At 62.3% G+C, this 229,191-nt stretch carries 212 protein-coding genes, 4 tRNA genes, 1 pseudogene and 1 riboswitch (2 of these 218 only partly in view); of the genes and pseudogenes, 67 read left to right on the top strand and 150 right to left on the bottom strand.

Annotation, left to right across the window (positions count from 1 at the left end; translation table 11 throughout):
- On the bottom strand, positions 1 to 617 hold the 5' portion of the coding sequence (manB, locus tag H0194_RS08260) for a mannose-1-phosphate guanylyltransferase (RefSeq protein ID WP_185175452.1). It extends 505 nt beyond the left edge of the window; 617 of the gene's 1,122 nt are visible here — the first part of the coding sequence; the start codon lies at positions 615 to 617; its stop codon lies beyond the left edge, outside the window.
- A gap of 135 nt (positions 618 to 752) precedes the next feature.
- Positions 753 to 1,751 carry a glycosyltransferase family 2 protein gene (locus H0194_RS08255; RefSeq protein WP_425486425.1) on the bottom strand — a complete coding sequence of 333 codons (999 nt, stop codon included), beginning with the start codon at positions 1,749 to 1,751 and terminating at the stop codon, positions 753 to 755.
- Positions 1,752 to 2,142: 391 nt separating this feature from the next.
- Here H0194_RS08255 and H0194_RS08250 point away from each other — a divergent pair, with 391 nt between their 5' ends.
- Positions 2,143 to 3,672: an LCP family protein gene (locus tag H0194_RS08250; RefSeq protein WP_246389161.1), complete on the top strand. Its 1,530-nt coding sequence runs from the start codon at positions 2,143 to 2,145 to the stop codon at positions 3,670 to 3,672.
- Positions 3,673 to 3,681: 9 nt separating this feature from the next.
- On the opposite strand, the gene H0194_RS08245 is transcribed toward H0194_RS08250, so the two are convergent.
- On the bottom strand, positions 3,682 to 4,554 hold the full coding sequence (locus H0194_RS08245) for a phytoene/squalene synthase family protein (RefSeq protein ID WP_185175449.1): 873 nt from the start codon (positions 4,552 to 4,554) through the stop codon (positions 3,682 to 3,684).
- A gap of 113 nt (positions 4,555 to 4,667) precedes the next feature.
- Here H0194_RS08245 and H0194_RS08240 point away from each other — a divergent pair, with 113 nt between their 5' ends.
- Positions 4,668 to 5,378 (top strand): TIGR03089 family protein, encoded by a 711-nt coding sequence (locus H0194_RS08240; protein ID WP_185175448.1) that lies wholly within the window; start codon positions 4,668 to 4,670, stop codon positions 5,376 to 5,378.
- Positions 5,379 to 5,396: 18 nt separating this feature from the next.
- Here H0194_RS08240 and H0194_RS08235 read toward each other — a convergent pair whose 3' ends face one another.
- Positions 5,397 to 6,077 carry a DUF1801 domain-containing protein gene (locus tag H0194_RS08235; RefSeq protein WP_185175447.1) on the bottom strand — a complete coding sequence of 227 codons (681 nt, stop codon included), beginning with the start codon at positions 6,075 to 6,077 and terminating at the stop codon, positions 5,397 to 5,399.
- Positions 6,078 to 6,144: 67 nt separating this feature from the next.
- Between H0194_RS08235 and H0194_RS08230 the strand changes: the two genes are divergently transcribed.
- A complete protein-coding gene (locus tag H0194_RS08230) occupies positions 6,145 to 6,870 on the top strand; it encodes a sulfite exporter TauE/SafE family protein (RefSeq protein ID WP_185175446.1) in 726 nt (241 codons plus the stop codon).
- A gap of 7 nt (positions 6,871 to 6,877) precedes the next feature.
- On the opposite strand, the gene H0194_RS08225 is transcribed toward H0194_RS08230, so the two are convergent.
- Positions 6,878 to 8,584 (bottom strand): alpha-keto acid decarboxylase family protein, encoded by a 1,707-nt coding sequence (locus H0194_RS08225; protein ID WP_185175445.1) that lies wholly within the window; start codon positions 8,582 to 8,584, stop codon positions 6,878 to 6,880.
- A gap of 311 nt (positions 8,585 to 8,895) precedes the next feature.
- Between H0194_RS08225 and H0194_RS08220 the strand changes: the two genes are divergently transcribed.
- From H0194_RS08220 to H0194_RS08205, 4 genes are all read left to right on the top strand, one after another.
- Positions 8,896 to 9,654, top strand: coding sequence for a LamB/YcsF family protein (locus tag H0194_RS08220; RefSeq protein ID WP_185175444.1), 759 nt, complete (start codon positions 8,896 to 8,898; stop codon positions 9,652 to 9,654).
- The gene (locus tag H0194_RS08215; RefSeq protein WP_185175443.1) at positions 9,651 to 11,228 is read left to right on the top strand and encodes a 5-oxoprolinase subunit B/C family protein; all 1,578 of its coding nucleotides are present in this window, start codon (positions 9,651 to 9,653) and stop codon (positions 11,226 to 11,228) included. Before H0194_RS08220 ends, H0194_RS08215 begins: the two co-directional genes overlap by 4 nt.
- Positions 11,229 to 12,983 (top strand): acetyl/propionyl/methylcrotonyl-CoA carboxylase subunit alpha, encoded by a 1,755-nt coding sequence (locus H0194_RS08210; RefSeq protein WP_185175442.1) that lies wholly within the window; start codon positions 11,229 to 11,231, stop codon positions 12,981 to 12,983.
- Positions 12,984 to 13,089: 106 nt separating this feature from the next.
- On the top strand, positions 13,090 to 13,719 hold the full coding sequence (locus tag H0194_RS08205) for a GntR family transcriptional regulator (RefSeq protein ID WP_185175441.1): 630 nt from the start codon (positions 13,090 to 13,092) through the stop codon (positions 13,717 to 13,719).
- Between the two features lie 16 nt (positions 13,720 to 13,735).
- On the opposite strand, the gene H0194_RS08200 is transcribed toward H0194_RS08205, so the two are convergent.
- From H0194_RS08200 to H0194_RS08170, 7 genes are all read right to left on the bottom strand, one after another.
- Positions 13,736 to 14,530, bottom strand: coding sequence for a putative hydro-lyase (locus H0194_RS08200; protein WP_185175440.1), 795 nt, complete (start codon positions 14,528 to 14,530; stop codon positions 13,736 to 13,738).
- A 186-nt stretch (positions 14,531 to 14,716) separates the two neighbouring features.
- Positions 14,717 to 15,880 (bottom strand): NRAMP family divalent metal transporter, encoded by a 1,164-nt coding sequence (locus H0194_RS08195; protein WP_185176952.1) that lies wholly within the window; start codon positions 15,878 to 15,880, stop codon positions 14,717 to 14,719.
- Between the two features lie 207 nt (positions 15,881 to 16,087).
- A complete protein-coding gene (locus H0194_RS08190) occupies positions 16,088 to 16,594 on the bottom strand; it encodes a YdcF family protein (protein ID WP_246388856.1) in 507 nt (168 codons plus the stop codon).
- The gene (purE, locus tag H0194_RS08185; RefSeq protein ID WP_185175439.1) at positions 16,594 to 17,106 is read right to left on the bottom strand and encodes a 5-(carboxyamino)imidazole ribonucleotide mutase; all 513 of its coding nucleotides are present in this window, start codon (positions 17,104 to 17,106) and stop codon (positions 16,594 to 16,596) included. Before purE ends, H0194_RS08190 begins: the two co-directional genes overlap by 1 nt.
- An 89-nt stretch (positions 17,107 to 17,195) precedes the next feature.
- Entirely contained in the window at positions 17,196 to 18,443 is a 1,248-nt protein-coding gene (locus tag H0194_RS08180; RefSeq protein ID WP_246388854.1) for a 5-(carboxyamino)imidazole ribonucleotide synthase, read from the bottom strand.
- Between the two features lie 52 nt (positions 18,444 to 18,495).
- Positions 18,496 to 18,966, bottom strand: a complete 471-nt coding sequence (locus tag H0194_RS08175; RefSeq protein WP_185175438.1) for a PH domain-containing protein — start codon at positions 18,964 to 18,966, stop codon at positions 18,496 to 18,498.
- 84 nt (positions 18,967 to 19,050) lie between these two features.
- Positions 19,051 to 19,929, bottom strand: a complete 879-nt coding sequence (locus H0194_RS08170) for a biotin--[acetyl-CoA-carboxylase] ligase (RefSeq protein WP_185175437.1) — start codon at positions 19,927 to 19,929, stop codon at positions 19,051 to 19,053.
- Between the two features lie 882 nt (positions 19,930 to 20,811).
- On the opposite strand from H0194_RS08170, the gene H0194_RS08165 reads away from it, so the two are divergent.
- The 7 genes from H0194_RS08165 to H0194_RS08135 all read left to right on the top strand — a co-directional run bounded on the left by H0194_RS08165 (position 20,812) and on the right by H0194_RS08135 (position 27,744).
- Positions 20,812 to 22,440: an acyl-CoA carboxylase subunit beta gene (locus H0194_RS08165; RefSeq protein ID WP_185175436.1), complete on the top strand. Its 1,629-nt coding sequence runs from the start codon at positions 20,812 to 20,814 to the stop codon at positions 22,438 to 22,440.
- A gap of 11 nt (positions 22,441 to 22,451) precedes the next feature.
- Positions 22,452 to 24,014: an acyl-CoA carboxylase subunit beta gene (locus H0194_RS08160; protein ID WP_185175435.1), complete on the top strand. Its 1,563-nt coding sequence runs from the start codon at positions 22,452 to 22,454 to the stop codon at positions 24,012 to 24,014.
- Between the two features lie 11 nt (positions 24,015 to 24,025).
- Positions 24,026 to 24,229 carry an acyl-CoA carboxylase subunit epsilon gene (locus H0194_RS08155; RefSeq protein ID WP_185175434.1) on the top strand — a complete coding sequence of 68 codons (204 nt, stop codon included), beginning with the start codon at positions 24,026 to 24,028 and terminating at the stop codon, positions 24,227 to 24,229.
- A gap of 30 nt (positions 24,230 to 24,259) precedes the next feature.
- A complete protein-coding gene (locus H0194_RS08150) occupies positions 24,260 to 24,865 on the top strand; it encodes a Maf family protein (RefSeq protein WP_185175433.1) in 606 nt (201 codons plus the stop codon).
- 42 nt (positions 24,866 to 24,907) lie between these two features.
- Positions 24,908 to 26,425, top strand: coding sequence for a site-specific DNA-methyltransferase (locus H0194_RS08145; protein ID WP_185175432.1), 1,518 nt, complete (start codon positions 24,908 to 24,910; stop codon positions 26,423 to 26,425).
- Between the two features lie 149 nt (positions 26,426 to 26,574).
- On the top strand, positions 26,575 to 27,159 hold the full coding sequence (locus H0194_RS08140) for a hypothetical protein (protein WP_185175431.1): 585 nt from the start codon (positions 26,575 to 26,577) through the stop codon (positions 27,157 to 27,159).
- A gap of 117 nt (positions 27,160 to 27,276) precedes the next feature.
- A complete protein-coding gene (locus H0194_RS08135; protein WP_185175430.1) occupies positions 27,277 to 27,744 on the top strand; it encodes a DUF3151 domain-containing protein in 468 nt (155 codons plus the stop codon).
- Between the two features lie 135 nt (positions 27,745 to 27,879).
- On the opposite strand, the gene H0194_RS08130 is transcribed toward H0194_RS08135, so the two are convergent.
- Positions 27,880 to 28,968 (bottom strand): Cj0069 family protein, encoded by a 1,089-nt coding sequence (locus H0194_RS08130; RefSeq protein ID WP_185175429.1) that lies wholly within the window; start codon positions 28,966 to 28,968, stop codon positions 27,880 to 27,882.
- Positions 28,969 to 29,278: 310 nt separating this feature from the next.
- On the opposite strand from H0194_RS08130, the gene H0194_RS08125 reads away from it, so the two are divergent.
- On the top strand, positions 29,279 to 30,199 hold the full coding sequence (locus H0194_RS08125) for a sulfurtransferase (RefSeq protein WP_185175428.1): 921 nt from the start codon (positions 29,279 to 29,281) through the stop codon (positions 30,197 to 30,199).
- Between the two features lie 216 nt (positions 30,200 to 30,415).
- Positions 30,416 to 32,194 (top strand): acetyl/propionyl/methylcrotonyl-CoA carboxylase subunit alpha, encoded by a 1,779-nt coding sequence (locus H0194_RS08120; protein ID WP_185175427.1) that lies wholly within the window; start codon positions 30,416 to 30,418, stop codon positions 32,192 to 32,194.
- A gap of 95 nt (positions 32,195 to 32,289) precedes the next feature.
- Here H0194_RS08120 and H0194_RS08115 read toward each other — a convergent pair whose 3' ends face one another.
- The 5 genes from H0194_RS08115 to prpD all read right to left on the bottom strand — a co-directional run bounded on the left by H0194_RS08115 (position 32,290) and on the right by prpD (position 40,074).
- Entirely contained in the window at positions 32,290 to 35,721 is a 3,432-nt protein-coding gene (locus H0194_RS08115) for a pyruvate carboxylase (RefSeq protein WP_185175426.1), read from the bottom strand.
- Between the two features lie 157 nt (positions 35,722 to 35,878).
- Positions 35,879 to 36,316 carry a hypothetical protein gene (locus H0194_RS08110; protein ID WP_185175425.1) on the bottom strand — a complete coding sequence of 146 codons (438 nt, stop codon included), beginning with the start codon at positions 36,314 to 36,316 and terminating at the stop codon, positions 35,879 to 35,881.
- An 85-nt stretch (positions 36,317 to 36,401) separates the two neighbouring features.
- On the bottom strand, positions 36,402 to 37,586 hold the full coding sequence (locus tag H0194_RS08105) for a bifunctional 2-methylcitrate synthase/citrate synthase (RefSeq protein WP_185175424.1): 1,185 nt from the start codon (positions 37,584 to 37,586) through the stop codon (positions 36,402 to 36,404).
- Between the two features lie 41 nt (positions 37,587 to 37,627).
- On the bottom strand, positions 37,628 to 38,554 hold the full coding sequence (gene prpB, locus H0194_RS08100; protein WP_185175423.1) for a methylisocitrate lyase: 927 nt from the start codon (positions 38,552 to 38,554) through the stop codon (positions 37,628 to 37,630).
- Between the two features lie 2 nt (positions 38,555 to 38,556).
- Complete coding sequence (prpD, locus tag H0194_RS08095; protein ID WP_185175422.1) at positions 38,557 to 40,074, bottom strand: 2-methylcitrate dehydratase PrpD; 1,518 nt, start codon at positions 40,072 to 40,074, stop codon at positions 38,557 to 38,559.
- Positions 40,075 to 40,239: 165 nt separating this feature from the next.
- On the opposite strand from prpD, the gene H0194_RS08090 reads away from it, so the two are divergent.
- On the top strand, positions 40,240 to 41,565 hold the full coding sequence (locus H0194_RS08090) for a short-chain fatty acyl-CoA regulator family protein (protein WP_185175421.1): 1,326 nt from the start codon (positions 40,240 to 40,242) through the stop codon (positions 41,563 to 41,565).
- Here H0194_RS08090 and H0194_RS08085 read toward each other — a convergent pair.
- The 3 genes from H0194_RS08085 to upp form a co-directional block, all read right to left on the bottom strand.
- The gene (locus H0194_RS08085) at positions 41,519 to 42,940 is read right to left on the bottom strand and encodes an NAD(P)H-quinone dehydrogenase (protein ID WP_185175420.1); all 1,422 of its coding nucleotides are present in this window, start codon (positions 42,938 to 42,940) and stop codon (positions 41,519 to 41,521) included. The two genes, H0194_RS08090 and H0194_RS08085, sit on opposite strands and share 47 nt — an antisense overlap.
- A gap of 97 nt (positions 42,941 to 43,037) precedes the next feature.
- Positions 43,038 to 43,394 (bottom strand): helix-turn-helix domain-containing protein, encoded by a 357-nt coding sequence (locus H0194_RS08080; protein WP_246388853.1) that lies wholly within the window; start codon positions 43,392 to 43,394, stop codon positions 43,038 to 43,040.
- 135 nt (positions 43,395 to 43,529) lie between these two features.
- Positions 43,530 to 44,165: a uracil phosphoribosyltransferase gene (gene upp, locus H0194_RS08075; RefSeq protein WP_185175419.1), complete on the bottom strand. Its 636-nt coding sequence runs from the start codon at positions 44,163 to 44,165 to the stop codon at positions 43,530 to 43,532.
- Between the two features lie 114 nt (positions 44,166 to 44,279).
- Here upp and H0194_RS08070 point away from each other — a divergent pair, with 114 nt between their 5' ends.
- The 3 genes from H0194_RS08070 to H0194_RS08060 are packed head-to-tail and all read left to right on the top strand — an operon-like array spanning position 44,280 to position 46,895.
- The gene (locus H0194_RS08070) at positions 44,280 to 44,639 is read left to right on the top strand and encodes a hypothetical protein (protein WP_185175418.1); all 360 of its coding nucleotides are present in this window, start codon (positions 44,280 to 44,282) and stop codon (positions 44,637 to 44,639) included.
- A 3-nt stretch (positions 44,640 to 44,642) separates the two neighbouring features.
- A complete protein-coding gene (locus H0194_RS08065; protein ID WP_185175417.1) occupies positions 44,643 to 45,608 on the top strand; it encodes a C40 family peptidase in 966 nt (321 codons plus the stop codon).
- Between the two features lie 48 nt (positions 45,609 to 45,656).
- Positions 45,657 to 46,895 (top strand): hypothetical protein, encoded by a 1,239-nt coding sequence (locus H0194_RS08060; RefSeq protein WP_185175416.1) that lies wholly within the window; start codon positions 45,657 to 45,659, stop codon positions 46,893 to 46,895.
- Between the two features lie 12 nt (positions 46,896 to 46,907).
- Here H0194_RS08060 and H0194_RS08055 read toward each other — a convergent pair whose 3' ends face one another.
- Entirely contained in the window at positions 46,908 to 47,984 is a 1,077-nt protein-coding gene (locus H0194_RS08055; RefSeq protein ID WP_185175415.1) for an amidohydrolase family protein, read from the bottom strand.
- Between the two features lie 36 nt (positions 47,985 to 48,020).
- On the opposite strand from H0194_RS08055, the gene H0194_RS08050 reads away from it, so the two are divergent.
- Positions 48,021 to 49,322, top strand: coding sequence for a D-alanyl-D-alanine carboxypeptidase family protein (locus H0194_RS08050; protein WP_185175414.1), 1,302 nt, complete (start codon positions 48,021 to 48,023; stop codon positions 49,320 to 49,322).
- Here the strand turns inward: H0194_RS08050 and H0194_RS08045 are convergent.
- The 4 genes from H0194_RS08045 to H0194_RS08030 all read right to left on the bottom strand — a co-directional run bounded on the left by H0194_RS08045 (position 49,293) and on the right by H0194_RS08030 (position 52,927).
- Positions 49,293 to 50,315, bottom strand: a complete 1,023-nt coding sequence (locus H0194_RS08045; protein ID WP_185175413.1) for an RDD family protein — start codon at positions 50,313 to 50,315, stop codon at positions 49,293 to 49,295. The two genes, H0194_RS08050 and H0194_RS08045, sit on opposite strands and share 30 nt — an antisense overlap.
- A 20-nt stretch (positions 50,316 to 50,335) precedes the next feature.
- Positions 50,336 to 51,424, bottom strand: a complete 1,089-nt coding sequence (locus H0194_RS08040) for a YhjD/YihY/BrkB family envelope integrity protein (protein ID WP_185175412.1) — start codon at positions 51,422 to 51,424, stop codon at positions 50,336 to 50,338.
- 74 nt (positions 51,425 to 51,498) lie between these two features.
- Positions 51,499 to 52,578: a tryptophan--tRNA ligase gene (trpS, locus tag H0194_RS08035; RefSeq protein ID WP_185175411.1), complete on the bottom strand. Its 1,080-nt coding sequence runs from the start codon at positions 52,576 to 52,578 to the stop codon at positions 51,499 to 51,501.
- Between the two features lie 157 nt (positions 52,579 to 52,735).
- Positions 52,736 to 52,927 (bottom strand): hypothetical protein, encoded by a 192-nt coding sequence (locus tag H0194_RS08030; RefSeq protein WP_185175410.1) that lies wholly within the window; start codon positions 52,925 to 52,927, stop codon positions 52,736 to 52,738.
- Between the two features lie 265 nt (positions 52,928 to 53,192).
- Here H0194_RS08030 and H0194_RS08025 point away from each other — a divergent pair, with 265 nt between their 5' ends.
- Positions 53,193 to 53,921, top strand: coding sequence for a VIT1/CCC1 transporter family protein (locus H0194_RS08025; RefSeq protein WP_185175409.1), 729 nt, complete (start codon positions 53,193 to 53,195; stop codon positions 53,919 to 53,921).
- Positions 53,922 to 53,931: 10 nt separating this feature from the next.
- Here H0194_RS08025 and H0194_RS08020 read toward each other — a convergent pair whose 3' ends face one another.
- From H0194_RS08020 to H0194_RS07995, 6 genes are all read right to left on the bottom strand, one after another.
- Positions 53,932 to 54,825: a trimeric intracellular cation channel family protein gene (locus tag H0194_RS08020; protein ID WP_185175408.1), complete on the bottom strand. Its 894-nt coding sequence runs from the start codon at positions 54,823 to 54,825 to the stop codon at positions 53,932 to 53,934.
- 21 nt (positions 54,826 to 54,846) lie between these two features.
- Positions 54,847 to 55,806 (bottom strand): endonuclease/exonuclease/phosphatase family protein, encoded by a 960-nt coding sequence (locus H0194_RS08015; RefSeq protein ID WP_185175407.1) that lies wholly within the window; start codon positions 55,804 to 55,806, stop codon positions 54,847 to 54,849.
- Between the two features lie 11 nt (positions 55,807 to 55,817).
- Positions 55,818 to 56,954 carry an MFS transporter gene (locus tag H0194_RS08010; protein WP_185175406.1) on the bottom strand — a complete coding sequence of 379 codons (1,137 nt, stop codon included), beginning with the start codon at positions 56,952 to 56,954 and terminating at the stop codon, positions 55,818 to 55,820.
- 257 nt (positions 56,955 to 57,211) lie between these two features.
- Entirely contained in the window at positions 57,212 to 58,132 is a 921-nt protein-coding gene (locus H0194_RS08005) for an ornithine cyclodeaminase family protein (protein WP_185175405.1), read from the bottom strand.
- 46 nt (positions 58,133 to 58,178) lie between these two features.
- Positions 58,179 to 59,933: a GmrSD restriction endonuclease domain-containing protein gene (locus H0194_RS08000; protein WP_246388852.1), complete on the bottom strand. Its 1,755-nt coding sequence runs from the start codon at positions 59,931 to 59,933 to the stop codon at positions 58,179 to 58,181.
- Positions 59,934 to 60,148: 215 nt separating this feature from the next.
- Positions 60,149 to 61,105 carry a zinc-binding dehydrogenase gene (locus tag H0194_RS07995; protein ID WP_185175403.1) on the bottom strand — a complete coding sequence of 319 codons (957 nt, stop codon included), beginning with the start codon at positions 61,103 to 61,105 and terminating at the stop codon, positions 60,149 to 60,151.
- Between the two features lie 282 nt (positions 61,106 to 61,387).
- Between H0194_RS07995 and H0194_RS07990 the strand changes: the two genes are divergently transcribed.
- On the top strand, positions 61,388 to 63,379 hold the full coding sequence (locus tag H0194_RS07990; protein WP_185175402.1) for a bifunctional metallophosphatase/5'-nucleotidase: 1,992 nt from the start codon (positions 61,388 to 61,390) through the stop codon (positions 63,377 to 63,379).
- Here H0194_RS07990 and H0194_RS07985 read toward each other — a convergent pair.
- The gene (locus tag H0194_RS07985; protein WP_185175401.1) at positions 63,360 to 65,504 is read right to left on the bottom strand and encodes a LamG-like jellyroll fold domain-containing protein; all 2,145 of its coding nucleotides are present in this window, start codon (positions 65,502 to 65,504) and stop codon (positions 63,360 to 63,362) included. The two genes, H0194_RS07990 and H0194_RS07985, sit on opposite strands and share 20 nt — an antisense overlap.
- Before the next feature lie 72 nt (positions 65,505 to 65,576).
- On the opposite strand from H0194_RS07985, the gene H0194_RS11075 reads away from it, so the two are divergent.
- Complete coding sequence (locus H0194_RS11075) at positions 65,577 to 65,708, top strand: hypothetical protein (protein ID WP_281382520.1); 132 nt, start codon at positions 65,577 to 65,579, stop codon at positions 65,706 to 65,708.
- 374 nt (positions 65,709 to 66,082) lie between these two features.
- On the opposite strand, the gene H0194_RS07980 is transcribed toward H0194_RS11075, so the two are convergent.
- A complete protein-coding gene (locus H0194_RS07980) occupies positions 66,083 to 67,312 on the bottom strand; it encodes an MFS transporter (protein ID WP_246388850.1) in 1,230 nt (409 codons plus the stop codon).
- 104 nt (positions 67,313 to 67,416) lie between these two features.
- Between H0194_RS07980 and H0194_RS07975 the strand changes: the two genes are divergently transcribed.
- From H0194_RS07975 to cobA, 3 genes are all read left to right on the top strand, one after another.
- Positions 67,417 to 69,603, top strand: coding sequence for an NADP-dependent isocitrate dehydrogenase (locus H0194_RS07975; protein ID WP_185175400.1), 2,187 nt, complete (start codon positions 67,417 to 67,419; stop codon positions 69,601 to 69,603).
- A 142-nt stretch (positions 69,604 to 69,745) separates the two neighbouring features.
- Complete coding sequence (locus tag H0194_RS07970) at positions 69,746 to 70,831, top strand: HNH endonuclease signature motif containing protein (RefSeq protein ID WP_185175399.1); 1,086 nt, start codon at positions 69,746 to 69,748, stop codon at positions 70,829 to 70,831.
- 26 nt (positions 70,832 to 70,857) lie between these two features.
- Positions 70,858 to 71,586, top strand: coding sequence for a uroporphyrinogen-III C-methyltransferase (gene cobA, locus H0194_RS07965; RefSeq protein ID WP_185175398.1), 729 nt, complete (start codon positions 70,858 to 70,860; stop codon positions 71,584 to 71,586).
- Here the strand turns inward: cobA and H0194_RS07960 are convergent.
- The 4 genes from H0194_RS07960 to H0194_RS07945 are packed head-to-tail and all read right to left on the bottom strand — an operon-like array spanning position 71,561 to position 75,001.
- Positions 71,561 to 72,475, bottom strand: coding sequence for a sulfite exporter TauE/SafE family protein (locus H0194_RS07960; protein ID WP_185175397.1), 915 nt, complete (start codon positions 72,473 to 72,475; stop codon positions 71,561 to 71,563). The genes cobA and H0194_RS07960 overlap by 26 nt on opposite strands.
- Complete coding sequence (locus H0194_RS07955) at positions 72,460 to 73,098, bottom strand: sirohydrochlorin chelatase (RefSeq protein ID WP_185175396.1); 639 nt, start codon at positions 73,096 to 73,098, stop codon at positions 72,460 to 72,462. The genes H0194_RS07960 and H0194_RS07955 overlap by 16 nt, the downstream gene beginning before the upstream one ends.
- The gene (locus H0194_RS07950; RefSeq protein ID WP_185175395.1) at positions 73,095 to 73,334 is read right to left on the bottom strand and encodes a hypothetical protein; all 240 of its coding nucleotides are present in this window, start codon (positions 73,332 to 73,334) and stop codon (positions 73,095 to 73,097) included. Before H0194_RS07950 ends, H0194_RS07955 begins: the two co-directional genes overlap by 4 nt.
- Positions 73,331 to 75,001 carry a nitrite/sulfite reductase gene (locus tag H0194_RS07945; protein WP_185175394.1) on the bottom strand — a complete coding sequence of 557 codons (1,671 nt, stop codon included), beginning with the start codon at positions 74,999 to 75,001 and terminating at the stop codon, positions 73,331 to 73,333. The genes H0194_RS07950 and H0194_RS07945 overlap by 4 nt, the downstream gene beginning before the upstream one ends.
- A 178-nt stretch (positions 75,002 to 75,179) precedes the next feature.
- Between H0194_RS07945 and H0194_RS07940 the strand changes: the two genes are divergently transcribed.
- Positions 75,180 to 77,222 (top strand): M3 family metallopeptidase, encoded by a 2,043-nt coding sequence (locus tag H0194_RS07940; protein ID WP_185175393.1) that lies wholly within the window; start codon positions 75,180 to 75,182, stop codon positions 77,220 to 77,222.
- Here H0194_RS07940 and H0194_RS07935 read toward each other — a convergent pair.
- The 5 genes from H0194_RS07935 to H0194_RS07915 all read right to left on the bottom strand — a co-directional run bounded on the left by H0194_RS07935 (position 77,203) and on the right by H0194_RS07915 (position 82,477).
- On the bottom strand, positions 77,203 to 78,165 hold the full coding sequence (locus H0194_RS07935) for a diaminopimelate dehydrogenase (protein WP_185175392.1): 963 nt from the start codon (positions 78,163 to 78,165) through the stop codon (positions 77,203 to 77,205). The two genes, H0194_RS07940 and H0194_RS07935, sit on opposite strands and share 20 nt — an antisense overlap.
- Positions 78,166 to 78,214: 49 nt before the next feature.
- A complete protein-coding gene (locus H0194_RS07930) occupies positions 78,215 to 78,967 on the bottom strand; it encodes an SPFH domain-containing protein (protein ID WP_425486471.1) in 753 nt (250 codons plus the stop codon).
- Between the two features lie 68 nt (positions 78,968 to 79,035).
- Entirely contained in the window at positions 79,036 to 79,680 is a 645-nt protein-coding gene (locus tag H0194_RS07925; RefSeq protein WP_185175390.1) for a hypothetical protein, read from the bottom strand.
- Positions 79,681 to 79,695: 15 nt separating this feature from the next.
- On the bottom strand, positions 79,696 to 82,224 hold the full coding sequence (locus H0194_RS07920; RefSeq protein ID WP_185175389.1) for a nitric-oxide reductase large subunit: 2,529 nt from the start codon (positions 82,222 to 82,224) through the stop codon (positions 79,696 to 79,698).
- A 28-nt stretch (positions 82,225 to 82,252) separates the two neighbouring features.
- Entirely contained in the window at positions 82,253 to 82,477 is a 225-nt protein-coding gene (locus H0194_RS07915) for a hypothetical protein (protein WP_185175388.1), read from the bottom strand.
- Positions 82,478 to 82,570: 93 nt separating this feature from the next.
- On the opposite strand from H0194_RS07915, the gene H0194_RS07910 reads away from it, so the two are divergent.
- The 3 genes from H0194_RS07910 to metX all read left to right on the top strand — a co-directional run bounded on the left by H0194_RS07910 (position 82,571) and on the right by metX (position 85,296).
- Positions 82,571 to 82,780: a hypothetical protein gene (locus H0194_RS07910; protein ID WP_185175387.1), complete on the top strand. Its 210-nt coding sequence runs from the start codon at positions 82,571 to 82,573 to the stop codon at positions 82,778 to 82,780.
- An 89-nt stretch (positions 82,781 to 82,869) separates the two neighbouring features.
- Positions 82,870 to 84,183, top strand: a complete 1,314-nt coding sequence (locus H0194_RS07905; RefSeq protein ID WP_185175386.1) for an O-acetylhomoserine/O-acetylserine sulfhydrylase — start codon at positions 82,870 to 82,872, stop codon at positions 84,181 to 84,183.
- A 3-nt stretch (positions 84,184 to 84,186) separates the two neighbouring features.
- The gene (gene metX / locus H0194_RS07900) at positions 84,187 to 85,296 is read left to right on the top strand and encodes a homoserine O-acetyltransferase MetX (RefSeq protein ID WP_185175385.1); all 1,110 of its coding nucleotides are present in this window, start codon (positions 84,187 to 84,189) and stop codon (positions 85,294 to 85,296) included.
- Here metX and H0194_RS07895 read toward each other — a convergent pair.
- Complete coding sequence (locus H0194_RS07895) at positions 85,293 to 85,625, bottom strand: DUF3017 domain-containing protein (RefSeq protein WP_185175384.1); 333 nt, start codon at positions 85,623 to 85,625, stop codon at positions 85,293 to 85,295. The genes metX and H0194_RS07895 overlap by 4 nt on opposite strands.
- Before the next feature lie 9 nt (positions 85,626 to 85,634).
- Complete coding sequence (locus H0194_RS07890) at positions 85,635 to 86,486, bottom strand: bifunctional methylenetetrahydrofolate dehydrogenase/methenyltetrahydrofolate cyclohydrolase (protein WP_185175383.1); 852 nt, start codon at positions 86,484 to 86,486, stop codon at positions 85,635 to 85,637.
- Positions 86,487 to 86,520: 34 nt separating this feature from the next.
- Here H0194_RS07890 and H0194_RS07885 point away from each other — a divergent pair, with 34 nt between their 5' ends.
- Positions 86,521 to 86,991: a tRNA (cytidine(34)-2'-O)-methyltransferase gene (locus tag H0194_RS07885; protein ID WP_185175382.1), complete on the top strand. Its 471-nt coding sequence runs from the start codon at positions 86,521 to 86,523 to the stop codon at positions 86,989 to 86,991.
- Here the strand turns inward: H0194_RS07885 and H0194_RS07880 are convergent.
- From H0194_RS07880 to H0194_RS07860, 5 genes are read right to left on the bottom strand one after another with little or no spacing between them, the layout of a single operon-like run.
- A complete protein-coding gene (locus H0194_RS07880) occupies positions 86,975 to 89,632 on the bottom strand; it encodes an HAD-IC family P-type ATPase (protein ID WP_246388848.1) in 2,658 nt (885 codons plus the stop codon). The genes H0194_RS07885 and H0194_RS07880 overlap by 17 nt on opposite strands.
- Before the next feature lie 30 nt (positions 89,633 to 89,662).
- A complete protein-coding gene (locus H0194_RS07875; RefSeq protein ID WP_185175381.1) occupies positions 89,663 to 91,051 on the bottom strand; it encodes a PH domain-containing protein in 1,389 nt (462 codons plus the stop codon).
- Entirely contained in the window at positions 91,048 to 91,509 is a 462-nt protein-coding gene (locus H0194_RS07870) for a PH domain-containing protein (protein WP_185175380.1), read from the bottom strand. The genes H0194_RS07875 and H0194_RS07870 overlap by 4 nt, the downstream gene beginning before the upstream one ends.
- Before the next feature lie 9 nt (positions 91,510 to 91,518).
- Positions 91,519 to 92,211 carry a type 1 glutamine amidotransferase domain-containing protein gene (locus H0194_RS07865; RefSeq protein ID WP_185175379.1) on the bottom strand — a complete coding sequence of 231 codons (693 nt, stop codon included), beginning with the start codon at positions 92,209 to 92,211 and terminating at the stop codon, positions 91,519 to 91,521.
- An 11-nt stretch (positions 92,212 to 92,222) separates the two neighbouring features.
- Positions 92,223 to 95,342: an error-prone DNA polymerase gene (locus H0194_RS07860; protein ID WP_185175378.1), complete on the bottom strand. Its 3,120-nt coding sequence runs from the start codon at positions 95,340 to 95,342 to the stop codon at positions 92,223 to 92,225.
- A 123-nt stretch (positions 95,343 to 95,465) separates the two neighbouring features.
- Between H0194_RS07860 and H0194_RS07855 the strand changes: the two genes are divergently transcribed.
- Genes H0194_RS07855 through H0194_RS07840 form a run of 4 tightly spaced genes read left to right on the top strand, consistent with a single transcriptional unit; the run spans position 95,466 to position 98,861 of the window.
- On the top strand, positions 95,466 to 96,332 hold the full coding sequence (locus H0194_RS07855) for a MetQ/NlpA family ABC transporter substrate-binding protein (RefSeq protein ID WP_185175377.1): 867 nt from the start codon (positions 95,466 to 95,468) through the stop codon (positions 96,330 to 96,332).
- 3 nt (positions 96,333 to 96,335) lie between these two features.
- A complete protein-coding gene (locus tag H0194_RS07850; protein ID WP_185175376.1) occupies positions 96,336 to 97,181 on the top strand; it encodes a MetQ/NlpA family ABC transporter substrate-binding protein in 846 nt (281 codons plus the stop codon).
- A 4-nt stretch (positions 97,182 to 97,185) separates the two neighbouring features.
- Positions 97,186 to 98,223, top strand: a complete 1,038-nt coding sequence (locus tag H0194_RS07845; RefSeq protein WP_185175375.1) for a methionine ABC transporter ATP-binding protein — start codon at positions 97,186 to 97,188, stop codon at positions 98,221 to 98,223.
- Complete coding sequence (locus tag H0194_RS07840; protein WP_185175374.1) at positions 98,220 to 98,861, top strand: methionine ABC transporter permease; 642 nt, start codon at positions 98,220 to 98,222, stop codon at positions 98,859 to 98,861. The genes H0194_RS07845 and H0194_RS07840 overlap by 4 nt, the downstream gene beginning before the upstream one ends.
- Here the strand turns inward: H0194_RS07840 and H0194_RS07835 are convergent.
- The gene (locus H0194_RS07835) at positions 98,848 to 99,654 is read right to left on the bottom strand and encodes a sucrase ferredoxin (RefSeq protein ID WP_185175373.1); all 807 of its coding nucleotides are present in this window, start codon (positions 99,652 to 99,654) and stop codon (positions 98,848 to 98,850) included. The two genes, H0194_RS07840 and H0194_RS07835, sit on opposite strands and share 14 nt — an antisense overlap.
- 82 nt (positions 99,655 to 99,736) lie before the next feature.
- Between H0194_RS07835 and H0194_RS07830 the strand changes: the two genes are divergently transcribed.
- Entirely contained in the window at positions 99,737 to 100,288 is a 552-nt protein-coding gene (locus tag H0194_RS07830; RefSeq protein WP_185175372.1) for an AMIN-like domain-containing (lipo)protein, read from the top strand.
- Here H0194_RS07830 and H0194_RS07825 read toward each other — a convergent pair.
- The 4 genes from H0194_RS07825 to H0194_RS07810 are packed head-to-tail and all read right to left on the bottom strand — an operon-like array spanning position 100,285 to position 103,980.
- On the bottom strand, positions 100,285 to 101,706 hold the full coding sequence (locus H0194_RS07825) for a DNA polymerase Y family protein (protein ID WP_185175371.1): 1,422 nt from the start codon (positions 101,704 to 101,706) through the stop codon (positions 100,285 to 100,287). The two genes, H0194_RS07830 and H0194_RS07825, sit on opposite strands and share 4 nt — an antisense overlap.
- Positions 101,703 to 102,257, bottom strand: coding sequence for a hypothetical protein (locus tag H0194_RS07820; protein WP_185175370.1), 555 nt, complete (start codon positions 102,255 to 102,257; stop codon positions 101,703 to 101,705). Before H0194_RS07820 ends, H0194_RS07825 begins: the two co-directional genes overlap by 4 nt.
- Before the next feature lie 17 nt (positions 102,258 to 102,274).
- On the bottom strand, positions 102,275 to 102,892 hold the full coding sequence (locus H0194_RS07815) for a LuxR C-terminal-related transcriptional regulator (protein ID WP_185175369.1): 618 nt from the start codon (positions 102,890 to 102,892) through the stop codon (positions 102,275 to 102,277).
- Entirely contained in the window at positions 102,886 to 103,980 is a 1,095-nt protein-coding gene (locus H0194_RS07810) for an ATP-binding protein (RefSeq protein WP_281382519.1), read from the bottom strand. Before H0194_RS07810 ends, H0194_RS07815 begins: the two co-directional genes overlap by 7 nt.
- An 86-nt stretch (positions 103,981 to 104,066) precedes the next feature.
- On the opposite strand from H0194_RS07810, the gene H0194_RS07805 reads away from it, so the two are divergent.
- The gene (locus tag H0194_RS07805; protein WP_185175367.1) at positions 104,067 to 104,882 is read left to right on the top strand and encodes a PspC domain-containing protein; all 816 of its coding nucleotides are present in this window, start codon (positions 104,067 to 104,069) and stop codon (positions 104,880 to 104,882) included.
- On the opposite strand, the gene guaA is transcribed toward H0194_RS07805, so the two are convergent.
- Positions 104,866 to 106,425 carry a glutamine-hydrolyzing GMP synthase gene (gene guaA / locus H0194_RS07800; protein ID WP_185175366.1) on the bottom strand — a complete coding sequence of 520 codons (1,560 nt, stop codon included), beginning with the start codon at positions 106,423 to 106,425 and terminating at the stop codon, positions 104,866 to 104,868. The genes H0194_RS07805 and guaA overlap by 17 nt on opposite strands.
- Positions 106,426 to 106,535: 110 nt before the next feature.
- Between guaA and H0194_RS07795 the strand changes: the two genes are divergently transcribed.
- Entirely contained in the window at positions 106,536 to 107,621 is a 1,086-nt protein-coding gene (locus H0194_RS07795) for a hypothetical protein (RefSeq protein WP_185175365.1), read from the top strand.
- Here H0194_RS07795 and H0194_RS07790 read toward each other — a convergent pair.
- Together H0194_RS07790 and guaB are read right to left on the bottom strand one after the other, a co-directional pair.
- Positions 107,557 to 108,639, bottom strand: a complete 1,083-nt coding sequence (locus tag H0194_RS07790; RefSeq protein WP_185175364.1) for a GuaB3 family IMP dehydrogenase-related protein — start codon at positions 108,637 to 108,639, stop codon at positions 107,557 to 107,559. The two genes, H0194_RS07795 and H0194_RS07790, sit on opposite strands and share 65 nt — an antisense overlap.
- Positions 108,640 to 108,648: 9 nt before the next feature.
- Positions 108,649 to 110,160, bottom strand: a complete 1,512-nt coding sequence (gene guaB / locus H0194_RS07785; RefSeq protein WP_185175363.1) for an IMP dehydrogenase — start codon at positions 110,158 to 110,160, stop codon at positions 108,649 to 108,651.
- Between the two features lie 132 nt (positions 110,161 to 110,292).
- Between guaB and H0194_RS07780 the strand changes: the two genes are divergently transcribed.
- On the top strand, positions 110,293 to 110,643 hold the full coding sequence (locus tag H0194_RS07780; protein WP_185176946.1) for a DUF5319 domain-containing protein: 351 nt from the start codon (positions 110,293 to 110,295) through the stop codon (positions 110,641 to 110,643).
- Here H0194_RS07780 and H0194_RS07775 read toward each other — a convergent pair.
- Both H0194_RS07775 and H0194_RS07770 read right to left on the bottom strand, forming a co-directional pair.
- Positions 110,640 to 111,518 carry a hypothetical protein gene (locus H0194_RS07775; RefSeq protein ID WP_185175362.1) on the bottom strand — a complete coding sequence of 293 codons (879 nt, stop codon included), beginning with the start codon at positions 111,516 to 111,518 and terminating at the stop codon, positions 110,640 to 110,642. The genes H0194_RS07780 and H0194_RS07775 overlap by 4 nt on opposite strands.
- The gene (locus H0194_RS07770) at positions 111,518 to 112,093 is read right to left on the bottom strand and encodes a sigma-70 family RNA polymerase sigma factor (protein ID WP_185175361.1); all 576 of its coding nucleotides are present in this window, start codon (positions 112,091 to 112,093) and stop codon (positions 111,518 to 111,520) included. Before H0194_RS07770 ends, H0194_RS07775 begins: the two co-directional genes overlap by 1 nt.
- 254 nt (positions 112,094 to 112,347) lie before the next feature.
- On the opposite strand from H0194_RS07770, the gene H0194_RS07765 reads away from it, so the two are divergent.
- The gene (locus H0194_RS07765) at positions 112,348 to 112,638 is read left to right on the top strand and encodes a WhiB family transcriptional regulator (protein WP_185175360.1); all 291 of its coding nucleotides are present in this window, start codon (positions 112,348 to 112,350) and stop codon (positions 112,636 to 112,638) included.
- On the opposite strand, the gene H0194_RS07760 is transcribed toward H0194_RS07765, so the two are convergent.
- From H0194_RS07760 to glmS, 11 genes are all read right to left on the bottom strand, one after another.
- Entirely contained in the window at positions 112,628 to 114,928 is a 2,301-nt protein-coding gene (locus tag H0194_RS07760) for an excinuclease ABC subunit UvrA (protein ID WP_185175359.1), read from the bottom strand. The two genes, H0194_RS07765 and H0194_RS07760, sit on opposite strands and share 11 nt — an antisense overlap.
- 10 nt (positions 114,929 to 114,938) lie before the next feature.
- The gene (gene groL / locus H0194_RS07755; protein WP_185175358.1) at positions 114,939 to 116,513 is read right to left on the bottom strand and encodes a chaperonin GroEL; all 1,575 of its coding nucleotides are present in this window, start codon (positions 116,511 to 116,513) and stop codon (positions 114,939 to 114,941) included.
- A 15-nt stretch (positions 116,514 to 116,528) separates the two neighbouring features.
- Positions 116,529 to 116,831, bottom strand: a complete 303-nt coding sequence (groES, locus tag H0194_RS07750) for a co-chaperone GroES (RefSeq protein WP_185175357.1) — start codon at positions 116,829 to 116,831, stop codon at positions 116,529 to 116,531.
- Between the two features lie 152 nt (positions 116,832 to 116,983).
- Positions 116,984 to 117,412, bottom strand: coding sequence for a hypothetical protein (locus H0194_RS07745; protein WP_185175356.1), 429 nt, complete (start codon positions 117,410 to 117,412; stop codon positions 116,984 to 116,986).
- Positions 117,413 to 117,473: 61 nt separating this feature from the next.
- Positions 117,474 to 118,526 (bottom strand): tRNA (adenosine(37)-N6)-threonylcarbamoyltransferase complex transferase subunit TsaD, encoded by a 1,053-nt coding sequence (tsaD, locus tag H0194_RS07740; RefSeq protein WP_185175355.1) that lies wholly within the window; start codon positions 118,524 to 118,526, stop codon positions 117,474 to 117,476.
- 3 nt (positions 118,527 to 118,529) lie between these two features.
- Positions 118,530 to 118,982 (bottom strand): ribosomal protein S18-alanine N-acetyltransferase, encoded by a 453-nt coding sequence (gene rimI, locus H0194_RS07735; RefSeq protein WP_185175354.1) that lies wholly within the window; start codon positions 118,980 to 118,982, stop codon positions 118,530 to 118,532.
- A complete protein-coding gene (gene tsaB, locus H0194_RS07730; RefSeq protein WP_185175353.1) occupies positions 118,979 to 119,626 on the bottom strand; it encodes a tRNA (adenosine(37)-N6)-threonylcarbamoyltransferase complex dimerization subunit type 1 TsaB in 648 nt (215 codons plus the stop codon). Before tsaB ends, rimI begins: the two co-directional genes overlap by 4 nt.
- 27 nt (positions 119,627 to 119,653) lie before the next feature.
- Positions 119,654 to 120,136, bottom strand: a complete 483-nt coding sequence (locus tag H0194_RS07725) for a hypothetical protein (RefSeq protein WP_185175352.1) — start codon at positions 120,134 to 120,136, stop codon at positions 119,654 to 119,656.
- A gap of 69 nt (positions 120,137 to 120,205) precedes the next feature.
- Positions 120,206 to 120,676, bottom strand: coding sequence for a tRNA (adenosine(37)-N6)-threonylcarbamoyltransferase complex ATPase subunit type 1 TsaE (gene tsaE, locus H0194_RS07720; protein WP_185175351.1), 471 nt, complete (start codon positions 120,674 to 120,676; stop codon positions 120,206 to 120,208).
- Positions 120,677 to 121,795, bottom strand: coding sequence for an alanine racemase (gene alr / locus H0194_RS07715; RefSeq protein ID WP_185175350.1), 1,119 nt, complete (start codon positions 121,793 to 121,795; stop codon positions 120,677 to 120,679).
- Between the two features lie 46 nt (positions 121,796 to 121,841).
- Complete coding sequence (gene glmS / locus H0194_RS07710; RefSeq protein WP_185175349.1) at positions 121,842 to 123,713, bottom strand: glutamine--fructose-6-phosphate transaminase (isomerizing); 1,872 nt, start codon at positions 123,711 to 123,713, stop codon at positions 121,842 to 121,844.
- 152 nt (positions 123,714 to 123,865) lie between these two features.
- Here glmS and H0194_RS07705 point away from each other — a divergent pair, with 152 nt between their 5' ends.
- Entirely contained in the window at positions 123,866 to 124,732 is an 867-nt protein-coding gene (locus tag H0194_RS07705; protein WP_185175348.1) for a dienelactone hydrolase family protein, read from the top strand.
- Positions 124,733 to 124,958: 226 nt separating this feature from the next.
- Here the strand turns inward: H0194_RS07705 and H0194_RS07700 are convergent, their stop codons facing one another.
- From H0194_RS07700 to eccCa, 9 genes are all read right to left on the bottom strand, one after another.
- Complete coding sequence (locus tag H0194_RS07700; RefSeq protein WP_185175347.1) at positions 124,959 to 126,761, bottom strand: hypothetical protein; 1,803 nt, start codon at positions 126,759 to 126,761, stop codon at positions 124,959 to 124,961.
- Positions 126,758 to 127,066 (bottom strand): hypothetical protein, encoded by a 309-nt coding sequence (locus H0194_RS07695; RefSeq protein ID WP_185175346.1) that lies wholly within the window; start codon positions 127,064 to 127,066, stop codon positions 126,758 to 126,760. The genes H0194_RS07700 and H0194_RS07695 overlap by 4 nt, the downstream gene beginning before the upstream one ends.
- 182 nt (positions 127,067 to 127,248) lie before the next feature.
- Positions 127,249 to 128,592 carry a phosphoglucosamine mutase gene (gene glmM, locus H0194_RS07690; protein WP_185175345.1) on the bottom strand — a complete coding sequence of 448 codons (1,344 nt, stop codon included), beginning with the start codon at positions 128,590 to 128,592 and terminating at the stop codon, positions 127,249 to 127,251.
- 122 nt (positions 128,593 to 128,714) lie between these two features.
- A complete protein-coding gene (gene rpsI / locus H0194_RS07685; protein WP_185175344.1) occupies positions 128,715 to 129,266 on the bottom strand; it encodes a 30S ribosomal protein S9 in 552 nt (183 codons plus the stop codon).
- Entirely contained in the window at positions 129,266 to 129,709 is a 444-nt protein-coding gene (gene rplM / locus H0194_RS07680) for a 50S ribosomal protein L13 (RefSeq protein ID WP_185175343.1), read from the bottom strand. The genes rpsI and rplM overlap by 1 nt, the downstream gene beginning before the upstream one ends.
- A gap of 311 nt (positions 129,710 to 130,020) precedes the next feature.
- Positions 130,021 to 130,308 carry a WXG100 family type VII secretion target gene (locus H0194_RS07675; protein WP_185175342.1) on the bottom strand — a complete coding sequence of 96 codons (288 nt, stop codon included), beginning with the start codon at positions 130,306 to 130,308 and terminating at the stop codon, positions 130,021 to 130,023.
- 75 nt (positions 130,309 to 130,383) lie between these two features.
- The gene (locus H0194_RS07670; RefSeq protein ID WP_185175341.1) at positions 130,384 to 130,701 is read right to left on the bottom strand and encodes a WXG100 family type VII secretion target; all 318 of its coding nucleotides are present in this window, start codon (positions 130,699 to 130,701) and stop codon (positions 130,384 to 130,386) included.
- Between the two features lie 140 nt (positions 130,702 to 130,841).
- Positions 130,842 to 131,933 (bottom strand): type VII secretion-associated protein, encoded by a 1,092-nt coding sequence (locus H0194_RS07665; RefSeq protein ID WP_185175340.1) that lies wholly within the window; start codon positions 131,931 to 131,933, stop codon positions 130,842 to 130,844.
- Between the two features lie 20 nt (positions 131,934 to 131,953).
- Complete coding sequence (eccCa, locus tag H0194_RS07660) at positions 131,954 to 135,715, bottom strand: type VII secretion protein EccCa (RefSeq protein WP_185175339.1); 3,762 nt, start codon at positions 135,713 to 135,715, stop codon at positions 131,954 to 131,956.
- A gap of 142 nt (positions 135,716 to 135,857) precedes the next feature.
- Here eccCa and eccD point away from each other — a divergent pair, with 142 nt between their 5' ends.
- Complete coding sequence (gene eccD / locus H0194_RS07655; RefSeq protein ID WP_185175338.1) at positions 135,858 to 137,219, top strand: type VII secretion integral membrane protein EccD; 1,362 nt, start codon at positions 135,858 to 135,860, stop codon at positions 137,217 to 137,219.
- Positions 137,220 to 137,223: 4 nt separating this feature from the next.
- Complete coding sequence (locus H0194_RS07650) at positions 137,224 to 138,519, top strand: S8 family serine peptidase (RefSeq protein WP_185175337.1); 1,296 nt, start codon at positions 137,224 to 137,226, stop codon at positions 138,517 to 138,519.
- Here the strand turns inward: H0194_RS07650 and H0194_RS07645 are convergent.
- From H0194_RS07645 to rpsH, 20 genes are all read right to left on the bottom strand, one after another.
- Positions 138,446 to 138,856, bottom strand: coding sequence for a TIGR02611 family protein (locus H0194_RS07645; RefSeq protein ID WP_185175336.1), 411 nt, complete (start codon positions 138,854 to 138,856; stop codon positions 138,446 to 138,448). The genes H0194_RS07650 and H0194_RS07645 overlap by 74 nt on opposite strands.
- Before the next feature lie 28 nt (positions 138,857 to 138,884).
- Positions 138,885 to 140,093, bottom strand: coding sequence for a type VII secretion protein EccB (gene eccB / locus H0194_RS07640; RefSeq protein WP_246388846.1), 1,209 nt, complete (start codon positions 140,091 to 140,093; stop codon positions 138,885 to 138,887).
- A gap of 129 nt (positions 140,094 to 140,222) precedes the next feature.
- The gene (truA, locus tag H0194_RS07635) at positions 140,223 to 141,116 is read right to left on the bottom strand and encodes a tRNA pseudouridine(38-40) synthase TruA (protein ID WP_185175335.1); all 894 of its coding nucleotides are present in this window, start codon (positions 141,114 to 141,116) and stop codon (positions 140,223 to 140,225) included.
- Positions 141,117 to 141,220: 104 nt separating this feature from the next.
- Complete coding sequence (locus H0194_RS07630; protein WP_185175334.1) at positions 141,221 to 141,343, bottom strand: YgaP family membrane protein; 123 nt, start codon at positions 141,341 to 141,343, stop codon at positions 141,221 to 141,223.
- A 168-nt stretch (positions 141,344 to 141,511) separates the two neighbouring features.
- Positions 141,512 to 142,072, bottom strand: coding sequence for a 50S ribosomal protein L17 (gene rplQ / locus H0194_RS07625; RefSeq protein ID WP_185175333.1), 561 nt, complete (start codon positions 142,070 to 142,072; stop codon positions 141,512 to 141,514).
- Positions 142,073 to 142,116: 44 nt separating this feature from the next.
- Entirely contained in the window at positions 142,117 to 143,130 is a 1,014-nt protein-coding gene (locus H0194_RS07620) for a DNA-directed RNA polymerase subunit alpha (RefSeq protein WP_185175332.1), read from the bottom strand.
- 146 nt (positions 143,131 to 143,276) lie between these two features.
- Positions 143,277 to 143,882 (bottom strand): 30S ribosomal protein S4, encoded by a 606-nt coding sequence (rpsD, locus tag H0194_RS07615; protein ID WP_185175331.1) that lies wholly within the window; start codon positions 143,880 to 143,882, stop codon positions 143,277 to 143,279.
- 22 nt (positions 143,883 to 143,904) lie between these two features.
- Positions 143,905 to 144,306, bottom strand: a complete 402-nt coding sequence (gene rpsK / locus H0194_RS07610; protein ID WP_185175330.1) for a 30S ribosomal protein S11 — start codon at positions 144,304 to 144,306, stop codon at positions 143,905 to 143,907.
- Positions 144,307 to 144,309: 3 nt separating this feature from the next.
- Positions 144,310 to 144,678, bottom strand: a complete 369-nt coding sequence (gene rpsM / locus H0194_RS07605; protein ID WP_185175329.1) for a 30S ribosomal protein S13 — start codon at positions 144,676 to 144,678, stop codon at positions 144,310 to 144,312.
- A gap of 159 nt (positions 144,679 to 144,837) precedes the next feature.
- On the bottom strand, positions 144,838 to 145,056 hold the full coding sequence (gene infA / locus H0194_RS07600) for a translation initiation factor IF-1 (RefSeq protein WP_025251938.1): 219 nt from the start codon (positions 145,054 to 145,056) through the stop codon (positions 144,838 to 144,840).
- A 233-nt stretch (positions 145,057 to 145,289) separates the two neighbouring features.
- A complete protein-coding gene (locus H0194_RS07595) occupies positions 145,290 to 146,162 on the bottom strand; it encodes a L,D-transpeptidase (protein WP_246388843.1) in 873 nt (290 codons plus the stop codon).
- A gap of 77 nt (positions 146,163 to 146,239) precedes the next feature.
- Entirely contained in the window at positions 146,240 to 147,040 is an 801-nt protein-coding gene (gene map, locus H0194_RS07590) for a type I methionyl aminopeptidase (protein ID WP_185175327.1), read from the bottom strand.
- Positions 147,041 to 147,062: 22 nt separating this feature from the next.
- The gene (locus tag H0194_RS07585; RefSeq protein WP_185175326.1) at positions 147,063 to 147,608 is read right to left on the bottom strand and encodes an adenylate kinase; all 546 of its coding nucleotides are present in this window, start codon (positions 147,606 to 147,608) and stop codon (positions 147,063 to 147,065) included.
- On the bottom strand, positions 147,608 to 148,930 hold the full coding sequence (gene secY / locus H0194_RS07580) for a preprotein translocase subunit SecY (RefSeq protein WP_185175325.1): 1,323 nt from the start codon (positions 148,928 to 148,930) through the stop codon (positions 147,608 to 147,610). The genes H0194_RS07585 and secY overlap by 1 nt, the downstream gene beginning before the upstream one ends.
- 350 nt (positions 148,931 to 149,280) lie before the next feature.
- Positions 149,281 to 149,730: a 50S ribosomal protein L15 gene (rplO, locus tag H0194_RS07575; protein WP_185175324.1), complete on the bottom strand. Its 450-nt coding sequence runs from the start codon at positions 149,728 to 149,730 to the stop codon at positions 149,281 to 149,283.
- Positions 149,731 to 149,737: 7 nt separating this feature from the next.
- Positions 149,738 to 149,923 carry a 50S ribosomal protein L30 gene (gene rpmD / locus H0194_RS07570; RefSeq protein ID WP_185175323.1) on the bottom strand — a complete coding sequence of 62 codons (186 nt, stop codon included), beginning with the start codon at positions 149,921 to 149,923 and terminating at the stop codon, positions 149,738 to 149,740.
- A gap of 3 nt (positions 149,924 to 149,926) precedes the next feature.
- Positions 149,927 to 150,550: a 30S ribosomal protein S5 gene (gene rpsE, locus H0194_RS07565; RefSeq protein ID WP_185175322.1), complete on the bottom strand. Its 624-nt coding sequence runs from the start codon at positions 150,548 to 150,550 to the stop codon at positions 149,927 to 149,929.
- Positions 150,551 to 150,590: 40 nt separating this feature from the next.
- Positions 150,591 to 150,992, bottom strand: a complete 402-nt coding sequence (gene rplR / locus H0194_RS07560; protein WP_185175321.1) for a 50S ribosomal protein L18 — start codon at positions 150,990 to 150,992, stop codon at positions 150,591 to 150,593.
- A 3-nt stretch (positions 150,993 to 150,995) separates the two neighbouring features.
- A complete protein-coding gene (gene rplF, locus H0194_RS07555) occupies positions 150,996 to 151,532 on the bottom strand; it encodes a 50S ribosomal protein L6 (RefSeq protein WP_185175320.1) in 537 nt (178 codons plus the stop codon).
- Between the two features lie 16 nt (positions 151,533 to 151,548).
- The gene (rpsH, locus tag H0194_RS07550; RefSeq protein ID WP_185175319.1) at positions 151,549 to 151,941 is read right to left on the bottom strand and encodes a 30S ribosomal protein S8; all 393 of its coding nucleotides are present in this window, start codon (positions 151,939 to 151,941) and stop codon (positions 151,549 to 151,551) included.
- A 292-nt stretch (positions 151,942 to 152,233) separates the two neighbouring features.
- Between rpsH and H0194_RS07545 the strand changes: the two genes are divergently transcribed.
- A complete protein-coding gene (locus H0194_RS07545) occupies positions 152,234 to 152,530 on the top strand; it encodes a DUF6457 domain-containing protein (protein WP_185175318.1) in 297 nt (98 codons plus the stop codon).
- Positions 152,531 to 152,672: 142 nt separating this feature from the next.
- On the opposite strand, the gene H0194_RS07540 is transcribed toward H0194_RS07545, so the two are convergent.
- Positions 152,673 to 154,955: an FdhF/YdeP family oxidoreductase gene (locus H0194_RS07540; protein ID WP_185175317.1), complete on the bottom strand. Its 2,283-nt coding sequence runs from the start codon at positions 154,953 to 154,955 to the stop codon at positions 152,673 to 152,675.
- A 159-nt stretch (positions 154,956 to 155,114) separates the two neighbouring features.
- Here H0194_RS07540 and fdhD point away from each other — a divergent pair, with 159 nt between their 5' ends.
- The gene (gene fdhD, locus H0194_RS07535; RefSeq protein WP_185175316.1) at positions 155,115 to 155,951 is read left to right on the top strand and encodes a formate dehydrogenase accessory sulfurtransferase FdhD; all 837 of its coding nucleotides are present in this window, start codon (positions 155,115 to 155,117) and stop codon (positions 155,949 to 155,951) included.
- Between the two features lie 6 nt (positions 155,952 to 155,957).
- Here the strand turns inward: fdhD and H0194_RS07530 are convergent, their stop codons facing one another.
- The gene (locus H0194_RS07530; RefSeq protein ID WP_185175315.1) at positions 155,958 to 156,749 is read right to left on the bottom strand and encodes a formate/nitrite transporter family protein; all 792 of its coding nucleotides are present in this window, start codon (positions 156,747 to 156,749) and stop codon (positions 155,958 to 155,960) included.
- Between the two features lie 424 nt (positions 156,750 to 157,173).
- On the opposite strand from H0194_RS07530, the gene H0194_RS07525 reads away from it, so the two are divergent.
- The 3 genes from H0194_RS07525 to H0194_RS07515 all read left to right on the top strand — a co-directional run bounded on the left by H0194_RS07525 (position 157,174) and on the right by H0194_RS07515 (position 160,542).
- The gene (locus H0194_RS07525; protein WP_185175314.1) at positions 157,174 to 158,094 is read left to right on the top strand and encodes a hypothetical protein; all 921 of its coding nucleotides are present in this window, start codon (positions 157,174 to 157,176) and stop codon (positions 158,092 to 158,094) included.
- Positions 158,095 to 158,314: 220 nt separating this feature from the next.
- Entirely contained in the window at positions 158,315 to 159,475 is a 1,161-nt protein-coding gene (locus H0194_RS07520; protein WP_185175313.1) for a sortase family protein, read from the top strand.
- A 188-nt stretch (positions 159,476 to 159,663) separates the two neighbouring features.
- The gene (locus H0194_RS07515) at positions 159,664 to 160,542 is read left to right on the top strand and encodes a hypothetical protein (protein WP_185175312.1); all 879 of its coding nucleotides are present in this window, start codon (positions 159,664 to 159,666) and stop codon (positions 160,540 to 160,542) included.
- Positions 160,543 to 160,636: 94 nt separating this feature from the next.
- Here H0194_RS07515 and H0194_RS07510 read toward each other — a convergent pair whose 3' ends face one another.
- A complete protein-coding gene (locus tag H0194_RS07510) occupies positions 160,637 to 161,206 on the bottom strand; it encodes a TetR/AcrR family transcriptional regulator (RefSeq protein ID WP_185175311.1) in 570 nt (189 codons plus the stop codon).
- Between the two features lie 87 nt (positions 161,207 to 161,293).
- Here H0194_RS07510 and H0194_RS07505 point away from each other — a divergent pair, with 87 nt between their 5' ends.
- Both H0194_RS07505 and H0194_RS07500 read left to right on the top strand, forming a co-directional pair.
- Positions 161,294 to 161,788: a flavin reductase family protein gene (locus H0194_RS07505; protein ID WP_185175310.1), complete on the top strand. Its 495-nt coding sequence runs from the start codon at positions 161,294 to 161,296 to the stop codon at positions 161,786 to 161,788.
- Positions 161,789 to 161,799: 11 nt separating this feature from the next.
- On the top strand, positions 161,800 to 163,137 hold the full coding sequence (locus H0194_RS07500) for an NtaA/DmoA family FMN-dependent monooxygenase (RefSeq protein ID WP_185175309.1): 1,338 nt from the start codon (positions 161,800 to 161,802) through the stop codon (positions 163,135 to 163,137).
- Positions 163,138 to 163,308: 171 nt separating this feature from the next.
- Here H0194_RS07500 and rplE read toward each other — a convergent pair whose 3' ends face one another.
- Genes rplE through rplN form a run of 3 tightly spaced genes read right to left on the bottom strand, consistent with a single transcriptional unit; the run spans position 163,309 to position 164,564 of the window.
- The gene (rplE, locus tag H0194_RS07495) at positions 163,309 to 163,878 is read right to left on the bottom strand and encodes a 50S ribosomal protein L5 (RefSeq protein WP_185175308.1); all 570 of its coding nucleotides are present in this window, start codon (positions 163,876 to 163,878) and stop codon (positions 163,309 to 163,311) included.
- Positions 163,879 to 163,880: 2 nt separating this feature from the next.
- On the bottom strand, positions 163,881 to 164,195 hold the full coding sequence (gene rplX / locus H0194_RS07490) for a 50S ribosomal protein L24 (RefSeq protein ID WP_185175307.1): 315 nt from the start codon (positions 164,193 to 164,195) through the stop codon (positions 163,881 to 163,883).
- Positions 164,196 to 164,564, bottom strand: a complete 369-nt coding sequence (gene rplN, locus H0194_RS07485; protein WP_185175306.1) for a 50S ribosomal protein L14 — start codon at positions 164,562 to 164,564, stop codon at positions 164,196 to 164,198.
- A gap of 311 nt (positions 164,565 to 164,875) precedes the next feature.
- Between rplN and H0194_RS07480 the strand changes: the two genes are divergently transcribed.
- The 3 genes from H0194_RS07480 (at position 164,876) to H0194_RS07470 (ending at position 166,032) form a co-directional block, all read left to right on the top strand.
- The gene (locus H0194_RS07480; RefSeq protein WP_185175305.1) at positions 164,876 to 165,043 is read left to right on the top strand and encodes a hypothetical protein; all 168 of its coding nucleotides are present in this window, start codon (positions 164,876 to 164,878) and stop codon (positions 165,041 to 165,043) included.
- A gap of 176 nt (positions 165,044 to 165,219) precedes the next feature.
- Positions 165,220 to 165,717, top strand: coding sequence for a hypothetical protein (locus H0194_RS07475; RefSeq protein WP_185175304.1), 498 nt, complete (start codon positions 165,220 to 165,222; stop codon positions 165,715 to 165,717).
- A 42-nt stretch (positions 165,718 to 165,759) separates the two neighbouring features.
- Entirely contained in the window at positions 165,760 to 166,032 is a 273-nt protein-coding gene (locus tag H0194_RS07470; RefSeq protein WP_185175303.1) for a hypothetical protein, read from the top strand.
- Between the two features lie 85 nt (positions 166,033 to 166,117).
- On the opposite strand, the gene rpsQ is transcribed toward H0194_RS07470, so the two are convergent.
- Genes rpsQ through rpsJ form a run of 11 tightly spaced genes read right to left on the bottom strand, consistent with a single transcriptional unit; the run spans position 166,118 to position 171,330 of the window.
- A complete protein-coding gene (gene rpsQ, locus H0194_RS07465) occupies positions 166,118 to 166,426 on the bottom strand; it encodes a 30S ribosomal protein S17 (protein WP_185175302.1) in 309 nt (102 codons plus the stop codon).
- Between the two features lie 3 nt (positions 166,427 to 166,429).
- Positions 166,430 to 166,660: a 50S ribosomal protein L29 gene (rpmC, locus tag H0194_RS07460; RefSeq protein ID WP_185175301.1), complete on the bottom strand. Its 231-nt coding sequence runs from the start codon at positions 166,658 to 166,660 to the stop codon at positions 166,430 to 166,432.
- Positions 166,660 to 167,076 carry a 50S ribosomal protein L16 gene (gene rplP, locus H0194_RS07455; protein ID WP_185175300.1) on the bottom strand — a complete coding sequence of 139 codons (417 nt, stop codon included), beginning with the start codon at positions 167,074 to 167,076 and terminating at the stop codon, positions 166,660 to 166,662. Before rplP ends, rpmC begins: the two co-directional genes overlap by 1 nt.
- A gap of 3 nt (positions 167,077 to 167,079) precedes the next feature.
- Positions 167,080 to 167,829: a 30S ribosomal protein S3 gene (gene rpsC / locus H0194_RS07450; protein WP_185175299.1), complete on the bottom strand. Its 750-nt coding sequence runs from the start codon at positions 167,827 to 167,829 to the stop codon at positions 167,080 to 167,082.
- Positions 167,829 to 168,191, bottom strand: a complete 363-nt coding sequence (gene rplV, locus H0194_RS07445) for a 50S ribosomal protein L22 (RefSeq protein WP_185175298.1) — start codon at positions 168,189 to 168,191, stop codon at positions 167,829 to 167,831. Before rplV ends, rpsC begins: the two co-directional genes overlap by 1 nt.
- A gap of 3 nt (positions 168,192 to 168,194) precedes the next feature.
- Positions 168,195 to 168,473, bottom strand: a complete 279-nt coding sequence (rpsS, locus tag H0194_RS07440; protein WP_018023292.1) for a 30S ribosomal protein S19 — start codon at positions 168,471 to 168,473, stop codon at positions 168,195 to 168,197.
- Positions 168,474 to 168,489: 16 nt separating this feature from the next.
- Positions 168,490 to 169,326 (bottom strand): 50S ribosomal protein L2, encoded by an 837-nt coding sequence (gene rplB, locus H0194_RS07435; RefSeq protein WP_185175297.1) that lies wholly within the window; start codon positions 169,324 to 169,326, stop codon positions 168,490 to 168,492.
- 21 nt (positions 169,327 to 169,347) lie between these two features.
- Entirely contained in the window at positions 169,348 to 169,653 is a 306-nt protein-coding gene (gene rplW, locus H0194_RS07430; RefSeq protein WP_185175296.1) for a 50S ribosomal protein L23, read from the bottom strand.
- A complete protein-coding gene (rplD, locus tag H0194_RS07425) occupies positions 169,646 to 170,317 on the bottom strand; it encodes a 50S ribosomal protein L4 (RefSeq protein WP_185175295.1) in 672 nt (223 codons plus the stop codon). The genes rplW and rplD overlap by 8 nt, the downstream gene beginning before the upstream one ends.
- The gene (gene rplC / locus H0194_RS07420; RefSeq protein WP_185175294.1) at positions 170,314 to 170,970 is read right to left on the bottom strand and encodes a 50S ribosomal protein L3; all 657 of its coding nucleotides are present in this window, start codon (positions 170,968 to 170,970) and stop codon (positions 170,314 to 170,316) included. The genes rplD and rplC overlap by 4 nt, the downstream gene beginning before the upstream one ends.
- Before the next feature lie 54 nt (positions 170,971 to 171,024).
- Positions 171,025 to 171,330, bottom strand: coding sequence for a 30S ribosomal protein S10 (gene rpsJ, locus H0194_RS07415; RefSeq protein WP_003848085.1), 306 nt, complete (start codon positions 171,328 to 171,330; stop codon positions 171,025 to 171,027).
- Between the two features lie 570 nt (positions 171,331 to 171,900).
- Here rpsJ and H0194_RS07410 point away from each other — a divergent pair.
- Genes H0194_RS07410 through H0194_RS07385 form a run of 6 tightly spaced genes read left to right on the top strand, consistent with a single transcriptional unit; the run spans position 171,901 to position 174,818 of the window.
- Positions 171,901 to 172,512, top strand: coding sequence for an Asp23/Gls24 family envelope stress response protein (locus H0194_RS07410; RefSeq protein ID WP_246388840.1), 612 nt, complete (start codon positions 171,901 to 171,903; stop codon positions 172,510 to 172,512).
- A gap of 13 nt (positions 172,513 to 172,525) precedes the next feature.
- Positions 172,526 to 172,897 carry a hypothetical protein gene (locus H0194_RS07405; RefSeq protein ID WP_185175292.1) on the top strand — a complete coding sequence of 124 codons (372 nt, stop codon included), beginning with the start codon at positions 172,526 to 172,528 and terminating at the stop codon, positions 172,895 to 172,897.
- A 9-nt stretch (positions 172,898 to 172,906) separates the two neighbouring features.
- Positions 172,907 to 173,095 (top strand): hypothetical protein, encoded by a 189-nt coding sequence (locus H0194_RS07400; protein ID WP_185175291.1) that lies wholly within the window; start codon positions 172,907 to 172,909, stop codon positions 173,093 to 173,095.
- Between the two features lie 12 nt (positions 173,096 to 173,107).
- Positions 173,108 to 173,698: an Asp23/Gls24 family envelope stress response protein gene (locus H0194_RS07395; RefSeq protein WP_185175290.1), complete on the top strand. Its 591-nt coding sequence runs from the start codon at positions 173,108 to 173,110 to the stop codon at positions 173,696 to 173,698.
- Entirely contained in the window at positions 173,695 to 174,255 is a 561-nt protein-coding gene (locus H0194_RS07390; RefSeq protein WP_185175289.1) for a DUF6286 domain-containing protein, read from the top strand. Before H0194_RS07395 ends, H0194_RS07390 begins: the two co-directional genes overlap by 4 nt.
- Before the next feature lie 2 nt (positions 174,256 to 174,257).
- Positions 174,258 to 174,818: an Asp23/Gls24 family envelope stress response protein gene (locus tag H0194_RS07385; protein ID WP_185175288.1), complete on the top strand. Its 561-nt coding sequence runs from the start codon at positions 174,258 to 174,260 to the stop codon at positions 174,816 to 174,818.
- Here H0194_RS07385 and H0194_RS07380 read toward each other — a convergent pair.
- The 9 genes from H0194_RS07380 to H0194_RS07340 form a co-directional block, all read right to left on the bottom strand.
- The gene (locus H0194_RS07380) at positions 174,815 to 175,546 is read right to left on the bottom strand and encodes a hypothetical protein (protein ID WP_185175287.1); all 732 of its coding nucleotides are present in this window, start codon (positions 175,544 to 175,546) and stop codon (positions 174,815 to 174,817) included. The two genes, H0194_RS07385 and H0194_RS07380, sit on opposite strands and share 4 nt — an antisense overlap.
- Positions 175,547 to 175,649: 103 nt before the next feature.
- Positions 175,650 to 176,840, bottom strand: coding sequence for an elongation factor Tu (gene tuf, locus H0194_RS07375; RefSeq protein ID WP_185175286.1), 1,191 nt, complete (start codon positions 176,838 to 176,840; stop codon positions 175,650 to 175,652).
- 425 nt (positions 176,841 to 177,265) lie between these two features.
- On the bottom strand, positions 177,266 to 179,395 hold the full coding sequence (fusA, locus tag H0194_RS07370; RefSeq protein ID WP_185175285.1) for an elongation factor G: 2,130 nt from the start codon (positions 179,393 to 179,395) through the stop codon (positions 177,266 to 177,268).
- A gap of 318 nt (positions 179,396 to 179,713) precedes the next feature.
- On the bottom strand, positions 179,714 to 180,181 hold the full coding sequence (rpsG, locus tag H0194_RS07365) for a 30S ribosomal protein S7 (protein WP_185175284.1): 468 nt from the start codon (positions 180,179 to 180,181) through the stop codon (positions 179,714 to 179,716).
- A 4-nt stretch (positions 180,182 to 180,185) separates the two neighbouring features.
- On the bottom strand, positions 180,186 to 180,557 hold the full coding sequence (gene rpsL / locus H0194_RS07360) for a 30S ribosomal protein S12 (RefSeq protein WP_185175283.1): 372 nt from the start codon (positions 180,555 to 180,557) through the stop codon (positions 180,186 to 180,188).
- Positions 180,558 to 180,779: 222 nt separating this feature from the next.
- Positions 180,780 to 181,490: a nucleoside/nucleotide kinase family protein gene (locus H0194_RS07355; RefSeq protein ID WP_246388839.1), complete on the bottom strand. Its 711-nt coding sequence runs from the start codon at positions 181,488 to 181,490 to the stop codon at positions 180,780 to 180,782.
- 9 nt (positions 181,491 to 181,499) lie between these two features.
- Complete coding sequence (locus H0194_RS07350) at positions 181,500 to 182,270, bottom strand: energy-coupling factor transporter transmembrane component T family protein (RefSeq protein WP_185175282.1); 771 nt, start codon at positions 182,268 to 182,270, stop codon at positions 181,500 to 181,502.
- A gap of 5 nt (positions 182,271 to 182,275) precedes the next feature.
- Entirely contained in the window at positions 182,276 to 183,679 is a 1,404-nt protein-coding gene (locus H0194_RS07345) for an ABC transporter ATP-binding protein (RefSeq protein WP_425486470.1), read from the bottom strand.
- 17 nt (positions 183,680 to 183,696) lie between these two features.
- Positions 183,697 to 184,299: an ECF transporter S component gene (locus H0194_RS07340; RefSeq protein WP_185175280.1), complete on the bottom strand. Its 603-nt coding sequence runs from the start codon at positions 184,297 to 184,299 to the stop codon at positions 183,697 to 183,699.
- A riboswitch (TPP riboswitch) is annotated at positions 184,296 to 184,415 on the bottom strand. It overlaps the preceding gene by 4 nt.
- A 297-nt stretch (positions 184,416 to 184,712) precedes the next feature.
- Between H0194_RS07340 and H0194_RS07335 the strand changes: the two genes are divergently transcribed.
- Positions 184,713 to 187,397, top strand: coding sequence for a S8 family peptidase (locus tag H0194_RS07335; RefSeq protein ID WP_185175279.1), 2,685 nt, complete (start codon positions 184,713 to 184,715; stop codon positions 187,395 to 187,397).
- 1,024 nt (positions 187,398 to 188,421) lie between these two features.
- Positions 188,422 to 189,049 (top strand): annotated as a pseudogene (locus H0194_RS07330) (transposase); the annotation flags it as partial.
- Positions 189,050 to 189,643: 594 nt separating this feature from the next.
- Here the strand turns inward: H0194_RS07330 and H0194_RS07325 are convergent.
- The 8 genes from H0194_RS07325 to rplJ form a co-directional block, all read right to left on the bottom strand.
- The gene (locus tag H0194_RS07325) at positions 189,644 to 192,322 is read right to left on the bottom strand and encodes a S8 family serine peptidase (protein ID WP_185175278.1); all 2,679 of its coding nucleotides are present in this window, start codon (positions 192,320 to 192,322) and stop codon (positions 189,644 to 189,646) included.
- 1,730 nt (positions 192,323 to 194,052) lie between these two features.
- Positions 194,053 to 196,563, bottom strand: a complete 2,511-nt coding sequence (locus tag H0194_RS07320) for a S8 family peptidase (RefSeq protein ID WP_185175277.1) — start codon at positions 196,561 to 196,563, stop codon at positions 194,053 to 194,055.
- Positions 196,564 to 196,592: 29 nt separating this feature from the next.
- Positions 196,593 to 199,046: a S8 family peptidase gene (locus H0194_RS07315; RefSeq protein WP_185175276.1), complete on the bottom strand. Its 2,454-nt coding sequence runs from the start codon at positions 199,044 to 199,046 to the stop codon at positions 196,593 to 196,595.
- 382 nt (positions 199,047 to 199,428) lie between these two features.
- On the bottom strand, positions 199,429 to 203,424 hold the full coding sequence (locus H0194_RS07310) for a DNA-directed RNA polymerase subunit beta' (protein ID WP_185175275.1): 3,996 nt from the start codon (positions 203,422 to 203,424) through the stop codon (positions 199,429 to 199,431).
- Between the two features lie 68 nt (positions 203,425 to 203,492).
- Positions 203,493 to 206,993 carry a DNA-directed RNA polymerase subunit beta gene (rpoB, locus tag H0194_RS07305; protein WP_185175274.1) on the bottom strand — a complete coding sequence of 1,167 codons (3,501 nt, stop codon included), beginning with the start codon at positions 206,991 to 206,993 and terminating at the stop codon, positions 203,493 to 203,495.
- A 194-nt stretch (positions 206,994 to 207,187) separates the two neighbouring features.
- The gene (pgfA, locus tag H0194_RS07300) at positions 207,188 to 208,150 is read right to left on the bottom strand and encodes a cell envelope lipid trafficking protein PgfA (RefSeq protein ID WP_185175273.1); all 963 of its coding nucleotides are present in this window, start codon (positions 208,148 to 208,150) and stop codon (positions 207,188 to 207,190) included.
- A gap of 179 nt (positions 208,151 to 208,329) precedes the next feature.
- The gene (gene rplL / locus H0194_RS07295; protein ID WP_185175272.1) at positions 208,330 to 208,719 is read right to left on the bottom strand and encodes a 50S ribosomal protein L7/L12; all 390 of its coding nucleotides are present in this window, start codon (positions 208,717 to 208,719) and stop codon (positions 208,330 to 208,332) included.
- Positions 208,720 to 208,827: 108 nt separating this feature from the next.
- Positions 208,828 to 209,349, bottom strand: coding sequence for a 50S ribosomal protein L10 (gene rplJ, locus H0194_RS07290; protein ID WP_185175271.1), 522 nt, complete (start codon positions 209,347 to 209,349; stop codon positions 208,828 to 208,830).
- Between the two features lie 329 nt (positions 209,350 to 209,678).
- On the opposite strand from rplJ, the gene H0194_RS07285 reads away from it, so the two are divergent.
- Complete coding sequence (locus H0194_RS07285; RefSeq protein ID WP_185175270.1) at positions 209,679 to 210,407, top strand: AIM24 family protein; 729 nt, start codon at positions 209,679 to 209,681, stop codon at positions 210,405 to 210,407.
- A gap of 136 nt (positions 210,408 to 210,543) precedes the next feature.
- Here H0194_RS07285 and rplA read toward each other — a convergent pair whose 3' ends face one another.
- The 9 genes from rplA to H0194_RS07240 form a co-directional block, all read right to left on the bottom strand.
- Complete coding sequence (gene rplA, locus H0194_RS07280; RefSeq protein WP_185175269.1) at positions 210,544 to 211,251, bottom strand: 50S ribosomal protein L1; 708 nt, start codon at positions 211,249 to 211,251, stop codon at positions 210,544 to 210,546.
- Positions 211,252 to 211,341: 90 nt separating this feature from the next.
- The gene (gene rplK, locus H0194_RS07275) at positions 211,342 to 211,785 is read right to left on the bottom strand and encodes a 50S ribosomal protein L11 (RefSeq protein WP_185175268.1); all 444 of its coding nucleotides are present in this window, start codon (positions 211,783 to 211,785) and stop codon (positions 211,342 to 211,344) included.
- A 235-nt stretch (positions 211,786 to 212,020) separates the two neighbouring features.
- Positions 212,021 to 212,875, bottom strand: coding sequence for a transcription termination/antitermination protein NusG (gene nusG / locus H0194_RS07270; protein WP_185175267.1), 855 nt, complete (start codon positions 212,873 to 212,875; stop codon positions 212,021 to 212,023).
- A 148-nt stretch (positions 212,876 to 213,023) separates the two neighbouring features.
- Positions 213,024 to 213,353: a preprotein translocase subunit SecE gene (gene secE, locus H0194_RS07265; RefSeq protein ID WP_185175266.1), complete on the bottom strand. Its 330-nt coding sequence runs from the start codon at positions 213,351 to 213,353 to the stop codon at positions 213,024 to 213,026.
- Positions 213,354 to 213,375: 22 nt separating this feature from the next.
- Positions 213,376 to 213,451: transfer RNA gene (locus tag H0194_RS07260), tRNA-Trp, on the bottom strand.
- A 94-nt stretch (positions 213,452 to 213,545) separates the two neighbouring features.
- Positions 213,546 to 213,619 (bottom strand) — tRNA-Met (locus H0194_RS07255).
- Positions 213,620 to 213,688: 69 nt separating this feature from the next.
- Positions 213,689 to 213,761, bottom strand: a tRNA-Thr gene (locus H0194_RS07250).
- A gap of 280 nt (positions 213,762 to 214,041) precedes the next feature.
- A tRNA-Tyr gene (locus H0194_RS07245) sits at positions 214,042 to 214,126 on the bottom strand.
- A gap of 99 nt (positions 214,127 to 214,225) precedes the next feature.
- Positions 214,226 to 215,242, bottom strand: a complete 1,017-nt coding sequence (locus H0194_RS07240) for a polyprenyl synthetase family protein (RefSeq protein WP_185175265.1) — start codon at positions 215,240 to 215,242, stop codon at positions 214,226 to 214,228.
- Between the two features lie 160 nt (positions 215,243 to 215,402).
- Between H0194_RS07240 and H0194_RS07235 the strand changes: the two genes are divergently transcribed.
- Positions 215,403 to 216,647, top strand: coding sequence for a geranylgeranyl reductase family protein (locus H0194_RS07235; protein ID WP_185175264.1), 1,245 nt, complete (start codon positions 215,403 to 215,405; stop codon positions 216,645 to 216,647).
- On the opposite strand, the gene H0194_RS07230 is transcribed toward H0194_RS07235, so the two are convergent.
- From H0194_RS07230 to H0194_RS07200, 7 genes are all read right to left on the bottom strand, one after another.
- Positions 216,644 to 217,375, bottom strand: coding sequence for a demethylmenaquinone methyltransferase (locus tag H0194_RS07230; protein ID WP_185175263.1), 732 nt, complete (start codon positions 217,373 to 217,375; stop codon positions 216,644 to 216,646). The two genes, H0194_RS07235 and H0194_RS07230, sit on opposite strands and share 4 nt — an antisense overlap.
- 10 nt (positions 217,376 to 217,385) lie before the next feature.
- Positions 217,386 to 218,594, bottom strand: a complete 1,209-nt coding sequence (locus H0194_RS07225) for a glycosyltransferase family 4 protein (RefSeq protein WP_211996053.1) — start codon at positions 218,592 to 218,594, stop codon at positions 217,386 to 217,388.
- A gap of 79 nt (positions 218,595 to 218,673) precedes the next feature.
- Positions 218,674 to 219,138: a DUF3592 domain-containing protein gene (locus H0194_RS07220; RefSeq protein ID WP_185175261.1), complete on the bottom strand. Its 465-nt coding sequence runs from the start codon at positions 219,136 to 219,138 to the stop codon at positions 218,674 to 218,676.
- The gene (gene menD / locus H0194_RS07215) at positions 219,119 to 220,867 is read right to left on the bottom strand and encodes a 2-succinyl-5-enolpyruvyl-6-hydroxy-3-cyclohexene-1-carboxylic-acid synthase (RefSeq protein WP_246388838.1); all 1,749 of its coding nucleotides are present in this window, start codon (positions 220,865 to 220,867) and stop codon (positions 219,119 to 219,121) included. Before menD ends, H0194_RS07220 begins: the two co-directional genes overlap by 20 nt.
- Before the next feature lie 170 nt (positions 220,868 to 221,037).
- Positions 221,038 to 221,706: a hypothetical protein gene (locus tag H0194_RS07210; RefSeq protein WP_185175260.1), complete on the bottom strand. Its 669-nt coding sequence runs from the start codon at positions 221,704 to 221,706 to the stop codon at positions 221,038 to 221,040.
- A 49-nt stretch (positions 221,707 to 221,755) separates the two neighbouring features.
- On the bottom strand, positions 221,756 to 224,179 hold the full coding sequence (locus H0194_RS07205; protein WP_185175259.1) for an excinuclease ABC subunit UvrA: 2,424 nt from the start codon (positions 224,177 to 224,179) through the stop codon (positions 221,756 to 221,758).
- A 37-nt stretch (positions 224,180 to 224,216) separates the two neighbouring features.
- On the bottom strand, positions 224,217 to 225,269 hold the full coding sequence (locus H0194_RS07200) for an o-succinylbenzoate synthase (protein WP_246388837.1): 1,053 nt from the start codon (positions 225,267 to 225,269) through the stop codon (positions 224,217 to 224,219).
- A 176-nt stretch (positions 225,270 to 225,445) separates the two neighbouring features.
- Between H0194_RS07200 and dcuC the strand changes: the two genes are divergently transcribed.
- The 3 genes from dcuC to H0194_RS07185 form a co-directional block, all read left to right on the top strand.
- Positions 225,446 to 226,867: a C4-dicarboxylate transporter DcuC gene (dcuC, locus tag H0194_RS07195; RefSeq protein WP_185175258.1), complete on the top strand. Its 1,422-nt coding sequence runs from the start codon at positions 225,446 to 225,448 to the stop codon at positions 226,865 to 226,867.
- Between the two features lie 461 nt (positions 226,868 to 227,328).
- Complete coding sequence (locus tag H0194_RS07190; protein ID WP_185175257.1) at positions 227,329 to 228,642, top strand: alpha/beta fold hydrolase; 1,314 nt, start codon at positions 227,329 to 227,331, stop codon at positions 228,640 to 228,642.
- A gap of 14 nt (positions 228,643 to 228,656) precedes the next feature.
- Positions 228,657 to 229,191, top strand: the 5' portion of a protein-coding gene (locus H0194_RS07185; protein ID WP_185175256.1) for a 1,4-dihydroxy-2-naphthoyl-CoA synthase. It continues 434 nt past the right edge of the window; only the first 535 of its 969 coding nucleotides appear in the window; the start codon lies at positions 228,657 to 228,659; the stop codon falls past the right edge of the window.

Here is a 229,191-nt window from a genome sequence, read left to right as displayed (position 1 = left end):
CGCCCCGTCGGAATGGTGGCGATGAGGTCCTTCTTGAACACGTAGCAGCCAGCGTTGATCTGATCGGTTGGCGGATCCTCCGTCTTTTCCAGGAAGGCCGTGACCCTGCCTTCGGCGTCGGTAGGCACGCAACCAAACGCGCGCGGATCCGACACGCGCAGCAGGTGCATGGTCAAATCTGCATCCTTGCTCAAATGGGTGTCCAGGATGCCATCCAAGTCCATGCCGGACAAAACGTCACCATTAAACACCATCACGGTGTCGTGACGCAGGTGATCGTAGACGTTGCGAATACCGCCACCGGTGCCAAGGGCTTCTTCCTCCACGACGTATTCGATGTCGAGACCCATCTCGGAGCCGTCACCGAAGTACTCCTCAAAGACCTCGGCCTTGTACGAGGTGGACATGACCACGTGGGTGATGCCCGCGGCCTTAATACGCGCCAACAGGTGCTGCAGGAAAGGGTGGCCTGCGGTCTGCAGCATCGGCTTTGGCGTACCGATGGTGAGCGGCCGCAGGCGGGTGCCCCGGCCACCCACCAGAATCACTGCATCAACATCTTTGGTGGCGACGGCACCGTCTGCCGCCAGCGCCGCATCCTGCGCGCGTTCATTCATCTCGTCGTGCCCTTTCCTCAAAAGATTCTCATCGTGATTCTATGCTCACCCTTCGCGGATTCTGGTGGGCGACACCCCAGCATGTCAGCACTTCCCCGCAGCACTTAGGCCCTAATGCGCGGTCAGACTGCGCCGCTAGGCGACGTCGCGCCCCGCGAGCGTGGTCATACCCGTTGCCCCACCGACGGGAACGCGGCCGCGCGCCCCAGCGCGCTTAGCATTGCGCACCCGCGCCACAGTCAGCACGGCGCGCAGCATCAGCCCGCCTTTGATGGCCCACCGGATGGGCGCCTGCCACCACGCCGGGTGCCGATCGGCCTGAAAGCGATAGGCGGAATCATGGTGGGCACGCAGCATCTTGCCCGAGTGAGCTTCCGTGGAATGCCCCTTCTCATGGGTGATAACTGCCCCGGGGCAAAAGACATTGAGGTAGCCGGCGCGATGGAAGCGATCACCTAGGTCAACGTCTTCCAGGTACATGAAATAACGCTCATCAAAACCACCAATGGCTTCAAACGCATCCCAGCGCACCAACACGCACGAACCGGAGAGCCAGCCGGCGGGACGCTCACGGGACATGTCCTCGTCGTCGCGGTAAGCCTTAGTCCACGGGTTACCCGGCCACACCGTAGAAAACAACGCGTGGCCAATCCCCGTGACGAGAGTGGGCACTGCCCGTGCGGACGGGTAGTTGGAGCCGTCTGGTTCCACGATGCGCGGCCCCACCGCAGCTGCCTGCGGCCACCGTCGGGCGCAATCAATGAGGTCATCAATCGCGCCTGGGGTGAAGGTCACATCCGGGTTGGTGATGAGGACGAAGTCGGGGTCCACTTTCCCGGCGTCGCGAAGCTCCCGCAAGCGCCGCACACCAGCGTTCATTCCTCCGCCATAGCCGAGGTTCCCGCCCGTGGCTAAGAACTCCACCCAGTCGTGGGCCGCGGCCGCAGCCTCCGGGACGCCGTCGGTAGAACCGTTATCCGCAAGGACTACATAAGCGCCCGCGGTCGTCGCGCCGGGGACGCTGTCCAGGAACTGCCCCAGGTACTTTCCTGGGGAGTAGGTGACCGTCACTACTGCGATAGGGGCCACTGGGAGCTCTTTGTTGTCATTCACAATGGCACTTACCCTACCCACCCCGGGCACATTCCGGCTGCTGCAACACCACGCTGCGCGCGTCATCCCGGCCACCGATCGGGTGAAACTTTTCTCGTTTGCCGGTTTCTAGTGGATCGGAGCGCGCCCTGCCCGCTAGACTCCAAGAGTTATCGTTTCCGATCCTTATGTTTCGTTTCATCCATTGAAACCGTTACCTCTGTCCCCCCTGCAACACTAAGAAGATTCCACTTCTGCCCCATCGACAATAGAAGAATCCACCGTGAACGAACCCGTCAACGAGCCACGTCCCCGCGCTTCCCGCGACATCCAAGCCGCGCCCGCGCTTGCACCGAAGATCAAGCAGGCTGGCCCCGCCCCGCTCAAGGGCGTCATTACAGTGCTGTCTGTCCTCGTGCTGCTGGTATCCGGCATGGGCTACTTCGCCGTGGGGCGCTTGGGCAACGAGGTAGCTTCCGCATCCAACCTCAATCTGGGCGGTTCGGGTTTTAAGCACGGGCAAGCTCCTGACGGTGCGGTCGACATCTTGTTGGTGGGTTCGGATTCGCGTACCGACGCCCAGGGCAACCCCCTGTCCGAGGAAGAATTGGCGCAGCTCCACGCGGGTATTTCCGACGGCGAGCACAATACCGACACAGTGATGCTCATCCGCGTGCCTAACGACGGTTCGCGAGCGACTGCCGTGTCCATTCCCCGCGACACCTACGTCAAGGACCCGGACCTGGGCAACATGAAGATTAACGGTGTCTTCTCCGCCCACAAGGCGGAGCTCAAGGACAAGCTTGAGGCAGAAAAGAGGGCTGATGAAGGAGACGGCGCTGGTCTTTCTGAGAAGGAGATCGAGCAGCGCAGCACCGAAGACGGTCGTGCCGCGCTCATCGCTCAGGTCACCGACCTCACCGGCATCGACATCGACCACTACGCGGAAGTGGGCCTGCTGGGCTTCACCCTGCTCACTGAGGCCGTGGGTGGCGTGGACGTCTGTCTCAATGATGACGTGGACGATGAGATGTCCGGCGCGAAGTTCAAGAAGGGCCGCCAGACCATCAACGGCGCGGAGGCGCTTGCCTTTGTCCGCCAGCGCTACGGGCTGCCTCGCGGCGACTTCGATCGCATCGTCCGCCAGCAGGCCTTCATGGCCTCCTTGGTCAACAAGGCCTTGGCCACCGACACCCTGACCAACCCCTCGAAGCTGGGCAAGATCGGCCAAGCCGTGGAACGGTCCGTGGTCATCGACGAAAACTGGGACATCATGAACTTTGCCTCCCAGCTGTCCAACCTGGCCGGTGGCAACGTCACCTTCACCACCATTCCGGTCACCAGCGTGGACGGCACGGGCGACTTCGGCGAATCCATCGTGACCGTCGACAAGGCGGAGGTGCACGATTTCATGGACGAGCTCACGCTCACCGCCGCCGAGGCCTCCGAATCCGCTGCGGCGTCTTCTTCGCAGGAGGCTGCACAGTCCTCGAGCCCGTCGACCGTCGACGACGTTGAGGTGCATGTGCTCAACGCGGGCTCCATCAGCGGCCTTGCCGCGGGAGTGGGTGGCCATCTGGAATCCAAGGGCTACCAGGTAGACCGCACCGCTAATGCTCAGCCGGGCATCTACGCCACGAGCCAGGTGGTGGCCGCCGACGCCAACGACGAGCGCGCCAGCGCCCTAGCGAAGGCGCTGGGTGGACTCCCCATTACCGCCAACCCGGCGTTGGACGACACCACCTTCATCGTGGTCACGGCCGACGACTACACCGGACCATCCGACGACAGTGCCCAGCAGTCCGCCACGGCCGACGAACCAGATTCAGAAGGCTCGACCGAGGAGTCCGGTTCCGCCACGCCTGACGAGGCCCCCGTGGGCACCCCGGGCAACGACTTCGGCACCGCCAAGGTCGCGCCCGAAATCGACGCCGGCGGCGACGGGCCGCGCTGCGTTAACTAGCGACGTCAACTAGCGACGCGCCGCTTCTCTCATCGCGCGCAGAGCCAGGACGGCTTTACGCGCCCGTGGGACGCTGAGCCGCTCGTGGTACAGCTGCTCCGCTGGGGTACGGTCAATCATGTCGTTGAGTTCCTCGAAGATCCCCAGCGCAGTGTGCACCCCGGCGCGCACCGACATGGGCAACGCGTCGATGGTGTCGCGCGCCGCCGCGAAATCAGCGCGTATCTCACTCACCAGCTCCTGCTTGCGCCCCTCGTCCAACCGTCCGGCCCCAGCCAGGTAGTCCCGGTTGAGCCCGGCTTCATCGTCGGCAATGTCACGCAAGAAATTCACCTTCTGAAAGCCCGCGCCCAGACGCCGGGCACCTTCGTCCAGGACATCCCGCCGTGCGGCGGAATACTGCTCTTCTGCGATGAACACGTCCACGCACAACATGCCGATCACTTCCGCGGAGCCGTAGATATACTCCCCCAGCGGGGCCGACTTCCCAGCAGCATCCGCACGCATGGAGCGGAAGAAGGCCCGCAGGTGTTCCGGATCAAAGCGGCAGCGCCGCGCCGTGTCCGCAAAGGCATGCAAGATGGGATCCGTCACCAACGGCTGCGACAACGCAGCAAAGACTGCCTCTTCGTAGCCATCAAGAAGCTCCAAGACGTCCCCTGGACTTGCTCCAGCCGCCGCGCCATCGACGATTTCGTCGGCGATACGCACCATCGCGTACAGGCTGCGGATGTCGCGCCGCACCCGGCGGGAGAGCAGCGACGTGGCTAAGGAAAAGCTCGTGGAGTAGTGCGCGATGACCTGCGCCGCCGCCTTATGGGACATGCGGGTGAAGCGCTCCGGTGCACCCGCGGGCCCCGGTTGCGGTGTTGTCGGCGACATCGTGCCCCTCCATGTACTCACTGTCCGCTCGTGGAATGTGCTTCGCGCGCCTCGCACGCAACGCTTAGAGCATACGTGACGCCCCGCGGCGGTTTTCCTTACGATGGGGAGGCATGGACTTGCTCACTCACCTTCTTGCCGCCGACCCGGGCACCCCGCGCCTGACCGTCTATAACGAGGCCCAAGGCTCGCGCCTAGACTTCTCCGCGCAGACCCTAGACAACTGGGCCGCCAAAGTGGGCAATTTCTACAAGGAGGAGCTGGACTTGGAAGCCGGTGACAAGGTGGTCATCGACCTGCCCGTCAGCTGGCAAGCCGCCGTGTTGGCTCTCGGCGCTATCGCCGCGGAGGTGTCCTACACGCTGCTTGGCCCGGCTGACGACGCTCCTGCCGCCGGCGCGGACCGAGACGAGCCCGGCGCGGGGAACTCTGGGGTGTGTTTTACCAGCCTCGATAAATTCGCAGACTACGACGCCGCGGGGTTTACCGACATCGTGGTGGTCACCGACGATCCCTTTGGCCGCGGCGTGGAGGAATCCGGCGGGGAGCTTCCCGCCGGCGCCATTGACTTCGGCCCCACCGTGCGCTTCTACGGGGACCACTTCCCCTACCCCACCGCGCCACTGCCGGCCCTGTTCCCGGATGCCGGGGCGTCGCAACGCCTGCTCAGCACCGGATGGTCCAACAACGCCGACTTCGACCGGACGGTGTTGGTCCCCCTCGCCGCGGGCGGCTCCGCCGTGGTGGTCACCGGCCTCGTACCCGCGGAGCGGCTCGAGTCCATCGCGCAGAGTGAGAAGGTTACCGCCCGCGACGAGCGCTGAAGAAGGCTCGCGGCCACGCTAGGCGCAACCGCCGGGTCCTTCCTCCCACGCGGCTCGGATCAACTCCTCGAGGACTTCAAGGTCAATGTCCTCGGGCTTGTTCACGTACACGCACGACACTGACGAGGTGTGCTTGCCCAGCACCGCACTGAGTGTGTCCCACCGGCTACTGCCTTGGATGCCGTAGAGCGAAAGCTTGGCTGTGCGTGGGGAGAAACCAACGCGGAAGGTATCACCCTCGCGTCCGGTGGCGTAGACGTAGTGGGCCTCGCCGTAGCCAATCATGGACGGCCCCCACAGCACCGGTTCCTCGCCAGTCGCGCGGCCGAAGACGTCAAGCAGGGTCTGCGCGTGGCCATAGCGCCGCTCGGACAGCGTGGCGAGGTATTCCTCGAGGTCGCGCTCGTCACCGGCCTGTGTCTTGATGTCCGCGGCGGATTGGCCGGTATTGCCCACCGTCCACGTCCCCGACCGATCTTCTGACGCGGGAACGTCGCCGCTCAGGCTGAGACCGCGCTCCACCAGCGCCGCCTGCACCCGCTCAAGGCCGCGCTTGCCGACGCCGTGGAGGGCCAGCAACGCCGCGTAATCCGCTCCGTCGAGAGCCTCAAGATGCGCGTAACCCGCCTCAGCGAATGCACGCGCGGCCGGCTTTCCCACACCGGGGAGGGCGGACAACTCCGTGTGTTGCTTCGTCATACTTGTCTTTTCTACCGCATAGCCCTCGTAGTGGGGCGGGCAATGAGAGCGAGTACATTGGGTGACCATGCTCGTTTACATCGCAATCGGCCTGCTGCTGGGGATCGGCGCGGTGGTCCAGGGCACCGTGGGTTTTGGGTTGGGAACCCTGGCCACGCCCATCATCGCCTTGGTCAAGCCCGAACTGCTGCCCACGATGATTATCTCGCTGGCCCTGGTGTTGTCCATCGCAATGCTGCGCCGCGAGCACGGCGGCATCTCCTGGAAGCTCGTGGGGCTGGCTAGCCTCGGCCGGGTGCCCGGCTCGCTGTTCGGCGCGTGGGCTGTCGCTGCCTTGTCGCTCAACGGCATCTCGCTGTGCATCGGCCTGGCGGTCATCCTGGCCATGACGTTGTCCCGCCTGGGTTGGAGTCCGCGCCCCACCACGCCGAATACGTTGGTCGCCGGCGTCGCCTCGGGTGCCTTGGGCACCTCGACGTCGATTGGCGGGCCGCCCATGGCGCTCATCATGAAGCACGAATCCCCCGCGGTCGCCCGCGGGACGCTGAGCGCCACGTTCCTTATCGGTTGCGTGATTTCTCTCCTCACGCTCCAGTTCAGCGGCGGGCTGACGCTCCTCCAACTGCAGGCCGCGCTGGCTTATCTCCCGGTCGTGGCCGCGGGATACCTGGTATCCACGCGGCTGAACAAGAAGATCGACGCCGCGCGGCTGCAGCGCCTCGTGGTCGCGGTGTCCATCGGCGCTGCCCTGCTCCTCCTAGCGAAGGTGGCGCTGAGTACGCTCGGCGGATAGGAACCCGCTAGGGGTTGCGCGGCCCCAGCGGGCCGTAATCGAAGTCCGCGGTCTGCGGGCCGAACGCGCGCAGGCCGGCCGGTGCGTCTTCGGGATCCATGTGGATCTCCAGGAACACGCCCTTCTCGCCGTCCAGCTTCTCGATGGCCGCGAGTGCGTCCTCGAGTTCGCCTTCGGTGCGGGCCTGGAGGGCTTCCATGGTGGTCTCCGCGTCGAAGACCTTGGGCAGGCCAGCGTAGTCCCAGTTCGCGATGTCGTTGTACTCGCGGTCCATGCCCAGAATGTAGCGCTCGATGGTGTAGCCGCGGTTGTTGAGCAGGACGATGATGGGCTTCTGGTCCTGGCGCAGCATGGTGGACAGTTCCTGCGCGGTGAGCTGGAAGGAGCCGTCGCCGATAAACAGCACGTGGCGACGATCCTCCGCAGCAAGCATAGAGCCCAAGGTCGCGGGCAGGGTGAAGCCGATGGAACCCCAGATTGGCGAGTTGATGTAGGTGACACCGTCCGGGAAGCGCTGGGTACCCAGGCCGATGTTGGAGGTACCGGCCTCAGCCACCACCACGTCGCCTTCCTTAATGAAGGCCCCGAAGCGGTTCCAGATGCGCTCGTGGGTCAAAGGCTTGTCGCCGCCGAAGTCCTCGGCCACCTCCGGCAGCGCAGCGGACTGTGCTTCCTCCTTTGCCTCACCGTCGCCGGCGACCTTCCCGAGGTTGGCCACGGCCTCATTGAGGCGGGCGAAAAACTCGCGGGTGTTGATGCCCACGTAGAACTCGCCGCCCACGGCTACGTGCTGGTCGCCCACGTTGACCACGGACGCCTCTGGCAGGTCGTGGGTGAACCCGCCCGAGTTCACCTCGATGAAGCGCGGGGTGGTGGTGAGCAGGAAGTCGGCGGTTTCCACGCGGTCCTGCACACCAGGCGCGGAGGCTTTGCCGTTGTAGGTCCCGATGAACTGCGGGTGGCGCTCCGGGAGGATGGCCTTGCCGGACGGCAGCTGGGAGTAGTTCACGCCAGTGGTTTCCACGAAGGTCAGCAGGTCCTGCTGGAATTCGTGGCGCGCGGCGTCCTGGTCCACCAGCACCAGTGGGGCCTTGGCATCCTTGAGCTTGGCGACGGTCGCGTCCACGGCGTCGGCAAGTCGGCGCTCGTCGGAGGTCGGCAGTTCTGGATCCAGCGGGGTGTCCGGGACATCCACCTCCAAGTGCGTGATGTCAGACGGCACCTGGATGTGGACCGGGAGGGACTCGCGCACAGCCAGCGAGATGACGCGGTCGATTTCCACCACGGCGTTGGCCGGGGTCAGGCGCACGGCGGCCGCGGTGAATGGGCGGAAGGCGGCGAGCATGTTGTCAAAGTTGCCCTCCGCCAGGGAATGGTGCACCAGGTAGCGATACTCGATGGCGAAGAGGGGCGGCGCGCCAGCGACGGAGATGAAAGGCACGTGCTCCGCGGCGGCACCGGCCACGCCGTTCAGCGCGGAGAGTTCGCCCACGCCGTAGGTGGTGAGCAAGGCGCCGAGGCGGCGCTGGCGGGCGTAGCCGTCCACCGCGTAGGCGGCGTTGAGTTCGTTGCAGGTGCCCACGAAGCGGACGCCGTCGAAGGCCTCGATCTGTTCCAGCCAGTTGAGGTTGAAGTCGCCGGGAACGCCGATGACCTCGGAGACTCCTACTTCTTTCAGACGGCGGAGCAAGAACTCGCCAATGGTGGTTCGCATAACTTCCTTTCGTTCGTGGGCACTGCCAGCCGGGGATGCGTCTAGCCGAAGCCCCTGCCAGTTTGAGGTTCAGGTCACATTATGCAACATGAGTGCGCCATGTGTCCGCTGTATGAGAAACCTACCCTAGTAGAGCCTGGATCACCCCCACGACAAGGTGTGCCCCACAACCTTTCCAATACATTTATGGCGAGCTTCACATTTTGCGGGTTTGGGTCTACACTATCCTCATCCCATTCAAGATTGTTCAACAATCTTCGGGTCTCCGTATCACTAGCTTTATCTTCACAAAAGGGGTGGCAGCTTCAGTCATGACAGTGACCATTGATCTCAACGCCGATCTCGGCGAAACCACCGCGGGCAATCCCGTGGCGGACGACGCCGCCATGCTGGACATGGTCTCCAGCGCCAACGTGGCCTGCGGCTTCCACGCCGGTGACGCCCACTCCATCGCCCAGACCGTCAAGGCCGCCGCTGAGCGCGGCGTCGTCGTCGGCGCCCACATCGGCTACAACGACATCGCCGGATTCGGCCGCCGCTTCATGGAGTACTCCCCCGCCGAGCTCGCGGACGAGACCCTGTACCAAATCGGCGCCCTTGACGCCCTGTGCCGCGCGAACGGCACCGCAGTCTCCTACGTCAAGCCGCACGGCGCGCTCTACAACGCCATCGTGCACCACGAGGCCCAGGCACAGGCCGTAGTCGACGGCGTGAAAGCCTTCGGCGATCTGCCGCTCATGCTCCTGCCCGGCGCCGTGGCCTGCGACCTCGCCGAGAAGGCCGGCCTACGAGTTATCCGCGAAGCCTTCTCTGACCGCAACTACAATCCCGACGGCACACTCGTGTCCCGCACCCAGGACAACGCCGTCATGCATGACCCGGAGGCGGTAGCCGCGCGCGTGCTCCAGGTAGCCACCAAGGGCTCGATCACTGCCGTCGATGGCTCCGTGCTCGACGTGCGCGCCGAGTCCGTCTGTACCCACGGCGACTCCCCTGGCGCGGTGGAACTCCTGCGCGGCGTCGTCAAGCAGCTCGGTGACCAGGGCATCGAGATTCGGAGCTTCCTATGAGCGCAATCATTCACAAAGTAGGCACCCGCGCCCTGCTCGTAGACCTGGATTCCTTGGCCCAAGTGATGGACTGGCACGCGGAAATGACCGCCCACCCGCTGGAGTACCAGGTGGACTGCATCGCGGCCGCCAAAACCGTGCTGCTCACCTTCGGCTCCCCACTCGCTGCCGAGGAGGCGGCGGAGAAACTGCAGGACTTCTCCCCTTCCGCGGCCACCCTGCGTGATCCCCGCACCGTGGAAATCGCCGTGCGCTACGACGGCGAGGACCTTGAGGAGGCCGCGGACGTGCTCGGCATGTCCCGCGAGGCGCTCATTGACTGGCACACCTCCACCGAATGGACCGCCGCTTTCGGCGGCTTTGCGCCCGGCTTTACTTACTGCGCGCCCTCTGACCCGAAGGCCGCCAAGCAGGTGCCGCGCCGCGCCACCCCGCGCACCGCGGTCCCGGCGGGCGCCGTGGGCATCGCGGGCGATTTCTCCGCGGTGTACCCACGCGTGTCCCCGGGTGGCTGGCAGCTCATCGGCACCACTAACACCCCGATGTGGGAGTCTCACACCGAGCCGCCAGCGTTGGTACAACCCGGCGACCGCGTGCGCTACCTCGCCGTAGACGAGCTGCCGGAGCTCACCGCCGATTCCGATCGCATCAAGAAGTCCCCGCCGCGCCTGCCACGCCTGGAGCTTCTCGACGCCGGCCTCCTCACCCTCTTCCAAGACCTCGGCCGCCCCGGCCGCGGCGACCTGGGTGTCACCCCGTCGGGTGCCGCGGACCAAGCCTCGGCCGCCACGGCGAATATCGCTGTGGGTAACCCGCGTGGCGCGACCGTCCTGGAGAACGTCGGTGGCATGAGCCTGCGAGCACTCACCGACACCGTGGTGGCCGTCACCGGCGCACTCACCGCGGTACGTCTCAATGACTACCCGGTGTCCCTCGCCAAGCCCATCCTGGTCACCGCGGGCAGCACACTCACGGTGGCCCCGGCCAAGCTCGGCTTCCGCAACTACCTGGCCGTGCGCGGCGGCATCGTCGCTGACTCTGAACTGGGCTCCTCCTCCACCGACGTGCTCTCCGGCCTGGGCCCCGACCCGGTCAAATCCGGTGACATCATCGGCGTGCTCCCGCTGGCAGAAAAGCTCACCGACGCCCAACTGACCAACCCGCTGCGCGTGACCGGCCGCCCGGGCACAACCGAGGCCGTACTGCGCTGCGTGCCCGGCCCGCGCGACGACTGGTTCGGCCACGACCTCACGGCGTTTACCGAGACCACGTGGACAGTGTCTAGCTCCTCCAACCGCGTCGGCCTCCGCGTGGAGGGCGACGCCACCATCGAGCGCACCCACGACGGCGAGCTGCCTTCCGAGGGCATGGTCGCCGGTTCCGTCCAGGTGCCGCCCAACGGCAAGCCGGTGGTCTTCCTGCGCGATCACGCCGTCACCGGTGGTTACCCCGTCATCGCCACCGTCATCGAAGAGGACATCGACGTCGCCGCCCAACTCCCGCCGGGCGCCCGCGTCCGCTTTGAGATCCTCACCCCCGCCACACCCGCCCAGCCCGAACAAGGAGACAAATAAATGACCACCACAGCTTCCACAGCTTCCACCATTTCCACCGTGCTCATCGCCAACCGCGGCGAGATCGCAGTGCGCATCGCCCGCGTCGCCCGCGACCTCGGCATCCGGTCTGTGGCCGTGTACTCCGAGGCCGACGCCGGCGCGTTGCATACCCAGGTCGCCGACGAGGCCTATGCCCTGCCAGGCAACACCGCGGGTGACACGTACATGAACGTCCCCGCGCTGCTGGACATCGCCGTGCGCGCCGGGGCCGACGCCGTGCACCCGGGTTACGGCTTCCTCTCCGAGAACTCCGAGTTCGCCCAGATGGTCACCGCGGCGGGCCTGCGCTGGATCGGCCCCTCCCCGGAAGCTATCGAGCTGCTGGGCGACAAGATCGCCGCGCGTCGCGTGGCCACCGAGGTCGGCGCCCCGCTGGCACCGGGAACCTCCGACCCCATCGACGACTGGCAGGAGGCGCGCCGCTTCGCTGAAGAGCATGGCTTGCCGATCGCCATTAAGGCGGCCTACGGCGGCGGCGGTCGCGGCCTGAAAGTCGTGGACAAGCTGGAAGACATCGAGGGCGCGTTCAATTCCGCGGGCCGCGAGGCCATGGAAGCCTTCGGCCGCGCCGAGTGCTACGTCGAGAAGTTCCTCACCCACCCGCGTCACGTGGAGGCCCAGGTCTTGGCCGATACCCACGGCAACGTCGTGGTGGTGGGCACCCGTGACTGCTCCACCCAGCGCCGCTTCCAGAAGCTCATCGAGGAGGCCCCGGCGCCGAACCTCACCGACGCCCAGCGCGAGGGCATCATCGAGGGCGCGCGTTCTATCTGCAAGAAGGTGGGGTACACCGGCGCCGGCACCGTGGAATACATCGTCTCCGAGGACGGCACCATCTCCTTCCTGGAGGTTAACACCCGCGTCCAGGTCGAGCACCCAGTCACCGAGGTGGTCTCCGGCGTGGACATCATCGCCGAGCAGTTCCGCATCGCCGCGGGCCAGCCGCTGTCCATCACTGAGGATCCCAAGGCTGAGGGCCATGCCTTCGAGTTCCGCATCAACGCTGAGGACATCCTCAACGGCTTCGCGCCCTGCCCCGGCACCGTGACCTCGTTTGAGCCGCCGACCGGCCCAGGCATCCGCGTGGACGCCGCCGTGCGCTCGGGCTCCATCGTTCCGCCGTACTACGACTCGCTCATCGCCAAGCTCATCGTGTGGGGCCCTAGCCGCGAGGTGGCGCTGCGCCGCGCGAAGCAGGCGCTGAAGGAGTTCACCGTCACCGGCGTACGCACCGTGCTGCCCTTCCACCGCGACATGATGGATGACCCGGCACTGACCGGCGACACCCTGGGGATTTACACCGACTGGGTGGACCAGAACTACCGCCCGTCGGCCTCCATCCGCTCGGAGAAGGTGGACGCCATCTATACCCAGCGCCGCAACGTCGCCGTGGAAATCGACGGCAAGATCGTCAACATCGGCCTGCCAGTGGAGCTGTTTTCCGCGCAGACCAACGCGCCGTCGTCCGCTGCTCCCTCCACCGCGGGCCCGTCCGCGGCCGATGACAACGCCGTGACCTCCCCGTTCGAGGGCAACCTCGTGGAATGGAACGTCGAGGACGGCGCCGAGGTGGCCGAGGGCGACAAGATCGCCACCGTGGAGGCCATGAAGATGGAATCCGCCATCAAGGCCCCGAAGGCCGGCACCATTTCGATCTCCGCCAAGGCTGGCGACCGCCTCACCTCGGAGACCGTCATCGCCACGATCGACTAATGCGAAGAAGAATTGCCTAGTGCGCTGTTAACGCGGCGCACCGCCCGCGGGAAGTTCTCCACGAACTCGCCCCGCGGGCCTTTGTCGTCAGCTAGGCTTTCTCCGTATGCGCGCCCAACACCTGGCAGCCCAGCTGCGCACCGACATCTCCGATGCCCGCTTCGCCCCGGGGGACCAGCTCCAAGAGGTCCACATCGCGCAGCGCTACGACGTCTCCCGCAACACCCTGCGCGAAGCCTTTGCCATGTTGGCCGCCCACAATCTAGTAGAGCGCATCCCCAACCGCGGGGTATTCATCGCGACCCCGGACCGTGCGTCCGCCCGCGATCTCTATGCAGCCCGCGCGGCCCTGGAGCCCGCGGCGATCTTGTGGGGCGAGCATCTCGACGTCGACAAGCTCACCGCCACCACCGAGCGTGCCCGGGAACTCGCGCAGGCCGACGACTCCGATTCGCTGCGCGCGGTCGGCTCGGTGAACCAAGACTTCCACCGGCTTATCGTCGCGGGCATGGGCTCGCCTTTCCTTGACAAGACCATGGACAACCTCCTGGCCCAGATGCGTCTATGCTTCCTGGCAGTGCTCAAGGAAGAACCGACATTCCACTCGAACTACGCCACGTTCAACGCGCACTTGAGCGAGCTCATCGCCCACGGCGAGGGCGCCACCGCCGCCGAGGAACTACGCCGCTCGTTGGCGGAGACCTGCGAACACATCTGCGACGTCCTGCCGCGCTAGGGCACGCAAAGGCACGCTAGGGCACCTGGTACTCGGCGTCGCGGGCGTCGGTGATGAGCATCTTGCCCGGCGCGTGAGTAAGCGCCAGGGACGGCCGGGAATTCATCACCACTGCCTGCGGGGTCACCCCGCAGGCCCAGAACACTGGGATAGTGCCCTCGGGGATCTCCACGGCGTCACCGAAATCGGGCCGGGACAGGTCCGTAATGCCAATGGCCTCCGGGTCGCCGACGTGCAGTGGCGCGCCGTGTACGGCCGGGTAGCGCGAGGAAATCCGCACGGCATCAGCCACGCGATCCGCGCGGATCGGACGCATGGACACCACAGTCGGCCCACTGAACACACCCGCGGGTGCGGTCGGAATGGTGGTCTTGTACATGGGCACGTTGACGCCCTGGTCCAGGTGCGCGAGCGCAATCCCGGCCTCCAACAACGGGGTCTCGAACGTGAAGGAGCAGCCGATGAGGAAGCCCACCATGTTCTCGTCCCATACCTCGCGCACGCCCGCGGGCTCGTCGACGAGCTCGCCGTCGCGGAAGACGCGGTAGCCCGGTACGTCCATGCGAATATCGCCGCCCGGCAGGAGCTCGGAGGCGTACTGCCCCGGCTCCAGGACCCCGATGACGGGGCACGGCTTCGGGTTGCGCTGCGCGAACAGCAGGAAGTCAAAGGCGTATTCCTTGGGCAGCGCGATGAGGTTTGCCTGCGTACAACCGCGCGCCACTCCAGACGTGGTCACCACGGAGTGCTCGCGGTAGTACCCGCGGGCGTCGGCAGGCGTGGTCTCGGGACCAGGAATAGCGAGGGACATTGTTGAACTCCTTCGGGACGTGCGAATCAGGTTTCAGCCTAAACCTCTGGGGACAAACCTCTGGGTGGCTTCACAAACGGCACGCCAAAAATGCGCCAAACATTGGTGTGTCGCTCGAGGTTTAGCGTACATACGCCGAAACCCGAGACAACACAGTCGCTGTCCCGGGCGGTATGAGGTGAAAGGTTAAGCCCAGAGGGCGGTGATGCCGGAGAAGGCCTTGATGCCCATGAAGAGGCAGAGGATGAGGGCCAGGAAGCCGATGACGATGAGCCACTTCGGGTACTTGTAGCCGTCCAGGAGATCCTGGCGCTTGACAGTCACCCACATCACCACAGCCACACCGATGGGGAGGATAAGGCCGTTGAAGGCGCCGGCGAAGATGAGCAGCTTCTGCGGGGCCTGGCCCACGAACGCGAATACGAGGGTGCACACCACGATGAGGCCGATGGTCAGGCCCGCGGTGACCTTCGGGTTGGTCTCCTTGGTGGTGATGAAGCTAATCGAGGTGTACGACGCACCGATGATGGAGGACAGACCCGCGGCAAAGAGCACCATGCCGAAGGCGCGCAGGCCGACCTCACCAGCAGCTTGAAAGAATACGTCGGCGGCAATGTTGTTCTTGTCCAACGCCACGCCGGTAGCCACCACGCCGAGAACCGCCAGGAAGAGCAGCACGCGCATGATGCCGGTGACGATGATGCCGGACACGGACGTGCCGGTGATGTAGCCGACGTTCGCACGGCCGGTAATGCCTTCGTCGATGAGGCGATGGGCACCGGCGAAGGTGATGTAGCCGCCCACGGAGCCACCGATGAGCGTGGTGATGACGAAGAAGTCGATTTCACCCGGTGCGAAGGTATTCACAAACGCGTCGCCAACCGGCGGGTTGGACACGATGGCCACGTACAGCATGAGCAGGATCATGATGGCGCCGAGCAGGGCGACCAGGCGGTCCAGGGCCAGGCCTGCCTTCTTCGAGGTGAAGATGAGTGCCGCGATCGTGGCGGCGATGATGCCGCCCCAGCGAGCGTCGATGCCAAACATGGCGTTCATGCCCAGGCCGGAGCCGGCGATGTTGCCGATGTTAAAGATGGCGCCGCCAATAAACACGAGCACGGCCATGAACCAGCCAAGACCCTTGAATACTTCATTGCCCAGCTCGTTGGCGCGCATTCCGGTAAGTCCCAATACGCGCCAGACGTTGAGCTGGATAGCGATGTCCACGAGGATGGACACCACGATGGCGAACGCGAAGGCCGCGCCCATCTTCTCAGTAAAGACGGCCGTCTGGGTCAAAAAGCCCGGGCCGATGGCGGAGGTGGCCATGAGGAACATGGCGCCAGCCATGGCGGAAATGCCCACCTTGGTCTTCACCGTATTTGCCGGCGAGAAGGTGGTGTGGCCGTCGGCCACGTTGTCGCGATTCGTCTGTGCACTCACCATTGACACCCTTCGTGATGTAGGTCGCACTATTTTGTGATGCGCATCATCATAGGGTTTGTTCAACAATTTTGTCTAGCCGAGAAAGTTCCCCCAACTACCCCCGTTCGGGGATCAGCGCGCCGCGCGCCACCGCCGCCAGGCGATTCGCAGCGCGGAATGCGGCAGCGCCACAAGCTCCCGAAAGTAGTTCCGCGGCTTGTCCGGCCACGGTGTCGGCGCCGCCACCACACGCACGTGGTGGCCCAAGTGCCACGCCCACAGCCGGGTGCGCCGGACGTGGAAGTCGTTGGTCACCACGTACCACCACGGACTCTTGTCGCCCGTATCCCCAGGCACATGCTTCTCCGCGAGGAGGCGGTGGACGTTCTCCAGATTCTCGTTGGTGCTCGTTGCCTCGGACTCCACGATGACGCGGCGACGCGGCACCCCGTGGCTCACCAGGTAGTCGCGCATGGCGTGGGCTTCACCAAAGCCGGTGACCACGAACAGCGCACCATTGTCCGCAACCTCAAGGGCGCGGTCCAGGCGGGCGCGCAACAGCGCGTCCGGCACGCCGTCGATAAGCCGGGAGCCGAGAACCACCACCGGCAGCGGGAGCGGCACCGAACGCCGGGACACTACTCCCCCAGCAGCTGCGCGCGGAGATTCGCGTCCTTGCGCTCTACCTCGGTGGCCATATCCTCCTGGTACTGAGCCATCTTCTCCACCAGCGCCGGATCGCCCGCGCCCAAGATGCGCACGGCCAACAGGCCGGCGTTCTTCGCGCCGCCGATGGACACCGTGGCCACGGGGACGCCGCCGGGCATCTGAACGATGGACAGCAAGGAGTCCAGGCCGTCCAGATCCGCGAGTGCACGTGGAATGCCAATAACCGGCAACGGGGTAGCCGCGGCCACCATGCCCGGCAGGTGCGCGGCGCCACCAGCGCACGCGATGATCGCTTTGAGGCCACGCTCGTGGGCACTCTTGGCGTAGTTGAGCATCTTCTCCGGGGTGCGGTGCGCGGAGACCACACCGACCTCAAAAGGCACCGCAAAATCGGCGAGGACCTGCGCGGCAGGCTCCACGGTGGGCCAGTCCGAATCCGAGCCCATAATCAGGCCGACCACTGGTGTTGGTTGCTCCGTCATGACTGTGACACTGTCCTTCCCTAAAAAGTGAGTGAGAGTTGTGCGTACCGCTCAACTTAGCTGGCACCTATTCGAAATGTAGCGGGTGGCTAGTCGACGCTGGGCGCGTAGCCGTCTTCCCACTGCGCCTGCACCAGGAACTGCGCCGCCAGGTGCGCCTCGTGCCGGGTCTGTGCGGAGTCCTGGCCACGAAGGTTCACATGCCCAATCTTGCGGCCCGCACGGTGCTCCTTGCCGTAGAGGTGGATCTTGGCCTGCGGAAAGCGGCGCAGCACGTGCTGCACACGCTCCTGCATCGGCATCTCCGGGTCCTCCGGGGCGCCCAGAACGTTGGCCATGACCGCCACCGGCGCGGTGGCCTCCGTGGTTCCCAGCGGGTAGTCGAGCACCGCGCGCAGGTGCTGCTCAAACTGGGAGGTCACCGAGCCGTCCTGCGTCCAATGCCCGGTGTTGTGCGGGCGCATGGCCAACTCGTTAACGGCGATGTCCTGCTCGCCGTCGGCGTTGGTGAACTGGAACAGCTCCACCGCCAACACACCCGTGACGCCAAGGTTGTCAGCAATCAGCATGGCCAGCTGCCCGGCGCGCGCCGCCAGCTGCGGGTCCAGCTCCGGTGCAGGCGCCACGGCTTCCACGCAAATGCCGTCCTTTTGCACGGACTCGGCGATCTGCCACGCCTTGGTCTCCCCCGACGGGCGCCGCGTCACCAGAGCAGAAAGTTCGTGGGTCAAGGCCACCTTCGCCTCAGCCATGAGCGGGGTTCCGGCTTCCAAGAGCTTCTCGACGAGCGCGGTCAGCTCCTGCTTGCCTTCCGGGAACCACACGCCGTGGCCGTCGTAGCCGCCGCGGCGGGCCTTGAGGCATACCGCGCCCTTTACCTCATCGAAGAAGGCCTCGGCATCGGCCACGGAATCGATGGCGGCAAAGGCCGGGATCGGCGCGCCAAGTTCTGCCAGACGGCGCCGCATGACCAGCTTGTCCTGGGCGTTGACGAGCGCGCCAGGGCCGGGTTGGACGGACAAGCCGGCGTCGATAAGCGCCTGCAGGTGCTCGGTGGGCACGTGCTCATGATCAAAGGTGACCGCCGCCGACCCCTTGGTCACGCGCAGCAGGTCATCTACGTTGGTGTAATCGCCCAGCTGCACGTCGCCGGACACCTGCGCCGCCGACGCGGTGCGGGAACCGGCCAGCACGCGCAGCGACAGGCCCAGCTCGATGGCCGCGGTCTGCATCATGCGCGCCAGCTGCCCATCACCGATCACGGTGACGGTGGGTACGCCTGGCAGCTCCAACGGCGAATGTTCAACGGAATCAGCGTTATCAGCAGTCGTAGTCACGCCGTCAATAGTAATCACCACAGCCCGCGACCATGAAGCCGCGTCCCTGGCTTTAACGCCAGATGGGCGAGTGCAACTGCTGCAGGGAGTCGTCGATGATGCGCTCGATCTTCTTCGGCTTGGGCAAATCCGGGAAATACAGCGGTCTATCGTATCCGCGGATGGCCAGGGTGATCCCACCGCGGCGACGACGCACTCCAGCGACGTCACGCAGGGGAATGGAATCCGTGTGCGCGCCGAAGTTTCCGCCGCGCGCGAGGATCCGGTGGTTGGTGACAATGAACCGGCGCCGGCGCGCCCGCATGAGGGGAAGGACGAAGCGCCACAAGGCGAGCAGCGCCCACGCCAGCAGCACCGCGCCGCGTTGGGTGGGGTCAAAAGTATTGGCGTCAATCCAGCCGATGCCCATCCAGCACACGCCGGTGATGAGTACCAGCTCCAGGACGGGGAAAAGGAAGCTGCGGTACGGCGCGGTCACATCCACGCGTTTGATCTCGCCCTCGCGCATGCTGAGCTTGCCCATCGCACCTTCCTTTCACTTCTTCGTGACGGCCGCTTCGTTGGCGGTGGTCTCTACTTTATCGTCTCCGCCATGTGCGGCCGGGGCCTACTTGGCTGGGCGCAAGTGCGTGACGTCGCCGGCGGAGTACAGCTGCCCGGCAACCTGGATGCGGCCGTCGTCGGCCACGGCGTCGACGGTTCCCACGACATCGCCCGTCGGGGCCTCGAGGCGGACCTCCTGCCCGATGGACGAGCACACCGCGCGGTAGTCCGCCATGAGCTGCGGATCCCCGGACTCCCACTGGTCTAGGCGCTTGGCGAGGGCGGTGAGAACGTCGATAGCGAGCTGGGTGCGGTTAGTCTCCTTGCCCTCGAGTGCTAGCGACGTGGCGTGCTCGACGGGCAGCTGCTCGCGGGTCATGCCGACGTTGATGCCCATGCCCAACACCGCCCGCAGGTCCGGGTGCGCCTCCCCCGCCAACTCTCCTTCCGCCTTGCCGGACTTGAACTCACCCTCGGCCTTGCCGGACTTGTATTCGGCACTCTTGCCGGATTTAAAGGCGCCGCCCAGCGGGCCGGCCTCAGCGAGTATGCCGCATAGCTTCTTGCCGTCGATGAGGACGTCGTTAGGCCACTTCAGGACAGTGCCCGGAATCGCATCGGTGACGGCTAGTCCGCCGACCAGCGGGAGCAGGCCCAAAATGTCCGCCTTGGGCGGGACCACCAACAGCGAGAAGGTGAGCTGGCTGCCTTCCGGCGCCACCCAGGTGCGGCCGAGTCGTCCCTTGCCGGCGGTCTGCGAATTGGTGAGCAGCACGGTGCGGTCGGCTACCTTCTCCTCACTGAGCAAGTCAGTATTAGTAGAGCCGGTTTCCGGCACGTAGCGGACGTCGGCTAGCAGGCCGGTCTCAACGAGGGCAGATGTCAAGGCTTCGACGTCGATGGCGTCAGCGGTCTGGGAGCTAGTGCTTGCAGAAGAGTTCATGCTCTCAAGCTTACGCCGAGGTCTCAGAGCCTCATGACACACTCGCATTGAGCGACCTAGCTGAGCTAATATCGGATGCAACTGCGGGGGCAGGGTTGAAATTCAACCATGAGGAGCAAGTTCGGGGCGAGCTTTCACATTTGCGCTCCTCTTGCACTAAGAGCTATCACAAAGTTCATTGCTCCTCGCCTTCCTGCTGTAATCGTGGGAATGGCGAGGATTTTTATTGCCAGGTAGGGCCCGATGCCGACACTAAATCAGAACTCACCGAATCGTCTCGAGAGCGTAGATGTCTTCCTAGACTAGGAGAACGTTCGACGCACCACTCGTCAAGACGACAACGGGAGAGACCGCACCTGATGCAGTTAGCGTGATGTCGTGCGACACGGATGTGGAACCCACAGTCGAGTTTGTGCTCACAGAGATCCGTACCCACATTGAGATCGCGGCCTGGAACGGAATGGATAGCACCCCCCTTTTTTATCCGCCACTACTTAAAACAGGGACTCAAAAGGCCCTACTGCCATTTTCTAAATGAGCGCGCTTTCAACACGGTGCGAATAGACGACAAAGAACTGTGGCCTCAAGGTTTCCTCCGGTGAAACAGGCTCTAAGTAGTTCAAGACACGTCACCAGCCCCGACTTTGACGCGTTTGCCCGAAAACCGCCGGCACGGGAGGGCACATGCGAGGAAAGTGGGGAGGACGGGCGGGCGGGGGCGCTTGCCGATGCCTGACGGCGTTAGCCCCACGGCTCACCCCCGGAATGCGAGGTTTCCCTCATATTTTTTGCGGGGGTTGAGCAGGGTTTTTGTTTTGCTCACCTAAATTGTTGGCGTTTCACGCTGGATTGCCGCAGTGTGACAGCCTATTATCTTCGAACATGACCATTTCCTCATCTTCTACGGACCTCGAAAGCCTGGCCACCGCGACCACCGCGGACAAGATCGCTGACCTCAAGCGCCGCCGCGAACAGGCAGAGCAGCCGATGGGCCAGCGCGCCATCGACAAGGTCCACGCCAAGGACCGCATGACCGCCCGCGAGCGCCTGGACTACCTGTTAGATGAGGGCTCCTTCGTCGAAACCGACGCCCTGGTCAAGCACCGCACCCACGACTTTGGCATGGCCGCCAAGCGCCCGCTCACCGACGGCATCGTCACCGGCTGGGGCACCATCGACGGCCGCGAGGTCTGCATCTTCAGCCAGGACGGCACCGTCTTCGGCGGCGCCCTCGGCGAGGTCTACGGCGAGAAGATGTGCAAGCTTATGGAACTGGCCGTTACCACCGGCCGCCCGCTCATCGGCCTCTACGAGGGCGCCGGCGCCCGCATCCAGGAAGGCGCGGTCTCCCTGGACTGGATCGCCAAAACCTTCTACCAGAACATCAAGGCCTCCGGCGTGGTGCCGCAGATCTCCGTCATCATGGGAGCCTCCGCAGGCGGCAACGCCTACTCCCCCGCCTTGACTGACTTCGTGGTCATGGTCAAGGAGAAGTCCAAGATGTTCGTCACCGGCCCGGACGTCATCACCACAGTGACCGGCGAGCAGATTACCCAGGAGGAGTTGGGCGGCGCGGACATCCACATGACGTCGGCAGGCAACTCCCACTACACCGCCGAGTCGGACGAAGACGCCCTGGACTGGGTACATGACCTGGTGGGATTCCTGCCGTCCAACAACCGCGAACTCGCCCCCGCTTTGGAGACGCACGCGGAAACCGGCGACGTATCCGAGCACATGACCGCCGACGACCTCGCGCTGGACGAAATCATCCCGGACTCCCCGTCCTCGCCCTACGACGTCCGCGACGTCATCTCCGCCATCACCGACGACGCCGAGTACATGGAGATTCAGGCCGAGCGCGCCGAGAACGTGGTCATCGCCTTCGGCCGCGTGGAGGGTGAGACCGTGGGCTTCGTGGCCAACCAGCCGATGGTGTTCGCCGGCTGCTTGGACATCGACGCCTCCGAGAAGGCTGCCCGCTTCGTGCGCACCTGCGATGCGTTCAACATCCCGATTGTTTTGCTTGTCGACGTCCCTGGCTTCCTGCCCGGCAAGGACCAGGAGCACAACGGCATCCTGCGCCGCGGCGCGAAGCTGTTGTACGCCTACGGCGAGGCCACGGTCCCGAAGATCACCGTCACGATGCGCAAGGCCTACGGCGGCGCCTACTGCGTGATGGGCTCCAAGGGCCTGGGCGCAGACGTGAACCTGGCATGGCCGACCGCGCAGATCGCCGTCATGGGTGCGAAGGGCGCGGTGGGCTTCATCCACCGCCACGAGCTGCGCCAGGCCAAGGAAGACGGCCTCAACGTCGAGGCCCTCACCGAGTCCTTTGAGCGCCAGTACGAAAACCACATGCTCACCCCGTACCAAGCTGCTGAGCGGGGTCTCATCGACGCCGTCATCGTCCCGAGTGAGACCCGCGGCATGATTTCCCGCTACCTGCGTCTGTACAAGGACAAGAACGTCGCCCGCCCGGCACGCAAACACGGAAACATTCCGCTGTAAACTGTTCAACCATGAGTGATAATCCGGACATGAAGACCACCGCCGGGAAGATTGAGAACCTGGGCAATCTCCTGGCCCAAGCCGCCGCACCCATGGGCGAAGACGTAGCCGCCGCGACCCGCGAGGCAGGCCGCCTCACCGCGCGCGACCGCGTCCTCCGCTTGGTGGACGAAGGGTCTTTCGTGGAAACCGACGCCCTGGCGCGCCACCGTTCCAAGGACTTCGGCCGGGAGCACGACCGCCCCGCCACCGACGGCGTGGTCACCGGTTACGGCACCATTTCGGGACAGAAGGTGTGCGTCTTCTCCCAAGACGTCACCGTCTTTGATGGCACGGTGGGCGAGGTCTACGGCGATAAGCTGACTAAGCTCTACGACCTCGCGCTCAAGACCGGCGTGCCCGTCGTGGGCATCTACGAATCCGCAGGCCCGCGCGTGCAGGAGGGCATCGTCACCCTGGCGATGTACTCCCGCATCATGGCGCGCATGACCGCCGCCTCCGGCCTTATCCCGCAGGTCGCCGTGGTGGTAGGCGACAACGAGGGTATGGCCGCGTTCCCGCCGGTGCTTGCCGACGTCGTGGTTATCTCCCAGGACGGCGCCCTCCACCAGGCCACCCCGAAGGTCGTGGAGCAGGTCTTCGGTGACGCCGACGCGACCGTCGACAAGCTTGGTGACGCCGCAGTGCATGCCACCGAATCCGGCACCGCGCACCTGGTGGCGGACTCGGACGCGCACGCCATCGACGTTGCCCGTGAGGTGCTGGAGTATTTCCCCGCCAACAACCGCGCGGAGGCCGCCCGCACCGCCGTGGCCCCGATGGCGGGTTCCATCGCTGACAACATCAGCGACGCCGACCGCGCGCTCGACTCCATCATCCCGGACGAGGACCAGGCCGCCTACGACATGGCCGACGTGATTCGCGGCGTGGTGGACGAGGGTTCCTTCTACGAGCTGTCCGCCGAGTACGCGCCGAACCTCATCACCGGCTTCGCCCGCGTCGAAGGCCGCGTGGTGGGCGTGGTGGCCAACCAGCCGATGGTGCAGGCCGGCGCGCTGGATACTCGCGCGGCGGAAAAGGGCGCACGGTTTATCCGCACGTGCGATGCCTTCAACACCCCCATCGTGGAATTCGTGGACTCCCCTGGCTTTATCCCGTCCCCGGAGGAAGAGCGGGCGGGCCTGCTGCGCCGCGGTGCGAAGCTGGCCTACGCCTTCGCGGAGGCCTCCGTGGGCACGCTGACCGTCATCACCCGCAAGGCCATCGGTCCGGCGTACGTGATGATGGGCTCCAAGGACTTGGGCGCGGACCTCGTGTACGCGTGGCCTACCGCGGATATTGCGGTGGCCCAGGCCTCCGTGGCCGCCGAAGCCATTTACGGCGAGCCCACCGACGAGCAGGTCAGCGACTATGCGGACAAGCACATGGGCCCGTACCTCGCTGCCGAGCGCGGGCTTGCCGACGCCGTCATCGAGCCCTCCGCGACCCGCGGCCACCTCATCGAGGGCCTGCGCCTGCTGGAACGCAAGATCACTCCAGCGAACGTGAAGAAGCACGGCAACCTGCCGCTGTAGAAAGGACACCTATGGATTTCAAGGTAGTAAAGGGCCAGCCCTCCCCGGCCGAGATCGCCGCGCTGGGCCTCGTGCTCACGCAGCTGGAGGAAGAGGCCAAGGCGCAGCGCGCCGGCGACACCGGTCCGCGCAACCTGTGGGGCCGCTCCGGCGGGCGCCTGCAGCCCGATACCGTGTTCAACCCCTCGGCGTTCCGCAACGTCCGCTATTACTAGTAGTTCTAGCCCAGGAGCTTTCAGCCCGCCATGACCACACCTCCCCGCATCGTGTTGGCGTCGCAGTCGCCGTCGCGCGCCTCGATCCTGCGCTCCGCAGGCGCGGAACCGGTGCTGCACCCGGCGCACGTGGACGAAGAGTCCATCCAGGCAGAGTTGACCGGGCGGCCTCCGGCGGAGATCGTCGCGGCACTGGCGGGCGCTAAGGCCCACGCAGTGGCCGCGGACTACCCGGACGACGTGGTCATTGGTGGCGACTCCATGCTGCTGTTGCACGGCGAGCTGCAGGGAAAACCGCACACCGCCGAGCGCACCGTGGAACGCTGGCATGCCCAGGCGGGCCAGACCGCGTACCTGCTGACGGGTCACTGCATCCTCTACCGCGGACGCGAGCACGCGGAGACCTCCGAGACCGCGGTGCACTTCGCCGCCGCCTCCGAGGCAGACATCGCGGCGTACGCCGCTACCGGCGAACCTCTGGAGTGCGCGGGCGCATTCACCCTGGAAGCTCTCGGTGGCTGGTTCATCGACCGCATTGAGGGTGATCCTTCGTCCGTCATCGGCCTCTCCTTGCCCGTCGTCCGCCGCGCACTCTACGGCTTCGGTCTTGACGCCTCGCAGTTCTGGAACCGCTGAGCGCGCCTCCGTGGCGCCCTGACACCCGGACATCCTGACGCTATGACACAGTCGCTCATCGAAGCCCTCCCCGACATCATCGCCGCGGGCCGACGCCAGGCCGCAGAACTGCTGGAGCACGCCGCGCACTCCCCCGGCGCGTTCCGCCTCCACGAGGAGGTCTACCCCGAGGCGTCGACCGCCGCCATAACCGCCGCCAGCCCTGCTGGCCGGCTCATCCACGGCGACAACCTCGACGCCCTCGCTGCCCTACTCACCGGTCCAGAAAGCCTGCGCGACCAGGTGGACTTCATCTACATTGACCCACCCTTCGCCTCCGCCGCCCACTACGAAAAGACCCACCGCCTGCCCGGCCTAGACTTTAAGCAGCTGGCTTACTCCGACACCGTGGGTACCGCCGACTACCTGGCCATGCTCGCCCCACGGCTGTTCCTCATGCGCGAGCTCCTCGCCCCCACGGGAACGATTTACGTGCACATCGACTGGCATGTGGGCCATTACGTCAAGCTGCTGCTCGACGCCGTCTTCGGCACCGAGAACCTCATCAACGAAATCATTTGGCGCTACGGCAAGATGTCCAACACTTCGCGCCGCTTCCCGCAGAACCACGACACCATCTTCTCTTACGCCAAGGACCGGCAGCGCTACTATTTCCGACCCATCGCTGGCGCGGACAGCGAATACCGCACCCGGTACCGCAACCTCTTGGTGGACAACAAGGTCACCTTCGGTGCGGCCAAGGGGCGCGCGGACAAGCTTCTCGACGGCCGCGTGCGCAAGCTCGAGCGCGAGCTCGGCCGCCCACTCGAGGACGCGGACGTGCTCTTCGACTTCGACGAGGAGTTCAAACTCCAAGACGACGTGTTCTACGACATCTCCATCATCCGGGGCAACGCCGCGGAGCGTCTGCACTACGCCACCCAGAAACCGGCGCGACTGCTCGAGCGGCTCCTGGAGGCCTCCTGCCCGCCGGGCGGGCTGGTGGCGGACTTCTTCTGCGGTTCCGGGACCACCGCCGCCGTGGCGGAGGCTACCGGGCGGCGCTGGATCACCGCGGACGTGGGCCAACCAGCGATCGCCACTACCCGCTCCCGGCTGGTGGCGGCGGGCGCGCGTCCCTTCGTCGTCGAGATGCTCGGGGCAGACCCGCTGTCCCCTTCACGGCCACATGCGCCCGCGCAGATCACGGCCACGCTACAGTGCGGCACTGACGGCACCGTCACCGTGGAGCTCACGGGGTACAGCGGCGTAGAGGCGGCGGTGCGGGCCGCCGACAACCTCGAACTTGCAGCGCTCTACGCGGCGGAACCGCTGGCGCTCATCGAGTACTGGGCAATCGATACCGACTACGACGGCGCGACCTTCCGCGCCCGCTGGCACACCTACCGCGGGGCTGACAAAGCCGAACCGCGCCGCACGCCGGTCGTCGCCAAGCTCCCTGCACACAACAACGCACCCGGGGACGCTGGGTCCCTACGGGTGCGCGCGGTGGATATCTTCGGCCACCAGGCTGAACTGAACCACGTGGAAGAATTCGAAACGCGTTACATTTCAGAATAAAAATATAGTTTAATATTAATTAATCTAAATTTAACCCGCCGAGTTCATGAGCCCGATCGCAAAGCTCGCTGAGTTTAAGTTGCGAAAATCTTTCGAAAATTAAGGAATTAAACTTGCCTAGGCCTGCCAATCCCATTATTACCCGGCTCATGGCTCAAACTGACATCAACCTCGCCCCTGGCGAAAAAGGAATGTATTCAATTTCTTTCCGCCCGAACCTTGTTCTCTTTTGGCTGCGCAGCACCTTCCTCATTACGAATCGCCGCATCGCAGTAAAGGTCCCAAATACGATTTTGGGAATCATTCCGCTCGGTTATGAAGAGCGCGCAATGCCGATGGGCTCCATCTCGGGAGTAAACGCTTCAGTCAAGGTCAAGGTCGGTCGACTTATTCTATTCGGCTTACTGACTTTGGCCTGTCTGGCCCAAACCTTCTCCAATGGCTTCAGCCTCGGTTGGGCACTGTTCATGCTCCTTTTTGCTGCCCTTACCGCAAATTCCATCCTTGCAAACTTGCAAGTCACCAACAATGGCGGAGGCGTAAGCGAAGCTACGGTTTCTATCCTTGACAAGTCCGCCCTAGAGCAGTTCAAGAACAAGGCAAACGAATACATTTATTCATCCACCACTGCCGGCACCTCTTGGGATGATGCTGTTAATCATCCGCCCCAGAATGGTGCACAACAACAATACCGCGGTCCTGTTTCCGGTCAGCAAGATTTCGGAAGCATGTAACCATACGAGATTCACCACTGCCTCAGGAATAGCTTTCATTTGTAAAGCTCCTGAGGCTTTTGCGTTTCCAAGACTACGAGTCCCCACACTACCGTTCGTTCCGATATCCTTAGCTGCATGGACATGAAAGATATGCTTGCTCCCCCGCCTGTGAATCTACCGGTGGATCCGGCCGCCGCGAAGCTCGCGGAGGTCGCGCCCACCAACCCGGTTTTCGCCACTGCCCTCAAGGAAGTGGCTACGGAATTCCCCGCGAGCCCGCTCGTGTGGGCGCTCATCGCGGAGCAGGCGCTTGCTGAGGCCCGCGGTAACGAAAGCGCGGAGCTGCGCGCGAGCGATTACGTCACGGCCTACGCGTACGCGCGCACCGGCTACCACCGCGGCCTGGACCGCCTGCGCGGCAACGGTTGGAAGGGCTGGGGCCCGGTGCCATTTTCCCACGAGCCCAACCAGGGTGTCCTGCGCGCCATCGCGGCACTCGCGCACGCCGCCCAGGCCATCGGCGAGGACGAAGAGTACGACCGACTCCGCCAGATGCTGTCCGACGCCGACCCAGACTGCGTGGCCACGCTCCTCGACAGCTAGATCTCTGGCGGCGACCAAATACACAAAAGTCGGGACCCAAAGGTCGGATTCAAGCTCGCGCACGAGCGTATCCGACCTTTGGGTCCCGACCTTTAGCCGTAGCGGCGGGAGGGGAGCCTCGCCGCCTAGGCATTATTAATCGTTGCCGTGGAACTCGGTGAACTTCACCCGGTTCTTCTCTTCGCAACGGCCGATTGCTTCCTTAGCCACCATTTCCTGGATGCCCATGTCCAACTCAGAGGTGAAGCCAACGCAGGAGCAGTTGATCTCGCCGAGAACGTAGGTGTCCTCGCCGTTCTCGCCGTCGGCCAGCATGAAGTCTGCGGTCCAAATCAGCGGGATGTTGTCGCCGCCGAGCTTCTCAGCGATGACCGGGCGGGCCTCAGCGAACATGTCGACGAGCTCCTGCCATGCCTCCGGCTTGTCGTAGGTGTACTTCGCGCCGGAGAACAGGGTTGCGGAGAAGTTGTCGCCGCCCTCGGCCGGCTTCTTGTGCACAACGAAAACCGGGTGCGGGCCAACGAGCAAGATGCGGATCTCGCCCTCAACGATGCGCGGCATGAAGCGCATGTCCACGAGCATGCCGTTGTCACCGATGATGTACTGGTCGCAGAAGTCCATGAAGTCACCCAGCTCACGCTCCTCGGTGTGGTTATCCACTGCCTCGGTGCACTTGATCTTGGTGTCCAGCGGCAGAGCGGTGCCCGGCTCGACAGACTCAGCCAGCTCCTTGTCCACCAGCTGCACGCGCCAAATGCCGGAACCGGTGGAACCACGGTTTTGCTTGAGAACGCGCTCGCCGTAGGACAGGGACTTAGGGAAGGTCTCGTGGAAGGACTCAACGTCGTAGTATGCGGCGGTGTCAGCCGGAACCAGGTCGGTGTCGTTCAGCTTCACCAGGGCGTCCTTCGCGCCGTAGGCCATCATCTCGGCCGGGGTGGACATTCCCACCAGCCCAGCCTCGGACAGCTTGGTCAGCATGTCGAAGTAGCCCTTCTCGCCACCAGGGATGTTACCCGGGTTCACGCGGGAGATGTAGCCATCGAAGTTATGGGAAACCTTCTCGAAAATCTCTTCAGCGTTATCCGGGTGGAAGTAGATGACCTCGGAGTCCCAGCCCTGCTCCTTAATGGAGTTCACGATAGGCATCGTGTCCTTGCGGTGGCCGTCCTCACCCTTGTCGTTTCCGCCCTCAACTTCAAATACAACGATTGCCTTATGCACGATTGTTTACCCTTTCGATCGCGAGTGCGCCTCACGATGATCACGGTGGCCGTCGCATCGTGCGGCAGAACATGAGAGGTCATATCAACTCTCAATTTCCACGGTACTGGAAGTGTTGTGCCTCCGCAGAGCGAAGCTAAGTGATCTGTCCCCCACTTTTCACTACACCTTTGAGGCCTCAATATAAGTGTGCCCCACCACAGTTTCCCTCCCCACGTGACCATTTCCCCGTTGAAGCGATAGTGTAGGAAGTCGAGATTTTCCCTACTCCTTCTTTTTACTCCCGTGACAACGAAAGGCCGACAAGCACGTGGCTGCGCCAGCTGATCCGCATCAACCATTCCAGGACTACGCTCACCCCGAGACCCTCGTGTCCGCACCGTGGCTGTCTGCACGTCTGGGAACGAAGGGCCTGGTGGTCATTGAATGTGACGAGGACTCGGTCCTGTACGACATTGGCCACCTCCCGTCCGCTATCCGCCTTGACTTCAACAAAGACCTCACCGACCCGGTGACCCGCGACATCATCGACGGCGAAGCCTTCGCCGCCCTCATGAGCGACAAGGGTATCGAGCGCGACGACACCGTCGTACTCTACGGCGACAAGGCCAACTGGTGGGCGGCCTACGCCTACTGGGTGTTCAAGCTGTTCGGCCACGAGGACGTGCGCCTGCTCGATGGAGGCCGCGACGCTTGGATGACCGAAGAGCGCGACACCTCCTTCATGGTTCCGGAGCGTCTCACCACCGACTATCCCGTCGTCGAAAGAAACGACAACGCGCTGCGCATCTTCGTCGCGGAGCTCAAGGACCGCGCCGACGATCTCGCGATCGTCGATACGCGCGCCAAGGGCGAGTACAACGGCATCGTGGCCACCGACGGCCTGCCAGATGGCGAAGGCGTGGAGAACCGTTACAGCACTTCCGTGTCCGCAGCCATTGACCCACACGCGCACGCGACCATGCGCCACGGCCACATCCCAGGCGCAGTCAACCTGCCGTGGGACGCGGCGGTCTTCCCCAATTCCTGCTTCCGCGCCATGGCGGACCTCGAGGAACTGTATGCGGAGTTGGACCGCGGCACGGAAACCGTCCTGTATTCTCACTTGGGCGCACAGTCCGCGCTGGTGTGGTTCATCCTCACCAATCTCATTGGCATGGACAACGTCCGCCACTACGACGGCTCCTGGGCTGAGTGGGGCAACATGGTCCGCATGCCTATTGAGCGTTAACGTTCGCTCCGCGCGACCGCACACAACACTTTCCGACGCCCGGGGGGAGCACCCCGGGCGTTCGTCGTGTCGCACCCCGACCCTATATGCAGGTATTTTTGCCGTGGAAAACATTTTTTCAATATCTGACGGTTTACTCATGTTTTGGTGTGCAACAATAGACTGCGGTTTTACAATAAATTTTCCCGGTTCATCATCATCAGGAGGACTCCTGCCGTGGCAGTAGAAACGAAGAAGATCACCAAGGTACTCATCGCTAACCGCGGTGAAATCGCGGTGCGCGTCATCCGCGCGGCCAAGGACGCAGGCATCGCCTCGGTGGCGGTGTACGCCGAGCCCGACGCCGACGCCCCATTCGTGTCCATGGCCGACGAGGCCTTCGCCCTCGGTGGTCAGACTGCCGCCGACTCCTACCTCGACTTCGACAAGATCCTCGGTGCCGCGGAAAAGTCCGGCGCTAACGCCGTCCACCCGGGCTACGGCTTCCTGTCCGAGAACGCTGACTTCGCCCAGGCAGTCATCGACGCCGGCCTCATCTGGATTGGCCCGTCCCCGAAGTCCATCGCCGACTTGGGCGATAAGGTCACCGCACGCCACATCGCTGAGCGTGCCGACGCCCCGATGGCGCCGGGCACCAAGGACCCGGTCGCCGACGCTGACGAGGTCCTCGCTTTCGCTGACGAACACGGCCTACCTGTGGCCATCAAGGCAGCCTTCGGCGGCGGCGGCCGCGGCATGAAGGTCGCGCACACCCGCGAAGAAATCCCCGAGCTGTTCGAGTCCGCTACCCGCGAGGCCGTCAAGGCCTTCGGCCGCGGCGAGTGCTTCGTGGAGCGTTACCTGGACAAGGCCCGCCACGTCGAGGCCCAGGTGCTGGCGGACCAGCACGGCAATGTCGTGGTCATGGGTACCCGCGACTGCTCCCTGCAGCGCCGCTTCCAGAAGCTCGTGGAAGAGGCCCCGGCGCCGTTCCTCAGCGACGAACAGCGCGCTTCCATCCATGAGTCCGCCAAGCGCATCTGCCGCGAGGCAGGCTACTACGGCGCGGGCACTGTGGAGTACCTCGTGGGCTCCGACGGCCTGATCTCCTTCCTTGAGGTCAACACCCGCCTCCAGGTGGAGCACCCCGTCACCGAGGAGACCACCGGTGTGGACCTGGTGCGCGAGCAGTTCCGCATTGCTGAAGGCGGCGAGCTGCCGTTCACCGAGGACCCGGCCCCGCGCGGCCACGCCTTCGAGTTCCGCATCAACGGCGAGGACGTCGCCGCGGGCTTCATGCCATCCCCGGGCACCGTGGTCGAGTACGCCGAGCCAGCCGGCCCGGGCGTGCGCGTGGATTCCGGCATGGTGGCGGGCACCGTTATCGGTGGCCAGTTCGACTCCATGCTGGCCAAGCTCATCGTCTGGGGCGCGGACCGCGACCAGGCCCTGCAGCGTGCCCGCCGCGCGCTGGCGGAGTACAAGATTTCCGGCCTGCCGACGGTCATCCCGTTCCACCAGGCGGTCATTGAGGACCCGGCGTTCGTGGGCAACGGCGAGGGCTTCGACGTCTACACCAAGTGGATCGAAGAAGAGTGGGCAGGCCTGCCAGAGGGCATCGACTCCGGCGCCACCGTCGATGCTGACGACGACGCCGAGGAGACCCCGCGCAAGGTCATCGCGGTGGAGGTCGACGGCCGCCGCCTCGAGGTCGCGCTGCCCGGCAACCTGATGTTCGGCGGGGCGTCACCACGCAAGAAGTCCAAGAAACGCCGCGGCGCCGGCTCCAAGGCTGCCGCCTCCGGTGACACTGTAGCCGCGCCGATGCAGGGCACCGTCATCAAGGTCAACATCGAGGAAGGCCAGGAAGTGGCCGAGGGCGACGTCCTCGTGGTCCTCGAGGCCATGAAGATGGAAAACCCCGTCAAGGCCCACAAGTCCGGCACCGTCACCGGCCTCGCCGTCGAGACCGGCTCCCAGATCAACAAGGGCGCTGCCTTGATGGACATCAAGTAGTTTCTCCGTGCGGCACCGCTACCGGCGCCGCATAGTGTGCAACAACTGCGAAACCCCGGCTCGAATCCTGGAGCCGGGGTTTCGCGTTCCTTCGCCTACTTAATCACCGCGATGAGGTCACCACCCTCAACCTTGGTGGCGGCGGCGATGGCGACGCGCTCGATGACGCCGTCCTTGGTGGCAGAGATGGAGGCCTCCATCTTCATGGCCTCGATGACGGCCACCTGGTCGCCGGCCTTGACCTCGTCGCCGGCGTTCACGGTCGCGCTGACGACGCCCGCGAACGGCGCGGCCACGTGGCCGTCGTTGGCGGGGTCGGCCTTCTCCACCGCGGCGACGGAGGACTCGACGTTGTTGTCGCGGACCTTCATCGGGCGGATCTGGCCGTTGACGTTAAGCACCACGTTGCGCATGCCCTTCTCATCCGGCTCGCCAATGGCGTCCAGGCGAAGGGTGATGGGCTTGAGGTCCGCGCGGTCGTTGGAGCCCTCCGGGAAGTAGTGCACCGTGTAGTCGTTGCCCTCCTCCAGGCCGTAGAGGAACACCGTGTCCGTGAGCGCCTCGGTATTGCCGTACTGGCGGCGGAACTCGTTGAACTCCTCGAACTGCTTCGGGAACAGCAGGCGGTTGAGAGCCTCGCGGCGCTCGGTGGAGTTCTCGGAGGTCAGGTGCGGCTTTTCCTCTTCCGGCACGTCCTTGATCGTGACCTCACCCGGGGTGCGGGAGGACAGCACACGGTCACGCAGCTCCGGCCAGCCGCCCGGAGGGGTACCCAGCTCGCCGCGCAGGAAGGCAATGACGGAGTCCGGGATGTCGTACTTCTGCGGGTTCTCCGCAAAGTCGGCCGGGTCCACGCCCGCACCTACGAGGTGCAGGGCCAGATCGCCGACCACCTTGGAGGACGGGGTGACCTTGGTGGGGCGGCCGAGCATCTCGTTGACGGAAGCGTAGTTGTCTTCGATGATCTCGAAGCGATCCTCCAGGCCCAGCGCCACGGCCTGGGCGCGCAGGTTGGACAGCTGGCCGCCGGGGATTTCATGCTTGTACACGCGCCCGGTCGGGCCCGGGATGCCGTTTTCGAACGGGCGGTAGAGCTGGCGCACGGCCTCCCAGTACGGCTCCAAGTCGGAAATGGCTTGCAGGTCCAAGCCAGTGTCGCGCGAGGAGTTGCTAAACGCCGCCACGATGGCGGACAGCGACGGCTGGGAGGTGGTGCCCGCCAGCGGCGCGGAGGCGCCATCCACGACGTCCGCGCCGGACAGTGCCGCCGCGTAGTAGGTGGCCAACTGGCCGCCTGCGGTGTCGTGGGTGTGCACGTGGATGGGCAGGTCGAATTCCCTGCGCAGCGCCATCACAAGCTTGGACGCGGACTCCGGCCGCAGCAGGCCGGCCATGTCCTTGATGGCCAGCACGTGTGCACCGGAGTTGACGATCTCTTCGGCCAGCTTGAGGTAGTAATCCAGCGTGTAGAGGTTTTCCTTCGGCGAGCACATGTCGCCGGAGTACGCCATGGCCACCTCAACGACGGTGGTGCCGGTCTCCAGCACGGCGTCGATAGCCGGGCGCATCTGGGAGACGTCGTTGAGCGCGTCGAAGATACGGAAGATATCCACACCAGACTTGGCGGCCTCCTGGACGAAGGCGCGACAGACATCATCCGGGTACGGGGTATAGCCCACGGTGTTACGGCCGCGCAGCAGCATCTGGATGTTCTGGTTCGGCATGGCTTCGCGCAGCAGATCCAGGCGCACCCAGGGGTCTTCCTTGAGGAAGCGCATGGCGACGTCGTAGGTCGCGCCGCCCCAGGCCTCCACGGAGAACAGGTTCGGCGTCATCCGCGCCACGGCCTCCGCGGCGGTGACGAGGTCGGTGCCGCGCACGCGGGTAGCCAGCAGGGACTGGTGCGCGTCGCGGAAGGTCGTATCCGTCACGCCGAGCGCAGGCTGCTGGCGGATCTTTTCCGCCCAAGCCTTCGGCCCCAGCTCCAGCAGGTCGTCGCGGGAACCGCGCGGGAGCGGCGCGGACTTGTCGAACGCTGGGATCTTGTCAAAGGGGCGCAGCTTTGTGGGGCGCTCGCCGTTCGGCTTGTTCACCGTCACGTCCGCGATGAAGTCGATGATGCGGCCGGACTCGTCCACGGCCGGTGGTGCCTTGAGTAGGTCCGGGTGCTCGTTGATGAAACCGGTGTCCACGCGCTTGTTGACGAAGTCAGGCTCGCGCAGGAGTGCGCGCAGGAAGCCGATGTTCGTCGACACGCCCGCGACGGTGAATTCGTTGAGGGCACGCTGTGCACGCGCCACGGCGGTCTTGAAGTCCACGCCGCGACAGGTCATCTTGACCAGCAGGGAGTCGAAGTTGGGGGAAATCTCGGCGCCGACAGACGCCGCGCCGTCGAGACGCACACCCGCGCCGCCCGGCGAACGGTATGCGGTCAGGGTGCCGGTGTCCGGGCGGAAACCGTTGTTGGGGTCCTCCGTGGTGATGCGGCACTGCAGCGCGGAGCCGGTGAGCTTGATGTCTTCCTGACGCAGGTCTAGGTCCTCCAGGGAGGCGCCGGCGGCGATATACATCTGGGACTTCACGATGTCCACGCCGGTAACCTCTTCGGTCACGGTGTGCTCCACCTGCACGCGCGGGTTCATCTCGATGAAAACGTGGTTTCCGTTTTCATCGACGAGGAATTCCACGGTTCCCGCACCCTGGTACTTAATGTGCTCGCAGAACTTGACGGCGTCGGCACAGATGCGGTCGCGTAGCTCTGGGTCCAGGAACGGCGCAGGGGCAATTTCCACGACCTTCTGGTGGCGGCGCTGCAGGGAGCAGTCACGCTCAAACAGGTGCATGACGTTCCCCTGGGAGTCCGCCAGGATCTGCACCTCGATGTGTTGCGGGCGAATCACCGCGGTCTCGAGGTAAACGTGGCCGTCGCCGAACGCGGCCTCGGCCTCGCGGGAGGCCTCGGCGGCCTTTTCCTTGAGGTCTTCGGGCCTCTCGACGAAGCGCATGCCGCGACCACCGCCGCCTGCCACGGCCTTGACGAAGACTGGGAAGGTGAAGTCCTTCGCGTACTCTGCGAGCTTATCGACGTCCGTGGAGGGCTCGGAGTCTTGGAGGGTAGGCAGGCCCGCGGCCTCCGCGGCTTCGACGGCGGCGGCCTTGTCGCCGGTCAGGTCCAGGGTGGACGGGGCGGGGCCGATAAAGGTGATGCCGTTGTCGGCACAGGCTTGCGCGAGTTCGGTGCGCTCGGAGAGGAAACCATAACCGGGGTAAATGGCGTCCGCGCCGGACTTCTTGGCGGCGCGGATCATCTCATCAATGTCCAGGTAGGCCTTTACCGGCGAGCCGGTTTCCCCGATTCGTACGGCCTCGTCCGCGAAGGAGCGGTGGAAGGAATTGCGGTCCTCGCGCGGGTACACGGCAACGGTCTTCGCGCCGGTCTCAAAAGCGGCGCGGAACGCGCGCACTGCGATTTCGCCGCGGTTTGCAACGAGAATTTTTCTAAAGGAAGGAAGCTGTTGAGCTGGCACGTTAAGGGTGGTCCTTTCGCATTGGTGACTTCACTCACTTTGCTATGACATTGATCTAATTTAGTACAACGACGTGACTTATGCCCCGAAAAGTAGAACAATTCTCACCCCTCGCGGGTAGCGCTCCCGCCTGGAGTGCCGCGATTGACTCGCTGATTTAGTACTCGTCGTGCCACGTGGGGAACATCCGTGCACCCACGCGTCGGACCGCACTGGACATGCCGGCGAAAATCATGGCGAAGCTCACCCACAAAAACAGCATGACCCCAACGGGGATCTCGCCGAAAGGATACCAGATGACGAAAGTAGCGATGGCCAGCCCGCCAACCACGTGGGCGAGATCAAAAATAAGTGTGTTCACGGAGACGTTGAGGAGCATCACCGACATGGTCAGCGCAATGGCACCAACAAAGACGAGGATGACACCGTCAAAGAGGCCATCCTCTTGCCAGTGGGGAATCCTAAAATGCAGCGCGATACGGATGATGCCGAGAAGGAGAAACAGCACCTCGACCCAGGGGACGCGCCACCACCGGGCGGCGCCCAATTCGCGCCCGGTGGTCCACTGTTCCACTCCCGCAGAATCCCTGTTCATGTGAGAAATATTAGGTTATTTCGCGTCACAGAGAAACTTATTATGGATATATTTTCCACGCGCACTCCCCCGCCGTTGCCCGGGGCTAGAAAGACTTCGGCGGAACGGTGCGCTGTTCCTCGCCGACGTACGCGGACAGCGGGCGGATGAGCGAGTTGTTTTCGTTCTGTTCAACGATGTGCGCGGTCCAGCCGGTGATGCGCGCCATGACGAAGATAGGCGTGAAGAACTCGATGTCAAAGCCCAGAATGTGGTACGCCGGGCCGGCTGGGAAGTCCAGGTTCGGGCGGATATTGATCGAGGTGTTGTCGTACATGGTCTGGGCCATGATGTCGTACATCTCCACCCACTTTTCCTGCCCGTGGTTGGCGGCCAGCTCCTTGAAGGCGGCCTCCATGGTCGGCACGCGCGAGTCCCCCTTCTTGTACACGCGGTGACCGAAGCCCATGACCAGTTCCTTGTTGGCCAACTTGTTCTTGGTCCACTCCTCCACCTTCGCGGGATCGTCAATCTCCAGGAAGTTCTTCATGACGGCCTCGTTGGCGCCGCCGTGCAGCGGGCCCTTGAGTGCGCCGATGGCGCCCACGATGGCGGAGTAGGTGTCAGACATCGTAGAGGTAATCACGCGTCCGGTGAAGGTCGAAGCGTTGAAGGAGTGCTCGGCATAGAGGATAAGGGACTTGTCAAAGGCCTCCACGTCAGCGCGGTTGAGCGCCGGGGAGCCTTCCTCCTCGCCGAAGACCATCCACAGGAAGTTCTCCGCGAATCCCTTCTTGCGCGAGGGCTCGATGTAGCCTTCGCCGCGACGGCGGCGGATGTCCAGTGCGATGATGGTGGGGATCTTGGCCATGAGCTCCAGCGCGGTGCGGCGGATGTGCTCGGAGTCCTTGGTGTACTCCTCCGGGTCCTGGGCGCCGATGAAGGACACCGCGGTGCGCAGCACGTCCATGGGGTGGCAGGACAGCGGCATGGACATAATCAGGTCAATGAGGTGACGGTCCAGGTGGCGCAGCGCCTTTTCGCGAGCGGAGAAGCGGATGAGAGATTCTTGCTTAGGCAGGCGGCCGTTCCACAGCAGGTAGGCCACCTCTTCGAAGGAGGTGTAGCGGGCGAGCTCCTGGACGGGGTAGCCGCGGTAGGTCAGGGAGTTGGTTTCCGGGACCACCTTGGAAATCGCGGTCTCGTCCACGACCACGCCGTAGAGGCCCTTGCGGACCTCCGGCTGTTCGGTCTTCTTGTCGGTGTTCGTGGAAGCAGTGGTGTCAGACATGGTCTTTCTCCTTGTCGTAGTAGTCGTTAACGGAGGTGGGGTCAGAAGGTGGGCTTGTAGGTGTCCTTGGAGTAGGTGAACACCGAGGTGTCGAAGGCGTTGTACTCCTCGTAACGGACGAGCTCGTAGAGGCGGGAGCGGTGTTGCATGCGCTCGAGCCAGTCGGTTTGGATTCCCTTGTCGCGCAGGTCGCCGTAGAATTCCTCGGCGGCACCCATGGCTACGCGGAAAGCAGAGACGGGCCAGATCACGGCGTTGTAGCCGATGTCGCCCAGCGTGGTGGCGGACTGCAGCTCGGTCTTGCCAAACTCGGTCATATTGGCCAGCAGCGGGGTGTCCACGGCGGCCCGGAACTTCTCAAAGTCCTCGCGGGTGTACAGCGCCTCGGTGAAGATGAGGTCCGCGCCGGCGTCCGCGTAAGCTTTCGCGCGCTCGATGGCGGAGTCGATGCCCTCAACGCCCGCGGCGTCGGTACGCGCACAGATGATGAAGTTGTCGTCGGTGCGCTCCTCTGCCGCGGCCTTGATGCGGCGGACCATCACGTCGGTGGCCACTACTTCTTTGCCGTCCAGGTGGCCGCAGCGCTTCGGGTTGACCTGGTCTTCCAGATGGCAGCCGGCGAGGCCAGCCGATTCCAGCTCGGAGACGGTGCGGGCGGCGGACATGGGTTCGCCGAAGCCGGTATCGGCGTCGACAAGCACCGGCAGGTCCGTGGCGCGGGCCACCTGCCCGGCGCGGGTGGCCACCTCGGTGAGTGTGGTCAACCCGATGTCCGGCAGACCCAGGTCATTGGCCAGCACGGCACCGGAGAGGTACACGCCGCCGAAGCCGCCGAGGTCTTGGATGAGCCGCGCGGATAGCGGATTGAAGGCGCCCGGGAGGGTGACGATGTTGCCGGAGGTCAGCGCGTCTTTGAAAGCTTTGCGCTTGTCCGCCGGGGTGGTGGTGGATTTGTACAGACCAGCCATAGCTAGAACAGTCCTTCCTTGATGGGTGCCGCGGTAGCCAGGACGTCGTCGGCAAGCTCGATGTTGAGCTCGGAGAGGTCCTCGAGGTTCGCCAGGTTCTCCGCCGCGGCGAGGAAGCGGTCCTGCTCCTCAGGCGCTACGATGCCCTCGGCGAGAGTGCGGAACTTAGCGATGTACTGCTCGCGGGCGAATGGGCGGGCGCCGAGCGGGTGGGCGTCGGCCACGGCCAGCTCGTCGTCGACCACAGTGCCGTCAGCGAAGGTGATGACGGCGCGGGCACCAAAGGCCTTCTCGTTCGGGTCGGTGGAGTGGTAGCGGCGGGTCCACTCCTCATCCTCGACGGTGGAGACCTTGTGCCACAGGGCCACGGTCTCCGGGCGCGCGGCGCGTTCCGGATCGTAGGAGCGCTGGTGGTGCCAGGTCCCGTCTTCGAGGGCGACGGCGAAGATGTACATGATGGAGTGGTCCAGGGTCTCGCGGGAGGCCTTCGGGTCCATCTTCTGTGGGTCGTTCGCGCCGGTGCCGATGACGTAGTGCGTGTGGTGGGAGGTGTGTAGGACGATGGACTCAATGTCCCCGAGCTTCAGGCCCTTGTCCTCCAGGGTGGCCTTCATGCGGCGCGCGAGGTCGATGGGCGCCTGGGACTGGTATTCGGCGGAGTGTTCCTTGGTGTAGGTGTCCAGGATGCCGCGCTTTTCCTCGCCCGGGCCCGGCAGCGGGATGGTGTAAGTGCGCTCCGGGGAGTGCAGCATCCAGGCGATGAAGCCGTCCTCGCCCTCCCAGATCGGGGCGGGTGCGCCCTCGCCGCGCATGGCCCGGTCCACGGCCTCCATGGCCATCTTGCCGGCGAACGCCGGGGCGAAGGCCTTCCAGGAGGAGATGAGGCCCTTGCGGGACTGGCGGGTGGCGGTGGTGGTGTGCAACGCTTGGCCGATGGCCTGGTAGATGGTGTCCACGTCTAGGTCCAGGAGGGTACCCATGCCCGCGGCTGCCGACGGCCCGAGGTGCGCCACGTGGTCGATCTTGTGCTCGTGGAGGCACATGCCGCGCACTAGGTCGACCTGGATTTCGTAGCCGGTGGCCAGGCCGCGGATGAGTTGCTTGCCGTTCGTGCCCGCCTGCTGGGCGGCGGCGAGGATCGGCGGGATGTTGTCGCCCGGGTGGGAGTATTCGGCAGCGAGGAAGGTGTCGTGGAAGTCGAGCTCACGCACGGCAGTGCCGTTGGCCAGGGCGGCCCATTCGGCGCCGTACTTGCCCTGAAGTCCGAAGACGGAGGCGCCTTTGCCTTCGGTCGCGACGGGACGGGCGGCGGCCATGGCGCGGGCGACGGTGACGGGGCGTCGCAAAGCGGAGGCGGCGGAGACCGCGGCGTTGTCGATGATGCGGTTGATGATCATCTCTTCCGTCTCGGCGGGGACCTCTACCGGGTCGGCGGCTACTTGTGCGATCTTGTAAGCCAGATGCTCTTCGATGGGGAATTCTTCGGCGGATTTGCGGGTGCGAACGGAATGGTCGATCATGTGCTGCCTCCTGAAGCAATCGATAGTGAGTTTCAGCTCACAATAATCCACAAAAAGTGTTGTGCGGCATAGTACAATGTGCAAAAGAATGTGGCATTAAGCTTTCAAGTTCGCGAAATCAGTGAAACTCGCACGTCAGCCGCATAAACCATCGCAGGAGGAACAATGCGCAAGCACTACGCGGGGGCAAAGATCCACGCGCTTCGCCGCGCCCACAGGCTCACCCAGGTGGAGATGGCCAAGAAACTCGGACTGTCCGTGAGCTACCTCAACCAAATCGAAAACGACCAACGCCCGCTCACCGTCACGGTGCTGCTGACGCTGGCCAACAACTTCGATACCGACCCCAGCTACTTCTCTGATGCCCCGGACGCCCGCCTGCTCAGCGAGCTTCGCGCTACCTTGCCCGCGCTTGACGACGCCGCGCTCATGGACCTGGCCGATCGTTTCCCTGACGCCGCCTCGGATCTGGCCGCCCTCTCCCACCGGGTGGAAGCCGCCCCGCCGCCGCAGGACCACCAGTTGGTACGCGACTTCTTCTACGACGGCCGTGCCTACATCGACCAGCTGGACACGCGGGCGGAAGCCTTCGCCGCGTCGCTGGGAGATCAGCTCACGCGACTGACGCGGCTGAGCGCCATCTTCGACCGGGACTTTGGCATTAACGTACGTTCTAGCCGCCACCGGGAGGGCCCGCGTAGCCATTTTGACCCCGCAACCCGGGACTTGTCCCTGCGCAGCGGTCTGGCGGAGTCCCAGCTCGTCTTCGACCTGGCTATGAACTACTGCACCCGGGCCTACAGCGAGCTACTCGAGGAGCTCAGCGCCCCGCTGCCCACCCCCGGGGCGCAGGCGATGGCACGCAAGGACCTGGCTAAGTACTTCGCCGCGGCCGTCGTCATGCCTTACGAGCCGTTCCTGGAAACGGTGGAGAACCTGCGCTACGACATGGACGCGGTGGCCATCGAATTCGGTACCGGATTTGAGGCCGCGGCACACCGGCTCACCAGCCTGCAGCGCCCGCAGGCACGGGCGGTCCCGTTCTTCTTTGCCCGCACCGACCGCGCCGGCAACATCTCCAAGCGGCAAGCTGGCGCCGGTTTCCACTTCTCCCGGGACGTAGGCACGTGCCCGCTGTGGGTGGTGCATCGCGCGTTCGAGACCCCGAACCGCATCACGCGCCAGGTGGCCACGATGCCGGACGGGCGCACGCACTTATGGATCGCGCGGATGGTGCAGGGCAACGTGCACCCCTTCGGGCAGCCGCGCAAGGAATTCGCGGTGAGCATCGGTTGCGACATCGAGCATGCCGACGCCGTGGTCTATGCCGACGGTCTCAACCTCTCCCCCGACGCCGCCACCCCCATCGGCCCCGGTTGCGCTCTATGCCCGCGCACGGACTGCACGCAGCGGGCATTCCCCATGGCCGCAGCGCTTCAGGGCTCTACTCGAGATCGTCGTGCGCCACGAGGCGGCGAGCCGCCTCGGTGATGGTGCCGGACAGCGACGGGTACACGGAGAAGGAATCCGCCAGCTGGTTCACGGTCAGCTGGTTGGTCACAGCGACCGCGATAGGCAGGATGAGCTCAGACGCGGTCGGGGCAACCACCACGCCGCCGATGACGCGGCCGGAAGTCTGGCGGCAGAACAGCTTGACGAAGCCGTGCTGCAGGCCGCGCATCTTGGCGCGCGGGTTGGTGGCCAGCGGCATGGTGATGGTGCGCGCGTCCACCTTGCCGTCCTCGATCTCCTTCTGGGTGAAGCCCACCGCGGCGATCTCCGGGCGGGTGAACACGGCGGTGGCCACGGTCTTCAGGCGCAGTGGGGACACGCCCTCGCCGAGCGCGTGGTACATGGCAATGCGGCCCTGCATCGCGGCCACAGACGCGAGCGGGAAGAGGTCGGAGCAGTCGCCGGCGGCATAGATGTTGGAGATGTTAGTACGGGAGACGCGGTCCACCACGATGTGGCCGGACTTGGTGGTCTCCACGCCCACGTGCTCCAGGCCGAGGCCCTCGGTCTTCGGGATGGAACCAATCGACATCACGCAGTGGGAGCCGAGGATCTCGCGGCCGTCGGACGTCTTGACGCACACGCCGCCATCCTCGGTGCGGGTAACGGTATCCACGCGGGCATGCTTTTCCAGCTCTACACCACGCTCGGCCAGGACGGTCTCCAGGACGTCGGCCGCATCGGCGTCGTCATGCGGCAGGATGCGGTCGCGGGAGGCAACCATGGTCACCTTCACGCCGAGCTCAGCAAACGCGGACACGAACTCAGCGCCAGTCACACCGGAACCCACCACGATGAGGTGCTCCGGGAGCTCGGTGAGGTTGTACACCTGCTGCCAGGTCAGGATGCGGTCCCCATCCGGCTGTGCGCCGGAGAGAATGCGCGGGGTTGCGCCGGTTGCGAGCAGGACCAAGTCCGCCTCGATGGTCTCCTCGGTGCCGTCGGCCTTGGTGGCCACCACGTTGTACACCGCGCCGCGGGTGTCCTGGTTCTCCGCGAAAACGCCGCGGCCGTCGATGACGCGCACGCCGATTTCCTCCATGCGACCCCGGATGTCCGCGGACTGGTTGCCGGCCAGTGCCTGTACGCGCTCGTTCAGTGCCTTGACAGCGAGGTCGGCGTCGCTGAGGTGATCAGACAGGCCCAGGTCGTCCGCACGACGAAGGTCGGTCTTAATGTTCGCGCCTGCGATGAAGGACTTGGACGGCACACAGTCCAAGATGACGCCGGAGCCACCCATCCCCTGGTCCTCGATAACGGTGATGTCCGCGCCGTACTTGGCGCCCGCGCTGGCGGCCTCGTAGCCAGCCGGGCCGCCACCGATGATGACAATGCGCTTGTTGTGCTCAGACACGAGTGGGTAGCTCCTTGTTCGTTGTTACCGGTATTGCACGGGCGCGTGGGCTAGTAGCAGCCACTATTTCCGTGCGACAGCTTTTATTCGCTAGTGATTAGCCAGCTACCGAGTCTAACGTCTCAGTACCACTTACGCCCAGATGGCTGGATCCGCTGGGGCTGCTGAGCTTACCGACGCCCGTGGGCCGTACCCCATAGCCGGGCAACAGCACTGCGGGCGCGACGTCGAGCGCTGCCGCGAGGCGGTACAGCGTGGACAGTTGCGGGTCAGCGACGGTACGCGCGTTATTGTCGTTGCGTTCCAGGTTGGAAATGTGCGTGCGCGAAAGTCCGCTGAGCTCCGCGAGCTCGCGCTGCGACAGTCCCCGGCGGCGCCGCCAGGTGCGCAGCTGCCGTGCAAACTCAAAGCCCAGCGCACCTGCTGCGCCCGCGAATTGAAAGCGATTGTTCACGATTTATCCCCCAATAAATCCCCTGCGCCCAGGCAACTTGCCCACGGCGGCGTCCCCTTGGGTACCCCTACCCTTGTGGAGACGGCGTTGTCCTTGTGGAGACGGCGTTGTCCGAGAGGACAACGCCAGGTTAGCTTAAACCTCGATATTGCGTGGGCCGTAGAGGCGATCGCCGGCGTCGCCCAGGCCGGGGACGATGTACGCGTCGTCGTTAAGCTCCGGGTCGATGGCCGCGGTGACCAGGCGCACGGGCAGGCCGGAGTTGGCCAGGGCGTCGACGCCATCCTGCGCGGAGACCATGCACACCGCGGTGATGTTGGTGGCACCGCGGTTGACCAACAGGCGCAGCGCGTGCAGCAGCGAGCCGCCGGTGGCCAGCATTGGGTCTACCACGAATACGGTACGGCCGGTCAGATCCTGCGGCAGGGCCTCCAGGTATGGGACGGGTTCGTGGGTCTCCTCGTCGCGGGCCAAGCCGATGAAGCCCACCTGCGCATCGGGGATCATCTTGAGAGCCGGGTCAATCATGCCCAGGCCGGCGCGGATCACGGGGACGATGATGGGCGGATCCTCCAGGCGCGAGCCTTCCGTAGTGGCCACAGGGGTCTCGAATTCGAAGTGCTCCAGCGGCAGCTCACGCGCCGCTTCGTAGATGAGCATGCTGCCCAGGTCCGTCAGCGCGGCGCGGAACGCGGAGTTGTCGCTGCGCTTGTCACGCATCAGGGTCAGGCGTGCGGCCGCCAGGGGGTGTTCCACAACTGTGATGTCCATAGCCCCCATGGTAAAGCAGGAACGCACCGCGGGGAGAAAACCCCGCGTGCTGAGCCCGCGTACTCGGAGTCGGCGCCGGGAACCGATCGGTAGGCTTCGCCAGTCCAACAAGGCATGACTGAATTTGAGAACCAGACCACCACGCCACACACCACCACGCCACACACCTTTGCCATCGATCCGGAGTACGCGCGCCGTCTGGCGGCGGACCTCGCTGACGCGGCGTCGTTGCCGCAACCGCAGCTCCCGGAGAACTTGGAGTCCCCGTCAGAGGACTTCCTCACCGCGCTCAACGCGGCGCTGACGAGCCTGGACGAACGCAACGCGCAGCTCATCGCCGACGCCCTGCACCTGGCCGATACCGGAAAAACCACCGCGGATGCAGCCGAACAGGAAGATGCCCAGACCGCCGGGGACTTTGACTCGGGTCTGCGCGGCCCGGCGGCGTGGGAAGAGTTCGGGGCGGTGATCTAATCCATGCGTGACATCGTCAATGCGATAGCCACCATCGTGGACCTGGATCCGCCACGGCTGCCCACCGTGAACCTACCCGCGGTGCCGGATGTGACCGCGGCGAACAAGCTGGCGCCGATGGTCGGCGGCAGCGCGCAGCCGATCGCCTCGGTGGCCACCTCGTTGCTAGGCGATCGCAAGGAGCTTTCCGGTTTGCTTACCACGGCGCGCGGCATCGTTGCCGGAGCAGGTGCTTCCCTATTCAAGATCGGTGCTGGGCTACTCATGAAGGCCGCACCCATCGCGTTGGGGCTGCTCTCCCCGCTGCCCGGCGCGCGGGCGGCCACCATCGCGAAGCTGCGGGCACTGGCCGGACAGTTCGTCGCCGCCGCCAAGGTGAAGGTGGCCACGATGCTGCGCAAGCTGGGCGCGTTGGTGCCCTCCCTGCAGCGCATCGCTGGGACGACAGCCACAAGCGTGACCGGTCCCAAGATGCAGCTCGCGGAGCTGCCCCGCGGCACGTCATCCACGCACCCCGCGGCGCGACGCACCGCTCAGCGCAAGGGCACGCAGAATGCTCAGACCCCAAAGCGAGCCATGGCACCAGCCTCGTCGAAGAGCTCGTCGGCGGGATCGTCGGCAGGATCGGCGCAAGGTAAGGCCGCGGTGGCGGCGGCAAAGACGGCGCTGGGAACGCCCTACGCGTGGGGTGGGACGTCGAAAGCGGGTTTTGACTGTTCCGGGTTTACGCAATGGGCATGGCGGCAAGCTGGGGTGGAGCTGCCGCGACTGGCCCAGGAGCAAGACATCGGACGTCAGGTCAGCGCCTCCGAACTGCAGGAAGGCGATCTGGTGGTCTGGGACGGGCACGTGGCCATGTACGCCGGCGACGGCCAAATCATTGAGGCTGGGAACCCCGTGCAGCTCAACCCACTGCGCACTACGAACATGAACATGGGTTTCCAAGGCTTCTGGCGCCCCACCGGCTAGAGGGTCCGTGGTGAGACTGGTGCAGGCATATGGGTAGACTTTATGGCCATGAACTCCCGCGCGATTGTCCCAGTCAAACTCTCCCTGCTCTCCGGCGACTTCTACACCCTGTGGGCGCCAAAGTGGCGCGAACGTGGCGCCGAGTGGCAGGCATTTTTGGGCGACGACGACTCGGTCCTGCTGTTCGAGTCCCCGGCCCAGTTGCTGACCTTCATTGCTAAGGAACCCCGCCATGACTTGGTGGACCACCCGAACTGGGAAGAATTCCAGGCGGGCGATGCGGACCGTGTGGTTCCGGTCAAGCGCAATGAGTACGACCTCGCGGCCGTGCCGGAGGCGCTGGCAGGTCGCCCAGGCCACGAGAACGTCTCCACGGTGGCGCGCAACTTCGAGGTACTTGAGTCCCTGGGTGTGGTCACGGGCGCCGAGCCGGCGAAAAAATTCTTCGGCTCCCACTCGATGCTCAAGAACGTCGAACGCGGCGCGGAGCATTACTCTGGCGACGCTGGCCTCAACGAATGGTCTGGCGTGGGCTACGTCGTCGTCGACCGCTGGAAGGACATCCTGGAATCCCTCGAGGACAACACCCGCGTGGTAGACGCCGACGAGCTAGATACCGCGGACATCAAGTCCAACGAGGAAGCCATCGCCACCGCCGTGGCTGCCGCAAAGGAGCGCCGCGAGGCCCTGGAGGCAGAGACCAAGAAGGCCAAGGACAACGCGGATCCTTATGACGAGACCATTTGGGCGCAAGCAGGCATTGACCCGGTGAAGATCACCGTGGACAACAAGTCCGTGTACACGCTGCGCACCTACCTCGACGGCGCGCCGGTGTTCCTGGGCAAGTGGGGCGAGATCTTCACCTTCCCGTCTACTAAGCAGCTCGCACGCTGGATCGTGGACAACGACGACCACGACATGGCCAAGCTGTCTACCTGGGAGGACCTCTCCACCGCCGCCAACTCCGGCGAACTCGTCGTGACGGTGCACCCAGTGAACCAGTACACCTTCAGCGGCATCGCGCGTGACATCGCAGCCGGCCCGGAACACGTGGACAACGAGCAGATGGGGCGCGCTTACGAGGTATGCGCGGACGCCGCTGACTGGGCGGGAGACGACTCCGTGAACTCGTTCATGATCGCCAACCCGCGTTTCCAGGACTATCTGGGCTACATGCTGGGCTCCACCGAGCACGCGGGCTATGTCCCCTCCAAGCCTTACGACGACCACGTGAAGGCGTGGCAAGGCCTGGAAGAGATGCTGATTAAGCGCTTCTCTAAGTTCTAATCAGCAGCCAGATCAGCTGAAGTCGTCGCCCGCCTCGTCTGATCCTGATGCCGCGGCCGCGTCTGCGGCCGTGTCAGGGACGGCAGCGTCCTCGTTGTACTCGGCTTCCGACAGTTCCTCATACGCCGGCAGGATTTCCGTATCCAGGACCTGCTGGCGTTCTTCTTGGTTCATGAAGGAATTCTCCACCGCTTTCACCGTGAGGTCGAAGAACTCCTCCAGGCCGTAGCCAAAGGTCTCCTGCAGTGCGAAGAAGGCCTCCGTCGCGGTGCCGTCGGCGGGCGCGCCGGTTCCCACGGTGCAGGTGAAGCCCAGCTGCTGAAGCAACGGGAGGATGTGGTCTTTGAGCTCAGGAGCGTCTCCGCGCGCGACCTCCCACAGCGGCGCGGTGTCCACGGCGAGGTGGCGGTCGCGCACCCAGCCGGAGACCTTCCCCGGGTTAATGCCCGCGATGTCCGCGGTGAAGTCGTCAATCATGCCCGTGGCGTGCGCCAGGCGCGTGGCACCCAGCTGCACGGCCTCGGCGATGTCCGCGCTGTCCCCGCGCCCCACAGCGACCACCACCGGGGTCCAGCCCGCGCGCAGCGCCTCCAGCGTCGCGGCGTAATCGCCCAGCGGGCGCAGATCGGCCACGCCGTCGCCCTCGGCGTCGTAGTCACCGCCGCCATCAAGCAGGGCAAAGCCGGCCACCAGTGCCGCGTTGCGCTCGCGGGCCTCCGCCGTCAGGCGCGCCAGCTCGAGAGCCTGCTCCGGGTTCTGCCCGCCTGGCCCGCGGTGCGCGGCCACCAGTGCGCGCGCGTCAATGCCGTCTACCTCGAGCCCTGCGGTCACCGCGTCCAGCGCCTCGCGTGGTTCCAGTCCCGCCGCGGCGGCCGCCTCCTGCAGGTTGACGGCCAGTTCGAGGTACATCACGTGGTCTGCGTGCGCGGCGTTGACCTGCGCCCGCACGGCGTTCGACAGCTCGCTTGCCGACGCCCCCTGGGCCTTATCCAGCGCGAAATCCTCGCGGAGGATCACCTTGGGCAGGGAGGCGATGGTGCCGCCAGCGGCGTCTTTGTAATCGGGGCTAATTGCTGGTGAGTCATGCATGCCTGCCATGGTAGCGCCAGGTCTACAATGACCGGGATGTCTACTCCCCTCTCCCCGAAGATTCACCCCGCTGGTGCTCGCGTGCTCGCCGTGAGCACCGCCGCGGCGCTCACCCTTCTGTCTGCCCCGCACGCCGGTGCACAAGAGGCGGTCACCCCCACGGCGTCGGAAAGCTCCAGCACCCGCAAGGCCGCCCCGAACACAGACGACTGCCCGCACGCGGAGCACCCCGGCGAACCGGTAACCACCTCCGAGCGCCTAGCGCCGGGCCAGGCGGCCCCGGAGGCTATCCCGGCGGTGCAGACCGACGTGGGCTGCGGAGTGACGGCGCCGGAGGGTTTCAGGGTGGACCGCCAGGTCATCGCGTCGGCCTGGCTGGTGGCCGATGTGGACACCGGTGAGATCGTGGCCATGAAGGACCCGCATGGCCGCTACCGCCCGGCGTCGATCATCAAGGTGTTGCTGGCGCTGGTGGCCATCGAGGAGCTGGACCTGAAGAAGGTCGTCCGCGGCACCCAGGCGGACGCCGACATCGATGGCTCGTCGGTGGGCATCGGCCCGGGTGGCAAATACTCGATTTCCACGCTGCTGCACGGGCTGCTGCTGGGCAGCGGCAACGACGCCGCGCACGCGCTCGCACAACAGCTCGGCGGCGACGAAGAGGCGCTGCGCAAGGTCAACGCCAAGGCACAGGAACTTGGCGCAACCAGCACGTACGCCGCCAGCTACTCCGGGCTCGACGCGGCGGGTATGCAGACCTCGCCTTATGACCTGGGCCTGATGTACCAAGCAGCGTTTAACAACCCGACGTTCGCGCGCATCGTCAACACAGAGAGCATCACATTCCCGGGCTACGGGGACATGAAGGGCTACGAGCTGTGGAACGATAACCAGCTCTTCCTCAACGATCCCGACGGCATTGGAGGCAAAACCGGTTTTACGGACGACGCGAACCACACGTTCGTGGGCGCCCTGGATCGCGACGGCCGCCGCCTCATGGCCATCGTGTTGGACACCACCATCGACTCCAAGGCGCGGGCGTGGGAGCAGGCGCAGAAGCTGCTGCACGCGGCGTATAAGACCGCGCCTGGCGACGGCGTGAGCACGCTCGACCCCGACTACCGCGCGGCAGCCGAGTCTGCCGCCGCGACCGCCACCGAGGAGACCTCTCCCCAGGAAACCAACGCCGCGCCGCAGCTTCCCGCGGAGGCTGCACAGGCGGTGGCGACCACCGGCTCGCTCATCGACCGCGTGGGCTCTTGGGTGGGGTGGGCCGTGGTAGGTGGCATCGCGGTGCTGGTGGCGCTCCTAGCGTTCTTGAGCCTGCGGCGCCGGTAAAGACTTCACGATCTCGGCGTTCGCCAGCTGGTCGTGTGTGCCGATCTTCTTGCGCTTTGGGCTGATGCTCAGCAGCACCGGCAAGGAGATCACGGCGGTAGCGAGCCAGCCGAAGTACGGGATCATGGTCAGCGCGCGGAACCAGTTGCGCTTCGCGGCCTTGACCAATCCGAGGTTCTTGCCGGTGTCGATGTTGCGGACCTTGTAGCCCAGCATCCGCTTGCCCAAGGTGCCGCCAAACGCATCGCCGAGCACGAAGTACAGGGTCATGATGAGCCCGGCCAGGACGGAATAGAGGACGAACATGCCCGAGCTGTCCGGATCCAGTGCGTTGGGCACCACGTACAGACTCTCCACCGCAAAGACCCCGGCGGTGCCGAGTCCGGCGGCGAGGAGGAAGTCCACGGTGTGGCCAAATCCGCGCGCCGCGGCGTTGGCGCGGGCCGAGATGCGGCGGTACTCCTCCATCTCCCGGTTCTGCGCGCTGACCAGTTGCGCGGAGGAATAATCCGGCGCTTCCAGCGGGTCGATGACTCCGGGGTTCATCGGCTGCCCCACCGCGAAGCCCACGTGTGCGCCCCGGCGCGGCGCAGCCGCGCTGAAGGGCTGCTTCCACTCCTGGTACGACGCGGACATCGGCGCCGCCGTGGGGGGCCCGGCAACGGCGCCCGCCGCGGGGCCGATGGGGCGGTCCAGGCTCACGGCGTCGGGAAGCTTGCCAAAGCTGCCCAGGTACTCTAGCTGCCGCACGCTGAGGTAGCTTCCCGACTGCAGGTGGCGGTCGTAGATGGCGCGCTTCGCGTCGTCGCCCAGCACAGCATAAGCCAGGGACACGTTTTTGCGGCGCGGGTCCTTGGAGTCGATCCCGGAGGCTTCCATGCGGTCATCGAGATCGGCAATCGCCTCGCCCAACTGGTCGCTCGACAAGGTCGGTGACAAGCTGAGGAGGCGATAAAAATCTAGAGTGTGGGGCTGGGAAGGCACGGATTGCATGCACCCATATTAACCCGCGTCTACTTGCCGCGGCGGCCTAGCAGCACCCCCGCGATTCCCGCGGTGACCGCACCGATGGCTGCGCCCGCGCCCAGGGTGACGCCGGTGGTCGGGCCTTCCTTGACTTCCTGGCGCACGCGGATGACGGCGGGCTCCGGGACCGGAGCCTTAAGTTGTTTGAGGGACTCCGGGGTGGTGGCGGTCCACGCGGACACATACAGGACCACGCGCCAGACCAGGTAGAGCACGACCATCAGCGCAATGATCGGGCCGAATACAGCGCCGGCCGGGTTGCCAGCGGCAGAGGACACGATGACGGTGGAAAACTGCTTAATCAGCTCGAAGGCCACCGCGCCCAGCAGCGCGCCCTTGATGCCGGACTTCTTGGGCACCTTCGTGCGCGGCAAGATTGTGATCATCCACCACATCACCAGGAAGTTGGCCAGCAAACCAACAGCCAGGCCTACCAGGAAGATGACGATTCCCATGCCCGGGAAAGATTCGATGCCCACCATGTCAAAAATCTTCTGCGTCAGGCCGGAGGTACCGGCGGCCGTCACGCCGAAGGCGATGATGAAGGCCAACAGAAGGCCAATCAGCCCGAGGAGGTCATTGACCTTCTTCACCAGGAAGTTGCCGCCCTCAGTGGCGTCCAGCTTCCACATGGCGGAAATGCCGACTCGCAAATTGTGCATCCAGCCCAGGCCGGACCACAGGGCGGTCAAGCCACCGACGCCATAGACGGCGCCGCGGGAGGCCACCGCGGAGTCCAAAACCTGGGTCAGCGGCTCAGCCAGCTGCGGACCTGCCGAATCCGAGATGGAGGACTTAACCTGCTCGAAGAGGTCTGGCCGCCCCGCCAGGATGCTGGCCATCACGGCGACCAGCAACATAATGAGCGGGAAGACCGCCAGCACCGAGAAGTACGTAATTCCGGCTGCGAACTGGTTGCCGCCCTGTTCGCCATAGCGGTCCAGCATCCGCATGATGTGATCGACGACGCTGGACTTCTCACGGACCTTGTCAACGGCGCCGGGCTCATCCTGGCGGCTGCGCTCGATGCCGTATTCGTCGGTGTACTTATCCTTCGATTGAGTCTTGGGAGCCACGGGCGGCTTCAGGTCCTTCCCCACTAATCAGTGAACACTTAACTATCGTTTCGCGATTTCCAAGAATAGTGGTTTTAGTGGCGCGGTGCGAGGAAACCCACCTTGGCGTAGACGTCGTCGAGTAGCGGCTGCGCCACCTCACGTGCGCGGTCGGCACCCTGGGCGAGGATGTTTTCCAACTCACCGCGGTCCGCCATGAGCTCATCGAAGCGCGCCTTCAGCGGGGTCACGAAAGCCTCCAAAGCATCCGCGGTATCCACCTTAAGATGGCCGTAGCCTTGGCCTTCGTACTTCGTCACCAGATCGTCAACCTTCTCCCCCGTCAGGGAAGACTGGATGACCAACAGGTTGGACACGCCTGGCTGGTTCTCCCGATCAAAGGCCACCGCGCCGAGGTCGTCCGTCACCGCGGAGCGGATGCGCTTCGCGGACGTCTTCGGGGCATCCAAAAGGTTGATGAGCCCCTTGGGGTTGTCGCCGGACTTGCTCATCTTGGACGTCGGGTCCTGAAGGTCGTAAATCTTCGCCGCGCCTTCCGGGATGATCGGCTCCGGCACGCGGAAGGTCTCGCCGTAGCGAGCGTTAAAGCGCTCCGCCAGGTTGCGGGTCAGCTCCAGGTGCTGGCGCTGATCCTCGCCCACCGGCACCGCGTGCGGGGAGTACAGGAGAATGTCCGCCGCCATGAGCATGGGGTAGGTAAACAGGCCCACGGAAGTGCGGTCGGAGCCGCGCTTGGTGGACTTGTCCTTGAACTGCGTCATTCGGGAGGCCTCACCGAAGCCGGTCAGGCACTGCAGGATCCACGTCAGCTCCGCATGCGCCGGCACGTGCGACTGTACGAACAAAGTCGACTTGGCCGGGTCGATACCCAGCGCGATCAGCTGCGCCGCGCCCGCGATGGTGCGCTCGCGCAGCTCCTCCGGGTTCTGGTCCACCGTCATCGCGTGCAGGTCCGGGATGAAGTAAAAAGCCTCGTACGCATCCTGCAGGTCAATCCACTGCTTCAATGCACCCAAGTAGTTACCCAAGTGGTAGGAGTCTGCGGTGGGCTGGATGCCCGAGAGCACGCGCTGGACCGTCGCGTTCTCAGTGTTCTCGGTGTTCACAGCGTTCACAGCGTTCACAGCGTTCTCAGTATGTCCGGTGGCGTTCATATCGGTTTATCTTAATCCCTTTTTCCACGCCCGGGCCGGGGCGGGATACGACAAAGGCGCCGGAGACTCCCGCACCCTTGAGGAGTGCGAGACAGCTTTCCGACGCCGTGTGCGGTGCGGGAGGGCTTACCCTCCCGCGGTGGTGCTCCGAGAGCTCTTAGAGCTTCTTCGAGGTGGGGCTGTAGACGTCCAGGGCGTTGGACCAGCCGGCCACGATGAGCGCGCCGCCGATACCCATGACGATGGTCGCCGGTACGGACTGCACGGACGGGCCGACGATGCTGAACCACCAGATGCCCAGTGCCAAGATGACGGCACCCAGGACGAAGTCAATCAATGCGCGTGCCATGATTTCTCCCAAAGAGTCTCAAGTATTTTCCTCGTAGCGCGCGAGGGGCCTCGCCGCGCCTATAACACCTCGGCATTTTAGCACCAATGGTTCCTCCAAACACCTTTCAGCACCCATTTTACCCCTGCCTAAGTTAACCAACCCTACGCTCAGTTAGGTCATCTTTGCTGGTGAGAGGCGCAAAACCTCACTAAGATCGGGGTTGACAGACAACGTTGGCTATCCACGGTCAGCGGCTCGCTACCGGGCAGTAAGGAACAAGACAATGAGCACCACGACCACCACTAGAGACACCGCTCGGGATTCCGCACCCGAGAGCACTAATATTTCCGCTCGCACTAATACCCTGCGCGCCGGCGTGCTGGGTGCGAACGACGGCATCGTGTCGGTCGCGGCACTGCTACTCGGCGTCGTGGCCTCCGGCGCGGGCCCGGGTGCCATTCTTACCGCGGGCATCGCGTCGACTGTGGCAGGGGCGGGGTCGATGGCGCTCGGCGAATACGTCTCGGTCTCCTCGCAGCGCGATACCGAAAAGAAATTCATCGCGGACGAGACCCGCGAGCTTGCCGACGACCCCGAGGGCGAGCGCCGCGAACTCGCCGAGATCCTGGAGGGTTACGGCATCGCTCCGGACACCGCGGCCACCGCCGCGAAGGAAATTAGCGCCGGTGATCCCCTGCGCGCGCACCTGCAGTTGGAGCTCGGCGTGGATTCCGAGGAGCTCACCAACCCGTGGGCCGCGGCGGGCTCCTCGGCGATCGCTTTCGTGCTCGGCGCAGCACTGCCGATGCTGGCCGTGTTTTTAGCACCGACCTCGCTGGCGGGTTCGGTCATCGTCGCGGTGACCTTGCTGGCGCTCGCCTTGACCGGGTTTACCTCCGCGAAGCTGTCCGACACCTCGCCGGGACGCGCCATAGTGCGCTTGGTCCTCGGCGGCGCACTCGGCCTCGCCGTAACGTACGGCATCGGCGCCGCCTTCGGCGCGGCCGTCTAAAACGTCGCTGCTAATAGCGCCAGCCGCGGCGCTTCCAGCGCCCGTCCTTACGGACCTGCGGGCGCTCCGGCGGCAGGCCGTTGGCCTGAACGTCATCCGGTACTTCTATCTCCCAGGTCTGCGAGTCCGGGTGCGTATCCTCCCGGCTGGCTGCGTGCTTGCCCAGCCCCTTGTAGCGCTGGGAATCCAAACGAAGCGTCTTCGACGCTACGCGCACGGTCGAGCGCCCGGCCTGTTTCACGCCGTCGCGCAGCAAGCGCGCGGACAGGCGCAGGCGCGGGTCAATCGGCTGGTTGGTCTCCAGGTGCCCAAAGGTGGGCAGGTGTGAGTTGTAGCGGATGGCCACCAGGCGGGCGACGAACGCCACCACCACCGAGATCACCGCGTTGGCCTGCATGGCCAGGCCCAGCTCCTGGAGCACCACATACACGCCGGTAGCCAGCACCGCAATGGCGGCGTAGAGCTCCGAGGAAAACACCAGCGGCACGCGATCCGACATCAGGTCGCGCAGGATGCCACCGAACACACCCGTGACCACCGAGGCCACCATCGCGATCACCACACCATGGCCGAGCCCCAGCGCGATCTGCGTGCCCAAGACGGCGAAGACGGCCAGGCCCACGGCGTCGGCAAGCAAAAATAGCGTGTGGAAATACTGCATCAAAAACGGCAAGGACACCGTCACCACCGCGGCGGTCAGCACAATGATGAGGTAGCGAGGGTGCTCCACCCAAGTCAGCGGGTAATTACCCAGCAGCAGGTCGCGCACCGTGCCGCCGCCCAGCGCCGTGAGTGCGGCAAGCAGCAGGACACCGAAGAGGTCCATCTTCTCCCGCCCCGCGGACAGCGCGGCGGTCATGGCTTCGGCCGTGATGCCGATGACGTATAAGACCGTGAGAAACACGGGGACTAATCCTAGTGGCGCTTAGCGGTAAGACACCAGCAGCGGCGAATGATCCGACCACCGTTGTTCCACCGTGGGCGCCTTCTCCACCCAGGTCTTTTCCGCACGCTCCAGCATGGCTTGAGTGGCGGCCTGGTAATCGATGCGCCAGCCGGCGTCGTTGTTAAACGCCTGCCCACGATACGTCCACCACGTGTACGGGCCCTTGAGCTCCGGGTCCGGGTTAAGCCGGCGCGCGACGTCGAACCACTGCGGATCTGCAGGCACGGGCCAGAGCTTGTCGACGCCGCGGTCCTTGCCCGTGTACTCCACCACGCCGCGCCAGTCGCCCAGCCCGGCCTTGTCCTGGACGGCTGCGTCCGGGAAGACGCCGAAGACGTGGTCCATGAACGCGCGCTCCTCCGGCAGGTGGCCGGAGACCTTCTCGTTCGGCTTGTTGTTCTTCAGGTCTTGAGCACGGTGGCAGATGTTCCAGTCGCCGCCGATGACCATGTTGTCCTGCACCCCGGCACGCTCGGCAAGGACGTCGGAAAACTCGTCTAAGAAAACGTACTTCTCGTCCTGCTTCGCGGTGTCCACATCGCCGGAGGGCAGGTACAGGGACGCCACGCGCACCGGCACCTTGCCCGCCTCGCCGTCGAGGTCCGCGGTGACAGTGGCCTCAATCCAGCGCCCGGCGTCGGCGAAGGAACCGAAACCCACGGAGACGTCGACAAGCGGGGTGCGCGACAAGATGCCGACGCCCGCACGCCCCTTCGCGCCCGGGGTCTGGGCGTCGGCGACCTCGAGGTGCCAACCGGCCTCAAGCGCCGGGGCCAGGGCCTTGCGCGCCTGGTCCGCGGTGGCACGCACCTCCTGCAGCAGCACGACGTCGGCTGGGGTGGTCTCCAGCCAGGTGTTCATGCCAAGGTTGTTGTCATTGCGCTTCTTGCAGGCAGCGCGGATGCCGTTGACGTTGACGCTCGCGATGGTAAAGCTCATAGCGCCCCATCCTATCGCAGGCGTCCGGGGAGTTTTCTCTGGCCGAATGCCAATTGCAAGGCCGCCGCCGCAGCCAGCACCGCCGCCGAAAGCGCATACGCCCACGCGCCGTGACCTAGGTAGAGCGGCAGCACCACCAGGGGCGCGGCGGCCACGCCGATAAAGCGGAAGGCCTGCACGGTGGAAATGAGAGTGACGGTGGCGGGGTTGGACAACACGTCCACGTTAACGGCGGTCTGTAGGGTCTGCGTGCCCACGGTAGCCACCGCCCACAGCCCGGTGAGCACCGCCACGTGCGGCGCGTGCGGCATGAGCAGCACCATGCCTGCCGACGCCACGAGCGCCACCACGGCCACCGCTTTCGCGCCGAACCGGTCCACCAGCGACCCCGCGTAGCGCGCCAGCACAAACGCGGCCGCGCCGCCACAGGCCACCACAATGCCCGCACCGGACGGGGTGACCTCAAAACGGCGGATGGCTTCCAGGGCAATGATGGCGCCGATGCCCACGAGCCCGAAGCCGATGGCGAAACACGCTGCCAGGTTGGCCACGGTGCGCGCCACTGGCACGCTTCCGGCGCCTGCGGGCTTCTCGCTCGCCTCGCGCGGGACCTCCGGCACGCCGACCACCAGTACGAACACGGTGCATGCGGCGATGACCAGGAAGGTGTAGCGCCAGTCCGCGAAGTCCGCCATCGCGCCGGACACCAACGGCGCGCTAAGCATCCCCAGCGACTGTGCGGCGGCGTACGTACCCAGCGCCTGACCCAGCTCCCCGGCGGGGACGATGGCTTTGAGGATGGACTGCAGCATCGGCGTAGTGAAGGCATTGGCCACGCCCATCAGCGCGTACAGCGCCAGGAACCACCACCACACGCCCACGAAAGCCAGCACGACCGCCGCGGCGACGATGACCGCATACCCGGCCAACACCACTCGGTCCAAGCGCCTGCCCTGCACCAGGCGGGAGGAAAACAGCATCATCACCGCGAACGGCGCCAGGTATGCGGTGATGCCTAACGACGCCGCGTCGACCGGAATCGCGAACGTCGCGGAGACATTCTCCAGCACGGACGTTAGCGCCTGGCCCGAAAACGGCCCGGCCGCCCCGCCGATGTAGATGGCCAGGCGCTGCAGGTGGGACTTCATACCTTCAGCACTCTACCGCGCTCGCAGCGAAGAATTGCGCGATCGCGGGGCCCTTTCTATATCTAGACACTGCGCAATCACTGAAATCAGCGCCCTAGCCACTCGCTGGCGGCCACCACGATGGCGGCGACGCCGCGATCGAGCGTGGGCTGAAGGTCGGGCGCGAAAGCCGCGTTGTGGTTGCCCGGCGCGTTGGCGAAGTCCTGGAAACCGCATCTGTCATCTGGTTCGTCGTGACACCAGGCTACGCGGAGACATTACACCTCGACGATGTCCGCCACCGCCTGCGCGAGCGCCAGATCCTCCCACGGCATGCCGGTGAACTTAAACACGATCGGCCGTTCGCGGTTCACGGTGGCGGTACCGCGCACGACGTCGGCAAGGCTCACACACTCGGCCATCTCCAGCGCGCCTTCATCCACGGCCTGGATGACGTCACCCGCCTCACGCTGGGCGGTGGCCACGTCCTCGACGATGACCTGCGCGCCCGCCATCAGGTCGCCGCGCACCTCCCGCGCGTCCGGGGTGTGCGAGCCGAGGGCGACAATCACGGCGTCGGAACGCACATCTTCCAACCCCAGGTACGGCTCGCTCGCCGTCGTCGCGCAGATCACCAGCTCCGCGGCCGCCAGGGTCTCCTTGCCCTCGGCACTGCTGAGCGACGCCCAGTTCTCCAGGTCTGCCGGCTTCGTCCGGCCGAGGAACATCACGTCCACTTCACGGATGTCCTCAAAGACGGACTCGACGGTCGTCTCGTGCGCCCGGCCCTGCGCGCCGGTACCGACGATCGCGACCTTGAGCGGCGCGGCGTCGTCACGCAGGAACCCCACGACGCCGGCCAGGGACACCGCCGGGGTGCGCAGGCTGGTCAGCGCGATGCCGTCGATGAGGCAACTCGGGGCGAGGGTCGCGTCGTCGAAAAGCACGTAGGTGCCCTGGATGCGCTCCGCCGCGCCCTCGTACCCGGCGTCCGCGACGGACACCAGCTTCACCCCGAAGCCCCGCGAGGTGGCCGAGGGCATGATGAGCAGCTCGCCGTGGGTGGTGGGCATGAACGACCGCGGCTGGTCAGCGGCCGGATCGAAACCGGACGCCAGCACCTCCCGCAACGTCTCCACCGCCGCCCGCGGGCTCAGTGCCGAGTGCACCTGGTCTGCGTAAATGAAGGGGATAGCCATGGGCGCCACTGTAGTGAGGGGTGGTGTGGTTTATCCACGGTGAGACTTAAAGGGCGAAGTAGTACTCCTTCAACGCCTGGGACATCAGCTGGCGGCGGGCATTGAGGAAGTCCTCATAGTTTTCGTACGTGGTGTTTTTGAGAGAGGCGGGAATGGCGTTTTCTTTGAGATTCTCGGCAAGTCCTTCGGCGGTAGAAATTTCGCCGAGGGTAAGAGCGCCGTTGTTGATCTGTGCCTCAACGGCGCTCATGTACTCAGCGGGCTGGCGGTTGCCGATGCGGACGTTGACTTGGGTTTCCGTGAGCGCGTAGTTGGCCACCTGGTTGTAATCGCGCTTATCGTTAATGCCGTTCTTGCGCAGGTAGTCCTTGGGCACCAAGTGATGGATGTCGCCACTTTGCTCGATCATGGACTGGACGGTGATGTGCTTGGACAAGAAGCCGTGGGCGCGCTGCTTGACCTGCGACGCCTGGAATACGCGGAACTGAGAATTGTTGACCGCCGAGGAGTTAAGTCGCTGCGGCAGGCCGACGTTCCAGAAGGCGTCGCTGAGCTCGGCGCTTTCGATCTCTCGGAGGGCAGCCTCCGCGCCTATACGCTTAACACGAGAGAGATCGGATTCGAAGGTGGTTTCAAAGGATGCGGACGCGCGGCCAGTGAGCAGCATGAGCACAAACCACCGTCGGACAATGGGATCAATTTCGTGATCGGGGCGCCCCTCGGCGCGCAAGATAAGGTAGAGCGCGTAGGCGAAGTTCACCGCGTTAGTAGAGGAGATCAGCGACTTATCGATGAACCCCGCGGACTTCAGCAACGTAATGAAGTGCTCGAAGTGGTAGCGGCGCACGGTGGTGAGCAGCGCATCCTCCAACGCCTGGTACGCGGCGGGGATTCGTTGGGGCTCAAACTTCCGCGTTTCCGGGTTGAGTCCGCTCAGCTCGCGGACCACGAAGGCGGGGCGACCACGGTTGAACGCCACCAGGCCCGCCACGCGAATGATGTCTACGTACGACGGATCGTAAAGATCCTCGGTGTCATCCTTGAGCCAGGAAATCGCCGGCCAGAACTTAGTTTCGGTGAACTCATGGTCGTTAGAGATATCAGAAACCGCGCCGGGGTTCACTGCGAGGTGTGCGAAGTAGTCGATGAGCTTGCGGAGGTTGCGCCCCTTTTCGCCGTAGGCGCTGATCTTGCTCATAACAAAATCCGCGCTACTCAGCGGAACACCCTTCGAGTTGATGCGGGTGAAGATCTCAGTGACGGTCTCAATGTCGAGGCCCTCATTGAGCGAAATGACGCCGATCTGTGCGCTCTTAATGGCACGGAGCTTTTCCATGGAACGCCCCACCACTTTACGGTCGGCGCCGGGGTTGGCCTCTAGGTAGTCAAACAGTGCCTCGATGGAATCCTCGAGCTTGAGGAATTCGGAGATATCGGAAATCCACTCCGAATCCTTAACAATGAACGGCGTAGCGGTGGCGAACTCCTCAGTCAGCGGGTTGAAAGCGATGACGATGCGCTTGTTCTGGAAGTCCTTGGTCATGACGGTCTCCCCCGCCACCGCCGCGCGCAGCGCAGTGGTGCGTTGCTGTCCGTCGATGAGAATCTGCTTGTAGCCCGCGCTGCCGCCACCTTTTACCGGCACCCACGACGACTGCCACGTGATGAGGTAGCCCACCGGGTAGCCGCGGTACAGAGAATCCATGAGATCGCGGACCTTCTTACTAGTCCACACAAACGGTCGCTGCATTTCCGGGATGGCGATATTGTCACTTTCAATATCGCCCAACAAGCTGCTCACGGATTTCTGATTAACGTCGTACATGCCCATACAATGACTATCTCACAGGTGCTTGACAGTTCGCCCGTGCCGGCGCAAAAATTTCGAAGACTAGTGCCCAGCGATTTCCACCACCGCCGCTCTTCACATCACCTCGCTCTACTCAAAGGTGCACCGAACTGAGGAAGAAACACTGCCTTCAAGATGTTTGCTCCATGACGTTGGTTACTGATGCTCTATGTGCTCACCCTAATAACTGACTGCCCGTGGGCTTTCGCGGAGCGTACCTGCATGGCACGAGGAACATCTGCAAAGTCCCACACACCAGCAACGGGCGGGTCGATCACACCGTCCTTGAGCATCTGACTCAGCGCCGCTAAGGACGATTCTTGCTCGCTCGCAGTGCGAAATGTGGAAAGAACCCCGACCGCAGAGTAATCCCTCATCAGTAAATCGTGTGTGTCTAGTACAGTGTCCGTACCACTAGCGAATCCTACGAGGAGCAGACGGGCACCACGGTTAAACAGTCCTGCGAAGTCTTTATATACTGTCGCACCGACGGTGTCGTAAATGACGTCGATGGAAACTCCTTCCGGCAGCTCGTCGGCTCTGGAAACCACAAAATCTGCCCCCTGCTGAACGCAGAAATCAGCAGATTCTTCTGAACGTGCAGTAGCGATGACAGTCACCCCCATCGCCTTGGCCACTTGGATGGCGGCAGAACCCGTGCGCCCTGCACCACCGAGTACTAGCACGGTCTCCCCTTCTTTCAAGTGAGCACGGTGAAACAAACCGATGTGCGCCAAGTGATAGGAGCCAACAAAACCTACTGCCTGCTCATCAGTAAGTTCATCCAACACTTCGAATGCGCTCCAGGCGGGCATCAGCGAATACTCTCCGAACCCGCCGAATCCGCGGTCAAAGTGAGAGCCTCCGACGACCCGGGTACCTACAGCATGAGGAAATCCTTCGCCTGCCTCTTCCACGATTCCAACAACTTCTTGACCAGGCACAACAGGCGGTTGCGCCACCATGGGATAGTTCCCCTTGACCATCATCAGGTCAGGCAACGCGAGACTGGCGGTGAGAACCCTTACAACTGCTTCCCCTGGACCTGCTGAGGGCAAATTAGCGTCACGCAAGGTCAAAACCTCTGCAGGCTCTCCAAACTTATTAGCTACCCACTGTTTCATTATTTTCTCTCTCTACTTGAGTAATATCAGGCCTTTTCAACAAACGCATAAAGTGTGAAAGCTATTTCGAGGCCCGACCGTTTTTAATGTATTTCCTCCGCGAACAACCGCTCCACCAGCTCCGCCACGGCGGGGATGTCCTTGATGAGGCCGATGCCGACGGTGAAGGACAAGTTACGCCGGCGTGAATTTTCCGTGCGCGCGCTGCAGGGTCGCGGTGGGCGGATTAAGACTAGAAAGCGGCAATTTAACGTTTTCTTATCTGTTGTGTAAGGGGAAGAAATGCAATCTCGTCGGATGGGCCGGGCGCTGGCAGTAGCGGCGGCGTCAGTGTCAGTGTCGGTATGTGGCTCCGTGCTCGTAGCGCCGGCAACAGCAGCGGAGTTGGCGGAGTTTTCCGTCACCAACTTCACCGATTTCCACGGCCACTTGGAAGATGACGGCACCAAGGAAATGGGCGCCGTCAAGCTCGCGGGCCTGGCCAAGCAGGTCAACCAAGGGCAGGAATACGCATTCGTGTCCTCAGGCGATAACGTCGGCGGCTCCGCCTTCGTGTCCTCGGTCTCCGAAGACAAGTACGCCCTGGAGGCACTCAACGCCATGGGTGTGGAGGCCACCGCGGTAGGCAACCATGAGTTCGACAAGGGCTTCGACGATCTGACCGGGCGTATCGACGCCGCGTCCGACTACCCGCTGCTCGGCGCCAACGTGTACAAGGACGGCCAGCGCGCGCTCGACTCGCACGTCGTCAAAGAGATGAACGGCGTCAAGGTGGCTTTCGTGGGCACCGTGACGCAGCAGACCCCGTCGATTGTGTCCGCGGACGCGGTCAAGGGCCTGGAGTTCCGCGACCCGGTGGCCGAGACCAACACGCTCGCTAAGCAGCTCAAGGACTCCGGCGAGGCGGACGTCGTGGTGGCGCTGTTCCACGAAGACGCGGCGGCCAACGCGGACAAGTTCGGCGCGGAGGTCGACGTCGTGTTCGGAGGCCACTCCCACAAACCGTTTAACCAGACCATCGAGCGCGACGGCACCTCCCCGCTATACGTGCTGCAAAGCGACGCCCACACCAAGCTGCTCAGCGACCTGGACATCACCTTCGACAAAACCGCGGGCACGATTGCGGACGTCAAGGTCGCGCAGTACGACTACGCCGCTGCGGCCGGGACCCAGGCGGACGCTGGGGTGCAAGGGATCGTCGACAAGGCGGTGACCGAGGCGGACAAGCTCGGCGCCAAGGTCGTGGGCAACGTCTCCGGCGCGATGGTGCGCGGCGAGTGGTCGGACGAGTCCACCATCTCCAACTTCATTGCCAACGGCGCGAAATACGCCGTGGAAGACGCCACCGGCCAGGACGTGGACCTGGGCGTCATGAACGCCGGCGGCGTGCGCGCCGACCTGGACGCGGGCGATGTCACCTACGAAGAAGCGGCGAACATCCACCCGTTTGCCAACAACTACGTGGTAGCCACCTTCACCGGGCAGCAGATCAAGGACGCGCTGGAAAGCCAGTGGGAGAAGGCGGATTCCACGCACCCGGACCGCGTGATCGGCTTGTCCGACAACGTGGCCTACACCTACGACCCTAAGGCGCCGCAGGGCGAGAAGGTCACGGGCGTGACCATTGGCGGCAAGCCACTGGAGATGGACCGCGATTACCGCGTGGCCGGCGCGGCGTTCCTGGTCACCGGTGGCGGCGACGGCCACTTCCCCGCCGGCGCGGGCCGCGACGTCGTGGACCCGGGCGTGCTGGACCTGGAGGCGTTCTTGACGTACCTGGGCTCCGACAAGCACAAGGTCCCCGCGGCGCAGACCGGCGTGGGCGTGACGACGTCCCGCGAGACCACCCCGGGAGCGAAACTCACGGTCGATCTGTCCTCGCTCAACTACACGGTGGACACCGACCCGCAGGCGACCACGGCGAAGGTCGCGCTTGGCGACGCCGTGGCACAGGCCCCGATCACACACGGCACCGCGAGCGTGGAGCTGACGGTGCCGGAGGATCTGTGCGGTGAGCAGTTCCTGGTGGTGACCACTGATGCGGGCACCACCGCGCTGGCGCCGGTGACGGTGACCGGCTGCGAGGCCGGAGATGACGGCGACGGGGCGTCGTCAGGCTCGTCCGTGGGCGCGGGTGTGCTCGGGATTGCGGGCCTGGTGGGCGCGGTGATCGGCCTGCTCAACGTCGGCGTGGACATGAACTGGTCGATTATCCCGCCGAGCGTGCGCAAGGCCGTGCGCGATGTGCGCGGCGCTATTTTTGGGAAGCGATAAATTTCTGGAAGCGCTTGACGTGCGGCCGCGCCCAGGCGGGCAGAATCTTCGGATTCACGTGCGCCAGCGCGGCCACCGTCGCGCCGAGCGCGGCGGCGACAGCGACGATGGACACTCCCGCGGAACTGCCGTGGGAGCTGCCGCTGGAATTGCTGTTGCTGTCGCCGGGGCAGGTGCCAGCGTGCTCAGTGAGCCACTGATCCTTGTCCAGGGCGTGGTCGGTGAAGCGCGCCTCGCCAATCTCGCCGAAGAAGCCCGAGGACAGCATGTCGGCATACGTTGAGCCGCCGATGATCCACTTCTTGCCGTCGATGCCATTGAGGCCATGCGGGCCATAGGCGTTGCGCAGCACCGGGGCGCCGTTGACGTACATGGTCACAGAACCCGTGCCGTCAGACTGCTCGCCGGTGTCTACCACGGCCACGTGCAGCCACTGCCCCGCCGGGACATCCGAGGACCAGTTAGAGTGCCCCTCCACCGCGTCGTTGGACTCGGCGAACGCCCACTGGATCTCCCGCAGGCTGGAGATAGCTCCCTGGGCCGGCGGCTCCTCCAAGTCCGAATCCGTGTTGAGGTTATCCAGCTGGGAGCGCATACCAAAGCGGGAGATGAAGCCCATCCAGTGGTTGTCCTCGCTGAAGTTCTCGTCGATGTTGATAAACGTCTCAAACGTGTAGCCGTCCTCGAACTTCTCGTTGTTGATCGGCGCATCGTCGCCGGTCTCGAAGTAGGTGAACAGGTGCTTCGCGCCGGGGTCGAAGCGCACCGCGTGGGGTGCGGCGGAGTTCTCGGGCGCGGCGTCGACAAGCTTGGCGGAACCGCCGGTGGACTTCTGCGTCATGTCGTTGCCGTTGCCGGTGATGTCGGTGTACTGCACCTTCCCGTCCTTGGCCTCCGGGCGCCAGTGCGCGACGGTGCCGTCAACCTCCGGGTAATCGGCCTCACACTCCGGGGCAGTGTGTTTGATGGCCTCGGCCGGAGTGAACTCGGCGTCGATCTGCGCGCGCAGCTTCTGCGAGTAGGACTCCGCACTGCCCTCGGGCTTGTACTCCGCACCGATGGCCTTGAAACGCTTGCCGAAATCGAAATCGTAAGAATAGGTGGAACCAGCGTCGGTGAGCACGGCCTCGTCGAACGAGGTCAGCTTCTCCTGCGGCTTTTGCAGCACCCACGGGCTAAACGACGTCTGGCTCAGCTGGTTATTCGTGAAATCGAACTCCACCAGCGACATCAGGCCGTTGCCGCCCTGGTAGGCCATCTGGTAGTCGATGAGCTGCTGGAACACCGGCAAACCCTGATCGTTGTGCAGCACTCGGTTAGTCGCACCATGATGGTGGCCGGAATAGGTGAGGAACACCTGCGGATTGGGGTTGATTACCTCATCCCACAGCTTTTGGCCGAAGTCAGTGGACTCCGGCTCCCCGCTACCGGTGATGTTGATGATCTGGTGCGAGGTCACAATCGTCGGCAGGTGCGGGTGCGCCTTGAGCTGATCATCGGCCCAGGCGAGCTCCGCATCGGAGGCGTCCCACGGCACGTTGACGCTGCCCATCGGCACGCCGGACACTTCGAAGGTGTGAAAGTTGGACAAACCCGACGGGCTGGACGCCTCGTGGGAGGAAGACGTGGCCTGGCGGTCGGCGGGGAAAGTCTCGGTATACGGCGCGAACGAGTTGCCCATGGCGTCGTGGTTGCCCGGAATGATGGCGTACGGCACAGTGGCTTTCTCCAGGGTGGACATGGCGCGGTCGGCCACCGGCCACTCGGCGGCGACGTCAGCCTGGTCCACGACGTCGCCCAGGTGCTGGGTCATGGAGATGTCCAGCTCGTCCTGCTTGTCGACGATCCACTGGGTCTGGGCATCAAAAGGGTTCGGCGTATCCGGGAACTGCAGCGAGAACTGATCGTTGCCCTCCGCGCCGTAGCGGGAATAGAACTGGGTGTCCGGGAGCACGGCGATGGTGCCGCGGGCGCCGGGGGCGGTGTTGAGGTCTGCGCCGGCCGTTTCGGTCGCAGTACCAGCGGACTGAGGCGTGGGTTCTACCGCGTGGGCCGGGACTACAGTGGTGACCAACGGCAGGGCCACGACGCAGGCGACGGCGACGGTTTTGTTGATGAATTGCACAGCAAAAAGTTATCGCTGGCTGATGAACCTGGCGCGACGGTTACATTAAAAATAGTTGAACTGTTTGAGTGAGTGCGTTCGACGTTTAATAAGGAAGGCGGCACAGCGATGAAGAAGGCACGGGTCCTCGGCGCTGCGCTGGGACTGGCAGGCTGCGTGGTCTCGGCCTGCAGCATGATCGCCATCAACGAGGAGTCGCGCTAGGGTAACCGAGACGGCGACGGCGCCGCGCTCGAGTCGCAGCGGCGCTACACCGTCACCGTCCACGATGCGGAAGAAACAGGGCTGGGGGTCGAGAAGGTCGTCGAGAGGCTCAGTGCGGCCGATGTGGGCGACTGGACGCTGGAGACGTCCGTGCAGTATGCGGGCCCGCGCGGGGAGAAGGTCGTCGTTTTTGCCCTCGACGCCGAGCACGCCGGGCAGGCCTGGTGACTAGCCACTCACCTGCCGGTGCTTGCCGACGCCGCTCCCACCGTCACGGTCCGCGATCAGGACATGCAGGTGTCGTGGTCGGCGGCGGAGTCGGATATGGCGCGGCGTCGCCAGGCGCTGGACGCCACGCTTGCCGATGCCCCCCTTTAGCGCCGCGGTGAGCCTGCTGGGCGCCGCCGATTAACGGCGAGCGCAAGCAGCCAGATGGCGATGCCCGCGACGGCAAGGCAGGCGCCCGCGAGCGCGGGTGCCGCGTAGCCCATGCCGGCCGCGATGACGGCGCCGCCGAGCGCCGCGCCGGACGCATTGGCGAGGTTGAGCGCGGAATGGTTGAGGGCGGCGGCGACGGTCTGGGCGTCGCCGGCGACATCCATGAGTCGGATCTGCAGCGACGGCACGAGCGTGGACCCGAAGAACGCGACGATGCCGAAGTTGATGGTGCCTAAGATGGGGTTCTGCGAACTGAAATAAAATGCGACGAGCGAGGCGGCGATCATCGCGAGGGCGAACAGGACGCCCTTTTCGAGGTCGCGGTCAGCGAGCGCGCCGCCGGCGAAGTTGCCCAGCACCATGCCCACGCCGTAGGCCATGAGCACCAGCCACATGAGGTTGTCTGGCATCCCGGCGCGCTGGGTCATCGTCCAAGAGATGTAGGTGTAGACGGCGAACATACCGCCGAAGCCCACGGTGCCGGTGATCAGGGTGAGCCAGACGTTGATGTTGCCGAACGCGGAGAGCTCCGTCTTCACGCGGGTGGGCGCCATGCGCGTCATGTGCGGCATGAGGAACCACAAGGCAGTAAGCGTGGTCGCGCCGATGATGGTGACCACCACGTAGGCCGCATGCCAGCCCAGCGCCGCGCCAAGCGCCTGCGCCGCGGGTACACCGATGACCGTGGCTACCGATAGGCCCATCGACACCATGGCCACGGCCTTACCGCGCTTGCCCGGCTCCGCCATCGACGCGCCCGCCAGGCCTGCCACGGAGAAATACGCACCGTGCGGCAGGCCCGCGATAAACCGCGCCGCCATGAGCACCGGGTAGTTAGTGGCCACCACCGAAAGAAAGTTGCCCAAGGTAAACGCCGCCATCAAGATAATCAGCAGGCGCCGCCGCGGCATCAGGCCTGTCACCGCCGTTATTAACGGCGCGCCCACCACCACACCAAGCGCGTAGGCGGAAATGATGTGGCCCGCCTTGTCCTCGGTGATCGCATAATCGTCGGCGATCATCGGCAGCAAACCCATCGATACGAACTCCGTCGTACCGATGCCAAATGCGCCCAACGCGAGCGCCAACATCACCAGCGATCTGCGCTGCGGCGAGATTTCTGTTTGACGGGGAACACGGGGGCGTCGAGAAGCAGAATTTTGCACGGGCGAAAACACTACCCCTTATTCGCCACTTGCGCACCGTCGCCGAGGCAGGGCGGGTATCGTAGGTGACTGATAACCCTGGCAACCTACGACAGAGGAGAAACATGTCTAAAATCACCTGGACCCGCACCGACGAAGCGCCCTTGCTGGCGACCTACTCTTTTAAGCCCGTCGTCGAGGCGTTCGCGTCCACCGCAGGCATCGAGGTAGAAACCCGAGACATCTCCCTCGCAGGCCGCATCCTGGCGCAGTTCCCAGAGCGCCTGGGAGACAAGAAGGTCGAGGACGCGCTCACCGAGCTGGGCAAGATGGCCAAGACCCCGGAAGCAAACATCATCAAGCTGCCGAACATCTCCGCTTCCCTGGTGCAGCTGAAGAAGGCTATCGCCGAGCTGCAGGCGCAAGGCTACGACATCCCGGACTACGAAGAAGCGCCGGAGCAGTACGCGGTAGTTACCGGCTCCGCCGTAAACCCGGTCCTGCGTGAGGGCAACTCTGACCGCCGCGCGCCAGAGGCCGTGAAGAACTTCGTGAAGAAGAACCCGCACCGCATGGGTGCTTGGTCCGCAGACTCCAAGACCGCGGTGGCCACCATGGACTCCGGCGACTTCCGCAACAACGAAAAATCCGTCATTATGCCGGCAGCTGATGAGCTCACCATCAAGCACGTGGCGGCCGATGGCACCGAGACCGAGCTGCTCGGCGGGCTCAAGGTGCTCGAGGGCGAGGTCATCGACGGCACCTTCATGTCCGCAAAAAAGCTGGACGAGTTCCTCAAGGCTCAGGTGGCGCGCGCGAAGGAAGAGGGCGTGCTGTTTTCCGCGCACATGAAGGCCACCATGATGAAGGTCTCCGACCCGATCATCTTCGGCCACATCGTGCGCGCGTTCTTCGCGGATGTCTTTGACAAGTACGGCGAGCAGCTGGAGGCAGCGGGCCTCAACGGTGAAAACGGCCTGGGCGCCATCTACGACGGCCTGGAGAAGCTGGAGGGCGGCGCTGAGATCAAGGCTGCGTTCGACGAAGCACTGGCTGCCGGCCCGGACCTGGCGATGGTCAACTCTGACAAGGGCATCACCAACCTGCACGTGCCTTCCGACGTCATCATCGACGCCTCCATGCCGGCCATGATCCGCACCTCCGGTCAGATGTGGAACAAGAACAACGAAACCCAGGACACCCTGGCTGTGATTCCGGATTCCTCTTACGCAGGCATCTACCAGGCCGTCATTGACGACTGCAAGGCCAACGGCGCCTACGACCCGACCACCATGGGTACCGTCCCGAACGTTGGCCTGATGGCGCAGAAGGCTGAGGAGTACGGCTCCCACAACAAGACCTTCAAGATTGCTGCCAACGGTAAGGTGCAGGTCGTCAACTCTGCCAGCGACGTGCTCATCGAGCACGAGGTCGAAGCAGGCGACATTTGGCGCGCCTGCCAGACCAAGGACGCCCCGATCCAGGACTGGGTGAAGCTGGCCGTGACCCGCTCCCGCCTGTCCGGCATGCCGGCCATCTTCTGGCTGGATTCCGAGCGCGCCCACGACGCCAACCTCATCGAGCTGGTGAACAAGTACCTGGCCGACCACGACACCGAAGGCCTGGACATCACCATTGCATCCCCAGTGGAGGCCACCAAGACCTCCGTCGAGCGCATCCGCCGCGGCGAGGACACCATTTCCGTGACCGGTAACGTGCTGCGTGACTACAACACCGACCTGTTCCCGATCCTCGAGCTGGGCACGTCCGCGAAGATGCTGTCCGTGGTGCCTCTCATGGCTGGCGGCGGCCTGTTCGAGACCGGCGCGGGCGGCTCCGCGCCGAAACACGTGCAGCAGGTGGAGGAAGAAAACCACCTGCGTTGGGACTCCCTCGGCGAGTTCCTGGCGCTGGCGGAATCCTTCCGCCACGAGAAGCAGGCCCGCGGCAACGAGAAGGCAGGCGTGCTGGCGGCGGCCCTGGACAAGGCTACCGAGCGCGTGCTGGACGAGGGCAAGTCCCCGTCGCGTAAGGTCGGCGAGATCGACAACCGCGGATCCCACCTCTACCTGGCCGCATACTGGGCCGAGGAGCTGGCCGCGCAGACCGACGACGCCGAGCTCGCCGCCGCGTTCAAGGACTTCTCTGCGGCGCTCAACGAAAACCTTGAGGCCATCGCGCAAGAGCTTCTCGACGCCCAGGGCTCCCCGGCCGATCTTGGCGGCTACTATTCCCCGGACGAGGACAAGACCACGGCCGTTTTGCGCCCGTCGGCGAAGTACAACGAGCTGCTTGACTCGCTGAAGAAGTAGCGCTTCATTGCTGGCGCTTGTCAAGGCCTAGCCCGCGCGGGTGTGGATAACTCCGCCCCACCGCGCGGCTGCGACTGACGTTATCCACAGCCCCGACGTTGCACCCTCGCGGTGCGGCGCCGGGGCTGCTGTAGTTGCAGGCATGGACATCTTCGAGCAGCTTGCGCACATCGCCCGTAACGGCATCGCCGTACTACGGGCGTGTGCCGCACGCTCGCCGTATGACGTCGCGTCCGTGCTCGGGCTGCCGCTGTCTCAGGCGCGGGAATGGGAACGGCTGGCAGAGGTGTACTTCGGCCCCGCGGACTCCCCGCGTCGCCAAGAACGCGCCATCGCCGCCGCAGAAGCCGCCGGGCACTCGCTGGAACGCCTGCGGATCATCGAGCGCCACGCCCGCACATTGCGCAAGCGCGGCCAGGCCTGGGCGCTCCGGGAAGAACTGTGCGCCCTGGCCGGCACCGTCGACGAGGTCAACGCCCACGGCGCCCGGCGGGTGCGCGAACTCGGCGCCGAATCTACACCGCGGGCGGGCGTGCGCTTTTCCCGCGTGCGCGGCGGCATGCGCACCCTCACCGTCTGCGGCGACCAGCACGTCATCACCGCGCTAGAAAAAGCGCTCGACACCCGCGTGCCTGATGGCACCACCGCGCCCCGGACCCAGGCGCTCGCCGCCGCATTCTGGGACCACGTGGCGGGAGACGGGGGCGTCGTCAAGCCGACGTACCGCACAGTGATCGCGGTGGGCCTCAACGACGCCTGCACCATCCTGCGGGGCGACGGCGACGACGTCATCCTCGGCTGCTCCGACGGCACCACCATGACCGGCGCCCAGTGGCTGGACACCCTCGACGGCGAAATCTACGCCGGGCTCTTTCACCCCACGGCCGGGCCGGTGAACCTCTATAAGGCGCGGTTTGCGAACTGGAAACAACGTGTGCTGGCCCGGGCGGAGACCCTGGTGTGCCCGTGGCCGGACTGCCAGGTGCCGTCGGACCGCTGCGAGGCGCACCACATTGAAGCCCACGTCTACGGCGGTGACACGACACCGGCGAACCTGACGATGCTGTGCAAATATCACAACGGAGTCAACGACGATAACCCGAATGCCCCGCCCAATCGCGGGCGAATACACCGGGTCGATGGCAAGGTGTACTACCGCTCCCCCGGCGGACGATGGTTGCGCAACACCCACGACAACACGGCGTTGGGTGCAATGGAGCTTGTCTAAATTCGGGCGCGCTAGGCTAGTGCGCTATGACGATCTTTCCTGTCGTGTTAGTAGGCGGCGGACCTGGTGCGTGGGACCTCATCACGGTGCGCGGCCAGCGTGCGCTTGTCGACGCCGATGTCATCCTCGCCGATCACCTCGGCCCGGCCTCCGAGCTGGATAAGCTCTGCGATACCGCGGGCAAGGACATTGTCGACGTATCGAAGCTGCCGTATCAGCGCCAAACGTCGCAGGAGAAAATCAACGCACTACTGGTGTCGCATGCGCGTGCTGGACGTAAGGTCGTCCGGCTCAAAGGTGGCGACCCGTTCGTGTTCGGGCGTGGTTTCGAAGAGGTCCAGGCGCTGCGGGCGGCGGGTCTGGAGTATCAGGTGGTGCCCGGCGTGACGTCGGCGGTGGCGGTGCCGGGCGTTGTCGACGTGCCTGTGACCCAGCGTGGTGTTGTGCACGCGGCGACGATCGTGTCCGGGCACCTCCCGCCGGGCCACCCGAAGTCCCTGGTCGACTGGGGCGCGCTCGCCCGCTCGGGGGCTACCTTGAGCATTGTCATGGGCGTCAAGAACGCCGGTGCCATCGCGACGACGCTACAGGCCGAGGGCATGGACGCCGCAACGCCCGCGGCAATTATCGCCGACGGCACCATGGACTCGCAGCGCGCGGTGCGCTGCACGCTGGGTGAGCTGGGCGACGTCGTCAAGCAGACGCCGATTGCCCCGCCGGCGGTGATTGTTATCGGTGAGGTAGCGGGCTTGTAAGGTCCTCGCGACCGGATGGCTGTTGCTCGGCAATGGCAACGGCCGTAACACGGCGGAGGCGATACACGGCGCGCGCACTCAACGCAGCGCCGATGACCAGCAGCGCGATGATGACCCAGGCCGGGGTGCCGGGGACTACTCCGTCGATATTGAGCGCCACGATCGCCGCGCCCACCATGCAGCCCAGGGCGACGGGGTTGAGCCGGTTAACTAGCCACGCCGCCACCGGTGCGGTCAGCATTCCGCCGATGAGCAGCGCTCCCACAGCCGCCGCGTTGGCCGTTAGGTCGTCCCACAGCCCGACTGCGAAACCGAGCGTGGCGCCGAGGGAGACGAGAAACTCTGACGCCGATACGGTGCCCACTATCCGGCGCGGCTCTTCGCGACCAATACCCATGAGCGTCGAGGTGGTCACCGGGCCCCAGCCGCCGCCACCGCTGGCATCAACGAACCCGCCGACTAGTCCAAGCCCGCCTAAAAACCACGTCGAATGCCGCTGGCCGGTGTGGTGTACCCGCACCTGGCGACGGCTAAACCGCCACACCAGGTTCGCTCCGATGAGCACCAGAATCGCTGACGTCACGGGCGTCGCGGCCTCCAGCGATATGGTGGACAGCACCGTCGCGCCCGCAAACGACGCTATAGCGCCCGGCACACCCAGACGCAGCACCACGGACCAGTTGACGTTGTTGAAGTGCCAGTGGCTCAGGCCCGACACCAAGGTTGTGCCCACTCCCGCGGTGTGCACCACCGCCGATGCTTGCGCCGGGCCCAGGCCCGCGAGCAGGAGCAGCAACGACGTCGAGGTGGCTCCGAAGCCCATGCCAATTCCGCCGTCAACGAGCTGCGCGGCCGCGCCCGCAATGGCTATGACTAAGAGGGTACGCATACTGCTCCTTGGGATTGAACCTGCAAATATCGGTCGGCGACCAGCGGGGCGAGCCGGGTGCCTAAGGGGGCTACGGCGGTCGGCAGGGCGTCGAGTAGCAGGCCGTGGGTGACAAAGACCGGCGCAACCTTGGCACCGGGGCAACGCTTGACGACGTCCGCACCACCCTTGGTCGCAAACACCATCCGGCAGGGCTTGTCGATGCGCTCGGCGACGTTTACGGCGAGCGCGTGCATCGCGGCGGTGGCGGCCGGGTCGCTGGACCCGACGGAGTAGAGCAGGTCGGGATCTTGTGTCGCCAGCAGGTGGGCGAGGTCGGCGCCAGTGCCGAGCCCCGGCGCGAGCTGCACGTTGAGGTGAGCACCAGCAGCGGTGACAGCGCGGGGTACGTCGTGGGTGTGGTGGAAGCCGCGGGTGAACAGCAGCGGTACGACGATGGCATGAGTGTGGCCGGCGTCGGCAAGCTCGGCGGCGAGCGTGGGCAGGTCGGGGGCGTTGAATTCCAGGTGCGCCGCGTAACCGGGCACGCCGAGGCGCGCGGCAGCGGCGCGGGTCAGCGCCGTTATACCGGCGAGCGCACGCGGGTGCCGGGAGCCGTGGGACAAGGTGATGAGCGCGGTCATGTGAGGTGGCCTCGTTTATCCAACGAGCGCTGCAGTGCCGCGGCCGAAGAATCTGCGGGCGCGGGTGCATGGGCGGGGTCGTCTTGGCCGTGGAACTGGACCGAGAACACCCGCAGGCACTCGTTGCACTTCCACGCGAAGTCGGTGTCGGTGGCCGGAAACAGTTCGACGCCGGCGCAATACGGGCAGTGCAGCGGGTGGTTGCGGTGGGGGTTGGGTTCGCGACGAAAACTCATGAGAGATCCTTGTCGTCGGCGCGGAGTACCCAGTCGCGGAACTGCTCTCCGTCCTCGCGCTGGTCGAGGTAGTTGTTGATGACGCGGACGCAGTAGTCGCCGAGCTCATCCGCGATGACCTTATGCCCGCGCACCTTGCGGCCAAACTCCGGATCCAGGCCTAGCGCGCCGCCAAGGTGGACCTGGAAGCCTTCGACGCGATTGCCGTCTGCGTCGGTGACGGTTTGCCCCTTGAGGCCAATGTCGGAGACCTGGGTACGGGCGCAGGAGTTGGGGCAGCCGTTCAGCGAGATGGAGATAGGGACGTCGAGGTTACCGATGCGTTCTTCGAGTTCGTCGACGAGCTCGATGGCCCGCGACTTCGTGGTCACGTGCGCGAGCTTGCAAAACTCCAGGCCCGTGCAAGAAATGATGCCGCGGCGGAATTCGGAGGGCTTGGTGTATAAACCGACATCGTCGAGCGCGGCGCCAAGCGCGAGCAGGTCCGACTCGTCGACATCCAAAAACAGCAGCTCCTTGTACGGCGTGGTGCGGATGCGTTCGATGCCAAAGCGCTTGGCGACGTCCGCGATCGCCACCAGCTGCTCGCCGGTGGCGTGCCCGACGGTGGGCTTGACACCGACGTAATAACGTCCGTCGCGCTGGGGGTGCACGCCGAGGTGGTCGCGGTGCCCGGGGTTGAGTGGGGTGGCCGGGGCGTCGGCAAGCGGGGCGTCGAGGTAGTCGGTTTCGAGCACCTCGCGGAACTTCTCAATGCCCCATTCGGCAACGAGGAACTTCAGGCGCGCGCGGTTGCGGAGGCGGCGGTAACCGTAGTCGCGGAAGATGCGTACGACACCTGCCCAGACCTCAGGCACGCGCTCGAGCGGCACGAAGGCGCCCAGCGACTGCGCGAGCATGGGGTTGGTGGACAGTCCGCCGCCGACGAAGCAGTCGAAGCCGGGGCCGTAGATGGGGTGGTTGACGCCGATGAACGCGACGTCTTGGATTTCGTGCGTGACGTCTTGGCGCAGGTTGCCGGAGATGGCGGTTTTAAATTTGCGGGGCAGGTTGTGGAATTCCTCGCGCGGCAGATAATCACGGACAATGGTGTCGATGGCCGGGGTGGCGTCGATGACTTCGTCCGCGGCCACCCCGGCGGTGGGGGATCCGAGGATCACGCGGGGGACGTCGCCGCATCCCATGAGGGTGGACAGGCCCACGGCGTCGAGACGCTCCCAGATCTCCGGCACGTCCTCGATGCGGATCCAGTGCAGCTGGATGTTTTGGCGGTCAGTGAAGTCCGCGGTGCTGCGCGCGAAATCGCGGGAAATCTCGCCCACCACGCGAAGCTGCTCCGGGGTGACGCGCCCGCCGTCGAAACGCACGCGCATCATGAAGTACTCGTCCTGCAGCTCCGAATTCTCCAGCTGCGCAGTAAGCTCGCCGCCCAGGTTCTGTTTGCGCTGGGTATACAACCCCAGCCACTTGAACCGTGGCGCCAGGTCCTCCGGCGGGATGGAGCTAAAACCCTGTTTGGAGTAAATGTCAATCACGCGCTGCTTCGCGGAGAGCCCGCCGTCGTCTTGCTTGATGCGTTCATCGGCGTTTAACGGCGAGCGACCGTCGATTTTCCACTGGCCCTCCGGCTTCTTGGCGCGGGGGCGGCGGGATGTGGCAGTCGTCATGGCGAGAGTCTTCCTTATATAACGTCCGGTAATTTGTGGTGCCCACAACGCTATCGAACAACTCGGTACTTTCCATACAGACCGATCGGTGCAAACTAAATCTCCCTGGCCACACCAAGTACGCCAGGGAATATAAAACCACCCTCCCCAGCCCTGTGAACCAGGTAACTTAGTCCCCATGAACCCATCAAACCCACTTCTGCACCCCTCACCCCTGCCCTATGGCCTCCCGGATTTCGCGGCCATCTCGGTGGAGCACTACCGCCCCGCTTTCGACGAGGCCCTGGCACGCCACAGCGCGGAGATCGCAGCCATCGCCACCAACAACGAGGCCCCCACGTGGGAAAACACCGTGGAAGCACTGGAGGCCTCCGGCCAAGACCTGCAGCGCGTCATGGCGGTATTCGGCAACCTCTCCGGCACCGATACCAACGACGAGATGGAGGCCATCGCGGCCGACATCTACCCGCGCCTCGCCGCCCACTACGACGCGATGTACCACAACGAGGCGTTGTACACCCGGGTCAAGGCCGCCACCCCGCCTGCCGACGCCGAGTCCGCCCGCCTCCACGATCACCTCCTGCGCTCCTTCGCCCGTTCCGGCGCGGATTTGGATGCCGCTGGCAAACAGCGCTTGTCGGAGATTAACCAGCGCCTGTCTGCCCTTTCGGAAGAGTTCGGCCGCAACCTCTTGGCCGATACCCGCGAGCTCGCCGTCCACTTCGACGACGCCGCCGAGCTCGCCGGGCTCCCAGGCTCTCGCATTGAGGCCGCCCGGTCTTATGCGCAGGATGCCGGGCGCAACGGCTACCTCATCCCCCTGGAGCTGCCCACCGTCCAGTCCGAGCAGACCCGCCTGGCCTCCCCGGAGGCCCGTGCGCGGGTGTACGAGGCGTCACAACGCCGCGGCGCGGAATCGAACGTCGCGGGACTCGTCGAGGCTGTGCAGCTCCGCGCCGAGCGCGCCGAGCTGCTGGGCTACCGCACGCACGCGAACTTCGTCATCGCGGAGGAAACTGCGAGGGAGTCCGCGGCCGTCGCGAAGCTGCTGCGTGATCTGTCCGTGGCCGCGTCCACTAACGCCGCCGGCGAGCACAAGCTTCTGGCCGAGCAGGCGGAACTGGCGGGCGAATCCTTCAGCGCCGCGGATTGGCCTTATTGGGAGTCCAAAGTCCGCGAGCGTGATTTCTCCCTCGATGAAGAAGAGCTGCGCAAGTATTTCCCACTCGACCGCGTCGTGGAGGACGGCGTCTTCGCTGCGGCGGAGAAACTCTACGGCATTCGCGTCGTTCAGCGCCCGGATCTTCAGGGTTACGCCGACGACGTGGACGTGTGGGAGGTCTTCGACGGCGACGAGGGCATCGGCTTGTTTATCACCGACTATTTCGGTCGCCCCAGCAAGCGCGGTGGCGCCTGGATGTCGTCGTTCGTGGATCAGGCGCGCCTGCTGGGTACCAAGCCCGTGGTGGTCAACGTCATGGGTATTACCAAGCCCGCCGACGGCTCGGCGCCGCTGCTCAATCTCGACGAGTTGCGGACCGTGTTCCACGAGTTCGGCCACGCCCTGCATGGGTTGCTGTCCGACGTCCGCTACCCCACCTTCTCCGGCACCAATGTGCCGCGCGATTGGGTGGAGTTCCCGTCGCAAATCAACGAAAACTGGGCGCTGGAACCGGCGATTGTGAAAAGCTACGCCCGCCACGTGGATACTGGCGAGGTCATTTCCGATGAGATGCTCGCCGCCATCAAGACCGCGAGCGAGTTCGGCCAGGGCTTTGCGACAGCCGAGTACCTCGCGGCGTCGATTATCGATCTGGCGTGGCACAGCCTTACGGCCGCGGAAGCGCAGGGAATCGCGGCGGAGGCAGAGGCCGTCGCGGAGTTCGAGGCCCGTGCCCTCGCCGAGGCCGGGCTGGAGGTCAAAGATATCGCGCCGCGTTATCGTTCCACCTACTTCAACCACATCTTCGCCGGCGGCTACTCAGCCGGCTATTACTCCTACTTGTGGGCCGAAGCTTTGGACGCGGACGGTTTCGAATGGTTTAAGGAGCGCGGCGACGCCCTGCGCGAGGCCGGCCAGCACTTCCGGGACACCATCTTGTCCACCGGCGCCTCGCGCGATTTCATGGCTGCTTACCGGGAGTTCCGCGGCCGCGACAAGGACGTGCGGCCGCTTTTGGAGCGGCGCAACCTCAGCGGCGCTACACGTCTCGAGCAATAAGTTCGTCGAGTGGCGTCGGCGACAGGAGGTACGGCGCCACCTCTAACACCGTGAAGGCACCGGTCACGCCCTGCTCCCGCAGTCGCGCCGCCGCTCGCGCGTAGGCGATTTCCACTGCGGCCGTGAAGTCCGGGTTGCGGTCGAGCTCGAGGGTATATTCCACGGTGTGGTTGAACCCGCCGGTATCACCGGCGGTGATGACGTGCCCGCCGTGCGGCATGCCGGTGTGCTCGGCGTCGAAGGTGGCCTCATCGATGAAGTTGACCTCCACTTGGTAGCCCACGAAGTAGTCGGGCATGGTGCGGATTTCTTCTTCGATACGGGCGTGGTCGGACTCGTCGGCCACGACATAGCAGCGGCGCACGTGCGCCTGCTTACCCGTGAGTTCGCCCGCCTCGCCGCGGCGCGCGGACTCGAGTGCCGCCTCGTCCGGAATGGTGTATTGCACGGCCTTCTTCACGCCGTCGATGCGCCGCAGGGCGTCGGAATGCCCTTGCGAGAGCCCGGGGCCCCAGAAGGTGTGCTGCTGCGCGCCCGGCAGGATGGCCGCGGCGAGCACACGGTTGAGCGAGAACATGCCTGGGTCCCAGCCGGTGGAGACGATTGCCACGGTGCCGGCTTGCTTCGCGGCGGCGTCCATGACGGCCTTGTGCCTGGCGACGTCCCGGTGGTTGTCGTAGGTGTCTACCGTCGCGGTGCGTGCGACGAAATCCGCGGCCTGGGCTGGGATGTCGGTGGCAGAACCGGTGCACAGCAACGCGACGTCGACATGCTCGGCGTGCTGCGCGAAATCCGCGACCGGGTAGACGGGTGAGTCCGTGTCCAGCTGGTCGCGGCGGGAGAAGATACCGTAGAGCTCCATGTCCGGCTGGGCTGCGATAAGCTTTTCGACGGACTTGCCCAGGTTGCCGTAGCCGACGATGGCGGCGCGGATGGGTGCCATAAGAGGGGTCTCCTTACATTCTTGATGGAGGTTGACCCCTTCTACGGTACTAGTCCTGCTGCGACTTGAGCGCCGCGGAGCTGTCCGCGAATGCCTTGGAGAAGGTGCCCAGGTTATCCATGAAACCACCCATGATATCGATGGGCAGCGGGAAGACGATGGTGGAGTTCTGGTCCGCGCCGAGCTCGAGAACCGTCTGGAGGTAGCGCAGCTGCAATGCAGCCGGGGCCTTGGACAGCTCTTCCGCGGCTTCGCGCAGCTCCTTGGAGGACTGCAATTCGCCGTGCGCGGAGATGACCTTGGCGCGGCGCTCGCGCTCCGCCTCCGCCTCGCGTGCCAGGGCGCGCTGCATCATCTCGGGGATTTCCACGTCCTTGATCTCCACGATGCGGGTGACCACACCCCAGCGCTCGGTCTGGGAGTTGATGATGTTGGCCAGGTCCTCGTTGAGCTCCTCGCGGTGCGCGAGCAGGTCGTCGAGGTTGGCGCGGCCAAGCAGGGAACGCAGGGTGGTCTGTGCGATTTGGGAGGTGGCCATGGCGTAGTTTTCCACCTCAAGCACAGCCTTGCGGGAATCGGTCACCTCGAACATGACCACCGCGTTCACACGGACGGAGACGTTGTCTTTGGTGATGATTTCCTGCGGTGGGATGGTGAGGGTGACCACGCGGAGATCGATGCGTTCGAGCTTGTCGACGCCCGGGACAATGAAGTGAAGCCCTGGCTCCATGAGCGGCCGGATGTGGCCGAAGCGGAAGGCGACGCCGCGCTCGTACTCTTTGATGATCTTCACCGAGTACATCAACAGCACCACGATGAGTGCGAAGATGATACCGATGACGACGGGCCAAAATACCATTGCTGACATTGCTATTCTTTCGTTTCTTTCACGCGGGTGGAGGCGTAGCGGTTCTTGCCGTATTTGGACGAGTAGCGGTCCACGGCTAGTTCAATGGCCTCTTCCCTATCGGTGCGGTCGGGCACCACGGTGGTCGGGGCGTTGGACGGGGTGGTCCACAGGTGGCGTGCCAGCGGGATGACTCCCGCGCCGGTGAGCACGAGGCACACGGCGGCGGTCAGGAGAATTTCCGACGTCGCGTGGTTGGTGATCAGCGAGGACAGCGGCAACAGGTAGCCCATGCACACCACCGCGAGCGCGATGCCGCGGTGGAAGTGGCCCGAGTCGGAGTGCGGCCACGGATCGAGCTGGCGAGTCAGTTCCCGACCGTGAGAGGAGACCGTGCAGGTCTCTTTCACCGGGCAGGTGTTGCACACCGTCGGGGTGGCACGGTAGCGCATGACCCGGTTCTCAGGGTCAAAGCTAGACGGCCACAGCCACTGGTCCTCCGGGCACTGCCAGGCGTCGTGTTCTTCCAGGTAGCGGAACGTGCCGGAGTGCATGTCCGTGGTGCGGTTGGCGGTCTTTTGCGCCATGAGGTCAAAGCCCCAGCCCACCGCGAGGAGGAACAGCCCGTAGCCTGCGGCCAAGATGGACAGCATGCCTGGTGCATCCATGGTGTACTCGACTTTCTACTTGTCGTCCGAGCGGTACTTCTTGTCCCACTTGGTGCGGGTCTCGAAGGTGGGCTCGGGCGCGGAGGTCTCCGCGCTGTCGCCGCGCTGGGAGTTGGGGTCTTGTTCGGAGATGACCTGGCCACGGTTGTCGACGCGGCCGCGGCCACCGGACACCAGGCCCACTGGGGAGCCGGCGCCGACGGGGATCTCGCGGGAGTGATCGACGTCGTCAGGCGAGATAACGCTGAACAATGGGTCCTTGGGGTGCTCGTCGACGGTGGGGATCTCCTTGTTGTGGAGCACGCCCTTGAGCGCCATCCACAGGAAGGGGAAGATGCCGGCGAGGAAGATGACGTCACCTGGCATGCGCAGCCACTCGATGATGAAGTTGTCCGGCTGGGTGATGTAGCCCAAGGAGCGGGCCTCGACGTAGCCGGAGCCCACGGATTCGTAGAGCTGGAGCACACCGAGCGGGAGCAGCGAGATGACGACCATCCACAAAAGGCCGATGTTCATGAGCCAGAAGCTCCAGCCCATCGCCTTGTCGGACCAGTATTTCTTGGGCAGCAGGTAGCGCAGGGCAAAGACGGAGAGGCCGACGGCGAGGAAGCCGTAAACACCCATCATGGCGCCGTGAGCGTGGTTGGCGGTCAGCGCGGTGCCGATTTGGTAATAGGACACCACCGGCAGGTTGACTAGGAAGCCGAACACGCCGGCACCGAGGAAGTTCCAGAAGCCCACAGACACGAGGAACAGGACTGCCCAGCGATGCGGGAAGGGGCGTTCGCCGGAGGCACGCTGCTTGGAGCCGAGCTGCATGAAGGTCCAGGCCTCCACGGTGAGCAGGGTCAGCGGCACGACCTCGGCGGCGGAGAAGAAGGCGCCGAGCGCCATGTGCTCGACTGGGGTGCCGGAGAAGTACAGGTGGTGCATGGTACCCAGGACGCCGCCGACGGAGTACAGGATAACGTCGAGGAAGATGATGCCCAGCGCGATCTTTTCGCGGATGACGCCGAGCAGCACGAAGACGTAGGCGACCATGATGGTGGTGAACAGCTCGAGGAAGTCCTCCACCCACAGGTGGACGACCCAGAAGCGCCAGAACTCGGCAACCGTGAGGTGGGTCTCGGAGCCGGCGAGCATGCCCACGGCGTAGAAGCCCGGGATGGTGATGCCGGAGAAGAAGAACAGCCACGGCATATTGGACTTGTGCTCGGTTTTCAGGCGGCCGCGCAGATTACGGAAGATGATGGCAATCCAGATGAACATGCCGGCGGTGAGCAGGATTTGGAAGAAGCGCGGCAAGTCCAGGTACTCCCACTGCTGGGAGAACAGGGTGGCTTCCTCGATGTAGCCCATGGAGGAGGCCCATTCGAAGGCCATGGAGCCGAAGACCACGAAGGCGATGGCACCCAGCAGTGCCCAGACCAGCCAGTGCTGCCCCTTGGGCTCCTTCTTGCCAATGAACGACGCCAGGAACAGTCCGGCGCCGAGCAGGCCGCCAGCGGTCCACAGCAGCGACAACTGGAGGTGCCAGGTGCGCGCGACGTTGTACGGCAGGATTTCTTGCAGCGGGATGCCGAAGAAGCCGGTGAGCTCCGTGCGGTAGTGCTGCGAGGCAGCACCCAGGAGCGCCTGAATGAGGAAGAGCAGGGCGATGACCAGAACGAACCAGGCCACGACCTTCTGGGACTTGGTCAGGCCGACCTCGCCGGGCTGTTTGAAGTCCAGGTTCGGGGCCTCTTCGGAGTGCCAGCCGATGGACTTGGACCAGCGACCATAGATGGCGAAGATGAGGCCGGTGCCGCCGATGAGCGCGATGAGCGAAAGCACGGACCACACCACGATGTCGGCGGTCGGCCCGTTGTCCACGCGGGGTTCTGCGGGCCAGTTGTTGGTGTAGGAATACTCCATGCCCGGGCGCTCGGCGGCCGAGGCCCACGCGGTCCATGCGAAGAACGCGGTGAGGTCGTGGATATCTTCCTTATCGGTGATGAAGTTCGACGGCAGGCCGTTGGAGGAGGAGTCCGGACCAAAGAACTGGGCGTAGTGCTTCTGGATTTCCTCGAACGCCGCGATCTGGTTGTCGGTCCACTTCAGCTCGCCGCTGGCTTCGTCGTAGCGGTTGGTGCGGAATTCCTCCACGATGGCGTCTTCTGGGGTCGCTCCCTCGGAGACGAAGTCCGGCAGGCCGTTTTCTTCGTTGAGCTTAGCGGCGTGCTCGGTGGACAGTCGCAGGTATTCCGCGGTGTAGTCCGGCCCCAGGTACGCGCCGTGGCCCATGACGGAGCCGTACTGTTGCAGGCCGCGTGCCTGGAACAGCGCCTGGCCGTGGACGATTTCCTCTTCGGACAGGATGACCTCGCCGCTGGATTCGGAGACGATCTGCTTGGGCAGGGGCATGGACGCGTCGTAGGTGCGGTAGGCCAAGAAGCCCATCACGAAGAAGCCGAAGAGCATGACGAGCGCGACTCCCTGCACCCAGACGCTACTCATGCGGAGGACCGGTTTGCTGCGGTCCCCCACCCCGGTGGTTGTGGACATGTATTTTTCCTGTCTGTACTCGAAGTTGTCAGGTTTCAAATATCGTGGCGCGTGCTGCACCCCGCCGCTTATTATGAACGAGATTTCCCGTCTTAAATAGACGGACGAGTTCAATATAACCGCGCATGAAGTCGTCTAAAAGTTGGATCAAAGTCGCATTCCCGCCCCAAACCCGTAGAAAATAGCCCACCATTTTAAACGGATTTCCCCAAGCTTTCTTGAGGTCGCCACCCAGAATAGCGATCTGAAACACATGCGCAACTCGGAATTTATACACCCCCGCCCAGTCAATGAGTGATATTCCGCACACTTGATTAAACCGGAAAAATCCGTATCATTTATAGCCATGAACTTCGCAGAACACACCAAGCGCAACTGGCTCATCACACTTTTCGCCGCCCTGTTCATCGGATCCTCGCTCACGATGATCTTCCTCAACGAGCCCCGCCAGACGATGGTGGTGCTCATGGTCTTCGTTGCCGCCGTGACACTCACGTTCCTGGCCGTACTGTGCGGCTGGCACCTCATCAACCAACGCAAGGCCACGCGCCACTGAACCGCTTGGTCTATTTATATTCACGGCACCACCTGCATCTCCAAGCTAAACCTCTTGCCGCCTAAAAATAGACTGCTTAGTCTGCTTGCATGACTAAATACGATAACTCCGAAGCAAGCACCTGGCAGTTCGCCACCCGCTCCATCCATGCCGGCCAGTCCCTGGACAACGGCGCCTCCGCCCGCAACCAGCCCATCTACCAGACCACCTCCTACGTCTTTGACTCCGCGGCGCACGCCGAGGCCCGCTTCAACCTCTCCGATCCGGGCCCCATCTACTCGCGCCTGACCAACCCGACGCAGGAGGCCCTGGAAAACCGCATCGCCGCACTCGAGGGCGGCGTCGCCGCGCTGGCATTCGCCTCCGGCCAGGCCGCGGAGACCGCCGCGATCGCCACCCTGGCCTCCGCGGGTGACCACATCGTCACCTCACCGCGCCTCTACGGCGGCACCGAGACGCTCTTCCAGGTCACCCTCAACCGCCTCGGCATCGACGTCACCTTCGTGGACAACCCCGACGACCCCGCCTCCTGGCAGGCCGCGGTCCGCCCGAACACCAAGGCCTTCTACGCCGAGACCTTCGGCAACCCGCAGGCCGACGTCCTGGACATCCCCACCATCGCGCAGCTCGCCCACGATAACCAGGTCCCGCTCATCGTAGACAACACGATCGCCACCGCCGCCCTGGTCCGCCCGCTCGAGCTCGGCGCGGACATTGTCGTCGCCTCGCTCACCAAGTTCTACACCGGCAACGGCTCCGGCATCGGCGGCATCCTGGTCGACGGCGGGGCCTTCGACTGGACCGTCGAGCGCGACGGCGAGCCCGTCTTCCCCTACTTCGTCACCCCCGACCCCGCCTACCATGGCCTCAAATACGCGGACCTCGGCGCCCCGGCCTTCGCGCTCAAGGCCCGGGCGGGCTGGCTGCGTGACACTGGAGCTGCCATCTCCCCCTTCAATGCCTGGGTGACCATCCAGGGCCTGGATACCCTCCAGCTGCGCGTCGAGAAGCACAATGAAAACGCCAAGGCAGTCGCAGAGTTCCTCAACGCACACGACAAGGTAGCGAAGGTCAACTACGCCGGCCTGGAGTCCTCCCCGTGGTACAAGACCAAGGAGAAGCTCGGCCTGGACTACACCGGTTCAGTGCTCTCCTTCGACATCAAGGGTGGCAAGGACGAGGCCTGGGCGTTCATCGACGCGCTGAAGCTGCACTCCAACCTGGCCAACATCGGCGACGTCCGCTCGCTGGTCGTGCACCCGGCATCGACCACGCACTCTCAGTCCGACGAGGCGGGCCTGGCCCGCGCCGGTGTCTCCCAGGCCACCATCCGCCTGTCCGTGGGCATCGAGGACGTCACGGACATCATCGCCGACCTGGAGCGCGGTTTCGCCGCGGTATAAGCGATGAGCATCAACGGATTCTGCGAAGCTGAACAGTGCGTCGTCGGCATCGGGGCGCTGACCACCGAGGCCGGGGTCACCATCCCGGACGTCGACATCGCCTTTCGACGCTGGGGCACCTTCCGTGGCGACCCGCACGGCGCGAATAACCTCGTCGTCGTCGAGCACGCGCTCACCGCGGATGCCAACGCCCCCGAGTGGTGGGCCGGGCTCATCGGACCCGGACTCGCGCTGGACACCGACACCTACTGCGTGGTGTGCACCAACGCGCTGGGCAGCTGCTACGGCTCCACCGGCCCGGCGTCCCTGCACCCGGATGGTAAGCCGTGGGGCTCGCGGTTCCCCGCCCTGTCCATCCGGGACGTGGTGGCGGCCGAGAAGGCGCTTTTCGACGCCCTGGGGATCACCCGCGTCCATGGAATCGTCGGCGGCTCGATGGGCGGCGCCCGCGCCCTCGAGTGGACACTGACCCACCCCGATTTCGCCAGCACCGCGCTAGTCATGGCTGTGGGCTCGCGGGCCTCGGCGTGGCAGATCGGGATCCAGTCCGCGCAGATTTCCGCTATCGAGAACGACCCGCACTGGGCTGACGGCGACTACTACGACGCCCGTTTGGCACCCGACGCCGGTCTGGCCACCGCGCGCCGCATCGCGCACCTGACCTACCGCGGCGAGCTGGAAATCGATGCCCGCTTCGGCACCCGCGCGCAAGAGGGCCATAACCCGCGCGGTACGCACCGCGACAGCGCCCAGCAGTTCGCGGTCAACAGCTATCTGGAGCACCAGGGGCGCAAGCTCGTGGAGCGTTTCGACGCCGGCGCGTACGTCACGCTCACCGAGGCGCTCAACCGCCACGACGTCGGCCACGGCCGCGGCGGCATCGCCCAGGCGCTCGCGAGGTCAACGGTTCCCACGCTGGTCGCCGGCGTGGACACCGACATCCTCTACCCCTTCCATCAGCAGGAAGAGATGGCCAACAACTTGGGCCACAGCCTGGGCCTACGAACAATCTCCTCCCCCGTCGGCCACGATGCCTTCCTCACCGAGAAGGCTCAGCTCGCCGACATCCTCAAGGAGTTCGTGGCGGCAGCTGCCGTGGAGGCGCGTTATTAGCTTCCCAAGGCATCCACAGACGCCGACAGGAACGCCATGAGCGCGCCGAGGGCCGCGGAGAAGGCGGCGTCGAAACGCCGGGAGCGGACGGCGAGGATGCCCATCTTGTCTGAGTCGCAGGTGAGCCGGAGGACGGCGAGCCAGAGCATGCCGACGCCCAGCGCGAAGGTGGCGCGGCGCCAGTGCTCGGTAAGCGCCCAGAACCCCGAGGCCGCGAACAGCAGGCCGAAGACCGCGATGCCGGTCCACTGCGCCCAGGCGGGCAGGCGTGAGGGAGCGTTGTTAAAGTCGTGCGGGTTCGACAGCGGCGGGGTGACGGGGTGAGACATGGGTGCTGGTTACTGGGCGAGCTTCTCGGCGCGCTCGACCACGTTGTAGACCAGGAACGCGCGGGTCAGCGGGCCCACGCCGCCGGGGTTCGGGGACACGAAGCCGGCCTTGTCCCACACGTCGTCGGCAACATCGCCGGCGAGCTTGCCATCCACGCGGGAAACACCAACATCAAGGACGGCAGCGCCCTCCTTGACCATGTCCGCGGTGAGCATGTGTGCCTTACCCGCGGCGGCGATGATGATGTCAGCGGCGCGGGTCTCCGCGGCGAGATCCTTGGTGCCGGTGTGGCACAGGGTCACGGTGGAGTTCTCGCTGCGACGGGTCAGCATGAGGCCGATCGGGCGGCCCACGGTCACGCCGCGGCCGATGACCACAGTCTTCGCGCCGTCGAGCTCCACGCCGAAGCGGCGCAACAGGGAAATGCAGCCGTTCGGGGTGCACGGCAGCGGGGCCTCTTCGTTGAGCACGAGCTTGCCCAAGTTCACCGGGTGCAGGCCGTCGGCGTCCTTGGCGGGGTCAATGCGCTCGAGGATCGCGTTTTCGTTGAGGTGCTTCGGCAGCGGAAGCTGCACAATGTATCCGGTCACGGCGTCGTCGGCGTTGAGCTCGTCGATGACCTGCTCCAGCTCCTCCTGGGAGATGTCACCCGGAAGGTCCTTGCGGATGGAGTTGATGCCCAGCTCCTCGCAGTCCTTGTGCTTCATCTTCACGTACGAATGCGAGCCCGGATCATCGCCCACCAGGACGGTGGCCAGGCCAGGCGTGATGCCTTTGTCCTTGAGTGCGGCAACGCGCTCTTTGAGGTCGGCGAAGATTTCAGAACGGTACAGTTTTCCGTCGAGCTTGGTGGCAGTCATGGTTTCCATCTTAGACTGTCCTAGACTTGGCGTAATGACCCAGCTGCACGTGATTTTTGATAACCCCGTCATCCCCACCAACACTGGAAACGCCATCCGGATGTCCGCGGTGACGGGTTCGCGTCTGCACCTCGTGGAGCCTCTGGGCTTCAACTTCGACGACAAGCACTTAAAGCGCGCGGGCTTGGACTACCACGACCTGGCGGACATGCAGGTGCACAAGGACTTCGACGCCTGCATGGACGCGGTGCCGGGATCGCGGGTTTTTGCCTTTACGACGCACTGCGATACCTGGTTCACCGATATTGAGTTCCAGCCTGGCGACGCCCTGTTGTTTGGCACGGAGCCCACCGGCCTGCCGCCCGAGCGCCTGGAGCACCCGCGGATTACCCAGCAGGTGCGGGTACCCATGATGCCCGCGCGCCGTTCGATGAACCTCTCCAACTGCGCGGCCATCGCCGTGTACGAGGCGTGGCGGCAGCTGGGCTTTAACGGCGCGGTGTAGCGCGGTACAACAGCGGCTTGGCGGCCTCGATGAGGAGGAAGACCACGAGGCCGAGGGCCACCGCCAGGCCGATGGCGCGGGCCGGGAGCGCGGCCGTGCCGAACAGGGTGTGCATGAACGGCAGCCAGATAAAGCCCGCCTGCAGAAGCAGCAACAGTCCCACCACGAGCCAGGCCACCTTGTTGTTGGTGAACACGTGGGGCTTGAGGCTGGAGGTCTCCAGCGCCTTGACGTTGAACAGGTAGAAGGACTGCGCCATAACCAGCACCGTGGTCGCCGCGGTGCGTGCGCCCGGCTCGCTGACCCCCTGGGAGATGAGCCAGTAGAACGAGCCCATCGTCGCCGCCGTAATCAGCGCGGAGGCCAGCGCCACCTGCGCGATGTGCGGGGCGCGCATGATGGGCTCGTGTGATGGCAGTGGTGGACGGGCCATTGTGTCCGCCTCCGCGGGCTCGAAGGCGTAGGCAAAGGCCAGGGTGATGGCGGTGACGGTATTGACCCACAGGATCTGCAGCGGGGATAGCGGCAGCAGCCAGCCGAAGAGGATGGCCAACAGCATCACCAGGGACTGCGCGCCGTTAGTGACCAGCAGGAAGACCAGCGCCTTGCGCAGGTTGTCCCAGATGCGGCGGCCCTCGTGGACGGCGCGGGAGATGGTGGCAAAGTTGTCGTCCGCCAGCACGATCTCCGCGGATTCCTTGGTCACCTCGGTGCCCTTAATACCCATGGCCACACCGACGTCTGCGCGGCGCAATGCCGGGGCGTCGTTGACGCCGTCGCCGGTCATGGACACGATCTGGCCCTGAGACTGCAAAGCGCGCACTAGGCGCAGCTTGTGCTCCGGGCTGGTGCGGGCAAACACGTTGTGGTCGTGGGCGAGCTGGACCAGCTCGTCGTCGCTGGCGGCCTCGATATCGCGGCCGGTGACGGCGGCGGACGCTTCAGCGGTGAGATCGGTGATGCCCATCTGCTTCGCAATCGCCGCGGCGGTGCCGGGGGCGTCGCCGGTAATCATCTTCACCACGATGCCCGCGCGGTGGCAGTCCGCGATAGCTTCAATCGCCTCCGGCCGCGGCGGGTCTACGATGCCGAGCAGGCCGACGAAGATCAGGTCGTCGCCGACGGCGTCCTCGGTCAGTGTGGAGGGTGTGCTGGCGGCGGCTGGGCGGTAGGCGGCGGATAGAACGCGAAGGCCGGCGTCGGAAAGCTCGGCGATCTCGTGGTCCCAGAACGCGCGGTCGAGTGGCTCCGGAGTACCGTCGGCGCCGAGTTGCTGAGTACTACGGCCGAGCACAACGTCCGGGGCGCCCTTGACGTACAAGGCGTCGTCCGTGGTGGTGGCCATGAACTTATACTCCGAGCTAAACGGCAGCGTGGCGTGGCGAGCGCCGGACATGTCCGCGCCGAGCTTGAGCGCGAAGGACTTCAGCGCGCCCTCCGTGGGCTCGCCGACGATCCCCCACCGGCCGTCCTCACCCTGGACGACGTCTGTTTCGTTAGTCACCCCGACGATGCGCGCGAGCGAGTCCAGTTGCGCGGTGGGCGCGGGCGTGACCGCGCCGCGGGGCTCGTAGCCGGTGCCTTCGACGTCGAAGCGTTGCCCGATGGTCACCGCCCGGGTCACGGTCATTTCGTTTTTGGTCAGCGTGCCGGTCTTGTCCGTGCAGATGGTGGTCACCGAGCCCAGGGTTTGCACCGCGGGCAGCTTGCGGGCGATAGCGTTCTTGCCCGCCAGCGTCTGCACGCCGAGAGCCAGGGTGATGGTGATGAGCGCGGGCAGACCCTCCGGAATCGCCGCGACGGCAAAACCAACAGCACCCAAGACGGCGTCGACAAGCGGGGAGGAATGCACAACGAAGTCCAACAGCCCTAGCGCTACCGCGGCCACCATGACACCGATGGCAAGCTTCTTGGTGAAGGCGTCTATCTGCCGGGTCAACGGCGTCTGCAGGGACTCGACTTCGCCCATGAGCGTGTTGATGCGGCCGATTTCGGTGCCCTGACCAGTGGACACCACCACACCGGTGGCAGAACCAGCGGCCAACAGCGTGCCGGAATACGCCATGGAATGACGCTCGGCCAAGGGCGCGTCAGGCCCGGCAGGAGAGGCAGACTTGTCGGCCGGCACGGACTCGCCAGTCAGCGCGGACTCCTCCGCCGTGGCATTGGTGGCGGTGATAAGCCGCAGGTCAGCGGGGACCTTGTCACCGGCCTGCAGGCGCACGACGTCGCCAGGCACGACCTCGGTGGCGTCCACCTCACGCCAGCTCCCGGCGCGCAGCACCGAGGCCTGCGGAGAAAGCATGTTTTTGATGCCCTCCAGCGCCGCCTCGGATTTCCCCTCTTGGACGAAACCGATGATGGCGTTGATGAGCACCACCGCGACAATCACGGTGGTATCCACCCATTCCCCCAAGACCGCGGTGAGCACGGCCGAGGCGAGAAGGACGTAAATCATCACGTCTTGGAACTGGCGCACAAACCGCAGCCACGCCGGGTCCTTGCTCGCCTCCGGCAGGGCGTTGGGGCCGTGTTCAGTAAGGCGCGTAGCGGCGGCGTCCGGGCTCAGCCCTTCCTCTGCGGAGGTCTGCAGGGCGGCGAGCACCTCGGTGGCGGATTGGGAATACGCCTGGGCGACCACGGCGACATCATCTCCTCGTATTAAAGCTGCTTAGCCACCATAATAGTCCGGGAGCGTGCGGCCGCGGAGGCGCTCGAGAAGTTCCTCGGCGTGCGCTGGGGAAAGCTGTTCGCCCGCCATGGACACCGGCCCCTTCACCAGGTCCATGCGGACAGTGGCCACGCCGCAGGCCCGCGCGATGGGGCCGCGGGCGTACGTGAGTTCCTGGATGTGCGCGGGCTCGACGATGCTTACCCGGCGCGACAGGCGCCCAGAGTGGGTAATCACGGCGTGGGGCGTGAGCGTGACGGCCTGCTGCGCGCGGTCAAACGGCGTGGCCCACCAGGCCCTCTGCGGCGAGGTATAGGTGGGCGTGGTGTGTCCTTCGGGCTTGGCGACGTCCTCAATCTCCTCACGGTTCAGCGGCGTGACCAGGGCCAGCACCGCCAGTGCCTCGTCCCGGGTGGCCACCGGGACGATTGCGGTAGTACCGGACTGCTTGTCCCCACCTTCGGCACCGTAGCCGGCGACGGTGACCCGCACGGTCCACCAGCCGGTGAGCCGCCACAAGATGGGCTGGAACATCGTGGCCGCGTGGATACGATCCAGGCGGATGGACTGGGCGCGGCGATCCGCCAGCCCGTACTTGACGTTGACCACCTGCTCCCCGGTCGCGGAGTCCGTCGCGAGCGTAGCGCTAAACCGCCAGGACTTATCCACCAGCCCCCACACGTTGGGGATGAGGCCCACCAAGATGGGGAACGACGTCGACAGCGGCAGCGGGGTGAAGAAAATAACGGCGAGGAATATTACCGTCACGATCGTGGACAGATGCAGCGCCGCCCCCACGAGGGTGCGGGCAATGGGGACCTCGGGCAAGACGACGTCGGACAGCGCCTGCGGTTCCGGCTCCTCCTCGGCGAGTGGTTGTTCGCTGAGCTCATCGGTTTTGACGCGGCGGACCTTGCCCAAGACCTCCGCGCGCAGGGCCTCGGCCTCGGCTTTGGGGAGGTAGGAAATCTGGATGACCGAGCGGTTGCCACCGGCGGTCTCAATGCGCAGCGCCGCCAGCGAAAAGATGCGCGCGATGACAGACTCCACAACGTCGACGGCCTGGATGCGGTCGAAGCGTGCGGTGCGCAGCTGCTTGGACAACACTCCGCGCTTGAGTGCCACCTCTTCGTCCGTAACCTGATAGCCCATGGCGCGCCACCAGATGCCGGAGACCAACCAAATGAGCACACACAGGACAAGGAAAGCGGCGACTCCGATGCCCAGGCCGATAGCGATGCCCTTCATGCCGCCGGAGGTCAGCAGCTCGCGCACGCCCTTGATGCCGGAATCGGTGATGTTCAGCGCGAAGATGGTGAATAACGCGAGGATGAGCGTCCAGAACTCCAACAGCGGGGTAAGGCGGTGCACACGACGGTAGTCGTTCACAGCCCGCTCATCCTCTCCCGGGCCTTCACTGCGAGGCGGTCGCGCAGGGCATCGGCCTCCGCGGCCAGCAGGCCTGAAATCTCACTGTCCGAGGTGGCCGACGCCGTATGCAGCTCCACGGACTTGAGGCCCAGGGCGTTTTCAATCGGCCCGGCGGTGACGTCCACGAACTGGATGCGGCCGTACGGTACGACGGTGAACGTGTGCCAGAGTTTGCCCTTCTTCAGCACAAGCTCTTCCTCTGTTTCCAGCCACCCCATCAGCTTGACCTGGGCGGGGATGAGCCAGGCCAGCCACAGCAGCAGCGCGCCGCACACGCCTGCGCCGATCCACCACCACGTCGACCACATCAGCGCCAGCACCACGCACACCACGAGCGGAATGCCTAACCAGATACCGGCGGAGATATAGCGCGCCGTCACCAGCTTGGGCGAAACGGGGTTGAGGTTGTGTTCCATACCTCCAACCTATCGCGAAAGATCCGCGACGAGGCGTTCGGCCAGTTTTTCGGAGGACTGTGGGTTCTGCCCTGTGTAAAGATTGCCGTCGACCTCGATGTGAGGGCGGTACGGCAGGGCGGCCTTGGTGTAATTGACTCCAACGCGCTTGAGCTCATCCTCGAGTAGCCACTTGGCCTTGCGGGCAAAGGCGTTGACCTTCTCTTCGGCATTAGACAACCCCGTCATGGTGCGCCCGGCGAAAGGCGATGGTTCGCCCGCGGCCAAAACGGCAGCTGGGGCGTGGCAGAGCAAGGCCAGGGGGGTGCCGTTTTGAAGCCGTCGAGTAAGCAACGCGCCGCTCGTGGCATCCTGGGCGAGGTCCTCCATGGGACCGTGACCGCCGGGGTAAAAGACAAGGTCATACTCATCCGCGTGTGTCTTCTCCAGCTCCTCCGGGCGGTTAAGGGCGGACGAGATGGTGTCAAGGTAGGCCACGATTTCTTTGCGCTTACCTGGCAGACCTCCGGCCAGGCCAACGCTCAGTTCGTCCATCGTGGGCGCCTGACCGCCCGGGGTGGCGATCGTGATGTCCCACCCGGCCTCGCTAAAGATGCGATGCGGCACCGCGACCTCCTCAGCCCAGTACCCCGTCGGGTGCTTGGACCCGTCATTGAGGGTCCACTCATCTGCTGCGGAAATGACGAAAAGTACGGAAGTCATGCCTCCCCACCCTAACGAAAATCTCGGGAGCCGCGGCTCAGCGCGTCGGCGAGCGGGAGCTCGTCGAGGCGGTCGGCGACGACGTTGACGGCGCCGGTGGCGTTCTGGACGATGCCGCGCACAATGAGGGCTTTGGCGGTGCGGGCCACAACGCGGTGCCGCTGCCAGAGGCCGGGTGAGACCATGACGTTGATGAGCCCGGTCTCGTCCTCCATGCCGAAGAACGTAAGGCCGGAGGCAGTCTGCGGGCGCTGGCGGTGCGTGACCACCCCGGCCACTTTGATGCGCATGCCGTCGGGGGCCTGTTTCAGCTGCGCGGCGGTGAGGATGCCTTGGGCGTTGAGTTCCGCGCGGATGAGCTCCATCGGCTGCTTGTCGTGCGTCACGCCCGTGGCTGCGATGTCCGCGGCGAGGAGCTCAAACTGCGTCATGCCGGGCAGCGCCGGCGCGCTAATCGCAGACAGCCCCGGCAACATGCCGGGCTTTTCCGTCGCGGCGATGCCCGCCTGCCACAGCGCCTGGCGCCGGTCGATGCCCAGGCAGTCCAGGGCGCCGGCGTCGGCAAGCGCCTCGACCTGCTGGACAGACACCTCCGCCCGGCGCGCCAGGTCTGCGACGTTCTGAAACGGTGCGGCATCCGCGATGCGGGCGGCAGCGGCGTCGGAAAGCCCTTTGATGAGGCCCAGCCCGATGCGGATCCCACCGGATTCGATGGTGGCCTCCACCGCCGAGTGGTTGATGCTCACCGGGTGAATGGTGACGCCGTGGCGGCGCGCGTCTTGGATGAGCGACTGCGGGGAATAAAAGCCCATCGGCTGCGCGCGCAGCAGGCCCACGCAGAACTCGGCCGGGTAGTGGAGCTTGAACCACGCAGAAAAGAACACCAGGGACGCAAACGACTGCGAGTGTGACTCCGGGAAGCCATAGGCGGCGAACGCCACGACCTTGTTCCAGAGCTTGTCCGCGGTCTCCCCCGTGATGTTGTTGGTGGTGCGCAGGCCGGTGTAGAAGCGGTCCTTGAGCGCCGCCATCTTCTGTGGGGAGCGCTTAGATCCCATGGCGCGGCGCAGGTCATCGGCCTCGGCGCCGGTGAACCCCGCGGCGTCGATGGCCACTTGCATAAGCTGCTCCTGAAACAGCGGGATGCCCAGCGTCTTGCCGAGGGATTTTTCTAAGACGGGATGATCGAAGGTGACGGGTTCGCGGCCGTCGCGGCGGCGCAGGTAAGGGTGCACGGAGCCACCCTGGATGGGGCCGGGGCGGATGAGTGCGACTTCCACCACGAGGTCGAAGAAGATGCGGGGTTTGAGCCGGGGCAGAGTGGACAACTGGGCGCGGGATTCGACCTGGAACACTCCCACGGCATCCGCCCGGCACAGCATGTCATAGACCGCCTCCTCGGCCAGGTCTAGCTCCCAGAGGTTGATGGTCTCCCCCGTGGTTTCTTTGACCAGGTCAATCATGTGGTGTAACGCTTCGAGCATGCCCAGGCCCAGCAGGTCGAACTTGACCAGGCCTGCGGCGGCGCAGTCGTCTTTATCCCACTGGACTACCGAGCGACCTTCCATGCGCGCCCATTCGGTGGGTACGACGTCCGCGATGGGGCGATCACAGAGCACCATGCCGCCAGAGTGGATGCCGAGGTGGCGCGGCTGGCCGAGGAACTGCTCGGCGAGCTTGACGACGTCGCGCGGGGGTTGCGCCGTACCCTTGGACCAGGCGTCGACCATACCCTGGGGGTAGCCGAGGGCGCGGGCGGCGTCGCGGGTCGCACCTTTGCGGCGGTAGGTGATCACATTAGCCACCTGGGCAGCCTTGTCGCGGCCGTGCTTGTCAAAGACGTACTGGATGACTTCCTCGCGGCGAGTGGACTCGATGTCGATATCGATGTCCGGCGGGCCTTCGCGGTCCGGGGATAGGAAGCGCTCGAAGAGCAGACCGGCGGTAATCGGCTCGGCGTTGGTGATGCCGAGCGCGAAGCACACCGCAGAGTTGGCGGCCGAGCCGCGGCCCTGGCAGAGGATGTTTTCGCGCTTGCAGAAGTCCACGAGGTCGCACACGATGAGGAAATAGCCGGGGAAGGTCAGTTCCTCGATGACGGCGAGCTCGTGCGCAATTTGCTGGCGGGCGCGCTCCTGGATGTCGGCCGCACGGGAGGCATAGCGTTCCTCGGCACGGGCATAGGTGAGGTGGGTGAGCCAACTCATCTCCGTGTGACCTTCGGGGACGTCGAAGTGTGGCAGGTTGGGGGCCACCACCCCCCAAGAAAACGCGCACTCTTCGGCGAGGGCGACGGTGTTGGCCATGAGTTCCGGGCGGCCGGGCAGCATGCGGGCGACCTGCTCGCCGGAGCGCAGCCAGCCCGCGCCCATCGGGTGGAGGTTGGGGGCGCCGGTCAGTAGGCTGTCGCGGGTAGCCAGGGCGCGCTTGGCGGTGGCCAGCCGGGCCTCGTCGCGGGTGGCGGCGCCGGGGCGGGCGCTCACGACGCCGCGGATAGTGGGATAGTTGTCCCACACCGCGTGCCGATCGGCGTCCTCCGGAGTCATCGTGAGGGGGTATTCAAGTACCATGCGGTCTACTTTTAAGATATCGATCAGGGATTCGATTTGGTTCGCCCACTCCGGACCAATGAGATAGTAGACAGCGTCCCCTAGCCGCGAAGCAATGGTCGGGAGATCTGGATAAGAAACCTCCCCCTTCTCCCCCGCCCCCATGCGCGCGTCCGCGATAAGACGCGAGAGGCGGCGGTAGCCTTCCGGGCCGCGAGCAAGCACAGCAAGGCGGTTACCTAAGGTCAGTTCGGCACCAAACACCGTGGGCAACCCGGCCTCCGCGGCGGCGTCGGCAAACTTCATCGCGCCGTAAAAACCATCCCTATCCAGGATAGACAAGGCGCTAAGCCCCAGCTCGCGAGCGCGGGCCACCATCGCCTCGGGTTCCGCGGCGCCATCCAGGAAGCTGTAGGCGCTCGTGGCATGTAGCTCGGCGAAAGGGACCGTCGACAAGCCCTGCGGGGCTGCAGTCGCTGGGCCGTCGAGATGCTCTACCGACACCGGGGTAGGCGTGGGTGCGCCAGAGAGAATCTTCTCCATGCGCGACCAGGGCAACGCCCGCCCACCATTAAACCTCATAACCCCATAATACGCACGCCTGTTCGAGACTCACAATTTTTAGCCGGCCCCAAAAAATAGACAAAGCGGTTCAAAACTTGCTAGGTTCGAGGAATCAAATTCAACAAACGAAAGGGAAACCCCATGTCTCTCCGCTCCATCATCGCCACCTCGGCCGCTACCGTTATCGCCGCCACCTCGCTCGTCGCCTGCGGCGGCGCCAACGAAGACACCATCAAGGTGGGCACCACCGACGCCTCGACTAAGGCCTGGGGTGCCTTCGAGGAAGTAGCCAAGGAAAAGGGCATCAAGATTGAGATCACCAACTTCTCCGACTACACCACCCCGAACCAGGCACTGAGCCAGAAGCAGCTAGACACCAACAACTTCCAACACCTCAAGTACTTGGCCGAGTACAACGCGGGCAACAACACCGACCTCGTACCTATCGTGGCCACGGAAATCGTGCCGCTGGCACTGTTCTGGAAGGATCACACCTCCCTCGATGGCATTGAGGGCCAGTCCATCGCCATCCCTAACGATCCCTCTAACCAGGGCCGCGCCATCAACGTGTTGGTGCAGGCGGACCTGCTGAAGCTCAAGGAAGAAGGCCTCGTTACTCCGACCCCGGCCGACATTGACGCGGCCGCGTCCAAGGTCAAGGTCACCCCAGTCGACGCCGCGCAGACCACGTCCGCATACGGCGAGGGCACTCCGGCGATCATCAACAACTCCTTCCTGGACCGTGCCGGCATCGATCCGAACACCGCCGTGTTCCAGGACGACCCGGAGTCCGAGGAGGCCGAGCCATACATCAACGCTTTCGTCGTGCGCGCCGAGGACAAGGACAACGCGGAAATCAAGGAGCTGGCACAGCTGTGGCACACCGACAAGGTGCAGCAGGCCATCGCCGAAGACTCCGCAGGCACGTCCGTTGCCGTGGAGAAGACTCCGGAAGAGCTGCAGAAGATTCTCGACCGCCTCGTCGCGGCACAGAAGGAAGGCAAGTAAACAATGAAGCGACTCGCGCTCGTCCTAGCGGCAGCGCTCGCCTTGAGTGGCTGCAGCACCAGCTCCGATAACGATGGCGTAGTGACCATCGGCACCACTGACGCCGCCCTGCCAGAATGGGAAGTGCTCAAAAAGCTCGCAGCCGAGGAAGGCATCAAGGTAAAGATGCAGGCCTTCGCCGAGTACAACACCCCCAACCAGGCGCTCGCCGAGGGCAAGACGGACACGAACAAGTTCCAGCACCTGAAGTTCCTGGCGGAGTACAACGCGGGCAACGGCACCAACCTCGTCCCTCTCGCTTCCACGCAGATCTACCCCATGCCGCTGTTCTGGAAGGACCACGATTCCCTCGACGGCATCGAAGGCCAATCCGTCGCCATCCCGAACGACGCCACTAACCAGGGCCGCGCGATCAACCTCCTGGCCGCGCATGGGTTGTTGAAGCTTAAGGAAGAGGGAAAGACCACCCCGACCCCAGCCGACATCGACGAAGCCGCGTCCAAGGTCAAGGTCACCCCAGTCGACGCCGCACAAACCCCGTCCGCATACGGCGAAGGGTCCCCAGCCGTCATCACCAACTCGTTCTTCAAGCGCGCGAACATCGACCCAAACACCGCCATCGTTGATGATGAGGGCAAGGCGAACACCGACCCCTACATCAACGTCTGGGCAGTGCGCGAAGAAGACGCTACCAACGAACAGGTAAAGAAACTCGCGGAGCTTTATCTTTCGGACGAAGTGAAGGCCGCCGTGCAGGAGACGACCGGCGGGACTACGGTGTTCGTCGATAAGCCCCAAGAAGAACTCCAAAAGATCCTGGACCAACTAGAAGAAGAAGCGAAGAAGTAGGTACATGACCACTGCAACCAACACCGGCACCCGCGTGGAATTCCGCGGCGTGTCCAAAGTGTTCCGGTCCAAGAAGAACGACGTCAAGGCGCTTGACGACGTCTCGTTGACCGTTGAACCCGGAGAAATCCTCGGCGTCATCGGCTACTCCGGCGCGGGCAAGTCCACGCTCGTACGCATGATCAACGGGCTGGACACCCCGACGTCCGGCGAGGTCCTGCTAGACGGAACCAACATCGTCGGCATGCCGGAAAAGCAATTGCGCCGGCTGCGCAGCGGCATCGGCATGATTTTCCAGCAATTCAACCTGCTGTCCTCGCGCACCGCGGCGGGCAACGTGGAATACCCACTGCAGCTGGCCGGCGTGCCCAAAGAGGAACGCACGGCGCGCGTGCAGGAACTGCTCGAGTTCGTCGGCCTCAGTGAACGCGGTAACAACTACCCCGAGCAGCTCTCTGGCGGGCAGAAACAGCGCGTTGGCATCGCCCGCGCGCTGGCGGCACGCCCAGCCCTGCTGTTGGCCGACGAAGCCACCTCCGCTCTGGATCCGCAGACCACCCGCGAAGTGCTGGAGCTACTGCGTAAGGTCAACAAAGAGCTCGGAATTACCATCGTGGTGATTACCCACGAGATGGACGTTGTGCGTTCGATTGCAGACAAGGTCGCCGTCATGGAAGGCGGCAAGGTTGTGGAGTACGGGTCGGTGTACGAGGTGTTTTCGAACCCCCGCACCCCCGTCGCGCAAAACTTTGTGGCCACCTCCCTGCGCAATACCCCGGACCAGCTAGAGGCGGATGAGCTCCTCGACCACGAAGGACGACTGTTCACCATCACGCTCACCGAAACGTCTGGATTCTTTGACGCGACTGCTCAGGCCACCGCTGACGGACTAACCATCGACATCGTCCATGGCGGCATCACCACCTTGCAGCACCACTGCTTCGGCAAGGCCACCGTGCGGCTCATCGGCGACAACAACGCCATCGACCGCTTCTACGCCACGCTGTCCACCACCACCGAGATTGAGGAGATCGTCCGATGAAAGACACCTTCATCACAGCCATCATCGACACCCTGATCATGGTGGGCACCACGATGGTCGTCGGTGGCATCCTGGGACTGGGCATCGGCCTGTTGCTATACACCACCCGACCGTCCGGCGTCCTGGCCAATAAGGCCGTCTACACCGTGCTGAACGTCTTGGTGAACTTCGTGCGCCCTATCCCGTTCATCATCCTGCTCGCGTTCGTCCAGCCGCTCACGGTGGCAGTCTTGGGATCATCGATCGGCCGCGAGCCCGCGACGTTCGTCATGATCATCGCCGCCACCTTCGCCGTGGCCCGCATTGTGGAACAGAACCTCGTAAGCATCGACCCGGGCGTCATCGAGGCCGCCCGCGCTATGGGTGCCGGCCCCTGGACGATCATCAGGACCGTCATCATCCCCGAAGCTCTCGGCCCCCTGATTCTGGGCTACACGTTCCTATTCATCGGTGTGGTGGACATGTCCGCGATGGCCGGCTACGTCGGCGGCGGCGGCCTGGGCGATTTCGCTATCGTCTACGGCTACCGGGCGTTCGACTGGAAAATCACCGTCATCGCCACCCTGGTTATCATCGTGCTCGTCCAGGCCGCCCAGTTCCTGGGCAACTGGCTCTCCGCGAAGGTTATGCGACGATAAACGCCTTGCCCTGCTTCGGATCATCCCCGCACGAAGAGATGACGTTGTCCACGACAACCTCTTCGACGGGGATGTTCCATTCCCGGCCATCCCTATGCTTGACGACGCCGTCTTCCACCGTCAGGTCCGTGTAGCGCACGGTCTCCCCGGCGTCGAGAAGCCTGCGCGCCACCTCCACCTCCCGCACCTGGTCTGGGGGCGTCAGGAGGCCGGACCCGCGGTTGGCCGGGTAGAAATACTCCCCGCGGCGCGCGGCCTCGAGCATTGCCGTCGCCGCCTCCACGTTGAGACGGCCGAAGCTATACCCCCACGGCATGAGCAAGACCGACGGCGCGAAGCGGTGCCCTTTCGTATGCGAGGTCTCCCAGACGAGGCCAGGGAAACGGTCGTGGAGCTCAACGGCCAGCGGGCGCCCCTTCACCGCGCAGCACACGTCGCGCTTACCGTGGGTACATACGAGAACCAGCGGATAGTCGATGGCGTTACCTGTAGGACGCGTCAGATCCAAGTCCAGGATCTGCTCGGGGCCATCAAGGTAGTGCAGCTCCGTGACGCCAAACTCTGCGAAAACGACAAAGCAGCGGTATTTTTCCACCCGTCGCTCCCGAGGATGCTTGATGAGCTGGATGCCGACATCGAGGGCCTTGAGCTGGGCCGAAAGTTCCGGACTGAATGTGTTCCCATCCAACACGTCCCGGGACCAGCCGTAGGGCCACTCGAATACTACGTAGGTTGTGGTCTGTTTCGCCGTCCCTGGCAAGGGCTCGACTTGGGCATCCGAACAACGTGTCATGCGTTCCACCTTAAACAACAATTTCATTAAAACCCACTGGTTTTATTTCACTTCTTAGTCAGGGGCTTATACCGTGGGAGATATGAAGAAGACTGTCGCCTGCCTTGTTGCCACCTTAGCGTTGAGCGCCTGTGGCACCGAAGAGCCCGCCGTCACCTCCACCATGCAGGTGTCATCAGCCGGCATCACTCCGCTTGGCGACGCCGACAAAAAGATGAAAACCCTACGCCCCGAGGCGCCGGCACAACTCATGGTCAAGGACGTCCGCGTGGGACAACATGAGGGCTTCGAGCGCGTCGTCTTCGAGCTGGAAGGCGACGGCGACCCCGGCTGGCACATCGACTACACCGCCTCCCCTGCCCAGCAGGGCTCCGGCAACGCCATCTCGTACGAAGGATCCACCGCCCTCGAGGTCAACATCGACGGCACCGTCTACCCGTTCGAAATGGGCAAGAAGGACCCGAATATCGGCACCGTGGCGGGAGCAGGCGGCAACGTCAAGCAGATCGTGAGCGCGGGCACGTTCGAGGGCCGCTCCCAGTTCGTCATCGGACTAAACAAGGAGCTGCCCTACTCCGTCGAAGTCCTACGCGGGCCCACCCGCGTGATCATCGACATCCGCAGCAACGACTAAAAATACGTCCCCTCCACCGTCCAGCCCCCGTTTTCCCACACCAACAGCCACGCCCTAGCCCCGCTGACAACCTGCAACCGGGCTAGGCGCTGCGGATGTTGCGTCCACCAGTCGGTGTCCACAGGCCAAGGGCCGGCCCAAGCGGTCACGGGGGCATCGGCAAGCATGTGCGGGTCGGAGGATAGAAGGGCCTCCGCCGTCACAAAGACGTCGCGGCCGGAGCTATCGGTCAGCCGCACCGGGGTGTCGTCGCCCTGACGCGACGGCAGCGGAGACAGCATCTGGCCGGGCCACGTGCCCGGGACTAAGGGCTCGGGTTCCTCGCCGTAGGGCGTGTATGCCACCCGTTCCGCCGCCCCACGCCCACCGACAAGCCGCGGCACCAGCACCTTATCCGTCCCCAGCATCGATTGCACCCGGGCTATCACCGGCCCGGCCTTCTCCTCGCTCCCCCACGTCGTCGGGGTGGCGGTCTCGAGTGGGTCCAGGGTGAGCTCACGGATGAGCTTATTGCGTACCCAGCCGTCCAGCTGCCAACGCACCCTGTCCGCCGTCGCGGACTCCGCCAGGGCCTCCCGCACCCGCCACACACGTTCCGACGACGTGCCATCCGTAAATTCCGCCGTCACCCGCAACCGCAAGCACACCAGCCCCGCCTTGGCCAACCGCTCGTGCAGCCGCGCGGCCAGCTGCCGGGCCGCGAAGGCCGCGGCGTCCACGCGGTCGATAGGATCCTCGGGCGCGATGCTCACCGCCAACTGCGTCGTGGGGAGATCCGGGGCGACCCTCCGGTCCGGAGCAGCCGTGGCAATGTCGTAGCACCGCCTGCCGACGGCCCCGAAACGCGTCAACACCTGCGTCTTCGGCAAGTTTGCCAGGTCCCCCAGCGTACGTAGACCAAGGCGCTGAAACGCCGCGGCGTCTGGGCCGAGGACCGAGATCGGCTGAGTGCGCAAGAAATCACGGGAGCCGCCCGGCGGGACAATACGGCTATGCCGCGCGGCAATCTGCGCGGTCTCCAACTCATCGGCAACGCCGATGGCCATGTCGACGCCGGACCGGGCAGCGGCGTCGAGAAGCAACTCGACGGCGCGATCCTCGCTGCCGTGAAATCGCCCAGCAGCGCCAATATCCACCAGCACCAAACCGGGCCGCAGCACCTCCACCGACGCCGCAACCTCGTCCAGACTAGTAATGATGCCTGCGAAAATGACCCCCTCGCGCTCGCGGTCGGACTCCACGATGCGCGCGAGAGCCTCGGCCTGCCGGGCCCGCATGCCCGGGTACACCCCCGGCGCATCACTGGCGACGACCCTGTGCTGCCGCACGACAGCCACAGGCGGGGTGAGCTCGGGGTCGTCGAGAAGCGCGGCTTGCACCGGCCACCGCGGGAACCACAACGCCGCTACCCGACTCATACCGCCACCAGCCGCCGCCGGGATTCAACCTGCACATCCAGGTCAAGATCGCGCACTCGCCCGACGCCCCAGCCAATGCCGGCGACACCCCGAACTTGGCCGGTCACACGCACGCGGGTGCCGGGGACGTCTAAACCAATGGTCACCAGCGCGGCGCGACCAGCCCGCAACCGCGCGAGTAAAGGCCGAGCGCGGGTGGGAGTCAGCGCAACAGGAACAGGGCTGTAATGGAACACAACATCGAGTCCCTCCAATAAAACACCAGTCACCGACAGCGCTTCGGCGCCCGGCTCCGGGACGGTAATGATATTACCCAGGTCCGGCACATCCCCCAGCAGCAGGCCCGGCCACGCGACGACCCCCACCGTCTTATCACGCGCCGTGAGCTGGGAAATAGTATCCACGACCAAAGGGGGACAATCATTAAACGCCGTGACCTGGCGGCGCGCCAAGCCGCGGGCGGGCAGCACCCTCTCGACCGGGGTGACGCCCTTCGCGGACATGCGGGCACGCAAAGCCGCGACCTCGCTTCGAACGCCCGTTTGATTCATGGGCGCAATTATAACCCCTAACCCAAGTCGCGGGAAACCGCCCAGCGAGTCAGCTGGTTACGGTTAGACTGCTGCGTCTTGCGCAAAATATTCGAGGTGTGCGTCTCCACCGTCTTGATGGAAATAAACAGGTCTGAGGCAATTTCCTTGTAGGTATAGCCCCGGGCCAGCAGGCGCAGCACCTCCAGCTCACGCGGGGTCAGCTCATCCACCACCGGGTCTATGTTCGCCTCCTTGCCCGCGAAAGCGTCCAACACAAAACCCGCCAGCCGCGGGGAAAAATACGCATCGCCGCTATACACCCGGTCAATGGCCTCCTCCAGCTCCGGGCCGGAAATGCTCTTAGTCACATAGCCGCGGGCGCCGCCGCGAATCACCGCAATGACGTCCTCCGCCGCATCCGAGACCGAGAGCGCCAAAAACTTTGAGTCCTGGCCCACCTGCTCGAGCACCGCCCTGCCGCCGCCATCGGGCATGTGGACGTCTAGCAAAACGACGTCGGGACGCGTACGGCGAATGCCCTCCACGGCGTCAGCCACCGTGCCAGCCTCACCCACGACGTCGACACCGCGCAGCTCCGCGCGCACGCCGGAGCGAAACACGGAATGATCATCAACCAAAAAGACACTCACCATAGACTTACCGATACCATAACTTCCGCCCCCTCCCCAGGAACGGACTTAATCTCAGACTCCCCGCCCACCCGCTGCATACGGCCGACAATCGAGTCCTGGATGCCGTGACGATCCGGGGCGGCGTCTTGAGGATCGAAGCCTACGCCGCGATCGCGGACGAAGATGGACAGCTTCCCGTCTAAGAGCTCGGCGTACACGTCAACGGCGTTAACGCCTGCGTGTTTGGCAGCATTGACCATAGCCTCTCGGGAAGCCATGACAGCCGCCTCAGCGGCGGGGGTCAGCGGGACGTCCTCGCCAACGATCACAGGGGCGATACGCAGGCCGAAGAGATCCTCAACCTCGGCGGCAGCCTCCCTGAGCGTGGCGAAAATGGTCTTTGTAGCCGAGACTTCCGGCTCGAACAGCCACGCGCGTAGCTCGCGTTCCTGGGTCCGGGCGAGGCGGGCGACCTCGTCTGGGGCATCGGCACGCTTTTGGATAATTGCGAGAGTCTGCAACACGGAATCATGGAGGCGGGAGGCAATTTCCGCACGTTCCTTCGCGGCACGCTCCTCGGTCAGCGAACGCACGACGAGCGGGACTACAAGAGCGCCAACGCCGGCGACGGTCAGCAAAACCGCAAGGGTGATGGTCACCAGGGCACCGTTGCTTACCCCGACGGTGGTGAGGATGACACCGGCTAAGACTAAAAAAGCACCGGCGGTGGCGTTGATGACAGACGCGCGGGATTGCAGGCCCTTGTCATACGCCCGCCACGTAATCATGGCACCTACCGCGATGAGAGCCAGCGAAATGGCCACGCCCCACGAATCACCGGCGACGGCGGCGACAAAGGCGAGGGCGGAGAGCAGATAATACGCCCACCGCGGGAGAATCACCTTTTCAACTGGAGCGGGCGCAGTCTCCTCGACCTTGCTGAACATCCACGCGGCGGCATAAAAAAGCACACCGGCCCCCGACAACAGGGAGGAAAATAACAGCACGACACGGACCAGGAAGACATCCCTGTTGAGATGGTTCGCAACCCCGGCTGCGACACCGGCAATAACGCGGCCCTGCCGGGGGCGGACATAAGTCGGGTACATAGACATCATCTTGCCCTACGCTGTCCGACTAAGAGATCAGGGGAAACCCTGATGTTTGCTGGTGAGACTTTTGCGAAAATAAAAGTATGACACCTCTCAGACAGCCCAATGGCTACGTCGCCGGTGTATGCGAAGGCATCGGCGTCCGCTACCGAATCGACCCGACCTTAGTCCGCATTGTCTTCGCGGTAGTCACGCTCTGCGGCGGGGCCGGCATGGCGGCCTACCTCATCGCTTGGGGACTCATGCCCAAACAAGCCGACCAACCCTCCCCCTTCGAAGCAGCGATGAACGGAGGTGAAGACAAGAGCCTCGGGTGGGTCCTAGGCGTAGTCGCATTCGTGCTCATCTTTTGCGGCGCGACGGCCGATGGCAGCATCTTGGCGGCAATCCTTATTAGCGCCGCTGTCTTGGTCGGAGGGTATTTCCTCTTGGAAAAGCGCCCACCCGCCTGGGATCCACTTGGAGCCGCCCCCGACTTATGGCACCTACCCGAACCTTCCCCGCGCCCGAAGCCGAAAAAGTCGAATGCCGGGTTGACCATCTTCTGCATCGCCGTCGCGATCGTCGGATTCGGGTATGTATTCTCCCACCAAGCAGGCCCGACGGACATTAAAATCTCCAGCGCTACCGACCTGGAGGAAACTATCGACGTTGGCATCGGGCCCGCCACCGTTGATTTGTCCGACCTTCCCCCGCTTTCCGACGCCCATGAACTGCGCATCGACGGCAACATCGGCCCGCTAGACATCACCCTGCCCGCCAACCAGCCAGTCAACGTTGTCTGCGACACCGGCCTTGGCCCTACCAACTGCGTGGAAAAACGCGACGATGCCGCGCGACTGACCTTGGTCGTCGATCACGGCATCGGCCCGGTGGAGATTACTACTCCCACTCGATAGTTCCCGGCGGCTTGGACGTAACGTCCAAGACCACGCGGTTAACGTCCTTCACTTCGTTCGTAATGCGGGTGGAGATCTTCTCCAAGACGTCGTACGGGACGCGGGTCCAGTCCGCGGTCATGGCGTCCTCGGACGTCACTGGACGCAACACGACCGGGTGCCCGTAGGTGCGGCCGTCGCCCTGGACGCCCACCGAACGGACGTCGGCAAGCAGCACCACAGGGCACTGCCAAATCTCGCTGTCCAGGCCGGCGGCGGTCAGCTCCGTGCGAGCGATGAGGTCAGCCTGACGCAGGGTCTCGAGGCGCTCCTCGGTCACCTCGCCGATGATGCGGATACCCAGACCAGGCCCCGGGAACGGCTGACGGTTCACAATCTCCTCTGGAAGCCCCAGCTCTCGGCCTACCGCGCGTACCTCGTCCTTGAACAGCAGGCGCAGCGGCTCAACGAGCTCGAACTCGACGTCGTCAGGCAAACCACCGACGTTGTGGTGGGACTTGATGTTCGCGGTGCCGGCTCCCCCGCCGGACTCCACAACGTCCGGGTACAGGGTGCCCTGGACTAAGAAGTCCACGTCCTGGTCAGAAAGTACACTCGCCACCGCACGCTCGAACGAGCGGATGAACTCCGCACCGATAGCCTTGCGCTTCGCCTCCGGTTCGGTGACTCCGGCAAGCTTAGCCAAAAACGCGTCGGCCTCGTGCACAGTCACGAGCTTCGCCCCGGTCGCCGCTACGAAATCCTTCTCCACCTGCTCACGCTCGCCCGCGCGCAACAAACCATGGTCGACGAAGACACAGGTGAGGCGATCACCGATCGCGCGTTGGACTAAGGCAGCAGCGACGGCCGAGTCGACGCCACCCGACAGGCCGCAAATTGCACGCCCCTCGCCGATCTGTGCCTTCACGTCTTCGATGAGCTGTTCAGCGATATTCGCAGACGTCCACGTTTGCTCCAGTCCTGCAATCTCAGTCAGGAAGCGGGTCAGGACTTCCTGGCCGTGCGGGGAGTGCAACACCTCTGGGTGGTATTGCACACCGGCCATCCGCTTCTCAATGCACTCGAAAGCCGCCACTGGCGCACCCGCCGACGAAGCGGTGACGTCGAAACCCTCGGGCGCCTCGGACACGGCGTCGCCATGCGACATCCACACCTTGTGCGTGGACTCTAGTCCGGCATGCAGGACGCCGCCGTTAACGTTAATATCCGTGCGGCCGTACTCGCGGTCACCGGTGTTAGCCACCTTGCCTCCGAGCGCATGGTTCATGGCCTGGAAACCGTAGCAGATGCCGAACACCGGGATACCCAGATCCAGCAAACCTTCTTGGAGCTTCGGAGCACCGTCCGCGTACACAGACGACGGGCCACCGGACAAAATCAGGGCTGCAGGATTTTTTTCCTGAACCTCAGAAATTGTTGCAGTATGGGGAACCACTTCAGAGTAGATATTGGCTTCGCGCACGCGGCGGGCAATAAGCTGCGCATATTGGGCGCCGAAGTCCACGACAAGGACGGGGCGGGGAGTCGAATTCGCTTGAGTCACGCGTTTTAGTCTAGCAATTATCCACAGGGCCACGGAAACTCGGGCAAGTTATCCACAGGCGAGCGTGCTAGACCTTTCCAGGCGTCAGGATGTGGCCTAGGTTCAAAGTCATGAACCTCGAAGACATCGACCGTTACCTGGCCACCAACGGCCTGGCGCTGGCGCAGTACATTTACGCGCGCGGCGCTGGGTTTGGCCTCGGGGTGTCTGAAACCTTGCTGTACCGCGCGATCGGTGAGAGCTACTACGGGCCGTGCAAGCACAAGGCCGTACGCGCCGCCACGATGCGCTTCGCCGAGGACTTCCCCATCGCCCGCCTCGTAGTTATCCATAAAGCGGCAGTACAGCTACGTCGACAAGCCCCCATCAGCAGGTGGGACCTACGCCTTGAGCTCGCAGAGATGACCCACCTCAGCATCGCCGACTTGGAAAAATACGCCAAGGCCCGCGTCCGAGAGCTCAACGCAACCGGCTCCAATCCCCCGCCCCGCAGCCTCGTCATCGGCCGCGAAACCGACGCGACGGGACGACGGACCGCAGTGCTAAAACTGCCCGAGGCCGAAATGTCGCGCTTTGAGCGCACCCTCCGCTCCATGACCCGCAACCGGGGTAACACCCCAGAAGACATAGCCATGGGCAACGCGTGCTGGGCGTTGTTTACCCGCGGAGGCAAGCTTACCGACGGCGTGTTAGAACCCACCGTCATCGTCACCACCGACGATCTCGAAAGCTGTGGTGAGCACGAACTACAGGCCACCGACGGCACGCGGGTGAACGCGCGCGAATACCTTAACGAGCGACTCACTGAGTACGGGTGGGTCTTGCTATATGACAAGAACGCTGAGCCCGTGAACCTGTGGCGCACCCAGCGTCTCGCCAATGACACGCAGCGCCGCATCATCGCCGTCGACCAGGTCCGATGCGCATGGCCGGGATGCGACCGCTACGCCATGTACGGGACAGCGCACCACGTCGAAGCCTGGGCCGAAGGCGGACAAACCAACCAATCCAACCTCATGGGGCTATGCGGGCCGCATAATGCCGGAAACGGCCGGGGTCGCAACGGCGAAATGAGGCGGGCACCAAACGGAAGACCCGTCTGGCACCCGCCGGATAATGCTAGAGAATGGGCTATCGAACAGCTAAGTCGACCTTCTGGAAAGACTTCAGATCCGTGTAGCCGCACTTCGCCATAGCGCGACGCAAACCGCCGACGATATTGAGCGTTCCAAACGGATCCGCGGAGGGGCCGTGCAGCACGACTTCCAGCGGAGCCTTTGGCGATCGCTCATCAACGAAGCCGCGTGGAAAGCGGGGGTGGCCGGCCACTGATGGCCAGTACGCTCCCTTGCCGCCGGCTTCTTCAGCGATGGCAAGCATGCCGCCGAGGGACACAGCGTCGGCACCGCAGGCAATTGCCTTAACGACGTCCCCGGACGTAGCGAAGGCATCATCTGCGATGACGTGCACGTAGCGTCCGCCCGTCTCGTCGAGGTAGTCCCGGCGCGCGGCGGCGGCATCGGCGATGGCGGTAGCAAGGGGCGGCTCGATGCCCAAGGCGACGTCGTTCGTGTTGGTTCCGCCGCCGACGATGATGCCGGCTGCACCGGTACGCATCAGGTGCAGCGCAGTGGAGTAATCACTGACGCCACCAGCGATGACCGGTACGTCCAACGAGCCGATGAACTCCTTCAAGTTCAGGGGCTCCCCATCCGCCGCGACGTGCTCAGCGGAGATGATCGTGCCCTGGATAATGAGGAGTTCGGTCCCGGCACTGATGACAGTCTGTGCGAGTTCACGGGCGTGCTGCGGCGAGACACGAACGGCGACGGTGACCCCTGAGTCCCGGACCTGACGAATACGCTCAGCTAGGAGCTCCTCGTCTAAGGGCAGAGCGTGGAGGCGCTGAAGGGACTCGGCATCGTGGACGTCGGCAAGCGCGGTGTCCAGGTCCTCGACTCGTCCCCACAGCCCCTCGGCGTTAATGACGCCCAAACCGCCCTGCTTGCCCATTTCGATGACGAACTCTGGCGTAGCTAACGCATCGGTGGGGTGGGACAGGATCGGGACGTCAAAGGTGTAGGCATCGATATTCCAGGTCGTATCCACATCAGATGATGAGCGTGTGCGCCTAGTCGGGACGATGGAAATATCTTCTAATCCGTAAGCCCGACGCGCCTCTCGGCCGGTTCCAATTTCGACGATTTCTCGCACGGCGATTCCTTAGTGGTAGTTCGGTGCCTGAACGGTCTGCTGCAGGTGGTGCGGGTGGGACTCCTTGAGTCCGGCCATAGTGATCTGCACGAAGCGCTTAGTTTTCAGCTCAGCGAGGTTAGCAGAACCGGTGTAGCCCATTGCCGCGCGCAGGCCGCCGACAATCTGGTGTGTGATTGCGTCCAGCTCGCCGCGGTAAGGAACTTGGCCTTCCACGCCCTCGGGAACCAGCTTGTCTTCGGACTTGACGTCAGCCTGGAAGTAGCGGTCCTTGGAGTAAGAACGCTTCTCCCCGGACAGGCCGCGTCCCTGCATCGCGCCCATGGAGCCCATGCCGCGGTAACGCTTGTACTGCTTGCCACCGACAACCACAACGTCGCCAGGCGACTCCTTCGTGCCAGCAAGCATGGAACCGACCATCACGGTGTCCGCGCCAGCGGCGAGCGCCTTCGCGATGTCACCGGAGTACTGCATTCCACCATCAGCGATAACCGGAACGCCGGCCTTACCAGCAGCGGTAGCGGCTTCTAGGATGGCGGTGATCTGCGGAGCACCCACGCCCGCGACGACGCGGGTCGTACAAATCGAGCCCGGACCAATGCCCACCTTGATAGCATCCGCGCCAGCATCAATCATCGCCTGCGCGGCTTCGCGGGTAGCCAGGTTGCCGCCGATAACGTCCACCTTGTCCCCGAAGTTTTGCTTCACCCGGGACACCATGTCCAGAACTCGGTTGTTGTGAGCGTGGGCGGAGTCTACGACGAGGACGTCCACACCGGCGTCGACAAGCAATCCTGCGCGCTCGAATGACTCATCGCCTGTACCGATGCCTGCCGCTACAAGCAGGCGGCCGGAATCATCCTTAGATGCGTTGGGGTACTGCTCCGTCTTCACGAAGTCCTTCACTGTAATGAGCCCGACCAGCTTGTTGTCACCGTCAACGATGGGTAGCTTTTCCACCTTGTTGATGGACAGCAGCTTCAGTGCCTCCTCCTTGGACACACCTTCATGTGCCACTACCAATGGCATTGGCGTCATCACATCGGAGACCTTGCGCTCGAAGTCCTTCTCAAAACGCATATCCCGGTTCGTGCAAATACCCAGGAGCTTCCCTGCCCCGTCTACGACTGGGAGCCCGGAGATACGGTAGCGGGCGCACAGTGCATCTACCTCGTTAAGCGTCATGTCCGGGGTTGCGGTCACGGGGTCGGTCACCATCCCGGACTCAGAGCGCTTCACAATCTCGACCTGGCCGGCTTGCTCTTCGGCCGATAGATTGCGGTGCAGCACGCCGATGCCGCCCTGACGCGCCATCGCAATGGCCATCCGCGCCTCCGTAACCGTATCCATCGCGGCCGATGCCACAGGGATTCCCAGTCGGATATTGCGCGTAAACTGCGCCGATACGTCAACCTCAGACGGAACAATATTCGATTCCGCGGGAAGAAGTAGTACATCATCAAAGGTCAACCCGTTGAGTTGGACCTTGTTCGGATCGTCTCCACCAGTTGCTACACGCATGCTCCGGACCTTTCTTAAGCGTCTCGTAAATATGCCCCCAACTTTAACCCTTTAGTCGGGGAAGTGGTTAGCCGGTGCAGCTAATTGCCATACCCCGTCGTGGTCAATAGGCTCGAGACCGTGAACTACGAAATGCCAATGGATCCTTTTGCAAACGATCCCAATGACCCAGCGTCGTTCCTTGAGGACGAGGCCGTTCCTGAGTTATCCGAGTCTGAGCGCCTGGAGCACGTCCGAGATCTCATCGCGGTGGAGCAGTTTTCCCGCCGACTATCCCCCTACGGCTTCGACGGCGTCATGTTCCTCTGTGGCGATTGCAACAACACCCACTTTTATGAGTGGGACATCATGGCCGCAAACATCCGTGCTCTCCTTGCCGGCGAGCTTCCCCCTGTCCACGAGCCAGGCGCGGAGGTAGACCCGCACCGCTACGTCCCGTGGGAGTACGCCCAAGGCTTCCTGGACGGTCTCAACGCGGACTAGTCTCCGCGTTGACCGTTGTCCTTGCCGTCCTGGCCCTTGCCGGTCTCGGCGTTATTGCCCTTATCCTTGCCTGTGTCCTCGTCCTGGTCCTGGTCCTCGTCACCGTCTCCCGGCGTCGGCACACCGCTCGACCCGCGCGGGGTCTCCCCCGGCAGCGGCGCGAAGGTAAATTCGCGGTCGTCGTCGCGCTCATTCCATGGGGTCCGCGTGGTGGTTGTCCCTGGACGTGGGGAGTTCTTTGTCGGGGCCGGCGCAGGTGGGTTGACCTGGGTAGAGGTCGGGGTGTCAGCAGGCGTCTGTGCCGACGTAGGTACTGGGGGGTTCACTTCGTTGTACGGCGTTGGTTCGTCGCTTTCGGGAGTGACTACCTCTTCCTGCACATTCTCAGTGCTCTCTTCGCTAACCTCGCTGGTCGCTTCTTCGGCCACGCTTTCTTCTGAGCGTGGGGAAACCGAGGTGGATGACTTGGCGGCGCTGCTTGTTGGTGCCTGAGTTGCCGAAGACGTCTCGGTGTCAGTGTGCACCACGGCGGGTGCAGGCACAGGGTCTGTTTCTTCACCGCCGCCATTGAGCAGAGAAAACGCGCCTACACCACCAAGCACAACTGCTGCCGCACCGAGCGCTCCTTTAATCCACATTCCGGAACTAGTCGCCGCGCTTGCCGACGTCGCGGCCGCCGAGGTGTCCGCGACCTGAGGAGCCGGGGGCATCTGGGCATTGACGTCGTTGCGGAGTTCGAGCAGCAAACCAGCCAGTGGGTCAGCGCCCCCGGATGGGTCTACGCCTTGAGAAAGATCGCTGAGGTAGGCATCGTCCTCGACTAGCGGTTGCAGCTGCCGGGCGATGTCCTCTGGGACGTCGTCGCGATGTGTCACTATCTTTCTCCTTGCGTTGCGCTGGCTTCCAAGGACTTCCTCAGTTGCGCCAGTGCTCTATGCTGCGCGACACGTACTGCACCTGGGGTGGATCCGACGATGGCCGCAGTTTCTTCTGCAGACATTCCGACGATGGTACGGAGGATGATGATGTCGCGAGCCTTGTCACTTAAAGTATCGAGAAGACCCCGCATGGTGTTACTTCCGTCGACTGCGATCGCCACGTCTTCAGGGGTCGCGGAGGTGTCGGGGCCTTCCGGTACGTCTTCGGTTGGAGTCAGTCGATCGCGGGACATGGCACGGTGCGCATCGGCAACTTTGTTGAAGGCGATGCCGTAGACGTAGGCCATGAAGGGGCGGCCTTTATCTTCGTATTTGCTTATCGACGACGTTAGCGCCAGACATGTTTCTTGCGCCACGTCTTCCGCGGTGGGGTGTTTGCCACCTCCGATGCGGGCGCGGGCGTAACGCAACACCATCGGGTGAACGATCTCAATAACGCGCTGCAGTGCGTGAGGATCGCCCTGAACAGCCGAGGGCACAAGGCCTTCTAGCTCCTGTTCAATATCTCCCACAACTTTTCCTTTTGACGCTTATCCAACGGACCCCACTACAGTACGTGGTTGCGGGGCTGTCACACTAAAAAGGGGTATGGACACAGAAAGTTCACATACCTTTAACTTTGACCATTATTCCAGCTCAGAGACAGTCATGACTAATCCAGACACGCTTCAACACCTAGATTCCACTTTCGAGTAACCAATTGTTCACCCTGCCCAGTCAGACTGCCTTCTGGTTATTTACTCGTTGTACTAAAGGAGACCGTGTCGTGACTCAACCCCATCTTCTTCCGGGACCTAATACAGACTTCTGGGATTGGCAGCTGAAAGGTGCTTGCCGCGGGGAAAATTCTGACGTGTTCTACCACCCGGACGGGGAGCGTGGCCGCGCGCGTACGCAGCGCGAGAACCGCGCGAAGGCCGTGTGCCAGAAGTGCCCGGTGCTCGCGATGTGCCGGGAGCACGCGCTCAAGGCCGCCGAACCTTATGGCATCTGGGGCGGCCTGTCTGAGTCGGAGCGGGTTCTCATCCTGCGCTCCCGCGAGAAGGTTAACGCTTAAGGTATTCCTTCAGGTACCGGCCGGTGAGTGTATCCATCCCGGCTGGCGCTCCAGCGTAAACTACCTCGCCACCCTCGCTACCTGCGCCCGGCCCCATATCGATGACGTGGTCCGAGTGCGCCACGACCGCCAGGTGGTGTTCTACGCAGACGACGGTATTCCCGGCGTCGACTAGCTTGTCCAGCAACCCCAGGAGCGTTTCGACGTCCGCGAGGTGCAGGCCCGTTGTCGGCTCGTCGAGCACCAGGATGTCAACCTCCGACTTTTTGCCAGCCATGTGCTGCGCCAGTTTTAATCGCTGGCGTTCGCCGCCGGACAGGGTGCTGAGCGGCTGCCCCAGCGTGATGTAGCCCAGACCGACGTCGACAAGCGCTGAGCAAACAGCTGCCGCCGGCTTCACCGTTCCCGCAAAGAACTCCAGCGCCGCCTCGGCCGGCATGTCCAAAACTTCCGCGATGTTCTTGCCTTCAAACTGGTAGGCCAGCACTTCGTCCGTAAACCGGCGTCCCTCGCAGACGTCGCACGGCACGTCCGCTCCGCTCATGAAACCAAGGTCCACGTACACGACGCCCGCACCTCCACACTCGGTACACGCACCGTCGGAGTTTGAGGAAAACAGTCCCGGCTTCACCCCATTAGCTTTGGCAAACGCCTTCCGAATCGGTTCCAACGCCCCGGTGTAGGTCGCCGGATTGGACCGCCGCGAACCCCGAATTGGGGTCTGGTCCACGTACATCACCTGTTCGCTTGCCGGCACATGCGACAGCAGCGAAGACTTACCGGAGCCCGCGACACCAGTAATAGACGTCAATACGCCTAGTGGAATATCCACGTCCACGTCGCGGAGGTTGTTGCGGTTCGCTCCGCGAATCTCTAACGCCCCAGTCGGGGTTCGCACGTCCTTTTTCAGCGACACGGCATCGTGGAGGTGCTTGCCAGTCAGCGTCGGCGCATCCTTAAGTTCTGCCACCGTGCCTTCAAAAACTACTTCGCCGCCGCCTGCTCCCGCCCCAGGACCAAGGTCCACGACGTGGTCGGCAATGGCAATCGTCTCCGGCTTGTGCTCCACCACGAGCACCGTGTTGCCCTTATCGCGAAGCTGCAGCAGCAGCTCGTTGAGCCGGGTGATGTCGTGCGGGTGCAGCCCGGCGGTGGGCTCGTCGAAGATGTAGGTGACGTCGGTGAGCGCAGATCCAAGGTGCTGCACCATGCGGGTACGTTGTGCCTCTCCGCCAGACAGCGTGGACGCCGGCCGCGCCAGCGTCAGGTACCCTAGCCCGATCCCCATGACGTTGTCCAGTGCTTCACGGATACTTCCCGCCATCGGGTGGTCGACCCCCTCAAACCACTCGCGCAAGTCCTTAATTTCCATGTCGCAGAGGTCGGCGATGGATTTGCCGTTGATGTAAGACTCGCGGGCGTGCTGCGCCAACCGCGTTCCCCCGCAGTCGGGGCAGGGCACGAACTGCACGGCACGTTCGACGAACTCCCGCAGGTGTTTTTGCAGCGCCTCTTTATCCTTGGCCAGCATCGAGCCCTTCATGCGCGGGACTAGGCCCTGGTAGCTCATGTTGATGCCACCGACCTTGACCTTGATGTCGTCCAAGTAGTAGAGCGCGTGTTTTTGTTCGTCGGTAAACTCGCGCACCGGGACGTCGGCTGGGTACAGGCCCGACTCGGTGTAGGCCTTCCACATCCACGAGTCCACTTTGACTCCGGGCATGAGGATAGCGCCGTCGTTGAGGCTTAGGTCCTCGTCCACCACCGCTGACAAGTCGATGTCGCTGACTCGGCCCGTACCGTCACAGGTGGGACACATGCCGCCGGTGCGCTGGAATTTCTTGAGTTCTTTCTTCCCCTTGACTTCGATTGCTCCCTGCCCGGACACGGACGGGACGTTGAAGGAGTACGCCGCTGGGCTGCCTGCCGACGGCTCCGCTGCACGCGAGAACAATACTCGCAGCATGGCGGTGATGTCGGTGGCTGTGCCAAAGGTGGATCGTACGTTCGCGGCCATGGGTTCTTGGCCGACGACGATGGCTGCGGTGAGCCCTTCGAGCTTGTCGACGTCCGGTCGGGGCAAGCTCGCCATAAACCCTTGGACGAAGCCTGGGTAGGTTTCGTTGATGAGCCGCTGCGATTCGGCGGCGATGGTGTCAAAGACCAGCGTGGATTTTCCGGAGCCGGAGACCCCAGTAAAGACTGTGAGCGCACGCTTGGGAATGCGTACGCTCACGTTCTTGAGGTTGTTATCGTGTGCGCCGGTGACTGCAACAAATTCTTGGTTCACCGGCGCAATATTACTGCTTTTCTACGACGGACGCCTCAGTAGTCAATACCATCCGGGCAACGGACGCCGCGTTCACGACGGCCGAGTGGGTGACCTTGACGGGGTCGATGATGCCGTTGTCGATGAGGTTGCCGTATTCACCGGTGGCGGCGTTGTAGCCTTCACCGTTGGCCATCTCAGCTACGCGGGCGGTAGCCACCGCGCCGTCGATGCCGGCGTTGGCGGCGATCCAGTATGCCGGACGGGACAGGGCGCGCGCCACGGACAGCACGCCGATCTTCTCCTCGCCCTCGAACTCCTCGGCGTAAGCCTCGAGCGTCTTAGCGATCTGCACGAGTGCGGAACCGCCGCCAGCGATAACGCCCTCTTCGACCGCCGCACGGGCGGCGTTGATGGCGTCCTCGACACGCAGCTTGCGCTCGTTGACCTCGGTCTCAGTCGCAGCGCCGACACGAATCACGGCCACGCCACCGGACAACTTGGCCAGGCGCTCACCGGCCTTTTCCTTGTCCCAGGTGGAGTCGGTGTTCTCGATTTCGCGGCGGATCTGCTCGCGGCGTTCGGCGACCGCCTCAGCGGTGCCGCCACCGTCCACGATTACGGTATCTTCCTTGGTCACGGTGATGCGGCGCGCGCTACCGAGTACTTCGAGGCCGACTTCATTGAGGTTGATACCAACCTCGGGGTCAACGACGGTCGCGCCGGTCACCACGGCCAGGTCATCCATGAAGGCGGCGCGACGCTCGCCGAAGTACGGGGACTTCACAGCGGCTACCTTGAGCACCTTGCGGATGGAGTTGACCACGAGGGCCTGCAGCGGCTCGCCTTCGATGTCCTCGGCCACGATGAGGGTGGGCTTGTTGGACTCCGCGATCTTTTCCAGCAGCGGCAGGAAGTCCGGCAGGCTGGAGATCTTGTTGCGGACGAGGAGAACCTGGGCGTCGTCAAGCACCGCGTGGTTGGTCTCTTCCTCGGTGGCGAAGTACGGCGAGAGGTAACCCTTGTCAAAGGACACGCCCTCGGTGACGTCGACGGAGGAGTCAATGGTCTGAGACTCCTCCACGGTGACGACGCCGTCCTTGCCCACCTTGTCCATGGCACCGGCGACCATGTCGCCGATCTCCGAATCGCGGGAGGACACGGTGGCCACGTTGGCGATCTCAGCGGACGACTGCACCGGGGTGGCGCGCGCCTTGAGCTCTTCGATGGTCTTCTCCGCGGCCGCGGCGATGCCCTTGTTCAGGGCCACCGGGTTAGCGCCGGCCGCCACGTTACGCAGGCCTTCGTAGACGAGCGCCTGCGCGAGCAGCGTGGCGGTGGTGGTGCCGTCACCGGCGATGTCGTTGGTCTTCACGGCAACGGACTTCACCAGCTGGGCGCCGAGGTTCTCGAATGGGTCGTCTAGGTCAATGTCTCGTGCGATGGTCACGCCGTCGTTAGTCACGGTAGGGCCACCGAAAGACTTGGACAGAACGACGTTGCGGCCCTTCGGCCCCAGGGTTACCTTGACCGCGTCAGCGAGCTGGTCAACGCCGCGCTGGATACCCTCACGGGCTTCTTGGTCAAAAGCAATGAGCTTTGCCATGCGTGGCAGCCCTCCTTACTTTTCAACGACTGCGAGCAGGTCGCGCGCAGAAAGCAGCAGGTATTCCTCGCCGTTGTACTTCAGTTCGGTGCCACCGTACTTGGAGAAGATAACGGTGTCGCCTTCCTTAACGTCCAGTGCCAGGCGCTCGTCGCCGTCCTCGTTCCAGCGGCCCGGGCCGACGGCGATGACGGTAGCCTCCTGCGGCTTCTCCTTTGCGGAATCCGGGATCACCAGACCGGACGCGGTGGTGGTCTCAGCCTCTACGATCTGGACCAGAACCTTGTCTTCCAATGGCTTGATGTTGACGTTTGCCACGATGCTTCCTCCGATTGTTTCAAGTGAGTTGTATGTGCCGGTTGACCTTGTCCAGCACAGCCGTCGTCGCGGGTGAACAACTGTGGGCCAAACAACCTACTAGCACTCTACCCTCGTAACTGCTAGCTCTCAACAACCCGGAGTGCTAAGGGTTAAATCTCCAGCTTGCCCAGGTTCTTCACGGCCGCGCTCCACAGCGCGTAATCCTCCGGCTGGTCCTCGCGGTAGTTAAGCACAGCACGCATGGAATGCTTGATGCGGTCGATCTCCTCATCAGAGATATCCTCGCCCTCAGCGTCCACGAAGATGACCGGTCCGCAGATCGCGTTGGTCGGGTCGGTCAAGAACGCCGAGTTGCCCGTCGCGGCGTTGTTGCGTGCCATGGACGCCATGGGGTTCGGCTCTGCACCCTTGTTCTTGGCTTCCGGGTTGTACAGCGCGGCGTATTCGGAGCCATCCTCCTGGAAGGACACCGCCACACGATCGTTAGCCACGCCACCGAGGAACTGCTGCGCGTGTTCCAGCTCGAAATCGATGGTGCGGTGAGTCAGGTCCGGGTTCACAAGAAAGCCGATGGTCATGTGTTTGCTCCTGTAGAGAAAGAAGGTGGTTAGATCCATCGGCAACGATACCGCCGTTGCGCTATCCGCGCGCGCTGAGAAGCGGGATCTCCACCTCCAACGTGGTATCCGTGCCCACGCCATATCCGGACGGCTCCGCCCCTTCATAAATCAGCTGGCCCGCCACCGCCGCGATCATCACGCCGTTGTCCGTGCACAGTGTGAAGCGCGGCACCCGTAACTCAATACCGGCAGCCTCACAGCGCTCCGCCGCCAGCTCCCGCAGGCGCGAGTTGGCAGCCACTCCCCCGCCCAGCAGCAAAACCTTCGCCCCAGTGTCCTCGCAGGCCCGCACAGCCTTGGCGGTCAGAACATCGCACACGGCCTCCTGGAAGGACGCGCAGACGTCTTCGACAGAGATAACTTGCCCCTCGCGCTCGGCCTTCTCCACGTACCGGGCCACGGACGTCTTCACCCCAGAAAACGAGAAGTCGTGGCGGTGCTCACCGCGCAAGTCTTGCGGGCGTGACATACCGCGTGGGAAATCAATAACCGGCTGTCCGCGGTGCGCCAGCTTGTCAATGACCGGCCCACCCGGATACCCCAAGCCGAGCAGGCGCGCGACCTTGTCGTAGGCCTCGCCCGCGGCGTCGTCAAGCGTGGATCCCAGCTCACGCATGGGCTTGCCCACCGCCTCAACCTCCAACAATTGAGTGTGCCCGCCCGAGACCAGCAGCGCCACCGCATGAGGCAGCTCCTGGCCTTCCAAGTTAGCTACAGCCACATGACCACCGAGGTGGTTGACCCCGTAGAAGGGCACGCCCCATGCCGCCGCGTAAGCCTTGGCCGCCGACGCCCCGACCAACAGCGCCCCAGCCAGGCCCGGGCCCACAGTTGCGGCCACGACGTCGGGCTTATCGACGCCCGCTTCCTTTAGCGCCGCTTGCATCACCTGCGGCATGGCCTCCAGGTGCGCCCGCGAGGCGATCTCCGGAACAACGCCGCCGAAGCGCGCGTGCTGCTCCATCGACGACGCCACTGCGTCCGCGAGGATCTCCATGGTGCCGTCCTCGCCCAAGCGAATAATCCCCACGCCAGTCTCATCGCAGGAGGACTCGACTCCTAAAACAATCACGTCTTATTCTCCGTCTCTCTTCATCGTCACCGCATGCACCCCGGGGCGGTAGTAGTTCTTGCGCACGCCCAGCTCCTGAAAACCATACGCCCGGTACATGGCAATGGCCGCGGCGTTGCCCTCGCGGACCTCCAGGAAGATGGGCGCGCTTTTCTGCTTCGCAATGTAGATGATGTTGTCCATCATCATCCGCCCGATGCCGCGCCGCTGGTACTTCGGGTCCGTGCCGATCGTGTGGATTTCAAACTCCGGGTGCTCGGCCGGTCCCATCATCGCGATGCCCGCGTAGCCCACCACCGCGCCGTCGGCGTCTTCCACGCAGAAATAAAAAGTGTGGGGACGCGCGAGCTCAGCGAGGATCATGTCCTTAGTCCAGGGCGACTCCGCAGCAAAGAGCTCGGTTTCCAACTCCGCACAGCGCGGGGCGTCCGCCGGCATTAATTCCCGCAGTCTCATAGCTCAACGTCCGGGATGGCGGCAGACTTCGGCCGTGCCGCCGGCTCCTTGGCGTCGGGGCGTCGCAGGTACAGCGGCACCGGCGCGCTGGAAAAATCGCACGCGGCTACCAGGTGCTCCGGCAGCGGTGCGGTGTCGTAGCACGGCACGGTGCGCAGGGCGTCGGGAAGCCGTTCGGCGAGGTGTCCCGGCACGTTGACGGCCTCTGGAGTGGCGACGTCCAGCTCCTCCGGGCGCACCACATCCGGGCCCGCGACGCGGACCCCGGCCTCATATTCAGCCCAGTACACTTCCTTGCGACGGGCGTCGGTGCACACCAACACCTTCTCCGCGGCACTGGCTCGGGCGATTGCATCCAGCGAGCATACGCCGTAGACGGGGATGGACACGGCGTCGGCAAACGCCTGGGCCGTAGCCATGCCCACGCGCAGCCCGGTAAACGGCCCCGGTCCGCACCCGACCACCACGGCGTCGAGATCGCCAAAGCCCACCCCAGCCGCAGTCAACACATCGAGGGTCGTCGGGGTGAGCAGTTGGTTTTGGTCGCGGCAGTCCGGAATGACGGTGGCCGCGACCCGCTCGCCGTCGTTTACGACGCCGACGACGAGGCTGGGGGTGGAAGTATCAATAGCTAGAACACGCACGCATCCCAGCATAAACCCGGGCCGGGTCTACTGGATAGCCAGCGCCCAGTTGTCGGCCTCAGTCTTGAGCATGGCCAGCAGGACGTGGGTATCAAAATACCCCTCGACCGGGGAGGTGCACAGGTCCACGTCAAAGCGGGAAAGCTCTTCCACATAGGCGCCGCCCTCCTGATCACGCAGGACGAGGAAGTTCTTGGTCTTCTCCACGGTCTGCCCCTCACGCAGACCCACTTGTGCAGGGTCCAGCTGCAGGGCTTGCTTGACGTAGTTGGCGTCCATGCCCGGGCACACAAATGCACCGGCGACCCACTTGTCGCCGTAGACATCCGCCGGGGCCACTGCCGTCGCATGCAAGCCGGAGTCCTCGATATCTTCCAGCGTGGACGTCAGGGTGCCCTTGACCGCCGGCTCCGGGGCTACCGCGGCGACTGCGACGAGCAGCCCCATGACCGCGACGAATGCCGCAATAACGCCAATGACAATATTCTTCGACAACGTAGTGAGCTGCACAGCCTTCAGGCTCCTTTTGATCCCGTTCTTTTGTGTATCTACCTCATCGTACAGGGTGGGTCGTCCGCGTTAGTGACCTGGATCAGTCACGTAGCGCCACGTAAATAACCGAGCCTCCGAATCCGGGTCGGAGGCCTCGCGATCGATCTGGATGAGCAGGTAAGCATCGCTGAGCGCTTCCACGAGCCCGCCTCCCCACTCGGCAACCACCACCGCAGCATCCAGGTCTGTATCCAGGTCCAACGCATCGAGCTCCGCGGTCTCCCCCAGCCGGTAGGCATCGACATGGACGAGCGCGGGGCCGTCGACAAGCGAGCGATGCTCGCGGGCGATAACAAACGTCGGGGAGGTCACTCTCCCTTTGACCCCCATGCCTCGTGCGATGCCCTGGGTGAACGTGGTCTTGCCCGCCCCCAAAGGACCGTCCAAGATCACCACGTCACCGGCCTCGAGCGCGCGGCCCACACGCTCGCCGAAGTCTTGGGTATCCGCCGCGGTCTCCAACATCTGCCGCCCTGAGGCAGGAAAGTGTTCCTTCATCTACTCAACAGCTCCTTCCACCACGCGTCGCGTGCGCCCACCCGGCCAGCACACCACCTCATAATTGATGGTGCCGACGGCGCGAGCAACCTCACTGGCGGACACTCCGCCCTCGCCGAACAAAATAACCTCATCGCCGATGGCTACTCCGAATTCGTTAGCTCCCAACGAGACAACGATCTGGTCCATGCACACGCGTCCTACCTGCGGGTAGCGCTTGCCACCGATGGTCACGTCAAACACCCCCTGCACGGCGCGGGGCAATCCGTCCGCGTAGCCCACAGAGACCACGGCGAGGTAACCGGCTTCCTCCGCTCGCCACGTCAACCCGTAGCTCGTGGATTCTCCCGCCGCTACTGGTTTAACGTTGAGGACCGTGGCGGCCCACGTCATCGCCGGACGTAAGGCCACTCCCCCCGACTCCTCGTCGAAAGGCGAAAGCCCGTAGCAAGCCACGCCCACCCGCACCTGCTCGAAGCGCAGGTCCTCGCGTGCAATTGCACCGCCGGAGGCCGCAAGGTGGTTGACCGGTACGTTCAGCCCGTGACTGCGCGCGCAATCGATGGCCGCTCGCAGCTGCGCGCCCTGCAAGGCGTTGTGCTCATTGCCCGGCTCGTCGGCGCACGCCAGGTGACTCATCACGCCGGTGACCTCCAGATGGGCGGCCTCTTCGCTCGCCAACAGCGCGAAAATCTCGTCCCAGTCAGCGCGATCAATGCCGTTGCGGTGCATGCCGGTTTCCACCTTGACGCAGACCTTTCCCGGGATCTTGCTATCGACCAAGAACCTCGCCTGCTCCAGACTTGGGATGGCCAACTCCACGTTGGCCGCCAGTGCGGACGACACCGAACCGGGTTCGACGTCGTTGTTCCACAGCCACGCCAGGATCGGAGCGTTAATGCCAGCGTCACGCAAAGCCGTCGCTTCGCCAATCGTGGCCACTCCAAAGGCGTCGGCGCCCGAGCGTTCCATTACCCGCGCGACGTCGACCACGCCGTGGCCGTAGGCGTCAGCCTTCACCACGCACATCAGCTGGACATCAGCACCCACGTGTTCCTTAAGAGCGGAGACGTTGTGGGCAATAGCGTTGAGATTAATCCGGGTAGACAAAAGGGGCATGGCACCATTGTGCCACTGCCCCTTACTGTCCTCAGCGTTGAGCGCTTTATTCCACGGTGACCGACTTGGCCAGGTTACGCGGCTGGTCCACGTCGTAGCCCTTAGCGCCAGCCACGGTGCAAGCGAATACCTGCAGCGGAACGGTAGCCAACAGCGGCTGCATGAGGGTCGGCGCCTGCGGAACGCGAATGATGTAGTTCGCGTAATCCTCTACGGCCTCGTCGCCCTCTTCGGCAATCACGATGGTGATGGCGCCACGCGCGCGGATCTCCTGGATGTTAGACACAACCTTGGAGTGCAGGGAGTCACGACCACGTGGGGACGGCACGATAACGAAGACCGGCTGCCCCTCCTCAATCAGCGCAATCGGGCCGTGCTTGAGCTCGCCGGCGGCGAAGCCCTCAGCGTGCAGGTATGCGATCTCCTTGAGCTTCAGTGCGCCCTCGAGTGCAACAGGGAAGCCCACGTGACGGCCCAAGAACAGAACGGACTTTGCGTCCACCATATCCTTGCCCAGCTTCTCCACGGTGCCCTTGTTGTCAATGACCGTCTGCACCTTGTCTGGCATCGCGCGCAGTTCGGTCAGGACAGTTTCAATCTCATCCGCGAACATGTTGCCGCGCAGCTGCGCCAGGTACAGACCCAGCAGGTAGGTGGCAGTAATCTGTGCCAGGAAGGCCTTGGTGGAAGCGACCGCGATCTCCGGGCCGGCGTGGGTGTACAGCGCGGCGTCGGACTCGCGCGGGATGGAGGCGCCCTGGGTGTTGCAGATAGCAATCACCTTCGCACCCTGCTGACGGGCGTGACGCACCGCCATGAGCGTGTCCATGGTCTCGCCGGACTGGGACAGCGCCACCACGAGGGTCTTCTCGGTCACGATCGGATCGCGGTAACGGAACTCGTGTGCCAGCTCCACCTCGGTAGGAATGCGGCACCAGTGCTCGATAGCGTAGCGGGCCACGTGACCGGCGTAAGCGGCGGTACCGCAGGCGATCACGATGATCTTGTCGATGGACTTCAAAATAGTCTCATCGATGCGCAGCTCATCCAGGGTCAGCTTGCCGGCCTCGTCGAAGCGGCCCATCAGGGTGTCACGCACCGCCGCTGGCTGATCGTGAATCTCCTTCTCCATGAAAGAAGAGAAGCCGCCCTTTTCCGCCGCCGCAGCGTCCCACTCGATCTTGAAAGGCTTGCCCTCTGCAGGGTTCCCCTCGAAGTCGGTGATCTGATAATCATCGGCGGTGATGGTAACCATCTGGTCGTTGTCCATCTCCACCGCGTTCTTGGTGTAATCAATGAAGCCGGAAACGTCCGAGCCGAGGAAGTTCTCCCCCTCGCCCAGGCCGATAACCAGCGGGGAGTCACGGCGCGCGGCGACGATGCGGTCCGCGTTGTCCGCGTGGATAGCCAGCAGGGTGAAAGCACCCTCCAGTTCCTGGCAGGTCAGCTGCATAGCCTTGGTAAGGTCCCCCTGAGCGGCACCATGGAACTTGTCAGCCAGCAGGGTTGCCGCCACCTCGGTGTCGGTCTCAGAGACAAAGTTGTAGCCCTTAGTGGATAGTTCACGCTTTAGCTCCGCAAAATTCTCAATAATGCCGTTGTGCACGACGGCCAAGTGGCCGTTGTCCACCACGTGCGGGTGAGCGTTAACGTCGGTCGGGCCACCGTGGGTTGCCCACCGGGTGTGGCCGATGCCCAGAACCGAATCAGTCAGCGGGCGCTTAGCCAATTCCTCGTCCAAGGCAGCAACCTTGCCGGCCTTCTTGCGCCAACCAATCTCGTTGCCGTCAAACATGGCAACTCCTGCGGAGTCGTAGCCGCGGTACTCCAAGCGGCGCAGACCTTCCAAAACAACGTCTAAAGCAAAGTATTCACGGTCAGCACCTGGGTGACCTACGTATCCAACAATTCCACACATAAAGGCCGATTCTACATGAGTGCCCTGTCAGTAAAACCCCCAGGAATATCTATTAACGTAACCTTAACTTTTTCGCATGCTTGGCGACGCCGCGTTCGCACATCGCCCCACCACTTCAGCGCGCACCGCTGTAGATCCTCTATCCTTGAGCCGTGTCTGCGAATCTGAATAAGCATCTGTCCACCCTGTCCAAGCGCGGCCCCCACCGCGTCCTCACCGGCGATCTATCGTACGCCGGACTGGAAGGCAAGGTCTACGCCCCGGCTGAGGGCAACAACCTTCCCGCGGTGGCCTTTGGCCATGACTGGATGAAGAAGATTAAGAACTACCACGGCACCCTGCGCCACCTGGCCAGCTGGGGCATCGTCGTGGTGGTGCCGGAAACCCAAACCGGTCTCATCCCCGACCACCGCAGCTTTGCCGCGGACTTAGAAACCGCGCTGCAGATCGCGGCGGGCGTGAAGCTGGGCCAGGGAAACATCACGGTCTCCCCAGCGAAGCTGGGCGTCATCGGCCATGGCATGGGCGGCGGCGCGGCTGTCCTCGCCGCGGTCCAGAACCCGAAGGTGAAGACAGTGGCCGCCATCTACCCGGCGAAGGTTTCCCCCTCTGCCGAGGCTGCGGCTAAGACCCTGTCGATCCCGAGCCTTATCATTGGGTCTCAGGACACCGACGTGTTCAACGCTGGTAACCCGGCGAAGCTCGCCTATAACTGGAAGGGCGAGGTCGCCTACCGCGAGATCGACAAGGGAACCCAGCTCGGCTTCTCCGAAGACAACCTGCTGCGCAACCTCCTGGGCTTGGGCAAGGGTGAGAACCGCCAAACGGAAATGGCTCGCGGTCTCGTAACTGGCTTCCTGCTGCACCAGCTGGAAGACGAAGGCAAGTACTCCGCATTCTCCGACCCGGAGGCCACTGCGAAGAAGTTGTCTTCGCTGACCGGTGACCAGCTCGCTCTCGAAGCCGGTGTACCGAAAGAGCACTTGCACGCCAACACCTCACACAAGGTCACCAGTTAGTACCCGGTCCTTCGCAGAACTGACTTGACCGGCCCCGCCGGCCGCACCCGTGCGCCCGCGCCATGCCCCGCCCGCTGGCGGGGCTTTTCTTGTGCCGCGCCACCGGTAGCCGCCACCCCCGCCGCGGCCTGCATACGTTGCTCAGCCTGCTCAAGTGTCTTCTCAAACTCCATGAGACGCTTCGCCGTTCGTTGCCTAAACTGCGCTGCGAAATCCTCGTATTCCATTACCACTGCCCTGCCTTCCTAGCCCTGTGTCCGTTGTCTTTGGCTTGTCCCGAACTCGCCCCCGGTCCCCCAACCACTGGACCGTGCGACGTCTTATCGCCCCCGCCGCGCTCTGGCTTTACATCCTCACTGCGCTCCGGCACTGGCGCCTGCTCCGCTATCGGCGCGGGTGCCTCCGCCACCGCGGCCACTGCAGCAATCTTCTTCGGCGGTGCCGGCGGCTCCTCCACCTTGGCCAGGTCTGGCGGCGGCGCGATCACGCCCTTATCAACCTTTACCGGCTCAACACGCGGCTCCGACTGCTCCTTCACCTCCGGCTTGTCCTTGAGTTCTGGCTTCTCCTTCACCTCGGGTTTATCTCTTGCCTCAGGCTCGTTCTCGTCCGGGGTCAGCTCCGGCAGAATCTCCTCGTGAAAGAAATCTACGGCAGCATCAATGAGGAGGCCGATGCCAACGATGGCAACTCCTACACCCACGGCGCCGAGCACTCCCGTGCACGCAGATTTCACGGAGTTGCCAGTATCAACCGGTTCGTCCGCACACTCCTCCGACTGCTTCTCAGCCACCGGCTCGAGGACCGGCTTGTCGGGCACTGGTGGAGATTCTCTTTTCTCCTCTTTGCCCTCTCCTGCCTCGTCTTCGCACTCATCCTGCTGAAGGGCCTGATCAGGCTTGGGCTCCAGAGCCGGAACAGGTTTCTGCGGCTTGTCGTTCTCGCAGTCCTTCTCGTCATCTACGCGTTCGACCGGCTCGGGTTTTAGCGCATCCTTCTGCGGTGTGTCCGGCTCCTTCGTTTGCGGTGTTGTGGAAACGTCCTTGTCACACACCTGGGGTGCTGGCGGCAGCTTGGGCGTTGGTTGTTTCTCCTTGGCGGGCTCCCGTGCCTGCGTCGCCGGGGCGTCCTCACACGGCTGCACCGCAGGTACGGCCCCGCCAGGTTGCGGAGCTGGCGCTGGCACCGGTGGTGGCCCAGACTTCTTGGGGTGCTCCTTTGTAGCTTCCTTGGCAGTTTCCTTCTTGTCCGGCTCACAGTCACTGTTAGCCGAGAACGTGTCCATGTACTTGGTTATGTCCTTGTAGCTGCCATCGATGACGTCCTTGGCCGACGGCGCGAGGTCGATACCCGGCGCCGGAGTAGGCAGTTTACGGCCACACACCGCGTCGCATTCTTCCTCGAATTTCTCGTAGCACTTGTCAATCGCCTTGTCGCGCTCCTCGCAGTGTTCCACGAGTGTGGAGTTGGTACTGCTAATCAGCTCAGCGGCGGAGGAAATGGCCGAATGCACCAACGCCGTCAGCCCGGGGTTCCGGGAGATAAACAGCACGAGCAGGTCCACGATGAAGATCGCAGCGGTCAGAGTTTCTTCGATAAAGGAATCCGAGACCGCGTCGATGTCGCCGACCGAATCCGAGCACTTCTGCGCGCTCTTTTCTAAGTCATCGCGTGCAGTGTGGTCGCCGTCGATATCTTCCTGCAGCTCAGCGAGGCGCTTAGCGATGGTATCGCCGGCGAACGTGGCCACCAGCGTGGTGCCAAACCCGATCACGAAGTCTTTGATACGGTCCTTCGGGCCGCCGTAAGTCCCGCCGCTGAAGCCACCGCCACCGCCATGGGAGTCCCAGCCTGACGCCGCGGCCGTGTGCGTGACGAGATCCTGCGGCTGCAACCCCTCTGTTGCCGCCACGGCCTTCTTGACGTCAGCCACGGTGTACGGCCCAGGCGCGGTAGTCCCCGACGCAGTGTGGAAGCTCTTGACTGACTCCGCCCAGTCGCTGAGCAGCGTTGCGGTATCAGCCTTCATCGCAACGCCTTCCCCAACATCCCGGCACTGTCACCGTCAGCGGCGCCGGCGTTGCCATAGTCCTTGCACGCGGCCTCCGCAGTGGCATGGATATTGCGTATCCGCCAGTCACTGCGCTGGTGAATGAGGCCGAGTTTGTAGGCGATCGAACGTCCCCTTTCGCCGAAGTTCTTCCCCAAACTCGCCGCGGCCAACGCCGGCGCGCACTGATTATGCTCCTCCCAGCGAGCTTCAGAATCGGCCTTCACCCTTTTTAAATGCGCGGCCACTTGCTCCTGATCCACGTGAATTCCCGACAAATCCATGACGTGCCCTCCCCCTCTTTCTGTCGTGTGCGTCCACATCAAGGCCCAACTTTTGTTCCTCACCCTCATTGGACTGCTTCCTCAGCTGGCCGGTTCCGTTCTCCGTGGAAAACGACGAAACGCCCGTCACACGATGTGTGCAACAGGCGCTTTGAGACGCAGCGCGTCAGTGTTGGGCCGAGCTAGACCGCAGCCACCACGGCAGAAAGGCGGCCAGCAACCTTGCGGGCTTGCTCCTTCTCCGGGGCTTCCACCATCACGCGGAAAAGCTCCTCGGTGCCAGACGGGCGCAGGAGCACTCGGCCGGTGCTGCCCAGCTCGGCCTCGGCCTCGGCGATCGCGTCCTTGACCTCCGGGGCATCCATGATGACGGCCTTGTTGGACACGGGAACGTTGATAAGCACCTGCGGTAGAACCGTCATGACTGAGGCCAAGTCCTTAAGGCTCTTGCCGGTCGCAGCTATGCGCGCCATCAGAGACAGGCCGGTCAAGGTACCGTCACCGGTGGTGCACTCGTCAGGAAGGACCAAGTGACCCGACTGCTCGCCGCCGATGGAGTAGTTGCCCGCGTTGAGCTCTTCAAGGACGTAGCGGTCACCCACCTTGGTCTGCTTGACGGTAATGCCCTGCTCCTCCATGGCCAGGCGCAGGCCGAGATTGCTCATCACGGTGGCCACCAGGGTGTTGTGGCGCAGTTCGCCGCTTTCCTTCATACCCACGGCCAGGATCGCCATGATCTGGTCGCCATCCACGACGTTGCCCTCAGCGTCTACTGCCAGGCAGCGGTCGGCATCGCCGTCGTGTGCCAGGCCGAGGTCCGCGCCGTGCTCCTTCACAGCAGCCTGAGCCTGCTCGATGTGAGTAGAGCCGCAGTTGTCGTTGATGTTGAAAGCGTTGGGCTTGAAGTGGATAGGCACAACTTCAGCACCGGCTGCCTCATAGGCTTCCACTGCTACTTTTGACGCTGCCCCGTTCGCGGTGTCCACCACGACCTTGATCCCAGACAAGTCGGTCGGCACGGCCTCCTTGAGGTGGCGCAGGTAGCGCTCCACAGCATCGGGAGCATCAGAGATGATGCGCCCGAGCTTGGTCCCAGTTGGCCCTTCTTCGGACAGATTCTCCATCGCCTGCTCGATCTCGTCTTCGACGGCATCAGGCAGTTTCTTGCCCCCAGCGGAGAAGAACTTAATGCCGTTGTCCGGCATCGGGTTGTGGGACGCGGAAATCATCACACCAAGATCCGCCCCGTGATCATCGGTCAAGAATGCCACCGCCGGCGTCGGAAGAACGCCCACGCGCAGCACGTCCACGCCGCGGGAGGCCAATCCTGCCGCGATGGCAGCGTCGAGCATTTCACCCGACACGCGTGGATCGCGTCCAATCACGGCAGTCGGGCGCAGCTTGTAGGATTCTCGTTCCTTGGTCAGGACGTCCGCCGCCGCCTGCCCCAGGCGAAGGGCCAGCATCGGGGTGAGCTTCTTGTTCGCCAAACCGCGAACGCCGTCGGTTCCGAATAGTCGAGTCATGCGATCCATTATGCATTATGGGCGTGACGACGCTCGCGTTGCTCCAGCCTTGAAAACGGCGAACGCCGCTCCATCCCACCAACGGTGAGGACGAAGCGGCGTCGACAAGCGTGAAATAAAATTTAACGCTTGGAGTACTGCGGGGCACGACGTGCCTTGTGCAGACCAGCCTTCTTGCGCTCCACTGCACGAGCGTCACGGGTCAGCAGGCCAGCCTTCTTCAGGACTGCGCGGTCTGCCGGGTTGTACACGTTCAGTGCGCGTGCGATAGCCAGGCGCAGGGCGCCGGACTGACCGGTGGGGCCGCCGCCGGTGACGGTGACCTTGAGGTCGAACTGGTTCTCGCGCTCAAGCAAGGTCAGCGGGAGCAAGATGTCCTGCTGGTGCAGCTTGTTCGGGAAGTAGTCATCCAGGGAACGACCGTTGACGATGATCTCGCCGGAACCCTCGACCATGCGAACACGGGCGATGGCGCGCTTACGACGACCAACGGTCTGGATCGGGCCCTCGTGAACAACAGGGGCAGCAGCTTCAACCTGCTCGGACTCCGCCGGTGCTACGGCGTCACCAATGGTGTTGGTGAACTCCTCGGTAGCAGCCTGTGCGGCAGCGATGTCAGCAGCGGTAGCTTCGGTGTCTACGTTTGCGTTGTCGATGTTGTTAGCTTCGGTCATTACTGTGCCACCTGCTTAAACTCGAAGGTCTCCGGCTTCTGGCCGGCGTATGGGTGCTCCTCGCCGACGAAGACGTGCAGCTTCTTCGCGGACTGTGCGGAAAGCTTGTTGTGCGGCATCATGCCGGTCACTGCTTCCTCGATTACGCGAACCGGGTTGGCGTCCAAAGACTGACCAAGGGTCATGGACTTCAGACCACCCGGGTAACCGGAGTGGCGGTAACGCATCTCGCGGTCCCGCTTGTTGGAAGAAATGTGGATCTTGTCAGCGTTGATGATGATGACGTGGTCACCGCAATCAACGTTCGGTGCGAACTGTGGCTTGTGCTTGCCGCGCAGCAGATCTGCAACGGTGGAAGCAAGCTTGCCCAGCACCACGTCAGTAGCGTCGATGATGTACCACTTACGGGTAATGTCACCGCTCTTTGGGTGGAAAGTAGACAATGCGACTCCTTATAAGTCTGTCTGAGGCTGCCGGCCAACTTCGATGGCGTCTAACGTTTGAACACAGCGGCCGGTGGGGACCTGCATCAAGCGCAACGGGTACAGCAGTGCTGAACCGAAATGACACACAGGGTGAATACTTTATTGCACGAGGAGCGAAAACACCAAAACCCTCGAGCGCACTACCTTGCCCCAGGTTCCACCACGGTGTGCCCAGCACCGCGGCGGAGCTCTCGGACCGCACTCGAGGGCTTTGGGGTCTATCCCCTTAGCGTCTATCTCCCACAGATTTTCGTGTCGTGTGCCGGCACCTATCCCCAGCTGTTGGCGGCCACCTTGTTGATGTGGCTCATGCGGTTGTTGGATTCATCTACCGACTTGGAAATGGTGGCCAGGATCTGGTTCAGTTCCTTAGCGGCCTTGTCCCACTTGGACTGCGCTTCGTTGTACGCGGTTGCGGACTCGCCCTCCCAGGAGGAGACCAGTGGCTGCAGCATCTTCTTGAGCTCGTCCAACTCGGAGTTGATGGCGGTGGCGGACTTGTTAATGTCGCTGGCGCCAGCCTCGATGTTGCCGAACTCGTACTTGATTCCGGACATGGGTCCCTTTCTTATTCTGTACTCGTGAATGTGATGGTGGTGTTGCTTGCGTGGTGCGGCGGATGACTCGCCGCGTTACAGTGCCAGGCCCTCGGTACCGACGTTTTTGAAGATGTCCTCGTTTTCCGCCTCGACGTTTTCGAAGTTGCGGGCGTTGTCGCGGATGTTGTCCGAAATCGAGGTGAGAGCTTCCTTGAGCTTGCGCTCGTTGTCGTTGTAGCGCAGCATGAGATTATTGAAGGCTACCTGCGCGTTGCCCTCCCAATTGGAACGCAGGCCCTCAACGGTGCGCTCGAGGCGGTTGAGTTCGGCTTGGACGTTGTCATTGGTGTCGTCAACGTGCTGCGCCGCCTGGCGCATCACGTCAGCTTCGGTCTTGAACGTTTGGTTCATGATGTCCCCTCCTTAAAGTGTTCTGGTGTGAAAGGGGCGTGCACCCCGCACGCTGTTCCTTTCACCTGTATTGGACTGCCTGTATCCGGCTTCGGTTCCCTTCGCCTCCGGACTTCTTTTCTGTCCCTGCGGCCGGTCCGCTAGAAGTGCTGCAGGGAATCCACCGCCATGCGGCACGCTGCTTTCTGGACGGTGGTGGGCGTGGACTTGGTGTGGCACCCCACTGACATCTGATGGTCGCCTTCCACCCACGTTGTCCACGTCACCGCGGAACCGTCGCCGGGGTCTTCGGTGTACACCAGGCGACGAGCGTTTTCCTCGTCCTTCTTCAATTGCGGATCCTCTTTGATTTGGTCCTTGATCTCCGCGAACAAGGCCTCTTGTGGCACCGAATACGCCGGGTCAGCAGCAAGGAGAATCCTCAGGTGCGGATCATCCCCCGTTGCGGTGATGACGCCCTTGTCCTGCTCTGCGGTAAAGCCCAACGGGAGTTTCACTCGTACGTCGCCTTCTTCCAAGACCACAGCGGCCGACGTCTCAGCGGGGCCGGCGTTTCCCGCGTCCTCGGGAACGGCTGCTTCGTGCGCGTTGGCCTCTTGATTGCGCAGTGCCGAGGAGTCTTCGCTCGCGGCCTCCGCCACCGTTCCAGCACCGGAGTTAGTCTGGGCGCTGATCGCCCACCAGCTCACCGCCCCTACCGCTAACACCGTCGCTGCAAGACCGAGGTGGAAGGGATCCAGCCATCGTCTCGGACTCGTTCGCCGGCCGGCGTAGTGTGCAGCCGCGTTCACGGTGTTGCGCGGCGGCGTGCCGACATCGTCGTGAGGTCCCTCCGAGTCCACCGCCTCCGGCGGGAGGACATCACCTCCGGAGTCTCTGCTACTTGCTGGGGCAAGGTCGTCAGCATCCTCAACGCTGGCCGGGGCGAGGCTGACTCCCTGGTTGGTTAGTTCCTCGCTTACCATTACTACCGCGGTGCGAGCGATGGTCGTCGACTCCGGATCAGCCACCACCGCCACCGTGGCATCCGGCCAGTCCGGCGCGCACAGAGTACGGGCCTGCTCGATGATTCCCTCAAGCGCCCACCCGCCCAGTACCCCGCTGCCGGGCAGGTCGTAGCGGTAGACCGTTTCCGGTCCTTCGAAAATGGTGGCCGAATCCAAAATGGTGATGGTAAGAAATGCCGCCTGCGAAGTAGCGTCCTGCGGCGAGAATGTCGTGTGCATAGTCATGGTGAGTGTCCCCCTCGTCACTACTGTTCATTGTTCGTGTGCGCTACCTGCACCAAAGACGGCGCGGCGTTGCGCGTGTGCCACCTACCGCGGCCTGGCGGCTGCGGGGTGGGCTTCATCCCAAAGATCGCCCCTTCGTCACGGTCCGCGTCCAAGAGCAACACCGCCGGTTGAGTATCGCGAAGAGCGGAATAGAAGCGTTGGTACATCGCGCGGCCTATCCCGCCGGCTTTGCGCGCGAGCACCAGGTGCATCCCAATGTCCCGAGAGTGTGGAAGCAGTTCCTGCAGCAGATCCAGCGCTCCGTCGGACACAAGCTCCACGTCATCAATCACGATGTAAATCTCCGGCCCCTCCCACCAGGAGCGCGCCTTGAGTTCTGCCGGAGTGACGTCTTCGCCCGGCAAACGTGCGGACAAGGTGGCGTGCGCGCTGCGCAGTGCCTTCTCCGTTGCCTCGCCGGAGGCCGAATATACCGCGACCATGTCCTCATCGAGCTCGCCGAGGTGTGCACGGCGGTGATCGATGACCACCATGCGCGCGGCGGCGCGGCCCAGCTGCGTGATTCCAGCGGCGATGGTCCGCACCCACGTGGATTTTCCACTCTCGCCCGAGCCGACGCATACCACGTGGGAGTCCCGAACCGGATCCCACGCCACGGTCGTCATATCGCGCCCGCCATGGGCGAATGCCAACCCCGACGCCTCCCCGAGCTCATCCAGGTGTATTTCCTCCGGCAGCATCTTCAGCTGCGGAACGGGCTCGAGCCCCTGCTGCTGCGCGACGGTTGCGATGTGCGCCGCGTCCTGGTTGCCGCTGTGCGCCAGCAGCATGAGCTCACCTCCCGGGGTCAGCCCACGACCTGGCAGCGCGGGCAGCTTTTCTTGGCGTTTGCGTTCAATCAGCGAGTCCAGCGCCTCCGCCAACCGCAGCTCCACGCGGGTCGCAATATGGTCGCGGATGGCGGGCCGAATCGTGGTCCACCGCCCCGTGGCGAGCACGACGTGCACGTTTGCAGAGGGGCCATCGACCACAATGGAACCGATAGCGTCTTCGAGGTTTTCGTATTCAGCATTGCTCGCGCCAATATGGTGCCAACCGTCGATGATCAAGAACGTATGACGGCGCTCCGGCTGAGCCACCAACCCTGCTACTTCGTCCACCACCCGGTTGACCTTCTCTGGGTCGTTGCTCTGCGCCACCCCGGCCACGTGGGGGAGAAGGTCGAGCCCCTGCAGTTGCCCGCCGCCGAGATCCAAGACGTAGAAGCGGACATCACCAGGCTTGTGCGTCGCGGCCAGCGAGGTCACGATGGTGCGTAGCGCCGTGGACTTGCCCATCTGCGGGGCGCCGCAGAGCGCCAGGTGTCCGCCTTCCGCACCGAAGTCCACGATGAACGGATCCTGGCGTTGCTGAAACGGCCGGTCGATGATGCCGATGGCAGCCTGCAGGAAGCCGTGATCTTCCGCCACGCCTGCCAGCGACACCTCTGCAGGCAACGGCGGGAGCCAGATGGGGTGTGCGGATTCGCCACGCAGTTCTGCGGTCTCTGCCGCCGCTTCCACCACGGCTTCCATGACCGTGGTGGACTCGTCGGCGACCATCGCCACGCCCGCGCCTTGGGACCCTGCCGCGGCACCTAGTGCGGCATCGCTTTCCGACGTCTCTTGGGTCCACTCCTCAAATATCTGCAACGCCGGGCGCGACGCAGGCTCGCCCAGCCCGGTGGCGTCGAGGTCGCTCGCTCGCACTGGTCGCATCGCTGCCCCGGAGACGTACGAAGCCTGGAACCGCTCCAATGCGTCCGCATCCGTTTTGAGGTACCCCGCGCCCGGTTGCGATGGCAGGTGGTAGGCATCGGGGACGCCGAGGACCTGGCGCGACTCACCGGCGGAGAAGGTCTTGAGTCCCAAGCGATACGACAGGTGAGAATCCAGCCCGCGCAGTCGGCCCTCTTCTAGCCGCTGCGAAGCAAGCAGGAGGTGGACGTGTAGGGACCGCCCCAGGCGCCCGACCGCAACGAACAACTCCGCGAAGTCCGGGTGCTGGCCCAGCAGTTCCGAGAACTCGTCCACGATGATGAGCAGCGCGGGCAGTGGCGCCATCGAGCTGCTTCCGTGCTCGGCTATCTGTTTGTTGCGGGCCGCGGTGTAGTCGGTAACGTTGGCGAAATTCCCCGCCTCCCGCAACACCTGTTGGCGACGCTGCATTTCGCCAGAAATAGCGTCAAACATGCGGTCTACCAGTACCGCTTCATCCTCCAGGTTGGTGATCACCGCTGCGGTGTGCGGGAGCTTTTCGCATTCCAGAAAGGTGGCACCGCCTTTGAAATCCACGAGCACGAGGTTGAGTTCGTTCGGGCTGTGGGTGGCGGCCAGTGCCGTAACGACAGTTTTCAGCAATTCGCTTTTTCCGGACCCGGTCGCACCGAGGCACAGTCCATGCGGCCCCATGCCGCCGTGCGCCGGCTCCTTGAAGTCCAGCCGCACCGGCTGCCCCGCAGGATCCACGCCGATGGGCACCACGAGCCGGGATTTCTGCCCGTCGTGACCTGGCCACATGCGCTCCGGTACCAACTCGTCCACGCTCGCATACCCCAGTAAACCCAGCGGGTCACCACCGGTGGTGGAATCGTGGCCGGCGCCGTTGTGCGGGCGCCGGAATTTTGCCAGTTGCCGGGCGTAAATCTCCATTTCTGCGAGGGCCACCGCGTCGCACTGCCCCAGGGTCTCCTCGCCCGCCGCGGTCACGACCTTCAGCTCCTCCCCCGCCCACAACCTTAGGCCTTCATGCTCAGCGCGATACCCCAGTGCCGTCAAGCGCTGCGAGCCGACGTCGATGATCGTCGTCCACTCCTCCGAATCAATGAATTCCTCCAGGCCAGTCGTCGGGATACTATCCACCACAAGGATGCGAAACGCCGCGTCACGAGGATTGCGAACATGGGGAACCCACTTCATCCACTCCCACCCGGAGGCTTTCGCACCTTCAGCCACCTCACGATGGTCTGCGGCACTGCGCCCGATGACATGCAGCCCCACCACTTCCGGGCCATGCGCGATAAGCAACGCATGAAGCATCGAGCGCACCAGCCCACGCGCCGTCGGCCCCGCAATGCCGAGGAAGCGAAACGCCTGAAGCTGCACCACCACCGGGATATTCGGCACTGTCCCCACCGCAGCAATGAGCCTGCGCAGACTCACCGCGCACACCGGGTCGAGTTCCTCGGCGGCACCGGGATCGGGGACGTCGATAGGCGTGCACAACGCCGCGCTGCCCACACCGATGCGCACCTCGAGTGCGTCCGGGTCCGTCGCCTGGCGTTCCCACAAGCGCGGGGTCCCCACCCACGCATGGACGCCCGCGGGGTCTGGGTGGCGGAACCATTCCGCCGCGCGCTGCTCGGCCGCGTTGGCCAAGGCCTCCTCCCGTAAGAGGTGGAGGTGTCGCAGATAGGAACGCCGAACGTCGTCCTTGTCCTCCCCACCGTTCCCTGGACCGAACATGGCGGCCATAGACATGACCATCATGAGTGGGAACATCAGCATCATGGGCGATACCGTGCGCCCCGGCCCGGCACCAAGGACCAGCAACACGACCATCCCCACCATGGCCACCACCATCACCAGTGGCATGATGATGCGCACCAAGGGCATCGGCTGCGGCTTATGCGCCGCTGGTACCGGCTCCGCCTGCAGTTGCCCGGTGGGCATCTCCGGCGCAGGTTCGCGCTGCGTGGCGCTTAATGGATCAACAATATGTTCAATGCTTACACCAAGCATGACTAGTAGTCCCCCCAAAGTGACAGCTAGTATTCCTCCCGAGATGTGTCTGTGGACACACCGCACATCTTAGGCCACAATAGGGGCGTAAGGGCAAGGGGATGCCCGCACACTTGACTTCATCCATCGGGGGAAATCGGCCATGACCTTGGCACACGTGGTTCATTTGACCATTCGCATTCTTGACGGCGGCTACCGCAAGCATCTCGACGTCGCTGTACCCGCCACCTCTGCGTTGGCGGAGGTAGTCCCGGAGCTCCTGGAACTCATCGGAGCCCCGCCCACAACGCGGCCGTGGAGCGCAGCCACCGCGACAGGCCGACGCATCAACCTCGCTCTGCCGCTGTATGCCACCGAGCTTGTCGACGGCGCGGTGGTGGTACTGGTCCCGGAAGAAGAGCTCGCCGCGCCCGTCATCCGCGATGCCGCCGAATCGCTGGTCGAGGGGACAACTGCGGGCGCCCCGCGCGGGGTGACGGTACTCGCGGTGATCCTGGGACTCAGCGCACTGGCGGTCCTGGCCACCACTTTTCTCCCCTGGCCCGCTGCCTGGGCCGGGGCGTGCGGCGCCGCCTTGCTGTGTGGCCTGTGGCGCCCGCAGCTGCGCGCGTTATTTCCTTTCGCTGCTGCCAGTGGTGCCGCAGCTGCCTTCGGAAGCGTCAGTGGAGCCGAATCCTTCAGCACGGTGCTGAGTACGCCTGGAACGGATGTCGCCTGGGCGGCGGTGGCCGCCGCGGGAACAGCGGCAGCCGCCGCGGCCGCGGCGGGAGCGCTCTCACTGGCAAGCCCGCGCAGTGCCGCCGCCGTCATTACCTTTGTTGTCCTCACCCTTGCCGCCGGTGCCGGTGCCGCGCTGAGCACCGCCGTGCCGCCAACACCCGGTGCTGATCTCCGCCTCCCGCTCGGCTCAGCCATATTGCTTACCGTCTTGGTGTGCCTGCACCTTGCCCCGGGCATCGTGACTCGCGCCGCGGGTTTGAAGGTACCGACGCTGCCCTCGGCGGGCGAAGACCTCGCCGTCGCCGACGCCGTCGATGCCGAGGTAGATGGCCACGCCCGCCGAGCCCAGCTACTCCACGACGGCGTCCTGCTCGCGTTGTCGGGAGCGTGCCTTGTCGCACTTGCTCTCTTAGCCACCTCTCCGCTAACCCGCTCCAGCGCCGCGCTCCTCGCGCTCAGTGGGATTGCGGTAGTGCTGCATGCGGCGCGGCACCACCGGCCCTGCCAGGCCTGGGCGTTATACGTGGTGGCCATCACCGCCGGCGGCGCGCTGTGCGTCGCGGTGTCGTCAGTTACGTTCACCGAGCGCCCCGTCCTCTGGGCCGTGGCACTTCTGGCCGGAGCGCTCCTCGCGCTGGCGCCAGTGTGGGCGCCGCACATCCCCACCGTCGAACCCACAACGCGGGTCTGGTTAGAACGCGCGGAGACGGCCGCGATTGTGGCGGTACTCCCACTGGCGGTGCATCTGCTCGGCATCTTCGCCCTCATCCGCGGGCTGGGGTAGAACGATGACCACCCACACCTCGCCTTTACCACTCACCTCACTGGCGCATGGATTGCTTGCGTTGTTGCTGGTGGGGACGCTTAGCGACGTCGCGCCCGCCGCCGCCCGCGAACCTGATAAGCCCTGCACTCGTCCCGCGACCGCCAAGGAGCTTTCGCCCCGGCCCACGCGGGAGCAGCGCGACTACCGCGCCCGGCTGCATGCTCTGGCCACGGGCGAGGGGATCACCGTGGCAGTGATCGACACGGGCGTCGCCAAGCACCCGCAGCTCCGTCATCTCGACGCCGGACCGGACCTAGTGACACCTGACGATCCGCAGCCGTTTCTGGACTGCGACGGCCACGGCACCGTGGTGGCCGGGGTTATCGCCGCACACGATAGCGGCATCGCCCCCGACGCCCGGGTGCTCAGCGTACGCCAAACCAGTGCGCACTACCGGCGCGAAGACCCCGCGACCGACGACGGGGACAGAAACGAGGAGAACCAGGCCCGCCAGCGCGCGGCCGGTAGCCTGGCCAGCCTCGCCCAAGCCATTGACGAGGCGGTCGAGCACAAAGCGGACGTCATCAACGTCTCCGTGGTCTCCTGCGTCCCGGCGCGCGTGGCGGCCACGTTGGATACCCGCGCGCTAGACAAGGCCCTGGCACGCGCTGAGGAAGCCGACGCCGTGGTGGTGGCCGCGGCAGGTAACAAGGGTTCGCACTGCCAGCCTGGCTGGGTGGTCTACCCCGCCCACGAGGAAACAGTCCTGGCCGTGGGGGCGTTGGACTCCCCGGCGACGACGGCGGACTATTCCATCCCGGCGCCCCGCGCGCCACTGTCAGCGGCCGGTGTGGTCCCGGTGGGACTATCGCCAGATGCCACAGGCTGGGCGCGCGGCACGATCACGGATAGTCGTGAGGAAAAGCCGTTCGCCGGCACCAGCTTCGCCGCCCCGCTCGTTAGCGGCACCGTCGCGCTGCTCAAACACCGGCACCCCAGTCTTAGCGCCGCCGCCATCCGAGAGTTGCTGCACGACCATGCCCACCCGGTCACCGGATACGTGGACGCGCTCGGGGTGGTCAGCGCTGCGACTGAGCCGTACCGGGCGGCGTCACCGGATTCCGCTGGTGCGCCGACGGCCACAATTGAGATCGCGCCTGCGGCGCACGCGCAACAATCCGCTGCCCTGCGCCGGGCCGGCCGCTGTTTGAGCGCCCTGGCACTGTTGATCGCCTGCGGCGCCTTTATGCTGGGGACCACCCGAAGGTGGCGAACCCGCCAGAGCGCCAAAAAAGATACACGCCAACGCCGAAAATAGCCCAGATTACGGCGATGAGCAGCACTATCAGCATGATACGGACGCCGGCAGACTGGCGCGCGAACCAAGCGAAAAACCGATCGTAGAGTTCCACGCCCCACTCCAAAAGGCGGTGGGCCCAATGCTGTTCCAGGGACAAAATGCCCACGCCCACGAACGTGGTGAGCCAGCCCTGGCCGGGAAGCGGAATGGTGAGCACGCCGACTATCAACACGGTCCAGCCGAGCAGCAGGGTCAGCGGCCGCACGAGGAACCCGAAACGGCGGGACTTCTGCTGCTCGTGAAACCCTCTCAAGCGCTCCACACGGGACGATATGGAATCGCGCATCGTTGCCATATCTGGAATCTACTCCAGCAGGTCCGGACTATTCCAACAGCGGGCGCAGCGCGGCCTCAGTGTGGAGGGCAGGTCCTTCCGGCAGCAGCGCGAGGATAGGCCACGGGGCCGGCGTCGCGCCCGCCGCGCCGAGGATATCCAGGGTGGCGACATCGGGGACGTCGTGTCGGTACCCGCTTGCGGAGACCACGAGAAATCCTGCGCCCGTGTCCACTCCCACGGCGTCCTCCAGGCCGCCGAAGCGGCTGGCCACTGCGGGCGAGGCGGATGTTCCCGGTGCATCATCACGTGTGTGCTCGCCGCCCTGACGCGTCGGCAGGGCCACGGCATCAGCGGTGGGCTCCACCGCCCCTGCCTCACCTGCCGCATCCGCGCACAGCCACCCGGCAGGCGGGCCACCTTGAACTCCATCAGTCGGCGGCTCGAGGAAAGACAGGCCGGCGTTGCCCTCTCTTTCTTCTGGCACGTCTGGAAACATCTCATGTTCTGGCCGTTCCACGAAGGCTTCCAGGTAGCGTGCCGGGGCTGGCCAGCGTGGCGCATCGTCCGGGATCCCCCAACTCTTCCGCAAGTCCTCGCCCAGGCGCGTTCGTCCCCGCGCGCTCACGAGCCATTCGTCAGCGCCGATGTCCACAATCACCGCCTCGCGCTCCCCCAGCGAGCGTAGGCGAGCGCCCGCCAGGACGATGACCTCGGCCGCGGGATCACCGTCGGGGCCGAAGGTGGTCTTAAAGTCCGTGCGGGCGCTGTGTTCGCCGCTCGCTGCGTCCTGCTGCGGGTACGGGTCCAGGCAGGCTGCCCACCCGGTCGCCCCTCCGGGGGCGAGTGATTCCGGGGCTCCCGCTATCCCCAACGGCACTCCCCGTGGCGCGGCATGCAGTGCTTCGTCCCCCAACGCCTGTGGGTCTGTGGCCTCGCCAGCGATGAGCCGGGCGGAGGCGATGTTGGCCACGGGGTGCAAGCGATCGTCGACACGCACCAACACCTGGCCGTGGCCCGTGCGCACTATCGCCGCATCACCCGGGTGGGGTTCGGGGCGTAGCCAGGCGAGTAGCCCCGAGCCCAGCGCTAGGAGCACCACCGCCACCGTGCCAAAGATGAAGGCACGCTGGCGCTTAGCCAGCGGATCATGGAGCATGCGGATATCGCCCATGATGAGGCCGTGCTCCACCCGACGTTGCAAGAATTTATGCCCCGACACCTGTGCAGTAGTCGTAGGCAGCAGTGTGTGCGCCACGAGTTTTCTCCCCCGAGAATCGTTGTGTTCGCACCACAGCCTAGCCAGTCCCCGCGCACCGCGCCACCGCACGGCACAAACCTGTCCCACCCCAAGCGGTCGCTTCCCGCCGCCCGGCCACGTGGAAGGCTAGGCCTCGCCGAGCTCCTCAGGGCTGCGCCGGTCGCGGGTCACGGCGGCTCGTGTAGCCAGTTCTTCCGGCGCGGGGTAGTCCACGCCAACCAGCGACAAGCCTTCAGCGGGGGCGACGGGGATCGACGAGCTGCGCTGCGTCTCATGCAGCATGGCGGCGGCGAAGTCAACGTCGCGGCGCCCCTCACCCACCGCCAGGCAGCAGCCCACCAGGGAGCGCACCATGGACCAGCAGAAAGCGTCCGCGCTGACGTGGGCCTCGTACACGCCGGGCTCTTGTGGCGTGGAGGCGTCGTGCCACACGAAGGCCTCAAGCTCACGGATGGTGGTGGCGTGGGGTTTCGCCTTGCAGAAAGCAGCGAAGTCGTGGAGACCCACGAGGGCGTTGGCGGCGTCCTGCATTGCGCCGAGATCCACCTCCTTGGGCCACGGCGCCGTGTCACGTACCCGCGTGGGCAACGGCCCCGCCGGGTCGGTGGACACTCGGTAGACGTAGTGGCGGCGCAGCGCAGAAAAGCGCGCGTCAAAACCCTCGGGCGCGAAGGAACACGCCGAGACCCGGATGTCCCGGGGTAACAGGCGGGCGAGGCGCCGCACGAGTCGGCCCGGATCGCCGTCAATGGAACGCTGCTCTAGTCCTGCGGGATCAATGTCAGCGTGTGCCACCTGCCCTGCGGCGTGAACCCCGGCGTCGGTGCGCCCCGCCACGGTCAGCTGCACCGGTTGCCGCAAGATGAGCGACAAGGTGTCCTCTACAACGCCTTGCACCGTGCGCAGTTCCTCGCCGCCCTGCGGCTTCTGGCGCGCCCAACCGTGGAAGTCGGTGCCGTCGTACGCCAGATCTAAGCGCAGACGTACCGGTTCTGTGGTGGCGGAAGCAGAATCAGTCATGGCCTAGAAGTCTAGTGCACTTCCGCGCGTGCTCTCGCGCACGGTGCTTGACGACGCCGTGGAGGGCGACGTCATCAAGCCCACTCTCTCTGCTCTCCGGTGCGCTATTTCTGGGTAAAGATGCCCAGCGCCTTGTACAGCGGACAGAAACGGGTGGCACCGGCAGCGCACGGGACGCCCACGACGATGCGGATGCGGCTGTCGATGACATTGGCGTTCTTGATCATGGCGATCACCTCTCCACATATGTATTTATTACACCTTTAACTCAACGGCACTGCACGGCATTCCCCAAACGCTGACCCAGGCCCGAAAAAACAAACAACCGCACCTCACGGCACCTTTAAGGCGCCGGGATGCGGTTGTGAGTTTCAGCTCTTAACCGATAAAGAGAATTACTTCTCTTCCTTGTCCTCTGCGGACTCAGCCTCGTCAGCAGCGGTTTCCTCGGCCGGGGCCTCGGTTGCCTCCGCCTCGGTGGCCTCCTCTGCAGGAGCCTCGGTGGTCTCCTCAGCAGCGGTGGTCTCCTCGGCCTTTTCTTCCTCTGCCTTCTTGGAAGCAGCAGCGCGGGTAGCGCGGGACGCCTCAGCAGAAACGGTCTCCTCGAGAACCAGGGAAATCTGGGACATCGGAGCGTTGTCACCGGAGCGGTTCTCCAGCTTGATGGTGCGGGTGTAGCCACCCTCACGGTTCTCAAACTTCGGAGCCAGCTCGTTGAACAGGTAAGCCACAACATCCTTGTGCGGGATCTTCTTGGCTACCTCGCGGCGGTCAGCAACGGTGCCGGACTTCGCCTTGGTGATGAGCTTTTCAACGTAAGGACGAAGCAGCTTCGCCTTGGCGTCGGTGGTCTTGATAGCGCCGTGCTCGATCAAGCTAGCTGCCATGTTGGACAGCAGGTGAGCCTGCTGTGCAGCGGAGCCGCCGAGACGGGCACCCTTCTTCGGGGTAGGCATTCTTGTACTCCTCGATTGCGATTTAAGTTGAGCGCGTGAGCGTCTTACTCGGTGTCATCTGCGCCGGCCGGGTCAACAAAGTCACCGGTGGCAGCGTCGTAGCCTTCGAGCTGGGTTGGGTCAAAGTCCTCAGGAGTGTCCTTGAGAGCCAGGCCCAGGTTAGCCAGCTTGATCTTTACCTCGTTGATCGACTTCTGACCGAAGTTACGGATATCCAGCAGGTCCGACTCGGTGCACTCGGCGAGCTCACCAACGGTGTGGATTTCCTGGCGCTTCAGGCAGTTGTAGGAGCGCACGGAGAAGTTCAGGTCCTCAATCGGCATGCCGTAAGCGGCGATGTACTCAGTCTCCTGCGGGGACGGGCCGATCTCGATGCCCTCGGCAGCGGTGTTCAGCTCGCGAGCGAGTCCGAACAGCTCCACCAGGGTGCCGCCTGCGGACGCCAGGGCGTCGCGAGCGGAAATCGAGTTCTTGGTCTCCACGTCAATGATCAGCTTGTCAAAGTCGGTGCGCTGCTCGACACGAGTTGCCTCGACCTTGTACGAAACCTTGAGCACTGGGGAGTAGATCTGATCAACCGGAATGCGGCCGATATCACCGGACGTCGGTGCCGCAGGAACGTAGCCACGGCCACGCTCCACGACGAGCTCCATTTCCAGACGAGCCGAATCATTCAGCGTGGCGATGTGCATATCCGGGTTGTGGATCTCCACACCGGCCGGGGGCTGGATGTCACCGGCAGTCACCTGACCAGCGCCCTCCTTGCTCAGGTACATGACCACTGGCTCGTCAGAGTCAGAGGACAGCACCAGGCCCTTGATGTTCAAGATGATCTCGGAGACGTCTTCCTTCACACCGGAGATGGTGGTGAACTCGTGGAGCACACCCTCAATCTTGATGGAGGTCACTGCTGCGCCTGGGATGGAGGACAGCAGGGTACGACGCAGGGAGTTGCCAAGGGTGTAGCCGAAGCCTGGCTCGAGCGGTTCAATGGTGAACTTAGAACGAGCGGAATCGATAACTTCCTCGGTCAACTGTGGACGCTGGGAAATGAGCATGGAACTTCTCCTTTGCGGCGACCGCTATTTGACGCCGATAGGTGGATAAAGATGAAGAATTCGAAACAGATGCACGTACAGTGCGAATGCGTACCGCGAGGGAGCGGCAAGGCTGTTGGCCCAGCGCGCCCCCACGGCACCCAATCTTACTTCGAGTAAAGCTCGACGATGAGCTGCTCCTGCAGCGGGATGTCGATCTGAGCGCGCTCGGGCAGCTGGTGCACGAGAATGCGCAGGGTATCAGGAACAACCTGCAGCCAAGCAGGAACCTGAGCGTCGGCCAGACGGTCCTGAGCCTCTTCGAACCACATCATCTTCTGGGAACGATCCCGAACGTCGATGATGTCGTACTGGGAGACCTGGAAAGAAGGAACGTTAACCTTCTTGCCGTTCACGGTGAAGTGACCGTGGGACACCAGCTGACGTGCCTGACGGCGGGTCTGAGCCAGACCTGCACGGTAGACAACGTTGTCCAGGCGGGACTCAAGCAGAACAACCAGGTTGTCACCGGTCTTGCCTGGGAGGCGGTTTGCCTCAGCGTAGTAGCGGCGGAACTGACGCTCCAGCACACCGTAGGTGTACTTAGCCTTCTGCTTCTCCTGCAGCTGCAGGAGGTACTCAGATTCCTTGATACGGTTACGGCCGGCTTGCCCCGGAGGGTAAGGACGACGCTCAAAAGCCATGTCTCCGCCGACCAGGTCGACGCGAAGACGGCGGGATACGCGGGTAGCGGGGCCAGTATAACGAGCCATTTTTAGTTACCTCTTCCTTCCCTTAGTTGCGACGACGCTTCGGAGGACGGCAACCGTTGTGTGGCTGCGGCGTCACGTCCGCGATCGAGGACACCTCCAGGCCGGCGGCCTGGAGCGAACGGATAGCAGTTTCGCGGCCCGAACCCGGGCCCTTGACGAATACGTCAACCTTCTTCATGCCGTGCTCCATTGCCTTGCGGGCAGCGGACTCAGCAGCCATCTGCGCAGCGAAAGGAGTGGACTTACGGGAACCCTTGAAGCCGACGTGGCCGGAGGATGCCCAGGAGATGACAGCACCATGCGGGTCCGTGATGGACACGATGGTGTTGTTAAAGGTGGACTTGATGTACGCGTGGCCTGCGGCCACGTTCTTCTTAGCAACGCGACGGCCGGAACGGCGCGCGGTGTTAGTCTTCGGAGCCATAGGTTACTTCTTCTTTCCAGCGATCGTCTTCTTCGGACCCTTACGCGTACGAGCGTTGGTCTTGGTGCGCTGACCACGGACTGGCAGGCCACGACGGTGGCGCAGGCCCTGGTAGCAGCCAATTTCAATCTTGCGACGGATGTCAGCCTGAACCTGGCGGCGGAGGTCACCCTCGACCTTCCAGGAAGCCTCGATGACATCACGGAGAGCAGACAGCTGCTCATCGCTCAGATCGTCGGTGCGCAGATCGGGAGAGATTTCGGTCTTTTCCAAAAGCTCCTTGGCACGGGTTGGACCGATGCCGTAGATGTAGGTGAGAGCGATCTCCATGCGCTTGTTGCGCGGGAGATCAACACCAGCTAGACGTGCCATATGGCAACTACCTTTCAATTGTTACGGTGGTTTTCTCCCCACCCGTCCCTCACCGTCACGCACGCAGGCGCGACTCATGGTGGGGCTCAGGCCACCGCGGCCCGAGGTAGACGGCACACTTGACCTAGCAAGTGGCCTGGGAAAGGAGGCTTACAGTGTTTACTTGTATCGGTAGACGATGCGTCCGCGGGTCAGGTCATAAGGAGACAGCTCCACGACCACGCGATCCTCTGGGAGGATGCGGATGTAGTGCTGACGCATCTTGCCCGAAATGTGGGCGAGAACCTTGTGCCCGTTGTCGAGCTCGACACGGAACATTGCGTTGGGCAAGGGCTCGATAATCTTGCCCTCTACCTCGATTGCGCCTTCCTTAGCCATAACCTCTACATTCCTGGTGGCCTTCAAGTACGGCCACCTGCATCATTGTTGTCTACTCACGAGGAATACATCGCGCCACCTGGGACGCGGATATACACCACTGGCAAAGCATACAGGGTTGCGACACGAAAACCCAAAACCGCGCCCCTCTCCCCCTTCGTGCTTGTCGACGTCAGGGAGGGGCGCGGTGCGAGAAACCGTTGCGCAGGGGCTATGCCCGTGCGCAACGTGGTCTAGTAGATGAAGACCTTATCGCCGATCTGCAGCTCCTGGAAGTACTTCTGTGCTGCCTCGTAGGTCAGGCGTACGCAGCCGTTGGACAGGTAGGCCGGATCACCAGCGTGGAATGCGTGGCCATTGTTGGTGAAGTAAATGGCGTATGGCATCGGAGCGTTGTTGAACTCGTAGGAGATCTCGTCCTTGATCTTACGGTTGACGTAGAACGTGCCCGCTGGGGTCTCCTCGCCCGGCTTGCCCGGGGCCATGCCTGCAGCCACGTAGGTCACGCGGCCGTTTTCCTGCAGCCAGGTGCGGCGACCGTTACGGTCCACGCACACGTCGGCATCAGCCGGGCACGGGCCGGTGTTGTAGCGCTTCTTCGCGGCAGCCTTCTTAGCAGCAGCCTTCTTCGCTGCAGATGCCTTACGGGCACGCTCCTCAGCCTCGCGGGCCTCGCGCAGCTTGCGGCGCTCCTCAGCAGCCTTGGCGCGGGCGATGCGGTCAGCCTTCGCCTTCGCTGCCGCGCGACGCTTCTGCTCCGCGCGTTCCTCTGCCTTCTTCTGGGCCACCAGACCCGGGAACAGGAGGTCCACCAGACCGTCAACGGCGCCGCGCAGGGAACGCGCGGTGGCCGGGTCAACGTCCTGCAAGCGGGTCATCACCTGGTTACGGACGTCCCAAGCATCCTCACGGGTGGTGTTGTACAGACGTTCCAGGCCGGACTTGTCGATCAAGTCCGAGGACATGGAATCGATGGTGGTGGGCTGGGAGGACTGCGCGGTAGCGGTCGGCGCTACGACGCCGCCACTGAAGCCAACGGCAACGGCTGCCGTCACGGCAACCAGGCGGCGGCGCAAGGCAGAGTTCTTACGAGCGGAGTTCAACATGCAGGCAATTATAGACATTGAATCGACATTCGCATAGACCGAATTAAGAGTTTCCGCAAAAAATTAGCAAAGTCGCACTATTTACCAGAACGACGCGTAAGGATGCGAGGGCCCTCGGCTGTCGCCGCCACGGTGTGCTCCCAATGGGCCGCATAAGAGAAATCGGTGGTCACCACGGTCCACTCGTCTTCAAGGACTGCGCTATCTTCGGTGCCCAAAGCCAGCATGGGCTCGATAGCCAGCACGGATCCTTCTTGGATTTCTGGCCCGCGGCCGGGCTTGCCTTCGTTGGCCAGGTAAGGGTCTTCGTGCATCGTGCGGCCAATGCCATGCCCACCGTAGCCGTCCACGATGAACAACGGGACGTCGAAACGCTCCTCCGCGGCGCGGGTGGCCACCTCCAGGGCGTGTGAGACGTCGGTCAACCGGTTGCCCGGGACCATAGCTTGAAGCCCTTCATACAAAACCCATTCGGTGGCTTTGTTGAGCTTCTCGACGTCCGGGTCTACCTCACCGATAGCAATGCTGATGGCGGAATCCCCCACCCAGCCATCCAAGGTGGCGCCGCAGTCGATAGAGATGAGATCCCCGGGAACCACAACATCATCGGCGGAGGGGATTCCGTGGACAATAACCTCGTTGATCGACGAGCAAATGGACGCGGGGAAGCCTTCGTAGCCCTTAAACGTCGGCACCGCACCAGCGCCGCGAATGACCTCCTCAGCGATGCGGTCCAACTCGAGGGTAGAAACGCCAGGCGCCGCAGCATCACGCACTGCGGCGAGAGCCTGACCGACTACATTGCCGGCCGCGGCCATCGCGTCCAGTTCCCCCGGAGTCTTCGCGGGGATACGTTTGCTGCGGCGCCTAAAACCCATGACGTCTTATCCTACGATCGGCCTAGCGACCGACCGCCTTCATGGCGCGCTCGTTAATCTCCTCAACGTCGCCCTCAGCCTTGATGGAGATGATGTCATCGCCGTAGTGCTGAATGAGCGGGAAGGTCTCGTCGCGGTACACGCCAAGGCGGGTACGGATGGTCTCTTCGTTGTCATCTGCACGGCCACGAGCGAGCATGCGCTCCACGACGACGTCCTCAGACACCTCGAAGTTCAGCACGCCATCGAGCGTGTGGCCATTCTTGGCCAGCAGGTCCTTCAGAATCTCCGCCTGTTCGACGGTACGAGGGAAGCCGTCCAGCAGGAAGCCACCCTGGGCGTCCTCCTGGGTGAGGCGGTCTTCAACCATGCGCGCGGTGACATCGGTCGGCACGAGCTTGCCGGCGTCAATGTATTCCTTGGCTTCCTTACCCAGCGGGGTGCCCTCGCCAATGTTGGCGCGGAACAGGTCGCCGGTGGAAATGTGTGGGATGCCGAGCTTTTCGCTAAGGATGGCTGCTTGGGTGCCTTTGCCGGCACCGGGAGGGCCGAGAAGTACGAGACGCATTACTTGAGAAGTCCTTCGTAGTTGCTTTGCAGGAGTTGGGATTCAATTTGCTTGACGGTGGTCAGGGCAACCGAGACCATAATCAGGATGGCCGTACCGCCGAAGGCGGAACCGCCGGCCGAGCTACCGCCCACGCCAAGGTCCATCAGGATATTCGGCAAAACCGCGATGGCACCCAAGTAGAGTGCGCCGACTGCCAGCAGGCGGTTCATAACGAAGCCGAGGTACTCCGCGGTCGGGCGGCCAGGACGAATGCCTGGGATAAATCCACCATAGCGCTTCATGTTGTCGGCCTGCTCCGCAGGGTCGTACTGCACGGAGACGTAGAAGTACGAGAAGAAGATGGTGAGCGCGAAGTAGAGCAGAATGTACTGCCAGGAGCTCGGTGCCTGCAGCCACGAAATGACGTTGCGCTGCCACCAGTTGTCCGGAGGGGTGGCAGTGCCGGAGTTAACGATCTGCGTGATCAGAACCGGCATATAGATGAGAGAGGACGCGAAGATGACCGGGATAACGCCGGCCTGGTTGACCTTCAGCGGCAGGTAGGTGGAGGAGCCACCGTACTGGCGGCGGCCCACCATGCGCTTGGCGTACTGCACCGGGATACGGCGCTGGCCCTGCTCAATGAACGTAATGCCAATAACCAAGACGATCATGCCGAGGATGATCATGGACAGCACCAAGCCGCCGTTGTTCTTCAGGATGTTCATGCCGTCCGTGGGCAGGCGGGTGGCGATGCCAGCGAAGATCAGCAGGGACATGCCATTGCCGATGCCCTTCTCGGTAATCAGCTCACCCATCCACATGACGAGCACCGCGCCGGAGGTCATGACGATGACCATCATGATGAGCGTAAAGATGTTTCGGTCCGCCTGCAGTACCTCCACGCCCTGGCCCAGCAGCTGCTGACGGTCTGCCAGTGCGACAATGCCAGACGACTGCAACAACGCCAGCGCGACGGTGAGATACCGCGTGTATTGCGTCATCTTGGTCTGGCCAGACTGGCCCTCCTTCTTCAACTGCTCGAAGTGCGGAATAACCACGGTGAGCAGCTGCACGATAATTGAGGACGTAATGTACGGCATGATGCCGATGGCGAAGATGGAGAGCTGTAGTAGCGCGCCGCCAGAGAACAGGTTAATGACCGAGTACAGATCACCAGACTGCTCGGTGAGCTGACGAAGACGGCCGGCAATCGACGCGTAATCCACGCCCGGCGTCGGGATCTGTGCACCGATGCGGTAGGCGATGATCATCACGATGGTGAAGATGATCTTCTTCCGCAGATCGGCGTCCTTAAAAGCCTGCAAAATAGCGGACACTATGAGCCTCCTGGCACTCCATTTACCCTCACCCAGACACAAATAGGCCGAGGTGACAGCTAAGAAGTCAGTTTAATTAATCATTCGTCACCGCGCCCTATCTCTCAGGCGCAGCATATACAACATGGAAACTCTACCAGCTCCCTGCCTCGACTCGTTATTCGAGGGTCACTCAAATCGGCCCCAGGCGCGAGCGGCGTGAAATGTGAGCCCTTGAAGTGGGCGATTCAACTACACCAGGGCCGCTATGTGGAAGCTAGTGAAGACAGTGAAAAACGACAACCGCCCCTCCCCGTGTGGGGAAGGGCGGCATCACAGTCTTCTACGAAGACCTCCGGGAAAATCTCAGACTACTTGGTGGCGGTGGTGGAGCCACCGGCAGCCTCGAGCTTCTCCACTGCAGACTTAGAGAACTTGTCTGCGGTGACGTTGAGCTTGACGGAGATGTCGCCGTTGCCCAACACCTTAACCGGCTGGTTCTTGCGAACCAGGCCAGCAGCCACGAGGTCAGCAACTGCAACGTCGCCGCCGTTCGGGAATGCCTTGGCCAGGTCAGAAACGTTAACCACCTGGTAGGTGATCTTGTTCGGGTTCTTGAAGCCCTTCAGCTTAGGCAGGCGCATGTGGATGGGCATCTGGCCACCCTCGAATGCTGCCGAAACCTGCTTACGTGCCTTGGTACCCTTGGTACCGCGGCCCGCGGTCTTACCCTTGGATGCCTCACCGCGGCCAACGCGGGTCTTTGGCTTATTTGCACCCTTGGTCGGGCGCAGATCGTGCAGCTTGATGATATCAGCCATGGTGTATCTACTCCCCTGCCACTTCTTCAACGGTGACCAGGTGACGCACCTTGTGAACCATGCCGCGAACGATCGGGGTGTCGTTCTTGACGACGGTGTGCCCAATGCGCTTGAGGCCAAGAGCCTCAATGTTCTTGCGGTGGTTCGGCTTGGTGCCTACCAGGCCCTTTACCTGTGTAATCTTCAAAGCCATGATTTACGCCTCCTGACCTGCGCGCTTACGCAGCATACGGGCCGGAGTGACCTCTTCGAGGGTCTTGCCACGACGTGCGGCGACCTCTTCAGGGCGTACCAGCTGCTTGAGGCCGTCCACGGTAGCGCGGACGACGTTGAGGGCGTTGTCGGAGCCCAGGGACTTCGACAGGATGTCCTGCACGCCAGCGCACTCGAGAACCGGACGGACAGCGCCGCCGGCGATAACACCGGTACCAGGAGCAGCAGGCTTCATCATCACGATGCCAGCAGCGTCCTCACCCTGAACCGGGTGGGTGATGGTGCCTGCGATCATCGGGACGCGGAAGAAGTTCTTGCGAGCTTCCTCGGCACCCTTCTGAATTGCAGCAGGGACTTCCTTAGCCTTGCCGTAGCCAACACCAACCATGCCCTGGCCGTCGCCGACCACCACGAGGGCGGTGAAGCCCATGCGGCGGCCGCCCTTGACGGTCTTGGACACGCGATTGATGGTCACAACGCGCTCGATGTACTTATCGCGCTCGTTGTCCTGGTTACGACGATCGTTGCGACGGTCGTTGCGGCCATCGCGCTTGTTGTTCTTGTTCTCGGCGGAGCGTCCGCCGTCACGCTGTTCACGGTCCGACATTAGGCGTTCCTTCCGTTGATGTTTCCGTAAATGTTAGCCATTAGAACTCCAGACCGCCTTCGCGTGCGGCGTCAGCCAGAGCTGCGACGCGGCCGTGGTACTTGTAGCCACCGCGGTCGAAGACGACCTTCTCGATACCGGCAGCCTTGGCGCGCTCAGCGATGAGCTGGCCGACCTTGGCACCCTTGGCTTTCTTGTCGCCCTCGAGAGCTCGAACGTCTGCTTCCATGGTGGAAGCAGCAACTAGGGTGTGGCCCGCCAGGTCGTCGATGACCTGAACGTGCATGTGGCGGGAGGTGCGGTGGATGACCATGCGCGGCGCCTCAGGGGTACCGCGGAGGGTCTTACGGATACGGAAGTGGCGGCGTGCACGTGCCTCACGACGGCGAGTGGAAATATCCTTGCCGATGGGGGTGCGCTTGTTGTTTTCAGTGTTTGCCATTGCTTACTTACCCGTCTTTCCGACCTTGCGACGGACCTGCTCGCCTTCGTAACGGATACCCTTGCCCTTGTAAGGATCGTCCTTACGGAGACGACGGATATTCGCGGCGATCTGTCCGACAACCTGCTTGTCAATACCGGTGATGGAGAACTTGGTGTTGCCGTCAACAGCAAAGGTGATGCCCTCCGGAGCCTCAATGAGGATCGGGTGGGAGTAACCAAGGGCGAACTCCAGGTTCTTACCCTTCTGCTGGACGCGGTAGCCAACGCCGAAGATTTCCATCTTGATGGTGTAACCCTCGGTCACACCAACAACCATGTTGTTCACCAGGGAGCGGGAAAGGCCGTGCAGAGCACGGTTCTTGCGGTGGTCGTCCGGGCGAGAAACGACAATCTGGCCGTCCTCAACAGCAACGCTGATCGGTGCCGGGATCTCCTGGGACAGGGTGCCCTTGGAGCCCTTTACCTCAACGTTCTGGCCGTCAACCTTGATTTCGACGCCGCTCGGCAAAGCGATAGGAGCTAGACCTACTCGAGACATTTAGTCAAACCTCCCTTTACCAGACGTAGGCGAGAACTTCTCCGCCTACGCCCTTCTCTTCAGCCTGACGGTCGGTGAGCAGACCCTGAGACGTGGAAATGATTGCCACGCCCAGGCCACCCAAGACCTTCGGCAGGTTGGTGGACTTTGCGTAGACACGCAGGCCCGGCTTGGACACGCGACGCAGGCCCGACAGGGAGCGCTCGCGGTTGTTGTACTTCAGCTCGAGGGTCAGGGTCTTGCCCTTGTTTTCCTCAACCTGGTAGTCAGCAATGTAGCCCTCAGACTTCAAGATCTCGGCGATGTTCACCTTGAGCTTGGAGGAAGGCATCGACACGGTGTCGTGGTGTGCGTTACTTGCGTTACGCACGCGCGACAGCATGTCGGCAATAGGATCAGTCATGGTCATAAGTGACCGTTACCTTTCTCGTTGCGGTTCCCGTTGCTCACCTCAAAACGTTCTCCGAGTGCATGTCGAGCTACTGACGCTCCCCACACTCAATAGCATGGGGCGCTCGCCACTCTTTTCACACCACGGTCCGCATACCGGCGAGGGGCCTACAACAAAGTTGAAATGTTAAGTTCTTACACGGCTGCACGCCTACCGGAGGTACGCGCACAGATCCGTCGGCTAACACTACCCGTCACCCCCCGGTTTTCCCAAATCCTCTCCTATGTAGTGCGCTGGTAGGCTTCTTGTCATGGCTAAAGACAATCCCCAGGAAATGGAATCTGCGCACCAGTGGCTAGTCACCGCCGCTGAACAGCTTGGCTTGGACAAAACCGAAGCGACGTCCCTCACCCGTGAGCTCCTCGATCTCACCAAGGACGTGGCCCACAACCGTTCTCGCCCCGCTGCCCCGCTGACCGCGTACTTGGTTGGCCTCGCATCCAAGGACGGCGCCGAGGCCCGCGGGCACGTCGAAAAGCTCCGCGCCCTCATCGCCTCCGGCGAGGATCTTGACGACGCCGCGGAAGACGCCAGCGCCGAGTCCTAGGCCCTCACAACAACCAAAAAGTTTCTCGTCCCGGGGTATCTCTCACGACAATTGCCCCACCAGGAACTTTTTGGTCCTCCAACAATGAAAGTGCCCGCCTCCCCATGACTGTGGGAAGGCGGGCACTTTTGCCTTGTAGCGCTTAGTCATCCTTGGCATTACGCCCCAGCGGTTCCAGCGTCACCTTGAGCGACTTAGAGACCGGGGTCTTGGACCCCTTGGCGCGCTCAGACAGCGGAACCAGAACGTTCAGCTCCGGGAAGTAGCCGGTTACGCAGTCCTTGGAGGTGTCGTACTCCACCAGGCGGAAGTTCGGCGCGCGGCGCTCCCCGTCGGCGTAGTTGGAGACGATGTCTACCAAGTCACCGTCCTTGAGGCCGCGCTGCTCCAGATCCGCCTTGGAGATGAATAGCACGCGGCGGCCGCCACGCACGCCGCGATAGCGGTCGTCCAATCCATAAGAGATGGTGTTGTACTGGTCGTGGGAACGCACGGTGGACAGCAGCAGCTGGTCACCTTCCAGCTCGATGACATTGGTCTCGTTGACCGTGAGGTGCGCCTTGCCGTCCTCGGTGTTGAAGATGCGCTCGCGCGCAGCATGCGGAAGCATGAAACCACCCGGGCGTTCAAGACGCTCGTTGTAGTTTTCAAAGCCCGGAATGGTGTTGGCGATGTGATCGCGGATGACGCCGTAGTCGTCGATCATCGGCTGCCAGAAGTCATCACCAAAGGTGGCCTTACCGATGGTGCCCAGGATCTCCACCTCGGACTTCAGCTTGAGATCCAGGTTGGCCTTGCGCTTGGGGAACGACGCAGAGACCTTGGAGTCAGAAGCCTCCACGGATACCTTCTGCGGACCAGTGCGCTGAATATCGATGTCAGAGCGGGAACGCACCGGCAAGATGAGGCCCTTCTCACCCGGCCAGGCACAGGTGCCGTTGAGCTTGGTGAGCAGGTGCACGGACATCTTAGTCTTTTCCATGCCAGCTTCCACCGCACCGGTGTCCGAAACCGCGCGGATGTAGTTGCCGCCCAGGGAGAGGAAGAAGTCGCACTTGCCGTCGCGCAGCGCCTCGGCCGCTTCAACAGTGGAGTAGCCGTGCTCGCGCGGGATCGGGATGTTGAATTCCTTCTCCAGGTTGGACAGGAACCACTCCGGCATAGCTTCGAAGATGCCCATGGTGCGGTCGCCCTGCACGTTGGAGTGGCCACGGAACGGCGCGGAGCCCGCTCCCGGCTTGCCCATGTTGCCGGTGAGCAACAGGAAGTTCACCATTTCCTGGATGGTGTCCACCGCGTTGCGGTGCTGGGTCACGCCAAGGGTCCAAGCCACGACGCAGGTCTCGGCCTTTTCCACCATGTCAACAATTTTGTTGACTTCCTTCTGGGAGATACCGGAGCCGCGCTCCAACATCGCGTCATCGAGGCCCTTGAGGTGCTCGATGGTCTCTTCCACGCCGGAGCAGAACTTGTCCAGGAAGGCGTGGTCCAGGGCGTCGCGACGAATCAGTTCCTTGTTGATCTGCTGGAACAGTGCGCGGTCGCCGTCAAGGCGTACCTGCACGTATTCGTCGGCGAGCTTGTTCGGGATGTTCAGGGCGCCCTTCACCGACTGCGGCTCTTTGAACTTCATCAGGCCGGTCTCGGGCAGCGGGTTGATGGCGACGATTTTGCCGCCGTTTTCCTTCAGCTTGTGGAAGGCGGTGAGCGCGCGTGGGTGGTTGGTGCCCGGGTTCTGCCCCACGGACAGCAGCAGGTCCGTGGTGTGCAGGTCACTCATCGTGATGGAGCCCTTGCCGACGCCCACGGTCTTGCCCAGGGCAACGCCAGTGGAGTCGTGGCACATGTTGGCGCAGTCCGGCAGGTTATTGGTACCCATGCGGCGCCCCAGCAAACCCATGACGTACGCCGACTCGTTGACCGCAGTGCCCGAGGTGTACCAAATGGAGCGGTTCGGCTCGGTTTCCTTGAGCTGCTCAGCAATCAGGCGGAACGCCTCATCCCAGGAGATCGGGTGGTACTTCTCGTCACCCTTGGAGCGGTCGTACAGCATAGGCTCCCGAAGGCGGCCCAGCTGATCCAGCTCGTAGTCGGTGGCCTCGCGCATCTGCTGCACGGTGGTGTTAGCGAAGTATTCACGGGAGACGCGGTCCGGGGTGGTCTCCTGCGCGATCGCCTTCGCTCCGTTTTCACAGAACTCAACGACTCCAAGCTGCTCTTGCGGCGGCTCTGGCCATGCACAACCCGGGCAGTCGATGCCGCCGTCCTTGTTCATGGTCATGAGCGGCAATAGCGCACGGTTCGGCACTGCGTGTTGCATCGCGTGCATGACGCCGCCGATGCCGGCAGCCGCGGTCACGCGGTTGCCAACCTTGGGGTTATCAAACTCGTTGGCAATGGGGTTTACTTTGTTAGGCGCTGACATACTCCAAATAGTACCGAACAGGCCCGGGAATATAACCGTGGTGGCCAAGGTTGACCCTTTTGGACTATTCCAACGTGCACCTTTAGTACGATCCCGGGGTACTTCCTGCAGGCTCCCCGGACATTAATCCCAATTGCGAAACGGTATCCTTTATTCACCATGGCTGGACGAATCAATCAGACTTATTCCGTAACCCGCGTGCGTTTGGACGACGACGGCGGTGTTACGCAGGTGGATACCCGCGCGGACACGGTCACAGCCGAAGAACCGCTGGAGATCCGCGTGGGCGGGCAGACCATCACCACAACGATGCGCACCCCCGGTCACGACATCGAATTGGCGCATGGTTTCTTGCACGGCGAAGGCCACATCAGCCTGGCACGCGACGTCGCTAACGCGCGCTACTGCGCTGGCGCCACGGGTGACGACGGCCATAACACCTACAATCTCCTCGACGTTGAGTTTGCCGCACCGGAACGCGTGCTGTCGCTGAAGGATTTGCGCCTGACCACCACCACGTCGGCATGCGGCGTGTGCGGCTCCACCTCCATCGACTCGGTGTTTAAGAACTCCCGCTACCCCATCGCGCCCATGCCGTTGGACCCCGCCGTCATTTCCAAGCTTCCCGACGCCCTGCGGGAACAGCAGAAGCAGTTCCGCAAGACCGGGGGCATCCATGCGGCGGGCGCCTTTGATGCGCAGGGCAACCCCCTCGTCATCCGCGAGGACATCGGCCGCCACAACGCCGCAGACAAAGTCATCGGCCACATGCTCCTAGAAGGACAATTGCCCGCGAACCACCACTTCCTTGTGATGAGTTCACGGGCATCGTTTGAGCTCGTTCAAAAGGCCGTCATGGCCGGGTTCTCCGCGCTCGTCGCAGTGTCTGCACCCTCCTCGCTCGCCATCGATCTCGCACGCGAGGCAGGGCTTGGCCTCGTGGGCTTCGCGCGCGATAACCGTTTCAATATCTACTCCGGCGAGCTGTCGCGTTAGCCGCGATTAATCGCGGTACATCTCCGAGTTTTCACCGGAGTTCAGCCAGGCGTAAATGCCGCCGATGAGGAAGCCGCCGCCGATCACGTTGCCCACCCAGACGATGGTCCAGTTGAGCAGGACATTGCCCACGGTCAGCGCGGCAGGCAGCGGATCAGAGGAGAAGGCGGTGAGCAGCACCAAGCAGAAGTTTGCGATGACGTGCTCCAAGCCGAGGCCCACAAAGGCGGCAATGATCATAATGATGGCCATGAACTTGCCGGCGAAATCCTTGGCGAAGGCGCCCGCCAGGATGGCCATGTTGACCACGAAGTTGGCGGCGATAGCTTCAAAGAACATACCCACCGGCGTCTTGGTGAGCTTCCCCTCGGTGAGCGTAGCCAGAAGGTGAGTTGGCTCCATCCCACCGAGCTTGGCGGACATTCCCATAATCGCAGCGAACAGTGCCACACCCACCAGGTTGAAGAACGTGGTGACGAACATGAGCCAGAAGCCCTTGCCCCAGCTCACCTTTCCCTGCATCGCGCCGTAGACCATGTACATCATGTTGCCGGTGGCCAGGTCCGCGCCAAGAACGACGATACAAAACAGCCCCAAGCCGAAAAGCAGGGCGAATACGATGCCGCCCAGCGCCGGGGCGTACTGACCCACCGCGTGACCGACGACGCCCGCAAACGCGGTGCCCATGGTGAGGTAAACGCCCGCGAGCGTGGAACGGGTGGCAAAGCGCGCGAAGGAAGAGTCGAGCAGGCCGACCTTCTTCGCCACTGCACCCGCAGCAATGTCATTCAATGCCATGTGAGAAGTCCCTTTCAAGAGAGGATATGTACTGCTAATTAGCTCACAGTATCTCGTGCAAATTTTTATCCTATAGGTCCTGCAGTCTCGCACACAATGTAGTGACCACCCCAAGCGCCGCCATGCCCACGAACCCACCGGAACGTGCGACACGCCGGAACAACGGAGAAAATTACCCCCATACGAGGGCAGTTGGCTGCACTCCAGCATCCCACTGTGCACCAAAGACCCAGTTCGCAGCCCCAAAAGCCCAGTCGCATTCACCCGACACACAGCGACCTCAAAGAAAATTTCTTAAGCCTGAAGTGAAGGTTGAGGTTTCTGTGAATGCAGGTGTTAGTGTGACCACTGTTGCTGGAGGGCGTCAGGTTCGCGGGACGTATACCGGCATGGAAATCATCACTTTGCGACTTTAGGAGAAAACATGAAGCGTTTTGGCAAGTCCATCACCGCACTGGCCGTCACCGGCGCCATGAGCATCGGCCTGGCCCCGGCAGCATCCGCACAGGAAGCCGGTTTTGACTATGAGACTAACTCCAGCCGCACCGCGGTTGGCTCTTCCGAGGAGGGCGGCCTGGAGGCTACCTCTTCCATTGCGGGCAAGGGCTCCGGCGAGACCGAGGGCGTCGCTGAGGGCGAGGGCTCCGGCTCTATGGCCGGCCTGTCTTCTAAGAAGGACGATTCCACCGGTGAGACCGACGGCGACGCCGCAGGCGAAGGTTCCTTCGCTGGCCTGTCCTCCAAGAAGGACGGCGAGAACACCGACGGCACCGGCGAGGGCGACGTCACCGGCGGTTCCTCCCTGGACGAGCTCGTAGCGGGCCTGTCCTCCAGCTCCAACTCTGGCGCTGCCACCACCGATGGCGACGCTGATGGCGAGACCGACGGTGAGAGCGGCTCTACCGCTGGTTCCTCTGACCTGTTCGCTGGATCTTCCAAGGACTCCGAGGACACCGAGGGCACCGAGGGCACCGAGGGCGAAGCCCCATCCGGCTCCTCCGTTTCTCCGGAGCTTGCTCTGGGCATTGCCCTCCCGGCTGCACTACTCATCGGCGGCGTGATGTGGTACCTCAACCAGGATGGCTCCACCTACGTCACCGACGAGGCTCGCATCTCTTCCAAGCCCACCAAGGAAGAGAAGAAGGCCTCCGACGAGATGCTGAAGAACAACGAGGGCAAGGTTAAGGCCCAGGCTGAGGCAGAGGCTGGCGACGTGAACGCTGACTCCCGCGGCATCGCCGCAGAGACCGGCTCCAACACCGTGGCTCGCGGCCTCGCTGCCCTGGCCCTAGCTTCCCTGCTCGGCGCGGTTGCCTTCGTTGCCCGCCGCCGCTTCGCCCTCTAACTTCAGAGCAATGTAATCTCCCGCTCCTTTCGGGACGAACCGCGAAACAGTTTGCAGATAATCCACGGCGCTTTTCTGAGCATGACTCAGGAGGGCGCCGTGGGCTTTGTGGGACTTTCACCCCTTATTCATTCCCTACCCCGGCCAGCTTCATAAATATCCTTCGCACCGCGGGTTAAGATCTATCTACTTTCTTTCGCCAACCCTGGGGAGGTCAACTGTGTCGCCACAGCAACCGCCGCGTCGTCGCACTGACCTTGATTCCGTGCGCCTACCTCGCATCCCTCGGCGAATCCAACTTGAGCGCGACCGCCCGGCACTACGCGCCCCACGCCCCTCCTCGACGCCGCCGCACGAGCGCCACGCCCGTTCCGGCAACTACCAGCGCCGTACACCACCGCGGTTGGAGCGCACCGATCCCAACTCCCTGCGGACGGCACCCCGCCCCGCCGCTCACTCGCGGCGTCGGCAAGCAATGCCGAAGGCACCTTCACAGGCTTTGCGACGCCCCCACATGCGCCCAGCAGTCATCGTGTTGATGTGCGTCATCGCAGTGATCGCAGCCTGGGGAATCTACAAGATTGTCGACGCCTATCGTGTTGCCCCGGTGGAACCAGCGCCCAACGGCCTGGCCGCCCAGCCGATCGACTCGTCACCCGATCACGTCATCCCGCCCAGCAAAGCAGTTTCAATGTATATCCCCGCCATTGACTTAGTGGCGGAATTTGAGGATCAGCCTTGCCGGGTTAAGGACGGCGCCATCGATCCCGGAACGATGAAAGAGGCGTGCACTTTCACCTCGGAAAGCAAGCCGTACACGTTGCCGGGAACCAACTCCGAGGATATTACGGTTATCGCTGGGCACACCGGTGGTGGCGTCCCTGCCGTGTTTAACGATCTCTACGACGGTGGCGCTGACAAACACCTCATTAAAAAGGACGATCTGCTGTACGTGCGCACGGAGAACTCCGGCAGCTCTTGGATTGTCTATCGAGCCACGGACCTCCATGCCCCGGAAAAGGCAGGACTCCCCGACTCTGAGGAGATCTGGGGTACGGGTCCGATGCCGGGGCGACTACTCACGATCAGCTGCGTGCAACCAGCCAACCCCCTAGCGGCGTCGGTGCGCAACGCCGTCGTGGGCTGGCAATACGAGGGCGTCGTGGACCCCAGTGGTGTCGAGGTGGGTGCCGGTGCTGGTGGCGATAAGGCGGCCGCTGAGGTCAGCCAAGCCCCCGCCCAGCCGGCTGGCGATGACGATACCCACCTGCCGCCCCGCAGACCCCGCCGAGGTGGTAGAGGCCCCCTACCCGGAGCAAGCCCCCACAATAGCGACACAAAGGCAGCGCACTCGATTTCTAAGAAGATTCCTAGCAGGTGAGGAAATCGCTCTTCACCTGCCATTTTTCATCCCTTGGCCACCAACACTCAGGCTTCCGGCAGGAAAATATCTATATTCGCGTGACGTTTGTGACAAATGATGTTACTGTGACTTATGTTGCCAATGGGGCGCATTGGATGAACCCGTCGGCACTGTCGAAAATTCCCCCTCTCAAAGGAGAACAATCCATGAAGCGTTTTGGCACCACCCTGACCGCCACCGCAGTTTCCACCGCCCTGTTTCTCGGCGTAGCCCCGGCCACCGCACAGGAGCTTAGCGCCGACCCCGGCGCTTCCGCCGAGCTGCCCGCACCAGAGGCACCGGAGTCCCCGGCCCCGGCTGAGTCCCCTGCACCAGAGGCTCCAGCCGAGTCCGAGGCTCCGGCCGAATCCGAGGCACCGGCCGAGTCCGAGGCTCCGGCCGAGTCCGAGTCCAGCGCCCCAACCTCCGAGGCAGAGACCGAGGACAACGGCTCTTCCCTGGGTTCCTCCAAGGACGCAGAGGCCTACACCACCTGCGAGGGCAACGTTGCCACCAAGCAGGAGGACGGCACCTGGCTGTACAAGGGCACCAATGGCCAGGAACTGACCTACAGCGCCGAGGAGTTCGAGGCTCTGCGCGCTGACGACGAGGCTCTGCGCGAGTCCGGCGATGCTGATTGCGTGGCCCCGGGTCCGAACATGGGAGCCATCCTGCCTGCCCTGATAGCTATCCCGGTCGCTGGCACCATCATCTACTGGTACCTGAACAAGGACGGCAAGACCTACGTCAAGGACAAGAACCGCGTCAACGCTGAGCCGACCGCCGAAGAGAAGGCTGCGTCCAAGACCATGCTGGAAAACAACGCCGACGAGGTTGCCAAACAGGCTGCTGAGGCCAACGGCACCGACGCCACTGGCGTTCCGGCTGGCACCGATGTCGGCCTGGTTGGCGGCGACGCTGCTGGCGACCGCGGCATGCTCGCACAGACCGGCTCCAACTCCGTAGCACGCGGCCTGGCTGCCCTGGCTGTCGCCGCAATGGTTGGCGCGCTGGCTTTCGTTGCTCGCCGCCGCTTCTTCGCTTAAGCCCTAGCACTCAAGCACGCTGCCCCCACCAAGACTGAATCCCGCAACTTCGGGGTCTTGGCTAGGAGGCGGCGTTTCTATTTTTCTGTGTACCCTACTCCGCCACGAGCCATCCACGTTCGAGCAAGGTGAACACTTCCTTTGGATCGTCCATACACTGCGTGGACCAGGCGATACCGAGCGCGGCACGGTACAGCGTCTCGCCGGTCACCCCCTCACGGACCTTGCCTTCCTTCTGCGCGCCCCTGACCAAGATGTCCATGGTGGCTATGGCATTCTGACACTTCATTCCCAATGGGGATTGGTAGTCACCGGAACTCGCCTCCAAGAGCGGCTCAGCCAGGTCGTCATAGGTGCGGAACCAGCCAAACAGGGCATCAATCCACACCCGCAGTGCTTCGTAGTAACTATCAGCCTGGTTCACTGCGCCATCGAGGCTCGGCAGACAGTAGTTCTGCACCTCCATCACCTCGGAAATGAGCGCATCCCGATTGGAGAAATGGCGATACAGTGTGCCCGCCCCCACTCCGGCCGCCTTGGCAATGGCGTCCATGGACACGTTCAACCCGCGCTCCTCGAACATCTCCGCGGCGACGGAGATAATCTTCTCGCGGTTGCGCTGGGCGTCGGAACGCACTTTCTTCCGGCTGGGTGCGGTGGCCATGTTCTTCCTCCACGTTGAAATTCGGAGACTTCCTCCGTATATTAACATACGCAAACGGAATAACCCTCCACTTAAAGGACGGATGACATGAACACCGCCACTACACAGTCACTAGATCCTCGTTCCTTGCGACACACCTTCGCCGCCGTTCCCACGGGCGTCGCGCTTACTGCAGGAACGCTTGACGACGCCCCCGTGGGGCTTCTTACCAATTCCTTCGCCACCATCTCCCTGGATCCGCCGCTCGTCTCCATCAGCTTTGATCTCAGCTCCACCTCCTGGCCTCGGCTGCGCACCGTAAAGAAGGCGGGCATCAGCATCCTGAGTGAGGACAACGAGGAAACCGCCGCCCTACTACGGCGCCCCACCGCGGAGCGCTTCGACGACATCGATGTCGAGGGCCGCGGCGGCTCTGCGCTCTTCATCCCCGGCGCCGCCGCCAAGCTCGAAGTCGAGCTTGAAGAGGTCATCGAAGCCGGAGACCACCACTTAACCCTCTGGCGCGTCCTCTCCCATGAGCGGCGCCCCGATGCCACTCCCCTGGTCTTTTACGACAGCACCATGGCCCCACTCGCAATCTAGAAGGTAGACCAATGACCAATTCTGACAAACACATGCTCCTCGGCCTCGCCTCCTTCGCGTCCGCCAGCGCTCAAGCGACCGCTTGGAAGCACCCCGCCTCGAAGATGGGCCGCTTCCCCGATGTTGAGGGCCTACAACAGAGCGCCCAACTCGCGGAAAAGGGCAAGTTCCAATTCCTCTTCCTCGGGGACTTCCCGGGCGGAATTCCACGCACTAATGCCGAGGCCCCACAGAACCCACCCGAGCCGATCCTCGCTATCGCTGCCATGGCGCAGCACACCAAGAACGTCGGTTTCGCGGCCACGGCGCATACCCAGTGGCATGAGCCGTTTCATGTCGCTCGCCAGTTCAAGGCCCTCGACCTGCTCACTCACGGCCGCACCGCGTGGAACGCGGTGACTGGCTCTGATCCACAGGCCGCGGCACTCTTCGGCACATCGATGCCGTCTAGCGAGGAACGCTACGGACACGCCAGCGAATTCGTCCAGATCGTGCAAAGCTTCTGGGATTCTTGGGGCGAAGACGTCTACGCCGGCGCGGACGGCAAGGAGACTTTTGCCGACTACTCCAAGATCAAGCGCCACAGCCTTAAGGGCCAGTACCTCGAGGCAGCCGGCGCACTCCCCCTCCCGCCATCGGAGCAGGGCCAACCGGTCATGTTCCACTCCGGCGGCTCCCCGAATAGCATCGCCTTTGCGGGCCGCTTCGCCGACGTCTATGTGACCGAAGTGTTCACCCTCGAGGAAGCCAGGTACCAGCGCGAAGCCCTCCGCAAGGCGGCAGTGGAGGCTGGCCGCGAGGCAGACGACGTGAAGTTCATTGCCGGCGTCATGCCCACGATCGCCAAGGACAAGCGCACGGCGCTTGACCGACACGGGTTCTTTATGGAGCCCAAGCTGCGCCAGCAGATCCGCTACCTCAGCATGATGTTCGGCACGAACTTCGGACCCGAAGACTTGGACAAGCCGATCCCTGCAGACATCATCGAACGCGCCACATACGCCGGTGCTCGCGACCCACGCCAGGGAACCGCCATCGCCGTGGCCCAGGAGGGGTGGACGCTGCGTGACGTCATTAACCACTCGGTAGTGGACTACCACCCCGCAGTACAAGGCACCGCGACCGATGTGGCCGACCACATGCAGAAGTGGTTCGAGGAAGGCGGCGCCGACGGCTTCTGGATCATGCCCGACCTCGTCGAGCTCGATCTGGTCGCCTTTGTGGACGAAGTGGTGCCCATCCTGCAGCAGCGCGGCCTCTTCCACGAGGACCACGAGTCCAACACCCTCCGCGGCAATCTTGGGATCCGCGATCAGCAGGGCGTCGATAAGCGAATCCTCCGCCGCTAGCTCCGATACGCCCCCTATCCAACGGTCGGGATCCAAAGACCGGATTGCACTGCCCCGAAGGACCTTATCCGAACTTTGGGTTCCGACCTTTGTCATAACAACCACCACAGATCGCCAAAGGCCCCGTGCCGTCAATGACGGTGCGGGGCCTTGGTGCAGGACGCCTAGAAACTAGTTCTGGGAGTTCTTGTCCTTGAACGGGAAGCCGAGCTCGCGCAGCAGAGCGCGGCCTTCTTCGTCGTTGGTCGCGGTGGTCACCACGGTGATGTCCATACCACGAGGACGATCCATCTTGTCGATGTCAATCTCGTAGAACATGGACTGCTCGGACAGGCCGAAGGTGTAGTTGCCGTGGCCGTCGAACTGCTGATCAGACAGACCGCGGAAGTCACGAATACGTGGCAGCGCGATGGTCAGCAGGCGGTCCAGGAACTCCCACATGCGGTCGCCGCGCAGGGTCACGCGGGCGCCGATCGGCATGCCCTCACGAAGCTTGAAGTTCGCGATGGACTTGCGCGCACGGCGAATCTGCGGCTTCTGACCGGTAATGCTGGTCAGATCCTCGAGTGCGCCATTGATGAGCTTGGAGTCGCGAGCAGCGTCGCCTACGCCCATGTTCACGACGATCTTGGTGACGCCAGGAATCTGCATCACGTTGTCGTAGGAAAACTCTTCGTTCAGCTTGGTCTTGATTTCCTCGCGGTAGCGAGTCTTCAGACGAGGGGTGTAATTCTCGGCCATTGTTAGATGTCCTTCCCGTTGCTACGCGCGATACGGACTTTCTTGCCGTTCTCGTCGAATCGGTAGCCCACGCGGGTTGGGTTGCCCTCGGAGTCAACGATCGCAACGTTAGAAACGTGGATCGGAGCTTCCTGGGTCACAATGCCGCCGGACTCTGCGCCGCGCTCATTAGCGGAGTTTGCTACGTGCTTCTTGATGCGGTTAACGCCCTCAACGAGGACCTTCTCACGCTTCGGGTATGCCTCGATGACCTTGCCCTTCGCGCCCTTGTCCGGGCCCGAAATAACAACGACCATGTCGCCCTTATGGATCTTCAATTAAATCACCTCCGGCGCGAGGGAAACGATCTTCATGAAGCCCTTTTCGCGCAGCTCACGAGCAACTGGGCCGAAGATACGGGTACCACGTGGCTCGTTGTCGTTCTTGATGATGACGGCAGCGTTCTCGTCGAAGGAGATGTAAGAGCCGTCTGGACGACGGGTGCTCTTCTTCGCGCGAACGATAACAGCCTTGATGATTTCGCCTTCCTTGACGTTGCCGCCTGGAACAGCTTCCTTGACAGAGGCGACGATGATGTCACCAATGCCTGCAGAGCGTCGTACGGAACCGCCGAGTGGTCGGATGCACAGGATTTCACGTGCACCGGAGTTATCGGCAACCCGCAGACGAGATTCTTGCTGAATCACTTCTTTGGTCTCCTGACCTGGATTGGGCGCGCCAAGATTTCCGTCCCTGACACGCGTGGTCTTTGTCTTACATTCGCCATTGCTTGTCGACGAACCTGCAGCGCACGCGCCGCGGTCGAAGGGTCTCGGCAAGATTGGTTCGGAACGCACCGCACTTACCGACCTACAACGGCAACCCCGATATTCAACCATATGCAGGCGTAATCCGCCAAATCCCTGGGCCAACACACTCGGCCCAACACCTGCTCCTCTAGCCTCTTCTCATTTCGAGGGCCTGTCCCCCCTCCGACTCTCGACTGCACTTTGAAATCGTGCAGCGCTCCTCTCTGTCTAAGTCGTTTGCCTGCGGCCTGACCACAAACCCCGATCACAAGGCCGCCTGCGAGGGCTCCAGGTACTGGGCCCCCTTCGCCGCGGGCTTCGACTACGCCGAAGCTCTCGCTACCTTCCTTGAACGCCAAGGAGTGAATTTCGAATAAAGTCGCGCCGACAGCAAACCCGCCAGGAATGCGGAGTCCTTAGCAAGGTCCTCGCGCTCCTGGCGGCTGTTCATTTTTATCGCTTTTCGACGCAGCAACGCACGGGAACAAAGCGCGGATGCTGGGCATCAGAGTAAGTGACAAGAGCGCAATACACTTACTTTCAAGGAGAGACCATGACCATGTACGCCCAGCAGCCCTACATTGCCCCGCAGTTCGTCCCCACCGCCATGCCGAACACTGAAGCATACTTGGCCCGGAACGCGGCGGCGCTGCGCCGCGTGTCCATCATCACCGCAGTCATGGCACCGGTCTTCTGGCACTTGATGTGGGGACCGCAGGCGGACCCGTACCTCATGCTGCCGGAGTTCTACACCTGGCCGCTTGCGGAGCAGGTGCTCAACATCTACGTCTTCTTCCTGCTGACGTGCATGGGCGCTCGCTTCATTGGTGCCGCTTTGGCGGAGGGTGGCAATATCACACTGCGGCTCCTGGGTCTGTTCGCCGGTCTGGCTTTCTTGGTTGGCGTGGGTTATGGAACGGCTACGGGGCAGTTTGATGCCGAGCTACCCGCCCAGGAGATGGTCAATGCACTGGCTATCCGCAGCGGCATCGAGCTCGCGGGCCTCGCGGGTGTGCTTGCTGTGTTCCAGGCGCCGCTGCGTACCCGCTAAAGGACTCGCAACAGCCAAAACCCGCTGCCCAAGGAGAACCCCATGAAGCGCCTACGACTACTCGCCGTGACAGCCATCGCGTCTTCCGCCCTTGCCCCTGTCACCGCCGGCACGCAGACCTCCCTTCCCGCAGACGGCGCACTGGCCACCTCCTCCCGCGAGCTCAACAACGTCGTCTTCGGATCCCTGATGCGGATCCCTGGACTCGCTGGCCCAGCCTCCTTTGCACCCATGCTTTCTTCGCTGGGCTCCTCACTCATCGGCCTACCGCAGTGCACCTTCAGTGACACTCGCGGTTGCAAGGGGGTGTACTAGATTTAACGAGAGAAAACGACAACAAGGGCCGCATCCCTGGAATGTTCCAGCGGAAGCGGCCCTTGACTGTTGAGGGGCTAAATGATTACTTAGCCTTCTCTACGATCTCAACGAGACGGAAGTGCTTGTCCTTGGACAGCGGGCGGGTCTCAGCGATGCGTACGCGGTCGCCGACACCTGCAATCTCTTCCTCGTCGTGCGCCTTCACCTTGGAGTTGGAGCGCATGATCTTGCCGTACAGGGCGTGCTGCTTGCGGTCCTCAAGCTCGACAACGATGGTCTTGGACATCTTGTCCGAGACGACGATGCCGGTGCGAACCTTGCGAGCGCCCTTTTCCTTCTCCTGCTTAGGAGTCGGTGCTTTCTGGGTTTCAGTCACGTTTGCCTCACTCATTGTTTAAGCCTCAGCTCCTGGAGCAACGGACAGACCAAGCTCGCGCTCGCGCAGCACGGTGTAGATGCGAGCAATGTCGCGCTTGACCGTGGAGATGCGGCGGTTGTTGGTCAACTGACCGGTGGCCAGCTGGAAGCGCAGGTTGAACAGCTCTTCCTTGGCGTCAGCCAGGCGCTTGTTCAGCTCAGCGTTATCCAGCTCGCGGAACTCATGGGCGGGGGTACCGGAAGCCATTAGAACTGGTCCTCCTTCTTGATGATGCGGACCTTGCAAGGCAACTTCTGGCCTGCGCGGCGCAGAGCCTCGACAGCCACAGCCTCGTTCGGGTAGGACATTTCGAAGAGAACACGGCCTGGCTTAACATTAGCCACCCACTTCTCCACTGGGCCCTTACCGGAACCCATACGCACGCCGAGCGGCTTCTGGGTCAGGGGACGGTCCGGGAAGATGTTGATCCACACCTTGCCACCACGCTTGACGTGGCGGTTGATGGCAATACGAGCGGACTCAATCTGACGGTTGGTGATGTAAGCAGGCTCGAGAGCCTGGATTGCGTAGTCACCGAAGTTGATGCGGTTGCCGCCCTTGGACATGCCCTTACGGGATGGGCGGTGCTGGCGACGGTACTTAACGCGCTTAGGAATCAGCATGGATTAACCCTCCTGCTTCTGCTGTGCGCGCTGGCGACGCTGGCCACCGCGGCGCGGACGACCATTGCGGTCACCGCGGCCACCACGACCTGCTGCCGGAGCGTTGATTTCGGACTCACGACGGCCGCCTACAACGTCGCCCTTGTAGATCCACACCTTGACGCCAATGCGTCCGAAGGTGGTGTGGGCCTCGGCAACGCCGTAGTCGATCTCGGCGCGAAGGGTGTGCAGCGGAACGCGGCCCTCGTGGTAGCGCTCGGTGCGGGACATTTCTGCGCCGCCCAGGCGGCCAGAGCAAATGACCTTGATGCCCTTCACCTGCGGCTGGCGCATAGCGCCCTGGATAGCCTTGCGCATTGCGCGGCGGAAAGCCACGCGGTTAACCAGCTGCTCAGCGATGGACTGAGCAACGAGGGTTGCGTTAGCGTCAACCTGCTTGACCTCGAGGATGTTGAGGGCGACCATCTTGCCGGTGAGCTTCTCGAGCTCGCGGCGGATGCGGTCAGCCTCAGCACCGCGGCGGCCAATCACGATGCCCGGGCGGGCGGTGTGAATGTCCACGCGGACGCGGTCGCGGGTGCGCTCGATAACGACGTCGGCGATGCCGGCGCGGTCGAGGCCCTTGGACAGGTATTCGCGGATCTTGATGTCTTCGGCTACGTAGTTTGCGTAGTCCTTATCGGCAAACCAGTGGGTCTTCCAGTCGGAAGTGATACCCAGACGTAGGCCGTGAGGATGGATTTTCTGGCCCATTACTTGGCACCTTCCTTCTGGCTCTCAACAACCACGGTGATGTGGCTGGTGCGCTTGCGGATCATGAAAGCACGGCCCTGAGCGCGTGGCTGGAAACGACGCATGGTCGGCCCCTCGTTGGCGTAAGCCTCGGAGATGACCAGGGTCTTCGGATCCAGGCCGAAGTTGTTTTCAGCGTTAGCTGCTGCGGAAGCAACAACCTTAGCCACTGGCTTGGAAGCGCCCTGCGGAGCGTACTTCAGGATGGCCAGTGCCTCGGCCACGGACTTGCCGCGGACCAGGTCAATGACTCGGCGTGCCTTCATCGGGGTGACGCGAACGTATCGGGCAGTGGCCGATGCGGAAGTGATAGTGTCACTCATCGCTTATCGACGTCCCTTCTTGTCTTCTTTAACGTGACCCTTGAAGGTCTTGGTTGGAGCGAACTCGCCCAGCTTGTGGCCGACCATCGAATCGTCGATGAACACCGGCACGTGCTTACGACCGTCGTGAACGGCGAAAGTGTGGCCAATGAAGTCCGGCAGAATGGTCGAACGGCGAGACCAGGTCTTGATGACCTGCTTGGTGCCCTTTTCGTTCTGTGCATCTACCTTGTTGAGGAGGTGCTCATCAACGAACGGGCCTTTCTTCAGGCTGCGTGGCATAGCGTCTTACCTCCTCTTAGCGCTTCTTGTTCGCACGACGACGGCGCACGATCATGTTGTTGGAGTAACGGTTCGGGTTGCGGGTACGGCCTTCCTTCTGGCCCCATGGGGACACCGGGTGACGACCACCGGAGGTCTTACCTTCACCACCACCGTGTGGGTGATCGACCGGGTTCATAACGACACCACGGACGGTCGGGCGGACGCCCTTCCAGCGCATACGACCGGCCTTACCCCAGCGGATGTTCATCTGCTCAGCGTTGCCGACTTCGCCGACCGTTGCACGGCAGCGAATGTCTACGCGGCGGATCTCGGAGGACGGCATACGCAGGATTGCGTACTTGCCTTCCTTACCAAGCAGCTGGATGGAAGCACCAGCGGAACGAGCAAGCTTAGCGCCTGCGCCCGGCTTGAGTTCGACAGCGTGGATGGTGGTACCGGTTGGGATGTTGCGCAGCGGCAGGTTGTTGCCTACCTTGATGTCAGCATTCGGACCGGCCTCCAGCATCATCCCCTGCTTGAGGGACTTCGGAGCCAGGATGTAGCGCTTCTCGCCGTCCACGTAGTGAAGCAGCGCGATATTAGCGGTACGGTTCGGGTCGTACTCGATGTGAGCGACCTTCGCGGGGATGCCGTCCTTGTCATTACGACGGAAGTCGATGACGCGGTAACGGCGCTTGTGTCCGCCACCCTTGTGACGGGTGGTGATGTGACCGTGTACGTTACGGCCACCGGTCTTGTGAAGCGGGCGCAGCAGGCTCTTTTCCGGAGTCGAACGAGTCAGCTCGTCGAACTCGGAAACAGAGGATGCGCGGCGACCCGGAGTTGTCGGCTTGTACTTACGAATAGCCATAATGTGTCCTTTTCTGTCACCTTAGGCGGTTGCGCCGCCGAAGATGTCGATGGAGTCGCTGCCCTCGCGGAGCGTCACATACGCGCGCTTGGTGTCCTTACGCTTACCGAAGCCGGTGCGGGTGCGCTTACGCTTGCCCTCGCGGTTGACGGTGTTCACGGAAGAAACCTTCACGCCGAAGATCTGCTCGATGGCATCTTTAATCTGGGTCTTGTTGGAGTCCTTGGCTACGAAGAACGTGTAGACGTTCTGCTCCATGAGGCCATAGGACTTCTCGGAGACGACCGGAGCGATGATGATATCGCGCGGGTTGGCAATCTTAGCCATTGTTCTCCTCCTTGACGTCGGCGGTGTTCTCGCCGGCGACGCGGTTGACGAAGGTGTGCAGTGCCTCAGCAGAGAACACAACGTCGTCAGCGTTCAGGACGTCGTAGGTGTTCAGCTGGCCTGCGTCCAGGATGTGGACGTTAGGCAGGTTGTTGGCGCTACGGCGAGCGTTCAGATCTTCGCGACCAATGACCAGCAGAACCGACTTGTTGTCGGTCAGACGCTCAAGGAACGCCTTTGCGGACTTGGTGGAAGGCTTCTGCCCCGGAACGAGTTCCTCGATGACGTGGATGCGGGATGCGCGGGCACGGTTGGTGAGTGCGCCGAACAGAGCAGCCTTGATCATCTTCTTAGGAGTACGCTGCGCGTAGTCACGCGGCTGCGGACCGTGAACGGTGCCACCGCCGGTGTAGTGAGGCGCGCGGATCGAGCCCTGACGGGCGCGACCGGTGCCCTTCTGACGGAACGGCTTACGGCCACCGCCCGCGACCATGCCGCGGGTCTTGGTGGCGTGGGTGCCCTGGCGGGCAGAAGCCAGCTGTGCGGTAACGACCTGGTGCATCAGTGCAACAGATGCCTCACGGTCGAAAATCTCAGCAGGCAGCTCCACAGAGCCGTTGGTCTTACCGTCAGCGGTCTGGACGTCTAGCTTGAGGTTGCTCATGCGTGTGCACCGCCCTTCACTGCGGTCTTAACGGTGACGAGGCCGCCGCGCGCACCCGGGATAGCACCCTTGATGAGCAGCAGGTTGGACTCGGCATCGATCTTCTGAATCTTCAGGTTCTGGGTGGTAACGCGGTCCTGGCCCATGCGGCCAGCCATGCGCTTACCCTTGAAGACGCGGCCTGGGGTGGCAGCGCCACCAATACCACCGACGCGACGGTGTGCAGCCTGGTTACCGTGTGCAGCACCCTGGCCAGCGAAGCCGTGGCGCTTCATTGCGCCGGCGTAGCCGTGGCCCTTGGTGGTGCCGGTGACGTCGACGAAGGTGATGCCCTCGAAGACGTCGACGGTGACGTCCTGGCCGACCTCGTATGCGGAGGTGTCGTCCATGCGGATTTCAGCCACGTAGCGACGCGGGGTCACGCCAGCCTTCTTGAAGTGGCCGGCCTGTGGCTTGTTGGCCTTACGGGGATCAATCTCGCCGTAAGCGATCTGGATGGCGTTGTAGCCATCGGTTTCCTTGGTGCGGATCTGGGTCACGACACACGGCCCAGCCTCGACGACGGTGACCGGTACTACGCGGTTCTCCTCGTCGAAGACCTGGGTCATGCCGAGCTTTTTGCCCAGAATGCCCTTGATCTCGTTTTCACTCATTGTTTGTTCTCCACCAAACTTTTAATAGTATTGGTGCCCTTGATTTAAGGGCACTTACTGGATATTCACGTCGACGCTTGCCGGAAGATCGATGCGCATGAGCGCGTCAACGGTCTTCGGAGTTGGGTCGAGAATGTCGATCAGACGCTTGTGAGTGCGCATCTCGAAGTGCTCGCGAGAATCCTTGTACTTGTGCGGAGAACGAATAACGGCGTATACGTTCTTCTCGGTAGGCAACGGCACAGGACCAACAACACGAGCACCCGTACGGGTCACGGTCTCAACGATCTTCTTTGCAGAAGCGTCGATTGCCTCGTGGTCGTAGGCCTTCAGCCGAATGCGGATCTTTTGTCCCGCCACGCTTATCCTCTTCCTCGCATGTCCCACATTCACGTGTTGTGAAGCGGTGGGAATATAGCTTCTCGATTTTCTCTATAACGTTGTCCGAACCATTGAATGGGCACGGGCGCAACGCCAGTTGACTTGACTGCCATGACTGACCTGGGTTCCGGGCACGTGAGACAAACAAACGTGCATCCAGTGTTTCCCAGACGGGGTACAAGACCCGACGCCAAGAAATGTAGGAAGGAGGACGGTTGTCACGCATTACACGTGGCGCCACCTTACATATACTGCCGCTGTTTATTTGCCATGCCCTTCTCCAGTCCATTTCGCTCGGGATGTCACTTACCATGACGACAACGTGGAACTTACGAACCTCGTTCTCGCGGACCTAGCCCGATTGAAAGACCTTCCATGACGACGGAAGCCGCCAAACAAAGGTGTCATGTTCGCCTCACCAGCAACGCTTCCTAACCCTGAGGCCTTGAGCCCGCGTGTTTACAAGCGTTGTGTTAAAGCAACCCCTGTATTGAACCATGCCGTGGCGCCATAAATCAAACTGCTCTTTTTGCAGTTATGCTCGATGTCATGAACTCCCCCGAGAATGAGCACACCACCGATCAGTTTGATCCCGGTACCACGACTCCGGGTGTCGGCACCACAAACCCCGGGAATGATGCACTTGCCACGGCTTATGGAGCTGACGCCGCGGCAAACTCCAACCTTCATACCCAGTCCGGCACCACGGTGATTGAGGACGCCGTAGTGTCCAAAATCGCGGGCATCGCTGCGCGTGAGGTATCTGGCGTGGCCAGCCTGGGCGCGGGCAGCGCGCGGGTTCTGAGCAACTTGCGCGAGTCCTTCGGCGCCAATACCGACGTGCGCCAGGGCGTGTCCGTGGCCATCCATAACGGCGTGGCCACCGTAGGCGTGGCCATTATCGCGGAGTACGGCGTGGCCATTCACGAATTAGCGGAGGCGATCCGCCGCAACATCATCACCGGCGTGGAGCGCATGACCGGCCTCGTCGTAGAGCGCGTGGATGTGACTGTGCACGATGTGAAGCTCCCGAACGAGGTCAGCGAGGACTCCGACGCCGCGGGCACCCCGGCCGCTCCGGCGGCACCGCCGGTGTCCTCCGCGGCAGCCCCCACGACTCCGCAGACCGGAGCTCCGCAATCCCACCCCCCACAGTCTTAGGCGGGCGTTAACCGTGGCCGATTACTCCCCACGCCCCAGTTCGCCGCCGGCCCTTGACCTGGCTGTGGCACAGAAGCTTTCCGACGCCGTGTGCAGTCTGCACGGCGTTGCGGGCATGTACAGCGGCGACTACGGCGAGTTGGCTCTCCTCCTCCCCGGCGGGAAGGTCCCGGGCCTACGCACACCGTTATCGGACGAGTTTCGTGTAGAGATCTATCCTGTCGTTGACGTTTCCACCGTGGTGTCCCTGCCCGAATTGGGAACTGCCATCCAGGCCACCGCTCGGGAGATTCTCCACTCGGCCGGGTTCAACTCCCCGCACATTGACGTTCGATTCGCCGCTGCCACCGGCAGCTTCGGCGATAGCTTGGAAGGTTTACGGTGATTAGCCCTCATGTTTAACTACACGATTCTCGGAGTCCTCATCGGCCTCGCAGTGGCGATTGCCATCATGCTGGGCAGCCCGGCGATCATTTTGGCATTGGTCCTGGCCACCGTCGGCGGGCTGATCGGCGCTCATTTTGACGGCCGCGTCAACCTGATGGAGCTGTGGAATAACTTCATCGGCAAGGGCAAGGCCTAGGACGTGACAACCATGGCAGAGTCAACAACGTCACTCGGGGACACGATTATCGAGCCCAAGGTCATCGAAAAGCTGGCTGCGACAGCGGTGCGTAGCGTGCCCGGCACCGTGGAGACCGAAGCCAAGCTGGGAGGTATCGCTGGGCGTTCGTTCCCGCGCTTTCACGTCCAGGTGGATAACACCCACTGTTTAGCTTCCGTGGACGCCTTCCTTGCAGTCAGCTGGCCCAGCCCCACGACGCACGTAGCCGCCACCGTCCGGCAGGCGATCGCCGACGCCCTCGCGGTTTACGCGGGTTTTGAGACGTCGCGCATCAACGTGGAGATTGGACAGGCGCGCCCTGGGCGTCGAGTACACAGCACAGACCTACGCCGCCCCGCGTTTTACGCGGCGCGGCCGCGCTACCGCGAGCTCAATGCTTGGTCTCCGCAGGTACGCCAGCAGCACGCCCTCGCTCGCCCCGCTGTACCGCAGCCAGGGCCGCTGCGTCCGGTGACGGTACGGCCTGCCGCTGCGTTGAAGGAGATTACAACGCTACCTCCACAGCCGCTACGCCCAATCACTGTCACGCGACTTTTCGCCCCAGGAGGTGACGCCTCGTGAGTGCTCCCGCCCCACGTGCCCTGGCGTCAGTGCGCATTCTGGTAATCCTCCTAGGCATACTCGCCCTGGCGTTTTCCATCGTGTTGGCCCGCGAGGCTTGGATCGCTTGGACCGACTCCCCCTGGGGTTCCTGGATCCAGCCACTCGCAGATGCCATGGCGAGCACAGAACTACCCGCCTGGGGCATCCCCTTGGCGATCATCTCCATCGCTGTGGGGGGCGTCGGGGTCTTTGCCGCGCTGAAGCCGCGGCGACGCACCCACCGCGCACTGACCTCTAGCACTATCTCTGCCTGGACGCGCCCCGTGGACATCGCCCGCGTATGTTCCGCCACCGCCCAGCGCACCCCTGGTGTCGCAGCGGCTCGAGCGACAGTGACCTCCAAGCACGCACACGTCGTTGTCAACGGTGACTCCGAGGACGCTGGGCTGCAGGCGCGTGTCCACTCCGCAATCACCACCGCGCTCAGCGTGCTGCCCTCCCCGCCGAAGGTATCGGTGACCGTGGAAGCCGCCACCGAGGAAATGGGCGAAGTGTACAGCGGAGAGGAGGCCTGACGATGACCAAGAAACTCTCGGCGTTTAACCGCCTGTTGTGCGGGCTGTTGGGCATACTGCTCATCGCGCTCGGGGCGTGGCCGTTATTGACCCTGTGGCACGTCCGCCCTGCGCTGTGGTTGGCTGAGCGTATCGACCGCAACTGGTGGGCGACACTCACCACCGCCGGTTGGTACAAGTACGCGGCGGTGGCAGGAGCTTTGGCGCTGTTTGTTGCCGGCGTGCTAATGATTTCCGCTAACCTGCGGCAACGCAAGATCGGCAAAGTGGAACTCGCGGCGTCGGATAGCCGGGGCAAGGTCTCTATCAACCTCCCGGCGTTGGCATCCGCTATCGGGGAATCCCTCACCGAACACCCGGCGGTGGATAAGGTCACCTCCCGCATCGCCACTGAGCGGGGCACCGACCTGTGGACCTTCCGGGTGGAAGCCAATCCGGCTTATGGTTTTAATGTTGTGCTCCGCCTGCTTGAAGAGACCGAGCGCGATCTCCGTGCCGCACTCGATGGCGTGCGCCTCGAGACGCTGTACAAGGTGGAATGCTCACCGGTGAAGAAGCTCTAATTCGGTAGCTTCACCTCTGCCTCCGGGGCGTCCGCGAGCCACATGGCGCGCACGGGTGCCAACTCAATCTCGGCGCCACTGCTTAACTGTGCGCGAAAGGGCTTACCGACGTCGACGTTGGTGAGGAGTTCCCACTTATCCTCGCTGCTGTGAAGTTCGCGGCGGCCGCGCTCATAACGACGCAATGTGCGGCCAACGACCACGGTGGTGTCATCTTCTAGCGCGACGACTAGGACGTGGTCGCCGGGCACAGAGCGCGAGTGGCGCAGTCCATCCCACCGCGGGGCCGAAGAGGCGTCAAGAGCGACGACGCTATCTGCAACGCCGAGACGGTGCTCGAAGCCCTCGGAGTCCACGATCACCAGCGGCCGCGCCGGCCCGATGGGGCGCAGCCGAGAATAAGGCCACACGACCGGCTGATCACGGGCGTCGGCGCCCTGCACGACGACGTAGTCCGCCGCAAGGACAATGCGCCGCTGCCCTACCGCGATACGCCACAAACCTTCAGCGCGCCCCTCCAACAGCGGCACGGAATCCGGGCGCACAGCGCGGATGGCGAAGAGGATATCTTCGACCTCCCCATCGGTCGTCCCCCACGACACACCATGATTGCCCACCATGCCCATGAGGTTGCCGAAGGTGAGGTCCGGCTGCCCCTCCCACACCGAGCGCAGGGCGTCGAGAAGCCTCGGGATACGTGTCGGGTCATTGGCGGCGGGTTCATGCATAACTTGTCTAACAATAGCGAAAGGGCCGTCCCTGCGCGAAGCAGGAACGACCCTCGGCCCTAGTGAATTTCGCTCTCGCTTAACTCACTAACAGAAAGTTGAATTACTCAACGATCTTGGTAACGCGGCCAGCGCCGACGGTGCGGGAGCCCTCGCGGATAGCGAAGCGCAGGCCCTCGTCCATAGCGACCGGCTGGATGAGCTCAACGGACATCTCAACGTTGTCGCCAGGCATAACCATCTCGACGCCGTCCGGAAGCTTCACAACACCGGTAACGTCGGTGGTGCGGAAGTAGAACTGCGGACGGTAGTTGTCCATGAACGGGGTGTGGCGGCCGCCCTCTTCCTTCTTCAGGACGTAGACGGAGCCCTCGAACTTGGTGTGCGGGGTGTAAGCGCCTGGCTTGATGCACACCTGGCCACGCTCAACCTCTTCACGCTTGGTACCACGAAGAAGCAGACCACAGTTGTCGCCAGCCTCAGTGTAGTCCATCATCTTGCGGAACATCTCGATACCGGTAACGGTGGTGGAGAGGGACTTCTCCTTGATACCAATGATTTCGATGTCCTCGTTAACGTTGAGGGTACCGCGCTCTACACGACCGGTAACAACGGTGCCACGGCCGGTAATGGTGAAGATGTCCTCGATCGGCATCAGGAACGGCTTGTCGGTCTCGCGCTCCGGATCCGGGATAGAGTTGTCGCAAGCTTCCATCAGCTCGACGACTGCGTCAACCCACTTCTGCTCACCGTTCAGTGCACCAACAGCGGAGATGTGAACGATTGGAGCCTCTTCGTCGTAGTCCTGCTCTGCGAGCATCTCGCGAACTTCCATCTCGACGAGCTCGAGGATTTCCTCATCGTCAACCATGTCGCACTTGTTAAGAGCAACGAGGATGTAAGGAACGCCAACCTGGCGAGCAAGAAGAACGTGCTCACGGGTCTGTGGCATTGGGCCATCGGTTGCAGCAACAACGAGGATAGCGCCGTCCATCTGCGCAGCACCGGTAATCATGTTCTTGATGTAGTCGGCGTGGCCTGGAGCGTCAACGTGTGCGTAGTGGCGCTTCGGGGTGGAGTACTCAACGTGGGACACGTTGATGGTAATACCGCGCTCCTTCTCCTCCGGAGCGTTGTCAATCTGGTCGTAATCGAACGCAGAGTTCTCTTCAGGGTACTGGTCAGCCAGCACCTTGGTGATTGCCGCGGTGGTGGTGGTCTTACCGTGGTCAACGTGACCGATGGTACCGATGTTCACGTGCGGCTTAGTGCGCTCGAACTTTTCCTTTGCCACTGTATGTCCTCCTGGACTTCATGGTGGCTACGACCTTCGCAGCCACGTTGGTTGACAGATGTCGGTAGTGCACTCCCCTCACAACGAAGCGGGACGAGCACCATAGCGACGCTTACTTTTTACGTGCCAGTTACAAGATCCTAGATTTCTGCTGCGGTTTTTTCAAACCGCCCCAGTAGGTTGTATGGCCGCGGCATCTAGGCGCGGCCGCACGCCACATCAAGCAAGAATCTTTCTGGATCCTAGTGATACAGGGTAACGGCCGGCTCAACCACACCCACCATTGGGGTCTGGTTCAGCGCGACCGCTACCCACGTGCGGAACCCACGGGGCATCGATAAGCCACAACCCCTGCTCACCACCCTGGCAAGTGGTGGGCAAAGGACCGAGGCGACGCCCCGCGAAACTTCCGCGGAGGCTAGCTTTTAGTTGCTGCCGCCGGTGCGCTCTTCGATGATCTCCTGCGCCACGGAGGAAGGAACCTCAGCGTAGGAATCGAAGACCATGGAGAAGTTTGCACGACCAGCGGTGGAGGAACGCAGGTCACCGATGTAGCCGAACATCTCGGACAGTGGCACCTTAGCGCGAACAACCTTCGCACCGGAGCGGTCTTCCATAGCGTAGACCTGGCCACGGCGGGAGGAGATGTCGCCGTTCACGGTACCCATGTACTCCTCAGGGGTGACAACCTCGACGGCCATCACTGGCTCGAGCAGGACAGGCTTTGCCTTAGCAACAGCTTCCTTGAGAACCTGGGAACCTGCCAGCTTGAAGGCCATCTCGGAGGAGTCGACGTCGTGGTAAGCGCCGTCTTCCAGGGTTGCCTTGATGTTCACCAGCGGGAAGCCAGCGAGGTAGCCGTACTGCATGGCGTCCTGAATACCCGCATCCACGGACGGGATGTACTCCTTCGGGATGCGGCCACCGGTGACGACGTTGTCGAACTTGTAGGTTGCGGACTCGCCCTCTTCCAGCTCCTCCGGATCCGGGCTGTAAGGTTCGATGGTGACGATGACCTTTGCGAACTGACCCGAACCACCGGTCTGCTTCTTGTGGGTGTAGTCCAGGGACTCGACCTTCTTGCGAATGGTCTCGCGGTAAGCAACCTGCGGGTTACCGATGTTTGCTTCAACCTTGAACTCGCGCTTCATGCGGTCAACCAGGACGTCCAGGTGCAGCTCGCCCATACCGCCGATGACGGTCTGGCCGGACTCCTCGTCCAGCTCCACGGTGAAGGTCGGGTCCTCAGCGGCCAGTTTCTGGATAGCAGTACCCAGCTTCTCCTGGTCAGCCTTGGTCTTCGGCTCGATGGACACCTTGATAACCGGATCCGGGAAGTCCATGGACTCGAGGATGATCGGCTCATCCTTGGAGCAGAGGGTGTCACCAGTGGTGGTGTCCTTCAGGCCGATGACGGCGTAGATGTTACCCGCGTCAGCCTGCTCAACCGGGTTCTCCTTGTTGGCGTGCATCTGGAACAGCTTGCCGATGCGCTCCTTCTTCCCCTTGGAGGAGTTCAGCACCTCGGTGCCCGGGGTGACCTGACCGGAGTACACGCGGATGAAGTTCAGCTGCCCGAAGAACGGGTGTGCAGCAATCTTGAAGGCCAATGCGGAGAACGGGGACTCCACGGAAGGCTTACGGGTCAGCTCGTTGTCCTCGTTGCCGACCTCGTGGCCGACGACCTCGCCGACGTCCAGCGGGTTCGGCAGGTATGCCACAACGGCGTCGAGCAGCGGCTGGACACCCTTGTTGCGGTATGCGGTACCACAGAAGACCGGGTAAACCTCGGAGTTGATGACCATCCTGCGGATAGCAGCCTGGATCTCTTCCTTGGTCAGCTCCTCGCCGCCGAAGTACTTCTCCATGAGCTCTTCATCGGACTCAGCGACGGTCTCGAGCAGCTTCTCGCGGTACTCAGCAGCCTTGTCCTGCAGGTCGGCCGGGATCTCCTCGACGGTAGCTTCGGTGCCGATCTCGGTCTTGCCCGGCCACATGAGGGCCTTCATGTCGATGAGGTCAACGACACCGTCGAAGTCATCCTCAGCGCCGATCGGCAGCTGCATGACCAACGGCTTCGCACCCAGGCGGTCGATGATGGTCTGGACGGTGTAGTAAAAGTCCGCACCCATCTTGTCCATCTTGTTCACGAAGCAGATACGCGGAACGTCGTACTTTGCAGCCTGACGCCACACCTGCTCGGACTGCGGCTCAACACCTTCCTTGCCGTCGAACACTGCCACAGCGCCATCGAGAACGCGCAGGGAGCGCTCCACCTCAACGGTGAAGTCCACGTGGCCCGGGGTGTCAATGATGTTGATCTGGTTGTTTTCCCAGAAACAGGTCACGGCAGCGGAGGTAATGGTGATACCGCGCTCCTTCTCCTGCTCCATCCAGTCAGTGGTCGCGCCACCGTCGTGGGTCTCGCCTACCTTGCGGTTGATACCGGTGTAGAAGAGGATACGCTCGGTCGTAGTGGTCTTACCAGCATCGATGTGGGCCATGATGCCGATGTTGCGAACCTTGTTCAGATCCTTAAGCACTTCTTGTGCCACAGTCTTACCCCAACTCGTTAGTCGTTCGAGGCGCAAGCACCGGCCACATTAAGTACCGATGAGACGCCATCTATGGATTGTTCTCGATCAATTTTGCCATTAATTGGCATGCTTGGCAGCGAAAGAGGTTTCTCCTCAACCCCAAACAATACGTCACCTGCGCGACCGCAGTAAACGTAGGGTGCCGTTTAGCCCGCCGACATACACACAAAAATGACTCGAGCAACGATATGAACCTCTAGCACCCTAGGGGCTAAAGCTTGTTTATTCGTCACTCGAGTCATTCCGTACGGCGTATAAGGCACCGACCGGTAAAAATTACCAGCGGTAGTGCGCGAAGGCGCGGTTGGCCTCAGCCATCTTGTGAGTATCCTCACGGCGCTTCACGGAAGCACCGAGGCCGTTGGAGGCGTCCAGGATCTCGTTGGCGAGGCGCTCCATCATGGAGTTCTCGCGACGCTGACGGGTGAAGGTGACCAGCCAACGCAGGGCCAGGGTGGTGGAGCGAGCAGGCTTCACCTCAACCGGCACCTGGTAGGTTGCGCCACCCACACGGCGGGAGCGAACCTCAAGGTCTGGGCGGATGTTGCCCAGAGCCTTCTCCAGGGTGCCAACCGGCTCAGTGCCGGTCTTCTCGCGGCACATCTCCAACGCGCCGTAGACGATGCGCTCAGCGGTGGACTTCTTGCCATCCACGAGGACCTTGTTCACCAGCTGGGTAACCAACTCGGAGTTGTAGACCGGGTCCTTAACTACTGGACGCTTGGGAGCAGCATTTTTACGCATTTAACTACTGTCCTTTCTTTGCGCCGTAGCGGGAACGAGCCTGCTTACGGTCCTTCACGCCCTGGGTATCCAGTGCGCCACGGATGATCTTGTAGCGAACACCTGGGAGGTCCTTCACACGACCGCCACGCACGAGCACCATGGAGTGCTCCTGCAGGTTGTGGCCCTCACCTGGGATGTATGCGGAAACCTCGATACCGGAGGTCAGGCGCACACGGGCGACCTTACGCAGTGCGGAGTTCGGCTTCTTAGGGGTGGTGGTATACACGCGGGTGCACACGCCACGGCGCTGAGGGGAACCCTTCAGCGCAGCGGTGGCAACCTTCGTGCTCTTGTCACGGCGGCCCTTACGGACCAGCTGCTGAATAGTAGGCATTTACTATCTTTCTGTAGTTGAAAATTCTTTTGTCCAAACACGCAAAAATGAGGGCTCTGTAGCAGGGCCCGTCCGCGTGTCCAGATGGCTTTGAGAAGCAATCAGACTCTTCATCACACAGCAGCAATGCTCGAAGCCGTGCTACTGATGATGAACTGCAAAGAAGACTAACACGCCGGTGTACGATCAAAAAATCGTGCATCGCTTCTATGCGCTGGGGAACTAGTTCCAGCACCAGACAACGTCGATTTGAACGTCATCATCGACGAGCTTGTCGAAGTGATCCGATTCCTGCTCAGCCCACATGTCAAACCACTGCGCATATTCGGGATCGCGCCCGAGCGCACGCTTTTTACGCTGATCCATCGGACCGTCAACGAACACTTTGATAACACCACCAAACTCGCGCGCGGCCTTTTCGTTGGCCGCCGTAACCGCGCCTACACCTTCCACAATCAGGCAGCGTCGGCGCGTGCGATCTAGCTCGATGTTGTGCCACTGGCCCCGCTGGTTGTTCTTCCAGTCCCACCGCCAAAAGCCAGGTTTTTCTGGGGAAAAGACGTCAGAAGCAACCATCGCGGAACCTTCCGCTAGGCCTCCCCAGCCTGGATAAAAATCATCAAGATGAACCATCTGCACGTCGAATGCCGGTGTCGTCGCACTCGATGTGTGCGCGTTCAAGTCCCCCGCCAAAGACGAATCGTAACTTCGAACGCAGCGGGACAGAATTCTACTGAGTTCCGAAGCCAGGCTCGTCTTGCCGGCGCCTGATGGGCCGTCGATAAGCACGCTAACCGCCCCGCAGTGCGCGAAATGCCCTTGCACAAGGCCAATGATACGTTGCGTAATCTCATTGAATGAGCGCGGATCCAAATCGCAGCACTCAGCCGTACCGCGTAGACCCGCAGGGTCCACGCCCGAGTCAAGTGTCATAATTTTTCCTCACAGCCCTAACCAGCGCCACGTTCCCACTTGCACGGCAACGATAACGGGAATTATTGCAATGATTGCTCCGATCCCAATGATTACCCAGTCTTTGAGTTTCATGGTTGATACCCGTGCCCAGGTACGTTGTTTTCCGTACTTTGACTCACGCCCAAATCCGCGGGCCTCCATGGCTGTGGCCAGCTTGCTTCCCCGCCGCAGGGCCATCACGAGAATGCCGAAAGACATGTCCATGAATTGACGAACCTTATTCCTGTCGCCTAAACCTCTGGCACGCCGGGCGCGCGCCAAAGAATCCCAGTCATCTCGAAATAATGTTGCCATGCGCACTCCAGCCACGGCACCAATCACGAATCGCCCCGGCAACTTTACAACTTGCGCTAAACCATCACCGAGCTCGGTGGGGTCAATGTCTCGTGCCAGCACGATCACCGGCAATGCGACCGCTAGAACTCGCAGGCTAATACCTATTGCAAGCTCAATAGAGTTCTCTGTAATGGCCGCCATCCAGAAGCGGAAATAAACCTCACCGCCTTCTTTGCCATACAAAAGCATGGACACACCTGACAAAGGTGCCAGGAACAGCAACGGCCACGACGCTTTTCCTAACCGCCACCAGGACACCCCACACAAAGGCGCCAGGACAATCGTTACCCCCACCAACACGCTGGCGCTAAGCCAATCGACGCTGAACAACACCGGCGTAGTCAGCAAAAACATGAGCGCCAGACGAGTCACCGGATTAACACCACGAAGAATATTTGGCATCCCCGCTACCCCTCCCCCGCATCAAGATGGATATGGGAATCACCCAGCGAACCAATAAATAGCTCATCGTGGGTAATCGAGGCGATAGTCACCCCGTCATCGCACAGCTCACGAAGCAACCTGATGAGTTCCACAAAGGTTTCCGGGTCTTGGCCAAATGTCGGCTCGTCAAAGAGCACCACTTCCGGCGCGGCAACGAGCGCAGTGGCTACGGACAAACGTCGCTTTTCACCACCAGACAACGTAAACGGGTTGGCACCCAAGAGATGCTCTAAACGCAGCCTTTCCACCAACGAATCAATGCGCGCCACCGGGATCTTCTCCCCCATGACTTTCGGTGCGATTTCTAGTTCTTCGCGTACGGTGCGCGCCAGGAACTGGTGCTCCGGGTTTTGAAACACAAACCCAATACGGTGTGCCAACTGCCGGGACTTCCACGAATGCGGGTCTCCTTTTAGCCCGTTACGGATAGACTCAGTCACCCCGATTTCACCGCGTACTGGACGCAGCAATCCCGCCATGGTGAGCAGCCATGTCGTCTTACCGGCGCCATTTGCTCCCGTAATTACCGTCGAAGCACCCTCCACAATCGCAGCCGTCCGCGGCGGACCAAACCGGCATTGCAATTCTCTCGACCACAGCGCCGTGCCTGTTCCTAGCGCCGCGCTTTTTTCCAGTTCCACAGGACGGGCTGCGGGCAGGCCCGTGATGGTGCGTTGCTGAACAATTTCTTCGAAGTGGCCATCGTCTACGACGCGGCCGTTGTCAAGTACCACCGCACGCGATAACACACCGTCCCACAGATCGTATTTGTGCTCGACAACCACCAATGTCGCGCCAATCGCTTCTACAGTAGCGGCTACAGCCTCAACCACTTCCTGTGCTCCCTGCGGATCAAGGTTTGCGGTGGGCTCGTCCAACAAGATCACGCCAGCGCCCATGGCCACTACACCCGCAAGGGCTAGCCTTTGCTTCTGGCCACCTGACAAATGCTTTGTTGGAAAGTCCAACGGCAGATCCAGCCCCACAAGACCCATTGCATTGTGTACTCGCTTCCAGATTTCCTCGCGAGGAAGACCAAGGTTTTCGCAGCCAAAGGCGATGTCGTCTCCCACTCGGGCTGCGATTACTTGGGAGTCTGGGTCCTGCAGCACCAGGCCGACGGGCACCGTCGCCGAATGCGCCGGAGCACTCGCTAGAAGCAATTGCCCGCGTGCGGTTCCTTCATCGTCACCGCCCAGCACACCAGCAAACGCAGCAAGCAGCGTGGATTTACCCGATCCGGAATTACCGCACAGTAAGACTCGCTCGCCTGGTGCGATCTCCAGGTTCACATCGCTTAGTGCAGCAGCCGCTCTACCCGCGTGCGTCCAGCCGAAGCCAGACGCACGGATCCCTGCTGGTTCAATCGGAGACAAGGAAATGCTTAGACTTCTGCCGCGCGCTGTTCACGGCCAGCGCCAAAGCGGTCCAGCGCACCAGTCTTAGCAAGTGCGGAGACCAACAACCAGCCAACAAGGCCCGCCAACAAGACGCCTGAGGCGCACAAGCAAGCGAGGTAAATCAGGTTGAAGTCCAAGCCCTTGGCGATGTTCGCGCTGAGGAACAGTTCCAGCAACCAGGCACCGATGCCAGCACCGAGACCGGAAAGCATGGCAACCTTCAGGTCAAACTTGCGGTACATGAACAGCATGAAAATCAGCTCAGCACCAAGCCCCTGCGCCAGGCCGGAGTACACAGTCTCAATGGACCACTGGGAGCCCAGCAGTGCGGACACGCAAGCTGCAAGCACCTCTACGTAGATCGCAGCGAAACGCTTGCGAATCACCAATCCACCGATAACACCGCCTAGCAACCAGATACCCACCGCCAGTCCTCCCAGGCCTGGCGTGATGCTGTCCATGGCTGAGAACCATGCGTATCCCGCACCATTCCAAAAACTAAAAATGAAGCCACACGCCACGCCCAAAATGGAGGCAACGATGATGTCTACTACACGCCAAGACTTATTAGCACTTTGCATAGCCATAATTCTCACAATCTCCCTCTCGCCGGAATTACCCGGATCAGGTTCTACGGTTCACTGCTAACCAGCAATGTCTCAGCCCACTCTTGTGAGATCCCCGGGCACCCGCGGTTAATGTCAGCCCATCATATCAGCCAAGAAAATGATGACGGTACTGCCGTAAAAGTTCAACATGCAAACATGCATCAGAATAACTCTAAACAATTGAGATATCTGCATAAAACTACTGCTTCACATGAGAGAACATACAACCTACCAAACCCTGCTCAGGACTTTGCAGGAAAAATTCTTGGCTCGCATCACACAATACGGTTATGGTGACTTGCACACTATAGCCCCACAATAGGTTTCGCTTAAGCTAAACTTAATATAAGCTGTCTTTAGCTTTAGAGCTTACCGTTAGGGCAAACTTGGTTTTGATTACTTTCAAGCAATTTGCAGCTTATCTTCAAAGAACCGGGTGCCTGCGTGAGCGAGGCAAATTTTGTACTCCATCAACCAGGATTGAACAGATGCTATCTCTCAAGTTTTTAAGCCGGAAAGGCTTACAAGTTGCAGGAACAACAATCGTTGCAACGTCACTAGCAGTCAACAGTCTCGTTGTCCCTGCTACCGCTCAGGAAGAAATAGACGTCCATCGCGAAGTCGAAAATGCCGTGCTAGACCATTCAAGCAAGATCAAATCGGCAGACGAGCAGGACGCATACCGTTTCATCGTCCATTGGCAGAAAAATATGGCAACTGTTGATGATGACCACAAAATGGGCATCATCAACGAAATCTTGAAAGAGTTCAATAACGAAGGCTCAAAGCTTCGATTGTCCGCTTCAGGCGGCTGGATTGTTGAATTCAAAACACCCGTCCCTCAAAGCCAGGTTGCTTCCCTACGGGGCAAATTGGAATCTAAGGCCGAAATCGTCGATGCCTACATTGACATGCTGATGATGCCGGCAGCAGCGAGCAATGACCCTGAATACTCAAAACAGTGGCCGCTCCACGAACACACAAATCATCAAGCCGGCAGCCACGCAAACGTTGAAGAGGCGTGGGACTTGGGCTACACCGGCTCATCACAGAACATCGGCATCATCGATTCTGGCATTACCAAGCATCCTGATCTTGATCCAAAGGTTAAGGGTGGGTTCGACATGATCAGCAAAGATTTCACCGCCAACGATTCCACCCCTGGGCGCGATAACGACCCTCTAGATACTGGCGACGGATTCTACGAAGGTGAGTGCCCAAACTTCGGAGGTAGCGCTGATTCATCTTGGCATGGAACCCACGTCGCGGGCATTGCAGCGGCCGCTACCAATAACGGAATTGGCGTAGCAGGAACCGCCCCAGAAGCTGGTCTTGTTCCAGTACGCGCACTCGGCAAATGCGGTGGCTTCGCCTCTGACATTGCTGACGCGTTGAAATGGGTTGTAGGTGGATCTGTCGACGGTGTCGCCGATAACCCAAATCCGGTAAAAGTAGTCAATATGTCTATCGCCGGCAAGCAACGCTGTGTTCCCGACTACCAGGCCGCTTTGGATGTGGCATCTGCCAAGGGCGCGACCGTTGTTGTAGCAGCAGGTAATTACAATACCTGGACAGATGATTACCAACCAGCTAACTGTAATAGTGATGCTCTTATCGTAGTTGGTGCAACTGGCCCCGAAGGCTACCGTGCAGAATATTCCAACTACGGTGACCACGTTACAGTTGGAGCACCTGGTGGTAATTCCGGGTCTATTGAACAGGGTGAATATTCAGGAACCTATGTGGGGTACCGTGAAGAAAATATGTTCTTTTCTACCGTGAATTCCGGCACCATAGATCCAGCTTCCCCAAGCTACGGCTATCAAGAGGGAACATCAATGGCGTCTCCTCTAGTCGCTGGTGTTGTAGCAATGATGCGAGACGCTAACCCCAGTCTCACTAGCGCGCAAATTCGCACGATTCTCCAGGAAACAGCTCAACCGTATAATGACGAGCCTATAGTTTCCGGTTCCTATGCTCCTTGGAAAACCGCTGATAATATGGGTTCCGGCATCGTAGATGCCTGTGCAGCGGTTTACGAAGCTGCTGTTCAGGCAGGAGAATCTCCTGCACTGTGTGGTGAAACCCAATCCACGACACCAGTTTCCACTACTCCGGCTTCAACAGAACCTAGCTCTACGGTCACAGGAGAGCCGACCACGACCGTTGTCACCACAACCGCTCCGGTTGCAACTTCGACGGTCAAAGAGACTGAAACCGCACCGGCGATTACGACACGTGTCTCTGCCACCACGACGGTAATTCCTGAACCTACAACCGTTGAATCCACAGTAACTGAGACCAGTACTGCTCGTACTACGGTTAAGGAAGCAGATGAAACAGTCACGCTAACAGACGTCGAGACGGAAACTCAGGCACCTGTAACAGTGACAGAGTCTGCGGTTGCTGGTACCGAAACTGTTACCGTTACAAACGAACCGGTAGTAACCTCTACCACGAGCGGTAAACCAGTGACCTTAACTACTACTAACACTGTCGCACCTGAACCAGTACTTGAAACCAAAACTGAGGTTATTGCGCCCTCGACAGTCCTGGAAACTGTTAAGGAAACCACCACCCCAGTCACCACAGAACGAGAGACGGTGACATCTACCGCAGCAGATGCAACTGAAACTCAAACCGTGGCTACCACAACTACTGAGGTTGTAAATGAAGAAGGTGAGACTCATACAAATGTGGTCACCACCACCGAAACCTCAACCGTTAAGGTTCCAACTGCCACCACCATTGTTGACTCACCGGCAACCACGACCACGACTGCAGAATATAATGCACGTGAACACGTACGCACCTCTTCAGTAGGAGGTTGGCCACTTCTCCTTCTCATCCCATTAGGAATCGCAGCAATGCTCAATATCCCGGGTATTGCCTCCGCTTATAATGGGTCTGCCAACAAGGCCTTTGAGGGCGGCAAAGCTAGCTCAAACTTCAAAATCGCTGACTTCATTGCTAACTCACTTCGTCCTTTTAGTGGACAGGTAAGCAAGTTTTTCCCAGGTTCGAGTTTAATCGCGGGCTTTATGGGAAAGAATGAAGATGAGCGCGTTTCTCGCTAATTTTTAGCACACTAACGTCACCACACAACGGGCGGAGCAATCTATGACTAGATTGCTCCGCCCGTTTACGTTTAAGTCTTCTTCGAAAAGCCAGCTAAAACGGAAGACGTAGAGAATGCAGGTATGCTGGCTTACCGTAATCTTTTAGAAAAGCCTAGGGACTTTGATCATCTGGCCTAGTTCACTACTGCATTGCTTACTAATACGGTTCCGTCAAACCATCACCTTTGATTAAAAGCATCTCCACACTTCCTGACTCCGCGCTAATCCCGGGGTTGGCACCGATAGGGTTCTCACACTACTTACGTCTTTAACATTCAAAGCTTCTGATGGCCGATCTCATGGCCAAAACGCGACATTTAAGACGGCTGTTTGGCACAGGGCACTGTACATTTGTTCCTTGAGCAGTATTTCCACCTGTTGGCTGCTCATCCAAATAGTATCGGTCCAATTGATTGTTCGTTTTTAAAACTAGTGGTCCCAAATATCGCCAATTCATTTAACGGATCCAAAAACTGATAGGTCTCTACTGGCTAGCTACTAACTTGGCTCTAAAGTGAAACGCCTCATTGTTCAGAGGCTAACCATAAATGTTCCTAAACCTGCTATGGATTAATCCCCCAACGTTGCACTATAGTCCCCCAAAAAGTACGCTGAGCTGACACTAGAGAGCCCACAATCAAATAAGACTGGCAATTTTCTTCTGCTAATTCTTTAGTAAGTATTTCCATTGTGCTTCCCAATGAGACTTAGCCTTACCAAAGCCCTTACCAGGGAGCCGACGGTCTTTCCGGGGACACCGCAATTTTGTAGTCGCTGTTAATCATAAAAAGCGGAGGCCAAATATCCCGTCTCGTTACACTATTTTGACTCACCAATATTACCTCGCTCGTGCTAGGACGTGAGATCCGAAATTGCAAGTAATTGGGCGGTATCGAGGGGTAAGGCGTGCAGTGAATTCAACGTACTGCTCATTAATGGGATCTACTTTGCCATTTTCTACGGTTGTGTCCTTTAGTGTTGGGCTGTGTCCACTGCCTCCTGGACTGGGTTCTTCCTCGACTTAATCGCCCGTGGCCTGACCGGGGTTTTCCTCGTCACCAGTGATGCACATCTTGGGATCCAAACAACCGTTGGTGACCGCTTACCGCCAACGAGTTAGCAGCGGTGCCGGCCCCCACTTCGTGAAGAACCTCTCCTCGCAGGTGCCGACAACACACTGGCCGACGCTATCGGCGATGTTTCACACTATCTTCCAGCAACCGCGACGGTAACAACGTCTGGGCTCAGGCCCGTGAGGTTGTAGAGTTCTGTGGGCAGAAGTGTCCTCATGTGGCCGACTACCTGGAGGAATCACTCGATGAGCTGTTAGCTTTTACTACTGCACCGAAACCGGGATGGACCAAGATCTGATCGAACAACCCCACCGAACGGCTCAATCGTGACACCCGACGTCGCATCAACGTCGTCGGGATCTTCCCCAACCCCAATGCCGTCATCCGGCTGGTCGGCGCCGTCCTTGCGGAACACCACGATGAGTGGATCCAGCAAAAACGCTACACGTCGCTGAGCAGCCTGACCCAGACCAAGGAGATCATCGTGCCAACCTCGTCGACGACACTCCCACCGACAGCAAGGAGATCGCCGCCTAATGCTTACCCAACCCCGCCCCCGAAACTGCCCACATACTCGAGAGCCAGATACACCACTTCCCAAGACTTGACCTATAGAGTTGTTACCGCCTTTGCACATCGTGGCAGTGAGCTTTAAGGCAAAGCATCCCCGAACTGAAAATACAGTACCAATGCTGTTACAGCGTGATTTCAAACCTTTATTCCCGTTCATTAGCGGATTAAAGGATTCCGTTTTGGACAAAGAGTCGTTGATTGATGAATTCTCGCTTGCAAACGCCGCAGGGGCCCTTCTATGTTTGCAGTTGGTTTTAACTCAATCCAGTCTATTCGACTGCATTTGACTTCCCTTATCTCTCAGTCGCACGGTTATTCTTAAAGGCATTCGAATAGGAGACGAAATTTAACTATCTAACTCCTTTTTCCAGAGTCGTACACCGACAACTAGCTCTTCTATGAATACCCCGTTGGACAGTCTGCTAGTCAATGAGCGTAAATCACCACACTGGGAAGGTACTACAACGTAGGCGACGATTTTATCCAATAAATGCAAATGTCGCGCCGTCCATGTGGACGGCGCGACATTCATATTCTCTCAAACTGACTGGAGACTAGTTATTCCTTAGAGAAAACTTTGTCAATGTCAAATACAAGTGAGCTCAGAATCAAACCGAAGTTGATCAAGGAAGAACCTGCGGCAATGAATTCAGGTTTGGCCTTGGAAGAACCCACCTTTGCGGACTTAGCGCCCTCTGCATCAAAAATTCCAAGTTGCTTCTGCAATCGAATGTTTGCTTTTTCAATATCTCCAGTAAACGGAGCAAACATGTCTTTGACTCCTGGCATAGCGAGAGCTGCAGCTAGTGCGACTGGAATGGCCAGAAGTGCAGGCCACCAGTTAGCGGATACAGTCGCAACGTGCTTAGGAGCTGGTGTAGTAGTAACTACAACGGTCTCAGAAGCATCAGTGACTGTTTCCGTTACTGGTACTTCGACTTCGGTTGTTTCGGTTTCAGTCTCGGTCACCACTTCGGTTACGCCTTCTCCGGCGACCGTGGTTGTGGTGGTTTCAGTTGCGGTGACAGTTTCTCCTGGAACTTCCTTCTCAATCGTCTCGATAACCGTAGCCGTGGCAGCCGTCTCGGTCTCCGTTACTGTCTCGGTTGCAGTAGGTGCAGTTGTAGTCTCAGTTACAGTTTCAGTAGCTGCAGGTGCCGACTCGGTGGTAGTAACTACCTCAGTAGCTCCTGGCATCGTGGTTACAACAGTAGTGGGTTCGCCTTGCACGGTAGTAGTTTCCGTCGCAGTGTCTGTGGCCACAGTTGAAGTAACAGTAGATGGCGCTTGAGTCTCTGTACTGGTTTCAGTAACGGTGATTACTTCTCCAGGCTCGACAGCGGTAGTAGTTACCTCGAGGGTCGAGGTCACGATAGAGGTTTCAGTCTCTGGCGAAGCGGTTTCGGTTACCGTATCCGTCTCAGTAACAGGCGCTTCAGTGACTGTTGCAGTCTCAGTTACAGTTTCCGGAGCTTGAGTAACAGTGGTAGTTACCGTTTCAGTAGCGCCCGGTTCGGTTGTTTCAGGAGTAGAAGTAGAGGCAATACCTTCACAGTCAACAGCTGGGGTGTTACCTCCTTCAACTGCTGCTTGGTATACAGCTGCACATGCATCAATGACACCAGATCCCATTTGGGAAGCCGTTCGGGAAGTCTCATACATCGGACGACCGTCTGGGAAGAAGCCGAAATTATCAGCAATGTATGGTTCTTCCGTATACGGCTGGGCTGTGTCCTTCAAAATTCGCTCAACATCGGCTGGAGAGATGGAAGGATTAGCTTCATACATCATAGCTACAACTCCGGTAGCCAAAGGAGTAGCCATGGAAGTGCCCTCCATCCAGTTGTATCCAGCCCCAATTGGATTACGTGAGCCGGCATCAACGGTGGACCAATACTGGTTTTCTGGAATCCACTGAACTTGGTTGCCGTTGACAACAGCCGCACCGTTACCACCTGGCGCTCCCAAGTCGATTGCGTCTCCAAAGTTGGAGTACATCGCACGGTGTCCTTCAGGACCTGTAGATCCAATGGTCACAACGTTGTTACAGTTTGCGGGAGTGGTATAGGAGGTATCCTCGGTTGCGTTACCTGCAGCAACCATAATGGTTGTGCCCCTGGCAGTCACAGCGTTAATAACTTCCTGATACTGCGGATCGCACATTGGAGCGCGGTAGATACCGCCTAGGGAAAGGTTAATCACCTTGGCCGGAGTAGGATTGTCCGGGACCCCTGGTACCGGAACGCCACCTAACCAAGCGATTGCGTCTGCAATATCACCAGTGTCGCCACCACACTTACCAAGAGAACGAGCCATCATCAACTTAGCGTCAGGCGCTACTCCAGTACCGCCCTGTCCATTATTCTGGTTAGCCGCGATGATTCCGGCAACGTGAGTACCATGCCATGATGATGAAGGGGAACCAGGAGCACCGGGGCAAACATCATAGCCTGGGGGGAACCAGTCACCGTCGTCGTAAGGGTTGAGGTCACGATCATTGAATTGATCTGTGAACATCTGATCACCGGAGACTCCAGGATGCGAAATCATATCAATGCCCAAGGTTAACTTGTCCTGCGGGTTACCCGTAGGTGTGCTCCAAGGATTCTGTTGGTGCTGAGTCAACGAGGTAGGCATTTCGGGATGATTGATAATTCCAGAGTCCGAAACACCGACCATCACGTCCTTACCCGTGAAACCTAGATCCCAGGCTTTTTCAACATTCGCGTGAGAGCCAGCAGGAGCATTGGTGTTTGGGTGCAGTGGCCACTGCTTGCCGTAATCCGGGTCAGTAGCAGCTGCAAATCCTGCATAACGAGCATTAATGTCAGCATGGGAAATTTTTGCAGAAGCCTCGAGAACAGCCCTAAGGTTAACTACCTTATTAGCCGGAACTGTCTCAGAAAGGTCAATAACCCAGGTCCCATTCCACATTTCGCGCCGTTTGGTCCAGTCAACACTCATTCCAGAGTCGGTGTTGAAGTCGCGGACCAGCCGGTCAAGCTCGTCAATCTTTACCTGTTCGGTAATAAGGTCCGTATTTTGAAACTTGACGGTAAAACTGGTCGCGCTTTGGTCGGCCACCTTTGGCACTTTTGCCATTGATTGGTATTTATCAACAATTTCCGGGGTAAACCCGCCATCCCGCGCGGCGGCGGTAGGCACGTGTGCAGCACCAAGAGCGACAGAGATTGCAACTATGGACGTCCCTACACGCTTCCACAGCTGCTTACTCATTCGGGTGTGGTTATGCATTTGCATTTCCTGTCTTTGATTTGAGCAAAACTTGTTGGCGCCACTCCCGTTTCAAAAAACTGGATAGCTGCCATAGGAGACAATGATCACGAAACCGTGCCAATTCAGTTTAACCTAAGACTCGCATAAGTTTAAACCCAATTTGTATCCAGCAAATACAATAATTGTAAAAAATTCATAGGGTGCAAATTCTGCACTATCGCTCAGATTTCACCTGTGACAAGACATGTCCACACGCAATTTATTCACATTCCTCTTCCTGTGATTTAAATCAAAATATCAATAAAGGAAACTGTTAAAGCTATTCTCGGTGGGTTTTTGGAACCTATTTATACCCATTTTGATAAATACATCATTAAAAGCACGAGGAAAGGACAATGAAGTGACCCGATTTATGTTCCTAGGCATTTGCCTTGATTTCTTTTGTTTCCTGTGGCGGGTTTTAATTCCAAAATTCGGTTTCAACCTCGACAACATCATCCCACCTGCAAGTATGAATCAGCCCGTTCGTGTAGGAGCCGTTAAGGTTTTCAGCCAGAGCATTGTCAAGCATTGTCAAGCATTGTCATAGGAGTCGCCGACACTTCCGGTGGAAGCGGTAATGTCGTGCTGAGTAAGTCGCTCGTTGTAGACAACGCTGACGGACTGCGACCCGTGATCCTAATGGTAAATAAAACCTGTAACCTATTCAGCACACACGATCGCCAGGCTCAGAGCTTGCAGCGGCAACGCTTGAAGTGCGCATAGAATTTGATCACGCTCACCCATCGATACGTCGGGAGTAAACGTCGGTGACAAACGCGGCGTACACAAAGCCTTTCTTTGTGTGCACATACGTTATGTCGGCCACCCACAGGGGCTGTTCGGAACCTGGGCTTTGAATTAAGTTAGTGCACACCGCATTTTCCGCATACCGTAGGTACCGTGAGCATTCCGATAAATAGCATTACTACGTTCAACCAGCACGGCATCACGAAGGCGACGAGCACTTCATCCACGGGCCTTTGATTGGCGACAACCACGCGAAGTGACGAGCCCACCAGCTCGACTACCTTTCAACGTCTTAAAAGATTAACGCGACAGAGAAAGGCTTCCGGTATTCATCGATGAACCGGATCATTTCCGACGTTTTGACCTGGTTCCGACGCGAAAAAGCCGGGCCACTTCAGAAGCTCATTAGGGTCGCTTGGCTGTTGATTTTCACGGCATAGCCTCGCGTTTTCGGCCAAGAAGTCTTCAGACACAGGTTCTTGGATGTTTCCCGCACGACGGGCCTGCCAAAGTCCACTGACGAGCCGTGTGCGATGAAACCCCCAGTTTTCGAGCTACTGACTGGAACGCGGGGCATCGACATATTTTCCGCCAAGATGTAGTCTTCCACGCGACGGACCACACAGCCCTTCGCCTCCTGGTCAAATTTTCTTGGCATGTTCCAGATTTTCCCATCTACTCAAACGGAACAATACCTGGGACACTTCAATACCGAGTGTGACTGCAACTATTGATACTCAAGCTCGATGTGCATCTAAAAATGGGGCACGGAGCAAAAGGTGTCTGGAAAGAACTTTACGAGCCAAACACCATTTCGCTTGACACCCTAAAGGTACAATTTAACGCTCCCAAGGGGTGCTACTCCACGAGTATGCCACCATCATTTATTTCTCGCGGAAATAACGTTCCATCAATCAATGTGACTTTTACAGTAGCGATAGTTACTTGCGATGACGCTTCTTTTCCCCAAACACTATCGGGAACACAGAGGACATCTTTGCTACGCTCTTTTGCTTAAAAAAGTAGTTCAAAAGAGCGGCAACCAAAGAGAATCCCAAAATAGGAAAGAGCACCTTTTGCCAAAAACTCGTGGAGCTTCCGTCTGATGATCCCACAGATGAATTATCCGAAGAACCGTCGCGCATCCCGCCCCAACGAAACTCGATCCTGCCGCGGTCACCGTCACTAGGTACTGGAGCGAGCGTAAGAGTTTCAGTTACAACCGGAACCTCATCACTATTCGAATCGACAATGATTGTCTCAGTCTGGGTCGAGGTCGTTGTATGAGTTTCAACGTTTGTCGTGGTAGCCACATCGGTGTTGCTATCAGCAGGTTCTGTCTCAGTAACCGTGGAGGTGGTAGTTGTCGGTGTCTCATCCACTGTAATTACTGGAGTTAGCGTCAGTGTGGGTTCTTTGGTCGTTTCAACCACGGTGGACGGACGCGGAGCAGGCTCTTGTTCAACAACAGTAGTGGGCTCCGGCGTAACCGTAACATCTTCGATGAAAGTGGATTCCACGATCTCGGTCTCACCATTTTGGTGAGTGGTCACAACCGTAGTAACAGTCTCTGGAGTCTTGATGACAGTGTCGCCAGGCACGGTAGTTGTAACCGTCTCGGTCTCCTCAGTTGTTGTGCCCGCTTCGGTCGCATGTGTAGTTTCCGTAATTGTTACTGGTTCAGGATTAACAATTGTCGTGTCGGTGACAGTCACAGGGGCACCAGGCTCCGTTGTTGCAACAATCGAATCAATAGTAGATGTAACGGTCACAGTAGACGTCTCAGTCACAGAAGTGGTGGTGTTAACTGTAGTCGTCGACGGCTCTGCGGTTACGGTACTAGTCTGTGACGTCGCCGTTGTCGTTGCTTCTTCTGAAGTAGAGCTGACTGGAGTGGTATTCTCCGTCGTTGTTGGAACAGATTCAGGAACCAATTCTTGAAGGAAATCAGGCACATTTAGAATTCCTGCTCCAATAGGCTTTTCCGGATCCTGCTCAGAAAACGGAAGTGCCGTTTTTTGCAGCGCAGCAAGAACCTCTTCGTGAGTTACATCTGGCTTAGCCTGACGTGCAAGTGCTATGGCACCTGAAACAAGCGGTGTTGCTTGGGAAGTTCCCTGCAAAGGACCGTATCCCGGCCCTTCAGCTTCTTGCAAGCCTTTATCGACAGTAGAAAATATTTCCCACTCGTCAATTGGGTTAATGCTCCAACCGTCCTCATTTTCCCAGTCAACAGCCCAATTGTCTCCACCTGGGGCAGCAATTTCGACCTCGGGACCATAATTGGAGTAGGAAGCACGTTTACCAGAAGGCCCAGTAGAAGCTACGGTTATGAGCCCGTCACAGTTTCCCGGAGCCGTCCAATCTGCTCCGTCGTCTTTATTGCCAGCAGCAGCAACTAAGATTGCTCCATTATCTCTCGCTGTAGCGATTGCATCAGAGAAGGTTGCGTTGCAGCGAGACTGCGTTCCCAAAGACATATTAATTACCCCAGCCGGATTACGGTTGGTTTCCGCTCCCTGAACTTCACCGCCTGATGCCCAAACTATCGCGGCCGCAAAGTCAGCTGCTGTGCCGCCACATTTACCCATTACGCGCACGGGAAGTAGATTGGCTGCAGGGGCGGCACCGGACATTCCCTCAGAATTGTTAGTTGCTGCAGCAGCGATACCGGCTACGTGCGTGCCGTGCCAAGTTGAATCATACGCACCACCACAGCCTTCACTACCAGTGCGGTACATACCTTCGTCAGTGGGATCATTGTCACGCCCGTCACCGTCAGCGCCGAACTTCAAGGAAGGATCAGATATCATATCCCAGCCTTGGACAGTCTTGGAATCCAAATCTGGATGTTTTATCTGTCCAGTGTCTACGATCGCGATTGTTTGGTTTGAACCATCGAATCCCAAATCCCAAGCCCTATCGAAATCCGAGCTCCAGGTGCCTTCGATTGGCTCATACTCAACGTCATGCAATGCCCATTGTTTGGAATAAAGCTCATCATTGGGGGCTGCCATCGGGGCAATCCATTGGTCGGCTTCGACATGCTCCACGCGAACGTCTGCGGCAAGAGCCTCCATAAATTTCTTGGCTTCTGACTCAGTTAGATCGCGGTTAGTTGTCACCAAAACTACATTATTAAAGCCCAGACCCGGCTCTTCAACTTTCAGATCCTCATCTACAGCCGCGCCCGCACGCGAAAAAGTTTGAGCGCGGTCAGTCGAACTGATCGATTCAAACTGATTTTCCTTGAGGTGGACCAAAAACCGATGATTACCAATTGGTGTATCGGTTTCCATGTGGTAGTCAATCTTGTTGGCGATTACTGCACGGTTTGATTCAATATAAGCATTCTGCGCATTAGCAGGAACGACAAAAGTTCCTAAGGAAACCGCAAGCGCAGAAGCAACCGCAGTAATGCGGTTACTTTTAGTTCTCTTATTTAGAAGCATAGGGATAAAACCTTTCTTTGGGCTAACCACTAGCGGAAGAGTCCGCGAAAGTTCTTAGTTAGCGGCCAAGACATGAAATTATGAAGGTTCGGCAGCACAATGGCGAGGATTCCCAGAAGGATTGCGAATGGTGCAAAAGCGGTGGCTTTGCTGGAGCCATCAACGATCTTCTCAATCTCGTCATCGGAACTGCCCGTGCTAGAAGAATCATCTTGGACTGGAGACATGGTGACTGTGGTAGTCACTGCATCTATTGGCATTCGATTTTCATCTACGACCAAAGTCTCTGTAGCCTTCGCAGTCGTGGTGACGTCAACGGTAGTGCTTACTGTTGACGGTGCTTGGCTTTCGGTCGATGCGGGGATGGTCACTGTCACCGTCTCGGTAATCGGAGATACTGAGTTCGTTTCAGTCACTGGAGCCAACGTGACGGTCTCTTGAGCATCTGTAACAGTGGTTGTAACAGGTTCTTGTGGTTGTGCAGAAGCCTTCGAAGTCACAGTTTCCTGGGGTAGCGTTGTCAGGTTTGTCGAGGTAACTTTCACTGTCTCTGTTACATCAGGCCCTACTACGACAGACGTTCTGGTCTCCGTAACTGGCTCAGCAATCACTGTCACGGGCGCAGCGCTTTCTGTCATGGTCTCTCGCACCGTTGAGGTCTCGTTTGGCCTGCTTGCGACGACTGTTTTAGTTTCAGTGATCTCTGATGGTTCGGCTATCTCAGTTTCAGTAACGGTCACCTGCTCACCAGGTGCGACGTCGGTAACGACAATTTCTCGGGTAGTAGTTTCTATCGCAGTTTCAGTGTTTGTCACAGTCGCGGTTGCGATAGCTGTTTCCGTAACGGGTTCCGGCGTCTCCGTCACGATGATTTCATCAGTCGGAGCCAACTCTGAAGTACTTGGAGATGTCTCCAGCATAACTTCTTCAATCGCTGCCTTCGCATCAACAATGCCGGCGCCCATTTCGACTGGTTGGTCACGAGTAAAAGGTTTCGCGGTCTTTTGCAATGCTGAGCGGAGATCATCAGTCGACAGGGTCGAATTAGCTTCTAGCATCATTGCCGCAATGCCCGCAACCATCGGTGTTGCCATGGAGGTACCGTCGTATGGGGCATAATTAGGTTCCCCCTGAGTTGTCTTACCAGAGTTGAGTGTTGACCAGATGCCACGGTTTGGATCGTGTGCCTTTTCCAGATTTTCATCGATATACCACTGGTCTCCACCGGGGGCGGAAAGATCAACTTCTCCACCATGGTTCGAATAGGAAGACTTGTTACCGTCAGAATTTGACGAAGCAATAGTAATAACACCCTCACACGAAGCTGGCTCGAACAAGAATGTGTCCTGATTGGAGTTACCCGCAGAGACAAAAATCCGTGCCCCTTGAGCATTAGCTTTGTCAATTGCATTTTGGTATGTGGGGCTACAAATCTGTCCGCCGCCACCCAGGGATAAATTCAAAATGTCTGCTGGATGTTCGTTAGCTGGAACACCGTCCACGGGAACTCCCGCTGCCCAGGCTAGAGCATCAGCAATATCAGACGTAGGTCCACCACATTTGGACAAAGCACGTATTGGAACGATACTCGCATTTTTCGCAACACCCGGAATGCCATCTGAGTTCCACGTTGCCCCAATGATGCCGGCCACGTGCGTGCCATGCCATGTAGAATCGCGCCCCTCCTGCTTGCGACACTCTCCCGCTTGGAACCAGTCACCCTCGTCATTCGGATTGCCATCGCGACCATCACCATCGCGAGCATTAGTTGCACTAGATACAAAATCGTAGCCAGAGTTCGGTAGCACGTTCTGTGTAAGATCAGGATGTGACGTGATACCTGAATCGATCACTGCCACAGTCACTCCGTCGCCGGTGTAGCCCAGATCCCAAGCAGCTTCGACATTCGCGCCCCAGTTTGAAATATCACGCATATTCCACATGGCGGGGTATAATTCATCGACTGGTTTATCGATATGGGCTTCATTCCAAGTGTCTATCTGCACATACGCAACTCCGGGCTTAGATTGCACTTCATTAATAAAAGCAGCCGCCTCATGTGCCCCCAGTGGACGGTTCATCTTTACTACAGAGGAGCCATCATACATTTGCCGGAGTTCATTAGCTTCAACCTTTAGGTTTTCGGCAGCTGAGGCGAATACGCTTGTCCGCTTTGAATCAGAAGCCGCTGCCAGTCCGGTATCGGGCTGAGACCCGTCAAAACCAACAATAAAACGATCCACCCCCGCCTCATCTACAGGAAGAGAGGAGGCAGCAACAGTTGGCGGCGGATCTTGAGAGCCAACGCCTTCTTGTGCGGTTACTGGGACCTGCACCGCTGTCAGGGGGACAATGATTGAAGCAAGGAGCGCGCTCAGCTTCCTCTTACTGCGCTTTGAAATCATGAGAGTTTTCCATTCATCTTTAAAACCATTCAATGAATCCACTAACACACTTAATAACAACGGTCTGGGTGTCATCATGAAAAATGGCAGAATATAACAAACACCTGAATTCTAACTGAATCTAGGGGGTAAGGAAACTTAAGCGCGAAACCATTTCGTATTCAAGATACTTTTTGAACTTTTCGGCATTGCAGCACTTTCACAGGTAAATTATCCGCCCCTACCTCAACCTGCACATTACCCCTGCAGCTACCAATTGGCGCTCGAATATACCGCTCGGTGAATACGCATTATTTACAGAGCGGGACTAAAAGTGAATTGCGTCATATTCTCTAAAGTTAGGCATAGATACCAGGTTCTGCACTACAAACTCGAATTAAAAAAGACGTTAACAAGACAGAGTGTCTTGTTAACGTCTTTTTATATTGACCGCGAAAGAGTGTGCGCGGTCGTCAAACAATTAGAAACTGAACTCCTCATCCAGCGGGACAGAAGCACCGGTGAATTCACCGAAGCCATCATCGCCATAGATGGAGTCACCATAGGTCGGAATGGAGTACGCAGCATTGCGCGCAGCCTCGGTCGGCTTAACCGAGATGTTGCGGTAACGCGAGATACCCGTACCGGCCGGAATGAGCTTACCGATGATGACGTTCTCCTTGAGGCCGATGAGCTTATCGGACCGCTTGTTGATTGCGGCGTCGGTAAGCACACGCGTGGTCTCCTGGAAGGACGCGGCGGACAGCCAAGACTCGGTAGCCAGCGAGGCCTTGGTGATGCCCATGATCTCCGAGCGGAGCTCGGCTGGGGCGCCACCCTCAGCGACCTGCGTTGCGTTGACCTGCTTGGCCTCGGAGAGGTCAACCAGGGTGCCCGGCAGGAACTCGGTGGTCCCCGAGTCGATGACGGTGCCGCGGCGCAGCATCTGGCGGATGATGATCTCGATGTGCTTGTCGTGGATAGCCACACCCTGGGTGCGGTACACGGCCTGCACTTCGTCGATCAGGTGCTTCTCGACGCCGCGGCGGCCCAGGACCTCCAGGACGTCGTGCGGGTCAGCAGCACCGCGCATGAGGCGATCGCCGGTGGCAACGTGGTCGCCATCCTTGAGCGAGCGCTCAATCATGGCGTCCGGGTTGGACTCCATCGGACGACGCACCTGAGCCAGGCCCTGGCGCTTAGACAGCTTCTCGTAGACCACGTTGTCCGAACCATCGTCCGGGGTGATGGTCAGGGTCCAGAAGTTGCCCTCGTCGGACAGGGACACGGTGCCATCCACGGACGCGATCGGAGCGCGGTTCTTCGGGTTACGAGCCTCGAAGAGCTCCTGGACACGCGGCAGACCACCGGTAATGTCGCCACCGACACCACCCTGGTGGAAGGTACGCATGGTCAGCTGGGTACCCGGCTCACCAATGGACTGGGCAGCGACGATGCCGACGGCCTCGCCGATGTCCACCAGGTGGCCAGATGCCATGGACTTGCCGTAGCACTTCGCACAGACGCCCGCCGGGGTCTGGCAGGTCAGCACCGAGCGCACCTTGATGTCGGTGATGCCAGCTGCGACCAGCTTGTCGGTGAGTTCCTCAGTGAGATCCGCACCGGCCTCGGCGACAACGTTGCCCTCGGAATCCTTGACGTCGGAAGCCACAACACGGCCAGACGCAGAGGTCTCCCACAGGTCGTGACGCTCGAAGACGCCCTCGCTGACCTCTTCGCCGATCGGGACGCGCACACCCAGGCGGGTGCCACAGTCCTCTTCGCGGACGATGACATCCTGCGCGACGTCGACAAGACGACGGGTGAGGTAACCGGAATCTGCGGTACGCAGCGCGGTATCGGCCAGACCCTTTCGGGAGCCGTGGGAGTTGTTGAAGTACTCCAGAACCGACAGGCCCTCGCGGAAGGAGGTCTTAATCGGACGGGTGATGTAGTCACCCTTGGAGTTCACAACCATGCCCTTCATACCGGCCAGAGTCCAGATCTGACGCATGTTACCGGCAGCACCGGACTTCACGATCATCGGAATTGGGTTGTCGTCGGGGTACATGTCCTCGACGGCCGTACCCACGGTGTCCGTGGCGTCTTTCCAGAGCTCAACCAGGCGGTCGTAGCGCTCACGCTCGGTCAGCGCACCCTGCTCCCAGTACTTGCGCTCGATGCGCTCGGCTTCCTTCTCGTAGGATTCCAGCACCTCGGTCTTGTTCGGGAGAACCAGAACGTCGTCCATGGTGATGGTCACGCCGGAACGGGTTGCCCAGTAGAAACCGGCATCCTTCATCTTGTCCAGCACCTGAGCCACGGTGATCATCGGGTACTTGTTGGCCAAGTCATTGATGACGTCGCCAAGCAGGACCTTGTTGGAGCCGCCACCCTTACGGACCATGACGCCCTCAAGGTACGGGTAGTTCCACGGCAGCAGCTCGTTAAACATGATGCGGCCCAGGGTGGTGTCAGCCATCCAGATCTGACCCTTCTCCCAACCGTCAGGGAACTGCTCCGCCTCGATCTCCTCTGGCGGACGCAGGTGAGAGAGGCGGACCTTGATCGGTGCCTGCATGCCCAGCACGCCGCGGTCGCGAGCCATGATGGCCTCGGCATAGGACGAGTACACGCCCTGTGCGATGCCGTTGTCGTCGGCAGGCTTGTAGCCGCCCTGGCCGCCGACCTCGTCCTCAGTCTTATCCATGGTGAGGAAGTACAGGCCGGTCACCATGTCCAGACGCGGCATAGCCAGCGGCTTACCGGACGCCGGGGACAGAATGTTGTTGGAAGACAGCATCAGCACGCGGGCCTCAGCCTGAGCCTCGGCGGACAGCGGCAGGTGGACTGCCATCTGATCACCGTCGAAGTCAGCATTGAACGCCTCACACGCCAGCGGGTGCAGCTGGATAGCCTTACCCTCAACGAGCTTCGGCTCGAAGGCCTGGATGCCCAGGCGGTGCAGGGTCGGTGCGCGGTTCAGCAACACTGGGTGCTCGGAAATTGCCTCTTCCAGCACGTCCCACACCTCAGGGCGCTGACGCTCCACCATGCGCTTGGCGGACTTGATGTTCTGCGCGTAGTCGTTTTCCACCAGGCGCTTCATGACGAACGGCTTGAACAGCTCGAGGGCCATGAGCTTCGGCAGACCACACTCGTGCAGCTTGAGCTGCGGACCCACGATAATCACGGAACGACCGGAGTAGTCCACGCGCTTACCCAGCAGGTTCTGACGGAAACGACCCTGCTTGCCCTTGAGCAAGTCAGACAGCGACTTCAGCGGGCGGTTGCCCGGACCGGAGACCGGGCGGCCGCGACGGCCGTTGTCGAACAGGGCGTCCACGGACTCCTGCAGCATGCGCTTCTCGTTGTTCACGATGATCTCTGGTGCGCCCAGGTCGATCATGCGCTTGAGGCGGTTGTTGCGGTTGATCACGCGACGGTAGAGGTCGTTGAGGTCGGAGGTCGCGAAGCGGCCACCGTCCAGCTGCACCATCGGGCGCAGCTCCGGCGGGATCACCGGGATGCAATCCAGCACCATGCCGGCTGGATCGTTGCCGGAGCGCTGGAAGGCAGCAACGACCTTCAGGCGCTTCAGCGCACGCATCTTCTTCTGGCCCTTGCCGTTGTTGATGATCTCGCGCAGTTCCTCGGCCTCGGCGTCCAGGTCGAAGCCACGGATGAGGGTCTGGATGGCTTCAGCACCCATGCCGCCGGTGAAGTAGTCCTCGTACCGATCCACGAGCTCTTCGTAGATGGACTCGTCGATGATCATCTGCTTCGGAGCGAGCTTGAGGAAGGTGTTCCAAATCTCGTCCAGGCGGGCGACCTCGCGCTCGCCGCGCTCGCGGATGTGCTGCATCTCCTTGTCCGCAGCGTTCTGCACCTTGCGGCGGGCGTCGGCCTTGGCGCCGGCGGCCTCCAGCTCGGCCAGGTCGGCCTCGAGCTTGGCGGCGCGCTCAGCGATCTCGGCGTTGGCGTCGTCTTCAACTTCCTTCTTCTCCAGGAGCATCTCGGCTTCCAGAGTGGACTGGTCGTTGTGGCGAGCCTCTTCATCCACGCTGGTGATGATGTTCGCAGCGAAGTAGATGATGCGCTCTAGATCCTTCGGAGCAAGGTCCAGAAGGTAGCCCAGGCGGGACGGAACGCCCTTGAAGTACCAGATGTGAGTCACCGGAGCGGCGAGCTCGATGTGGCCCATGCGCTCACGACGCACCTTGGACTTGGTCACCTCGACACCACAGCGCTCACAGATGATGCCCTTGTAGCGGACGCGCTTGTACTTACCACAAGCACACTCCCAGTCGCGGGTAGGACCGAAGATGCGCTCGCAGAACAGGCCGTCCTTCTCCGGCTTCAGGGTGCGGTAGTTGATGGTCTCCGGCTTCTTAACCTCGCCCTTGGACCAACGGCGGATGTCGTCGGCAGTGGCAAGGCCGATGCGAAGCTCGTCGAAGAGGTTTACGTCAAACACGTAAATTCCCTTTCACCCTCTCATTAGAGGGATTGTTAGCTAAAAAATGTGTTGGTTACAGGCGGGTTTTAAGCGATGTTGTCCGCTGCTGCGGACTCATCACGGGACAGGTTGATGCCCAGCGAGGAGCCGGACTCCATGTCATCGTCATCCGAACCGGACAGCTCCATCGGAGTGCCATCCGTGGAGAGGACCTCCACGTTGAGGCACAGGGACTGCAGCTCCTTGAGCAACACCTTGAAGGACTCCGGGATGCCCGGATCCGGGATGTTGTCGCCCTTAACGATGGCCTCGTAGACCTTCACACGGCCGACGACATCGTCAGACTTGATGGTGAGCAGCTCCTGCAGAGTGTAGGCAGCGCCGTAAGCCTGCATTGCCCACACCTCCATCTCGCCGAAGCGCTGGCCACCGAACTGTGCCTTACCCCCCAACGGCTGCTGGGTAATCATGGAGTAAGGACCAGTGGAACGAGCGTGAATCTTCTCGTCGATGAGGTGGTGCAGCTTGAGCATGTACATGTAGCCGATGGAGATCGGGTACGCGTAAGGCTCGCCCGAGCGGCCGTCGAACAGCTGGGTCTTGCCGTGCTCGTCAATCATGACGTCACCATCGCGGTTCGGTTTCGAGGAAGCCAGCAGGCGGGACAGTTCTTCGTTGGTAGCGCCGTCGAACACTGGGGTGGCGGTGAGCGAGTTAGCCGGGACGTCGTAAAGCTCCTCAGGCAGGGTCTTCAGAATCTCAGCGTTCTTCGGATCCTCGGTGTCGATCTTCCAACCCGTGTGAGCCAGCCAGCCCAGGTGGATCTCCAAGACCTGACCGATGTTCATACGACGCGGCACGCCGTGGGTGTTCAGGATGACGTCCACCGGGGTGCCGTCGGCCATGAATGGCATATCCTCAGGCGGCAGGATCTTGCCCACAACACCCTTGTTGCCGTGGCGGCCAGCAAGCTTGTCGCCGTCCTGGATCTTGCGCTTCTGAGCCACGTAGACGCGGATCATTTCGTTCACGCCCGGAGCCAGATCGTCATCGTCCTCGCGGGAGAAGCGGGCAACGCCGATGACCTTGCCGTTTTCGCCGTGCGGCACCTTCATGGAGGTGTCGCGGACCTCGCGGGCCTTCTCACCGAAGATGGCGCGCAGAAGGCGCTCCTCCGGGGTCAGCTCGGTCTCGCCCTTCGGGGTGACCTTACCCACCAGGATGTCGCCCGCGCGGACGTCGGCGCCAATGCGCACGATGCCGCGGTCGTCAAGATCACGGAGCACGTCTTCGGAGACGTTCGGGATCTCGCGGGTGATTTCCTCGGCGCCCAGCTTGGTGTCGCGGGCATCGATCTCGTGCTCCTCAATGTGCACGGAGGTCAGGATGTCCTGCTCCACAATGGACTGGTTGAGGATGATGGCATCCTCGTAGTTGTGGCCTTCCCATGGCATGAACGCCACGAGCAAGTTGCGGCCAAGCGACATCTCACCATTGTGGGTACCCGGGCCGTCGGCCAGCACCTGGCCGGCCTCGACGCGGTCGCCAACGTTGACCAGAGGGGTCTGGTTGTAGTTGGTACCCTGGTTGGTGCGCTCGAACTTGCGCAGCATGTAGGTGTCGCGGATGCCCTCGTCGTCCATGATGGTGATCATGTCGGCGGACACGTTCTCCACGACGCCGGCCTTCGGGGTGATGACCAAGTCACCAGCGTCGTAGGCAGCGCGCTGCTCCATGCCGGTGCCCACGAAAGGTGCCTCGGAACGTACCAGCGGCACAGCCTGGCGCTGCATGTTCGCGCCCATCAGGGCACGGTTAGCGTCGTCGTGCTCCAGGAACGGAATCATGGCGGTTGCCACGGACACCATCTGACGCGGGGACACGTCGACGTAGTCCACACCGGAAGCATCGGTCACGCCGATGTCGCCGGCCTTGAGACGGACCTCGATGCGGTCGCCGATGATGGTTCCGTCGGCGTCCTGCTCCACCTCAGCCTGCGCGATGGAGAAACGATCCTCTTCGTCAGCGGTCAGGTATTCAACCTGGTCAGTGACCTTGCCGTCCACAACCTTGCGGTACGGGGTCTCGATGAAACCGAAAGAGTTCACGCGGGCGTAGGATGCCAGCGAGCCGATCAGACCAATGTTCGGGCCCTCGGGAGTCTCAATCGGGCACATACGGCCGTAGTGGGACGGGTGAACATCTCGGACCTCAATGCCGGCACGCTCACGGGACAGACCGCCCGGGCCCAACGCGGACAGGCGGCGCTTGTGAGTCAGGCCGGACAGGGAGTTGTTGTGGTCCATGAACTGCGACAACTGCGAGGTACCGAAGAACTCGCGGATGGCAGCGGACACCGGACGGACGTTAATCAACGACGTCGGGGTGATGGACTCAGCGTCCTGGGTGGTCATGCGCTCGCGCACGACGCGCTCCATGCGGGACAGGCCCACGCGGACCTGGTTCTGAATGAGCTCACCCACGGTGCGGAGACGACGGTTACCAAAGTGGTCGATGTCGTCGGTGTTGATCGGAATCATCTCACCGTTAGGAGCCTTCATCTCGTACTCGCCAACGTGCAGGCGAACGAGGTACTCCAGGGTGGTGGCGATGTCCTCTTCGGTGAGGGTCATCAGACCCTCGTGGTCGCCGCCCAAGCCCAGCTTGCGGTTGACCTTGTAACGGCCCACCTTCGCCAGGTCATAGCGCTTCGCACGGAAGAAGGAGTTGTCCAGCAGGGACTGCGCGAGGTCGCGAGTCGGCTGCTCACCCGGGCGCTGCTTGCGGTAGATCTCCAGCAACGCCTCATCGGTGTTGGCCACGCCATCGGAGTCGAGGGTGGCCATCATCAGCTCGGAGAAGCCGAAACGATCGCGGATCTGCTCCTCAGTCCAACCCAGGGCCTTCAGCAGAACCGTCACCGGCTGGCGACGCTTACGGTCAATACGGACACCTACGGTGTCGCGCTTATCGACGTCGAATTCCAGCCACGCACCGCGCGACGGAATGACCTTCACAGAGTGCAGCGGGCGCTCCGTGGACTTATCAATAGTCTGGTCAAAGTAGACGCCTGGGGAACGAACCAGCTGGGAGACGACAACACGCTCGGTGCCGTTCACGATGAACGTGCCCTTATCCGTCATCATCGGGAAGTCACCGATGAAGACAGTCTGGGACTTAATCTCCTGGGTTTCGTTGTTGATGAACTCTGCGGTCACGTACAGCGGCGCGGAGTAGTTGATGTCCTTCTCTTTGCACTCATCGACGGTGTTCTTCACCGGCTCGAAGCGCGGCTCGGACAGCGACAGGCTCATGTTGCCTGAGTAGTCCTGAATGGGGGACAACTCGTCGAGGATGTCCTCCAAGCCACTGGTGATGCGCGCATCTGCACCACGTTCTTCGGCCTGACGCTCACGCCACTCGGGCGTGCCGACGAGCCATGCAAAGGAGTCAAGTTGTAAGTCAAGAAGACCCGGAACGGTAATCGGTTCGCTGATCTTCGCGAACGAGTATCGCTTCGGGGCTCCAGGGATATTGGCCACTGACTTGGTCTGGCGGGAGACTGCCAAGATGGGTCCTTCCAGCACCTCACGCGGATCACTTTCCGCTCTGGCTTACGGAAAGCAAAACCGCTGGTAAATTTAGCATTCGGTCTGCTGTGGAGATCGCGGGTCCAGATAGCACAAAATCACCTTGTCAAGTCGGCTTTTCCATCACCGCCTGAAAAGGCTAAATGTGCCTGAAATTCACGATTCCAGCGCAACGAATGAGCTTATACCATCTACCTACGCTTTGCAAGGCGAGCGAATACACCAAAAGTGCCCGCTAGTCCAATCGCGGCGAGCAGCGCTCCCATCGCCACCATAACCCATCGGACAGTGTTTGCAAGCTCCGCCTCGGGGAAATCTTCCGCCGCGGCCAAGAGCTCCGCCGTATCTTCCTCGCTCATCGAGCCCTCGAACTTCAGCGCCGTGGCCTTGCGCTCCCCCTTATCGTCGCCGTAGTAGTCGTCGATTGTTACATCGGCGTCGACAAGCAAGCCCGTCTGTTGGTCAACAAACAGGTCCCGCTGTGCGGAGTGGTACAAAAAGGCTTCCTTGGCGTCCTCCCCCTCGCCTATCGACGCCGTGTTCCCCAGCGCCGGATACAGCTTGGCGACGTTCGTCGGCGCAATCTCTTGCCGGTAGCGATACACCGTGCGCCCCTCCCACTGCAGTTCCTCCTGGAACACCGCCTCGGACGCCTTGCGCAGCGTCACGTCAAAGACCGGGTAGTTGGTCTTCTCAGCGTCCATCGGGAACTTCAACCAGTAGCCATCAACGGCCACGTTATCCACCGGGGTGGCCGGGGTGTGCGACAGCTTCGCCTCATCCAGCGCCTGACCCGTGACACGATCCAGCGTGAAGCTCCACACACCGGCGCTCAACAAGTTCTCGCCCTTCGCCGGATCCTCGCCGCGCATGACAGTGCGCCCGATGCGCACCGCGGTGGCGTCCATGTCCGCGGGCGGGCGGATATCCATGTGCGTCTGGATAGCAAGTGGCCCCTCGTAGTCGTCGCTACCTTTCGCGCTCGTGACACGGGCCTTGCCCGACTCGTCCCGCAGCGTCCAGGTGGTGGCCGCCAAGTCCAACGGCAGTCGCGCGTCCACGCTAATAAAGCGCGGCATGACCAGCCCCGCCACCAGCAGGGCGACGCCGAGGCCAAACACCAGCGCGGCAAAGATTCGGGACTTGGGCAACATGAGTGGGTATTTTACCGCCCCACCGCCGCGGACCAGCGCCACAACACTCCCCTGCGGCACGTACCACTCCCTTATTCAGTCCACACAGTGGCATGAACAGCAAAATCCCGGCCCCTCCGCACAGGAGGAACCGGGATTCGGTGTGTGGCCGTTAGGCCACGAGAGCGTAATTCAGGGAATTACTTGAGCTCGACGGATGCGCCAGCCTCTTCGAGCTTAGCCTTAGCAGCCTCAGCGTCGTCCTTGGAAGCACCCTCGAGGATAGCCTTAGGAGCACCCTCGACCATTTCCTTAGCTTCCTTCAGGCCCAGGCCGGAGACGAGCTCGCGGACAGCCTTAATAACGCCGATCTTCTTAGCACCAGCGTCGGTCAGGACGACGTCGAACTCGTCCTTCTCCTCAGCGGCAGCGCCGCCCTCAGCGCCGGCAGCGCCAGCAGCAGCAACTGCAACCGGAGCAGCAGCCTCAACGTCGAAGACCTCTTCGAATTCCTTAACGAACTCGGAGAGCTCGATGAGGGTCATTTCCTTGAAAGCTTCAATGAGCTCGTCCTTGGTGAGCTTAGCCATGATTGGCATCCTTTCCTAGTGTGTTCTAGTCCGGGTAGTGAGTAAGGACTAAAACGTGTGAATCGTGTGTAGTTTTCCGCATCCCCGCCGTGTGGCGGACAATGCGATTTAAGCTTCTGCTTGCTTCTTGTCCTGCAGGGCCGCTGCGGTGCGGACCATCTTGGTAGCAGGAGCGTTGAATACAGCTGCAGCCTTTGCCATAGAACCCTTCATCGCGCCAGCCAGCTTTGCGAGAGTGGTCTCGCGGTTGTCCAGCTCAGCGATGGCCTTAACCTGGTCGGCAGACAGTGCGTTGCCGTCCATGTAGCCACCCTTGACGATGAGCGCCTGGTTGTCTTCAGCGAATTTCTTGAAGACCTTAGCGGCGTCAACAGCCTCGCCCTTAATGAAGGCGAAAGCGGTTGGGCCGGTCAGGTGCTCGTCAAGGCCCTCGATGCCCTTTTCCTGAGCAGCGATCTTGAAGAGGGTGTTCTTGGCGACGGAGTACTCAACATCGAAACCCAGCTGGTTACGAAGGTCAGCCAGCTGCGCAACGGTCAGACCACGGTACTCGGTGATGAACACGGAGCTAGCACCATCCAGCTTCTCGCGGATGAGCTTGAGGTCCTTTTCGTTCTTCGGATTTGCCATGTTTAATACTCGCCTCCTTCCAAAACATCTCTTTATGTTTCCGCCGGGACTTTCCAATAAAGAAAGCCCCGTACAAGAGCACGGGGCACACACTCACAGTAAAGGAGGGGTACACAAGTGACTCCTGCGTGGGCCGTCCCTAAAGGTGAGGGAACTTTCAGCCTAGCTAGTAGGCGACCAACGGTCTTCGGTGAAACTTGAGTTGCACTGGCATTTACCAGCACTTCAAACTTCGTGTGCTTATCCTACAAGCACTGCCATCAGGAACAAAATCGCGTCCGTTCTCACCTAACATGGGAGCTAATCGTCCCCCACAGGAAGGAACTCCCATGCCTTTGCACGGTCAGCTTTTCCAGTCTTTCAACGAAAACCAGTCCAACGATCAGTTTGTGCAGCAGAACAAGAAGTTGCTCAAGCTCAACATGGGCTACGGCCCAATTCAGGCCAAGGTGGGATCGATGGTGGCTTACCAGGGCGACGTGCGCTTCCAAAACCGCGGCTCTGGCGGCTTGGGCAAGATGATCAAGAAGGCCACTACCGGCGAGGGTGTCGAGATGATGGAGATGTCCGGCAACGGCCAGGTCTTCCTTGCGGAACAGGCGAAGGAGATTCAGGTCTTCTACCTCGAAAATGACATGGTCTCCGTCAACGGAAAGAACGTCCTCGCCTTCTCTTCTTCCATCGAGTGGGACATCCACCGAATCAAGGGCGGTGGCGTCATGGCCGGCGGTCTGTTCAACGTCACCCTGCGCGGTAGTGGCTTCGTCGCCATCACTACAGATGGCGATCCCTTGGCCCTCGACGTCACTGAGGCTCCGACATTCGCCGATCCCCAGGCCGCAGTCCTATGGACCAGCGGCGTGTCCATGCAGGTGAATACTGACTTCTCCGGCGGCCTGAAGTCCTTCCTCCACGGCGGCACCGGCGAGTCCTTCCAGCTTGCCTTCGGCGGCCAAGGCCTCGTCATCGTCCAGCCTTCTGAGGGCAACCTGCTCGACAACATCGCCGGCGACTCAAACTCTTCACGTGGCAGCGGTCTCGGCGATCTCTTAAGTTAACGTTTGTTGTGCCCACTCATTTTTGTGCGAAAAGCTGACAAAACGACGCCCACCTCGCTCGCCGCAGGGACACTGCGGGGTTAAGCCAGGTGGGCGTCGAGAAGCAGCGGCGCCAGACAGCGTCACTGGAAGCTATTTAAGCCTCGGCGTAGTTCTTCTGCACCGAAATATCGACCGGGATGCCCGGGCCGAAAGTGGTGGAGATGGTGGCCTTCTTGATGTAGATGCCCTTGGCGGAAGAAGGCTTGATACGCTGCAGCTCGTCCATGAGTGCGCCGTAGTTCTCAGCCAGCTTCTCGGCGTCGAAGGAAGCCTTACCAATCATGGCGTGCAGGTTAGCAGCCTTGTCCACGCGGAAGGAGATCTTGCCGCCCTTGACTTCCTGGATGGCCTTAGCCACGTCAGCGGTCACGGTGCCGGTCTTCGGGTTCGGCATGAGGCCACGCGGGCCCAGGACGCGGGCCACACGGCCAACCTTGGCCATCTGGTCCGGGGTAGCAATCGCGACGTCGAAGTCGAGCTTGCCCTCGTTGATCTGCTCCAGCAGAACCTCGGTGCCGACGATGTCAGCGCCAGCCTCTTCAGCGGCAGTAGCCTTCTCACCCTCGGCGAAGACAGCCACGCGGACGGTCTTACCGGTGCCGTGAGGCAGGGACACGGTGCCACGCACGAGCTGGTCAGCCTTGCGCGGGTCAACGCCCAGGCGCATGGCGACGTCGACGGTGGCGTCGTGGTTCTTGGAGGAGGTCTCCTTGGCCAGCTTCACAGCCTCGATCGGAGAGTACAGACGGGAGCGGTCAACCAGTTCAGCGGCTGCCTTGTATGCCTTAGACTTAGAGCCCATTTTTCAATTCCTTAAAAATAGTGATGCGGATTGTCGTGGTTGTTGATGGGCCGGGTCGGCCCTCCCACGTGTGCGGCGAGGGTGCCTGGCTTACTTAGCCGGGATACCCTCGACGTCGATGCCCATGGAGCGAGCGGTGCCGGCGATGATGCGGGCGCCGTTCTCGATGTCACGAGCGTTGAGGTCCTCGAACTTGGTCTGTGCAATTTCCTTGCACTGCTCGAAGGTGACCTTGCCCACCTTGTCGGTGTGCGGAACGCCGGAGCCCTTCTGCAGGCCAGCGGCCTTCAGCAGGAGCTTTGCAGCCGGCGGGGTCTTGAGCTTGAAATCGAAGGAGCGGTCTTCGTAGACGGTGATTTCCACTGGCACAACGTTGCCGCGCTGGTTCTCAGTCGCAGCGTTGTAAGCCTTGCAGAACTCCATGATGTTCACGCCGTGAGCACCCAGTGCCGGGCCAACCGGCGGAGCCGGGTTAGCCTGACCGGCCTGGATCTGCAGCTTAATGAGGCCAGTGACCTTCTTCTTCGGAGCCATCGAATTACCTACTTCCTGTGTTACCGGCGCCTCGCCACGATGAATAACAAGGGCCGTCCGGATGCTGGGGCTGCCAGCCACCGGGGAGAATTATGGTCTATGAATGCGCGTCCCGAAGAACGCACGAGGTCTAAGTGTAGATCACCGCAGCCCACCACCCAAATCGCTGTCGGGTGGTGGGCTGCGGTGTCCAGTAGTGGCCTATGTGGCCTACACAGGCGCGTTAACGTCGTCTTTAGGAGATGCGCTCGATCTGATCGGCGGTGAGCTCCACCGGGGTTTCGCGGCCGAAGATGGACACGAGGGCCTGGATCTTGCCGGTCTCCTCGTCGATGGAGGAAATCGTAGCGGAGACGGAAGCCAGGGCGCCGGACAGAATGGTGACGGCCTCGCCTTCCTTGAAGTCGTGGGCAACCTTCGGCTTTTCCTCAACCTCCGGCATCGCGATGACCTGCTCGCCGTCGGCAGATACTGCAGTATCCTCGCCGTCGGCGGTCTGCTTGGGCATGAGGAACTTGGCGACGTCGCGTGGCTTCACCACGGTGGCGTTGCCTTCGTTGCCCACGAAGCTGGTCACACCCGGGGTATCGCGTACCACCGACCAGGCGCGGTCGTTGAGCTCCATGCGGACGAGGACGTAGCCCGGAAGAAGCTTGCGCTTGACGATCTTCTTCTTGCCGTCCTTCTTCTCAATGACCTGTTCGAGAGGAACGACCACGTCGAAGATGTAGTCCTCCACCTCGAGGGTCTGCGCACGCATGTCGAGGTTGGTCTTCACCTTGTTCTCGTAGCCGGAGTAGCACTGGATGATGTACCACTCACCCGGGAGCTTCTTGAGCTCCTTGGTATAGTCGCGCAGGCGCTTGCGGTATTCTGCGTCGGCTTCGGCGTCGTCCTGCGCGGCTGGAGCGGCAGCTTCCTCAGCAGCTCCCTCGACGGTGTCAGCAGACTCCGCGGCTGCGTCAGCCTCGGCGGCCTTCGCTGCTTCGTTTTCCGCTACGGCGGCAGCAGCAGCCTCCTCAAAGGTCGGCTCGTGTGCCGGGGCATCGGTGGTGACGTCCTGTGCGTCCAGAGTGTTCTCGTCGCTCATGGTGTTCTACTACTCCATCTTCGAATCAGGTTCGTGCCGTGTTGCCCCCAGCTTACGCCGGTGGCCGCGCCGCGAGCCTAGACAATAAATTATCCCGCTGTGCCCCTTGCGGGACCAGCGGGATTTTCAAGCTTTTACAGCAGTGTACCTAAGGCACCAGAATCTTCTCAACTCCGAGGCCGGTGAGCGTGTCGACGCCCCATACCAGCGCGGTGAGAACAATGAGGAAGGCGAAGGTAATCAGCGTATACTGAACCATTTCCTTGCTGGTGGGCCACACGACCTTCTTTACCTCGGTGACAACCTCCGGGACGAAGGAACCAACGCCGCCACCAGTCTTGGTGGAATCATCAGAGGTCTCCGCGCGCTCAATGCGCTTTTCAGTGTATGCGGCGGAAGAAGTGCCCTGAACACCAGCCATCTGGCGCTTACCAGTGGGGCGTGCAGCTCCCTGAGTGTCTGGCTGTTTCTCGCTCACAGCGTCCTCCTGAAAGTTTGTTTGGCAGGGGCGACAGGACTCGAACCTGCAACCTACGGTTTTGGAGACCGTTGCGCTACCAATTGCGCCACGCCCCTATGTGTACCGACCTTCTTGCGAAGATAGCACGCATAACCCTACCAGAGCTGGAATGCTTGCAGAACAAGCGGTACCTAGCTTGAGTGGAGCCAGTAGCGATGGAGAGATTCGAACTCTCGACCTCACGATTATGAGTCGTGCGCTCTCACCAACTGAGCTACATCGCCATCCACGTTCATCCCTGCGTGTATGTCCGCGCCGCCCATTCTAGGGGCGCCGACCGTAGAAATAAACAGAGCCCCCTGTCAGAATCGAACTGACGACCTTTTCCTTACCATGGAAACGCTCTGCCGACTGAGCTAAGGGGGCGCTAGCCTCTATGCGATATTCGGTGTTTTTATTTTTACCGGCTCTCGCTGAAGCCTTAGAAAGGTTAACCCATATCGCTTAAACAAAACAAATCGCCGGGTCAGAGCCGGTTTCCACGGCGTTTGAAGCACACTTAATCGCCGTCCTTTTGCCCCGATTCTTCGCGGGCTCCCCACGCGCGGCGAACCGAGCACTGGCAGCGTTGGGTTAAGGGCTCAGCGTCGGGGAGGAAGCGCGAAAAGCACAACCGCCACCTCCTGAAAGAGAAGGTGGCGGTATCTGGTGCCAGGTAGAAGATTCGAACTTCTGAAGGCAATGCCGGCGGATTTACAGTCCGCTCCCTTTGGCCGCTCGGGCAACCTGGCAAGCACCTGTTCGGGTGCGAGTTAGTACTTTACTACGCACCTACCTACTGCACGCAAATCGGCAGGTAGATGAACCTGCCGGGGTGGCGCCGCGGCAGGTTAGCCGACGCGATCGATGGTGTAGCGCGACAACATGCGCAGCGCCTGGGCGGCCGCAATATCCGGCAGCCCATCCAGTTCCTCATTGACGAGCGCGAGGTACTCGCGGACGTCGGCAAGCGCGCGCTCGCGACCACCGGACTGGCGCAACAACGCAATGGCGCGGCTCACCTCGGCGTCGTTGGTCAACGGGCCCGTGAGCAGTGTCCGTAGCTGGTCGCCGACCTCACCCTCTTCCTGCAGGGCGTAGAGCACGGGCAGGGTGAACACACCTTCGCGCAGATCGGTTCCCGGGGTCTTCCCAGATTCCTCGCGATCGGAGAAAATATCGATGACGTCATCGACGATCTGGAACATCATGCCGATGTAGCCGCCGATGCGATGCAAGGCCTGCGCGTGCTCCAGCTTGGCACCCGCGTGGTAAGCGCCGAGGTAGCCAGCCGATGCGATGAGGACCGCGGTCTTTTCCTTGATGACCTGGGTGTAGTGCTCCACCGCGTTGGCCTCCCCGGCGCCTAGGGTTTCCCGCATCTGGCCTGTCACGAGCTCCTGGAAAGTCTTCGCGAAGCGCTCCACCGTGTGGGTATCCAACCGCGACATCAACCGGGAACAGTGCGCCAACAACATGTCGCCGGCGAGGATGGCCACGGAGTTGTCCCAACGATGATTGGCGCTTTCCACGCCGCGGCGGCGTTCCGCCTCGTCCATGACGTCATCGTGATACAAGGTGGCTAGGTGGACCATTTCCACCGATGCCGCCGCGGTGACCACGTTATCCGTCCCCGGGGTCTCGCCGAACTCCGAAGCTAAAAGGGCCATCATCGGGCGGAAGCGTTTACCTCCGGCCTCCAGCAGGTGCAAGACCTTATCCGCAATAAAATTCTCGCCGGTTGCCAGCTCGTCCTGCAACAGCTTCTCAACGTGCGCTACCCCCGCACCAATGCGCTCATTTAACTGCGGATCACCCAAGTCCACGTGAGAAACGTGGCCTGGAGACGGGGTCTGGCCGGTGGTCATATACGAGGTAGTCCTTGCACGTAGTCGCGGTGTGTGAAAAGTCGAACATTCGTATCTTAACCGTAACTACGCCGGTCGGCTGAAACGACTCCAAGCCAAGCCCCGCAAGCAGGTGGGGACCAAGGTTGCTCGCCGCGGGTCTCGTGCGACAATGAGGGGCATGGACAGGCATGTTGACGTAGCAATTGTTGGCGCGGGCCCGGCGGGAGCTGCCGCTGCTATTTACGCAGCGCGCGCCGGATGGGACACAGTGCTAATCGACGCCGCGTCCTTCCCCCGCGACAAGACCTGCGGCGACGGCCTGACCCCGCGCGCGATGCACCAGCTGGAGCGCCTGGGCGTCGAGGTCAATCCGGGCTACCGCAACCAGGGCTTGAAGCTGCATGGCTTCGGCGGCACAGTCACCGCGCCGTGGCCGCAAACCTACCCCGCGCACGTAGGAACGGCCCTGTCGCGCCGTGAGTTCGACCACCTCATGGTCCAGGCCGCCGTGAGTGCGGGCGCGGAGCTAATGGAGGGCACCCCCGCCACGGCACCGGAGGTAACAAGCAACCGCCTTCGCAGCTTCCTCGTTGGTGAGACAACTATCCATCCGCGCTGGGTCATCGTTGCCGACGGCGTCCGCTCCCCCTTTGGCAAGCAGTTGGGCCGCGAATGGCACCAGGGTGAGGTCTACGGCATTGCGGCGCGGTCATACTGCGCCTCCACCCGCTCCGACGAGCCGTGGATGCACTCCCACGTGGAGCTCACAGACGAAGAGGGGACGGTGCAGCCGGGCTACGGCTGGATCTTCCCGCTGGGCGACGGCACCGTGAACCTCGGCCTCGGCGCGCTCTCCACGAGCGAGCGACCGGCCAAGTTGAACACGAAGAAGCTGCTGCGTCATTACGCCGCTCAGCAGCGCGCGGAATGGGGCCTCGGCGTACCCCAGGACGTCGCCTCCGCCTTGCTACCCATGGGCGGCGCGGTGTCCAACGTGGCGGGCGCCAACTGGATGCTCATCGGCGACGCCGCCGCCTGCGTCAACCCGCTCAACGGCGAGGGTATCGACTACGGACTCGAGACCGCCGAATACGCCGTATCTCTACTCGGCGAACCGGCCGCCCCGTCGGCCAAAGACCTCACCCTCACCTGGCCAGATCTCCTCCGCGAGCACTACGGGGAGGCTTTTGTACTCGCGCGCACCGCGGCCCGGTTGCTCACCTACCCGCAATTCCTCCCCGCGGTGGGTCCCATCGGCTTACGCGGTCCGGTGGGGCGGGTGCTCATGCCCGCCGCAGCACGCCTGATGGGCAACCTCATTACCGAGGCTGACAGCGATCTGATCGCCCGCCTGTGGCGGCTTGCCGGCCACGGCGTGAGCACCGCGCGGGCAAACACCCCGCTGTGGGACTCGACGCTCTAGTTCAGGGGCCGGCCCCACGGGTCTATCCCACGGGCCTCACCCACAGGCTTGGTGGCGGAATGCAGGGCCACGATGCCGAAGGTGAGGTTTTGCCAGCCGCAGCCCTCCCAGCCGTTGCGGTTGACCATGGCGGCGAATTCTTCCTGGCTCGGCCAGGCGCGAATGGATTCCGCGAGGTAGACATACGCCTCCGGGTTGGAGGCCACCGCCCTGGCCACTGCGGGCAGCAGGCGCATGAGGTATTCCTTGTACACCGTGCCGAACACCGGTACCACCGGCGTGGAGAACTCCGCCACCGTCAGGCGCCCGCCCGGCTTGGTCACGCGCGCCATCTCACGCAGGCCGAGCTCGGGGTCGTGAATGTTGCGCAGGCCGTAAGAGATGGTCACAGCGTCGAACGTGTTATCCGGGAACGGCAAGCGCATGCCGTCGCCCGCAACCTTGGGGACGTCGCGGTGCTGGCCGGCAGCCAACATGCCACGGGAGAAATCACAGGCCACGCACCACGCACCCGACTTGGACAGCTCTTCAGTGGACACCGCAGTACCCGCGGCAAGGTCAAGGACCTTCTCCCCCGGCTGCAGGTTCAGCCGCTCGCGGGTCTTCTTACGCCAGTGCGCATCCTGCCCGAAAGACAAGATGGTGTTGGTCAGATCGTATTTGGCCCCCACGCCGTCAAACATGCTCGCGACGTCGAAGGGCTTTTTGTCTAAGTTCGCCTTAACCACGCGCTCCAGTCTAGGCTGCGCGGTCCTTGGCTGCGCGCTTGACCCACACGGGCAGCTGCTGCCACGACTGGATACGGCCCAGCAAACCGGCGGGCTGCTTGCGGTACTCGCGCAGGACTTCCTCGTAGTAGCCCACCAACTGGCGGCACAGCGCGTCCCAGGTCTTGTTAGCCACGGACTCGCGCGCCTGCTGGCGCATGGTTACTTGCGTCTCGGGTGCAATAAGCTTATCGACGGCCGCTGGCAGCTGCGCCTCAAAATCCTCCACGTCCAGCAGGTAGCCGTTGTAGCCCTCCTCGATGAGGTCGACCGGACCGCCTGCACGAGGGCCGATGGTGGGCACGCCCGAGGCCTGCGCCTCCTGGATGGCTTGGCAGAAGGTTTCAAACTCACCGGCGTGAATAAACACATCGAGGGAGGCGTAGGCGCGCGCCAGTTCATCGCCGCCGAGCGCTCCGGTGAACACCGCGTTGGGCATAAGCTCCTGGAGCGCGGGGCGCTCCGGGCCGTCGCCCACGATGACCAACTGGATATCCGCGCGATCCTTCAGCACAGCGAGGCGGTGCACGCCCTTTTCCGCGGCCAGGCGGCCGACAAAGCCCACGATCTTCTTGGTGCCCGTGCGGTCCCAAGTGCGGCGCAGGGTCTCCGAGCGCTTGGTGGGATGGAAACGCTTGGCGTCCACGCCGCGGCCCCAGTGGTGGACGTTCTTGACGTTATGGTCCTCAAGGTCCCGGATGGTCAACGAGGACGGGGCCAACGTCATCTGGCAGGAGTTGTGGATGGCGCGGATCCATTCCCAGCAGCCGTGCGCGAAGATGGAGGCGTTGTACTTGGTGGCAAAGCCTGCAACGTCCGTCTGGTAGAGCGCGATGGCGGGGATGCGAGGCGAGCGCGCGGCGAGGGCGCCCGCCGCACCGAGTACGAACGGGCTGGCCAGGTGAATGATGTCCGGCTTGAAGGAGCGCAATTCCTCATCAACTGCGAGAGTGGGCACGCCCACCGGCAGCGAATCCACGAGTGGCACACGCACCGTGGGCACGCGAACAATGGGGAAACCGAGGTAGTCAGCGATCTCTTCCTGGCCGTCGCGCGCTCCCGGGGCGATGACCAGGGCCTCGTGGCCCTCCGCGTGCAGGTGCTCCAGCACCCGGAGCACGGAATTGGTGACGCCATTGACGTTGGGGAGGAAGGACTCGGCCACGATCGCTACACGCATGGGCGACATTGTCGGATCTAAAGACGTACGCCTTCTGTCCTTTGGGTGTACTCGCTGAAAAATCTTGGTTAAGAACACGTTACCTCCGTTCCGCCCGCGCCGCCCACTGGCTGACCAGCACCCACGCTAACCCCGCGACGAGCGTGCTCACCACCCACACGGACAGCGCCGGGATGACGCTCAAGGTCCACTCGCGGCCTTCCACCTTCACCAGGTCCGGGTTTTCCTTCGAGTAGTTCACCCACACTTGCTGCCCCTCACCGAGACCAGTGGGGTACAGCAAACCCGTGGGCGGCGAGTGGTAAAAACTGTCCTCGTCTTGGAAGTCCACCGTGGTGCGCAGCAGACCCACGTTGGTCACGGTAGCCAACGCGCGCCCCGTATCGGCGTTGATCGCCCGATCATTGAGGTAGGGCCCCACCACCATGGCGACGCTGCCGATGACCGCCGCAGCATAGAGCGCCATGATGACCTGGTGCAAACGCCGCCGCAGGACCTCCGGCGTGTAGTTCGGCGCCTGCGGCCTAGAAACCCGCTTGGGCATGCAACGCCTCGTTCAGTGCGCGCCGAGTCGCGCGCGTCGTCTTCGCCTCCACCACCGTGATACCGGTGGAGCGCTCCTTCAAATCCGCGAGCGTATCCAGCAGTTCCTGCGGCGTCGTCACGGCCACGTGGTCCACGCCGTAGCCCGCACACAACTCGGCCAGCTGCGCGCCGTGCGGCGTGCCGAAGGCCTTCTCAAACTGCCCGCGGAACGCCTCGCCGCCCTGCTCGAGGGTCTCAAAGATGCCGCCACCATCATCGTTGGCCACCACGATGGTGAGGTTTTCCGGGCGTACCTCGTCCAGGCCGATGAGCAGACCGCCGATGTCGTGGAGGAAAGTCACGTCCCCCACCAGCGCCACGGTGCGCGGGGCGCGTGGCAAGTCCGCGTCGCGGGACTGCACGGCCAGCGCCACGCCAATGGCCTGGGAGACGTTGCCGTCGATGCCGGCGGCGCCGCGGGGCGAGTGCGTTTCCACGCCGTCGAAAGGCAAGCCCACCAGCGAAGCATCCCGCACTGGGTTGGAGGAGCCGACGAAGAAGCTATCTTCCACCGCCAAAGTGTCAGCCACGGCGGCCGCCACGTGGAGACCAGTAAAGCCGAAGTCCTCCTTGGCCAGGTTCTCGCGGACGGCATCGGCGCCAATGCGCGACGCGCCGTCGCAAATCTTCAGCCAATCGCGGCTCGGCTCACCGGTCACCTTGACGGTGGTGCCCAAGCGAGCCTTGTCGCCGCGGGGGTTCGTAAAATCCGCGGTGCGCGACAAGCACACCAGCTCGACGTCCGGATCGCTCAGCAGTGCCAGCACTCCGCGGTGCAGAGTCGGGTGCCCCACCACGACGACCTGCTCGACCTTCGTATTCACCACGTAGTCGTTGGCGGAGACGTGGTCGCGCCGGAACACCCCGGCGGCCAGCGGGTGGACGGGGTGATACGGCGCGGGCGCGCTCGGCTCGGCGATGGTGGGCACGTCCTGCAAACCCTCCACCTCCCAGGCCTCATCACCGGCGATCACCAGGGTGTTGCGGGACAGATCCACCTCGACCTCACCGTGATTGACCGGGCGCGGCGCCGGCGCCAGGCGCTGGGTGAAATCGGTGGGTTCCACCGGCGGCTCGTCGCCCACGAGCGGCACGTCGAGCGCAATATTAAGGTGCACCACGGTGTCCTGGGTCAGGCGCTGGGAGACGTACATGACGTCCTCCGCCGTGGCAATCTGGGTGGTCTGCGCGAAATCCCCGAAAATTCCCTGCTGCTGGATCGTCTGCGGCGCTCCGGTGCCTACCAGGCGTTCCGGGCGGTCGGCGGACAGCACCACGAGCGGCACGTGGGCGTGGTGGGCTTCCACTACGGCGGGAAGAGTATTGGCCACGGCGGAACCGGATGTCATCACCACGGCGACGTGGCGGCGCTTGACCCGCGCCATGCCCAGGGCCAGGAACGCCGCCGAACGCTCGTCGAGGCGGGTATGCACGCGAATATCCCGGCGCGCCAGTAGCGCCAGCGCCAGCGGCGCGTTGCGGGATCCGGGGCACAGCACGACGTCGGTGACGTGCCGCGACAGCAGCGCCGCCACCTGCTGGGCCAGCTCCGTCGCGCTCACCGGCTCGCGCCCTGGCTGCTGCGGCTCGGCGACGTTGTTCGCGTCGTCGTTAGGCAAGCCCGCGAAGGTGGGCACGGTCGGCGGCATCTGGGGTTGCTGCGGGGAGCTATTCGCATCGTGGGACATGGCTCCCCATCATACGCGGGCAGCGACGCGGCCTGGCAACGCTTCACCCCGAGCGACAAACCTCTAAACGACCCGAAAGGTGCCTCAAAAGAACCCTAGACAAAGGTTTGTCGCTCGGGCTATACCGTGGCGGCGAATGGAAACAGTTCGCGTTCGGCCTGCCGAGCAGGCTAGCCGTTCAGCAGGTCATCCAGCATCTTGTCCAGGTCCTCGTTACCGGTGCCACCCTCAGGCAGCAGGTCCCCGGTGCCTGGGTCCTGCGTGGTTCCGGTCGACGGTTCGTCCGAGTTGCCTGAGTTGTCCGAATCGTTAGAGTTCCCCCGCCCGCCGAAGAGGCCACCGTTCCCGGAGTCTTCCGGGGTCTCCGTCACGGTTTCGGTGACGGTGGTGGGCATCGTCTCCGTGACAGTAGCGGTTTCCGTCACCGGCGCGGGCGCGGGTTTGTCGGCCTCTGCGGCGGCAGAACGCCACAGGAATCCGAAGACAATGGCTGCGAGCACAGCGAGCCCCGCAATCACACCAAGCGCGGTAGCCGCAGCACCGCTACCGGACTTGCGCGGCGGTTCCGGCTCCGCGAAACCACCGGAAGGCCCGGGATGTTGACGGGGCGGCTGGTACGCCGGTTCGCCGTAGCCGCGATTGTCGTAACCGCGCTCCCCATAGCCGCGGTCGCCGTAGGCGGGCTGACCGGCGCCAGGGCCCGCACTGGCGCCGGCACCGTAGCCAGCGCCGTATCCTGCGCCGTCAACGTCGGCGCGCGGGATGGACTGTGTCTCATCGCCGCGATCGTGGCCGGGGAAGTACTGCCGGGGCTTGTTAGGGTCCTGGGGTGAGTTCATGCATTTAGTTCTACCCGCCGACCCTTGGTTGTCACCAGTGCGTTCGCTATTAGCGCACTGTGAAACGCGCCAGCATCCTGCCGGTGGCAGTATCGAGGCCCACCAACTCCGCGGGTGTGCCCGCGAAGAGAAGGTCGCCGCCGTCCGCGCCGGCGCCGGGCCCCATCTCAATAACGTGGTCTGCCTGCGCGATAACCCCGAGGTCGTGTTCCACCACCACGACAGTGTGACCGGCATCCACCACGGCGCGCAGCTGGGCGGTGAGCAGCGCCGCATCCGCCGGGTGCAGACCGGTGGTGGGCTCGTCCATGAGGTACAGCACCTTCTTGCGCGTATTGCGGGACGCGTGCAGTTCTGTGGCCAGCTTGATGCGCTGCGCCTCACCGCCCGAGAGTTCCGGGGCGCCTTGGCCCAGCCGCAGGTAGCCCAGGCCGATGTCGCGGAGCGTGGCCACGATGCGGGAAAGCACCTTGTGATCGGCAAACACTTCGGCCGCGTCGTCCACAGTCAGGTCCAACAGCTGCGCCGCATTCAGGCCATTCCACGTCACCTCGAGGGTCTCGGGGTTGTAGCGCTGCCCCGCACAATCCGGGCACGTGGTATACGAACCTGGCAAGAAGATGAGCTCTACCTCAATCTTTCCGGCGCCCGCGCAGGTGGGGCATTGTCCCTTGGCCACGTTGTAGGAAAAGCGCGAGACGTTCCACCCGCGTGCCTTGGCCTCCGGGGTGCCCGCCAGAAGCTTGCGCACGTGATCCCACAGCCCCGTATAGGTAGCCAGCGTGGAGCGCGGGGTGCGCCCGATCGGCTTGTGGGAGATGTACACGCGCTTGTCCACTCCCCCGCGTTCTGCTCCGGAGTCCACGAGGTCCTCAAGCTCACAGTCCCGGAGGGCGTTGAGCACCGTGGTTTTACCGGAACCGCTCACGCCAGCCAGCGCGGTGAAGGTGCCCTGCGGGATGTCGACGTCAATGCCGCGCAGGTTGTGCTGGTCGAGCCCGCTGAGGGAAAGCATTGCGGTGTCGTTGGTACTCTCCGACGGCGCGCCGAGCATCTTGTCGTTTCGTTGGCGCAGCGCCTGGAAAGTGGGGCTGGCCTGCACGGCGGGGTCCGTGGATTCAAGGTAGTCCGCCAAGAGGCCCGAGTACATCACCGTGCCACCGCCTTCGCCGGCGACAGGGCCGACGTCGACTATCCAATCAGCCTGCGCCACCAGGTTCATGTCGTGCTCCACCAGCAGCACGGAATTGCCCGCCGACACGAAACGACGGCACAGGCGGGACACCGCCTCGCGTTCTTCCGGGTGCAGGCCTGCCGACGGCTCGTCCAAGACGTAGGCCACACCGAACAAGCCGGAGCGCAGCTGCGATGCCAGGCGCACACGCTGTAGCTCGCCCGCGGACAGCGTCTCCGCCGCACGGTCCACCGTGAGGTGGCCCAGCCCCAATTCCAACGCAGATTCGAGGGTGGTCAGCAGGTTCTTGAGCAGCAAAGCCTCCGCGCTGAGCTCCGCATCGGCGGCACTATCCGCGGCGATAGTGGCGGCCCGCGCGGCCAGCACCTCATGCAAGCGCTGCAGCGGCCAGGAGCTGAGGACGTCGATAGGCTCGCCCAGGTAGGTCACCGCCAACGCATCCTGCCCCAGTTTGCGCCCCTGACACACCGGGCAGGTCTGGTGTTCCATGAAGCTCAAGGTGCGCTTGCGCAAGGTCTCGGATTCTGTCTCCGCCAGGGTCTTACGCAGGTAGCTGGCCGCCGAGCGCCACGTCCCTTCATATTGGCGCTGCACCTGATCCGCCCCGCGGTGCGGGGTAATGGTCACCACCGGGCGTTCATCGGTGAACAAGATCCACTCGCGGTCCGCGGCGGGGATGTCCCGCCACGGGGTGTCCAGCGGGTAGCCCAGGGCATCGAGGATATCCCGGAAATTCTTGCCCGCCCAAGCTCCGGGCCACGCGGCGATGGCGCCCTCTCGGATGGTCAGTGACGGATCGGGAACCATCGTGGCTTCCGTGGGTTCGTGCTGGATGCCGGTGCCCTGGCAGGCCGGGCACATGCCTTGCGGGGTATTGGGTGAAAAGTGTTCGGCGTACAGCCCCTTCGGGTTGTCACCGCTGCGAGAAAACAACAGGCGCAACGAGTTGGACAGGGCGGAGACGGTGCCCACCGTGGAGCGCGCGCCCGCGCCGGTCGTATTCTGTTCCAGTGCCACCGTCGGCGGGAGGCCTTCGATGGAGCCCACCTGCGGGTCCACCGCGGAGCCAATGAGTCGGCGGGCGAAAGGGGCCACGGACTCTAAGTAGCGGCGCTGCCCCTCACCGTGGATCGTGCCAAAAGCCAGGGAGGATTTGCCCGATCCGGACACGCCCGTCACTGCCACCACGCAGCCGCGCGGCAGCTCCACATCCACGTTGCGCAGGTTGTTCAGGTGCGCGTCGCGGACACGAATCAGGGACTCAGCAGTAACGCTCATGCGCCCCAGCCTAACAACGCCGAAGACCGCGGCGCCTTTAGATAAATTCAGCGGCCGCCCGCACGCGGTCGAACCACCAGTCCCGGCGCGCCGGTGACGCCGCCAGCGCGCCCAAGCGCGCGGGGTCGGGTGCAATCGGGGCGGCGGGGAGGTGGCCGTCGACGATGTGCCGAGGCTCCGCCACATCTTCCACGAACAGTGACCCGGTGGCCAGCCCGGCCGCGGCGGGCGCGACGTCGATGTCTTCGTCGTCCGCGATAACCGGAAGCGCGGCCACGGCGGCCAGCCCCATGTTCATTCCCACTGCGGTATCCAGCGCGGAGGCCACGGTGACGTCCATGTGTTTCGCCCGCAGCTCGCGGGTGAGTTCCAGGACGTTGCGCACCCCGCCCAGCGGCGCGGGTTTGACCACGGCCACGTCTGCGGCCTGCAGCTGCGCCACCCGGTACGGGTCCTTGGCTTTGCGGATGGATTCGTCTGCCGCGACGCGCACGAACAGGCCCGAGCGCATGAGCTGCTGGCGCACCTGCTGCAACTCCTCCACCGTGGCGCAGGGTTGCTCCAGGTAGTCCAGCGGCATGAGAGCCTTAGCCGCGGCGATGGCTTCGTCCACGGTCCAGCCGCCGTTGGCGTCCACGCGGATGACGGCCCCGGGACGGGCGTCGCGGACGGCCTGCACGCGGGCGACGTCATCGGCCAGGGTCTGGCCCCGGTCTGCGACCTTCACCTTCACCACCCGGCAGCCGGGATAAAGGTCCAAAACCGCAGGGACCTCGCTGGCGGGCACGGCGGGGACGGTGGCGTTGACCTCCACCGTGTCGCGGTTGAGTTTGGGCAGACCAAGGTACGCAGCTTCCAACCCAGCGCGCAGCCACTGCGCCGATTCTTCCGCCCCGTACTCCAGGAACGGTGCGAACTCGCCCCAGCCCGCGGGGCCGTCGATAAGCAGGGCCTCCCGGTAGTCGATGCCGCGAAAACGCACCGCCAGAGGTAGGGAGACGACGTGGGCACGATCTAGGACGTCGTCCATCGCGACAACGCCTGCTTCCGCCCCTGGGGCCGCGGACCGGCCAAAGGTTAAATCTGACATGTCACTACCCTAGCGCGCGAGCGGCGACCCAAAATTGTGTGATCAATATCAATGCCCGCCAGCCACTTCCCAGCTGGGCACCTGAGCTGGCAAGGTGATAGCGTAACACTGTAATGGTTATAACAAGTTGCGCAATTTGTTATGGCTGGCGTTCGCACACATAGAAAGGCAACCTGATGGTTTACCTTCTTATCTCACTGCTGGCCATCGCGGCAGTGGTCTACCTCATCTACAAGAAGGTGCACGCAGCTGCAGCCATCTTCTTCGTGGGTGTCTTCCTTCTCATGCTGGCAGCCCTCACCGGCCGCGCCGAATTCCGCACCACTGACATCGACCCCACCGGCAGCGCACTCTACGACCAGTTGCTCGTCGTCGACGCCCTGTTCAAGGAGCGCTTCTCCGGCATCGGCATGGCGATTATGGTGCTGTTTGGTTTCGTGTCCTATATGCGCCACATCGGCGCCGACGCCAAGACCGTGGTCGCGCTCTCTTCTCCCCTGCGCCGCTTCAAGGGTTCCTACTGGCTCGTGCCGGTCGGCTACCTCATCGGCAACCTCCTATCGCTGGTGATCCCGTCCGCCGCCTCGCTGTCCCTGCTGCTGGTGGCCACGCTGCTCCCGGCGCTCATCGCCGCGGGCCTGACCCCGCTGACGGTGGCGGCCATCGTCGTGACCTCGTCCACCATCATCCCCACCCCGCTGGAGGCCGGCCTCATTCAGGGCGCTGACCTCACTGGCATGACCGTGACCGAATTCGCCTACGGTGCCGTGGCCTGGGCCACGGTCCCTACACTCATCATCACCGCCTTCGTGCACATGTGGTGGCAGCGCCACTGCGACATCAGCGACGCCAAGCGCAATCTCGAAGAGCACGCTGGTGAGGTGGGCGAGGACGGCATGTCCGATTCCGAGCGCGCCGTCCGCGATTCCATCGAACGCGCCCAGGGCTTGCCTGGCTACTACGCCCTGCTCCCGCTCATGCCGCTCGTGCTCATTATCCTCTCGGCCATCTTAAAGCGCCTGGACGTCCTCCCCTTCGAGGCGGGCATCCTCCCGGTCACCGTGGTCTCTCTCATGCTCGCCATGATTATCGAGGCCATCCGCCACAAGGATCTCAACGGCGCCATCGATTCCGGCAAGTCCTTCTTCCGCGGCATGGGCGACGGCGCGGCGGGCGTGGTAGCCCTGCTCGTGGCTGCCGCCGTGCTCATCGAGGGCATCACGCAGATGGGCGTCATTGACATGCTTATCGACGCCGCGAAGGGCTCCCAGGGTGCCGCCATCATCATCGTCCTGGTATTCGTGGCCGCCACCGCCGCGATGGCAGCGCTCACCGGCTCCGGTACGGCTCCGTACTTCGCTTTCTCCGAGGTTGTCCCATCGCTGGCCTCCGAGACCAGCATCCACGCCCCGCAGATGCTCACCGCCATTTGGGGCACCTCCAACCTGGTACGCCAGGTCTCCCCGGTCAACGCCGCGGTGCTCATTGTCTCCGGCGCCATCAAGGTTAACCCGATTCGCCTGGTCAAGCGCACCTCGGTACCGATGTTGACCGCCATGGTGCTCAACACGGTGTTCGCGTTCCTGTTCATCGGCTAGCGCCGCACCGCCTACCCCAAGGCATAACGAAACCCCAGCCTGTCACCGCCACGTACTACCCACTAAATACGCGGCGAGGCTGGGGTTTCCTAGCGCTCGCTTCAAGCGCTTCACTCTCGAAGAAGCTGACCTCTACGGTCGCCTATTCACTCCACTTGAAGGGGCTAATGCGCCTTACTTGGAGGACAGCCCGGTGATCGCGTCCACGGTGCCGTTCAGAGCGCCGGAGAAGAGCTCAACAAGGCCGGTCAAGAAGTTAGCAACAACGTCAATCATTGTGATTCCTTTCGTTCGGGTTGGTTGCTTACGAGAATCCACGCTACGGCTGCCCTCGCCGCATCGGCACCCATTTCACGACTTCCTTATTAATCTTTGCGAAACATAGCGGGAAACAATCAGGCACATTCAGCAATGGGCTTTCACCATCGCCAACCACGTTTTCACAGCTAAACTGGTCAACCATGAACCTTGAGACCACCACCTCCCGTCGCGGCGGCCTGACAATGAAGGAACACCGCCTCACCGTCCCCTGGGATCCGTTCACAGCGGATGCGGGAGATACTTTTGAACTGTTTGCCAGAGAACTCAGCCTTCCAGGCGCTGATGGCGCCACGGCCTCCACCGACGACCGCCCCGCGCTGGTCTACCTGCAGGGCGGCCCCGGTTTCCCGGCGCCGCGCCCGCTCGATACCTCGGGCTGGTTGGGCCAAGCGCTCCAGCACTACCGCGTCATCCTCATCGACCAGCGCGGCACGGGGCGCTCGCACCGCATCGACGGCGCCAGCGCTGCGGAAGACCGGGGCGTCGACAAGCTAAAACTCCTGCATCAGGAATACATCGTGGAAGATTGCGAGGCGCTGCGGGAAGCACTCGGCATCGACGCCTGGGCGCTCATCGGGCAGAGCTTCGGCGGCTTCTGCATTACCGCGTATCTCTCCCACCACCCCGAGTCCGTCACGCACGCCTACCTCACCGGTGGGCTACCCGCGACCGCCGTCGGGGTCGACGATGTCTACCGCGCCACCTACTCCAAGCTGGCCGCACGCCACCGCGAGTTCTACGCCCAGTTCCCCTGGGCCGAGGAACGCATCCGCGAGATCGCCCACCACCTCGACAACGCAGACGAGACCCTACCCACCGGGGAGCGACTCTCCGCGCGTCGGTTCCGCACCATCGGCATCGAGCTCGGCCGCGGCAGCGGATTCGCCGCGCTCGCCTACCTGTTAGAAGATCCCTTCCGGCAGGTGGCCGGAGAAAAGCGCCTCAAGACGGACTTCCTGGCCAAGGTCGGCGACCGCGTCTCCTTCGCCCACGGTCCCCTGTACGCCGCGATCCACGAGTCCATCTACGGCGGCGTGGGAGGCCAGGACGTGACCGGTTGGGCCGCGCACCGCATCCGCGCGGAGTTCGAAGCCTTCGCCGAGGACGCCGATCCGCGCAGCGCGGACGAATACTTCCTCACCGGCGAGCACGTCTACCCCTGGCAGTTTGAGGAGGACCCGGCATTGCACGAGCTTGCCGACGCCGCACACGCCCTGGCCGCGCATTCATGGGAGCGCTCCCCGTACGACCGCGACGTGCTGGCCACCGCGCCCGTGGCCGCGGCCGCCGCATACTACGACGACATCTTCGTCCCGCTGGAGCTCTCCCTGGACACCGCGGGCGCCTACCGCGACTGCCGCCTGCACATCACCAACTACTTCCAGCACAACGGCATCAGCGTCGACGGCGCCGGGCTGTTCAACATCCTGCGCGATAAAATCCGCGACCACTAACTTAAGGTAGAACCATGACCGAACAACGCGCCTACAGCACCGACAACCCTTTTGATCCTTCCCAGTGGAAGGTGATGGACGGCTTTGCGAACCTCACCGACATCACCTACCACCGCCACGTGGGTGAGGGCCGCAAGAACGGCATTGTGCGCATCGCCTTCGACCGCCCGGAAGTACGCAACGCCTTCCGCCCCCACACCGTGGACGAGCTCTACCGGGCGCTGGACCACGCGCGCCGCACCCCCGACGTGGGCACCGTGCTGCTCACCGGCAACGGCCCCAGCGACAAGGACGGCGGCTGGGCGTTTTGCTCCGGCGGCGACCAGCGCATCCGCGGCCGCTCCGGCTACCGCTATGCCACCGCGCACGACTCCGACGACGCCACGGCGGACGAGTCCACCGTGGACACCGCCCGCGAAAAGGTGGAGGGCGGCCGCCTCCACATTCTGGAGGTCCAGCGCCTCATCCGCACGATGCCCAAGGTGGTCATCGCCGTGGTCAACGGCTGGGCGGCCGGCGGCGGGCACTCCCTGCACGTGGTGTGTGACA

The organism is Corynebacterium incognita (assembly GCF_014217255.1).
Lineage (GTDB): Bacteria > Actinomycetota > Actinomycetes > Mycobacteriales > Mycobacteriaceae > Corynebacterium > Corynebacterium incognitum.
Note: the sequence above shows the minus strand (reverse complement) of the source record. Positions and strands in the feature narration are given on the sequence as shown.

Excerpts from the sequence above, each read along its gene's own strand:
- upp (WP_185175419.1), bottom strand. The coding sequence starts at position 44,165 with ATGGACATCACAGTTGTGGAACACCCCCTGGCGGCCGCACGCCTGACC.
- H0194_RS08210 (WP_185175442.1), top strand. The coding sequence starts at position 11,229 with ATGACCACCACAGCTTCCACAGCTTCCACCATTTCCACCGTGCTCATC.
- H0194_RS07545 (WP_185175318.1), top strand. The coding sequence starts at position 152,234 with ATGGCTAAAGACAATCCCCAGGAAATGGAATCTGCGCACCAGTGGCTA.
- H0194_RS07950 (WP_185175395.1), bottom strand. The coding sequence starts at position 73,334 with ATGAGTTTTCGTCGCGAACCCAACCCCCACCGCAACCACCCGCTGCAC.
- metX (WP_185175385.1), top strand. The coding sequence starts at position 84,187 with ATGAGCATCAACGGATTCTGCGAAGCTGAACAGTGCGTCGTCGGCATC.
- H0194_RS07870 (WP_185175380.1), bottom strand. The coding sequence starts at position 91,509 with ATGGAACACAACCTCAACCCCGTTTCGCCCAAGCTGGTGACGGCGCGC.
- H0194_RS07320 (WP_185175277.1), bottom strand. The coding sequence starts at position 196,563 with ATGCTTCTAAATAAGAGAACTAAAAGTAACCGCATTACTGCGGTTGCT.
- H0194_RS07240 (WP_185175265.1), bottom strand. The coding sequence starts at position 215,242 with ATGACCACCGGCCAGACCCCGTCTCCAGGCCACGTTTCTCACGTGGAC.
- H0194_RS07955 (WP_185175396.1), bottom strand. The coding sequence starts at position 73,098 with ATGACCGCGCTCATCACCTTGTCCCACGGCTCCCGGCACCCGCGTGCG.
- H0194_RS07515 (WP_185175312.1), top strand. The coding sequence starts at position 159,664 with ATGAAGCGTTTTGGCACCACCCTGACCGCCACCGCAGTTTCCACCGCC.
- H0194_RS07840 (WP_185175374.1), top strand. The coding sequence starts at position 98,220 with ATGAAAGACACCTTCATCACAGCCATCATCGACACCCTGATCATGGTG.
- H0194_RS07505 (WP_185175310.1), top strand. The coding sequence starts at position 161,294 with ATGAACACCGCCACTACACAGTCACTAGATCCTCGTTCCTTGCGACAC.
- H0194_RS07385 (WP_185175288.1), top strand. The coding sequence starts at position 174,258 with ATGACCAAGAAACTCTCGGCGTTTAACCGCCTGTTGTGCGGGCTGTTG.
- H0194_RS07905 (WP_185175386.1), top strand. The coding sequence starts at position 82,870 with ATGACTAAATACGATAACTCCGAAGCAAGCACCTGGCAGTTCGCCACC.
- rpsI (WP_185175344.1), bottom strand. The coding sequence starts at position 129,266 with ATGACCGAAGCTAACAACATCGACAACGCAAACGTAGACACCGAAGCT.
- rplL (WP_185175272.1), bottom strand. The coding sequence starts at position 208,719 with ATGGCTAAGCTCACCAAGGACGAGCTCATTGAAGCTTTCAAGGAAATG.
- H0194_RS07795 (WP_185175365.1), top strand. The coding sequence starts at position 106,536 with ATGAACCTCGAAGACATCGACCGTTACCTGGCCACCAACGGCCTGGCG.
- H0194_RS08235 (WP_185175447.1), bottom strand. The coding sequence starts at position 6,077 with ATGACGAAGCAACACACGGAGTTGTCCGCCCTCCCCGGTGTGGGAAAG.
- H0194_RS07925 (WP_185175390.1), bottom strand. The coding sequence starts at position 79,680 with ATGGATGCACCAGGCATGCTGTCCATCTTGGCCGCAGGCTACGGGCTG.
- H0194_RS08110 (WP_185175425.1), bottom strand. The coding sequence starts at position 36,316 with ATGAACAGGGATTCTGCGGGAGTGGAACAGTGGACCACCGGGCGCGAA.
- H0194_RS07585 (WP_185175326.1), bottom strand. The coding sequence starts at position 147,608 with ATGCGTCTCGTACTTCTCGGCCCTCCCGGTGCCGGCAAAGGCACCCAA.
- tsaE (WP_185175351.1), bottom strand. The coding sequence starts at position 120,676 with ATGAAGGAACACTTTCCTGCCTCAGGGCGGCAGATGTTGGAGACCGCG.
- H0194_RS07860 (WP_185175378.1), bottom strand. The coding sequence starts at position 95,342 with ATGAGGTTTAATGGTGGGCGGGCGTTGCCCTGGTCGCGCATGGAGAAG.
- H0194_RS08060 (WP_185175416.1), top strand. The coding sequence starts at position 45,657 with ATGAACTCCCGCGCGATTGTCCCAGTCAAACTCTCCCTGCTCTCCGGC.
- rpsM (WP_185175329.1), bottom strand. The coding sequence starts at position 144,678 with ATGGCACGTCTAGCTGGTGTTGATCTCCCGCGCAACAAGCGCATGGAG.
- H0194_RS07910 (WP_185175387.1), top strand. The coding sequence starts at position 82,571 with ATGAACTTCGCAGAACACACCAAGCGCAACTGGCTCATCACACTTTTC.
- trpS (WP_185175411.1), bottom strand. The coding sequence starts at position 52,578 with ATGAACGCCACCGGACATACTGAGAACGCTGTGAACGCTGTGAACGCT.
- H0194_RS08135 (WP_185175430.1), top strand. The coding sequence starts at position 27,277 with ATGGACATGAAAGATATGCTTGCTCCCCCGCCTGTGAATCTACCGGTG.
- H0194_RS07940 (WP_185175393.1), top strand. The coding sequence starts at position 75,180 with ATGAACCCATCAAACCCACTTCTGCACCCCTCACCCCTGCCCTATGGC.
- H0194_RS08055 (WP_185175415.1), bottom strand. The coding sequence starts at position 47,984 with ATGCATGACTCACCAGCAATTAGCCCCGATTACAAAGACGCCGCTGGC.
- rplB (WP_185175297.1), bottom strand. The coding sequence starts at position 169,326 with ATGGCTATTCGTAAGTACAAGCCGACAACTCCGGGTCGCCGCGCATCC.
- H0194_RS07865 (WP_185175379.1), bottom strand. The coding sequence starts at position 92,211 with ATGACTTCCGTACTTTTCGTCATTTCCGCAGCAGATGAGTGGACCCTC.
- H0194_RS07355 (WP_246388839.1), bottom strand. The coding sequence starts at position 181,490 with ATGACACTTGACTCGGGCGTGGACCCTGCGGGTCTACGCGGTACGGCT.
- rplF (WP_185175320.1), bottom strand. The coding sequence starts at position 151,532 with ATGTCTCGAGTAGGTCTAGCTCCTATCGCTTTGCCGAGCGGCGTCGAA.
- H0194_RS08140 (WP_185175431.1), top strand. The coding sequence starts at position 26,575 with ATGGCTCAAACTGACATCAACCTCGCCCCTGGCGAAAAAGGAATGTAT.
- H0194_RS07525 (WP_185175314.1), top strand. The coding sequence starts at position 157,174 with ATGAAGCGTTTTGGCAAGTCCATCACCGCACTGGCCGTCACCGGCGCC.
- H0194_RS07620 (WP_185175332.1), bottom strand. The coding sequence starts at position 143,130 with ATGCTCATTTCCCAGCGTCCACAGTTGACCGAGGAAGTTATCGATTCC.
- eccD (WP_185175338.1), top strand. The coding sequence starts at position 135,858 with ATGACCTTGGCACACGTGGTTCATTTGACCATTCGCATTCTTGACGGC.
- H0194_RS07665 (WP_185175340.1), bottom strand. The coding sequence starts at position 131,933 with ATGACTATGCACACGACATTCTCGCCGCAGGACGCTACTTCGCAGGCG.
- rplP (WP_185175300.1), bottom strand. The coding sequence starts at position 167,076 with ATGCTGATTCCTAAGCGCGTTAAGTACCGTCGCCAGCACCGCCCATCC.
- eccCa (WP_185175339.1), bottom strand. The coding sequence starts at position 135,715 with ATGCTTGGTGTAAGCATTGAACATATTGTTGATCCATTAAGCGCCACG.
- H0194_RS08065 (WP_185175417.1), top strand. The coding sequence starts at position 44,643 with ATGCGTGACATCGTCAATGCGATAGCCACCATCGTGGACCTGGATCCG.
- rpsK (WP_185175330.1), bottom strand. The coding sequence starts at position 144,306 with ATGGCTCCGAAGACTAACACCGCGCGCCGTTCCGGCCGTCGCGTTGCT.
- rimI (WP_185175354.1), bottom strand. The coding sequence starts at position 118,982 with ATGAGACTGCGGGAATTAATGCCGGCGGACGCCCCGCGCTGTGCGGAG.
- H0194_RS08045 (WP_185175413.1), bottom strand. The coding sequence starts at position 50,315 with ATGCAATCCGTGCCTTCCCAGCCCCACACTCTAGATTTTTATCGCCTC.
- H0194_RS07190 (WP_185175257.1), top strand. The coding sequence starts at position 227,329 with ATGAACCTTGAGACCACCACCTCCCGTCGCGGCGGCCTGACAATGAAG.
- rpsE (WP_185175322.1), bottom strand. The coding sequence starts at position 150,550 with ATGTCGGACCGTGAACAGCGTGACGGCGGACGCTCCGCCGAGAACAAG.
- infA (WP_025251938.1), bottom strand. The coding sequence starts at position 145,056 with ATGGCTAAGGAAGGCGCAATCGAGGTAGAGGGCAAGATTATCGAGCCC.
- H0194_RS07225 (WP_211996053.1), bottom strand. The coding sequence starts at position 218,594 with ATGCGTGTAGCGATCGTGGCCGAGTCCTTCCTCCCCAACGTCAATGGC.
- H0194_RS07645 (WP_185175336.1), bottom strand. The coding sequence starts at position 138,856 with ATGGCAACGATGCGCGATTCCATATCGTCCCGTGTGGAGCGCTTGAGA.
- H0194_RS08205 (WP_185175441.1), top strand. The coding sequence starts at position 13,090 with ATGCGCGCCCAACACCTGGCAGCCCAGCTGCGCACCGACATCTCCGAT.
- H0194_RS07340 (WP_185175280.1), bottom strand. The coding sequence starts at position 184,299 with ATGGCTATGCAAAGTGCTAATAAGTCTTGGCGTGTAGTAGACATCATC.
- H0194_RS07670 (WP_185175341.1), bottom strand. The coding sequence starts at position 130,701 with ATGAACCAAACGTTCAAGACCGAAGCTGACGTGATGCGCCAGGCGGCG.
- H0194_RS07995 (WP_185175403.1), bottom strand. The coding sequence starts at position 61,105 with ATGAAACAGTGGGTAGCTAATAAGTTTGGAGAGCCTGCAGAGGTTTTG.
- H0194_RS07780 (WP_185176946.1), top strand. The coding sequence starts at position 110,293 with ATGCCAATGGATCCTTTTGCAAACGATCCCAATGACCCAGCGTCGTTC.
- purE (WP_185175439.1), bottom strand. The coding sequence starts at position 17,106 with ATGACGGAGCAACCAACACCAGTGGTCGGCCTGATTATGGGCTCGGAT.
- H0194_RS07975 (WP_185175400.1), top strand. The coding sequence starts at position 67,417 with ATGTCTAAAATCACCTGGACCCGCACCGACGAAGCGCCCTTGCTGGCG.
- H0194_RS07210 (WP_185175260.1), bottom strand. The coding sequence starts at position 221,706 with ATGAACTCACCCCAGGACCCTAACAAGCCCCGGCAGTACTTCCCCGGC.
- rpsL (WP_185175283.1), bottom strand. The coding sequence starts at position 180,557 with ATGCCTACTATTCAGCAGCTGGTCCGTAAGGGCCGCCGTGACAAGAGC.
- H0194_RS07960 (WP_185175397.1), bottom strand. The coding sequence starts at position 72,475 with ATGCGTACCCTCTTAGTCATAGCCATTGCGGGCGCGGCCGCGCAGCTC.
- H0194_RS07540 (WP_185175317.1), bottom strand. The coding sequence starts at position 154,955 with ATGTCAGCGCCTAACAAAGTAAACCCCATTGCCAACGAGTTTGATAAC.
- prpB (WP_185175423.1), bottom strand. The coding sequence starts at position 38,554 with ATGGCTGGTCTGTACAAATCCACCACCACCCCGGCGGACAAGCGCAAA.
- H0194_RS07200 (WP_246388837.1), bottom strand. The coding sequence starts at position 225,269 with ATGTCAGATTTAACCTTTGGCCGGTCCGCGGCCCCAGGGGCGGAAGCA.
- H0194_RS08200 (WP_185175440.1), bottom strand. The coding sequence starts at position 14,530 with ATGTCCCTCGCTATTCCTGGTCCCGAGACCACGCCTGCCGACGCCCGC.
- H0194_RS08240 (WP_185175448.1), top strand. The coding sequence starts at position 4,668 with ATGGACTTGCTCACTCACCTTCTTGCCGCCGACCCGGGCACCCCGCGC.
- rpsQ (WP_185175302.1), bottom strand. The coding sequence starts at position 166,426 with ATGAGTGAGGCAAACGTGACTGAAACCCAGAAAGCACCGACTCCTAAG.
- nusG (WP_185175267.1), bottom strand. The coding sequence starts at position 212,875 with ATGAGCGACGAGAACACTCTGGACGCACAGGACGTCACCACCGATGCC.
- H0194_RS07510 (WP_185175311.1), bottom strand. The coding sequence starts at position 161,206 with ATGGCCACCGCACCCAGCCGGAAGAAAGTGCGTTCCGACGCCCAGCGC.
- H0194_RS07890 (WP_185175383.1), bottom strand. The coding sequence starts at position 86,486 with ATGACTGCCACCAAGCTCGACGGAAAACTGTACCGTTCTGAAATCTTC.
- H0194_RS07220 (WP_185175261.1), bottom strand. The coding sequence starts at position 219,138 with ATGCCCAAGCGGGTTTCTAGGCCGCAGGCGCCGAACTACACGCCGGAG.
- H0194_RS08220 (WP_185175444.1), top strand. The coding sequence starts at position 8,896 with ATGACAGTGACCATTGATCTCAACGCCGATCTCGGCGAAACCACCGCG.
- H0194_RS08030 (WP_185175410.1), bottom strand. The coding sequence starts at position 52,927 with ATGGCACGCGCATTGATTGACTTCGTCCTGGGTGCCGTCATCTTGGCA.
- glmM (WP_185175345.1), bottom strand. The coding sequence starts at position 128,592 with ATGACTCGACTATTCGGAACCGACGGCGTTCGCGGTTTGGCGAACAAG.
- rplV (WP_185175298.1), bottom strand. The coding sequence starts at position 168,191 with ATGAGTGACACTATCACTTCCGCATCGGCCACTGCCCGATACGTTCGC.
- guaB (WP_185175363.1), bottom strand. The coding sequence starts at position 110,160 with ATGCGTGTAGCAACTGGTGGAGACGATCCGAACAAGGTCCAACTCAAC.
- H0194_RS08010 (WP_185175406.1), bottom strand. The coding sequence starts at position 56,954 with ATGAAGTCCCACCTGCAGCGCCTGGCCATCTACATCGGCGGGGCGGCC.
- H0194_RS07285 (WP_185175270.1), top strand. The coding sequence starts at position 209,679 with ATGCCTTTGCACGGTCAGCTTTTCCAGTCTTTCAACGAAAACCAGTCC.
- fdhD (WP_185175316.1), top strand. The coding sequence starts at position 155,115 with ATGGCTGGACGAATCAATCAGACTTATTCCGTAACCCGCGTGCGTTTG.
- H0194_RS08175 (WP_185175438.1), bottom strand. The coding sequence starts at position 18,966 with ATGGGCAAGCTCAGCATGCGCGAGGGCGAGATCAAACGCGTGGATGTG.
- rpsC (WP_185175299.1), bottom strand. The coding sequence starts at position 167,829 with ATGGGCCAGAAAATCCATCCTCACGGCCTACGTCTGGGTATCACTTCC.
- prpD (WP_185175422.1), bottom strand. The coding sequence starts at position 40,074 with ATGATCGACCATTCCGTTCGCACCCGCAAATCCGCCGAAGAATTCCCC.
- rplA (WP_185175269.1), bottom strand. The coding sequence starts at position 211,251 with ATGGGCTCTAAGTCTAAGGCATACAAGGCAGCCGCTGAACTGGTTGAC.
- H0194_RS07845 (WP_185175375.1), top strand. The coding sequence starts at position 97,186 with ATGACCACTGCAACCAACACCGGCACCCGCGTGGAATTCCGCGGCGTG.
- H0194_RS08170 (WP_185175437.1), bottom strand. The coding sequence starts at position 19,929 with ATGAACTCTTCTGCAAGCACTAGCTCCCAGACCGCTGACGCCATCGAC.
- H0194_RS08105 (WP_185175424.1), bottom strand. The coding sequence starts at position 37,586 with ATGTCTGACACCACTGCTTCCACGAACACCGACAAGAAGACCGAACAG.
- rpsG (WP_185175284.1), bottom strand. The coding sequence starts at position 180,181 with ATGCGTAAAAATGCTGCTCCCAAGCGTCCAGTAGTTAAGGACCCGGTC.
- rpsS (WP_018023292.1), bottom strand. The coding sequence starts at position 168,473 with ATGCCACGCAGCCTGAAGAAAGGCCCGTTCGTTGATGAGCACCTCCTC.
- H0194_RS08215 (WP_185175443.1), top strand. The coding sequence starts at position 9,651 with ATGAGCGCAATCATTCACAAAGTAGGCACCCGCGCCCTGCTCGTAGAC.
- rplQ (WP_185175333.1), bottom strand. The coding sequence starts at position 142,072 with ATGCCTACCCCGAAGAAGGGTGCCCGTCTCGGCGGCTCCGCTGCACAG.
- H0194_RS07850 (WP_185175376.1), top strand. The coding sequence starts at position 96,336 with ATGAAGCGACTCGCGCTCGTCCTAGCGGCAGCGCTCGCCTTGAGTGGC.
- H0194_RS07205 (WP_185175259.1), bottom strand. The coding sequence starts at position 224,179 with ATGAGCGTTACTGCTGAGTCCCTGATTCGTGTCCGCGACGCGCACCTG.
- H0194_RS08050 (WP_185175414.1), top strand. The coding sequence starts at position 48,021 with ATGTCTACTCCCCTCTCCCCGAAGATTCACCCCGCTGGTGCTCGCGTG.
- H0194_RS07945 (WP_185175394.1), bottom strand. The coding sequence starts at position 75,001 with ATGACGACTGCCACATCCCGCCGCCCCCGCGCCAAGAAGCCGGAGGGC.
- alr (WP_185175350.1), bottom strand. The coding sequence starts at position 121,795 with ATGCCCCTTTTGTCTACCCGGATTAATCTCAACGCTATTGCCCACAAC.
- H0194_RS08230 (WP_185175446.1), top strand. The coding sequence starts at position 6,145 with ATGCTCGTTTACATCGCAATCGGCCTGCTGCTGGGGATCGGCGCGGTG.
- rpsD (WP_185175331.1), bottom strand. The coding sequence starts at position 143,882 with ATGGCTCGTTATACTGGCCCCGCTACCCGCGTATCCCGCCGTCTTCGC.
- H0194_RS08150 (WP_185175433.1), top strand. The coding sequence starts at position 24,260 with ATGACCACACCTCCCCGCATCGTGTTGGCGTCGCAGTCGCCGTCGCGC.
- H0194_RS08015 (WP_185175407.1), bottom strand. The coding sequence starts at position 55,806 with ATGAGCTTTACCATCGCGAGCGTCAACGTCAACGGCATCCGCGCTGCC.
- H0194_RS08160 (WP_185175435.1), top strand. The coding sequence starts at position 22,452 with ATGAGTGATAATCCGGACATGAAGACCACCGCCGGGAAGATTGAGAAC.
- H0194_RS07325 (WP_185175278.1), bottom strand. The coding sequence starts at position 192,322 with ATGAGTAAGCAGCTGTGGAAGCGTGTAGGGACGTCCATAGTTGCAATC.
- rplR (WP_185175321.1), bottom strand. The coding sequence starts at position 150,992 with ATGGCAAACACTGAAAACAACAAGCGCACCCCCATCGGCAAGGATATT.
- groL (WP_185175358.1), bottom strand. The coding sequence starts at position 116,513 with ATGGCAAAGCTCATTGCTTTTGACCAAGAAGCCCGTGAGGGTATCCAG.
- H0194_RS07350 (WP_185175282.1), bottom strand. The coding sequence starts at position 182,270 with ATGCCAAATATTCTTCGTGGTGTTAATCCGGTGACTCGTCTGGCGCTC.
- rplO (WP_185175324.1), bottom strand. The coding sequence starts at position 149,730 with ATGGCTGATATCATCAAGCTGCACGATCTGCGCCCGACCAAGGGTGCA.
- H0194_RS08090 (WP_185175421.1), top strand. The coding sequence starts at position 40,240 with ATGCGCAAGCACTACGCGGGGGCAAAGATCCACGCGCTTCGCCGCGCC.
- H0194_RS08155 (WP_185175434.1), top strand. The coding sequence starts at position 24,026 with ATGGATTTCAAGGTAGTAAAGGGCCAGCCCTCCCCGGCCGAGATCGCC.
- truA (WP_185175335.1), bottom strand. The coding sequence starts at position 141,116 with ATGACTGATTCTGCTTCCGCCACCACAGAACCGGTACGTCTGCGCTTA.
- map (WP_185175327.1), bottom strand. The coding sequence starts at position 147,040 with ATGGGTTTTAGGCGCCGCAGCAAACGTATCCCCGCGAAGACTCCGGGG.
- H0194_RS07820 (WP_185175370.1), bottom strand. The coding sequence starts at position 102,257 with ATGAATCAAACGGGCGTTCGAAGCGAGGTCGCGGCTTTGCGTGCCCGC.
- rplW (WP_185175296.1), bottom strand. The coding sequence starts at position 169,653 with ATGGCTAAGATTGCCAACCCGCGCGATATCATCATCGCTCCGGTCGTC.
- rplC (WP_185175294.1), bottom strand. The coding sequence starts at position 170,970 with ATGAGTGAAAACGAGATCAAGGGCATTCTGGGCAAAAAGCTCGGCATG.
- H0194_RS08250 (WP_246389161.1), top strand. The coding sequence starts at position 2,143 with ATGGGCTACTTCGCCGTGGGGCGCTTGGGCAACGAGGTAGCTTCCGCA.
- H0194_RS07815 (WP_185175369.1), bottom strand. The coding sequence starts at position 102,892 with ATGGTGAGTGTCTTTTTGGTTGATGATCATTCCGTGTTTCGCTCCGGC.
- H0194_RS08145 (WP_185175432.1), top strand. The coding sequence starts at position 24,908 with ATGACACAGTCGCTCATCGAAGCCCTCCCCGACATCATCGCCGCGGGC.
- H0194_RS07810 (WP_281382519.1), bottom strand. The coding sequence starts at position 103,980 with ATGTACCCGACTTATGTCCGCCCCCGGCAGGGCCGCGTTATTGCCGGT.
- H0194_RS07930 (WP_425486471.1), bottom strand. The coding sequence starts at position 78,967 with ATGTACTCGGTGAAGATCATCAAAGAGTACGAGCGCGGCGTCGCCTTC.
- rpmD (WP_185175323.1), bottom strand. The coding sequence starts at position 149,923 with ATGGCTTTGAAGATTACACAGGTAAAGGGCCTGGTAGGCACCAAGCCG.
- H0194_RS07835 (WP_185175373.1), bottom strand. The coding sequence starts at position 99,654 with ATGACACGTTGTTCGGATGCCCAAGTCGAGCCCTTGCCAGGGACGGCG.
- H0194_RS08070 (WP_185175418.1), top strand. The coding sequence starts at position 44,280 with ATGACTGAATTTGAGAACCAGACCACCACGCCACACACCACCACGCCA.
- rpmC (WP_185175301.1), bottom strand. The coding sequence starts at position 166,660 with ATGGCTTCCGGTACCCCCGCCCATGAGTTCCGCGAGCTGGATAACGCT.
- H0194_RS07675 (WP_185175342.1), bottom strand. The coding sequence starts at position 130,308 with ATGTCCGGAATCAAGTACGAGTTCGGCAACATCGAGGCTGGCGCCAGC.
- H0194_RS07700 (WP_185175347.1), bottom strand. The coding sequence starts at position 126,761 with ATGAAGGCTGATACCGCAACGCTGCTCAGCGACTGGGCGGAGTCAGTC.
- H0194_RS08245 (WP_185175449.1), bottom strand. The coding sequence starts at position 4,554 with ATGTCGCCGACAACACCGCAACCGGGGCCCGCGGGTGCACCGGAGCGC.
- H0194_RS07475 (WP_185175304.1), top strand. The coding sequence starts at position 165,220 with ATGACCATGTACGCCCAGCAGCCCTACATTGCCCCGCAGTTCGTCCCC.
- H0194_RS07745 (WP_185175356.1), bottom strand. The coding sequence starts at position 117,412 with ATGACCATCGGCTTTCTTGTGAACCCGGACCTGACTCACCGCACCATC.
- menD (WP_246388838.1), bottom strand. The coding sequence starts at position 220,867 with ATGTCCCACGATGCGAATAGCTCCCCGCAGCAACCCCAGATGCCGCCG.
- H0194_RS07595 (WP_246388843.1), bottom strand. The coding sequence starts at position 146,162 with ATGTTGAACTCCGCTCGTAAGAACTCTGCCTTGCGCCGCCGCCTGGTT.
- H0194_RS07830 (WP_185175372.1), top strand. The coding sequence starts at position 99,737 with ATGAAGAAGACTGTCGCCTGCCTTGTTGCCACCTTAGCGTTGAGCGCC.
- rplE (WP_185175308.1), bottom strand. The coding sequence starts at position 163,878 with ATGGCCGAGAATTACACCCCTCGTCTGAAGACTCGCTACCGCGAGGAA.
- H0194_RS07885 (WP_185175382.1), top strand. The coding sequence starts at position 86,521 with ATGACCCAGCTGCACGTGATTTTTGATAACCCCGTCATCCCCACCAAC.
- H0194_RS07400 (WP_185175291.1), top strand. The coding sequence starts at position 172,907 with ATGTTTAACTACACGATTCTCGGAGTCCTCATCGGCCTCGCAGTGGCG.
- H0194_RS07630 (WP_185175334.1), bottom strand. The coding sequence starts at position 141,343 with ATGATCAAGAACGCCAATGTCATCGACAGCCGCATCCGCATCGTCGTG.
- rpsH (WP_185175319.1), bottom strand. The coding sequence starts at position 151,941 with ATGACCATGACTGATCCTATTGCCGACATGCTGTCGCGCGTGCGTAAC.
- pgfA (WP_185175273.1), bottom strand. The coding sequence starts at position 208,150 with ATGTTGCCCAAGTCCCGAATCTTTGCCGCGCTGGTGTTTGGCCTCGGC.
- H0194_RS07395 (WP_185175290.1), top strand. The coding sequence starts at position 173,108 with ATGGCAGAGTCAACAACGTCACTCGGGGACACGATTATCGAGCCCAAG.
- H0194_RS08025 (WP_185175409.1), top strand. The coding sequence starts at position 53,193 with ATGAGCACCACGACCACCACTAGAGACACCGCTCGGGATTCCGCACCC.
- cobA (WP_185175398.1), top strand. The coding sequence starts at position 70,858 with ATGACGATCTTTCCTGTCGTGTTAGTAGGCGGCGGACCTGGTGCGTGG.
- H0194_RS07970 (WP_185175399.1), top strand. The coding sequence starts at position 69,746 with ATGGACATCTTCGAGCAGCTTGCGCACATCGCCCGTAACGGCATCGCC.
- H0194_RS07825 (WP_185175371.1), bottom strand. The coding sequence starts at position 101,706 with ATGAGTCGGGTAGCGGCGTTGTGGTTCCCGCGGTGGCCGGTGCAAGCC.
- H0194_RS08005 (WP_185175405.1), bottom strand. The coding sequence starts at position 58,132 with ATGGCTATCCCCTTCATTTACGCAGACCAGGTGCACTCGGCACTGAGC.
- H0194_RS07530 (WP_185175315.1), bottom strand. The coding sequence starts at position 156,749 with ATGGCATTGAATGACATTGCTGCGGGTGCAGTGGCGAAGAAGGTCGGC.
- H0194_RS07650 (WP_185175337.1), top strand. The coding sequence starts at position 137,224 with ATGACCACCCACACCTCGCCTTTACCACTCACCTCACTGGCGCATGGA.
- H0194_RS07855 (WP_185175377.1), top strand. The coding sequence starts at position 95,466 with ATGTCTCTCCGCTCCATCATCGCCACCTCGGCCGCTACCGTTATCGCC.
- H0194_RS07920 (WP_185175389.1), bottom strand. The coding sequence starts at position 82,224 with ATGTCCACAACCACCGGGGTGGGGGACCGCAGCAAACCGGTCCTCCGC.
- rplD (WP_185175295.1), bottom strand. The coding sequence starts at position 170,317 with ATGAGCAACCTCAAGCTAGACGTCCAGACCGCTGACGGTAAGACCAAC.
- H0194_RS07895 (WP_185175384.1), bottom strand. The coding sequence starts at position 85,625 with ATGTCTCACCCCGTCACCCCGCCGCTGTCGAACCCGCACGACTTTAAC.
- H0194_RS07695 (WP_185175346.1), bottom strand. The coding sequence starts at position 127,066 with ATGGATTTGTCGGGAATTCACGTGGATCAGGAGCAAGTGGCCGCGCAT.
- H0194_RS07805 (WP_185175367.1), top strand. The coding sequence starts at position 104,067 with ATGACACCTCTCAGACAGCCCAATGGCTACGTCGCCGGTGTATGCGAA.
- H0194_RS08195 (WP_185176952.1), bottom strand. The coding sequence starts at position 15,880 with ATGGCTGGCGCCATGTTCCTCATGGCCACCTCCGCCATCGGCCCGGGC.
- glmS (WP_185175349.1), bottom strand. The coding sequence starts at position 123,713 with ATGTGTGGAATTGTTGGATACGTAGGTCACCCAGGTGCTGACCGTGAA.
- H0194_RS07315 (WP_185175276.1), bottom strand. The coding sequence starts at position 199,046 with ATGATGACACCCAGACCGTTGTTATTAAGTGTGTTAGTGGATTCATTG.
- H0194_RS07470 (WP_185175303.1), top strand. The coding sequence starts at position 165,760 with ATGAAGCGCCTACGACTACTCGCCGTGACAGCCATCGCGTCTTCCGCC.
- rplK (WP_185175268.1), bottom strand. The coding sequence starts at position 211,785 with ATGGCTCCGAAGAAGAAGGTCACTGGCCTCATTAAGCTGCAGATCCAG.
- H0194_RS08165 (WP_185175436.1), top strand. The coding sequence starts at position 20,812 with ATGACCATTTCCTCATCTTCTACGGACCTCGAAAGCCTGGCCACCGCG.
- dcuC (WP_185175258.1), top strand. The coding sequence starts at position 225,446 with ATGGTTTACCTTCTTATCTCACTGCTGGCCATCGCGGCAGTGGTCTAC.
- H0194_RS08225 (WP_185175445.1), bottom strand. The coding sequence starts at position 8,584 with ATGCGAACCACCATTGGCGAGTTCTTGCTCCGCCGTCTGAAAGAAGTA.
- H0194_RS07500 (WP_185175309.1), top strand. The coding sequence starts at position 161,800 with ATGACCAATTCTGACAAACACATGCTCCTCGGCCTCGCCTCCTTCGCG.
- H0194_RS07235 (WP_185175264.1), top strand. The coding sequence starts at position 215,403 with ATGGACAGGCATGTTGACGTAGCAATTGTTGGCGCGGGCCCGGCGGGA.
- H0194_RS07935 (WP_185175392.1), bottom strand. The coding sequence starts at position 78,165 with ATGGCACCCATCCGCGCCGCCATCGTCGGCTACGGCAACCTGGGCAAG.
- H0194_RS07990 (WP_185175402.1), top strand. The coding sequence starts at position 61,388 with ATGCAATCTCGTCGGATGGGCCGGGCGCTGGCAGTAGCGGCGGCGTCA.
- H0194_RS07410 (WP_246388840.1), top strand. The coding sequence starts at position 171,901 with ATGAACTCCCCCGAGAATGAGCACACCACCGATCAGTTTGATCCCGGT.
- H0194_RS07380 (WP_185175287.1), bottom strand. The coding sequence starts at position 175,546 with ATGCATGAACCCGCCGCCAATGACCCGACACGTATCCCGAGGCTTCTC.
- rplJ (WP_185175271.1), bottom strand. The coding sequence starts at position 209,349 with ATGGCAAATCCGAAGAACGAAAAGGACCTCAAGCTCATCCGCGAGAAG.